This is a genomic window from Clostridium celatum DSM 1785 (assembly GCF_000320405.1).
Taxonomy (GTDB): domain Bacteria; phylum Bacillota; class Clostridia; order Clostridiales; family Clostridiaceae; genus Clostridium; species Clostridium celatum.
The window spans coordinates 1-193105 of the sequence record NZ_KB291645.1; the positions used below are offsets into that span (position 1 = coordinate 1).

A 193105-nucleotide genomic window follows, 5' to 3' on the forward strand; every position below is an offset into this window, starting at 1 on the left:
TTGTTGCCCATGCTGGGCACACACAAAAAAGACTTTTTTCTCTACAAGAAAAAAGCCTTATACTTACATCATAACTCTCATTTTGTAGAGCTTTAGCACTATAGAGCGTAGATCTTAATTGATCAGCTACATTAGAAATCACCTTGGCGATGATTACTGCTAACCCATTGGAATCTCTAGATTTTTCTGGGCAGTAGCATTTGTCTCTATAGGAACCTCACCTAACAATCTATATTTTATTAAATTAATTCCTTATTCATAATATTCCTATACTATCTATATTGTCAATTTTTTTATTTCTCCATACTAACCAATTTATAGTAAGTTATTTTACCGTTCTATATTTTTGATTCTAATAAATTTTTAAATACCTTATTATGCTCTATATCCTTACTTAAACTTTGTATAACTTTTATAATAATTTTTTCATCTAGTAGCATTTTAGAATTTAATGAAAGCCCTATTGTATAAGCTTTTATTATTCTATAACTATTTATTAATACATCCACACTTAATGTTAAGTCTTCTCCTTTATTAAATGGAATCAAATCCTTAAATATTTGATTAACTAAATAATTTTCAAATATAAATGAATACTTTTCTAATTTTTTTGAAAGTTCACTGCTATATTTATTTATATCATATCCTTCAATTGCATTTGTATATTCTAAAATACACTCTTTTAATCTTATCCCTTTTATATTTTCTATTAACCTTTCATCTATAAGACTTAAATAAAATTCATTACTTTCATTATAAGCTTTACCTTTTAAAAGCTCTAAGTCTATAGTATTTTCACTAAAATCTTCTAAAATATTTTCTATAGACTCAAAGTCTAGCATTTTATAATTCTTTTCTATTTCTCTATAAAAATACTTTAATATATTTAATCTTTCTTCAATAGAAAAACTTCTATTTTGTATTATATTTATTGAATTTACTCTTATTTCCCAAAAATATTGAAGTAAGCTATCTGTTCCTTCAAAAGCTTCTGTATCAATAATTCTTCTTATTTCAATTGCCGATTCATCTATATCCTCTTCTATTTCAATAAATTCCATTTTTTCTTTATTTAAAAAAGCTTTAATACAAATTTCTTCACAAGATGGTAAACCTGATTTTTCATATATACCATCTATAATATTATATACTCTTGGAAACCTTTTGCATGTTATACAAAGATTTTCCTCACCAATTCTTCCATGTATGTCACAAAGCATATCATCATTTAAAAAGGGACATTTATTCTGTTCTTTAAGAATCATAAATCCTTTATTTAAAAAATCTTCATTTTCTTTATTTTCTCTAAATTTACCTTGCACTAACTCTTTAAGCTCACCTTTGCTATTAACATATTTTTCAAAGGTATTTTCATCTATATTTATATCCCATCCTGCACAACATGTATCTACACACTCTGAGCCTATACATTTAAAATCTGCCATATATTTTGGTATAAACATATTTACTTTCATATTTTTCTCCAATCATTATATTAAGTTTTATATAGATTATTTCTTTTCTATAATACATCAAAACCTCATGTTATGTAACTAAATTATTTACTAAGTAAATAATTTACGTATATTTCCCATGCCTCTGATTAATAATAAATTTATATAATTGGAGGTTTGATAACATGATTAATCTAAATAATAGTAAAACTAAAGAAAATTTAATGCGTGCCTTCGCAGGTGAAAGTCAAGCTAGAAATAGATATACTTTTGCTGCCTCTGTAGCAAAAAATGAAAAATATGCTATTTTAGAACAACTCTTTACATATACAGCTAATCAAGAAAAGGCTCATGCTTGGGAATTTATGAAAAGATTAAAAGAGTTTACAGGCCAAGAAATAGATATTACAGCATCTTATCCAGCTGAAGTTGAAACTTCAACATTAGTTCTTTTGAAATCTGCTGCAAAACATGAATCTGCAGAAGGAAATGAAATTTATACTGAATTTAGTAAAATAGCAAAAGAAGAAGGCTTTGATGCAATTGCTACTCTTTTCGAAGAAATTGCTTCAGTTGAAAGAGTTCATAGTGAAAGATTTAATAAATATGCTCAAGAACTTGAAAACGGAACACTTTTTAAGAGAAATGAATCAATTAAATGGATGTGTACTAATTGTGGCTTTATTTACGAAGGTACTGAAGCACCTCAAGCTTGCCCTGTTTGCGCTCATCCTCAAGGCTATTTTATTCCTTTCGAAAATTCTAATTTTGAATAATAAAAAGCTCCTATTTTTAGCAACGGGTTCCGTTTTAAGGTGCAAAGTGATGTAATCACATATAAAATCACACCTAAAATCGCAACCCTAATCACAAAGTTAAAATAGCAAAAAGTGGAATTCAAATATTCTTAACTCCACTTTTATTTAATTCGTAATATATTAATACAATTCTTCATCACTTATTTAATATTATATTAACATATTTTACTAAAATATTCTATAAAGCCTTTTTTATTAAAGATGTTATTTGTAAAATCACATATCAATTCACAAAGATAATAGATTTATTATTTTTTAAAAATACCTGTGATTTTATATGTGATTATGTATGTGATTTTTAATATATATTAGTATTTAAAATAATGGTATTCCTAGTATTTAAGCCATAAAATAAGAGAAACCAACTATGTGATTTTATGTGTGAATCATAGTGTGATTTCTCTTGAGATTTCAACCTTTTTAGCAACTTTTGCACCTAGAAACGGAACCCGTTGTATTTTTAGGAGCCTTTTTTATTCTTTACTATTAAAAAGGTAAGCTAACGCATTTCCTTTAGCTTACCTTCTATATTTCTATAAATTTTCTATTTCTCTCATTAACTCTTCAATCAAATCTTCTTCTTTAACTTTTTTTATAATTTCACCTTTTTTAAATATTAATCCTTCACCGTTACCACCAGCAATACCAATATCTGCTTCTCTTGCTTCGCCAGGACCATTTACTACACATCCCATAACAGCAACCTTAATATTTTTATTACAGTTTTCAAGCCTTTTTTCAACTTCTTCTGCAATCTTTATAAGGTTAATTTGAGTTCTTCCACAAGTAGGACAAGATACAAATGTCATTCCTTGCTTTCTTAAACCTAAGGCAATTAACATTTCCTTTGCCACCTTAATTTCTTCTATAGGATCACTAGTTAATGATACTCTTATAGTATCTCCAATTCCTTCAGCAAGTAAAGTTCCTATTCCCAATGTAGATTTAATAGTTCCTCTAAATACAGTCCCTGATTCAGTAACCCCTAAGTGAAGAGGATAATTACACTCTTTACTCATTAATCTATACGCTTCTATCATCATAGGAACATCAGAAGATTTAATTGATATAACTATATCATTAAAATTTAATTTTTCCAGTATTTTAACATGTCTTAATGCTGATTCAACAAGACCTTTAGCTGTTGGCTTACCATCTCTTTCTAAAATATCTTTTTCTAAAGACCCTGAATTTACACCTATTCTTATTGGAATATTTTTTTCCTTACAAGCTTCTGTAACAGCTTTTACTCTTTCAACACTTCCAATGTTACCTGGATTTATTCTAATAGCACTAATTCCATTTTCTACACACTTTAGTGCTAATCTATAATCAAAATGAATATCTGCTACTACAGGTATTGGTGAACCTGCACAAATATCTTTTATAGCTTCTGCAGCTTTCATATCTGGAACTGCACATCTTATTATTTCACAACCAGCTATATGAAGTGCTCTAATTTGAGCTAATGTCTTTTCTACATCCCTTGTATCTGTATTAGTCATTGACTGAATTGAAACTGGCGAATCTCCACCAACATATACAGATCCAACTTTAACTTTTATTGTTTTTTTTCTTTCCATTTTTAATCTCTCCTATAATTTAATAGGGAATAGTATATCTTTTAATGTTACTAAAATCATAAATCCTATTAAAATCATAAATCCTACATAATTTGCAGCTCCAACTATTTTATCTGGAACCTTTCTTCTTGTTATAAGTTCTATTAATAATATAACTGTCCATCCTCCATCTAGGGCTGGGAATGGTAATAAGTTAAATACAGCTAAATTTATACTAATAAAAGCTAAGAAGTATGCTAATGTTGCTATACCACTTTTAGCTGCTTGCCCTGACATTTTTATTATAGTAACAGGCCCACCAACATCTGTTTTAAAGTTAACATTTCCTGTAACCATAAGTTTTAAACTCTTATATGTTTGCCCTACTAATGAAATAGTTTCATTAAAAGTATGTTTTATCGCCTGAGCAATACTTGGATTTTCAACTACTGTATTATAGTATCCTATTTGATATGCTGTAGTACCATTAACTTCTACAACATTAGGAGTAATTGTAAGCTCCTTCTCTATTCCATTTCTATCTACAAGTAATTCGATTTCCTTACCTTTTGCAAGTTGAATACCTATAGAAACATCACTTGCTGTAAATACTTTAGATCCATCTATTTTTATAATTCTATCTCCTATTTCAAGCCCTGCTTCTTGAGCTGGCGAACTTTCTAAAAAATTACTTACTACTGGTTCACTAAAACCTATATTAGTAAAATAGATACTAAATACAACTATGGCAAAAATAATATTCATTGTTGCACCAGCTAAAATCACTGATATTCTTCTTAAAGGTGATTTACTTGAGAAACTTCTCTCATCATCACTAACTTCTTCTTCCCCTAGCATTTTAACATATCCGCCTATTGGAAACAATCTTAATGAATATTGAGTTTCTTTACCTTGCTTTGAAAATATTTCTGGTCCCATACCAATGGAGAATTCTTCTACTTTAATACCATTTACCTTAGCCATAATAAAGTGCCCAAGTTCATGGACTATTATTAATAAACTAAAGCCTAAAATTGCCATTATAATATACATTAATTATTCACTCCTAACTCCCATTTACTTCTTATATACTCTCTTACACTCTTATCTAAATTTATAATATTTTCTAACGTTAACTCATTACTATATTGCTTTTCAAATACTTTCATACATTCTTCAATGATTTCAGCTATTTGTAGGAATTTTATTTTTTCCTCTAATAACAATGCAACTGCTTCTTCATTTGCACCATTTAATACCGTTGGAGCTAATCCTCCAATTTTTCCTGCTTTATATGCAAGCTTTAAACATTTAAATGTATCCATATCTGGTTTTTCAAATGTTAATTGTGATATTTCATAAAAATTAATAGGTTGTGCTATCATACCTTTTCTTTCTGGATAATTTAAAGCATATTGAATTGGTAATCTCATATCTGGTGAACCTAATTGTGCAATCACACTAGCATCCTTATATTCTACCATTGAATGAATTATACTTTGAGGATGAACAACTACTTCTATATTATCATAGCTAGTATCAAATAAAAAATGTGCCTCTATTACTTCTAATCCTTTATTCATTAATGTAGCTGAATCTATAGAAATTTTTTGTCCCATATTCCACTTTGGATGCTTTAATGCCTCTTTTACAGTTACTTCTTTCAAGTCATCTATATTTTTCCCTCTAAAAGGACCACCTGATGCAGTTAATATTATTTTATTTATATCTTTATTTTTATATCCACTTAAACTTTGAAAAATTGCACTATGCTCTGAATCAACTGGTAATATTTTAACTCCCATCTCTTTTGCTTTATTCATTACTAATTCACCAGCAACCACTAAAGTTTCCTTATTTGCTAAAGCAATATCCTTTTTAGCTTCTATTGCAGCCATTGTTGGTTTTAATCCAATCATTCCAACTACCGAAGTAACTACTGTATCTATTTCATCTAAAGTGGCAATTTTGATTAATCCATCTATTCCACTAAAAACTTCTATATTTTTATTTTTTTCTATACAATAATTTTTTATAACTTCTGAGCAAGATTCATCCATCATTCCAACATACTTAGGATTAAATTCTTCTATTATTTCTTTCATTTTATCAACTGATGAATTAGCAGTAATACCAAAAAGCTTAATTTCACCATTTGATTGTCTTATTACATCTAATGTCTGAGTACCTATGGAACCTGTTGCCCCTAAAATTGATATGTTTTTCATTTATACCTCCTAAATGTTCTCTTCATAAATTATATCTTTTGCTAATAAACAATATATAGGCCCTACTAATATACCTATTATTCCAAAACTTTCAGCACCTATATACATAGATAATAGTACTACTAACGGGTGTATATCTAATTTATAACTTAAATACTTTAGCTCTAAAATTTCTCTAACTATTTGAAGTAACAAATAAAGTGCTATTAATCCTATTACTAGTAGATACTTCTTTATTATTATATTGTATATTATAATTGGAATAAATACAATTATAGTTCCTACATATGGCAGTATATCTAAAATTCCGCAAACAACACCTAAAAATATAGCATTAGGTATTCTTAAAATTAAAAATCCAATTATTGTTATTATCATACATATAAAAACTAAAATTACTTCAATTTTTAATACTTCTCGTAAATTATCTCTTTTTTTTCTTATTGTATAAATAACATTATAAGGTAATATTCTATTTAACACTCTAAAAAATAATTTTCTATCTACAATAAAAAAATAAACTGTGATATTAGCTACTATATATGATAATATTCCCTGTCCTGTAACCACTAATCCATTTTTAAATGTATTTGATGTAAAGACTTGTTTATTATTTTGCAATATTTCTTCAATATCAATACCCATAGTATTTTTTATATTTTGAATTAACTCTCTAATTTCACCTAAATAGTTTGTATAAATTTTCTCTATTAAATTAAATATTGAATTTCCAAAATAAAAAATAAAGCAAAACATCATAACATTTATTATTAATATGGTTAATGCCCCTGAAATTTTTTCATTAATATTTATCCTTCTTAATGCATCGTCTATAGGTTTACAAAGCATCGACAAAATGATAATGGTTAAAAATGGTTTGAAATAATTTTTTATTAAGTAAGTTAAAATAATAAATAATCCAAGTAATAAAACCAATGATAGTAACTTTTCATATTGATAATTTTTCTTATAACTATTATAAAATCTCATATTAAATAAATCCTATTCTATATATTTAATAAAAAGCTAGTTATTATTAAAAGAAACTCTAACTTCTTATCATAATATATATACTATAACTTTACTTTAGTTATACATAAATATTAGCTTTATATGTTTAACCAAAAAGCACGAAATTAAGAATATCTTAATTTCGTGCTTTCCTAAATTAATATAAATATAAACTATTTATTAATTTTAAATACCTACTATAAATGTTAAATAATAAAATACTACTACTGCATTAAATAAAATAGAATCAAATCTATCTAATATTCCACCATGCCCTGGTATTAAATTACTATAATCTTTTAAATCTACATATCTTTTTATTGATGATGCAACTAAATCTCCAAATTGACCCATTATTCCACAAAGAGCTCCAATTAAGAAGAAATGAACTATAGCAACTTCTGGTACATATGGACTTACTATTATACCAAATATTCCACATCCTAAAGTAGCACCTAAAAGTCCTCCAATAGAACCTTCTATGGTCTTCTTTGGACTAACCTTTGGACATAGCTTATGTTTCCCAAAAAATCTTCCAAAGTAATATGCTACAGTATCACTAAGCCATGATCCAATGAAAATTAACCATACTAAATATTGTCCATTAACCTTATTGTTAACTAATGGTATAAAACTAAATAATATTACTACATAAGTAAAACCTAAGATAGTTACTGCAACATCCATAAATGAATACTTCAAATCTATAATTGGAATTATTAAAGATAATACTACGGCTAAAACTAAAATATACATCATCTTTTCAAAATCATTATTAATATATAATAAATTGCTAATAATATATAACTTATTATAGGAATACTTTTTATATTTTTAGTTTTTAATGCATTGTAAAACTCATATAAACCACATACTGATAATGCTATTGTAAATAACTTTAATGGTAATCCACCTAAAAATACAAAAATTAATTATGGAGCCAATACTACAGCTCCTATATATCTGCTATTTATTTTCAAACTTTTCACCTCCAAAAATTTTAAACTCCACCAAATCTTCTGTTTCTATTTTGATATTCATAAATTGCTCTTTGTAAATCTTCTTCTTTAAAATCTGGCCAATTTACATTAGAATACCAAAACTCTGAATAAGCACATTGCCATAATAAGAAATTACTAATTCTCTGTTCTCCAGAAGGTCTTATTATTAAATCTGGATCTGGCGAATCTTTTGTATATAAATAGTTTGAAAATAAATCTTGATTAATATCCTCTTTTTTTATTTTTCCATCTTCAACATCATTTATTATACCTTTTACAGCTCTTACTATTTCATCTCTACCACCATAATTAAAAGCAACATTTAAAACTAATCCTTTATTATCTTTTGTTAATTCTATAGCGTCATCTATTTCTTTTCTACATTCTTCTTGTAAAGCAGAAATATCACCTAAAACCCTAAGTACAACTCTATTCTCGTGAAGTCCTACTACTTCTTGTCTTAAATATTGAACTAAAAGCTTCATTAAAGCATTTACCTCATCCTTGGGTCTTTTCCAATTCTCAGTTGAAAAAGCATATAATGTTATGTATTTTATACCTAATCTATCTGCTTCTTTTACTACTCTTCTAATAGTCTCAACTCCAGCTTTATGACCCATGGTTCTTGGCAAGTTTCTATTTTTCGCCCATCTGCCATTACCATCCATTATTATAGCTACGTGCTTTGGAATATTATCTTTATCTAGTTCAAAATTTATATTTTCATCATCTTTATTAGCTTTAAAAAAACTAAACATTACTCTTGCCTCCAACTTTTTATAACAAACTAATACTATTAATATTAACAATTGTAATTAAAGCTTATAAATGCTTTTCTCTATGATTAAGAAAAAAACCTGCTATATAGCAGGTTTTAAATTGACATAATCTCTTTTTCCTTAGCTACTACTAATGTATCTATTTCTTTAACGTATTGATCAGTCTTCTTTTGAACACTTTCTTCACCTTTTTTAACTTCATCTTCAGAAATATGTCCGTCTTTCTTTAATGATTTAATCTTTTCATTAGCATCTCTTCTTATAGATCTGATTGCAACTTTTGCATCTTCACCTATTTTCTTAACATTCTTAACAAGATTCTTTCTTGTTTCTTCAGTTAATTCTGGAATTAATAATCTTATAATACTTCCATCATTTGAAGGGTTTATTCCTAAATCTGATTTTAAAATAGCTTTTTCAATATCTTTTAAAAGAGATTTATCCCAAGGAGTAATTACTAACATTCTTGGTTCTGGTGCTGAAACATTTCCTACTTGAGAAATTGGGCATAATCCGCCATAAGCTTCAACTTGAATTCTATCAAGCATAGTTGGATTAGCTCTTCCAGCTTTTAATGTTGATAAATCTGATTTTAAAACAGAAATTGTTTTTTGCATTTTTGATTCCGCATTATTTATTAACTCTTTAATCATACAATCCTCCCTATTTTTTAGATACAATTGTACCTATCTTGTGACCTTCCATTACTTTCTTAATGTTTCCTTCTTCACTAATACCGAAAACTAGTATTGGAATATTATTATCCATACATAAAGTTGTAGCAGTAGTATCCATTACTTGTAATCCTTGTTCAATTACTTCCATATATGTTAGTTTATCATATTTTTTAGCATCTGCAAACTTATTTGGATCTTTATCATATACACCATCTACATTCTTAGCAAGAAGTATTACATCGGCTTCAATTTCAGCTGCTCTTAGTGCAGCTGCAGTATCAGTTGAGAAATAAGGGTTCCCTGAACCTGCTCCAAAAATTACAACTCTACCTTTTTCTAAATGTCTTACGGCTCTTCTTCTTATAAAAGGTTCTGCAATTTCTTTCATTTCTATTGCAGTTTGTACACGTGTATGTACACCAATTCCTTCTAAAGCATCTTGAAGTGCTAAAGCATTTATACAAGTTGCAAGCATTCCCATATGGTCAGCAGTAGTTCTATCCATACCTTCACCACTTCTACCTCTCCATATATTTCCTCCACCTACAACTAAACCAACTTCAACATCCATATCAACTAAAGTTTTTACTTCTCTTGCAATTCTTCCAACTACATCAAAATCAAAACCGTATCCGTTTGCACCTGATAAAGCTTCACCTGAGATTTTTAACATCACTCTCTTATATGCACAATTTGCCATAAAAAATTCCTCCTACAATAATATGTACTCTTTTCTTTAAAAAAAGAGAACACAAAAGTGTTCTCTTGGTAATTACATACCCATAGTCTTAGCAACTTCTGCAGCGAAGTCTTCTTCAACCTTTTCGATACCTTCTCCTCTTTCGAATCTAGCGTATCTAGTGATAGTTATTGGAGAACCAACTTCTTTAGATTTTTCTTCTAAGAATTTAGCTATTGATTTATCTCCATCCTTAACCCATGCTTGATCTAAAAGACAAACTTCTTTGTAGTACTTTTGAATTCTTCCCATAACCATTTTTTCAACGATATTTTCTGGTTTTCCTTCATTTAATGCTTGAACTCTGTAGATTTCTTTTTCTTTTTCTAAAGCTTCGTTATCAACTTGTTCTTTGCTTAAGAATAAAGGATTTGCAGCAGCAACTTGCATACAAACTTCTCTAGCAACTTCTTCTAATACATCGCTTTCAACGTTACAAGCAACTTCTACCATAACTCCGATTCTTCCACCACCGTGAATGTAGCTAGCTATAGCTCCGTTTTCAATGTTGAATTTAACGAATCTTCTTACTGTCATATTTTCACCTAATTTAGCGATTAAAGCTGTTAAAGCTTCAGTAACAGTAGCTTCTCCATCCATTTTTTCAGCAACTAATTCTTCAACAGTTGTAGCTGAAGTGTTAGCAGCTAATTCTGCAACTTTAGTTGCAAATGTAACGAATTCTTCGTTAGCAGCAACGAAATCTGTTTCACAGTTAACTTCTACCATAGCAGCAGTTTTCTTGTCTGCAGAAACGAAAGTCTTAACTATACCTTCAGCAGCAACTCTACCAGCTTTTTTAGCAGCAGCAGCTAATCCCTTTTCTCTTAAAAATTCAACAGCTTTTTCTATATTTCCTTCAGTTTCAACTAAAGCTTTTTTGCAGTCCATCATTCCTGCACCAGTCATTTCTCTTAATTCTTTAACTGATTTAGCAGTTATCATCCTTAATTCCTCCTTAACATTAAATGTAAACCTTATTTTAGGGTAAAAGGTAAATGAAGTTACCCTCACCTACCTCTTAAAATAATTACTCAGCTAATTGTTCGCCTTGTCTTCCTTCGATTATACCATCAGCTAATTTAGCAGTTATTAATTTAACAGCTCTGATTGCATCATCGTTTCCTGGGATTACGTAATCAACTTCTTCTGGGTCACAGTTAGTATCAACGATAGCTACTACTGGGATTCCTAAGATCTTAGCTTCTGATATAGCATTCTTTTCTTTTCTTGGGTCAACTACAAACATAGCTCCAATGTTGTTAACGTCTAAGTTAGTTATACCACCTAGGTTAGTTTGTAATTTTTCCATTTCAGCTTTTAATTTGATTACTTCTTTCTTAGGTAAAACATCAAATGTACCATCTTGTTCCATTTGTTGTAAATCTTCTAATCTCTTGATTCTAGTTTTGATAGTTTTGAAGTTAGTTAACATACCACCTAACCATCTGTTGTTAACGAAGTGCATGTTTGATCTTATAGCTTCTTCTTGGATAGCTTCTTGAGCTTGTTTCTTAGTTCCAACGAAAAGAATGTCTTTTCCTTCTGTTGATACTTCTCTGATGAAGTTATAAGCTTCTTCTACCTTCTTAACTGTCTTTTGAAGATCTATTATATATATTCCATTTCTTTCTGTGAATATATATGGAGCCATCTTAGGGTTCCATCTTCTAGTTTGGTGTCCAAAGTGAACGCCTGCTTCTAATAATTGTTTCATTGATATTACTGACATTTTGTTACCTCCTGGTTTTTCCTCCACAATCTTCATTCTTATAAAGTTTCCTACTGAAAGGCACCATCTTTATAAATTAGACTGTGTGCGTATTTTGTTACCTAGGTTAGTATATCATAAGCTTTCTATCCTAGCAATATTTTTTTTATTAATCTTTTAAATTAATATTCTTTTTATATTCTTTCCATAGTTAGATAAAATAATAACTCTATTTCCTTAAAATTTAATATTAATTTATTGTTACTTCTATACTATGTATCATTTATTTTTTATATTTTTATTTATAAACACATAAATATAAAAGAGTTGCTACATTAATATAGTATATAATAATTTAAAACTAAATCTTTAATTATTATATTTTATATATTAGTTAGCAACTCTTATATTCTACTATCTAATTTTCTTTAACTCATCTACTAATTTTTCATTTAATATTTTTATATGAGTTCCCTTCATTCCTAGAGATCTAGATTCAATTACTCCAGCACTTTCAAATTTTCTTAATGCATTTACAATAACACTTCTTGTTATTCCAACTTTATCTGCTATCTTAGATGCAACCAATAGACCTTCATTTCCATTTAGTTCATTAAAAATATGTTCTACAGCTTCAAGCTCTGAATAAGATAAAGTTCCTATAGCTAATTGAACTACAGCTTTCTTTCTTGCTTCTTCTTCTAGTTGATCTTGTTTAGCTCTTAACATTTCCATTCCTACAATAGTAGTACTATGTTCAGCTAAAACTAAATCATTTTCAGTAAACTCTTCTCCAAATCTAGCAAGTAATAGTGTCCCCATTCTTTCTCTATTTCCTATAATAGGAACTATAGTAGAAATTTTATCTGCAACTGTACAAGCACCTTCACCTTTAAATACGCAATTACCATTGCTTTTAGTATTTGCTACAGTTTCTGTTATTTTAAGAAGAAGGTCATTATATGAAGTTGGGAATCTTCCTTCATTAATCACGTAATTCCTCATAATATCGCATTCAAAATCCTCTAAAAAAGTATGTCCTAATACCTTTCCTTTTCTGCTAATTATATAAACATTACATGATAAAACTTCACTTAAAAGCTTACATAAATCATCAAATACTACTGGATCTTTTCCGCCCTTTTGTAAAATTTTATTTAACCTTCTAGTTTTATTTAATAACGATGACATTTAATCATCCCCCCATCATAGCTTTTCTCTTAAAATGTGAATATTTTAAATTTTCAAATTTTTTTGATACTATACTCTTTTAAGAATATCATATCAAAAAAACTTTTACAACATTTTTTACATCCATTCGACAAAAGTTTTAAAATGGGAATTAGATTTTTATTCTTTTTCTTTTTCGTTTTCATTTTCTAATGGTTTAATATTACCACATTCACTATTTGAACATAAAGCATATTTTCCTTTTGTTTTTGAGAATTTTATAGTCATATAACTACCACACTCTGAACAAGGCTCTTTAATTGGTTCATTCCAACTTACAAAATCACATTCTGGATAATTAGAACATCCAAAGAATTTTTTGCCTCTCTTACTTCTCTTTACAAGGACTTTTCCTCCACACTTAGGACAAGGTACATCTAATTCTTCAACTATTGGTTTTGCATTTTGACACTCTGGATATCCAGGGCATGCTAAGAATGTTCCATATCTACCTTTCTTAATAACCATCATTCTACCACATTTATCACATGGTACATCACTTACCTTATCTTCAATAACTACCTTTGATATTTCTTTTTCTGCTTTATCAATAGCAACTTTTAAAGGAGCAAAGAACTCTTCCACAACTTTAGTCCATACTTCATTTCCTTCTTCAATATCATCAAGTTTTCTTTCCATATCTGCAGTAAAATCAACATCAACTATTTGTTTAAAATAATCTGATAATATATTATTAACTATAAATCCAAGTTCTGTTGGAATTAGATTTTTCTTCTCTCTAACTACATACTCTCTGCTTAAAATTGTAGAAATAGTTGGAACATAAGTACTTGGTCTTCCTATTCCTTTTTCTTCTAATAATTTTACAAAAGATGCTTCCGTATATCTCGCTGGCGGTTGAGTAAAATGTTGTTTCCCTTCTATTGATGCTGCATCTAAAACTTCACCTTCTTCAAGTATTGGTAAAGCTACATCATTTTCATCATCTTCTGTAGTATAATCATATATTTTCATGAATCCATCAAAATCTATATTAGATCCTGATGCCTTGAAATTGTATTTTCCATTAACTATATCAATGCTATTTGTATTTAATACACATGATTCCATTTGACTTGCAATAAATCTTTTCCAAATTAAGCTATATAATTTATATTGCTCTGGAGTTAAGCTTTCCTTTGCCTTTTCTGGAGTAATATCTATATGTGATGGTCTTATAGCTTCGTGAGCATCTTGTATATTCTTTTTACCTTTATAAACTCTTAACTTTTCTGGAATATACTTATCGCCATAATTTTCCTTAATAAAATCAATTGCTTTTTCTTGAGCTTCTTCTGATATTCTTACTGAGTCAGTTCTCATGTAAGTAATTAGCCCTACTGTTCCATATCCCTTTACATCAACCCCTTCGTAAAGTGCTTGTGCTATAGACATGGTTCTTTTTGTTATAAAATTAAGCTTTCTTGAAGCTTCTTGTTGAAGGGTACTAGTTGTAAATGGAGGAAGCGGATTCTTAACCCTCTTTCCTTTTTTAACCTTATGCACCTTAAACTCATTACCTTTTAAGTTTTCAATTATCTTATTGGCCTCTTCTTCATTATTTATTTCAATTTTTTTATTTTCGTATTTAGTTAATTTTATTGGGAACTTTTTTCTTTCCTTTTTTAATATACAATCAACTGTCCAATACTCTTTTGCCTCAAAAGCTTTAATTTCTTCTTCTCTATCACAAATTAATTTCAATGCAGCAGATTGAACTCTACCTGCACTTAATCCCCATTTTACATTTTTCCATAATATAGGGCTTATTTCATATCCAACTAATCTATCTACTATTCTTCTTGCTTGTTGTGCATCTACTAAATTCAAATTAATTTTTCTTGCTTCTTTTATTGATGATTTAACTGCAGTTTTAGTTATTTCATTAAAAACTATTCTACATGCATCATCTTCTGAAATCTTTAAAATATTAGCTAGATGCCAAGATATGGCTTCTCCCTCTCTATCAGGGTCGGTTGCCAGATATATTTTATCAGCTTTCTTAGCTGCTTTTTTTAATTTACTTATAAGTTCACCTTTTCCTCTAATAGTTATATATTTCGGAGTAAAGTTATCTTCTATATCAACACCTAATTTACTTTTAGGCAGATCTCTTACATGTCCCATAGAAGCTTCAACTATATAATTTTTACCTAAATATTTCCCTATTGTCTTTGCTTTTGCAGGCGACTCAACTATAACAAGATTTTGTCCCATACCATCAACTCCTATATCCTCTCAGGAGTTTTCACCCCCTAAAAATTTAACTTATCTTCGCATAATAATTACCTGGAAGGCAAATAATTTCATTTTTGTTTTGCAGTTCAAATAATAACTCAAATAAAGCTATTCTGTCAACTTTTACACTTTCAATTATTTTATCTATATGAATAGGCTCTTTTTGTATTACATTTAATAATTGATTTTCAATACTATTTTTCCCTATATTATTTTCTTTGACTTTAGTTATATTAAAAAAAGAATATAAATCTTCTCTTTCTAAAAAAGGAAATGCACCATCTCTTATTAACAAATTACATCCCTTGCTTCCTTCATTAAAAATACTCCCTGGTACCGCCATTACATTTTTATTTTGCTCTAAAGCATAATTTACTGTTATTAATGAACCACTTTTATTAGAGGCTTCTATAACTATAACACCTTCACTTAATCCACTTATAATTCTATTTCTTCTTGGAAAGTTATAAGATAATGGCTTAGTTCCTGGTAAAAATTCTGATATTAATAATCCATCTTTAATTATATTAGTATATAAATCTCTATTTATTTTAGGATATATGATATCAATTCCACAACCTAAAATTCCAATGGTTTTCCCATTTAGCCTTAAAATTTCTCTATGTGCTATAGAATCTATACCATATGCAACACCACTAATAACTCCAAAATTAATTTTCTTTAATTCAGATACTATAACTTTAGTTACCTCTTTTCCAAACATAGAGTTTTTTCTTGAACCTACTATTGCAGCCATATTAAAATTTAATAATTCAATATCTCCTTTATAAAACAATACATATGGAGGATTATTTATTTCCCTTAATTTAATTGGATATTTTTCATCAGAATATGTTACATAATTAATATCTTCTTTTAATAATTCTATTTTCAACTCTTCTTCTTTATCTAAAGAATATTCTTTTAATTTATTTAAATTATACTTTTTAAACTCTTCATTTCTTATTATATTATCAATATTATTATAAATATTTTCTTCATTATTATACTTATTTATCAAATCAATCTTACAAGCGTTAGTAATTTCATTAGTAATTAACCATATTTGATAGCTATTCATAAACTCCTCCTTTTATAATATATCTCCAAATACATTTTTTCTATATCCCATAGCTTCTATTATATGATAATCTTGTATAATTTCTTCTCCGTCTAAGTCCGCTATTGTTCTTGCAACCTTTATTATTTTTGTATACCCTCTTAATGTTATACTATATTTACTATAATAATTTTCTAATATTCTTTTACCATCACAACTTAATTTACATAATCTTAAAACATCTTTACCTACTATTTCAGAATTATACTTATATTTCGTTCCTTCTAATCTATAATTTTGCATTTCACGAGCTAAAATAACACGTTGTCGCATATTGTCAGAATCAACTTTATCTTTTTCCTTAGTAATCTCCTCATATTTTATTCTTGGCACAAAGTTAAGTAAATCAACTCTATCTAATAATGCCCTTGATATCCTATTTATATATCTTTTTCTCTCTAATTCACTACACTTGCAAAGTCCCTCATTTCCTTCTTCCAAATACATTCCACATGGACATGGATTGAAAGTTCCGACTAAAATAAAATTACTTGGCAGTATATAGCTTTCTTTTAATCTTGAAATACTTATTACTCCATCTTCTAATGGTTGCCTTAAAAGCTCTAGTACATCTTTTTTAAACTCCAAAATTTCGTCTAAAAACAACACCCCATTATGTGCCAAGGTTATCTCCCCTGGTTTTATATCTGTTCCTCCACCAATCAATGCAGTTTTGGTTATAGTATTATGTGGTGCTCTAAATGGTCTTGATAAATTATATCCATCTTCCCACATAGAAGATACACTATATATCTTTGCAACTTCTTGTTGTTCTTCAATAGTTAAAGGTGGCAAAATTGATGGTAAGGCTTTTGCCAACATACTCTTTCCTGATCCAGGAGAACCAAATAACATTATATTATGCTTGCCTGCTGCTACTATCTCCATAGCTCTTTTAGATGTGTACTGTCCTATTATATCTCCATAATCAATACAGTTAATCTTTTCCTTTATATTTCTTACTTTACCCTCATATGGTAATAAATCTTCATTTTCTATATATGAAATTACTTGATTTAAATTTTTAAAAGGAAAGAAATTTCCAAGCACAAAATTTCTCATTTCTTTTAAATTTTCAAGTGGAAATATAAAATTATTCTTTTTCTTACTTTCTCCTTCAAATATTATAGGTATTGCACCCTTTACACCCTTTAATTCACCATTTAAAGATAATTCTCCAAATATTATATATTTATCTAAAGGTTTTTCTTTAATTTGATTGGATGCCATTAATATACCTATAGCAATTGGTAAATCTAAAAGACTTCCTATCTTCTTAACATCTGCTGGTGCTAAATTTATTGTTATTCTCCCTAACGGAAATTCATATCCACTATTTACAATAGCAAGTCTTACTCTTTCTCTGGATTCTCTTATAGACACATCTGGCAATCCTACAATATTAATATTATTATACGTTGTCAAGATTATATTTGAATTATAGGAGATGTTAATGTTAACTATCTCCCCGTCTAAGTTTGTTGCTTTTATTTTTACCATGCTCTGCACCTTCTATATATTTATTTAATAAAACAAAGGAAGCATGAACTTTTGTTAATACGCTCAATTCACCATTTTCTTTAACATTTATACTAATTAAATAGTTTTCTATAAATTCTTCTCTACTCAAAACTTCTGGTATTCCTTCTATGAGTTTCTTTCCAGCTTCAATTGTGTTATTTATAGAATTAATTCTTTCCCTAATTTCATTTTCTGATTCACTTAATTTAGAATTTTCTTTCTCTAGTTCATTTATTGTATTCTTTATTTCATTTTGTGTTTCTTCAAAAACCTCTTTAGCTATACCATCATCTAAATATGAATCCAATATCTTCTTTAATTTACCTTTTAATTTGTTTATCTCATTTTTATTAGCTTCTATTTTATATTTATCTTCTGTGTTATTAATATAATCCTCTAATCTTTTAATAGCTTTAGTCGCTTTTTCGTATATACTTTTATTTAAAAAATTATCCGCAACTTTTTTATATTTACCTTTTCCTACATATATATTAAGTAAGTTTTCAACTTCTTCACTAGAAATATTTCTAGCATCACATTTACTTTTCCCGAATCGCTTTTTGGTACTGCAATTATAAAATACTCTTTCATATGTTCCATATTCCCTAACTTTGGTATCTTTATTTCTTGTATAAAATTGATTACATTTCATACAATTAATTTTCCCAGATAATTCTGATACACCTTGATATTTACCAACATTTATATTTGAAACTGTATTTTCTTTTCTTACTTTTTGACATTTATCGAATAACTCTTTTGAAATAATAGGTTCCTATTTTATCATTTTCTACAACTATCCACTCATCTTCTGGTTTTAAAACATGTTTATTGTTACCATACAGTTTATTTGTCTCATACCTATTTCTCGCAGTAGCACCGTAGTAAATCGGATTCTTTATCATTCTAGATATAACATTTGGAAGCCATTCTTTATTCTTTCTAGTTTTATATCCTTCTTCATTTAATATATTAGCTATTCTTCTATTTCCCAATCCTTTAGCTTTTAAATTAAATATTCTTTTTAATACTTCAGCTTCTTCTTCTATAGCAGTTAATGTATTATCTTCTTTATTATATTTGTATCCATATGCACATGTACTTCTAACCTTTCCTTGTTTAGCTGTCATAGCAGCACCCATTTTAATAGAACGACTTTTCTCTAATGATTCATTCTCTGCCATTGTGGCCATTATACTCATTGTCATAAAAAATGATTTATCTTCCGTACTTTTATTTAAATCTTCAAAAACAACATAGGTTTCTTTATCGGCCAACATTCTACATATATCTAAACACTCACTAACATTTCTAGCAAATCTTTGAATTGACTTAGTATATATATATTTAACATTACTCTCTTTACTAGAATCAACTACCACACTCTTATATTTAGTACCACTCTTTATTTTCTTAACATCTAATCCACATTCTTTTAACATAAATTGAAATTCTGGTCTTTTATCTATTGTAGTGCCACCACTTCTATCTATATAACCTTTATTTATTCCTTTTTCTTTAAAATACATTTCTTGATTTACTACACTTGAATCCTGTTCATGTTTCTTTGTAGAAACTCTTCCGTAGTAAACATTAATTTTTTCTCCCACTTTATATCTCTCCGTTCCTATATTTATAGTAATTAATTATATCATATTTTTTTATATATATTAATGAAGCAATTTTTTATCATTTATTTACAATTGAAAAAAATAAGGACTAACGTCCCCCCATTTGGGTGATGTTAATCCTTTAAAATCTTTGTTTTAAATTATAAAAAAGAAGCTCCATTTATACTGAAGCTTCCCTAGTTAAATTCGATATTTCATTTAAATATATAATATATTTTTGAATATCAAATAATTCTTTTATGTTTATAAATTGAAATTATTCCTTAATTATATACTCTTTAATCTATTCTACATCTGTGGCAATAAAGCCTTGAAACCTATAATTTCTTGCATCTCTTCTTCTGTGATCCATCCAAGCTTTACAGCTTTGGCTAGATACACTTCGTTAATTCTACTTCCAACATACATATCTAAAAGTTTTTGAAACATATAAATCACATCCCTTCCGAAACTGGAATAATATCTAAAATAGTTAACATTAAGTCTTCTATAATACTATCCATTTCTTTTATTTTATTTTCTAGTTTAATCTTCTCTTCATCTACTTTAATTTCTTCGTAATATAAAAAAAGAGTATCTCTATTTGACACTCTCTTAGTTAGCTTATATTCTTTTCCTTCTTCTTTTTCCTTACCATTATAATATTCGATTACTTCCATTATTTCCATCTTCCTTCTGCTTCTATGATTATATGCCACTCTGTAGAAGTAGAATAAGTAGTAGCTCGGCACACTTGAACAATAGGCCCACGATTAACTGTTGGCGCGCCTTTCGCTACTGCCCAAAATGAAGCACCAGTATTATTATATCCAGTAGAAACTTTAACTCGTGGAACTGAGATAAATGGTACTGCAAAGTTAGTAGGCGTTGTTCCTACATTACTATGAATATAACAATTCTCCCAAAGAACATTAACATCTGCCAATATAGCAAAATCTTGATATATGGTCATTCTACCATCATTCCATTTTGTTACCTTTTGATATTGTGCGCCACTTGTATATTCATTTACCTCATAATCTTTATTTTGAAGTATAGCTACTTTATTTTTTAAATCTATTAAATCCTCGGATAATGATGTTATAACTTGTTGATTATTTGTAGACCTACTATCTGTTACATTACTAGCTTGGATAGAGCTTACTCCTACTCCTACATATACTTCTGCTAATTTAACATAATAGCTCGCTGTACAGCTTGGACAAGAAGGTGTAGCACTTGCTGTTCCTTGTAATACCTTTATACTTCTAGTATTCCCACTTATATAGGCTACTATTGCATCTATTCTAGCATAACTAGCTGTATTACTAGCTATAGTAACATTATAACTAGCTGTATTCTGTAAAAATGCTCCATTAGTACTGCAATAACCTGAAGCAACCTTAACCGTCATATTTGGTGTAGTTTGCGCTGATACTAATAATCCATCATTATATATAACCTTACCCCCAAAAGATAAATCATTTATTGCATTTATGTCACTTACTGTATATGTAGTTCCATCAGAAACGTATATTCCTTTTATTGCCATATTATCACATCTCCTTTTTAAATAAAAAAGAACTCCTATTAAAGAGTCCTTTTAATCTAATATACTTTTTAAATTCTTTCAATTCATTTAATTATGTCCACTTCATAATTTCCTTCACTTATTGTTATATATATTAATTGTAAGTTAATTATGCATATCTGTAAATATTTAGTTTATTCTCTCTAAATATAGAATTTCCTAATGTTATAGTTACTGTATTAGTTTTTAAATTAACAGTGTATTCTAATACTTTAATTTTATCTTTTATATTATACTGTTCGCTATTTAATAATATATAATCTCCAACGTTAATATCAAATATGTTGAAACTCTCCGATATCCCAACTTCAACGCTGCAACTAACTAAAGGATTCTTATATGTATTTAATTCCTCTAAACATTGCTTGTCTAAAGTTTCTTGCAACCTTATATCATTAACACTTAATGCTTTTTCTCTTCTGCCATACATCGAAATACTGTTTTCGTCAATTGCACTAGATACTAAAGCTGTGGTAACACCTTCCTCTTCCCAAACAACTCTAGCATTAATAACGTTCGCAATTTGAGTTTGATCTATTGCGTAATCCCAAGAACCAATAATATTATAATCATTGATTTCATAATAATCAGATTTATCTTCTCCTATTTGATTGTAAAAATTAAAGTATCTATCCTTATCTATAAAAAAATAACAATTACTATCTTCTATAAATTCTTGTATCTTTGCATATAAATCATCATTCCAATTTATTATTCTATCTGTCACTAAACTAGTTTCTTTAAGTTTTCCTATCTTTATTCCAGTCTCAGCAATACCATTAATTTCATTTATTAAAGAAAATATCAAATCACCATATCTTTTATTAGGATAAGTCTTAGACCATGCATTATCTGAATTTAATACTATATTTGTAAAGTTTCTATTTTCTAATAAACAAGCATACCCTAAGCATAAAACATTAATATCAAATCCGGAAGGACATGGAGAATTAACAACTCCATACCACAGTAATTCTCCCTTATCGTTATATAGTTCTATATGCTGTCCCAAAGTTAACTCTATTCCTTTTTTTGACAAGTACCCAATAGGTGTATTAAATTCTAAGTTACCCATACCATTTAGTGTTTTAGTATATTTAATATTATCTATAAGATATAATTCATCTATTAATTCGTGTTCTTTTGTATATAATCTAAAAAAATACTTTATGTCCATACTTCTCTCCACCTAACTTTACATACACACTCGCCAGTATAGTCTATTTCTATTTCGTTACTTCCAGATATTAGACTTATATAACTTCCACTTTTGCTACTTATAATACTATTATTATTTACTTTTACACACCTAGTTGCAGGATTACAGTCTATGTATAATAACTCCCCACTCTCTAAGTTATAATTTAAATTTAGTTGCTCTCCCGTAGCTTTATTTAATATTTTAAAATTACTAGCTTCTCCCTCTATTTCTATAATAGGATATACAGTTGAATAACCTTCATTTATACATTCTCCAATATTACCTTTTACATTTTCAGTGTAGCTCCAACTAGAAGGAATAGTGAAGGATGACGCAACCTTAAAACCACCTTCTATTATTCTTTCTAATATAAGTTCTTTATAGTCTTTCGAGTAAATGTTAGGATCGCATAATTTAAATGTTATATTCATTATTCCAAAATCATCTGTAGTTACACTTTCTTTTTTTACTAAACATTCTACTTCTCCTAGTCCCTCAACATCTGCAATTAAAGGTATTTCTCCACTTCTAATAACATGAGTTAATTGTAAAGCACTTCTAATGTCATCATCATCTTTTGTAGCGACTTGAAATGTAAAAGTCTTAGAATTAATTTTACTACTTCCGCTATAACTGCCATTTGAATATAGATCGCTGTCGTTATTAGTATTATTGCTATCTAATAAAAAATTATATAAATTAGCATAATAAGGACAATTATCCCCTTGCACTTGCAATCCATTTATAAAAATTTTATTATAATAAATCATTCTTTTACACCTCCCTTTATTTAATACTACTTAATATTCTTTTAACATTATTTATAGTTTTAATTTCATCTTCTTTCGTTTCAAAGTGTGCATTATCTATATTTATATTTGTCCCAGAATTCGAATTATTGTTAGCTAATATCTTATTCATTTCTTTTAAATAAACCCCTATTGAATTTGCTAATTTACTGTCAATCATATCACTCATTTTTTGAGTAGTCATAACTGCATTAGTAACCCTAGAGTTTTTGGGTATGTAAGCATACTCCCCTTGTACTGCTTGTCCTAATGTGTAAGCACTTGCACCACTTGGATTATCTATTAACTCTAATCCACGTTCATTAATGTTATAGATTCCAGATTTCTCGATACTTCCACCAGATTCTTTTTTCTGAGGTTCATTAGTTCCAAAAATAGCTGTCCACGTTCTTGAAACTAAGCTACCTAGTTTTTGTAATAATGTTTCAGATTTTTGATTAGCTTCGTCTAAACCTTCTACATTTAATTTTGTAGAAACATTTTTAGGAATTTCATTTAATTTATCTTTTAATTTGTTAGCATCGCCACTAGCATTTATAATTTGTTCTGCAACTGCTTTAAACTCTTCATTAGTCATACCAAAAGCTTCTGCACTAAGAGTACCATTGTCAATAGCAGAACATATTGCTTTAAATTTTTCTTCTGCCGTAGCATTAGTTAATCCCATATCTTCTATAACTTTATTACATGCATTAGTAGCTTCATCTTTAAAATATGCAAAAGTATTAGAACCTTCATCCAACATTCCTACAATTCTACCCATGTTATCTGTAACTACTGTAGATGTATTTCCGAACTGATCTTGTATTTCCTTTGTGTAATAACCATTATCAGTAGCCCATATTTTCATGGTTTCGCTATTTTCAAAAAATGCTGTAGTCATGCCACTTAGATTGTCTTTTACAGTGTAATAACCTTCTTCAAACTTCTTCACGAATAAATCATTCTCTTTTATGAACTCCTTGTCGTACATAGCACGTCTTAATAAATTTGCTTTCTGGGCCTTCTCTAAGTTATTTAAGTATTCTTCTTGTTTTCCTAAATTAGATTTATACTCTTCTGTTAACAATCCATGTTCTTTTGCATTATCTCTTAATGCTTTAATTTCTTCTTTTTTAGATTTAATAGTATTTTCTATGGTTTTCTTATTATATTCTATAGTCCCTTCTATCGATTTCCCATATATTATACTTTGCTCATCATTATACTTTTGAGTAATTTCTAATAAATCATCATATCCTGTTTGCTGACTTGATATAATAGCTTCATTATTTTTTGTTAGATATTCACCGAATTCTTTATTGAATCCATCCCAGTCAATGTTAGTAACTTGATTCCCCATTTCATCTACTGTATTAGAAGTGTATTTTTTAATCATATCAAGTCCTCTGATTTCAAGACCTTCTATTTGCTTATACGTTTCTTCCATAGCCTTTTTAAAATCTTCTACAGTTTTATCTATTTGTTCTTGACTGAAGCCCTTTTCGCTCATTCCAGATTGAATTGAATTAATTTGACTATCTATACTGCCTGCTCCTATTGTATCTTTTATTAATGTAGCTACTTGCTTGTCTTTAGTATGTTGATCTATTTCCGTAGAATTTAAAATATCGTATATTTGTTGCTGATACCCTTTTAAAGTTCCTACCCAATTAGATACATTAGTTTCAGCATTGTTTAGTGCAGTTTTATACTCTTCACTAAACTTCCAGCTATATTCTTTTCCAAATATCTCTGTCCAAATTGATTCATTACTTCTAAGTGTTCCAGTAAAGTCTCCAATTTTACCACCTAATTCTTTATATGCCTTCTCGCTCTTTTCTATTTCTTTTTGATTATTATATAAAGCCAATCCTAAAGCTCCTACTCCAGCTACTGCTAACCCTATTAAACCACCTTTTAAAGTTAATCCCCCTAATGACTTAACAAGTCCTCCAACTGCTGTATCACTTTGCTCTAATGCCTTACTAAAACTTCCTAAACTCTTAGTATCTTTTGCTATATTTAATAGTGTAGATATTCCTGTACATCCTTTGCCTAGCACAGTAACAAGACTTCCTGTTGCTTTAATAACTGTACCAAATACAATTGCTAAGGCTCCAAATTTTGCTACACTTGTTATTACTTCTGGATTAACTTTAGATAGTATATCTGCAACTGTACTAATTCCATTAGATACATCATCAACAAGTGGTAAAAGACTTTCTCCTAATTTAGTTAGGCTATTCTTAGCTTCATTTATAGATTTCTTAAATTTATATTCGCTAGTATTTGACATTGTGTTAAATGCTTCATCTGCTAACCCTGCGCTATTAGCCATGTCATTCAAAGTCTGATTAAAATACTCACCATCTTGACTCAGTAATGACATAGCACTCAACCCTGCCTCTGTAGAACTCCATAAATTATTAAACGCATCTTCATTTCCATCGCAGCTATCTTTTATTATCTGTAAAGCATCATATAATGTATATCCTTCCTTCATTAATGCAGTAAATGATTTAGCTGTTTTTTCTTCTAATATCTTCCCTACATTCGAGCCAGTATCTCCAAGTTCCTGAATCATAGCCTTTAATTGTGTTTGTGCTGTACTAGCTGTTCTACCTTGTTTTGTCAAACTCGCATAAGAAGATAATATATTCTCTAAACTAACATTATATGAAGCACCCATCGTCATAGCTTCTCCCATGCTTGAAGCAAGTTGTCCAACTGTAGTTACACCATTTTTTTGAACTAAAAATAATTTATTAGATACATCTTCTACATCATCAACAGATTTACCATATATATTCATAACCTGCGTTAAAAGATTTGAGGCTGAAGCTATATCTGTAAACCCTCCAACAGCAACCTTATTAACATCATTTATAAATTGAGTAGATTTAGTATAATCAACACCAGCACTAATGGCATCATATAAAGCATCAGTTAAGTCTGTAACTCCTACACCTGTATTATTACTTAACTCCATAACTGACTCTCCATAAGCCTTTAACCCTTCTTTACTATCGTTAACTAGCGTGTTAACCTTAGCTAACCCACTTTGATAACTACTAGCTAATGTTGCAAGTGTTGCAGAAACGGTTGTTATTAATGCACCTGCTTGTTGTACTTCTGCTCCCATACCTTTAAGGCTTCCACCTGCTTTTTCTAATGCAGCCCCAGCCGTAGCAAACTTTTCTGAAGCCTTTATAAACTTATTGCCTTGCGTTTCTATAGCCTTATTAGTCTCTTCTAATTGTTGCTCTAATTTTAATTGCTCCTGCTTAGTTCTTTCAATTTGAGTTAAATTATTTCTTATAGCATTTTCATTCTTAGAAACTATTTTTTCTTGTTTCTCATAAGCTTTAGTTGCTTCATTTAATGCTTCTTTTGCCTTTTTAGTTTCTTCTGCTTCTTCTCCATATATCTTTATAGCTTCTTTATAAGCTTTATTTGTTTCTTCTTTCTTTTTAGCAAATTCACTTAATTTATTCTTGTTCTTCTCTAAACTAGCATTATTTTTAACTAATGTAGCTTCATATTCAGATATTATCTTTTTAGATTGTGCTAATGCTTGATTTATACTTGATTGTTTCTTACTTAAATTTTGAATGTTAGCACCATATGTATTAACTTCCTGTGCCGAAGTTTTAATTTCTTGATTTAATAACTGCATATTTTTTTTCATATCCGCTATATTTTTGTTGTATTGACTACTATTAACTACGTAAGATACAGATATTTTACTTTCTGCCATAATCATCACCCCTTCTTATTATTTTGTAAAAAAATAAGAGAACCTAATAGGATAACCACCTAATAAATTCTCCTATATAATTAAATTCTTTTTATAAATTCCCATGGATTAGAAACTTCTTCTACTAGCGGTTTATTACTTTCTTGCACTTGTCCTCTAGCTTTCACAACTTCAGCATAGGCTAATATATATGTATTCTTTTTATCTACATTAATTCTATACACACGTTCTTTTATTTGTGTTGCTGTTGCATTATAGAACTCTTCTATGCTCATCTTTAACTTATCGACCGACATAGTATAATAATAGTTATACCAATTTTCGAATATTTCTTTATAGTTTTTATCTCCTTCTATTTCTTTCTTTTGTTCTGATTTGACCTCTTTTTCATCTTCATCTTCTTTAGGTTCTACATAAATTAAAGATTGTACTATAATAGATTTAATTATAAAATATATAGCTTGTTTATCTTCTATAGAAGTATTATTTATTACACTCTTAATTAAGTCTATACTATACCTTCCGTCTGCACTAGCATGTAATAATAATATAAAATAACCCTCATTGTAATTTTCCATTCCCTCTAATAATTGCAATGGTGTAATATATTTTATATTTAACTTTTTACAAATAATCTTATCTGATAATCCATAATATAAGTTTTCTATTATCTTAAAATTAAATTTAAAATTAATATCTAAATCATTTATTGTTATATTTAATTGTGGTATTTCTGTTAATAACATTGCTCATCCCCCCCTATTTTATTTATAATCTTTATTAAGGACACTATAAATTAATAATGTCCTTAAAAAAATTATACTGAAGGCTTTTCTACAAACATATCAGCAGTTAATTGTGATGGTGTTGCACCTGTATTTATATACTTATAAGTCTTAAACTCGTTATCTAGTGCTAACGCTGTAAATGCTAAAGACTTAGTATCAATTTGCTCATTTCCATCTGCATCTTTAGTAGTTACTTGGTCGGAAATCATCCCAAGTGCAACTTTAGGGAATATAATATGTACATCTTCTTCTACCCCTGTTGCTGGATTTACTGCTGTACATTCTATAATTACTGCTTTATACCCCTTGTTTGCCCTCATCCCGTAAATTTTACCGCCATTTTTAGCTTCTCTTATATCAAATAGTTTAGCTTCTGTAGCATCCGACATACCATAAAAACTTAAAGAACCATTTGTTTTACCAACCGACTTTTTAGAGTATATAATTGCATTACCTGCTGCATATGTACTATCTCCTTCAACTGTTTCTGCACTCATCGCGGTTAAATCTGCAACTTCATATACTTCGCCCCATGTTCCTTCTTCTTCTAAATCTGCCATTTTTACCTTTCTTAAACCGTTTGTTAATCTAACTATGTTACTTAATGCCATAAATAAATTCCACCTTTCTAATTATATTTATTAAATCTAAAGCGTAACGTTTTATTGTAAAGCTTAATATTACCCTTTTTTATCACACCGTTTTCGTTGCTTATAACTGTGTATTTTTTATCTTCTAGTGCTTTTATTATTGCATTTGATAAATTTCTATAGCTTCTTAAAGTGTATATATCTACTTGTATATCAAACTCTGTGTATAGATATTTTCCACCTGCAAATGCTCTCCTTTGTTCATCTAAAATAAACCATCTTATATATTCATTTTCTTTTGAATTTTCAGCCTTATCCCAATAAAAAATATTTTTGCATAAAGCTAAAACTTTTTCATTTTCTAAATCATTTTTAAACTTTTCTTCCATATTACATACCACTTCCCTTAACTGGTATCTTGCTAAGTATTTTAATAGCTTCTTCATCCAATCCCTTTAAAGCTCTATAAGCTTTACCAATATTTTTAGGATTAGACTTCTCACTTTCAAATTCTTGGTAAGCATAATACTCTTCCGTAAACCTAGTAACTAATTTCATTCCAAAAGGCATTCTCTTAATCCTACTCTTTACACTTCTTTTAGCATTTCCAGTATCAACCGCTGAAGCACTTTGCATAGCTTTTTTAGCCTTTTTACCAATTTCATTTAATGCTGTCTTTATATCGTCATCTGTTATTTCGTCAAATAGTTCCAATGCCGAATCTAAACCTTCTATAGTGCAACCAGCCATCAAAATACCACCTCTGCTTTCACATCTACATAATTCCTATCCTTTTGTACTGCTGTTATAATATTATAAAGTTGACCGTTCCAAAGTATCTGGTACTCTTTAGTTTTAAATGTCAAATCTTTTGTAAATCTGTTGTAAATAACTCTAAAAGAAACAATAATTTTTTGATTGGTTGAATATGCTTGTACAAATTCGCTATTATTAAAATTAAATACACTTGCACCAACAGTTTTTATTATCTTAAAATTTTCACTCCTATTAGAGAAAATCTCACCTTCTTCTTCATTAGTTACAAAACTTACCTTCTCATTTAAAAAAGTCGGTATCATAGCTATCCCTCCTCTTCAAAGCACGCTAATTTTGCACCAATATTTTTTATAATTATGCTAGTTTTAGCACTTGAAGATATCTCGAATGACCTGTTAAAGTACATCGAATTAGTTAATGTTTTAGCCATATGCCTAGCTAAAGTTTTAGCATTTTCATTTTTCTTATATCCTTCACCATATGTACTATCGATCCAAATTTCAGCTACTTCAAACATCTCTAATAAATCAACATACTCTCCCTCGTCATAACATTTTACAAACGCTATAACATCACCAATTCCAACTTTTATTTCATCATATACATTTTCTCTTATATAATCTTCATCATCTTCCCAAATAGGATCGTTTAAAATCTTTCTATATTCAGCACTGCTTTTCACAATTAATCTCCTTTCTTATATTAAAATAAGACAAGGAGGAAACTCCTTGCCTATATTAAACACCCTTTACAATCTTTATACCTTTAACAATTGTTTTATCTAAAGGCTTAACATCAAATCTTTCTACAACTCTAACTGCTTCTGCATTTGAATCAAAATAAGCTTCAGTAGAAGTTGCAATTTCTAATCCCTTTCTCTTAAAGAATTTAATACTCTTCATAGGTACTACATATCCCATTGCCTCATTTAAAGTTTCATCAAATTCAACAACTTCATGTCCATCTATATAAACAATACCGTTATCAACTGTTATTCTTTCATCTTTTCCACTTTCAGCATAGAATGCATTTTTAATTTTAGCTCTTAAAACCGAGTTAGCTAAAACTTTTACAAATCTTCTAACAGAAGGCTTATATCCATCAATAGCATTAATTATATCATCAATTATAGTGGCTCCAACTGTAATTTCTTTCGCAGAATCAACGTTTGCCTCTACTTGCTTTAATATCTCTTCATTCTTTGTAGTTACAGATTTTACAGCAAAATTTTCTTTAATAGTAGAGAAAATATCTACTGCTGAGTCTTCATCTAAAAAGTTATCTACAGCAACTATTTCTCCATATCCTTCTACATCATAAGTCAATTGCGTAAATGCTACTGAACCTTCTGGAATCTTTTGACCTGGTGTTAATTTAGCTAACTTACCACCTAACTCAGAAACTGGTCTTTTACCTTGTAAAGATGTTACTGGAATAACTTCACAATAAGATTCTAATGAACCGTATCCAGCCTCTAAAACCTCAACTTCCTTTAAAAATTCTTCTGGTACAACTGCCTTTGTTGATTCACCAGCAACCTGAATAGCTCTTGTAGAAACTACCTTACCTTCTCTTAATTCTTTAACTGCGTTTACATATGATCTTTTTTCCATCTTAACATCATCCTTTCTTAATTCTTTTTGTTTTTGTAATTCTCTTTTTTCAAGTTCAGCCTTCTCTTTTTCGGCATCTAAAGCTCTCTTTTCCTCTGCTTTCTTTTCATCATCTATTTTTTTAGTTATGTCAGCAATAAGGCTTCTTTGTTCTTTAGCACCTGCTAAATCTTCGTTACCTATTGCTGCAACCATCTTTTCATTAGCTTCTTTTAATTTTCTTTTTAATTCTTCCATTTTTACCTCCAATTTTTTGCATAATAAAAAGCCCTAGATTAACTCTAAGACTTCCTCAATAATTTCTGCATATTCTCTTAATTCTTTTAACTCTCTTGAATTATCAATTTCTTCTAATTCATCCGCTACAAAATTTCTTACTTCTTTAGTATTTAATTCTCTAGTTTCAGCATTTACCATCGTTCCATAATAAGCTGGTGTTGTTTTACTATCCAATAAAGATACTTCAATTAAATTAATGTCTTTTAATGTTCTTAACTTTAATCCACTATCCCAATCCCTATATTTATCATTGATTGTTGTAAATCCATAGCTAAAACCACTAAAACCACCTTCATCATAAGCTTTAATAGCATCTTCATTTTCGATATCTGCTCTTATGTATAAACCTATATTATCTTCTTTAAGAGTTATATTTCCTTCTCTAAGAGAACCTAACTTCTTATTGGGGTCATGATTTAATAGAAGTTCAATATTATCTGCTCTACCTAAAGCACGTTGAAAACATCTTGGTTCTACTTCTTCAATAAATTTAATTCCATTTTCGTGTAGTACTCTAGATTTTTTATCGCTAATATTTACATACCCTTCAATATGAAGTTTATTGTCCATCTTCCTTATTTGCATTTTGTCCACCCCCTTCCGTTGCTCCAACTTTATTAATATAATAAGTTTTAGCCAAAGATTCTGGTAAATATCCACTTGTAAGAACTACTTCGTCAGCATATTCACTTTCTAAATCTGGATATCCTAATTCTCTTCTAACTTCATTAGCTGTTAAAGATGATTTATCTTTAAGTGTACTTAAACTATCTATTCTTGTGTTATAATCCATTTTAATTAATTTATCCTCATCAAACTCAATAATCTTTTTACCTCTATCAGATTTAGATAAATATTTATGTGTAAATTCCTGCTCTATTTGAGTCATTATAGGTTGTAAACAATCACTATATATTTGCAATTGTAATTGCTCAATATTGGTATAATTACACCGTCATAGTCACCTATAATAGTAGAAGGGAGTCCAAATGTAGCGCATATTTCTTTTCTACTTAACTTTCTAATATTCATAAAATCATTTTCAGATAGTGAATTAGTTAAACTCTGAAGCTGATAACCAGCAGGTATTGTAAAAACTCTACTTAGAGAATTGCTATATAGTTTATCATATTTCTCTTGTATTTTTTTTAACTCTTTTTTATCTTCTATACTAGAAGTAACTTGTACTGCGATTTTACCCATACCACCATTTTCAAATATGTTATTTAAATATGTTTGCCCTTGTTTTAATGAGGCTATAGTTTCTGTTGCTAGACTTTTAATAGATGTAACATCTAATCCATATCGATGTTGTCCAAATTTAAATACTATTAAATCCCTATCTAAAGCATCAAATGTAAAATTATCTATCTGACAAGAATATAAAATTGGATTATCTTTTCCACTATTAATTAATCCAACATTATCAACTATTAAAGAATGAATTAATACTGGATATAATTCTTTTGTTATTGGATCAATATATAATCCACTTATACCATTATGCAATCCATTTTCTATAAATGTTTTCATAGCTATATAGCTATTCATAGATTTATTAAATCTGTTAGTTAATGTATAATAATTAGGATTACTCACATCTGGCAATTTACTTCCTGTATCTTTAACATTCAAAATTTCCAAAGGTAATTTAGCTATTGATTTACTTATATATTCTAAACAACTCAAATAAGCTGATTCCCTCATAGCTCCTGTTTCTTCTATAGAAGCTGAACCAAATACATCAAAAAAGTTTATTGCCCTCTCTTCCTTTTTATTAAAAAATAAACTCAATTAACTACACCTCCTTTCCTTTAAATTTACTTAATGCATAAGCTAGAATAATCAACTCTAAAGCTATTATATAAAATCCAAAGTTAAGGTTAATAAAACAAGAATTTACTCCTATTATTAACAATGCTATTACTACTAAAATATCAATAGCATTTATTTTAATACAAGATATTGTTTTCGAAAACCATTTATTTAATTTCTTCTTCATTATTTTACCCCCAATCTTCACTCATTAATGCTTTAACAGCATCATACTCTTCTTCTTCTATGTACCAATGTGCATATGCAAAAGGTATAGTTATTAATAAATCTATCTTTTCAGACTTATTTTTTCTATCCTTTAAAACCATTATATCTCCAGCTTTACCTGTAGAAACTTGGCTACAAGAAGCACAATAATCTAATAAATTATTCTCAGCATAAAAGACCTTTCCTTCATATAAATCATCCCTAAACTTTTTATAGTACTTAGATAACTCTGTATACGTTTGTCTGAGTTTTAGCATATCATAATCATTTTCTAGTTCTCTTTCTAATATTTCAGCATAACTTCCGTCATAATAAATGCATTCTATTTCGCACTTATAAGCCTCCTCTATCTTCCTAATATAATTACAGATATCTAAAACTCTTATTGTATTACCTTTTTGTATCTTTACATTTCCATTTTTAGCTTCAACGTAATAGTCAATCTTTTCGGTTCTATTAGGACTAAATATTGTATTTTCCGGAATAAAACCCAAACTGCTACAGTATATATATCCATCATCATCCTTAGTCATAATCGAAACTGAGGATAAATCTATTGTCTTAGATAAATCAACGCCTAAACTTACTTTTCTACCATTATATTTTTCATATATAAATTGCTTTGGCTTTTTATATTTTCTAAATATACTCATATCTAAGTAGTGTTCATTTTCTGCTTTAGTTTCTAACATCTTGTTAACAGATTTAGCTAAGTAGTCTTCCTGTAAAGATGGTAGTATTCTTGCTTTATCTCTAAGCTGTTTTATCTCCCCTATATTTCTTTCTAATCTTAAAGGATTAGCTCTAATAATTCCAGAATCTTCATATTCTTCTCCATCTTCTGCATAATATATTAAACAAAATCTTGTTCTATCTATTGATTCACCTTTTAGTATTTTTCTATAATAGTCTAACTCTTCATATATAATACTATTGGATTCTGCATAAGCTGAAGTAGTATAAAAAGCCATAGGATTTTGTACTGATTTTTGTCCTGATATTAATGTAGAAGTTGCCTTTCTAGTGGTAAAAGCACCTACTTCATCCAATATCAAATATGTACCTCTAAAAGAGTTTAAGTTATTATCCCTATCGCTAGATAAAGGCTCATATTTACTGCCCTTTATGGAACATGTTACCTTTCCATATTCTTGCTTACTGCATTTAAAGTGTTTATTTATTGCTGGACTTGTTGAAATTATTTGTACAATTTGTTCTCTAAGTTCGGCCGCAATCTTTTTACTAGTTGCTATACTAAAGAAATTAGAAAACTTTTGTTCTAATAACATTCCTAAAATTAATATCCAAGCGCACATAGTTCCTTTAGCATTTTTCCTCGGTATAAATAGTAATACTTCACGGTATCTAAATCTTTTGCTATCATTTTTGTATCTCCAACCAAAAATATTAACTAATAATAATGCTTGAAACCCCCAAATTGCTGATAGTGCTGATTCATTTTCATTAAATCCTGTTGCCATATTAAATAACTTTAATAAGTTATTAACTTTCTTTAGTTTCTTTTCATCAAAATAAAATTCAAAATCATCTTTATATTGATTTACTTTATAATCTTCTAAAAATATTTCACATTGTTTTCTTACTTCCCAAGTAGTTATATTTTCACCACTAACACACTCATTAGCATATTCTAATGCCTTATCCAGTAATATCATTAATCATCATCCCTTAATGCTTTTAAAACTGGATCATCTGCATTTACTTGTGCTTGTACATTTATATTTGCTATTTTACTTCTAGCCGTAGGGCTTAATCCTAATTCAGTGCAAGCTCTAAAAAATGCAGATTCAGCATCTTTGCGCGTTCCTAATAATTTTCTTTCTACAAGCAACTCTGGATTACTATTGACCATTTTATCTATTACTTGCATTCTATCTATTGCGATAACAACTGTAGATAAAATATAAATATCTAAGTTAGCTAATACACCACTTGCTTCCATTTCTTTAACAATGTATTTAAATATTTTCTTTTGTTCCTTGCTTAAATATGAAGGAGGCTTTACTTTATCACTTCCTCCTTTTAACCTTGCTTCTGCTTCTTGTCTTGCTTGTCTCTCTTCTTGAGTTAAGTGACAAGTTTGTAAATTTACCGGTTTTGATGGTCTAGCCATAACTAAAAACCTCCTTTCACTAATTTATTGCATAAAAATAAGACCACAGTTAATTTAGTGCCGTCTTATAAAATCCTCATTTTCGGAAATTTTTCTAACTGGAAGTTTGAACCGGGTATTTTTAATATTCTCTCAAAATATCTATCCATAGCCCCCCTATTTCTGTGAATATACTTCCAAAATAAACACACCGTATAATATAAAACCCTTTATAATTAAATCTTATATTATTCTATTGCTTAAATTTTAGAAACAAAAATTTTTCAAATACCAATCAAGTATTTCTCTCAACGCTTTCTGCATTTGTTCTTTCTCTTTAATTCCTTTGTTATATTCTCTATGTATTGTGTCATGATGGCAACTGCATACACTTATTAAATTCATATCATCAATACGCTTATTCCAACATTCCTTCAACTCTTCGATATGATGAGAATACTCACTTGCACAAGTATCTTCATCTTTATATATAACATTACCACTGGTACATAGTGAGTAAAAGCAGGGAATACATAACCCACAATCCCGTATTTTTATATAGTCTCTTATTTTTATCCATTCACTTGAACTATAGAACTTAACATACTTACGTTCTTCTAAATCACTATACCTTTTTTTATTATAGTTACTATATTTTTTCTTGTTGTTATTATCTACTACTTCTTTGCAACTACTACAGTACTTCTCATTTATACTTATTATTTTACCGCATTTTGGACAATGTTTATAAATTGCCATATAAATCTTTCTTAATATCCTTAACTAATTTAATTAAATCTCTATCAAACTCGAAGCACCATACTTTCTGCATCCTATTCGGATATTTCCAATGTGGCTTATTCTCTGTAAAATACTGCCACTTCCCCATCTCTATTAGTTTATCTGCAATTCTTTTATCTGTTACGTTATAAGTTCTATATATTCTTTCTTCCATTTCTATCTCCTTTTTATTTTTCCATTATTATCTTTCTTGTTAAAAAATCCTAACATTTTTCTTCTATCCTTTCTAATTCTTTTATTATTTCATTTATATTTGCATTTTCTATGTACTCCTCAACACTCTCTAAAATCTCATCAATTCCCATACCCTATCCCCCTAAAATAGTACGAATTAACATACCCTATTTTTAAAATAAAACTCTGCTAAATCTATATTATTAGTAAATTTATTTATCTCTTCTACAGTCATTTCTTTAATTCCAAAAGCGTACCCACATTGTGTGTAGCCCTATCCGCTATATTTTCTCTAATAAATAAAAAAGAATAGTTTTACACTACTCTCTTCTTATTAATATTACTTATTTTACTAATCAGTTTTTCTGCAATCGCATCTATAAAATGTAACCCTACATTTATAGCATAGAACATAAAAAACGCTACTATTATATGCAATCCAAAATACCCAATTAAAACAAGCACCCAAAATAAACTTAATATATTTATCATTTTTATCCGCCTCCCATTTTTTAATTGCCTTTTAAAGCACAAATAATAACACCATATTTATAAAATGATGCTATTATTTCTACCTTAAAGGAGTGGGCATTTTAAAGACTTGCCCTTGTCTGTAAGAAATAAGAAACAGTCAGCGAACTGCTTCCTAAATAGAATTTTAAAGACATACATTTCTTTATTGTCTTTTATGTTAGACTTCTACAGTTAAACTCTTACGAGCAGATGCTTTGCACCTTTAACTACAGCTATTTTATGTTCTAGGAGGAACAGTACAATAAATGACAAAATATTGCACTACTAGAAAATAGCAACTAGTTTATATGATATTCAAATACAAATTATTAGATAGTAAAAATTTACACTAATAAAATGACAACTATTTTTTAACGCAGAGTTATAAACTGCGAATCTTATAACTTTTTGGAATACTCCTGTCTAGTTATTTAACCCTTTAGCTCTTGACTGTCTAAAAGGCCATGCTATTGCACTCGCAGGCATAGATTAACACCTACAATCAAGCATAAATGCTCTATATAACCATTAAATTTAAATAGCTATAACAACATTTATCCACTAATACTGGTGTGAAGTAGCACGAACACCTGTAATAAAAGATAATAAAAAAGAGTAGTATTTAAACTACCCTTAATTAATTATTTTGGCTTTGTTTTAAAATAGTGTTGAAATTAGCATGAATAAAGAACTTTTTAGGTTTATTTCTTTCCATTTCTGTTTTAAATAATTGGGTCCATTTATACCAAAATAGGTTTAAATAGAGTAAGATAGATATAGGATAGTTAGTGTAATAACTAATAAATCCTATATCTTTTTTTATATAATATAAATACTAAACAAAGTAAGAATAAATAGTATAGTAAGTATAAAATAAGAAGGATAGGTTAATCTAATATTGAAGAAGGTGAACAAGCGATGAAGGTTCAAGAAGTAAAGTTGGAAGATGATAAAAGACGCTATAATTGCAAGTTTAAAAAGAAAAATTAAAAAGCTTAAAGAAGAAAATAAAGAACTTAGAGAGCAAGTTAAAATTAATTATGCGGATATTTATAAACAATTATAATTTTGTAAATAATATGCTATAATTAAATAAATTAGAAAAAATGAATAGTGGTATTCATTTGAAGGAGATTTTATGAGAAAAATATTAAAAAATTTTATTTTTATAAGTATTTTTATAGTATTAAGTATTCTTATAATATTAATTAATTTTATGGGCTATGACGATAAAAATATATTATTGATAGGATTAAATCCGATACTTAACTTTCTTGTTTATCAAGAAGGTTTCAGAAATATCATATGGAATGAAGGTCCTAATTTTAATATGTACATCGCACATTTAGTAACATTTATTATCTATGGAGTAATAATTGACATGATTCGCTTTCCTTTTAAATCAATGATAAAAGTTATTAAATCCTCCAAAAATTAAAAAGAATCTTAAAAATTATAAACTAAAGCTCCGATAATTTAAATTATCGGAGCTTTTAATACATATTATATATGTGTATTATATTAAAAGTTTTGTATTTTGTTACTTTTTATAAATTTACTCTTGATAAATAGGTAGTTTGTTAGGAACTTGGTTGAAACACCATTAAACTTTCTTATCCATCTTTTTAAGCTACTATGAAAAGCATTGACTCTTTGAATATTATAAATATCCACAGTTTTTCTCCCGCCCCTAATTTGATGTAATTCAAAATTATGTTGAGCCGCAAATGGGATATAACTCCTATGTTTATCAGTACATAAAATAGAATTTTCTTCAACAACCTCTGATAAAGCCCTATTTATATCAGTATAGTTAGGTCTGCCATCACATATTAAACCAGTATATATATTTCCTAATCTATCTACACCACATAATACACAGGCAAATTCCTTTGATGTACCTCTTGTATTTATTTCTTTGCCACGCTTTCTTGATTCCCTTGGCATAGTAAAATTAGAACTTTTGCTATGATTCCCTTTATAGCTAAGAGCAAAGTATGTCTCATCGAGTTCAATAACACCCTCAAGAGAGCCGTAGCCAATAAATTTTCTAATAGCGTCTATAATTTTATGTCTCCAAAAGAAAGCTGTTGCAATATTAATCTCAACAATTTCGGCACATTGCCTAATAGTGTTACCATTTATCATACATTGAGCATATAGTAGCCATTTATCTAATCCCTTTTTACTACTTGAAACTGGGGATTTAGAAAAATCATTGAAATTTTTTTTGCACTCTGGATTTTGGCATTTATACCTTTGCTTAACTCCATTTTTACCATGATATTTTCCATACTTAGATATTTTGTCATGATTACAAAAAGGACAGCACTTCCCCTTGTTAAATCTATTTTCAGCGATTTCTTCATCTATAGAGTTAGTTATTCCATTTGACACCAATACAGTCTTTAAAAAATCAAATACCTTCTCTTGCTCATATGTATTTAATTGTGAAACTTGCTGAATAACATTATTAACTTTTGGCATAAAAAATCTCCTAAATAGTAGTCATATTGTATATTATAACCATATTTATAGAGGTTAATCAAATTTCAACAGTTTATTAAAACAAAGCCATTATTTTATCAATATCATTTTTTACATTATCTAACCATTCAGAAACAGTATATTCAAAGTCTTCTCTTACTAATGTATTTCTTTCTTCAAAAGGAATCGTTTTTTCCAGCCCTTTATATTTCATTGAAAATTCTAACTTTTCCTCTAACTCTCTAAGTCTATTTAATAATATTTCTTCCATTAGACTTTACCCCCTTATATTTATTTAGTTAAATTAACCATAATTATATAATTCTACATAATAAGGCAAAATCCTTCTAATAAATATTCTATTTTCACCAATACTGGTGTGAAGTAGCACGAACACCTTTAAATTAAGTCCTTTAAAGCAAAATAACAATTTCTCTTAGAAAAGAAACAATGTGCACCCCATTTTGTTTTTACTTTAGCTTTACAAGTTTTCTTTTGAAGTTCTGTAGCTTCTTCATATTTCCATTCGGATTTTTTTTGAATAAAACTAGATCCCTTCTCTAATGCTACACCTTCAATTTCCTCAACTAATTCTTTTAAATTATCTGAATTATTTATTTCTTCTAAATCATATTCCCAATTTTCTTTTTGAATTCTCTTATAAGAAATAAACTCTTTCCCATTATTTAATATGTAATAATCTTCTTTAGAATTAGTAGACAATATAGCAATATCAATTCCTTTAATATCAGTAAAGAACCAGTGGAGGCTACTTATACTAAAAATATTTTCAACTGTTTCATTAAATAAGTCGATTTCTTTTTGTAATATTTTAGCTTCAATTCTTTCTCTTTCCTTACGTTCCTTTTCTTTTCTTTCATATTCTTCTTGTTCTTTTATTATACGTTCTTTTCTTTCTATAAATGTTTCATCTTCATCTAAATCAAAAACACTTCTACCTGTCATTAAATTCATTTTATTTTTAGTAGTAACATCGCATACGTCTAAAATAAGACAATCTTCTTTCTCCTCATATATACGAAGCCCCCTGCCAGCACATTGAGTAAAAAGTATTTTAGATTTTGTTGGCCTTGCCATTATTATACAATCAACACTAGGTTCATCAAAGCCTGTTGTTAACACACCAATATTAGTTAATACTGAAATTTTTCCTTTTTTAAAATCTGCTATTGTCTTAGCTCTTTCTTCAGGAGATAAAGTTGAATCAATATTTTTAGCTACTATTCCAGCTTTATTAAATTCATTAGCTAATTCCTCTGCGTGTTCAATACTAGTGCAAAAACATAATGTTTTCTTTCTATCTTTAGCAAGTTCTATGTATTTATTTACTATTAATTTATTTCTATAATTATTATTTACTGCATTATCTAATTGCCCTAAATTAAATTCTCCACCAACCGTAGAAACATCATCAAGAGAAGTATTAGTATATATAGTTAAACACCTCGGACTACATAAATATCCTTCTTCTACTAAAGATATTATTTCCTTTCTATATACAAAGTCGGAATATACCTCTAATAGTTCCTTATTAAATGGAGTAGCGGTATATCCAATAACCTTTTTAGCTCCAACTTTATCTATGATTTTTTTAACTTGTCCCACCGCACGATGCGTTTCATCTATTTGAAGCATATCAAACTCACCATTAGCTATCATTCTATCTAACCTAGTAGATTTACCATGAATTAAACTTTGTCTAGTTGCAACTATCACTCTTTTATCCACTTCATCAAATTTACCTTGCACACTTCCAATTTCTTCTCTTTGAATAAAAATAGACAGCTTATCTATTGTTTGCTCTCTTAACTCACTTTGATCCACACATATCAATACTCTACCTTTTTCTAAACTAGCCACATAACTCATTATAATTGTTTTACCTGCGCCTGTAGCTAGAAAAGCTATTTTCTTTTCTCCATTTTGCATTCCCTTTATAGCATTAATACATTCTTCTTGGTAAGTACGTAATACAATCCCTTTATTTAAAATTTCTATTTTATTGTTATTTTCCATTATTTTTTACCTCTCTTCTTATTCTAAATTAGTTTTTTCTTATTAATTTGCATAAAAAAAGGATATGCAAAAGATACATACCCTTAATTAGAACTTTAATTTTAAATTATTCCTTGAATTCCCTTTAGAGAAATGATATAATTATGGTATAATGTCTGAATTATATTTAAGTAGTGCAATAAAAAAATTGTCTACCTTTCAAAACCCCGAAACCGTTGGTATCACTAGCTTTGAGGGCATTTTTTCACTCTACAAATGTCCCAAATTTACGCAAAAGTTAAAATTAATATATTAATCTTCAATTTTGCGTAAAAACGGTACATTTATAAACGCAAAAAACACCTTCAAACCCAGTCATAGAGCCACTTCCGAGAGATTAAAAGTACCTATTAATAAGTTGTAAAATATAGAGTTTTCCCCATTTTAGGAATGGTTTTTATTTTGATTCTATTTGTTTTAATAAATTCGCTAAACTCCTCGGATTTAATTACTTTATCCCATGTTTTTCTTCCAAAATCTAAATAATCTCTAACTTCAGTTATAGGAATTCTAACCCTATCCCATTCGTTTAACAGCCATTCTTTTAATAATTCAAAGTTATTCATTTTCTTCATCACCTTTTTACTATCTTTTTTTATTTCTTGCCCTGCTTTATATATGTAAGTTCCATTTCTATTGTTTGTATCTACTATGTACCCTTGTTTCTCTAAATCCTTTTTTACATCAATCCAATTTGCTTCGCTTTTTCCTGCTGGAGCAAAAGCATAATTATAAACTATATGTTTTTTATCTGCATCAGATATTTTAACGCCAACAAATTTATCTGGTAAATTTATTTTAGGTATTTCTACATACATATCGTAAGACTTTAAATTCCCTTCTTCATCACAATACCATTGCCTTTCTTGCCCTTTTTCGTAAAAATATTCTTGTTTACTTGTTCCATTGCTATATAACATTCTACCTTCTTTATCTACATTAGACCATTTAAGGCCACAAAAAAGTATATCATGCCTAACTCTAACTGCTTGTACATGCACATCTTCTCTATTAGAATCTACCAATACAATTTGTATTTTTTCATCTTTATCTTTTAAGTTCCATCCAGTTTGGTAGCTTGAATTTATTATCAATATATCTAAATCAACAGGCAATTCATTATTTTTAATTAAATATTCTCTTAATTGCATTTGATCGTCGCTCATAGTAGGTTCAAATCTTTCAACAATCTCTCCTGTTTTTTCATCTATATCTGGATATTTATTGCCAGCCGTAGGACTACATAGCCACTCAACATTAAATCCTAAAGTTTCTAAATATTCCTTGTATTTTCTCTCTATAGAAATAAAATCCGTATATATTAATACCTTTAATCTATTCTTCTTGACATTATCCCAATCTATACCTCTAATCATATTCCAGCCGCAATGATAATATTTTTTACTATCTATAAAGTACCTGTCCAATTTTTCAATCAACCTATCATTAAGCACATTACTTATATTCAACTCATTGTTATTGTTAAACTGATATCTATCAACGGGCTGTCTAGTTGCCGTCATTGCAATAATCAAAACTTTATCTGCTAAAGAATTTAATTTACTTATTAATAGCCCTAAATTACTAGATTTAAAATCATAATAATAATTAAACAACTGGTGGAATTCGTCCATGATAATGCAACTTATATACTTCTTTATTAAATTATTGCATTTTTCATCTTTAACCAATAAAGATAATGTTTGATAGCTTATTACCTTTATAGTGCCATTATCTTCACTTAATAACTTTTTTAATTTAGAGCTTTCTTTAGCTTCAATTAACATTCCTTTCTTTTTAGCTTCAGCTATTAAGGGATAATCATTTATCACAGAGTCCATTAACATTTTAGTATCGCACACCCATAAAACCACAGATAATCTATTCTTAAAGTTTAATATTTCATTATAAAAGTCTGTATATCGAGCAGTGTTATTTATAAAATCATTCATCATAAAATAACTTTTTCCACAACCTGGAAAGCCCTCTAATAAATTGATAACACCATTTTTAAATTTTATTGAATATGTATTCATTAACTTTGTAACTGTAAGTAACCCCTCATGCCCTTCTACCATTTTTCTATTCATTCAGTTTATTCTCCTTTACTTTTTATTTGCATTTTTATGTAGTAAATCCATTACTAAATCATATATTTCTCTAAATTTTTCATCATTAACAAAACTATATACAAAGCTACCTTCCTCAAATTTATTAGGGTACATAAATGGATGTTGTCCTGTTAATACCTCAATTGTTGTAGCTATGTCTTTATTTTTTATAATGTAATATTTACTTGTATTTTTCATTATTTTTTACCTCTCTTTTCTTGACTTATAAATTTTAATCTCCACTAATACAAGGCAAGGGGTAGCACCCCTGCCTAACAAACCTTTAACCAAACCGTACCACTTTTAGCTTCTTCATAAGCTAACTCTTTCTTTTTTGTGTTCCAATCAAAACTAACTTTATAGATTCCATTAAATTTATCTAAATATTCAGGACATAAAACTCCAATTTTATTTCCTTTACAGTAAAGTTCATTATCTTTAATTTCAGCTTCATTACTTAATTCTTGATGTGTTAACTTCATTATTCTTATTTTTTTAACTAATCCTTCTTTTTCTAACTTACTCAATATCTCTTCTTTATTACTCAAATTGCCTACCTCTTTTTCTTTCTTTATAGCTTTATACTTTTCACCATTCCAAGCGTATTCACCATCTTCAACTTTAATTAATGTGTCTGTTTTACTTTCCATATTCTTTAAAACTTGATAAAAATAATCGTCCCAAAAGTATAATGTCATAAATCTAATAGTTGCATTTTTCTTTTTCAAAGTAGCTGCAACTACATCAATGCCAATGTTATCTAATGCCTTTATTTTATTAAACGTCTCTACATCTATCTTATTGTATTCTTTGGTATTACCATTTAAAACCTTTCTTACATACTCTCTAGCTTTACTATTTTCATCATAAATATTAATTAATCTTTCATCTATATCAGCTTCCTTATCACCTAAAATAGCTTTTATAAACGCTTTAGTTCCTTCGGTATTTCCACTTGCAATATCTTTTAATGGATTTATTAATTCTTTTACAATATAAGCTGAATACTTATCCATTACATTATTACTTGTTTTATTAATTATATCTTTGCAATTACTTATCTTTCCTTTTCCATTACATTCACATTTTCCTAAATAGTGCATAAATCTAGGTTTATATAATTTTTTATGCTTATTTAAATCTTTAATCAACCATTTAGGAATATCTGATAATGTTTTAGGCTTGTCTATTGCCAGTTGTGAAGCTAATAATATTTCAAAAAAATCATTTTTATAATTCTTATACTCAATTTCCCTATACTTCTTTTGTTCATCTTCGGTAAATTCACAAATATATTTAATATCATTTTCTTTGATATATTTTTTAAATAATTCAGTCGAGGCATTATTATACATATCCCACAAGTTATTTATTACCTTTAAATGCATTTCCCAAGTACATTCTTCTTCTTCGTAATCATATAAATAAAAATCTTCTTCTCTATAAATATAATTATTAACCCTAAAGAATTCTTTTTTATCAATATTCCTATTCAGACTTTTTAAATATTCTTTCCTTACAACATCATAGCTTTTAACCGTACCATCTTTATATATTAAAGTATTATAAGAACTAACTTTTCCGCACAATTTAGTATTTTTTATAGCTATTTTACCTATTAAATTACCTGCACTATTCCAAATATCTTCATATACTTGTTTTTTAGTAAATAAATGTTTTACAGTATCACCATCATCAACATTTATAAATGGTGCTTCCTCTTTAATAATTGCATCAATAAGAATTTTATTATTAACTATTCCAAATAAATCTCCATCCAAATCAGCTCCACTTTTTTGAAATAAAAAATCATCGAAACAATTAATAAATAGTATTTCTTGTGTATAATCTTTCAATAATTCCTTTTCTATTAAATTTATCTTTGTAATTTCTGCATAATACGCAATTGGATTTCTATAAGACAATCTTTCACCAGTTTGTCCACCCTGACTAAATTCCCCTTTAGATAATCCATTATTTCCTCTATCTTTAGTCATTAAAACATTGCAATAAGTAATAGGATCACATACTCCTACTGTTATTTCTCCGTCTACTATTATCTTTCCACCCGCTAATTGATTTAATCTTTTAATAAGTTGAGATTTTATGGTATGTCTTATGTATCTCCACTTTAAACAATCTTCTCCAATTCTATCTATTATTAAATCTAATTTATTAGTTATTGTTGCGCTTTCTTCTATATTAGTTAACCAGTCTCCTAGCGCCAACTTTAAATAGTTTATATCCTTCATATTAATAACATTTTTGTATTGTTCTATTATTGGTTTAGCTATTTCAATTAATTCTTCGGCACTTACGTTTAAATTTTGTAAAACTTGATAATTTAAAGTTATTCTATTCTTTAACTTCTTAGGATCTTTATTTATTTTACTTATATAAATAGCTTTATTTAAATCATTATATTTACTATCCTTGTATATTGGATAAATTGTTTCTTCCCACCTAGTACCAGATGCTACATCCCACTTATTTATGTACTTAGCTTGGGTGCTGTTTAGTATCATATCTATATTTTCTATATCTCTCAAACATCCGAATATATCTTTTATGTAATATCTATCATTTTCCTTCTTAAAAGTATCCGTATCAGCTTTATAATTAGTTTTAAAATATTTCACAAAATCAAAATTCAAAACTACTCCCTTTACAGCTAGACCATGATACATACGAATTATTGCAAATTCTACATCATAATCTACCTTCATAGAGTTTTTAATAATTTCAGCCATTTTAGAAGACATTAGTCCACCGCCATCATTTATAATATGTGACATGTCATATTCTTCAGCAACTAATTTACCATCTTTTATATAGCTATACATTTCTTTATTGTTATATGTAAATTCATCTACAAAGCATATACTAGGCATATATTTTACTATTTCTGTACCTGTTAGACCTAAAGCCTTTTTACTTGTATATTCTTTATTAGTACATATATTTTTACCTTCCATTTCTTTTATCTTTCCGCCGCTTAAAGTATCTTCAAATTCTTCTATAAAATCTTTATACTTTTCCGCTATGTAAATTGACTGTATTTTAAAATCTAAATCTAATACTTCATCATGCTCTTCTATTTTCATTCCAGATGGTGTTGTATTTAATTCGATATATCTTTCGCCCTTATATGTAATTCCTTCAATTAATTCATTTAGTCCATTTTCTTCACTCAAAGAAACTTTTATAATTCCCTCTAAAAGTTCATTATTATTTATTTCATTTTCCCTATAAACTTCAAAACATCTAAACATATAAGAATCACTTAAATCTATATGCTTTTCAAATTTTCCTTCCCATTTTCCTTCTTGATCTTTAACCATTTTAACCATTTCTAATTTAATTCTTTTCATAAATTCTTTTCCCCCTTGATATTATTAGATTATTATTAGATTATTTTTTATATTGTTCCATAGCTTGTCTAAGCTCGTTACTATCTTCAAAAGCAAAAACATTCCATTTAGGATTTTCTTTATTAGGCATTATTTTTATAATTTCAAAGCCTTTTTCTTGTAAATATCTGCACATTTTAAATGTTTTAATTATGTACCATTTTTTCATTATTATCCTCCTTCGATTGTTATTAGATTATTATTTTAATCCACCTATACTGGAAGGCTAAGGATTTAGCCGACCTATAAAACTTTTTGTTGACTTACTTATAAAATTAATGTATTATAATATTATAGTATTCTGGTTATATTATACGTTTTTATAGATAAATTTAATTATACCACTATTTGCATATTGTTGTAAATAGTGTTTATTTGCTTTTAAATCATATCCTGAGACGTTTTAATCTTAGACATATCTTTATTGTCTAACTTTTTAAAATTGATTTTAACCTTAAATTTTAGCGTTTTTCTTCGAGTGTAGACTTAAAGTTATTCCAACCTTCTTCAATTTTAATTACTTGACTTATATTTAGTTCTCTTTTAGCTGTATCGCTTAAATATGTAGATAATATAGATCTATCTATACCTATCTTTCCAGAAATCCATGCCGTTGAACTACCATACTTCTCTTTAAATTCTTTGATTTGTTGTTTAATCATTTTTATTCCTCCTTTTAATATTAACGTTGATGTTGTAAAAAAAATATATAAAAGGGGTTACCCTTTTTTAAAACTTCTATCCATATTTGTGCTTTAGTAAATAACATTTCTAAAACAGGTTCTTCATATGAACTTATTTAAGAATGTTTAGAATTTTATTTTTTACTCTCTACCATAAAGCCCCATTGATAAATTTTCTGCAAGCTAGTGATACCAACGGTTTCGGGGTTATGAAAAAAATGATGTGCTGCATTTTTAGGACATCTTTATGTTCTTTTTCCTATCCATTTACACATTTTTGTTAGAATCGCTACAACCATTGATATAACTATGTTAGGGGTTATTTTATGCTTTTTTGTTTTAAATTAGAATCGCTACAACCATTGGTATCACTAGGTTTAAAGGTGCTTGACAAATGCTACAGGATAATTAAAAAGGGCAACAATTAAGCTACCCTTGAAAATTAAATATCTAATGACATAAAATCTATATTTAAAGTTTCTTCTCGTATAATATTATAGAACTCTTCATCCAATAGACATGATGGAAACTCTTCTTTATTTAAAAATTCAGGACATAAATCGCTAAGCGTAAATAAAGCGTTATCTATTAAATATTCTTCTAAATCTAATAACAGAGAGTCTATAAAGGTAATATAAGAAAATCCTCTTTGCTCTCCAGTATATAGTTCCCAAAGCTCTTCTTTGGAAAAATCACTTTCATTTTCAATCTTTAAAAGCTCCACATACTTATAATTTTTACTTCTACAAACCACCTCATATTTATTACTATTTATAAATTTAAAATTTACCCACTTTTGTGCATATTCTTTTATATTTGCTTTTTTAATTCTTATCCTTAATTCGTTTGTTAGAAAAACTATGTTTTCGTCAATCCACTTATAAATAGCTTCTCTATCTTTTTCTCCATCACTCATAATCATAACTCTTTTCATTTAATTCTCTCCCTTTTATTCATATTTTTAATTCCTTTAATTATTGGATTAATTATTACCATTTAATTATATCTCAAAAAAGGCCTTCTAAAATTTTTTAAAAAGAATTATGCTATTTTTGAGATATATTTACTCATCTTTTAACTATCTAAATCTACTATTTAACTAAATTATTCTATATAGATGTATTCCTGTTGGTATTCATCTATTAATATCAATTTAGAAAGTGCATTAGCAACAGTTACACCAATTCAATTTTGTAATATTCATCGTCTGCAAATAATACTGTCATTTCTTCGTCTAAAAATTCTATAAAAGTTATAATTCCGCTAATAATTTTATCCCAAAATTCGTTAAATTTATTACTGTTAACTTGTACCATTTCCCCATTTATTAATATATCTCTATTATCCTCTGCTGCACATTGCAAAAAGCAAGCCACTTCTAATTGCATTTCATTTAATTTATTATTTCTCATTTTATTATCCCCCTCATATTCTCCATTTTATTTATTATGTTAATTTTAAATAACTTGTTTAAAACTATTTTCTATACCTAGAATAGTTAGTTTTACCTGAAACTCATCTTGAGTTTTTAAGAAGTTATAGTATTCTTTAAATTCTTTTCTATCTTCTTTAGTTACATCTTTTAAAGTTTTTCTGCCTAGAACTCCCAGATAATAAAACACTTCTAACTGCTCCTTATTATGCCTTCTTAACTCTTTTAATCCTACTAAGTTAATAACCTTTTCCTCCATATACCCATCCCCTCATATTTATTTTTTAACTACATAGTAATATTTGGTTGCTATTTTTTTATTAAAATCACTTAATACTAGACTGCTTTCGTTTAAATAAATTCTAGCTTTTACTATATCGTCTTCAATCAAAGCTAAGTAATTACCTAAGAATTTATCCTCGGTTTTTACCAATTCAATTTTATTACAACTAACAGATAGTCCGAGCGCATCTATATGATATCTTAATTCCATTATTTCACCTCTTTAAATTCTTTAAAATTAGACAATGTATCTGGTCTACCATTTTTAATTAGCCACTTTGCATAATCCCAAATTAATTCTTTACTCATTTCTTTTTTCCTCCTGTTTGTTTTATCAACCTTATGTACTTATTATAAACCTTTTGGTTTCGTTGAGTCAATACTTTTTAGTAACTTTTTTAACTCTATTTTATATTTTTAAACTTTTTGGTTGTTCTATTTGAGGTTAAATATGATATAATATAATATAAGGTAGGTGAATACATATGAATATTACAAAGGAAATAAAAAAAATAATGGTTGATGATGATATTACAATAACTCAATTAAACGATATGCTTAATAATAAAAATAACACAGACTATAGCCCACAAAATTTGAGTAAAAAATTAAATAAAGATGATATAAAATTTGGAGATGCTGAGGATATATTAGCTGTTCTTGGATATGAAATTAAAATAATAAAAAAATAAAGAGTAGCTACATTAATAGCTGCTCTATTATCACTTTCCTAGCTTTTATATATTCTTCTTCATACACCGCTTCATATTCTCTCTTATATTTATTATACAATTCTGTATTTGCTAAACTATAGTACTCTTCGCTTATTCTCCATCCTGACTTCATTTTTATATATATTTCAAATTCAAGTTTTGCAATTATATTAGGATCTAGCATCATATAAATTGAAATATTATCTATCCTTTTTATTTTTTTTACTTTTTTATATAATGTAATTTCTTTATAACAATTATCTTTTTCCATTTCTATTGTTAACTTTATCTTATTAAAATCCACTCCTACACACATATTAATAATTGGCCTATACATTTTTTTACCTATAATAACATTATTAAATTCATAAAACGCAAGTTCATTTAATAATTTAACTCTATAAATTTCTCTGTTTTTTTCTTGTTTACTATTTTCTATTACAGGTTTATATTTCTTATTTAATATAATAAATAATTCAAATCCCCGGTTTTTATGAATGATTTTAAATCTATCTCTTAAAGTTCTAAATTGTTTAAATGATAAAATTTTCTCAACACTAAAATATGCAATTGTTTCACTATCATATTCACTATATAGCTTAAGTTTTCTAATTTCCTCATCCAATCTTCTATAGTTTACATTTTCTTTCTCAATAAAATATAACCTTCTTCCATCCTCATCATTTTTGATATAAATTAAATCACCTAATATTGCATTTTTATCACTATTATAATGTCCTAAATACAAATAATTCTTATACTTTACCTTATATTCAACCTCAAGCTTATTTTTACTAAATTTAAAGGATATTAATTCACGGCTCTCAATAAATACAAATATATATCTCAAATACTTATATTCACTAGATAAATATTTTCTAGTTCCCCTTTTACTTGTTTTAAAGCACTCACTATCAAATAATATTATTTCAATATTATCATTTTTATTAATCTTCTTAATTAAACTCAAATTATCTACAAATGCTATTAAAATTCCTTTTATAGGTTTACCAATATTATTATTTTTTATAATTATATCCAAATTTGCATAATCTTTTTCTATTTCACTTAATGGTACTCCTTCTCTTTTCATTTCTATTGCATAAAAATACTTTTTATCTTCTCCAAATAAATCAACTCTCTTTAAACAAGTTCTAAAATCAACTTCATTCTGCAATATCCTTATACCCTTTTCACTTTCAATGTAGTCAATAACATAATCATACATATCTAACTCTAACATCTAATCCTACCTATACAAGCCCTTATAATTCGACTTTACACATATATTTATTTATATAAGTATAACCATAATTTTATATGCTATTCCAAAATAAAAACGCTTATTAGAGGAATAAACAAAGAGACGGACATTTTGGGGACATCTTTATTTTGAATATTATATAAATAAAAATAAAGCAAGGTTAATTAAAACCCTGCCTATTTACTAACTAAAGAAAGCTATAATTTTATCTAGTATGTTATTTATTCCTTCTACTAAAGAAAATATTTCACTTCCTGTTATTGCTGCGTAAATACTTAATCCTAGACTATAAAGCTCAATCCCTACGCAGATCCAACCACAGAAGGCTATAACGTCTGCATAATCTTTTTTACCAAAACATCGTAATGCCTTTTGACTTATATAAGCAACTGCACCAACTTTAATTAAGCTTATCATAGCAATGCACCTAATTTAGCTATAAGTTCTACTATAAAATAAACCGCCATGGCTCCTAATCCTGCCAATCCTGATATGTTAATGAAACTGGCCATATCAGACTTACCAAACGCATTTAATACCTTTTCTGCAACTGCTGAACCAACTCCAATTCCTAACATTGTAATAATTGTTGTAACGTTCATAATTAATCCCCCGAATAAATTATTTTTTAATGGTTATACTATTGATAATAGAAGGAAACGGGGAAATTCCCCCTCTCCTAAATTTTTTTACTTAGCCTTTGGATACTTCTTAATATTTCCATTTGGATAAGTAACTGTGATCACATTTAAAGGTTGTTCCTGCACTTTAGGAATAGCCTTTTTATTTTTCTTGTTTAGGCTTTTAAATGCCCTCTTAGCATAAATATCTACTTCCTTAAATATAGCCCACACAAGCCTTGTAACTCCTTTTATAGTCCTCTTTATCCATCTCGGAATTAATAACCAAATCACGTTCATAGCGATAAGTAAAATAATAGTTTCTTTTAATAGTTGGCCTAAGTGCATAATATATGCCTCCTTTAGTGTAATTCTTATATCTAATTAAATAAATAACAGTTATACTTTATAGCTTCTAGTGTAGTTATACATGGGCTATACATCTCATATAGGTGTCCTGAATTAGGATTAAGCACAAAACTTGACCTTATACCAAAACGCTTATATGAGCCTGTACAAGTCATATATAATTAACCACAAACTACCAATATAATTGTATTTATTTAACAAATATAGCTTGTCTATAGATACTATATCTTCCTTTTGCACATCTCAAAAATTAAACTTTTGTGATATGTACTAAGGGGAACTCCCCTTATATCCCCTCCCATCGGGATTTTATAAAATTACACTATAAGTCGCTTACACCTGCTCTATCTTAACGTGTTTAACGGAAACTTCGTGGATATATCAAATTAGTACTTTAGCGACATCTTCTAAGGATGTTTTTAACTGTACTATATTCATATCTGTCTTATTGTCTTTACTGTAGTCTTTATTTGTATTCTGAATTATAACAATTAAAGGTAATACATTATTTGTTTCTCGTAGGATTTTATCTATTATTAATATAAATCTATTAATATCTACATAATCATGTCTTAATTCAACTTCTAATAGTTGATAGTATCTATATCCATTAAAAGTAAAACTGATTAAAGCATCTGGTATAACTCCACCAAAATCTTTCTCAACCTCTATTCTTTCTATATCAGCACCTAAACTTTTTAATTCTGCTAAATAATCTATTACTAAAATGTCATGCTTAGATAATTTCTTTAATTTACTTTCTTTGGGTATATATATAATTTGTCTAGTTTCCGAATTAGTAAATTTTTTTATATAGTCGCTACTTTCGGATATTTTTTTAAGCCTTCTTCTGGCTAGATCATAACTTACTTTACTACCTGAATAGAATATCTTACCTGCTTGTTCTATAGTTATAAATCCAATATCACATATAAAATTTATTATTTCTCGTTCTCTATCCGTAATCATATTTTCTCCCTTCCCTTTTTAGGCTTTTCTGTTAATACTGGTAACTTAGTTTTATCTATTACAATCACATTATCAGAAGGCTTATACGGTACATACCCCTCTATCTGTGCTATATTCTCTTTCAATATATCTTCTGTAGTTTTACTATAGATATGTGTAGGTGTATATTCCTCGGATTTTTCTTTGCTTTTTTTAATGTTTTTTATTATCTTTAAATCTCGGAATAAATCTCTATGATTAGTTTGTAAATAAGGTTTTATAGCTGTATAAATGCTTTTATTATCGACTAATGGAACTAATCCATAATTATAATTATTTGTATAATATATAAATTCTCTTTGATCTAGTCCTAGTGCCATACTAGGATCATCTAAAGCCACCTCACTTGACTTACTATTATTCTGCCTAAAAGAAATCTTGCAAGTGCATTGTGATTTAATAAATGATGATATATTATCTACAGTTGGTCTTTGTAGGCTACATATAAGAAATACGCCTAATCCTGCACCATATTGAGCTATCTTTTCTATCTTAGATACAATTATCTCTTTCATTTCCTTTTCTTCCTTACAGCAACCTTTAGTATTGAATAAGGAACTCATCTCATCAAAAATTACATATACTGTAGACATTTTATCCATTGCTCTTATTCTATTGTAATCCATGTAGTTATCTGCCTTAGCTACTTTTCGGAATGGTTTTATTAATTCACTTCTTTCGTCCATCTTATTTTCTATGTGTTCCAATACAGTTAGTGTTTTTTCTAATGTCTCTGCAAAGGCTCTAGTCTGTTTACAATCTTCGTACAAGATCAGATCACTCTTTGCTACTTGGCACAAATACAATTCAAGTTCCTTTTCGGTACAGTTAGTTACTAATGAAGTTAATATACAATCTGTCATTTTAGATTTTCCCGATCTAGTGCCGCCAGTAACAAGAATATGAGGCCATTTTACCATATCCATTAATATTGGTTCTCCTGTATAGTTGTTTCCTAAATATATCTGCCATGGTTTCAACTTCTCTAGTGGCTCAAATTTCAATTTACTTGGCGTAGTAAATATAAATTCTGCTGCAATTAAATTACTTCTCTTAGCCTTATTAAACACGCACATACAACCATAACTATCTTGGATATATTCCCTGTTACTTTCTAATTTTTCTAAGCTTAATCCATCTACAATAAGGATTAATGCCTTGTACCCATAGCTTGTAATTTCAGTCTTATTAAGGCTATAAGTCTGCTTCATTTTATTATATAATCCTAGATTGCTCATTAAGCTTATCCACTTTTTCTCGAATTTAGCTATTTTCATACTTTCCCTTATAGCCACAATAATTACCTCCTATTAAAATAAAGATTTATTATCTGCCTCATCTAATTTCTTATACTGTCTTAAAGTACGTCTGCAACTCATAACTCTTAATTTTTCACCTTTACCCCTAAATTTAACAACACAACAACCAATAACAGTAAATCCAATCCACGATCCTATTAATATTAATTCCATAGTTTAACCTCGAAATTAGTTTTATCGGTAACAACATAGACGGTTTTAGAGTCTACGTTAAAATAGAATTTAACATCTTCAGAATATTTAACACCTGCTTCCTTTAAGAAATTATCCAACTCTTTTCTTATTTCTGGGATACTTAATTGTTTTAATCCGATCTCAATTATTAATTCTCTCTTACCCTTTGACATTCTGCTCTCTCCTTTTCAAATTCTTTTTTTAATAAATCTTTTATATATCCAGCTTTTGCACTTTTATTATTTATCCAATTATATAATTCAAATTCTTCGCTGTTGTTTTTAAAACTTACTGCAATTGTTAATGCTTTCATTTTTAAGTCCTCCAAAATTTAATATCAGTTACTGGGTGTAACTTACTCCTTTTTTAAGAAATGCTATTTCGATATGCTGTTTTGAAATGTTTTATAATATATCTTATGCGTAAATTACCTAAAGTTTCCTAAAATTAACTAAATTTTTGTAAAAAAATAAAGCCTACTTTTTAGCAGACTTCTTTTTATAATCTTCGTATATTAATTGCATTATATAATTATGCTTTCCTATTACTTTTCCTTGCTCCTCTAAGTAATCCCACAGTTTCATTTGTAAATCATCACTTTTGGTAAATCTTAACTCTAAATATTCATATCGTTCTTTTTTTGTTACCATCTTGCGCACCTCTATTTCCAACTATTATGTTTAATTATATCATAATTGGATATAATTGTAACGAGGTGATATAATGACATTTAATTTAATAACTTTATTTATAATTACAGTATTAATAGCTTTAGTTATAGCTACAATAGTTACATAATATATTTTAAATAACTTTAGAAATACTTTAAAAGAATTAAGCGAAATCCGTACAGAGCTACTTAATAATATTACCAAATGATACCATTTACCTTATACACTTTCATTGTAATAACTCTATTTATCCCATCCAAGTAATCTATTTTCTATTTCTTCATATGTTAAATACCCCTCTGAATTTCCTTCATCACGATTTCTAGAATCAAAATTATTAAAACTGCTATATTTTTTATCAAACTCTTCTATTTGTTTCACATAGAAATCATTCATTTCCTTATTTATTTTTTCATTATATTGTGATATAACAGCATCTCTATATGCTGGAATTGCCATTAGCTCATCTTTATCTACAGTCATCTTATAAAGTTCTTGGCTTAATGTGTTAAGTGGATATGTTAATTTCCATTTATGAATTTTTCTTAAACATTGTTGTACATTAACAAATCCATAATGTATAATTAATTGTTTTAGCCATTTAGCATCATCATCATTTTTTATATATTTTACAAAATCATATTTCTTACAACAATCCCAAATATAGTTAAATTCATCTTGAATATATCTTTTTGATAATAAATCTCCAATTTCTTCTCTTACCACTCCAACATTTACTCCTTCATATTTAAAACTTTTATTATTATATCTATTATATATATTATAAATTTTAAAATAAAGACTTGTTTTTAATTAACATAACCATTCTTTTATTAATTCTATAAGTATCTTATTTTTATCTATGTTCATCTCATCACATTTACTTTCAAACTCTTCTATTATTTCTTTATCTATTTTTACACCTTTAAACACATTTGCAATAGATACAGTAGATTTCTTTTTATTTATGCTATAATCTTTAGCTTTACTATTTTCTTCTAATTTCTTATTTACATCCTTTATCGATCCTAAATACTCTAATGCTTCTTCTTCAGTTTTAAATGATTTATAAATACTAGGATAACCCAATACAAGTTCCTTACATTCATCCCAACTACTAACTATCTTATCCGTAACGCCTTTTCCTTTCTTTATAGCATAGTATTTATTTTTAGACATATCTATTATTCACCCTTCTTTACTTTAAACTTCTTACTTCATCCTTAAATCTTGGTATCTTAACTATATCAAATAAAAATTTTAAAATAAAGACTTGTTTTTACAATTTATAACAATTAGGCTTGGTAGGGGGAACTAGAGCGAGATATAGTTAACCCTAGAAAAACAAGGTTAACAAATCTTAGGCTATGGCTTTTTTCACCATCGCTTCGACACCAGTCTTGTTGAATTAAACACGCTTTAACTAATTACAATACGCCCATAATTAGCACCTTAACGGCTTACGTGAGTCCCGATATTTCTATCCGTATGAATCCACCCACTATACTTTTGATTGCTAATCCTGTAGCCCCGAGAGTATCGTATCTTACTCGGCTGACGACGCATCGTATATGACTGGCAATACAATACTCCGAGTCCTTTTCTTGTCGGGGACTAACCATAGATTTATTTCAAAATAGGCTTTACTATGTTTCCTATGCCTTAATGCGGACTTTCCTATAATATAATTGTTCCATAGCAAGTCTGTCTAATATCTTGCTTACGTAACCAATTATATTAAAACTTGGAATACCTTTTATTATATCCACTTCAACATTTATAAGAATTCCTTCTAATCCCCTATGTGTAACACTAATTATATTTAAAGCCATAAAATCTTTCCTTTCATTTTTATAGTTATTTCTTCATTATTGACATTGATTTATTTATTTAACCTATTTTTGAATAAAAAAAATTTTATAGTCTAACATTTAAATAAACTATGCAAATTCAACTAATTAAATCCCAAGTTTATAAATTTACATTAAGAGGTGGTTTTATGAAAAAGTATAATAAGGCTATTGGTGATTATGGCGAAAAAATTGCAGCAGAATATTTAAAAAGTAATGGATATAAAATTCTAGATATGAATTTTAGAAATAAAGTTGGTGAAATAGATATAATTTGTACTTTTAATAATATTTTAATTTTTTGCGAAATAAAAAGTAGGTATACTAACTCATATGGTAATCCAATAGAGTCAGTAACCTACTCAAAGCAAAAACAAATTATAAAACTTTCAAATCTTTATATACTTTCAAAAAAATACTTTAATTATAATATTAGATATGACGTCATTGAAATTAATTTAAATAATTCCAATGACTTCTTCAAATTAAATCATTTAAAAGATGCTTTTAGAACTTATTAATCTGATAAAATATTAGTTAAAAACGATAACCTATGTATTTCTGTAGGCCCAAACTTTTTAAGTCCTTCAATATGTTTACTTGTTCCATATCCAGCATTCTCTTCAAAAGCGAAACCTGAATACTTTAAGCTATATTCTTTCATTAAATTATCTCTATATACCTTGGCTACAATAGATGCAGCAGCTATACAAGCTGATTTAGTATCTCCTTTAATTACAGATTTATTATCTATTTGTATTCCCTTTACAGTATATCCGTCAGATAAAACTAAATCCGGCTTTATCTTTAAGTTCATACAAGCTTCTAAGAAAACCTCATTATTGCAAACTCCAATACCTTTTTCATCAATTTCCTTAGCACTACGTGAAGATATAAAATATGCTAATGCTTTTTCCTTAATTATCTCTGCTAATTCTTCTCTTTTCTTTTCATTTAACTTTTTAGAGTCATTAATATAAAGTATTAACTCATCATCTATAACATTTAAGTCTAAAACAACAGCACATGATACTATTGGTCCTGCAAGTGGCCCTCTCCCTACTTCATCTACTCCTGCAACAACTTTATAATCTCCAAAAGATTTATCGAAATCATACATACCTCTAACTCTATTAATTTCATCTTGTAACTTTTTAATATCTTTTTGAAGCTTAACACCTAAAGCATTTACATTTTTTCTACTATCTTTAGCTAATTTAGTAATTACTCTTTCAAGTTCTTCACTATGTAATAATTGCTTAATATCAATAACAGAAACCATTTCTTTTAATTCTTTATAATTCAATTTAGATATATCTTTATTTAATATTTCCATGCTAATTTACTCCTTTAATAACTTTAAAAGTTAGTTCGTAAATATTTACCTTTAATATATCTATATTATCTTTTTTCATTTTTCTTTTCTCTTCTTTTCTCTTTTCTTATTCTTCTTTTTCTATCTAATGCAGTTTCCTCTTTTTTTATAACCTTCTTTTCCTCAATAACATCATCTGGACGCTCTAAAGATATATTACCAATTTTTCCGCCTCTAAATTCATCTAAAAGCATTACTGCTATTCTATTATAATCAATTGCGCCACCAGAAACTAAACAACCTCTTTTTCTCGCTATTGCATCTAAAGTTTCTAATGGGTCTTCAAAAACTTCCTCTATCTTATATCTAGCCTTAAGTTCATTTGGATAATATTTTTGCAGTCTTTTAACTAGCATATATGCTAATTCTTCTATATCCATAATTTCATCTTTAATAGCTCCAGTAAAAGCTAAATTTAAAGCTGTTGTTTCATCTTCAAATTTTGGCCATAATACTCCTGGAGTATCTAACATTTCCATATCAAAAGCTGTTTTTATCCATTGCTTACTCTTAGTAACACCAGCTCTATCTCCTGTTTTAGCAATATTATTTTTTGCCATTTTATTTATAAATGTAGATTTACCACAGTTAGGTACTCCAACTACCATAACTCTCATCATAAATTTAACTAATCCCTTAGCCTTAGCTCTCTCATGCTTTTCTTTTAATAATTCTAAAAGTGCTGGCTTAATTTGTTGTAATCCTTGACCTCTTAAACAATTAACTTCAAGTACTTTTACATTTTCATTAGATAATTCCTTAATCCAAGCTTTTGTAACCTTACTTTCTGTTAAATCACTTTTATTTAAAAGAATTATTCTTGGCTTTCCGCTACATAATTTATCGATATCAGGATTTGCTGAACTTCTTGGAATTCTAGCATCTCTAATTTCTATTACAGCATCTACAAGTTTTAAATTTTCTTTTATTTCTCTTTGAGTTTTTTTCATATGACCTGGGAACCAATTTATTTGTGCCATAATGCTACCTCCTCTTATGAATCTATATATTTTATTGTTGACATTTTCTTTACATCCAAAACAATATTCCCTATTAACAAATTTAAGTTTTAATATATTAAATGAATAAATTTATTTTATAAATTCTAATTTTAGAATTTCATTTATATTATTGCAAGAAAAAAGGGACTTAATACTAAGTCCCTTCATATCTTATCAACTTAAATTATCTAGTTAATAATTCTTTAACTTTAGCAGCCTTACCTACTCTATCTCTTAAGTAGAATAACTTAGCTCTTCTAACTTTACCTCTTCTAGTAACTTCCATCTTTTCGATGATTGGTGAGTTAACTGGGAAAGTTCTTTCAACTCCAACACCGTAAGCTAATCTTCTTACTGTGAAAGTTTCTCTTAAACCACCGTTTTGTCTTTTAATAACAGTACCTTCGAACATTTGGATTCTTTCTCTGTTACCTTCTTTAACTTTAACGTGTAACTTAACATTATCCCCAACGTGGAATTCTGGTAAGTCATTTCTGATTTGTTCTGCTTCTATAGCTCTTAAAATTTCGTTCATTGTGTATTCCCTCCTAAATGATAATTGACGCTCTTAACAAATTTTTTTGACAGCGGAACGCCCGTACTAACACAAAAGTTATTGTAACATAAGTATTCTTATATTTCAAGCAATTATTTTTTACCATTCAACATTTTTTTATCTTCTTTTGTTAGCTCAACATATTTATATAAATCAGGTCTTCTTTCTCTAGTTATCTCAAGAGATTTTAACCTTCTCCATTTTCTTATATTCTCATGATGTCCTGACATTAATACTTCCGGAACACTTTCTCCTTCAAAAACTTCTGGTCTTGTATATTGTGGATATTCAAGTAGTCCTTCGGAAAATGATTCATCTTCATGACTTTCTGATTTATTTAAAACACCTGGTACTAATCTTAAAATAGAGTCTATGACTGGTATAGCTGCCATCTCTCCACCTGTTAATACAAAATCGCCCAAAGAAATCTCCATATCAACTTCTTTAAATGCCCTTTCATCAATTCCCTCATAATGTCCACAAAGAAAAATTAGGTTTTCTTCTTTTGAAAGTTCACTTGCTAATTTTTGATTAAAAGTTTTTCCTTTAGGCCCTAAAAATATAACTTTCCCATTATTATTTCTCTTACAAGCTCTTATAGAATCAACTACTGGTTGCGCTGACATAACCATACCAGCTCCACCACCATAAGGATAATCATCTACCTTCTTATGTTTATTTAAAGTATAATCTCTTATATTTATAGGCTCTATTTCTATTAATCCCTTATCTTGAGCCTTTCCTATTATACTATGATTGAAAATATCAAACATCTCTGGGAATAGAGTTAGAATATTAATCTTCATCCATCCATTCTCCTACTGGTCTAACTGTTATTTTTCTCTCATCTATATTAATATCAAGAACTATACTCTTTAATACAGGTATTAAAAGTTCTTTAGGCTTTCTTATCCAATATACATCATTATTTTTAGTTTGAATTACATCGTAAATTTTTCCTAACTCTTTACCTTCTGTATCAAAAACAGTACATTCTCTTAAATCTGCAAGGAAGTAGCAGTCTTCTTCTAATTCAACTGCATTTTCTCTTTCAACTTCCATAAATTTTTCTTTAAGTCTTTCAGCATCTTCTATTTTATCTATACCTTCTAACTTTACTATTATTCTATCCTTTTGATATTTACATCTTTCTATATTAACTTCTTTGCCATTAATTAATACATATTCTAAATCATCAAATCTTCTTGGATCATCAGTTAAAGGAATTACCTTTACTTCTCCTTTTAATCCATGAGTATTTACTATTTTTCCAACCTTTAAATTCTTACTCACCGTTTTCACCTCTTATGTTAACTTAATTTTTAATAACAATTATTATTTTATTTTTACATATTAGTTATACCAAACTTTTTAAAAAATATCAAAAATAAAAAAGAGTTAGGAAAATCCTAACTCTTTACATCGATAATTTCAACTACTACTTTTTGATCTTCGTTTAGTGCTGCGGCTTTTACTACGGTTCTAATAGCTTTCGCTACTCTACCTTGTTTACCGATTACCTTACCCATATCTTCAGGAGCAACCCTTAATTCAAGAATTAAGCCTTGCTCTCCTTGAATTTCATTTACATGAACTTCTTCAGGATTATCCACTAGGGACTTAGCAATTATTTCAACTAAATCTTTCATAAGAGTCTGCAAATACTATGTACTAATGTAATTTGCAGAGTTCACCTCCTAAAAATTACTTGTTAAGACCTACTGTGTTGAATAGTCTCTTAACTACGTCTGTAGGTTGAGCACCATTGTTTATCCATTTTGTAGCTTTTTCTTCATCGATTTTGATGTCTGCAGGTTCTGTTATTGGATTGTAGTACCCGATTTCTTCGATGAATCTACCATCTCTTGGGCTTCTTGAATCAGCAACAACAACTCTGTAGAAAGGAGCTTTCTTAGCACCCATTCTTCTTAATCTGATTTTTACTGCCATTAATTTCACCTCCTTTAAAGGGTTATTTATATATAAACTCTTAAAAAGGTAATTTACCAAATAAACCTTTCTTGGACTTTTTAGTAAGTGATTTCATTTGCTTCATTTGCTTTCTCATCACTTCATGTCCTTTTATGAGTTTGTTAACATCTTGTAGTGTTGTACCAGATCCTTTTGCTATTCTCTTCTTTCTTGAAGAAGAACCAACTATTAGTTTAGGATTTCTTCTTTCCTTTGGAGTCATAGAATAAATTATTGATCTTACTTTTGCAAGTTCTTTTTCACCAGCATCAAAATCAACATCTTTAAGTTCTTTAGGAATTCCTGGTATCATCTCCATAAGTTTACTTATAGACCCTAACTTTTTCATTTGATCCATTGCAGTTAAGTAGTCATCATAAGTAAAATCATTTTCCATCATCTTTTGTCCAAGCTCTTTAGCCTCTTTTTCATCAATAGCTTCTTGAGCTTTTTCAATTAATGAAAGTACATCACCCATTCCAAGAATTCTACTAGACATTCTATCTGGATGGAATACTTCAAAATCATTCATCTTTTCCCCAACACCAATAAATTTAACTGGCTTTTGAGTCATATGTCTGATTGATAAGGCAGCTCCACCTCTTGTATCTCCATCAAGTTTTGTTAATATAACTCCTGAGATATCAAGCGCTTCATTGAAGGTCTCTGCAACATTTACTGCATCTTGACCTGTCATAGAATCAACAACAAGTAATATTTCTGAAGGATTTACTTCAGCCTTTACATCTTTAAGTTCTGTCATTAATTCTTCATCTATATGAAGTCTACCAGCTGTATCTATAATTACAACATTATTTCCATTTTCCCTTGCATATTGTATACCTTCTTTAGCAATTTGTACAGGGTTAATTTTATCCCCCTTTTGGAAAACTGGAATGTCAATTTGCTTTCCTACTACCTCTAATTGTTTTATAGCTGCTGGTCTATAAATATCACAAGCAACTAAAAGAGGCTTTTTATTCTTATCTTTTCTTAATTGTAGTGCTAGTTTACCACACATTGTAGTTTTACCTGCTCCTTGAAGCCCAACTAACATAATAACAGTTGGCCCTACACTAGAGAAGTTAATTTTACTTTCACTACCTCCCATAAGATCAGTTAGCTCTTCATTTACAATCTTTATAACTTGTTGAGCTGGTGTTAAACTTTCTAACACTTCGCTACCAACACACTTCTCACTAACATTTTTTACAAAAGTTTTTACAACTTTGAAATTAACGTCAGCTTCTAATAATGCAAGCTTTACTTCTCTCATGGCTTCTTTAATATCTTTTTCGCCTAATTTGCCCTTACCTCTAAGTTTTTTAAATGTTTCTTGTAACTTATCAGCTAAACCTTCAAAAGCCATGTTAACCCTCCTACGCCTATAAACTTTCTAGCCTTTCCTTATAATTTATGTAATCTTCATCATTTAATGAATACTTAATTTTAAGGTCATCTAAAACACTTGCTATTTTGCTTTCTTTTTCTAAAGACTTTTCAAGTAAATTTAATTTACTCTCATAGGATAAAAATTGCTTATAACATCGCTTTATAAGGTCATGAATCGCTTGTCGACTCGTATTGTTTAATTCGGCAATCTCAGCTAAGGATAAATCATCGTTGTAATAAAGTTCCATAATGTTAATTTGTTTTTCCGTTAGTAATGCTCCATATAAATCCATTAATAACGAAATCTCAACTCTATCTTCCATATCCAATCACCTTACCCACATCTGAGATTTTAACAGAATAATATTAGGGTGTCAAGTATTTTTACTTAACACTTTTATTTTTTTATTTGACCTTAAGTATAACGCTTGTAAACAGTGTCTTTCCTATACTTTAAATAATTTAAAACTTTTCCTTTACTCTAGTATTTTAATTACAAAAATACTTTTTAGCAACATTTTTTTATTTTAATATAATCATCAAGCAATAAATTATAAATTTTAATTTATTGCTTGACTTATCTAAAATTTTACTAGAATAATGCTTCTACAAAACTTTCTGCATCAAACTCTTGTAAATCATCAATTCCTTCTCCTACCCCAATATACTTAACTGGTATATCAAGAGTATTTTTAATAGATATTACAACTCCACCTTTTGCAGTTCCATCTAATTTAGTTAATACTATTCCATCAATCGGACAAACCTCCATAAATTGCTTTGCTTGAATTATAGCATTTTGTCCTGTAGTACCATCTAATACAAGTAAAGTTTCTTTTTTAACTCCTTGCATTTCTCTATCTATTATTCTATTTATTTTTCCTAACTCATCCATTAAATTCTTTTTATTATGCAGTCTCCCTGCAGTATCACAAATAAGCAAATCAACATTTCTTGATTTCGATGCATTTATAGCATCAAAAACTACTGCTGCCGGATCTGAACCTTCTTCATGTTTAACTATATCAACTTTAGCTCTTTCACTCCAAACAACTAATTGATCTATAGCACCTGCTCTAAATGTATCTGCTGCTGCTAATAAAACTTTTTTACCTTTAGCTTTATTCATTGCTGCAAGCTTTCCTATACTAGTAGTTTTACCAACGCCATTAACTCCTATAACTAAAACTACTTCCTTATCATTTTCATAGTTTTCTTCTTCCTCTTCTTTTTCACCAGACTTCATCATTTCAGCTATAACTGATTTTAAAGCAGGTCTTACAAGTTCTACATCATTTATCTTTTCTTTTCTTATTTTATCTTTTAGCTTTTCTATGATTTCCATTGTAGTATCCATACCAATATCAGCCATTATAAGAATTTCTTCTAATTCTTCGTATAAATCTTCATCAATTGTTACAGCTAAATTTAAAGCCTCATTAATTTTGTCAGTTAATGCATTTCTTGTTTTAGTTAATCCATTTTTTAAGTTATTAAACAATTTCCCAAACATATTATTTCCTCCTAATTTTCCGATAAATCTACCGATACTACTTTTGAAATACCTTTTTCCTCCATAGTTATTCCATACATTACATCACTTGCTTCCATAGTTCCTTTTCTGTGCGTTATAACTATAAATTGAATATTTTCTGAAAACTCTTTTAAGAATTCAGCATATCTATAAACATTTGCATCATCTAATGCTGCTTCAATCTCATCTAATATACAGAATGGTGTTGGTTTCATTTTTAGTATTGCAAATAAAAGTGCAATAGCTGAAAGAACCTTTTCTCCCCCTGACATTAAATTAATGTTTTGAAGTTTTTTACCTGGCGGCTGAACATTAATTATTATATTAGAATTTAAAACATCATCATCTGCTAATATAAGTTCTGCAGTTCCCCCTTTAAATAACTCCTTAAAAGTCTCTCCAAAGTTCTCATTTAATATTTCAAAGTTCTCTTTAAATAAATCCTGCATCCTTAAAGTCATTTCATTTATAACTCCAAGTAATTCTTCCTTTGCTTTTTGTAGATCTTGTTCTTGCGTTGACATAAACTCATATTTTTCACAAACTTCATCAAATTCTACTATAGCAGCTAAATTAACAGTTCCTAAAGCTGCAATCTTTACTTTTAGCTTTGAAATTATATCCTTTACTTCAGAATCATCAACAACTTCCATAGCAATTTCCTTTGCTTCTGCTAAAGTTAAATTCAATTCGCTGTTTAGTTTATTATATAAAGCTTCTTGTTCACTTTCAAGCTTAGCATTTAAAATTGCTCTTTTATTAAACTCATTTTCTAAATTTCTAATAATTTCAATTATTTCATTTGCAACACTATCTTTAGTTCTAAAATCTTCTTTAAGATTAATTCTTCTAATATCATCTTCTTTAAAAGCATTTTCTAAATTAAGTATTCTAACATTTATTTCTTTTATTACTTCTTCTTTTCTTTTAATATTTTCTTCTAATGAAATTATTCCATTTTCTTTTTCCATTATTTCAGCACGAAGAATTCTTATTCTAGCTTCCTTTTCATGGATTTCAGAAGTTTTAGAAACTAATTGCACTCTTTGCCCTTGAAGACTTTCTTCTAAAGTTGCATTAGTAATTTTCAAGTTTACTAATGTTTCTTTTAGTTCTTCTCTTTCTTTAGTTTTATCTTCTAAATCTTCTTCTAGTTTAGCTACTCTTTCTTTTCTTTCTATTGCTTTTTCATCTAACTTAGTCAACTCTTCTTCTTTCTTCTTAAGCTTTTCTAATATGCTATTTATAGAATTTTCATTTAGCTCAATTTCTTTTTCTTGATTTTTAATGGACTTTTCTAGTTTTTCACCTTCATTAATTAACCCTTTTATCTCTCCATCTAAAACAGTTAATTCAATATTTTTACCATGAATTTCTTCTCTTTTATTTAAAATTTCTTCATCTAGGCTCTTAATATTATTTTTAATTTCGTTAAATCTATCAACTTCACTTATATGCTCTTCTTTTAACTTTATAATATTTTGCCCTAATTCTTCTATTTCTCTTTTTCTACCTAAAAGATTACTATTTTTCCCTTGTATACTTCCTCCAGTTAAAGCACCACCTGGACTTATAACTTCACCAGTTAAAGTTACAATTTTATAATTATGTCTACCTATTTTAGATATATTTAATGCTGAATCCATATCTTCTGCAACAATAGTTCTACCTAAGTTATAATCTATTACACCTTTATACTTACTATCACACTTTATAATATCAGAAGCAATTCCAATAAAGCCTTTAGCATTTTTAACCTCTTTATTTAAATCTAAAGTTCTACCTTTAATAATGTTTAAAGGTAAAAATGTAGCTCTTCCAAGTCCTTTTGCTTTTAGATAAGCAATAAGCTTTTTAGCATCTTCATCTGTTGTTGTTATAACATTTGAAATGGCTGCTCCTAATGCTATTTCAATAGCAACTTCATACTTTTTATCTACTTTAAAAATTTCACCTAAAACCTTTATTTCTTTGATATTTGTAACCTTTCCTGTATCAACATGCTCCATAAGGTTCTTAACAGTCCTATTATATCCCTCATAATGTTTTTCTAAATTAGATAAAGTTTGATGAGTTGCTTCTGATTCATTTATCCTTTTTGATAATACCTTTAGTTTATTGTCCTGATTGTTTAACATTGAGTTAGCAGCTGATAGTTTTTTTCTTAAATCAACAACCTCTTCTTCTAATTTTAAAATAGCCTCTTTTGTAATTAATATATTTTCCTTAAACTTTTCAATAGTTCCAATATTAATTTTTAGGTTTCCTCCTAAAGTTTTAATAGATTTAATTAATATGCCTTTTTGCTCACCTTTATTAAATACCTCTTTCTTTAATGAATTAATACTACTATTTATTTCAGAAGTTTTAGATATAATTTCAAATTCTTCATTTTTTAATTTTGATAGCTCATTTTCAAAATTTGAAATAGCTTTAGTAGTTTCATCAATTAGAGTTTCTAATTCTCTAAGCTTTTTATTTTTTTCTCTATTCTCTTCTATTCTTATATTGAATGTTTTTTCTAACTCTTCTTTTTCTTTATTAAGAGAATTTAATTTCACTTCTAAATTCTTAATTTCATCATCTTCTTTAGAAATTATGTTTTTGAAATTACTAACTCTTTCTTTATATAATTCAATATCATTAGCATTTTGAGAGACTTGTTCTTTTTTATTATAATATTCTTCTTTTTCTAGTTTATTTTTTCTTTCTAAATTTTCTATTTCATTTTGTAGTTTAGTTAAAATTTCTTTATGTGCTTCAAGTTCATCTTTCTTTGAATCTACAACCTTTTGTCTTTCTTTAATATCTAAACTTACTTTTTCTATCTCTTTCTGTACATTATCTATGTGATTTACCAATAATGATACTTCATTAACCTTTAACTCTTCTGCTAATACCTTATATTTTATAGCTTTTTCCTTTTCTATTCTTAAAGGTTCAAGTCTTTCTTCATATGTAGCTATAATATCTCTAATTCTAACTAAATTATTATCTGTATTATCAAGCTTTTTCTCAGCTTCTTCTTTTCTTGATTTATATTTTACAATACCAGCAGCTTCTTCAAACAAAGCTCTTCTTTCTTCTGGTTTACCACTTAATATAGCATCAATTTTACCTTGTCCTATTATTGAATACCCTTCTTTACCTATTCCTGTATCCATAAATAGTTCAGTTATATCTTTTAATCTACATTTTTGGTTATTAATTAAATATTCTGTTTCTCCTGATCTAAATATTCTTCTTGTAACAGTTACCTCATTATATTCTGTCTGTAATGTTCCATCGGAGTTATCTAATGTAAGAGACACTTGTGCTAAACCTAGTGGTTTTCTAAATTGAGTCCCTGCAAATATAACATCCTCCATTTTGCCTCCTCTTAGACTTTTAACACTTTGCTCTCCAAGTACCCATCTAACAGAATCTGAAACATTACTTTTTCCACTACCATTAGGACCTACAACAGCCGTTACTCCTTTTTTAAACTTTAACTCAGTTTTATCAGCAAATGACTTAAACCCACGTAGCTCTAGGGATCTTAAAAACATATATTCACGCCTTTCTCATTATATTAAAGTAGGAAGTAATCCTAAAATAAATACTATTAACATAAAAATTGAGATTATATAAACTAATTTATCTCTAGTCTTTGCTTTCATAAACATATCACTCCATTCTGTATTTAGTTTATAGCAAAGCAATAAAAATATCAATAAATCAACTCTTTAATAGTAAATTATTTTATTAAAAATTAAAGAGTTAAGTATATAACCTAACTCCTCAATAAATTATATTTTAAATTCTTCCTTACTTTCAATTACAGTAAGTCTAATCTTTCCTCTTTTAACCTTTTTATTAACATTTACAAATACTTTGCCGTCTCTATTTTTTGAAAAATCATTAAAGTATTGTTTTTTGTTAGCGTATAACTTACTTATATCTCTTTCATTCATCTCAATTAAAATATCTTTTTCTGAAGATACTTTTTCTTTTAATATATTACATAATGAAAACCCTTCAACAAGCTCTCTAAAAGCCGGATGGAATGGTCCATCTACAATATCCTTACCAGTGGTTATTGTATCTGTTGGTTGCAATCCAATTCTTATTACCTTAACCTTTGCTTTATTATATAACTTTAACATTTCACTTGAAATATATACAGCTTCTTCTAAAGTATAAGGTCTATACTCACCTCTAGTATACATAATTTCCATAGGAGTATCTTTAATAACAAGTGCAGGATATATTCTACATATATCTGGTTTCATTTCTATTGATTTTTTTGTAGTCTCTATATCTATCTCAAAATTATCTGAAGGAAGCCCTGGCATTATTTGATGCCCTAAAACAAATCCATATTCTTTTATAAGCTTAGATGCTTTTATAACATCTTCTACACTATGACCTCTTCCTGCTTTTTGTAATACTTCGTCATTTAATGATTGTACTCCAAGTTCTATTATATCTACCGAATATTCTTTTAAATAGTCCAAAATATAAGAATTAATTGCATCTGGTCTAGTAGACAATCTTACTTTATGTATAAGACCTTTATTTTTATATTCTCTAGCAACCTCTAAAAGCTCTTTTTGTTTAGCGACACTTATAGCTGTAAATGTACCTCCAAAGAAAGAAACTTCAATAGTCGAACCTATAGTATTTATAGTATTTAAATACTCTTCTATAGTATTCTTCACATCTGATGCAAATACTTCCTCAACTTTTCCTGCAATTCTATCTTGATTACAAAATACACATTGATGTGGACAACCTTGATGTGAAATAAATATAGGAATTATATAATAATTCTTACTCATCTATTTCCTCCAAACTCTTAAGAGCTGCCTTAGCTGCATTTTGCTCTGATTCTTTTTTACTATAACCTTCTCCACATGTAAATTCCTTATTATCTATTATAAGCTTTGTATAGAACTTTCTTCTGTGTGGCGGTCCTTCAAATTTAATAAGTTCATATACAATTGATATTTCCCCATTCTTTTGAAGATATTCTTGTAATCTTGTTTTATAATCTAAAATTATATCATTATTAATTGCTCTCTTTATTATATCTTCAAATCTACCTATTATATAATCCTTTGCAAATTCCAATCCTTTGTCTAAATATATAGCTGCTATAAGTGCTTCTACTGCATCTGCTATTAACGATACTCTTTCTCTACCACCTGTAAGCTCTTCACCTTTACTCATTCTTAAAAGATATCCTAAATTAAGACTTTTACCTATTTCATATAAGGAATTTTCACAAACAATTAAACTACGTATTTTTGTTAATTCCCCTTCACTTTTTTCTTTAAAATTTAAAAATAGATATTCTGTTATACAAACTTGAAGAATCGCATCTCCTAAGAACTCAAATCTTTCATTATACTCTTCATCTCTATGTTGATTTGCATATGATGAATGAGTTAAAGCTGTAATTAATAACTTAGGTTCATTAAATTTAATACCTATTATCTCTTCAGCTTCCTTTAGATAAAAATTATACATTTTTTACACTCCTTAAAAGTTTATTCTTCAAGTTGCTTTTTAAAGAAACAAATTCAAGAATAAACTATTTCGTTTATTTGTTTTTATAGCATAAAATCCCGCAAATACTGCGGGATTTTACTTATTCCTCAACATGTGACTTTACAAATCTAACTACATCGCCAACAGTTACAAAGTTTTCTGCATCTTCGTCTGGAATTTCCATATCTAACTCATCTTCTAAAGCCATTATAAGCTCAACTATATCTAATGAATCTGCATTTAAGTCCTCTAAAAATGATGAATCCATAGTTATTTCGTCTTCACTAATGCTTAGTTTATCAGCAATAATTTCTCTTATTTTATCAAACATTCTTTCACCTCCTAAACACACCCATTTAGATAATATTATATATTAAACCTGTCGTCAATATACATTTTTTATATTTTTTATTCTGACTTTAACTCTAATTGTTCTTTTATTTTATCTAAAACTTTATTGTCATGGAATTCTTTACTTTGTCTTATTGCATTTTTAATCGCTTTTCCATCTGAACTTCCATGAGCCTTTATACAAATACCGTCTACTCCTAAGAAAGGTGCCCCACCGTATTCTTTATAATCAAATTTTTTCTTTATACTTTTAAATACTGGCTTTAATAGAAAAGCTCCTATCTTTGCCTTAGCACCAGAAGAAAGCATTTCTTCTACAATTATTTTTAATACAGTAGATGCTGTTCCTTCATACATTTTTAATATTGTATTTCCAACAAAACCATCACATACTAAAACATTTGTATTCCCTGTTGTTATATCTCTTGGTTCTATGTTACCAATAAAGTTTAGGTTCTCTTCTTCTTTTAAAAGCTTATGAGTGTTTTTAGTTAAATCATTTCCCTTTTCTTCTTCAGATCCAATATTAACTAAACCTATAGAAGGATTTTCACCTTTTAATACTCCTTTATAGTACTCTTTACCCATATAAGCAAATTGAACTAAATACTCTGGTTTGCAATCTACATTTGCACCTGCATCAACAATCATAAAAGGACCATTCTTACCTGGCATAATAGGTGTTAAAGCTGGTCTCTTTACTCCCTTTATTCTTCCTACTATCAAAGTACATCCTGTTAAAAACGCACCTGTACTACCAGCGGAAATAACAGCATCACATGTCTTTTCTTTAACAAGCTCTAAAGCCTTACAAAGACTAGAGTCCTTCTTTCTCTTTATAGCTCTTGCTGGATGCTCATTATTAGATATCACTTCTGTCGCATTTACAACAGTTATTTTATCTCCTTCATAATTTTGCTTATGTAACTCTTCTTTTATTATTTCCTCTGGTCCAGTTATATAGAATTCTAAGTCACTATATTCATTGATAGCCTTAATAACACCATCAACAACAGCTTGTGGAGCATTATCTCCACCCATACCATCTATAGCAATCCTCATATCTTTCACCCCTTATTTCTTTATATATAAAGAAAAGAAAGTCATAAGACTTTCTTTATTCTTCAGTTGAAGCAACTACTTCTTTACCTTTGTAGAATCCACAGTTCTTACAAACTCTGTGAGCCATCTTCATTTCGTGGCATTGTGGACATTCAACTATTCCTGGTAAGCTTAACTTAAAAGTTTGAGCTCTTCTAGAATCTCTTTTTGCTCTATATGTCTTTCTAGCTGGATTTCCCATTATTACACCTCCTTATTCCCCAAACAACTCTCTAAGCTTTGCAAGCCTAATATCTACATCATAATCTAAACAACTACAATTTTCAACATTTTTATTTACGCCGCACTCTGGACAAAGTCCTTTGCAGTCGTCCTTACAAAGTCTTTTGATAGGTAAGGTAGAAATAATACAATTTTCAATAATTTCGGTAATATCTAAACTATCACCTTCTACAAACATAGTCCCATCTTGTTGTAGGTCTATATCGTTTGTAAACCTTTCTTCTATATCAATATCTATTGGATAGATAAAGGTATCTAAGCATCTAGAGCATGTTAATTGAAGCTTAGTTTTTATAGATGCGTTAACCACAATAACATCTTCATTAGATGTAGCTACTCCCTCTACTTTTACATCTTCAATTGCTCTAATCTCTTCTCCCTCGAACTCTAATGGTTCTAGTTTGAATGATAAACTTATTTGTTTCTTTCTGTTTCTTTTAGATAGCAAATCTGAAAAATTAATTATCATATCTTAAGCTCTGGATTAAAATCCTCACACCTTTAAGGTATATTATACGCACTGTATAGCTTGAGCTAAAGCGTCATTTCACTCCCTGCTACTTTTTTCTCATTTCAAACACAATTTATTATATAAAGGTAAGCTATAAAAGTCAAGCTATTTTATAATTACTTTTGTATTAATTCTAAGTATCTCTAGCAATAACTAATTCTTCATTAGTTGGAATAACAAATGCTTTAACTTTGCATCCTGGTTTAGATATTTCTCTAACTTTTCCTCTAACCTTGTTAGCTTCTGTATCTACTTCTACACCTAAGAATTCTAATCCTCTTAAGCATTCTTCTCTAGTTTCTGGACCATTTTCTCCAACACCAGCAGTGAATACTATAGCATCTACTCCACCCATTATTGCAGCATATGAACCTATAGTAGCTCTTACTTTGTATTCAAATATCTTAAGTGCTAATATAGCTCTTGGATCTTTTTCTTTAAATGCTCCATCTTCTATATCTCTGAAGTCTGAGCTCTTTCCATATATTCCAAGAACACCTGATTTTTTGTTTAATAAGTCATTTACTTCATCAGCAGTCATATTTTCTTCCTTCATTAAGAAAGTAACTATAGCTGGATCTATATTTCCACTTCTTGTTCCCATTGCTACACCTTCAAGTGGAGTGAATCCCATTGAAGTATCAACAGATACACCATTCTTAACAGCACATAAACTTGCACCATTACCTAAATGACAAGTGATTATCTTTAAGTCTTTTATATCTCTTCCCATAACTTCAGCAACCTTGTTTGAAACATACTTATGTGAAGTTCCGTGGAATCCATATTTTCTAATTCCATGTTTTTGATATAATTCGTATGGAAGTGCATAGATGTATGCTTCTTCTGGCATAGTTCCATGGAAAGCAGTATCGAATACAGCTACCATTGGTGTATTTGGCATTAACGCTTCACAAGCTTCAATTCCAATCATGTTTGCTGGGTTGTGAAGTGGAGCTAATTTAAAGCACTCTCTTATGTAATCTTTAACTTCACTATTTATTACTACTGAATTCTTATACTTTTCTCCACCATGAACAACTCTATGTCCTACAGCGCTTATTTCATCCATTGATGAAATAACTCCATTCTTTTCATCTATTAAAGCTTCTAAAACTAACTTTATAGCATCTTTGTGATCAGCCATTGGTTGTTTTACTATATATTTATCTCTTCCTTCAACCTTTTGAGTTAAAACAGAACCTTCTATTCCGATTCTTTCAACTAAACCTTGTGCTAAACTTTCTTCATTTGACATATCTATTAATTGATATTTTAATGAAGAACTTCCACAGTTTATAACTAATACTTTCATTTGAACACCTCTTAAATATTTAATTTTTTTATATTATTTATTTGCATTTTGAGCTTGTGCCTGAACTGCTGTTAAAACAACAACGTTAACTATATCTTCTGAATTACATCCTCTTGATAAGTCATTTATTGGTTTTGCAAACCCTTGACACATTGGCCCTATAGCCTCTGCTCCTGCAAATCTTTGAACTAATTTATAACCAATATTTCCTGATTGTAAATCTGGGAATATTAATACATTTGCTTTACCTGCAACCTTGCTGTTTGGAGCTTTTTGCTTAGCAACGCTTTCAACTATAGCAGCATCTAATTGTAATTCACCATCTATTAATAAGTCTGGTCTTAATTCCTTAGCAAGTTCAGTTGCTTTTCTAACTTTATCAACCATTTCATGGTCTGCACTTCCCATTGTTGAGAATGAAAGCATTGCAACTCTTGGTTCAACCTTACAAAGATTACGAGCTGTATCTGCTGTAGCTATTGCAATAGCAGCTAATTGTTCGTAATTAGGATTTGGATTAACTGCACAGTCTGAGAATAATAACATTCCATTTTCACCATACTTAGAGCCTGGTACCATCATAATAAAGAAACTTGAAACAACAGATACCCCTGGAGCTGTTTTTATTATTTGTAAACCTGGTCTTAAAAGATCACCAGTTGTATGAACAGCACCTGATACCATACCATCAGCATCATCTAACTTTACCATCATCGTTCCAAAATATAAAGGATCTCTAACTATTTTTTCAGCCTTCTCAATAGTCATTCCTTTATTTTTTCTTGATTCATAAAAAGCATTTATATAATCATTTAATCTTTCAGATGTTTCAGGATTAATAATTTCAACTCCTGTTAAATCAACACCTAACTCTTGTGCTTTTGATAAAATTTTATTGTTATCTCCAACTAAAATTGGATGTGCTAAACCTAATTTTTGTATTTTCTCTGTTGCAACAATAGTTCTTTCCTCATCACCTTCTGGTAATACTATTCTTTGCTTATTTTCTTTTGCCGCATTCCATAATTTATCCATAAGTTCCATATCTGATTTCCCCTTTCGAATTTGTACGGTCTAATCTTCAATACTAATATACTCCTATGTAGCTATATTTTTCAATACCCAAATTCCTTAAAAATTTAATTCTTTATATTATAAATTTTCTGAAATTTTCGCTATATATGTAACATATTTTTTTATCTCCTCCAAATCCCTCTTTTTATTTATAACAAAAGAATTCATTTTTAAACCTTTAACATTAATCTTTATATATCTTCTCTTTATGCTATAATACTTTTATATTTCCCAAAAAGGAGTTTAAATATGAATATTACAGGAATAATTACAGAATATAATCCATTTCACAATGGACATCTTTATCATTTAACTGAAGCAAAGTCAGCTACAAAAGCAGATGGTATTGTTTGTATAATGAGTGGTAATTTTGTTCAAAGAGGCGGTCCTGCTATTATAGATAAATGGAAAAGAACAGAAATGGCATTAAACAACGGTGTCGATTTAGTTATAGAGCTTCCAACTTATTATGCAGTATCTTCTGCTGAATTTTTTGCTAAAGGCTCTGTTTCAATACTTAATTCACTTGGTATAGTTAATAATATTTTTTTTGGTTCAGAGTGTGGAAACACAGAAAAGCTGATAAAGATTGCAAAAGTTTTAACGAACGAAGATGAAGATTTTAGAAATATTTTGAAAGAAAACTTGACTCTTGGTCTTACCTTTGCAAAGTCTAGAGAAAAATCTCTTGTTGAATATTTTAAAGACGATGAACTTACTTCTATATTATCTTCTTCTAATAATATTTTAGGAATTGAATATATAAAAGCATTACTTAGATTAAACAGTACTATAGCTCCTAACACACTTAAAAGAGAAGGTGCTAGTTATAACGAGAAAAATCTAACTTCATCTTTCGCTTCTGCAACATCTATTAGAGAAACTGTAAAAGCTAATAAATCTTTATCATCTCTAAAAGATTTTATGCCTGAAGAATCTTTTAAAATATTTAATCAACAAAAAGAAAATGACTATCCTTTTGTTTTCGATGAAGATATGTATACATATATAAAGTATAAAATACAAACTAACTGTGTAAATTTTAACAATCTTTACGAGGTTACAGAAGGTCTTGACAATAAAATCATAAAGGAAATTTCATCTTCTACTTCATATAACGATTTGGTTCTTAAGATAAAAAGTAAGAGATATACCTTCAGTAAAATTTCTAGAATTTTAACTCATATTTTTATTGGGCTAGACAATTTTAATATAAATGAGCTTAATGATGAAAGCAATCTTTACGCTAGAGTTTTAGGTTTTAATAAAACAGGTAGAGAGATGTTATCATTAATTAAAGCTAATTCAAATATACCTCTTATAACTAAACTACCAAGATTTAATGATAATCCACTGCTTGAATTAGATATACAAGCTACAAAGGCTTATTCAATATTAAATACTAAGGTTAATCCTAATAATGATTATTTAATAAGTCCTTTAATAAAATACTAATATTACATAGTATAATAAGCATATAAATACTATAGATGGAAGGAGGCTGTTTTCCATGTATAGTATTATTTTTTTATTAATTTCTATATTTTTATTACTTATTATACTTTTTAAACTATTTAATAGTAACAAAAATTATTTTATGTGCTTCTTAATAACTTTATTTATTTTTTTATTTGTTTCTAACCTCAAAAGTTGTATGGATGCTGCTTTAGTTGGCGTAAATCTAGTTGTAAAAACTATAGTTCCAACTATCTTTCCCTTTTCTGTAATATGTAATTTACTTATTTCTTATGATGGTATAGGATTATATTCAAAAATCTTAGGCCCTATTATTTGCAAGCCACTAAAACTTTCAAAATCTGCTTCTTTCCCTATAGTAGCAAGCGTACTTAGTGGTTATCCTTTAGGTTGTAAATATTGTTGTGACTTATATTCACTAGGTTATATTGATAGAAAAGAATTCGAGAGACTCTTAAATATAGCGTCAAATGCAAGCCCTATGTTTTTAATAGGATCAATTGGAGCTGCTATGCTAGGTAATATTAAACTTGGTTTTATTTTACTTATTTCTAATTACTTATCACCTATAATAATAGGTATTTTAACCTTAAAAAAAGCTTCTACTTATTGTAATGAGAAACCTTTAATTTCTGATAATAAAACTGCAAATTTTGGTATTGCTCTAAAAAATGCATTAGAAAAAGGAATAAATACAACTTTGCAAATCGGAGCTTTTGTTGTTATATTTTCAATAATTATAAGCATAATAAAAAATAATGCTTATATAAGCATTATTTTTAATAATATTGAAACTTTTTTTAATATTCCTAAATATTCACTTTACGGATTATTTGTCGGTAGTGTGGAATTTACAAATGGTTGTAAATTAATAACTACACTCCCTCTTTCATTACCTTTTAAATTAAGTATAATTAGCTTCATTTGTTCTTTTTCTGGTCTTTCAGTAATTGCACAAATTAGCTCATTTATATCCGAATATAATGTTTCAATTGCTAAATATACATTTTGGAAATTCATACAAGGAATAATAAGCTTTATTATTACATTTATTATAAGTAACATTTTAAGTATTACTTCACCTGTATCTACTTTGCCAAATAATAATACTTTTAGTTTTAGCATTTACTTAGCAATATATTTAATTTTACTTATACCTATATTATTTCCACTTATAATATCTTGCATAAAAAAACTACATAGTTTTTAATTCGGCAATGTTTTCTTTAATTCTACTACCAGTTTTAGATAAATTTTCATCTATATCTTTAGCTACTTTTTCAAAAGATGCTTGCATTGATTTTATAAGCTCAGCCTTATTTTTCTCTATTTCTATATCAAGTTGCATAAGAATATCATTAGAGTAATCTCTTGATCCAATTCTAATAGCCTTTGCATCCCTTTGTGCTTGGGCTATTATCTCTTGTGCTCTAATTTTGGCTTCTCTCACTATATCATGATTTTCTAAACTTTGTTTCATCATTTCAAAAGTTTCCTTTTGAGCCATATCATATTCTTTTTTTGCTTCTTCTAAAATTCTTTCCTTTTCACTAACAACCCATTGAGCTTTTTTTAATTGATCCGGTAAATAATTAGTTATTTGATCAATAACTTCATCAAATTCTTTAGTGTCAATTATAGCTTTACCTGTTATAGGAACTTTTGGTGAATTTTCAACCATATCCTGTAAATATTCTAATAATTCAATAACACTTTGCTCTAATTTTTCCAAAATAAAACGCCCTTCCCCTATTTTTTTAATTCTATTTATTAATTTTTCTTATGATGTCCTCTTTAATCTCAGCTGGAACTAAATTGTTAATGTCTCCACCAAACTTTGCTACTTGCTTTACTGATGATGAACTTAAAAAAGAATTTGCAGCTGATGTAGTCATAAATAATGTCTCAATATTTGAATCTAATTGTGAGTTCATAAGCGCCATTTGAAATTCATATTCAAAATCCGATACAGCTCTTAAACCTTTTAATATTACTCTTGCATCATACTCTTTAGCTAAATCAACAAGCAGTCCCTTAAAACTAATAACCTCAACATTATGTAAATGTGAAGTTACTCTTTTAATAAGCTCTACCCTTTCTTCAATTTCAAATAACCCAACCTTATCAACATTGACTAATACCCCTACTATTAGCTTATCAAATATTTTAGATCCTCTTGTAATTATATCTAAGTGCCCATTTGTTATAGGATCAAAACTTCCTGGATAAATTGCAACTCTCATACTATTCTCCCTTAGTTATTCCGTAATAAACTTATAATAACATACAGTAGTGTTACCGTATCTCTTACTTTTATTTAATTGTATATCTTCATACCCTTCATATATCTCTTCTATAGAATCTATCTTTGTAACAATTATTCCATCTTCTTTTAACATATTATTTTCTTTTATTATTTTCATAGCTTCTGGAATCATTTCCTTACAATATGGCGGATCTATAAAAATTACGTCAAATACTTTTCCTTTGTTAGCTAAACTTCTTAAAGCTTCATAAGAATCCATATTAAGTGGATAACAACAATCATTAAACTTTAAGTCATCTACATTCTTCTTTAAAAGCGGAAAAGTAGTATTACTCTTATCTACTAAATAAACCTCTTTAGAACCTCTACTTGCTGCCTCTAATCCTAAACTACCAGTCCCTGCAAATACATCAATAACAACTGCATCTAATAAATAGTTTTGAATTGTACTAAACATAGCTTCTTTAACTCTATCTAAAGTTGGTCTAGTTTCCATTGTTGCTGGAGGTATCAATTTACGTCCTCTTGCTCTTCCTGCTATAATTCTCATTTGTTTTCCTCCTTAATCTTTAACATTCTAATTTTATCATATAATTTATCTATTAACAATTTTTTTATTAAATTCCCATTCTGATTAATATCTAAACTCCAAATTATATATCGATTAATTAAAACAGATATATTTGCTCCATCTTTCAAGTGAATTACTAACTTCTCTACAGAATTTAACTTTACTTTCCTCGTCAGAATTCAAAAGAATTTTACATTCTTCTCTTGCACATCTTAATATATTAATATCATCATATAAGTTAGCTAAAATAAATCCTTCTTCTCCACTTTGTTTCCTTCCAAACATCTCACCTGAACCTCTAAGCTTTAAATCTTGTTCTGATATATAAAAGCCATCAGTTGATTCAGTCATTATTTCCATTCTTCTCTTAGTATTTTCAGTTTTAGCCTTTGCTATTAATATACAATAAGATTCATATTGCCCTCTTCCAACTCTTCCTCTTAGTTGATGTAATTGAGCTAATCCAAATCTCTCTGCATTCTCAATAATCATAACTGATGCATTAGGTACATTAACTCCAACTTCAATTACCGTTGTTGATATTATTGCTTTTGTTTCATTTGCTTTAAATCTTCCTATTATTTCATCCTTCTCTTTAGGTTTCATCTTTCCATGAAGTATTTCCATCTTTATATTTCTAAAATATCCATCACTTAGTTCATCATATAACTTTTCTACCGAGTTTAATTTCATATCTTCATTTTCTTCAATTAAAGGACAAACAATATAAACCTGTCTTCCCTTCCTTATTTCATCTACAGCCAAAGAATAAGCATCATTTCTTTCTGCATCATTGAAATATCTTGTATCTACTGGTTTTCTTCCTGGTGGAAGTTCATCAATTGCAGAAATATCTAAATCTGAGTAAACATATAGAGCTAATGTTCTTGGTATTGGTGTTGCTGTCATAACAAGAACATCCGGTCTTCTTCCTTTATTTATTAACCTACTTCTTTGCTCCACACCAAATCTATGCTGTTCATCTGTTATAACAAGACCTAAATTACTAAATGCTACATCCTCTTGAATAAGCGCATGTGTACCTATTACTATAAGAGGTTCGTCAGTTGTAATAAGTTCTTTTATTCTTCTCTTTTCCTTCACTGAAGTACTTCCAGTTAATAATTCTACATGTATATTAAATGGCTCTAATAGCTTCTTTGCTTCTAAATAATGTTGATTTGCTAATATTTCTGTTGGAACCATCAAAGTAGCTTGATATCCATTCTTTACAACATTAAACATAGCTATAAGAGCTACTACAGTTTTTCCACTTCCAACATCACCTTGAACCAATCTATTCATTGGCCATGGGCTTTTTTGATCTCTAAGTATTTCTCTCACAACTCTTGTTTGTGCTCCAGTTAAACTATAAGGAAGAGCTGCTTTTAAATCTTTAAGTTCATCTACAAGTTTAAATTCTATACCATTTTTACTCTTAAGCTTTCTTTTTAGTATTAAAAGTTTCATAGAATAAGTAAACAGTTCTTGAAATTTCAATCTAGTTATAGCTTGTTCTAATTCCTTTTTTCCCTTTGGAAAATGTATATTTCTTATAGCTTCATCTAAATTAATCATTTTATATTTATCTATTAAATACTCAGGTAAATTATCTGTAATTGTAATTTCCTCTAAACACTTTCCTATTAACTTAACTAAAATTTTATCACTTAATTCTCCCTTAAGACTGTATTTGGGAATTATTTCATTTTCCTTAGCCGCCTTTACCCCTATAATTGGGTTAACCGCTTCAAGCCTACTTCCTATTCTCTTAAACTTTCCTAATAGATCATAACTTTCACCTATTTTAAAGCTATGCTTTATAAAGCTTTGATTAAACCACTTACACAAAACTAAATTTCCTAAATAATTAAATCTAATAGTAGTTAAAATCTTACCATTTTTAGTTCTTACATCTTTATCATATCCAATGCATTTACATGTTAAAACTTGCTTTTCTTCTTCATCAACTTCTTCAAAAGGTATATTACTTCTTAAAAATTCATAATCTCGTGGAAAATATAGCATCAAATCTAAAATTGTAAAAATCCCACACTTATTTAACTTTTCTAAAAGCTTAGGTCCAACACCTTTCAAAGAGCTTACATCCTTTGATATATCCATTATACACCCCTCCTCTTACGTTATTTACTTTTATTTTTATATAATAACTACCAATTATTAAACTATATCTTTTAAAATTAATATAATTAATTTTATATTATTAACATAAAAAAATAAAGTGCAAGAAACAGTAATAGTCTCTTACACTTTATTTTTTCTATTCTACAGCCATTATGAAATAATATAATGGTTGATTTCCCTTATAGCATTGAACATCAAAGTCTTCATACTTTTCTTCTAATTCAGCAATAAAATCTTCTACTTTGCTTTCATCAACATCTTTTCCATAGAAAATAGTTATAAGTTCACTATCTTCATCAATCATAGATTCTAATACTTCCTTAGCTACTTCAAAGTAATCTTCTCCGACTTTATTAATTTTACCTTCAACTAGTCCAAGCATATTACCTTCTTTTATTTCTATTCCGTCCATTTCTGTGTCTCTTACAGCATAAGTTACAGAGCCTGTCTTAACAAGTTCTAATGCTTCCATTAATGCCGCTTCATTTTCATCAACAGAATTTTCTTGATTGAACATAGTTATACAAGTAATTGCTTGTGGAATACTCTTAGTTGGTATAACTCTTACATCTTTATCTGATATTTCAGCTGCTTGAGTTGCTGCCATAATTATATTTTTATTGTTAGGTAAAATGAATATGTGATCTGCATTTAATTTTGATATACATTCCATCATATCTTGAGTTGAAGGATTCATTGTTTGACCACCTTCAATTACATAATCTATACCTAAATCTTTAAGAACAGTTGTTATGCCGTCTCCCATAGCTACTGATATAAATGCAAACTTTTTCTTTTCAGTCTCTACTTCTTCAGCCTTATCTGCAGCTAAAGCTTCTTCTCTAGTTAGAAGCTCTCTATGCTCTTCTCTCATATTATCTATCTTTATCTTTGATAATTCACCTACTGCAACAGCCTTTGATAAAACTAAACCTGGATCATTTGTATGGATATGCACTTTTATAACATCATCATATCCTACAACTATCATAGAATCTCCTAGCGGCTCTATTTCATCTTGGAACGCTTTAGCTTTTGCTGCATCCCCTAATATTATAAATTCTGTACAGTATCCAAATTTAATGTCAATTTCTTCAGTTGATGCTGCTCCAGTTTTTGTAGATGTACTTGAAGCTATATCTTTTATCTCAGCCTTAATTCCATCTTTTAAAGCATCATACATACCTTGAATTATTATATATAATCCCATACCACCTGAATCTACAACTTTCGCTTTTTTTAGCGCTGGTAAAAGCTCTGGTGTTTTATCTAACATTATTTTTGCTTCAACTACGATTTCTGAAAGTAATTCTACTATATCAGTTTTATCAGATTTCATTGCACCTTCTGATGCGGCTCTAATAACTGATAAAATAGTACCTTCTGTTGGTCTCATAACTGCCTTATAAGCTGCATTGCTTCCTTCAACAAAAGCATTAGCTAATTCCTTAGAGTCTACACTATCTTTTCCATCTAAACCTTTTGAGATTCCTCTAAGTATTTGTGAAAGTATAACTCCTGAATTACCTCTTGCTCCCATAAGAGCACCTTTAGCTAACTTCTTTGAAGTTTCTCCAATAGACTCTGAATTTAAGTTTTCAATTTCCTTTACTGCCGCTTTAAATGTCATAGACATATTAGTTCCTGTATCACCATCTGGTACAGGAAAGACATTTAACGCGTTGACAAAATCACTTTCTTCTAAAAGCCTATTACTAGCATTAACAACCATGTTGTAAAAATCATGGCCATTTATTCTATCATATTTCATCCTATTTCCTCCTAGACTCTAACCGCTTGAACATTTACTGTAACTGATGCAACCTTTAATCCAGTATAATTTTCAACGCTATAACGTACCTTTTGAATTATATTATTAGCAATTACAGAAATTTTTGTTCCGTATTCAACCATAATAAATAATTCTATTACTAGTTTATCTTCATCATTAAATTTTAAATTTACACCCTTAGCTAAATTTTCTATTCTCATTAACTCCCAAAAGCCTTCTGTGGCATTTTTAGAAACCATCCCTACAACACCGTAGCATTCCATAGTAGATAAACCTACTATTTTTGCAAGAACCTCTTCAGAGTAGTGTATATTTCCAAGATCATTTGAATATCCTACCATACAAAATCCTCCTTTATTAATTTTTTCATATAAAATATTGTATATTAGTTGCTATATTAATTCAAGTAAATTTATGTCACTTACCAGTTCTTTAGTCAAATTCCTATTATTTTTTTATTTTTTTTTATTTTTTCACTTGCATTAAGTATATAAACTATGATAAAATTTGTTTTGTCCTATTGAAGAGAAATTATCTTCATAACATAAGGAGGTGTTTTCAAGTGGCAAGAAGATGCGAAGTTTGTAACAAAGGTGTTGTATCTGGAACTCAATACTCACACTCACATCGTCAATCTAAGAGAACTTGGGCTCCTAACATAAAGAGAGTAAAGGCTTTAGTTAACGGAACACCAAAGACTGTTCATGTATGTACAAGATGCCTTAGATCTGGTAAGGTTGAAAGAGCAATATAGTTCAAATAAAAAATGCAATTGTTAAAACAATTGCATTTTTTATTTTACAAAAATTTTTAACTTAAAATACATACTTGAAGTTATTCTTTCTTTAAGGAATCCTATTCCTAACAACTTATCTTCCTCGTCATATGTACTTATTTTTTTCTAGTGAAAAATTTTATAATACAGGATATAAATTTAGGCATCTTAATAGCAATTATCTTCATATACTCTCCCCCTATCTTTACAAAAAATCAAAGTGTACTGCTAATAATTTAAATATAAACTTTAAATCAGTAGTTAAATTTACTAAATCTAAAATTTATTTATTAGCAATTTTTAGATATAAAAAATCACCACTCCTTACTACTCATAATATGCAGTAACTCTCTAAGTGGTGATTACTTTTTTAAATTTTTTATTATTTTTTAATCTTTTGAATAAATTACTAAAAGTTTTCCAGTTGAAAAACTTATACTTATATCCATCCCCTTAATAAACTCATTAGAAATTGTTCTACTATCGCCTATTTTTAGGTCATAATTTTCTAATTCATATTTAGCACCCTTTATATTAAATTTACTAATAACATTTTCATATGCTAAAAATGAAATATACTTATATTCATCTTCTTCGGAAATAATACAACTTTTATCAACTATCGAAATCTTATTTCTATCATCAATAATATTTGCTTTTACATCTTTTTTTAAAGCTCTTAGCAATAGTCCTATATTTCCTAATGAATGATCAAATCTACCACCAGTTGCTCCTAAAAAAAATATCTCACAAACACCAAGACTTATAGCTAAATCAAAAGCTATTTCAGAATCAGTAGAATCTTTTTCACAATTAAACTTATATTTTTTCGATCCCTTTTCTTCTAGTATATTAATTATTTCTTTATTAGATGAATCAAAATCTCCAACTATATACTCAGGTATTATCCCTGCACTATATAGATAATTACATCCTTTATCAACACCAATTACAAAATCGCTTTCACTAGCATATTTCCTTAAACTCTCTAAAGACGGTTCAGAACCAGCACTTACAATTAGACACTTCATTATTGCCCTCTTAAAGCCTTAATATTAGCCTCTATATTACCATCACCAAAAACAGCCGATCCTGCAACAATAACATTAGCTCCAGCATCAATTACACTTTGTACATTATTCTTATCAATTCCACCATCAACTTGTATTAATATATCACTATTATTAGCAGCAATCGCCATTTCTTTAACTTCTTTTATTTTGTTTATTGAGTATGGTATAAACTTTTGTCCTCCAAACCCAGGATTAACAGACATTATTAAAACCATATCTAAATTACCTATAGTATCCTTTAAAACAAAAGTAGGTGTAGCTGGATTTAAAGCAACTGCAGCTTTAACTCCTTTAGATTTAATATAAGAAATAGCTCTATCTAAATGCTTCTCAGCTTCATAATGTAGAGTTATTATGTCAGCACCTGCAGCTATAAATTCATCTATATAGCTTTGTGGATTATCTATCATTAAATGAACATCAAAAACCTTATTTGTTTTATTTCTAATAGCTTTTATCACTGGCATACCAAATGTAATATTCGGTACAAATTTTCCATCCATAACATCAATATGTATGAAATCTGCACCAGCTTCATGAAGCCTAACTACTTCCTCTCCTAACTTTGAAAAATCTGCTGATAATATTGACGGTGCAATTTTAATCATTAATACTTCCTCCCACTCATTATTTCTTCTAAAGTTCTTATATAAAATTCATATCTAAATTTATTTATTTTACCCTCTTCTACAGCTTCTTTTACTGCACAACTAGGTTCTTTATAATGTAAACACCCTCTAAATTTACACTCATGATTATAATCTTCAAACTCTGGGAAACAATATTTTAAATCATCTTTTTCTATAAAATTAACTTCTAGAGTTGAAAATCCCGGTGTATCAACTATGTACCCATCTACTACATCTATAAGTTCACTATGTCTTGTAGTATGTCTACCTCTTCCTATCTTTTCAGAAACCTCTCCTGTTTCCATATGGTATTTTTCAGTTAACGTATTTATTAATGTAGATTTTCCTGCTCCAGAAGGTCCACAAAGCACTGTAACATTAGAATCTAATCTTTCTTTTAAAGATTCTATTCCTAAACCTTGTTTTGCATTTATAAATAATACTTCATATCCTATGGAGTTAATTTTATTTTTTACTATTTCCTTTTCCTCTTCTGTAACTAAATCTACCTTGTTTAAACATACTATTGCTTTAATATTATTACTCTCACATAAAACTAAAAATCTATTTAATAAATCATAGTTTATATCAGGATTTTTAACAGCAAATACAACAAATGCTTGAGTTACATTAGCTACTGTAGGTCTTATTAGCTCTGATACTCTTTCATGTATATCACAAATAACACCTTTACCTTTATCAATTAAGATATCAACATCATCACCTACCATAGGTTTCATATCCCTATGTCTAAACTTACCTCTAGCCTTACACTCAATTATCCCTTCAGAGGTCTTAACATAATAAAAACCTCCAATTCCTTTTATAATTTTACCTTTCATAGTACCTCCAAACATTTTACTCTCCATATCTATAATAAACAAATTTTTAAAATAAATGCAATATTTTATTATATAAATCTTGTAATTATTAATTATATAAAATCTTTTTCAATGAATATTAATATAAAAAAAGGTCACAACACCTTGTGACCTTTTTTATATTTATTATGGGTTTGGTACTTCTGCAGAGTTATTATCTCCACCATTATCAGCACTATTTCCACCATTTCCACTATTTCCATTATTTCCACTTTCTGCATCATTTCCATTATTACTATTATTATCTCCTGATGGAGTTTGTGGAATTTTTTCTATTTGTAGCTTAACAAGTTCACCTTTTTTAATATTTTCAGTAAAACCTTTTATAGTATAAGTATTCATACTTTCTTGTGATGGTGAACCACCTGAAATAGTATATGAAATATTAGCTCCATCTAATACTGCTATAGCATCACTTAAATTCATCCCTATATATATATATTGAGAAACATCTACTGTAGGGTCTACATACTTACCATAAGTTAAAGTTATAGGTGTTCCTACGCCTACTTTATTTCCTCTTTGAAGTGATTGTTGAATAACTATTCCATTTTCACTTTCCCTATCAGTTTCTTGTTCAACAACTTGAACAACTAACCCAAGATCTTCTAATTTCCTTTGAGCTTCTTCAATATTTTCTCCTAAATAGTTTTCTATTAAAACTATTTTCACTTCTGGTCCACTACTTATTGTTAATTTAATAACCGTATCTTTAACAACCTCAGTATTTTTTTCTGGATTTTGACTAATTAAATATCCTTGTTCTACTACATCACTATATTCTTCAGTTATTTCATACTTTAATCCTAATCTAGTTAATACTTCTTTAATATAATTTACTTCATAGTCTCTTAAATCTGGAACTTTTACTTTCTCTTCTCCACCAGAAATAGTAACTTTAACAGTACTTCCCTTATCTACCATAGCACTTGCTTCTGGGATACTTTCTAAAACACTATTTTCTGGTCTATCACTTTCACTAGTTCCTACAATTTCAAGTTTTAATCCAAGTTCTTCTAACTTCTTTTTAGCTACCTCTACATCCATTCCAATAATATTAGGTACAGGTATCTCAGCGGTAGTAGCATTATTACTACCAAGCACAACAGCTCCAACTATACCACCAACAAGTAATAACAATGTAATAACAATTCCTATAATAAGTTTTTTACTTATCTTTTTATTAGATGGTATTTGTCTATTTTTTTCATTTTTATCATCAGACTCTTCTTCACTCTCTCCGCTATAATCTTTTTCAAAATCAGCTTTAGTATAAATATTTGGCTTAGATATATTCTGTTTGTTATCTACCTTTATAGGCTCCATTATAATAGTTCTACCATCATCTATTGCTGTGTTTAGATTAACATCTGGATTGTCCTTTATAGTTTGTAAATCTTTTATAAGCTCTCTACAGCTCTCATATCTATTTATAGGTTCTTTATTAATACATTTCATTATTAACGCATTTAAACTATTTGGAATAGAAGCATTAATTGCTTTAGGTTCTATTGGTTCTTCTTGTATATGCTTTAAGGCAACAGTAACTGGTGATTCTCCATCAAAGGGAAGTTTTCCTGTTACCATTTCATATAATACAATTCCTAGAGAATATATATCTGACCTAAAATCAATAAAACTTCCCTTAGCTTGTTCTGGTGATAAATAATGAGCTGATCCCATTATTGTAGTTGTATTTGTTATTGTAGAAGATGTAGAACTTTTTGCTATTCCGAAATCAGTAACCTTTACCTCTCCGCTTTCTGTAACAAGAATATTTTGAGGTTTAACATCTCTATGAATAATATTATTTCCATGAGCACACTCTAGAGCTTTTGCTATTTTAATAGCTATATTTATAGCAGTAGTATAAGTCAATTTTCCGTTATACTTTATAAACTCTTTTAATGTTTTTCCATTTATATATTCCATAACAAAATAATCTACGTTACCGTCTTCTTCATGTCCTACATCTAAAACATTAACTATATTGGAATTAGAAAAATTGGCTACGGCAGTTGCTTCTTTTTTGAATTTTTCTGCTACATCTTTATTATTGGCAAATTCTTTTTTTAGGATTTTAACGGCAACTAGTCTATCTAGCTTTCTATCTCTAGCTTTATACACTATTGCCATTCCACCTTCTCCTATCTTTTCAAGGAGCTCATATCTTTCTCCTAGCACCTCACCAATCATCACTACACCTCTCCTCCAAATAAAACCACTGTAATATTATCTCTGCCTCCATTTTTCTTAGCTAATAAAATCAATTCGTCACATACATCTATATAATTTTCCGATTTATTTACTATCTTTAAAATTTCTTCATTTGTTAACTCATTAGTTAATCCATCTGTACATAGCAAAAATTTATCGTAAATACCTTTTTTCAAACTAAAAATATCAACTTTTACATTACTTTCAGTACCTAAGGCTCTAGTAATAACATTTTTTTGTGGATGATTTCTTCCCTCTTCTTCGGTAATACTTCCTGAATCTATTAATTCTTGTACAAGAGAGTGATCTTTTGTTATTTTAACAATTTTATTTTTAGTTATTCCAAAACATCCGCTATCTCCAATATTAGCAATATTTATAGATTCTTTACTTACCAATGCTACAACTAAAGTTGTTCCCATACCTTTTAAATTGTTTCTACTTATAGAATATTCATTTACTTTAGTATTAGTATACTTTACAGCATCTTCTAACACTTTAGCTTCATTACCATGGCTAAAGTTATTTTTTATATATTCCCTTATTTCATCAACAGCCATTTTACTAGCAACTTCACCAGCATTATGGCCCCCCATCCCATCTGCAACAATATAGAGCTTATACTCATCATTCTCTATACAATCTGCATAATCTTCATTTAACTTTCTTCTAATTCCTACATCACTTTTTAAACCCACCATAAATTCTTCGCCCCTTTTATTTTTGTGTTTCTAAATAACTTCTTCTTAATTGACCACAAGCCGCATTTATATCTGTACCCATTTCTCTTCTAATAGTAACTTCTATTCCATATGACTTTAATATATTTTCAAAATCTTCAACTGTTTTTCTTGATGGTCTTTTTAATGTATTTTCCTTTATTTCATTAACTGGAATTAAGTTAACATGACAATTCATACTCTTAAGTAACGTTGCAAGTGATTTTGCATCTTCTCTAGAATCATTTACTCCTGAAACTAAAGAGTATTCATATGTAATTCTACGCCCCGTTTTATCCATATAGTACTTACAAGCATCTAATATTTCTGATATAGAATACTTATTTGCTATAGGCATTATTACCTTTCTCTTTTCATCACTAAATGCATGTAATGAAATAGCAAGCGTAATACTTAAATCCAAGTCTGCCAATTCTTTAATTTTAGGTACTATTCCACAAGTTGATAATGTAATATGTCTTTGACCAATATTTAATCCATATTCTGCATTAACAAGTTTTAAAAATTTAGTAACATTTTCAAAGTTATCTAGTGGTTCACCACTTCCCATTAAAACAATATTAGAAATTCTCTCTCCTATATAATTCTGAGCGACCATTACTTGAGATAAAATTTCTCCTGCACTTAAATCTCTTATCCTTCCCCCAAGTGTAGAGGCGCAAAATTTGCACCCCATTCTACAACCAACTTGAGTAGATACACAAATAGAATTTCCATGCTTATATTTCATAATTACACATTCAATTAAATTATTATCTTTAAGTGATAATAACATCTTTTTAGTATCATCAACCTTTGATTCATATACTTCAACTATAGTTGGTAATGAAATTAAAAAGTTTTCTTTTAATTTCTCTCTTAAAGCTACTGGTATATTTTTCATTTCATCAAATTCTTTAACGCCTTTATATATCCATGAGATTACTTGCTTTGCTCTAAAAGCACTTTCACCATTTTCTTTCATCCAATTTTGTAATTCTTCTAATGTAAAATCAAAAATATTATACATTTATCCACCTACTACTTTTTAGATATCTTTGCAATATAGAATCCATCCATATATTCGTTTGGTAATATTGTTAATGCACCATTCTTTTCATATATGAAATTATCCATATTTCCTAAGAATATCTTTTCTATAACTGCATCTTTATGTTTATTTAAGAACCACTCAACATTTTCTCCATTTTCTTCATTATTTAAAGTACAAGTTGAATAAATCATTGTTCCACCTTGCTTTAAATATTGCCATGCATTTTCCATTATTTCTCTTTGAGTTGGTACTAAATCTTTAAGTGATTTTCTTGATTTATTCCATTTTATTTCTGGCTTCTTTCTAATTATCCCAAGACCTGAACAAGGTACATCTATTAAAACCTTATCTGCCATTGACACATATTTAGAGTTAAGTTTTGTTGCATCCATTGCATCTACTTCTACATTGTTTAATCCTAATCTTTCTACATTTTCAGTAATTAAAGATAATTTATTTTCATGTAAATCAAAAGCATAAACCTTTCCTGTACCTTCTAAAAGTTCTGCTGCATGAGTTGTTTTTCCTCCTGGCGCAGAGCAAAGATCTAATACTACATCACCTTCATTAATGTCTAAAAGTGGTGCAACAAGCATAGCACTTTCATCTTGCACTGTAATGTAACCTTCTCTAAATAACTCGTTATTTTCTATTGAGCTACCACCTTTTATGATTATAGCTTCAGGACAAGCATATCCTTCTTCAACATCATAACCCATTTCTTCTAATTTTTCATATACTTCATCAAAATCAGCTTTATTAGTATTTACTCTTACTGTAACCTTTGGAGTTGCATTTAAGCCTGCTAATATCTTTCTTCCATTTTCTTCTCCATATTGTTTGTAAATCATTCTAATGAACCAAGGCTCATAAGAATAAGTGTAAACTAATTTATCTATAGGACTATCGCTTACTTCTATATCATCTGGATTCTTTGTATAACTTCTTAATATACCATTTACTAATTTTGAACTTTGAAGTGATATATTTTTAGATAATTCAACAGCTTCATTACACGCTGCAAAATCTGGTACCTTATCTAAGAAATGCATTTGATATATTGCCATTCTTAATATGTTTAAAACTCCATCTTCCATTAAAGATATATCTTTTACATAATTAGAAATTATAATATCTAATGTTTTCTTTCTTCTTATAGTTCCATAAACTAATTCAGTTACTAATGCTCTATCTTTTTCATTTAAATCTGAATCATTTAACTCCTTAGAAAGAACTAAATTTGAATATGCTCCTTCTTCTAAAACTCTGTTTATTATATTTAGTGCTACTTCTCTACTGTTCATACTCTACCTCTTAATCGTTATTTCTATTGCTTATAGCAATTAATCTTATCAATTGAGAAATTGACATAAGTGCTGCAGCTACATAAGTCATTGCTGCTGCGTTTAAAACATTTTTAGCCCCTTTAACTTCATCACCATATAAAATACTTCTACTTTCTAATATCTTTAATGCTCTATTAGATGCATTAAATTCTACTGGTAATGTAATTAACTGATAAAAAACTGCAAAACTAAAAAATATTATTCCTATTGTGGTTAACCCACTAAATCCCAAAAATAATCCTATCATAAATAATATAATAGACATTTGGCTAGTAAAATTTACAGCTGTGGCTATTGATGTTCTCAGGACTAATGGCTTATAACTTTGTGCGTGCTGTATTGCATGCCCACATTCGTGTGCTGCCACTCCTGCGGCTGCAATAGAAGTTCCATGATATATATCGCTAGATAATCTAATAACCTTACTTCTTGGATCATAATGATCTGTAAGTTCTCCTCTTGTTTCTAGTACTGGTACATTATAAAGACCAGCTCCATCTAATATCATTCTTGCAATATCTGCACCATTATATCCATTTATAGTTCTAACATTTTTGTATTTTCTATAAGTGCTACTTACTTTGCTTTGTGCCCAAATTCCTATAATAATTGCAGGAATTAACAAAAGCATCGTTCTATCAAAATAAAATCCTGGATAAAACATAAAATATCCCCTTTCACCTTATAGTAATTTACACCCAACCTCTATTTCATTCCCATTAATATATTGTTCTATAGTAAGTGGTTTACCATTTGGAAATTGTACCTTTTTAATTAATAATACGTCTTCCCCACAACTTACCTTAATACCATCTTTATTAACTCCAATGATAGTACCTGCTTCTTTGTTGCTATTTTCCTCTAAAACGCTTGAAGCGTATATTTTCATATTTTGTCCTTTATACGTAGTATGTGCTATTGGCCACGGATTAAGACCTCTTATTAAGTTGTGAATATCTTTAGCTGCTTTGCTCCACTCTATTTTTCCTGTATCTTTAGAAAGCATTTTAGCATAACAAGTTTCACCTTCTTGCTTTATAGGTGTTATAGTTCCTTGAACTAACCCTTCAATTGTCTTTATTAAAAGTTCTCCACCACTTGCCATTAGAGTGTCATGAAGTTCCCCTGCTGTCATATCATCACTTATTTCTACTTCATCCTTTAAAAGCATATCTCCAGTATCTAATCCAACATCCATAAGCATTGTTGTATTTCCTGATTTTTTCTCACCATTAATTACAACCCAATTAAGTGGAGCTGCTCCTCTATACATTGGAAGTAAAGATGCATGTAAGTTTATACATCCATACTTTGGAATATCTAATACTTCTTTAGTTAATATTTGACCAAAAGCTACAACTATTATAAAATCTGGTCTTAAATCTTTTAAATATTCTACCGCTTCTCTATCATCCTTTAATTTTTCTGGCTGAAGAACCTTTATATTATGACGTACAGCAACTTCCTTCACAGGTGAAAAAGCTAATTTTTTCCCTCTTCCTTTAGGTCTGTCCGGTTGCGTAAAAACAGCTTCTACACCATACTTTTCTATTAAAGCTTCTAATGAAGGAACAGCAAAATCTGGAGTTCCCATAAATACTATTTTCATATTTCATCCTCCTATTTTGCGTGATCTACGTATAGTACTCCATTTAAGTGATCATTTTCATGAAGCACTGCTCTTGCTAACAATTCTTCTGCTTCAAGTATAAATTGTTGTCCTTTTTCATTAAAAGCTCTAACTTTCACATAATTAGGTCTTTCAATTGGACAAGTTTTTCCTGGAATACTTAAACAACCTTCATCATCAGTTTGACTACCACTAGTTTCTAATATTTCAGGATTTATAAATACCATTAATCCATTTTCATCTCTTATATCTATAACAAAGATTCTCTTTAGTATACCAACTTGAGGAGCCGCTAATCCAACACCATCTGCTTCATACATTGTTTCTGCCATATCCTTAATAAGAGTTAACTCTCTTTTAGTTATTTCAGTTACTTCTTTACATGTCTTTCTTAAAACATCGTCTCCCATTGTTCTAATAGTTCTAATTGCCATTTTATTTCCTCCTAATTTAAATTGTTTGGATTTATATCTATACTTATTCGTATATCATTATATACGTTCTTGTTCTCTTCATAAAGTAATTCTTTAATATTTTTAGCAAATTCATCATTAAATTCACCCTTTATTATAATTTGCCACCTATAATTTTCCTTTATTTTAGATATCATACAAGGAATTGGTCCTAAAATTTCTAAATCATATTCCTTTTTTACCAACGGTTCTATTATATTAAATATTTTATGCATAAATTCTTTTAATAACTCTTCATTTTTTGAAATTCCATTTATTAAAAATATTTTACCAAACGGTGGATACTTCATCAACGCTCTAATTGTGAATTCTTTTTCATAAAAGCCTTCATAATCATAATTTATTGCATAATTTAAACTATAATGTTCTGGTGTATATGTTTGTATTATAACCTTCCCTTGCTTTTCTCCTCTACCAGCTCTCCCGGCAACCTGTGTTATAATTTGAAATGTTTTTTCTCCTGATCTATAATCTGGTATATTTATAGACATATCTGCAGCTAATATTCCAACTAAAGTTACATCTTTAAAATCCAATCCTTTTGATACCATTTGAGTACCTATAAGTATATTTGCTTTTTTTTCTTTAAAAGCATTATATATTTTTTCATGAGAGTTTTTTTCTCTAGTTGTATCTACATCCATTCTAAGAACTCTTGCATCTTTAAAGTACTTTCTAACTTCCTCTTCCACTCTTTGAGTTCCAGCTCCAAAAAACTTTACATACTTACTATCACATTTAGGACATACCTTTGGTTCTCTTTTAGTTTTTCCACAATAATGACAAACTAAAAAACCATTCTTATGATATGTCATTGAAATATCACATTCCTCACATTTAAATACATAACCACAACTTCTACAAGAAACAAAAGTAGAAAACCCTCTTCTATTTAAAAATAATATAACTTGCTCGCCTTTACTTAAAGTTTCATTTATACTCTTATAAAGTTCTCTACTAAATAAAGACTTATTTCCTGATCTTAATTCTTCTCTCATATCTATAACTTGCATAGGAGGCATTTCTTTATTATCTACACGATTTTTCAGTTCTAAAAGCTCTATTTCCCCTGTAATTGCTCTATAGTAATTTTCAATACTTGGAGTAGCTGAACCTAAAATAACCTTACAGCCTCGTTGATTGCTTATAAATTCTGCAACTTCTTTTGTTTGATACTTTGGATTTTGTTCAGATTTATATGTGTTTTCATGCTCTTCATCAATTATAATAAGCCCTAAATTCTTTGCTGGCAGAAATATTGCACTTCTTGCCCCTACTATAAGCCTGGCCTTACCTTGCCTTACTCTATACCATTCATCAAAACGCTCACCATCAGAAAGCTTACTATGAAATAATGCAACATCTCTTCCAAATCTTCCTTTAAATCTTTCAATCATTTGAGGTGTTAGTGATATTTCCGGCACCAGTATTATTGCACTTTTATTTTCAGATAAAGTTTTTTCTACTAATCTCATATATACTTCAGTTTTACCAGATCCAGTAACACCTTTAAGTAAAAATATATTTTTTTTTGAATTTAAAAATTCTTCTATAACATTTTTTTGTTCAAATGTTAACTCTTTTTCATTATCCTTTATATAAATTCTATCATTATACCTATAAACAGTTTCTTCTTCTACTAATAAATTTCCATTCTCTATTAGTTTATTTAACTTATATAAAGAAATTGAGTGATTTTTAGTAAGTTCTGCTTTTGTATATACTCCTGAATTACTTTTTATAAAATCAATTATTTCTGTATAACCATCTTTACTTTTAAACTTGCTTAAATCATCATCTATAAAAGCTATGACCTTTTTACTTTTGCTTTTTGCACCTTTTAATATTCCTGTTGGAATAAGCAATCTAAAAGCATCAATATATTTACAAAGATATTTTGTTCTTAAAAAATTTATAAGTTCAATATCTGCTTCGGTAATTATAGGTTCTTTATTTTCAATAGATGATATTTCCTTAACTTTAAAGTTTAAACAAGCTTCCTCTTCTTTTTTTATACTAAGCACAAATCCTTCGGAATATCTATTTCCAAAACCAAATGGTACTTTTACTATTTGGCCTATTTTTATGTCCTCTTCTAATTCATGAGGTACTTTATATGTAAAAGGTCTATCTATTTCTAATGCGTCACTATTTACTATTATCTCAGCATAAAGCTTCAAAACATCACCCTCATATACAAAAACTATTTTTATACAAAGAAAAGCGCAATTAGCGCTTTCCTAGAATCATATCAAATATATTACTTGCAACTTCTTTTTTACTCATCTTATCAAGATGCATAGCTTTATTATCCTTTGAAATAATAATTACTTTATTATCATCGCTACCAAAGCCTGTATCACTTGCAGTAATATCATTTGCAACGATAAAATCTAAATTTTTATTTATAAGCTTTTTGTTAGCATTTTCAATTACATTATTACTTTCTGCTGCAAAGCCTACTAATATTTGATGAGTTTTGCTTTCGCCTAACATTTTTAATATATCATTATCTCTAGTTAAGCAAAGGTTTAAGTCTCCCTCACCTTTTTTTATCTTTTCTTTGCTATATTCCTTTGGTTTATAATCAGCTACAGCAGCTGATTTAATAACAATATCTGAATCAGCAAAGTTCTCAAAGATTTCTTTTTTCATTTCTTCATTAGTTCTTATGTTAATTATTCTTACGTTTTTTGGTGGTTCTAAATTTGTTGGTCCTGATACTAAAGTAACCTCAGCTCCTCTATCTCTTGCTTCTTCAGCAATTGCATATCCCATCTTTCCTGTAGATCTATTTGTAATATATCTAACTGGATCTATAGGTGCTATAGTTGGACCTGCACTTATAAGTACCTTTTTACCTTTTAAATCCTGCTCTTTATCCTCTAATTCAAATAGTACTCTTTCAACAATTGTATTTACATCAGCCAGCTTACCTTTACCTATATCTCCACAAGCTAATCTTCCACTTGCCGGTTCAATAAATTCATAACCAAAGCTTTTTAGCTTTTGTATATTATTTTGAACTATCTTATTTTCATACATGTTAGTATTCATAGCTGGCGCAAAAACAACTTTTGCTTTTGTAGCCATTATAGTAGTTGTTAACATATCATCTGCTATACCATTTGCTACTTTTCCTAATACATTTGCAGTGCATGGAGCAACAAGCATCAAATCAGCTTTTTGTGCTAATGATATATGTTGAATTTCCCACGCTTTTGGTTCTGCAAACATATCAGTAACAACCATATTTTGACTAATAGATTGAAAAGTTAATGGATTTACAAACTTAGAAGCACTTTCTGTCATTATAACATGTACTTCAATGTCTTTCTTTCTTAAAGCACTAATTACATCTAATGCCTTATATACAGCAATACCACCAGTAACTCCAATAACAACACATTTACTCATAGCAGTTTACTCCTTATCAGTTTTATGATAAGAAATTGCTCCTTCATTTACTTCATTAACAGCAATTGTTAATGGTTTCTTTGATGGATTGTTAGTTAATACTTGGCTACCATCGATTATTTGTCTTGCTCTTCTTGATGTTACTATAACTAGTGAATATCTATCTTCTACCTTTTTTAATAAGTCCACCACTGATGGATTAATCATAGAGTTGTTCATGAATTAAGCCCTCCTTAGAATCTAATATTGTATCTTTTATTCTATCTACTCTACATTTTTCTGCGGCAATTATACCTTCTATTTTACTAACCGCCGTTAAAACTTCATCATTAACTACTGCATAATTATATTTAGAAACATAGTTTATTTCTTGATATGCATTTTTAAATCTTGTCATTAATGACTCTTCAGTTTCACTACCTCTTTTTATTATTCTTTGCTTTAACTCTTCCATTGATGGTGGAAGAATAAATATGAATACCCCTTCGCTAAAGTTTTCCTTAACTTTCAATGCACCTTGAATATCAATTTCTAATATAACATTTTTGCCTTCAGCTAGCATTTCTTCAACTTTAAACTTTGGTGTTCCATACATATTTCCATGTACTTCAGCGTATTCTAAAAAATCATTACTTTCTACTTTAGATATAAAATCTTCTTTAGTTAAAAAGTGATAATTTACACCATCAACTTCTCCAGCTCTTGGGCTTCTTGTAGTGGCTGAAACGGAAATAAATAAGTCATCATGTTTTTCTAAAAGTGCTTTACAAATAGTTCCCTTTCCTGCTCCTGAAGGCCCAGAAATAACAATTAATAAACCTTTATTATTTTGCATTATTCATCAACCTCATCTACAGTTTCATCTTTAGCTACTAATCTGTGTGCAACAGTCTCTGGTTGAACTGCTGATAAAATAACATGATCACTATCTGTTATTATAACAGCTCTTGTTCTTCTTCCATAAGTTGCATCAATAAGCATTCCTCTATCTCTTGCTTCTTGGATTATTCTCTTAATTGGTGCTGACTCTGGACTTACTATTGCAACAAGTCTATTGGCTGATACTATGTTTCCAAAACCAATATTAATTAATTTTATACCCATGACTCTCCTCCTATTATTCAATATTCTGTACTTGCTCTCTTATTTTTTCAAGTATATTTTTTATATCAATGACTATATTAGTCATTTGGATATCACTAGATTTTGAGCCAATAGTATTTGTCTCCCTATTCATTTCTTGTACTATAAAGTCAAGCTTTCTTCCAATTGGTTCATTTAAACTTAAAGTTTTTCTTACTTGATTAATATGACTGTTAAGTCTTATTATCTCTTCATCTATTGTTGCTTTATCTGCTAACATACAAACTTCCATCGCAACTCTATTTTCATCTATTTCAACATTTCCTAAAAGTTCTTTTAATCTTTCTTCAAGCTTAACTTTAAATGTTTTAGGTATACTATCTGCAAACTCCTCAACCTTTTTAACTAGTTCTTCTATTTGAGAAATTTTAAATAAAATATCTTCTTTAAGCTTATTTCCTTCAACTTCTCTCATTGCTATCATCATATCAAGAGAGTTTTTTATTAGAGGTTTTATTTCATCTAATATTTCCTCTATTTTATCTTCCTCTTCAACTACAGTTATAACATCTGAAAATCTTGCAATTTGCATTACCGAAATATCATTTTTAATTCCTAGCTTTTTTTCTATTTCTTTTAAACATTTTAAATATCCTTCAGCTAAATTCATATCAACTTTTGGAATTCCATTACCGTCTGAGTAAGTTTTTAAATTTATAAATACATCAACCTTACCTCTGCTTAATGTGTTATTTATTATTTTTCTTATTTCTTCTTCTAATGATATTAAGCTTTTAGGCATTCTAATGTTTACATCTAAATATCTGCTATTTACACTTTTCATTTCAACAGTAAAGAAACGTTTCTTGCCTTCTTCACTGCTACTTCTTCCGAAGCTAGTCATACTCCTTACCATACTTTTCTCCTAACTTATATTTGCTTTATGCCAAATATAAAATTTTTTTAATTTTTATTATATTAAATTCGCAAATTTCTGTATCTCTGTCAATATCAATTAGTTTATAACTTTAACATTACATATGTCAATATTTTGTTCACAAATTGTTAACATTTTATATTTATATATATTTTATATCAAAAAAATAAAATGGCAAATTAAACATTAAATTAAAAAAGCTTTTTATTTTTTTAATTATAAAAAAATTGCTTAATAATTTAAAATTTTCATTTACCATTTTATATCTTTAACTTTTAATTTTCATTTTTTCTTAAAGTCTGCATCAATAAAATTAAGTATCACTTTGAATTTTTATTTTTACAAGAAAGCTATTTTTAATATAAATATAATTGCTAAAACATACATAATCCAAGATACTTTTACCTTTTCTTCTTTCTTTCTAGCAAATATCAAGTTATATAATAAATTAATTATAACATATGATAATATACCAAGAGTCAATCCATTTCCTATACTATAAGTTAACGGCATCGCTGCAATAGTTAAGAAAGCTGGAACACCTTCTGTTATATTATCAAAATCAATTTCTTTTACAGCTCCAAGCATTAAATATCCAACATAAATTAAAGCTGGTGCTGTTGCACAACTTGGAATTGCTATAAATATTGGCGAAAATAGCATAGCAATTAAAAATAAAACCCCTGTAGTTATAGCTGTAAACCCACTTCTTCCACCTGCTGCAACACCAGTTGAACTTTCAACATAAGTAGTAACTGTAGATACCCCTAGCAATGCGCCTGCAGTTGTTCCTACTGCATCTACTAGAAGAGCTCTCCCAGCATTAGGAACATTACCTTCATCATCTAGCATTTTAGCTTTTGAGCAAACACCTACTAATGTTCCTACAGTATCAAAGAAATCTACAAATAGAAAAGTAAATACTACTGTTATAAACATTTTGATATTTTCTGCACTAAACGCATTTACTAAATCAACTTTTCCTGCAATTTCTCCTATTCCTTCAAACTTAAAGATACCTGTTGGTAAGTAGATTCCTAAATTTGCTGCTGCTTCTTTATTAATTAACGCATATCCCCATCCTATTATCGCTGAAATTAATATTCCCCAAAGAATAGCGCCTCTTACACGTTTTTTATCTAAAACAGCTATTATTATAAGTCCTATAATTGATATTATTACTGCTGGAGTAAACTTTCCAAGTTCAACCATAGTAGATTCATTAGCTACTACTAAACCTGCATTAACCATACCTATAAAAGCTATAAATAATCCTATACCACCTGTGACTGCCAACTTCATATTTTTAGGAATAGAATTTACTACAGCTTCTCTAACTTTAAACAATGATAATACAATAAATATAATACCTTCTATAAAAACTGCAGTTAAAGCAACCTCCCATGATACTCCCATTTGTCCTACAACAGTATATGCAAAATACGCATTAAGCCCCATTCCTGATGCTAAAGCAAATGGAAGATTTGCAAAAAGCCCCATAAGTATAGAAGCAATTGCTGCTGATAAACAAGTTGCTGTAACTAATGCTCCAGCAGGCATACCTGTTGATGATAAGATATTAGGATTAACAGCAATAATATATGCCATAGTTAAAAATGTAGTTAACCCTGCTAACATCTCCTTTTTCATGTCTACATTTTTGTTTAAAAAAATAGGCAGGAGTTTTTCTTTTTTTGATACAGTTTGCATTAATAATTCCCCCTTTTTATTTTTTATGCACATTATCCTTTTATACTCCTATTTAAAACTTATTCCTCAAATCCTTTAAATATTTATATCTAAAATAAAAAAAGAGCCTGTACCAAAATAAAATTGATAAAGTCTCTTTTTTATATTATTACTTAAAATAATTATTATTTAAAATATATCTCTTATTTTCTCATATGACAATCCAGAATTAATTGCAAGAACTAATTTTATTCTTGCCTTTTGTCCTGCTAATGTATCACCAAATATAACTCCAAGATCCTTAAGCATTTTGCCGCCACCTTCATATCCATATGATTCATGTACTCTGCCTTCAAAACATCTTGATACTATTACAACTGGCACTTCTTTTTCTATTGCTCTTTTTATACCTTCAACCATTTTAGGTGGAACATTTCCTCTTCCTAAACCTTCTATTACAATTCCTCCAAAGCCTTTTTCTATAACAAAATCCATTAATGTTGAATCCATATCAGCTACACACTTAATTAATGCAACATCTTTTTTTATATCTGAAACATCATAAGTTTCAGTATTTTTTGTTTCTCTATAAAACATAACTTTATTATTATCAACTATTCCTATAGGTCCAAAGTTTGGAGTTCTAAATGCATTAAGAGCCATAGAATTAGCTTTTGTAACTTCAGATGCTGAATTTAACTCACCATTGAAGCATACAAGAACACCTCTCCCTTTAGCATCATCAGATATAGCTGTACAAATAGATGCTGCTAAATTTGATGGCCCATCATATCCAAGCTCCGAACCACTTCTCATTGCACCTGTTATAACTATTGGCTTATTACTATTTATAGTTAAATCTAAAAGATATGCTGTTTCTTCTAATGTATCTGTTCCATGAGTTATAACTACACCATCAATGTCATCTCTTTCTAATAACTCTTTAATAAACTTACTAAGTTTTATCATAGTTTTAAAAGTCATATGAGGTGATGGCATACTTGAAAAACTATAAGATTCTATTTCTGCAAATTCTTCAATGCCTGTAACCATGGACATTATTTCTTCACCAGTTAAGCTAGGTACTGCTGCTTTTATTCTTTCATCTACTTTCATGGATATCGTTCCACCATTAAATACTACTGCTATTTTTTTCATCTTGTCCTCCACATCTTTAGTTTATATATTATTCTTCTAAAATAAAAAACTTGTACAAATTTTCTACTTATATAATACTTATTTAACCTTGAAATCAAGCTTACTTACCTTGTAATCAATTATATAATATAGATGATTATCGGCAGGTCGACATTATCCTGCATCTCTGTTTACTACATTAATACTAGCGCATGAGGAGCCTTTTCTCACCTCAACAATCATCTATATATATTATTCTTAAATATTATACATTCAAAAAAATTTTATCGCAAATAATATTTATTTAATGGATTTCATTTCTATTAATTTTCCACTGTATATTCTATTTGCAATTTTTTTATCGGTAATTGGATACATTGTTGTTACATAAATATATTCATTTTCTTCATCTACTTCCACTCCTAAAAGCAAATTAGTATACATTGTCTTAATAAATTCTACAGCAGTCTGTCCCTGTTCATTTTTATATATGCCAATATAGTCAGGCTCTTCAAGTATCTTTTTCATCCTATCAAGAATACCGTCCCTAGTTTTTTTATCAAGTTGTTTCCCGTGCCTCTTAATAATATGCTTCAATACTCCTGGGGATGCATATATAACTCCGGTAAACCCTATACCTAACTCACTAGCTATCTTTCGCCTTAAATATCCTACTCTTTTATAGGTACAAAATCTGCTTTCCATACTATATCCCTCTTTACTATAATATATTAAGCATAAATACTATCTGCTTAATATATTCTATTCTATATAGTAATTTATTTACACTAAATTTCTTTATTTATTTCTATATTTCTTAATAATTAATAAAAAAAATTAAAAGCTTAGGCATATTTTGCACTAAGCTTTTAACTTTAAATTTCTAACTTTTTATAATATTATACAAATCAATCCGCCATTACCTTCATTTATAATCTTTTGAAGTGTTTTTTGGATTTTAACTTGAACATCTTCTGGCATTTTATACAATTTATTTTGTAATCCTTCTTTAACAAGTACCTCTAATGATTTACCAAACATATTGCTTTGCCAAACTGATGCAGGATCTTTGTCAAATTGTTCCATCAATGCTTTAACTAACTCTTCACTTTCTTTTTCTGAACCCATTATTGGACTAATTTCAGTTTTAATATCAGCTTTAATAAAATGAAGTGATGGTGCACTTGCTTTTAGTTTAACCCCAAACTTACTTCCTTGTTTAACAATTTCAGGTTCTTCAAATTTCATTTCACTAAGTTGAGGCGCAACTAATCCATATCCTGTTTCTTTTACATCCACTAAAGCATCTTTTATCTTATCATATTCAACCTTTGCAATATTTAATTCTTTAACAAGTGATATTAAATCACTTTCATTTGATACATCTACTCCACAATTTTCACTAAGAACCTTATAGAAAATTGTTTCACTAGGTTTAAGTAATATATTAGCAGTTCCTTCTCCTAAGTTAATTTCATTTAAGTCTGATGCGCTTAAATTTTGATTTTCCTTAGCATCATAAAATGCTGGTTTTATGTCTCTTATCTTATCTACATTTTGGCACATTCCCTTAATAATCTTAAAGAATTCTTTTTTTAGCCAATGATCTGGTTCAAGACACTCTACCCATTCTGGCATATCTATATTTATTTCTTTTACCGGGAATTCCTTAAGTACATTTTTGAATAACTTCTCAATATCTTTTTCAGTCATATTGAATACGTCCATAACCTGAACTTCAACATCATATTTCTTTTCTAATTCATCCTTTAATGCATCAGTTTCAGGCGAATTTATGTTTTTAGTGTTAAGTACTACTATGAATGGCTTATTTATAGCCTTTAATTCTTCTACAACTCTCTCTTCTGCTTCTACATAATCTTCTCTATTTATTCCTGTAATACTACCATCAGTAGTAACTACAAGTCCTACAGTAGAATGGTCAGTTATTACCTTTCTAGTTCCAATTTCAGCTGCTGCCTCAAAAGGAATTTCATCTTCAAACCATGGAGTGTTTACCATTTTTGGTGCATCATCCTCTGAGAATCCAAGTGCCCCCTTAACTATATATCCTACACAATCTACCATTCTTACCTTTAATCTTATATCCTCATCAATAGTTATTTCTACAGCCTCATTTGGAACAAATTTAGGTTCTGTAGTATGAATAGTTTTTCCTGAGCCACTTTGTGGAAGCTCATCCTTTGCTCTTTCTTTTTTATAAGTATTATCAATCTTTGGTATAACCATTAGGTCCATAAATTTTTTTATAAATGTAGATTTTCCCGTTCTAACTGGTCCAACTACCCCTAAATATATGTCCCCTTGAGTTCTTTCTGCTATATCCTTATATATATTGAAATCGCCCATAAGTACATCCTCCTATTTATTTTTAACACTATATATATATTCTTATATCTAAAAAAGTATACTGTTTTTTTAAACTTCTTATTTTAAATTTAAAAATATATATTTACCTTAATAAACTATATGTACTTAAATACAAAAAAAGAAGCTATTATTAAAATAGCTTCTTTAAATTTAATTAATTATTTTCAGATTTTTTATCTCTTTCCAATAATTCATTTACCATTGTTTTTGCATCTTTATTTTCAAATAAAACTTTATATAAAGCATCTGTAATTGGCATTTCAACATTTAATTTTTCTTTTAACTCATAAAATGCATGACAAGCTTTAATACCTTCTACTACCATTCCAACTTCAAGAACTGCTTCTTCTCTAGTCTTTCCAGTACCTATTAAGTATCCTGCTCTTCTATTTCTAGAGTGCATACTAGTACAAGTAACTATTAAGTCTCCCATGCCCGTAAGTCCTAAAAATGTTTCTATTTTTCCACCAAGCTTAGTTCCTATTCTAACTATTTCAGCCATACCTCTAGTCATAAGTGCTGCCTTAGTATTATCACCATAACCTAAACCATCACAAACACCTGCTGCAAGAGCAATAATATTTTTTACAGCTCCACCAATTTCTACTCCAATTAAATCATCATTAGTATAAACTCTAAAAGTCTTAGTCATAAATAAATCTTGAACTTCTTCTGCACATTTCATATTTTTTGATGATGTAAGTACAGTTGTTGGAACATTAAATGCAACTTCTTCTGCATAACTTGGACCTGATAATACAACTACAGGATTTTTAATTTCTTCCTCTATAACTTCTACTAAAGTTTTATTAGTTCCTTCTTCAATTCCTTTTGCAATACATATAACAGGTATGCTTTCATCAATTAAACCATTTAAACTTCTAGATGCAATTCTAATAACATGAGATGGAACAGCTAATACTACATAATCAGTATTAACTATAGCATCTTCTAAGTTATTATAAGCTGTAACATTTTTAGGCACTTCTAGCCCCTTAATGAATTTATCATTTTTTCTATTAACATTAATATCTTCTACAACGCCGCTATCTCTATCATATATAGAAACCGTATTTCCTTTGTTTGCTAATAAAATTGCTAAGGAAATTCCAAAACTTCCTCCGCCTAAAAAAGTCACCTTACTCATAATTAACTATCCTTTCTTTCCCTATACTCTATTTGAATTCCAGTACCACTAAAATCAAAGCTTTCTCTTAGTTGATTTTCTAAGTATCTTTCATATGAGAAATGTCTTGCATTTACATCATTAACGAAGAATACAAACTTTGGTGGTTTTGTAGCTACTTGAGTTGCATAGTATATTTTTAATCTCTTTAATGCTACAATTGGAGGTTCCTTCATTAATATTGCTTTACTTATAACATCATTAAGTACCCCAGTACCAACTCTCTTATCATAGTTATCATAACACTCTTTTGCAACTTCTAAAACTTTATGTGCTCTTTGACCTGTTAATGCTGATATAAATAAGAATTTAGCATATTTTATAAATTTAAGCTTGCTTTGAAGGTCTTTCTTATAAACATCCATAGTCTTATCATCTTTTTCTATTAAATCCCACTTGTTAACAATAACCATTATAGCTTTGTTTAACTCATGAGCAAATCCTATAATTTTTTCATCTTGCTCTGTTACACCTTCTGTTGCATCAATCATTAAAATACAAACATCAGCTCTTTCAACAGCTGCAAGTGTTCTAATTACTGAATATCTCTCAATTTCTTCTTTCACTTTGCTCTTTCTTCTAAGACCTGCTGTATCTATTAAAGTAAACTTACCAAACTCAGTTTCAACCTTACTATCTATAGCATCTCTTGTTGTACCTGCTATATCAGAAACTATTAATCTATCTTCACCTAATAATCTATTAATTAAAGATGACTTACCTACGTTAGGTTTACCTATCATAGCAATTTTTATGTCTTCTTCTTCCTCTTCTTTGCTTGCTATTGAATCAAAGTGAGCTACTACCATATCTAACATATCTCCAAGACCTTTTCCTAGACCTGCAGATATAGCAACTGGGTCACCTATACCTAACTTATAGAATTCCCATGCATTTTCTTCATCCTTTAAATTATCAATTTTATTAACAACAAGAACTACTGGTTTCTTAGACTTTCTAAGCATAGTAGCAACTTCATTATCAGCTGCTGTTAATCCTTCTTTACCATCAACTACAAACATTATAACGTCAGCAGTTTCTATAGCAATATTTGCTTGTCTTCTCATTTGCTTAACTATTATATCTTGGTTTTCTGGTTCTATACCACCTGTATCAATCATTGTAAAAGTATGACTTAGCCATTCTGCTTCTGCATATACTCTATCTCTTGTTACACCTGGTGTATCTTGAACTATTGAAATTCTTTTTCCTGCTAATTTATTGAATAATGTAGATTTACCTACATTTGGTCTTCCAACTATAGCTACTATTGGTTTTGCCATTATCTATTTTCCTCCTGACATGCTTCATTTATTATACTTACTATATCTTCGCCTGTATGATCACAGACAAGTACTTTAACACCTAATGCCTCTTCTATGTCTTCTATCTTTGTATCATCTAACATAATATACTCAGCAGGACCTAATTCATATCCTTTTCTAAACATATTATTTGGCATTATTAAATACTCACTATTAATTTTGCCTTTCAGTTGTGAAATAATATCAGTTCCAGTAAGAAGACCTGCAACAGTTATTGTTTCTCCAAAAAAGTGGTTAATAATTTTATATGTATCTATTTTAATATTAGGGTTAACTTCCATTAACTTTTTCATTCCATTACTTACTTCATCAAAAGCAAGCTTTCCTGTTGGAACAGAAAAAGTTCCTTTTATATTTTTATCTAGATGTTGAGCAGAATAGTTTATAGCTTCTCTAAAGCATCTAATCATTCCAATTCCATCTTCTATTTGCTCATACCCATTATAAAAGCTTTCTTCAGGCACATCTATACCTGACACTAAATAAAACTCATCAGAAAACCTTACAAATGGATCATTTATTTCTTCCATAAATCTCTTTTGGAACTCCATAACCATTTCTAATTCTTTTCTTGCCGTTTCATTAGTGAATGTTTTTACTTTAGCTAATCCATCTCTATATTTAGTAACTCCAATTGGAACTACTGCTATATTAGCTACTGATGGATATAGTTCATATAAATCCGTTATAGTTCTTTTTAATTCTTCTCCGTTATTAACTTCTGGTATAAGAACTATTTGGCAATGCATTTCAATTCCAGCTTCAGCTAATCTCTTCATTCTATCATAAACTGCTCCTGCAAATCTATTGCTAAGCATCTTAACTCTAAGTTCTGGATTTGTTGTATGTACCGAAATATTTATTGGACTAATTCTATATTTAATAATTCTATCAATATCTTCTTCCTTCATATTAGTTAAAGTAACAAAGTTACCTTGAAGGAATGAAAGTCTTGAATCATCATCCTTAAAGTAAAGACTTTCTCTCATACCTTTAGGGTTTTGGTCAATAAAACAAAACATACACTTGTTACTGCATCTCTTTGCCTTATCCATAATACCGCCACCAAACTCAAGGCCTAATTCTTCTCCATATTCTTTTTCTATTTCATAATCCCATACTTCACCATTTGGTTTTTGGATTTCTAAAACTATTTCTTCATCACTAGTTAAAAACCTGTAGTCTATAATATCAACTATCTTTTCTCCATTTACTGATAATAAAATATCATTTACTTCTATGCCGACTTCTTCAGCAATACTATCAGGCATTACACTTGTTATTACATTTTTCATAATGTCACACTCCTATAATTACCTACCATCTCTATGATATATTAACCTATTAATTATATTCAGTCAACCAACAACTTTAGTAAAAAAAAGAATATAAGGTTCCCCTTATATTCTTATTATTACTCATTTAAATCTACATAATCACCTTTTGCTGAAAAAATTATCCACTCACATATATTAGTTACATGATCGCCAACTCTCTCTAAATATTTAGATGCAAATAATATTTGTGCTCCTTTGTTAATGATTGTTTCATCTTTTGCCATTTTCTTTAACATATCGCTAAATAAACCACGATATAAAATATCAACCTGATCATCCATTTTGCAAATTTCATAAGCAGCCTTTACATCACCTGCAACAAAAGCTGAAAGTGATTTATTAATCATTTTTCTTAAAATATCTACCATTTGCCAAATTGGTTCGCATTCTTCTCCTAAAATATCAAATTCAACTCTTTGTGCAATTTTACAAATATCAACTGCATAATCAGCCATTCTCTCTAAATCTGTAACTATTTTAGAAGTTGTAAATATTTTTCTTAAGTCTGTAGCTACTGGAGATTCCATTGCCATAAATTTTAAACACTGTTCTTCTATTTTTCTATTTAATTCATCAACTTTATCATCATTGTCCATTACTTGCTTTGCAAGAGCCATGTCTTTGTTTCTAAAAGCTTCTATACTGTTATATATTTGCTTTTCAACTAAACTTCCCATTTCAGCAAGCTCAGCAGTTAAAATCTTCATTCTTTTGTCTAAAAGATTTCTTGTCATGATTTCACTCCCTACTCTCAAATTATAACCTAAACATATTTTTACTCAAAACTTTAATTTATAATTACCCTTATTAAATATTCCCTTTTAACACACGTAATTTTATCCAAATCTACCTGTTATATAATCTTCTGTTCTCTTATCCTTTGGTCTATAGAATATATCCTCTGTCTTTCCATATTCAACAACTTCTCCTGATAAGAAAAATGCAGTTTTATCGGCAATTCTTCCTGCTTGTTGCATATTATGAGTAACAATTACAACTGTATATTGCTTTTTTAATTGATCCATAAGTTCTTCCATTTTATTGGTAGAAATAGGATCTAGTGCTGATGTCGGCTCATCCATTAATATTATTTCAGGAGAGACTGCTATAGTTCTAGCTATACATAATCTTTGTTGTTGTCCTCCTGAAAGACCTAATGCAGACTTCTTTAATCTATCTTTAACTTCATCAAAAAGAGCAGCACCTCTTAAACTTTTTTCAACTATTTCATCTAAAGTCCTTTTATCTTTAATTCCATGTATTCTAGGACCGTAAGCTATATTGTCATAAATAGACATTGGGAATGGATTAGGCTTTTGGAACACCATTCCAACCTTTTTTCTAAGGTCTATTTCATCATATTCCTTATATATGTCCTTTCCATCTATTAGTATTTGACCATTAATTTTAACTCCTTCAATTAAATCATTCATTCTATTTAAAGTTCTTAAAAATGTTGATTTACCGCATCCTGAAGGTCCAATTAATGCTGTAACTTTTTTTGACTCTATATCTAAATTTATATTTTTTAATGCTTTATTATCACCATAAAAAAGTTCTAGATTTCTAACCTGGATTTCAGGTTTTATTATATTTGACATATTTACACCTCAAAATCTTCTGATTTTCTTTCATTAATATAGTTACTTAATATAAAATTAGCACTATCTATCATTCCACTTAAAAATTAAACATTAATAATTAGCCTTGTTAAATCTGTTACTAATAAATTTGGCTAATAAGTTTAACACTAAAATCATTACAATTAAAACTATCCCTGCAGCAGCTGCTGATGCAATATCACCTTTCTCTTTAGTTTCAAGAAAAGCATGAACTGTTAAAGTTCTACCACTTGACATTATGCTTGTAGGTATTTTATAAACTGTACCTGCAGTTAAGAAAAGTGCTGCAGATTCTCCAATTACACGCCCCATTGAAAGTATTACTCCTGAAAGTATACCAGGTATAGCACTTGGAAGTATAACCTTATATAAAGTTTGGAATCTTGTTGCTCCAAGCCCAAGAGAAGCCTCTCTATATGATGGTGGAACCACTTTTAAAGACTCTTCTGTTGTACGAATAATTACTGGTAAAATTATTTGCAAGAGTTAAAGATCCTGCTATAAGTGAATATCCAAACTTCAATGTAGTTACAAAAAATGCTGCTCCAAATAATCCATAAACTATTGATGGTATTCCTGCTAATGCTTCAGTTGAATATCTTATTATTTTAACAAGCCTACCTTGCTTTGCATATTCTTGTAAATAAACTGCTGATAATACCCCTATTGGTGTAGCAATAATTAATGATAATCCAATAGTATAAAGTGTTGAAATTATAAATGGCTTAATTCCACCACCACCTGATGGCTTATAATCACCAAATAAATAATTAAAATTTATAAGTTTATATCCTTTCATGAATATAAATCCTATTATAAAAACTAAAATTCCAACAGTTATTAATGCTGATAAATATAATAATACCTTTAAGATATTTTCTTTAAATTTTCTCATTTTACTTACCTTCCTTATTAGAAAGTTTAGAAATAACCAAGTTTAATATTAAAATGAATGCAAATAATACAACACCTGTTGCAAATAATAACTCTTGGTGTGATTGAGTTGCATATCCCATTTCTAAAGCTATATTACTTGTAAGAGGTCTCACCTTATCAAAAATAGATGTAGGTATTTGAACTGAATTTCCTCCAACTAGGATAATAGCCATGGTTTCTCCAATTGCTCTACCGCAACCTAATACTATAGCTGCAAGTATACCTGATTTTGCTGCAGGTACTACAACCTTAAATGTTGTTTCTATATGTGAAGCTCCAAGTGCTAACGAACCTTCTTTATAGCTTTTTGGAACAGCCTTTATTGCAGTTGTAGAAACTGAAATTATAGTCGGAAGCATCATAACTGCCAATACAATAATTACTGCTAATAAACTTTGTCCTTGTGGTAAATTGAAGGTCTTTTGTATCCATGGAACAATTACTGCCAAACCAAATAATCCGTATAATACAGATGGTATTCCAGCTAAAAGCTCAACTGCTGGAATTATAATTTTAGATAATCCTTTTGGTGCTACTTCTGAAATAAAAATTGCTGTAAGTAATCCTATTGGTACCCCTATTATTAAGGCTCCTATGGTACCATAAATAGATGCAATTATCATTGGTAATATTCCATACTTTTGATTTTCTGATGTCGGATACCATTCAGTTCCAAAAATAAATTGTGTGAATGATTTTCCTTCTGCAAAAAATGGTCTTAAACCTTTATAAAATACAAATCCTATAGTTAAAACTAAACTTATAACTGCTATAAGTGCACATATTAAAAATATTGTTCTAGTAACTTTATCTACTATATATTTGCTTTTATTTTTTTTACTTTCTTCTACCATTTTAGTCCTCCTAATGGTAATAACTGCTTTTCAAATTACAAATTTAAAATTAAAAATAGCAAATTAACAAGGAAACCGCCAAGGCAGTTTCCTTAAACTTTATTTAATCAAAGTTTAATTTTTAATTTGCCTTTTGTAATTTTTATTTACTTAAATTATTCAATAGTTATTAATCAATAGTTATTAATTTATTTTCTTCTACTATTTGTTGTCCCTCTGGGCTTAATACGTAGTCAATTAATTTTTGACCATTTTCTGTTAAAGTATCTTCTTTAGTTACTAATAAGAATGGTCTTGATATTTTATATTTTGCATCTTTAACGTTTTGAGCTGTTGGTTCTACTCCATCAACTTGTAAAGCTGCTACAGTGCTATCAATATATTCAAAAGAAGCAAAACCAATTGCATTTTCATTTCCAGCTACTGTAGTTTTAACAGCTCCGCTACCATCTGAAATTGATGCATCTTTAGTTAACTCTTCTGATGCGTATCCTACTATTTCTTGGAATGCATCTCTAGTTCCTGAACCTTCTTCTCTTGAAACAACTACGATTGGTGAATCAGTTCCGCCTAGCTCTTTCCAGTTGGTAATTTTACCAGTATACACATTTTTCACATCTTCTAAAGATATGTTTTTAACTGGGTTATTAGGATTTACTAGTAAAGCAATTCCATCATATGCAATTGTAGTTCCTTTAACTGAACCCTTTTCTTCATCCTTTAATTCTCTTGAAGACATTCCTATTTCTGAAACTCCACCAATAACATCTTTTATTCCTGCCCCTGAACCATTTTGTTGTATTTCTAATGTAATATTATTATTTTCTTCTTCATATTTTTCTTGAATCTTTTCCATTAATGGCCCTACTGAAGTTGAACCTGAAATTGAAACAGTAACCGCTCCAGAACCATTATTTCCACCTTCTGCTGATTTATCAGATCCACATCCTACAAATGTAGCTCCTACCATAGTAACTAATAATGCCCCTACCATTAACTTTAATTTTTTACTTCTCATTTTTATTCCTCCACTTTCATAAATGAATTATTATTCATATACCTTACACACATAATATTATTCCTCTAAAGTTAAAGTAATATTACTTCTTCGTTAAATATTTTTAAGTCAATGTTAAGTTAATGTTAAATTTACATCTTTTAACTCTTTTCTAATATCTCTATAATTAACCTAAAAATATTTTAAATATAAAAAAAGGATTGTATTTCTACAATCCTTTTTGTTATTTCTTTATTTTAACAATAAATGTACTACCAATACCAACTGTTGATTCTACACTTATATCTCCATTAAACAATTTAACAATATGTTTAACAATTGCAAGTCCAAGTCCAGTCCCCCTTGTAGATCTTGATTTATCTACTCTATAAAACCTTTCAAAAATCCTTGGAATATCATTTTTAGGTATACCTATACCATCATCACTTACTTTAAAAATAAAACAATCGCCCTTTTCCGATGCGACTATATCAATATTTCCACCATCATTTGAATATTTAATGGCATTTTCAATTAAGTTTAAAGCTAATTGATGAAATTTATCTTTATCTCCAAGTATTTTTCCATTGAACTCATTGTAATAATTAATCTTAATATTTCTTTTATCAGCTTGCTTTGATACTACTTCAATTGTATTTCGAATAACTTCCATAGGCATAAAATATTCATTGTCCATCTTATGCATATTTTCTAAGTTAGAAAGAACTAAAATATCATTAATTAAATTACCTAATCTTTCCGATTCCTTTTCTATTATATCTAAAAATTTATTTCTAGTATTTTCATCATTAACATACCTTAAAGTTTCAGCAAAACCTTTTATAGATGTTAGCGGTGTTTTAAGTTCATGCGATACATTAGCAACAAATTCACTTCTCATATTTTCAAGCCTTTTTATATCAGTTATATCTTGAATTGTTATTACTATTCCTATAGGCTTTTTATATACTCCTATAATAGGTGACTTTTTTATTCTAATTTCTCTTTCTATAGGATGAAATAATTTTATTTCTTTTGTATCAATATCAGGAATATCTCTTATAAAATTAATTAAATCATAATCAATTATACAATCTGAAATATTCTTTCCTATAATTTCTTCTTTCACTCCAAAGAGCTTATTTGAATAGGGATTACTTAATATAATTTTTTCACTATTATCTAAAGCAATTACTCCACTTTCCATACTTTCTAAAATAGCTTCTAGCTTATTTTGCTTATCTAATGAATCATTTATCTTTATTTTAAGTTGCTCTGCCATATTATTAAAGGTTTGAGCTAAAAGACCAATTTCATCATAATTATAAATTATAGCTCTTTTATCTAAATCACCAGCTGCAATTTTAGTAGTTACCTTTTCTAATTCTTTTACTGGATACACTATAATTTTTACTAATTTAACAGCTAATAATAATGATAATAAAAATACTACTATAACTATGGCAATATAATATTTAAGAGTACCTAATGTAAAAACTTTAATATTGCTAATTGGCACAGAGCTTCTAACTACTAAATTATCACTTATTTTAGTTGCAACATATGCTAAATTACATGATAATGTATCGCTAAATCTTACACTTGTACCTTCACCTTTATTAAAAGCATCTATTATTTCTTGTCTATCTTTATGATTTTCTAAATTTTCTTTTTCATTATCATAAATAACTTCGCCATCTTTATTTACTACAGTGAATCTTACAGCATTGCCCTTAAATGTAAATAATGATACATTATCATAATCATTATTTTTTATATCATCTGCAATTAATAAATTGTAAATTGATAATATTTCCTTTGCATCATTAATAGTATTAACATTTACTAAAGCAATAAATGAACTAGTTACTATTATTAATGCAAATACTACAGTAATTACTACTGATGTTATAATTCTTTTCTTCATTATTTATAAATTAGGGTTAAACCTATACCCTACTCCTCTAATAGTTTCTATAAATTTAGGATTTTTATCATCTGACTCTATTTTTTTTCTTAAATATCTAATATGAACATCTACAGTTCTTGTTTCTCCAATATATTCATAGCCCCAAATTTTATCTAATAAAGTATCCCTTGTTAAAATTTTACCTTTGTTTCTAATTAAAATTTCAAGGAGTTCAAACTCCTTTAGTGTTAACTCTAACTTGTTATTTTTTATAAGTACCTCTCTTTTTTCAAAGTCTACAGTTAAATCACCAAAAACTAAAACATTTTCCTCAGACTCAACAATAGAAAATCTTCTAAGTACAGCTTTAACTCTAGCAAGCAATTCTCTTACTGAAAATGGTTTTGTTATATAATCATCTGCACCAAGTTCTAATCCTAATATTTTATCAATCTCTTCACTTTTAGCCGTTAACATTATTATTGGCGTATTCATAACTTCCTTAGTACTTCTTATTTCCTTACATACATCATATCCATCTTTTCCTGGAATCATTAAATCAAGTAAAATTAAGTTTGGTCTTTCCTCTAATACAATTTTCATTGCATCTATTCCATTATTGGCACTTAAAATTTTATATCCATTACTTTCTAAGTTGTAACGTATAAGTTCTGCTATATGTTCCTCATCATCTACTACTAATATTTTTTCATTTGCCATTATTATCACCCCATAATTTATTTTATATATGCAAAGGAAAATAACCTTCCATAAGTTCCATTACTCTTTCTGTATGAGAATAATTTTTCTTCTTCTTCACAGTGTGTACATATTTTTAGAGAATATATGTTGTTTTCATTTATTCCTATTGATTTCAGACTTTCTTCTATGCATAATTCCATACTTAGATTTCTTCCATTAAAAAGTTTTTCCTTAGGCACATTAAATTTTTCAATAAACTTCTCTTTTAATTCTTCTGAAATTTCATAACAGCACTGTCTAATATGAGGTCCTATATAAACTTTTATATTATTTACATCTGAATTAAAATTAGTAATCATTTTATCTACAGCCTTTTTACTTATCTCATTAAAAGTTCCTTTCCATCCACTATGAATGGCACTTATAACATTTTTCTCTTCATCCACTAAAATAACTGGAACACAATCAGCTGTAAAAGCTCCTATTATAACACCTTTTTCATTTGTTATTATGGCATCTCCTTCATTTTCAATAAAATCTTTAATTTCTTTTTTATAACTAATAACATTATCACTATGAATTTGATGTAAATATTGAACTTCATCTACATTAAAATCTTCTTTTAATGAAAATAAATTTGCCATACCCTCTTCAGTATTTCTATTAAAACTTCTATGATTTTTAGCATTTGAAAATACTATATTTATTTTTCCATTCTCTAAAACCCAAAAATCTTTATATTCCTTTAAATCTTTAACATATATATAATTCATTTTTCACCTCTAAAATATTCTTATTTTATTTTAACATCTATTAACTACTTTTTCTATTTACTAGCTATATGTTTTAACCTACTTTTAACTTTTCTACTACAATATTAAAGTTTTAGCTTCTTATAATTAATACTTCTATTTAAACACGAAAAAGAGTTGTGTTTTATATTACCACAACTCTGTAAATATTCTATTATTTTGTCATTAAACCTTTTATCTCATCTAAAAAAGTATTAATATCCTTAAATTCTCTATATACAGATGCAAATCTCACATAAGAAACCTCATCAAGTTCTTTTAGTCTATCCATAACCATTTCACCAATTACTCTTGATTCAATTTCAGTAAGCATATTATTCGAAATAGTTTTTTCTATGTCTTCTGCTAATTCCTCTATTTGCTTTCTAGATATTGGTCTTTTTTGACAAGCTATAATTAGTCCATTAACTATTTTTTCTTTATTAAAGTTTTCTCTTGTAGAATCTCTTTTAATTACTAGTATAGGAATATCTTCAATCTTTTCATAAGTTGTGTATCTTCTTCCACACTTAGTACATTCTCTTCTTCTTCTAATTGTTGTATTATCATCTGTAGCTCTAGAGTCTACAACCTTACTTTCATAAAAAAAACAAAAAGGACATTTCAAGTAAATCACGCCTTCCTCTTATTTAGTATATGAACATTATACAATTTTTTAGTTGTTTTTTCTATATTTTATTTTCATCTAAGTTAAGTTCTATACCAGATGCATCTACTAACAATACATCAACACCAATTTTTATTACTTTTTCCCAAGGTATTTCTATATCATCTTCTTTAGAAAACCATCCCTTCGTTGCACCTGCCAACAGTATAGCTGTTATTTTTTGCTCATTAATATCAATTTTATAATCCTTTGTATACCCTAATTTACAGCCAGTGGATATATCAATAACCTCCATACTTCTAATAGCATTTACAGAATATAAAATTAATTCGTCTTCCATTTTTTAATCCCCCTCATTATAAAATATATTATTGATTAATAAACTTTAATCTCTTCATATTTATTACTTTATATAATATAACCTACTCTAAATAGGATTTTTTACTTTATATTTAATCTTTATTTTTCATTGCAAATATTATCCTTTAATTTAAATATATTTAATAATTATTTATATAATGCTAAATATAAAAAAAATAGGACTCATAGAGTCCTATACATATTTTCTCATGTGTTTTAATGCTGTTTTTTCTAATCTTGAAACTTGCGCTTGAGATATACCAATTTCATCTGCAACTTCCATTTGAGTTCTTCCATTAAAAAATCTTAATGTTAAAATTAGTTTTTCTCTATCATTCAATTTTTTCATGGCTTCTTTAATTGATATATTTTCAAGCCAGTTATCATCACTATTTTTAGAATCACTTATTTGATCCATAACATAAATTGCATCTCCACCATCATGATAAATTGGTTCAAATAAAGAAACAGGATCTTGAATTGCATCTAAGGCAAATACTACATCTTCTCTTGGTATATTTAATTCTTTTGCAATTTGTGAAACAGTTGGCTCTTTGTTATTATCCTTAACTAGTTTATCCCTAACTAATAACGCTTTATAAGCTATATCTCTCAATGATCTACTTACTCTTATAGAATTATTATCTCTTAAATACCTTCTAATTTCTCCTATTATCATAGGTACAGCATAAGTTGAAAACTTTACATTTTGACTCAAATCAAAATTATCTATAGCCTTCATTAATCCTATACATCCAACTTGAAATAAATCATCGACATTTTCGCCTCTATTATTAAACCTCTGGATAACACTTAAAACTAGCCTTAAATTTCCTTTAATAAAGGTTTCTCTAGAACTCGTATCACCCTCCCTCATTTTTAAAAGGAGTTCTCTTTTCTCTTTTTCTTTAAGTACTGGTAGTTTGGAAGTATTAACTCCACAAATCTCAACTTTGTTAACAATCAAAGTTACTCACTCCTTCGGAAGTAATAACATACTGCATTTAAAATTATTTCCTTAAGAGTATTCTTTTATACTAAAGACAACCTAAATCATTTTATTAATTTCTTTTTTTAATCTATTTATTATCTTTTTTTCTAACCTAGATATATAAGATTGAGAAATGCCTAAAATGTCTGCAACCTCTTTTTGAGTCTTTTCACTATTACCTGCTAAACCAAATCTTAATGTCACTATTTCCTTTTCTCTATCATTTAAATTTCTTAAAGCTAAAAATAATAACTGCTTATCCACTTCATCTTCAATCAAATTATAAACAGTATCATTTTCTGTCCCTAAAATATCTGATAATAATAATTCATTTCCATCCCAATCAATATTTAGAGGTTCATAAAATGACACTTCTGCTTTTACCTTGCTATTTCTTCTTAAATACATTAATATTTCATTTTCTATACATCTTGAAGCATAAGTCGCAAGCTTTATTTTTTTATCTGGTTTAAAAGTATTTACTGCCTTTATTAAACCAATGGTCCCTACTGAAATTAAATCTTCAACTCCTACTCCTGTATTTTCAAATTTTCTTGCTATATAAACAACTAATCTTAAATTTCTCTCTATTAATATATTTCTTATTTCATCTCCACCACTCTCAAGCTTTTCAACTAGCTTTTCCTCTTCATCTTTCTTTAAAGGAGGTGGCAATGCATCATTTCCTCCAATGTAGTCTACTCTCTTCGTCCCAATATTAAGCTTTGATAATATTTTATTTATTAATAAAATTATTTTTTTCATATACCCTCCTATACTATTCCCCTTGAAAGTAGTGCATGAAAATCATCAGTTTTACTTAACTTTCCTTCACACTCACATATAATAGCATCAACATTAATCCATGATTTATCTTCTTCATTTCGTATTTTTATACTTTCACCTTTAAACCCTTGTACCGCTCCATCCTTACTTATTGTTTTGTATCTTATTGTATATTTATCTTTATCTTGTATATTAAACTGATCAAAATAATTTTTTTCAATCAATATACATGGTAAATTAGTTACTGGTTCTCTTAACTCATTTCCTGTATCTAAAAAACCTTTTATTTGTAATGTATTATTTCCTTCCCTAATATATATATCATATATAAAATTTTTAATTATAGCCCTTTCCTTTATAGAATCTATTATTCTTGTGATACATATAAAAACAATTATCAAAGCTAATGCTACTTCCTTAAATGAATTATTTTCTATAACAAAATCTTGTCCTACTAAACATGTGTTTTGCATTACAACAAAACTAAAACACATACCACCTAACATAAATGCAATCATAAAAAATATAAAGGTCGATTTTATAATGTTAATTATTTTTCTATTATCAATAGCAATATAAATCATCACTATTGCAACTACTAACTTTGCTAATATGGAAGTTAAAATCATTACATTATAAAAGATAACTAAAGCATATAGTGCACCTAATAATGATGATAAATATAATAATTTAATATTATATTTAATCCTCTGTATCTTAAATGTTAATAATAATAAAAATATATTTATTATAAAGTTTTCGAAAATAAAAATATCTAGATAAACCTCCACATTTCTATCCTCCCTATTAAATCAATTATAACTTTATGCATAAAAATTTTTTGTCATTTTTGAGGATATTAAAAAATTTTTCACTCATACTTTTTTTACATTTTTTTTAATATATTTTTATATTAAGTATCTATTTTTTGTTTTTTGTAATCTTTAGGCATATTTACTGCTATTATTGCTTTTAATAAAAAAAATAGATAAAAACTTCAATACATAATTGATAGTTTTTATCTATTTTTATAACTTTATGAAATTTAACTTTTTATCTTCTTGCTCTTAAAAAACTTGGTATATTAACACTTTCTCTATCTAAATCTAATAATGGATCGTTATGTGGTTCCGGCTTAGATACTACTTCTTCCTTTACCTCTGGTTCTACTTTTTTAGGCTCAACTTTTTGTTCTATTGTTGTTGCTCCTATTTTTCCATTATCTTCTTCAAATCCAGTTGCAATAACTGTTAATCTAATTTCATCATTTAAAGATTCATCAATTACTGCACCAAATATAATATTAGCATCAACATCAGCAGCTTCTCTTACTATTTCAGCTGCTTCATAAACTTCGATAGCTCCTAAATCAACACCACCAGTAAAGTTAATTATAACCCCAGTAGCTCCATCTATTGATGTTTCTAATAATGGTGAAGATATTGCTTGTCTTACAGCATCTTGTGCCTTATTATCACCCTTACCATATCCAACACCCATATGTGCTAAACCTTTATCTTTCATAACAGTTTCTATATCTGCAAAATCGGCATTAACTACCCCAGGAATAGTTATAAGGTCTGATATTGCTTGTACACCTTGTCTTAATACTCCATCAGCTAATTTAAATGAATCTAAAAGAGTAGTTTTCTTATCTGCCATAGCTAAAAGTTTTTCATTAGGAATTATAACTAATGTATCAACATGTTGTTTTAAGTTTTCTAATCCCATTTCAGCATGTCTCATTCTTCTTTTACCTTCAAATGGGAAAGGCTTAGTAACAACACCTACAGTTAAAATATTCATAGATTTAGCAATTTCTGCAACTACAGGAGCAGCACCAGTTCCAGTTCCACCGCCCATACCAGCAGTTATAAATACCATGTTAGCACCTTTTATAGCTTCTGCTATTTCTTCTCTACTTTCTTCTGCAGCTTTTTTACCTATTTCAGGATTTGCTCCTGCACCTAGACCCTTTGTTAATTTTTCTCCAATTTGAATCTTGGTATTAGCTTGTGAAAGTAGTAATGCTTGCTTATCTGTATTTACAACAATAAACTCAACATTTTTTAATCCTTCAACTATCATTCTATTAACTGCATTTCCGCCGCCACCACCGCAGCCTATTACTTTTATATTACTTAATTCTTGCATATCTAATTCAAAATCTAACAAAATAATTCCTCCTTCAAACCTTCTCTATTAGTTATTAAAATACCTTTTAAAATTAACTTTTATTAGTGTATTGTTTATTATTCAATCTTAAAATCTTAAACATACAAACTTTCATATATTGATTTTACAACATTATATATGTATTTAACAATAGTAAAAACATTAATTGTATAAGAATTTTGTAAATGAATATTATATTTTGTATTTATATATATTTTTATTCATTTAAAGCAAAAACTTCTAATCAAATACTATTTTGTTTAATTAAATCAATATACCTATCATATTTAATATTCAACATATACTTAAAAAATCCTCTATATAAATTAATATTATTTAAAAAAACTTAATATTTTTTGATATATACACTTTTTTTAACATTTGTGTAATAATATAAAATATATTGTTGTACATAAAATTAAGAGGTTATATCAAAACAATATGATTATTTTGATATAACCTCTTTTAAAATTTATAATATCATCAATCTCTTTAAGGTTTCACTATCCACGGCATATGTCATAGCTGTTTCCATACTTATTACTCCCTTTTTATACAATTCTGCAATTGACATATCCATAGTTTTCATTCCATATCTATTGCCAGTTTGTACTGCAGAAATTATTTGATGAGTTTTTCCTTCTCTAATTAAATTTTGTATTCCTGGAGTAGTCACCATTATTTCAAGACTAGCAACTCTACCATTTCCATCTGCATTTTCAAGTAACTGTTGAGATATAACTGCTTGCAATACAGAAGATAATTGAACTTTAATTTGTTGCTGTTGATGTGGTGGAAATACATCTATTATTCTATCAATAGTTTTAGCTGCACCGATAGTATGAAGTGTTGATAATACTAGATGTCCTGTTTCAGCTGCTGTTATAGCAACTGATATAGTTTCTAAGTCTCTCATTTCTCCAACTAATATAACATCGGGATCCTCTCTCAATATTGATTTTAGTGCACTCTTATAACTTTTACTATCTTTTCCTATTTCTCTTTGATTCACTATGCACTTATTATGCTTATGAAGATATTCAATTGGATCTTCTAAAGTAATAATATGTGCTTGTCTTGTATTATTTATTTCATTTATCATAGCTGCTAAAGTAGTACTTTTACCGCTACCTGTTGGACCTGTAACCAATACTAACCCTCTTTGTTTTTTGACTATTTCCTTAAGTACTTGTGGGTATTTTAAATCATCTAAATTAGGTATTTTAAGAGCTATAACCCTAATAGCAATTGCATCGCTATTTCTTTGTTTAAATATATTTACTCTAAATCTCCCTATGCCTTGAATAGAATAAGAAGTATCAAATTCTCCTTCTTTAATATACTCATCATATTTCTCTTCTAAAATCTCTCTTGAAAACTTTTCTACATCATCTGGAAATAATTTTTTGTTACCTAGTTGAATTAATTTTCCATTACACCTTACTGTTGGTGGTAATCCTACTGTTAAATGTAAATCTGATGCACCAAGTTCAATAGTCTTGGTTAATAGTTCCTTTAAGAAATACATTTTAGCTCCCCCTCTCTAATATATACATATATTTATATTCTAGTAGAGATATAGGGATAATTCAACTTATTTTGTAATATTTTAGTGTACTTTGTCATTAACTTGTAATTCTTTTCTTAATTTTTTTAACGCTTTCTTTTCTATTCTAGATACATAAGATCTAGAAATTCCTAACATACCTGCTATTTCTCGTTGTGTTTTACATTTTCCATCAATCAATCCATATCTCATTTTTATTATTTCACCTTCTCTTTCATTTAAAGAAGATTTTATCTTTGCATAAAGTGCTCTTATTTGCATATTAGTTTCTACTTTGTCTATAACAGAATCCTTATCACTACTTAAAACATCTATTAAGCTAATTTCATTTCCTTCTTTATCAACTCCGATTGGGTCATGAAGAAAAGTTTCTCCTTTTTGTTTTTTACTACTTCTAAATAACATTAAAATTTCATTTTCAATGCACCTAGATGCATATGTAGCTAATCTTGTACCCTTCGATGCATCAAATGAATCTATTGCCTTTATAAGCCCTACTGTTCCAATAGAAATAAGTTCATCTATATCCTTATTGGGTATTTGATACTTTTTCACAATATGTGCAACTAACCTAAGGTTTCTTTCAATTAACACTCCTTTTGCGTTCTTATCTCCCTTTTTCAATAATTCTAAATATTTTTCTTCTTCTTTTTCATCTAACGGCTGCGGAAATGTATTGCTTCCGGAGATATACCCTGTTAAAAATATATTGCTACATAGAAACTCCAGAATATTACTAATAAATATCACTAAGCTTCCTCCTATTAGTGCTTATTATATAATATGATAATTCCTCTAAATATTGCTTTATGAAACTAAATTAATTTTCTTGACACATTTTATTTGATGGAAAACTTCAAAATTAATATACTCCTATAAGTGCTCTAATAAATACATAAAGCCAATTACAGCATTATCTAATAAAAAAATAAAGGAATAAACCTCTAATGAAGTTTACTCCCTTAATAATTAATTTATCACTTTTAACCACTAATTAATTTTATCATTCTTCATCCATTAATGAATATATTATTTGTCTATAAATTGGTGCACCAGTATTTCCGCCTCCAAGTTCCCTTCCATCAGGATGCATATCAGGTATATTAGGTGCTATTACTACTAATGTATATTTATGCTCTCCTAATTCAAAATAACCTGCAAACCATCCATGATTTGTTTTTGATCCATCACTAGCTGTACCTGTTGAAGTCCCCGTTTTTCCACCTTGATTAATTCCTTCAACCTTAGCTTCATATCCTGTTCCCTTCCATATAACATCATGCATTGCATTTTGCACTATCTTCGCTGTTGTACTTGAAAAAACCCTTCTTTCTTCTTCTTGTGTTTTCTCTATAATATTATTATCATTATCAACAATAGCTTCTATTAAAGTTGGTTTAATATACACCCCATCATTTGTAATTGCATTAATTGCACCTGCCATTTGAAGAGGAGTTACAGTTAAGCTTTGACCTATAGAAAAATTACTTACACCTTCACCTGCTGGAGGCATACTCCCTACAGCTTCTTCTCTATTTTCTCCAGAGAACCCAAGAACCTTGCTATACAGCCCTAAATTAGTTGTATATTTAAGCATAGTTTCATATCCTGCTAAATTACCTACTTGCGCAAATACGTCATTACATGATACTTGTAGAGCCTCATTTACAGTTAAAGGTCCATGAGCATATTTTTCACCTAATTTTGTACATATTTCTCCAGTACACTCAAAAGTATCATTATTAGTTATTAATCCTTCATTTAAAGCTATAGAATCTGTTAAAGTTTTAAAAATCGAACCTGGTTCATATCCTAATAGACCTATACCTAAATTTACATTTGCTTCCGTTTCATCCTTTTGAACCATAGCCCTAATTTTCCCCGTATCAGCTTCTAATAAAACAACACCTATGTTACTTAAAAAGCTATATTCTTCTCTATTTAATACTTCCCTTATTTTTTCTGTCCAAGCATTATTTATAGTCAATCTAATGTTTTTATTTTCTTCACCTTCATCAGTTTTTGATGTATAATAGATAGATTTATTATCTAATGAAAAACTCTTATTGGGATATTCATTTTCCTTAATTATATCTGCTATTTTTTCTTCAAAAGATCCCTCTACTACATTATCTACATCTATACTTGCAATTGCATTTTCTATTTTCCATCTTTCTTTTAAATCTAATTCATCATATTCATAACAATAAATCCCCTTTATATTGGTTAATTTATTTATCTTATTGTATGTTTCTTCTGTTATTGTATAATAAAATTTACCTTCAGTTTGCATTATATCTGAAAAGTTAAAAGTACTATCTTCGGTTTTCATTATGAAGTTAAGTGCTAATAAATCCTCTAAAGTTTCTTCATAATTATTTAACTTAAAAGGTTTTGTATCTAATACCATAACATATTTTTTATTATATTTAATTAATTCATTTCCCTCTGTATCAAATATTTTATAATTATTATTACTTGTATACTCTAATTGATGTGCTTCAAGCTCACCTTGAACTAAATTACTAGGATATATCATCAAAAAATATAATCTAACACCTAAAATCATTAAAACTACAAAAAAGGTAATACAAACAATTGTTAGTCTCTTACTATCAATTTTATATTTGTACATAAAAAAACACCTCCTTCAGCTAGATTCTAGCCAAAGAATAGGTGTTTTATTCAAATTATTTTAATATATCTCTAATTTTTGCCATTAAAATATCTATTGCAACATAGTTATGTCCACCTTCTGGAACTATTATGTCTGCATATTTCTTTGTAGGCTCAGTAAATTGCATATGCATAGGTCTAACAATATTTAAGTATTGATCTACAACTGATTCAATTGTTCTACCTCTTTCATTTCTATCTCTTACTAATCTTCTTAAAATTCTTATATCGGCATCAGTATCAACATAAACTTTAATATCTAAAAGATCTCTTATTCTCTCATCTTCAAGTATTAAAATTCCTTCAACTAATATTATATCTCTTGATTCAACTAAAGTTGTTTCTTTTGCTCTATTATGCACTGTAAAATCATAACTTGGTTTTTCAATAGCTTCACCATTTATTAATTTTTTTAAGTGTTCTACTAATAAATCATTATCAAATGCCATTGGATGGTCATAGTTAGTTTTAACTCTTTCCTCCATAGATAAGTGACTTTGATCTTTATAATACATATCTTGTTGTATCATAGTAATACATTCTTTAGGGAAGTTTGTATATAAGGCATCAGCTATTGTACTTTTACCTGAACCAGTACCTCCAGTAATCCCTATTAAAATCGGTTTTGACATTACAGTTCCTCCTTAGTTATTATTTATGTTGATAACATTGTTAGCTTTTACAAACATGTCATTTACTTTTAATGGAGTATCAACTTTAACAGTAAACATCATGTGTGCTCTATTTGCTACATCTGTCTTTCTATCTTTGTCTATATCATACATATCTTCAAGCTTAATCTTAAAATATGGAACATCCGGTCTTAAAACTTCTACTTCTTCACCTTCAAAAACTCTATTCTTTTGAAGAACTGTTGCAGTCTTTGTTTCAGGGTCATAAGATTTTACCATTCCGACAATTTCATAATCTCTAACATATCCTGCATCATCGTAATTTTGTTCACCATTTACTCCTAAATAGAAACCTGTGTGATATGGTCTATGACTTACTTTTCTAAGCATATCCATCCATTCATCTTTAAATTTATAGTTAGATGGATTTTCCCAATAGCTATCTAAAGCTTCTCTATATGCTTTTACTACTGAAGCTACATAGAATTCACTCTTCATTCTTCCTTCAATTTTAAAAGAATAGATACCACTCTTAACAAGCTCTGGTATGTAATGAATCATACATAAATCTTTTGAGTTCATTATATATGTCCCATTATCATCTTCTATAACAGGATAATATTCACCTGGTCTAGTTTCTTCAACTAAATGATATTTATATCTACATACATTACCACAGATTCCTTTATTGGCATCTCTCTTAATCATATAATTTGATATTAAACATCTTCCAGAATATGCAACACACATTGAACCATGAATAAATGCTTCAATATCGCATCCCTTAGGAATATTTTCAGTTATTTCATTTATTTCTTTAAAAGTTAACTCTCTTGCTAATACTATTCTCTTAACGCCTAAATCGTACCAGAATTTAGTTGCCATCCAGTTAACAGTATTTGCTTGAGTACTTAAATGTATTTCTAATTCTGGTGCAACTTCTTTACATATTGCAATTAATGATGGATCTGCAACTATAACTGCATCTACACCGATGTCATAAAGTCCCTTTATATAATCTCCTGCTGAAGGTAAATCATGATTTCTTGCAAAAACATTTAATGTTACATAAAGCTTTCTACCTCTATCATGGCAATACTTAATCCCTTCAATCATTTCTTCATTTGAAAAATTATTTGAAAAGGCTCTAAGATTTAATTTACCTCCACCAATATATACAGCATCTGCTCCAAAATCTATAGCTATCTTTAGCTTTTCTAAATTACCAGCAGGTGCTAATATTTCTGGTTTTCTCATAAGTAGTTACCTCCTCTTTGTTATAGCAATTCCATCTCCCATAGGAATTACTGATGTTACTAACTCTTTATCTTGTGATACTAAGTCTAGATAAGTTCTCATTCTCTTAACTATTGTTATTTTTCTTCTTTTAACTAACTCATCAGTTGCAACCATGCCTCTGAATAATACATTATCAGCAATTATTATTCCATCCTTATTTAAAAGTCTTAGGCAATGTGGCAAGAAATGATTATAATGACCTTTACCTGCATCCATAAATATTAAATCATAAGGTTCGTCTAGTTTTTCTAATACTTCTAAACAATCTCCTTCTTCAATTTTTATTTTATCAGAAAGTCCAAAGGATTCTATATTTTCCTTTGCATATTTTATCATTTCTTCGCTTCTTTCAATAGTAGTAATATGTGGATTAGTTCCAGCTGCTTCATGCATTATAATTGCAGAATATCCAATAGCTGTGCCAAGCTCCAATATTCTTAGAGGCTTTTTCATAGAAACCATAAATTCTAAAAACTTTATAGTTTCCTTTTGCGCTATAGGCACTCCATTTTCTTTAGCAAAATCTTCTAATGCTTTTAGTCTTCCTTCACTTTCTGGTATTAATCCTCTAATATATTCTTCCATATAATCGTAGGTAATTCCACTCATCTTCTTAAACTCCTCCGTATAGCTTAATATCCTAGCTCTTCTTTCTTTGTTTCAAAATCATCATAGTTATTCGTAAAATAATGCTCTCCATCTTTTTCTAATATATAGAATAAATAGTCAGTATCTGCAGGATGTAAAGCTGCTGCTAAAGACTTTTCTCCTGGGTTAGATATAGGTCCTACGGGTAAACCTTTATAAAGATATGTGTTATATTTAGACTCAATTGCTAAATGTCTATTTCTAACACTTTCAATATAATATCCGTGAGCATAAATAACTGTTGCATCAATTTGAAGTGGCATATCAATATTAAGTCTATTATAAATAACAGATGCTATTAAAGGTCTATCCTCATCAACTCTAGCTTCTTTTTCAATAATAGAAGCTACATTTACTACCTTTTCAATATCCTCATCTTTAATATCCATGCCTTTTGTATTTTCGTCCCATACTTCTTTAAATCTATCTAACATTGTTTGTATTATGTATTCTGGTGTAACGTTTAAATCAAAATTATATGTATCTGGGAATAAAAATCCTTCTAAATTATATCTTTTATCAGGATTATTAGTAATATATGATGGTAATGGATATTCCTTAACTGCCGTTAAAAATTCATCTGATGAGCAAATTCCTAACTCTTCTAACTTAAAAGCAATATCCTCTATAGTAAATCCTTCTGGAATAGTAAGTAAAATTCCTTCGCCTTCCGATTTACTTCCTAAGTCCTCTATTACTTCTTTTAAATTCATGCCTTTAGTTAATGTGTGTTTCCCTGGTAATACTTCTAAATTCGCATTTGTTAATTTAGAATAGACTTTAATCATTATTGGGCTTTTTATTTTTTTCTCTTGAAATAGCTTATTTATTATACTATAAAAACTATCTCCCTCACTCACTATTACTTCCTCATCTTGAGATATTAATAGTGGTTTATTAACTACAGAAATATATCTCACTCCTATAAAAGCTACGATACATATTGCAAAAATAGCAATAACCATAGTTATCGTTTTACTTTTCTTCTTCATAAATACCCCCTGTATTTAAAAGTGAATAGCTAGTTTCCCAGCTATTCACTATTATAATACTTTTTTATGAAATTATAAACAACTTAAAAGATTATTTTTTGCTTCTGCTAATCATTCTCTTTCTTTCAGCTGCATCTAAGTATCTCTTTCTGATTCTTATGCTTTGTGGAGTTACTTCAACTAATTCATCATTTCCAATGAATTCAATTGATTGCTCTAATGTTAAAGTAGTAACTGGAACTAATTTAACAGCATCATCAGAACCTGAAGCTCTTGTATTAGTTAATTTTTTACCTTTACAAACATTTATATCAAGATCTTCTGCTCTTGCACATTCTCCAACTACCATACCTTGGTATACTGGTGTACCTGGAGTTATGAATAATCTACCTCTTTCTTGAGCATTAAATAATCCATAAGCAATTGCTTCACCTTGTTCAAATGATACAATAGAACCTCTACTTCTTGATTCAATTTCTCCCTTATATGGAGCATATCCTTCAAATACATGGTTCATTATACCATTACCTTTTGTATCAGTCATAAATTCATTTCTGAATCCTATAAGACCTCTTGCTGGAATTATGAACTCTAATCTAGTATATCCATTAACAGCAGATGTCATATTAACCATTTCAGCTTTTCTTGGTCCCATTTTTTCCATAACAGCACCCATGAATTCTTCTGGAACATCTATAGTTAAGTATTCCATTGGTTCTAATTTCTTTCCATTTTCTTCTTTGAAAATAACATTTGGTTTAGAAACTTGTAATTCGAATCCTTCTCTTCTCATTGTTTCTATTAAAACTGATAAGTGAAGTTCTCCTCTTCCTGAAACTTCGAAGCAATCTGGAGTTATTTCTTTAACTCTTAAACTTACGTTAGTTTCTAATTCTTTCATTAATCTATCTCTTAGATGTCTTGAAGTAACGAATTCTCCTTCTTTACCTGCAAATGGTGAATCATTAACCATGAAATTCATGTTAAGTGTTGGTTCATCAATTTCTACGAATGGTAATGCTTCTGGATTAGCTGCATCAGCTATAGTTTCACCAATGTTTGCATCTAGGATACCACTTACAGCAATGATATCTCCAAGACCAGCTTCTTCAACTTCTTCTCTCTTTAATCCATTATATCCAAATACAGCAGTTATCTTATAGTTTGATTTTGTTCCATCTTGTCTAACTAAAGCAACATTTTGGTTCTTTTTAACTGTTCCTCTATGTACTTTACCAATTGCAATTTTACCAACAAAGGCATTACTATCTAATGTTGTAACAAGCATTTGGAAAGGTCCATCAATGTATCCCTTTGGTGGTTCAACATGCTCTATTATAGTCTTGAATAATGGTTCCATTCCATCATTTGTATCTTCAACATTATATCTTGCAAAACCTTCTCTAGCTGAAGCATAGATTATTGGGAAGTCTAATTGTTCATCATCAGCACCTAGTTCTAAGAATAACTCAAATACTTCATCAATAACCTCTTCTGGTCTAGCATTTGGTTTGTCTATTTTATTTATAACAACTATTGGCTTTAATTTTAATTCTAAAGCTTTCTTTAAAACGAACTTAGTTTGAGGCATTGGTCCTTCATAAGAATCAACAACAAGTAAAACTGAGTCAACCATCTTAAGTACACGTTCAACTTCTCCACCAAAGTCAGCATGTCCTGGAGTATCAACGATGTTAATTTTTATTCCATCGTACATTACTGCAGTATTCTTTGAAAGAATTGTGATTCCTCTTTCCTTTTCTAAATCATTAGAATCCATTACTCTTTCATCCATTTTTTCATTTGATCTAAATGTGTGACTTTCTTTAAACATAGCATCAACTAATGTAGTCTTACCATGGTCAACGTGAGCTATTATAGCTATATTTCTAATATCATCTCTAGTTATTAATTCCATTTAATTTCCTCCATTAACTTTAATTTAATTGATAATTAATATTGAAATTTCTTAATTTTGTTTAAATTCTCTAAACACATTACTTATAAAAATATTAAGCAATGTTATAATTAATTTCCAATTTTTAATTATCTATTCTTAATTTATCTACTAACTAGTTATTATAATACTCCAACTTATAACTTTGGATATAATAACATCATGTTCTTAGATAACGACTTTTTATCTTCCTATGTAATTAAATACCCTTGAAGATAAAAATTCAGTTTATAAGCTAATAAGCATATCTTATTAAGATTATTAAAAGAACATCAATTAACACTCTCTTTACTTATTAAACATAAATCTCTCAACTCTCTGTTTAAGCTAATTAACCAAAGACTTAGATTTTCAGTTATGTAAACCTATAAATATTTTGCCCAAAAAGAAAATTGGATACACTCGTATCCAATTCCCAAATCTATCAATTATTCTACTATTAATTTAATTGCTTGTCAACAAAGACTTATATTTCCATAATTATTGGTAATATCATTGGTTTTCTCTTTGTCTTTTCGTATAAATAATATCTTAATTCATCTCTTACTTTTGATTTTAATGTTGCCCAATCTGTGATTTTCTTTTCTTCACATTCTGATAAGATATCTCTAACTATATCTCTAGCACCATCCATTAATCCTTCAGATTCCCTAACATATACAAATCCTCTTGATATAATATCTGGTCCTGCAACTATTGTTTTAGTTTCTTTAGATAACGTTACAACTACTGTTAATATACCATCTTGAGATAAATGTTTTCTATCTCTTAAAACTATATTTCCAACATCACCAACACCAAGTCCATCTACAAATATTTGTCCTGCCACTACATTTCCATTCTTCTTAATAGAATTTCTTGTAACTTCTATTACATCTCCTAAATCAGGAATAACAACATTCTTTTCATCAAGACCAAGCTTTATTGCTAATTCTCCATGTTGTTTTAAATGTCTATATTCGCCATGAACTGGAATAAAATGTTTTGGCTTAATTAAAGTTTGCATAAGTTTTAATTCTTCTTGACATGCATGCCCTGAAACATGGATATCTTCTAAAGAGTCATAAATAACCTCTGCACCCTTTTTAAATAGTTGATTAATTACTCTTGATACAAGCTTTTCATTACCTGGAATAGGTGTAGCTGAAATTATTATTGTATCCCCTTCAACTATATTCACTTTTCTGTGCTCCGAAGCAGCCATTCTTGCTAAAGCTGACATTGGTTCACCTTGGCTACCTGTAGTAATAATTACAACTTGATTATCATTGTATTTATTTATTTGATCTATTGGAACTAAATTTTCTTTATCTATTTCAATATATCCAAGTTCCATTGCAACATTTATAATATTTTCCATACTTCTTCCTGATACAGCAACTTTTCTACCATAAGTTGATGCAGCATCTATTATTTGTTGAATTCTATGGATATTAGATGCAAATGTTGCAATTATTATTCTTCCTTTTGTTTTACCAAAAATACGAGTCAAACTTTCGCCAACTATTCTTTCTGATTTAGTGTATCCAGCTCTTTCAACATTTGTTGAATCAGCCATCATAGCTAATACACCTTTTTTACCTAATTCTGCAAATCTTGCAAAATCCATTGGTTCACCATCAATCGGTGTATAATCTACCTTAAAGTCACCTGTATGAAGAACTACTCCAAGTGGTGTGTGTATTGCAATAGCAACTGAATCTGCTATTGAGTGATTTGTCTTTATAAATTCTACTGATACAGACTTTAATCTAATTACATCTCTTGGTTTAACTGTTATAAGTTCTGTCGAGCTTAATAACCCGTGCTCCTTTAACTTTGTTTCAACAATTCCTAATGTTAGTTTTGTTCCGTATACTGGAACATTTAATTGTTTTAATACATATGGTAATGCTCCAATATGGTCCTCATGTCCGTGAGTTAAGAATATTCCAGATACCTTTTCTTTATTTTTCATTAGATAAGTTATATCTGGTATAACTAAATCTATTCCAAACATATCTTCATCAGGAAATTTTAAACCGCAATCAATAACTACTATATCATTTTTATATTCAATAGCAGTTAAATTCTTTCCGATTTCATTTACCCCACCTAAAGGAATAATCTTAACCTTAGCCTTTTCATTTTTCATATGTCCCCTCCTTATTTTTCTTTTATGTATTCCAAAGATAAATATTATCTCTTCATATTCATCTTTTATTTACCTTTAAGTTTTTTACAACATTCAGAACAAAGACCAAAAAATTTCACACTATGGTCTAAAATTTTAAATCCATATGTTTCTTGTATGTTGTGTTCAAGCTCATCTAAAAGATCATCTTGAACTTCAATTACAGCTTTACACTCATTACATACTAAATGATGATGTCTATGTGCTTCTTCACTATGTGCAAGCTCATATCTGCTACAGCCATCATTTAAATCTAGCTTAAATATAACACCAATTTCTTCTAATAATAAAACTGTTCTATATACTGTTGCCAAACCTATATCAGGACATATTTTCTTAACTTCATCATAAATTTCCTCTGCGGTTAAGTGTTCTCCCTCTTTTTCAATAATTGTATCAACTATAGCTCTTCTTTGAGGCGTTAATTTATAGCCCTTTTGTTTTAAATTTTCTTTTAGAAGTTCAATATCTATATTAACTGTGCTCATTTTAACACCTCACTTCTTTTTTTATTCTTCTTCTATAAAAATAGTATTATAAGCTTCTTCAATAGCAGCTAATTCTACTTCATTTTCAATTAATTCAAACATATCTTCGCCATCTTCGTCTTTTATAACTTTTAAAGCAAATGGATTTTCATCTTCATATCCTTGCTCTTGTACTATAACATACTCTGACTTTTCATCATTTTCTGGATTTACCATATCAAAAAATGCTATTACATTTAGATTAATTTCATTTCCATCTTCATCAAATAATTGTATAACTTTTAAATCTTTATCCATTTTTATTTAACTCCTCTTTTATCTATATTGTTTCTTATTATTATACACGAATTTTTAAAATTGAACACCTTTTAAGTAAATTGCTTATTAAAACTAATAAAAAAATATTAATAATAATCTTTTTACATTTTTCCATTTAATTACGACTTTTTTCTCATTTATACTTTATCATATTTCAAAAAAACTGGTAAGTTAATTTTTATTTTTGTCCGTATCAAATTTTATTATCAACCTTATACTTTCACTAAGAAGATATTTCAATTTACTACTTATCAAGGGTTACTTGCTAAGTCTTAATTTGTCAAGGTATCCTTGTAGAATATATGTAGCTGCTATTTTATCAACGATTTTCTTTCTCTTATTTCTTGATAAATCCGCTTCAAGCATAGCTCTATGTGCTGCAACTGTAGTTAATCTTTCATCCCACATCTCTATATGTAAGCCTGTTTTTTCTTTTATCAGTTCAGACAATGCTAAAACTCTTTCTCCAGCTTCACCTATTGTATTATTCATATTTTTAGGCAAACCAATAACTATAGTTTCAACTCCATATTCCTTACATATTTTATGTACTTCTTCAATATCTTGTTCCTTCTTTGTACGTCTAATTGTTGTAATTCCTTGTGCTGTCCAACCTAAAGGATCACTAAGTGCAACTCCAATAGTTTTAGATCCAACGTCAAGCCCTAATATTCTCATAGAAACTCCTTTATTTAAATTAATTGTGCTGTAATTCTTACTTTTTTTAATTTTATCTATTATTTAATTTTTCAATTAAAATTTTATTTCACAAATTTTGTATTTCTTCTACTAAAAATTTTATATATTTTATCATCAAACATATTTATTAACGAATAAACAAAAGTGCCCTTAACGGGCACCTTTTATTTTATATCTAGATAAGATTTTATTACCTCTTCAAGTATTTCATCTCTTTCAAGTTTTCTTAGTAAAGCTCTTGCTCCGTTATAACTAGTAATGTAAGAGGGGTCACCTGAAATTAGATACCCTACCAATTGATTTATTGGGTTATAACCCTTTTCCTTTAATGCACTATACACATCAGTCAAAATTGATTTTGTTAAGTCTTCCTTGTTTATATTAAGGTCAAATTGCATAGTTCTGTCAAGATTATTTTCCATAGCTCACGCTGCTTATATCGCAGCTTCACCCCCTTACGATTGTTTATATTTATTTTTAATCATTTGGAATTTCAAATATTAATTGTTATTTATATTATAACCTATCTTAACATAATTGTATACTATTTCAAGAAACTTATTTTATTAAATTTTCTATTGTTTGGAAAGCAACTTCTATTGCTTCTCCTATCTTTTCTGGCTTTTTACCGCCGGCTTGAGCCATATCTGGTCTTCCACCGCCGCCTCCGCCAACAACTGTAGCAACTTCCTTAATTATTTTTCCTGAGTGTATTCCTCTATCTAAAACATCCTTAGTTGCCATAGTAACTAAGTTAACCTTATCTCCTAAGTTACTTAATAAAACTACAACACCAGAGCCCATTTTACTTCTTATTTTATCAGCTAAATCTCTTAATGCATTTCCGTCTACACCTTCTAATCCATAAGCAATAGCTTTAACACCATTTATTTCTTTAGCAGATTTTAATATGTCGTCTAAAGCTCCACTTGTAAGCTTAGATTTTAATTCTGCAATTTCTTTATCCTTTTCTTTAAGCTCCACACCTTGACTTGAAATTTTCTTTAATACATCTTTTTCTGTACACTTAAGAGCTGCACAAGCTTCTTTTAATAATCTTTGTTTTTCTTCCATGTACTTAATAGCTGCTCTTCCTGTTAAAGCTTCTATTCTTCTTATTCCTGCTGCAACACCTGTTTCAGAAACAATCTTAAATAACCCAATTTCTCCAACATTAGAAACGTGAGTTCCTCCACAAAGCTCTTTTGAGAATTCTCCTGCAGCTACAACTCTTACTTTATCTCCATATTTCTCATCAAATAATGCAGTAGCTCCTGATTCCTTAGCTTCTTCTATAGTCATTAACTTAGTTTCAACTTCATCAACTTCCATTATTTTATCATTAACTAAATCTTCAACCTTTTGAATTTCTTCAGCAGTTAAGCTTTGGAAGTGAGTAAAGTCAAATCTTAATCTTTCGTTATCTACAAAAGAACCTGCTTGATGAACATGTGATCCAACTATTTCTTTTAATGCAGCTTGTAACATATGTGTTGCTGTATGATTCTTACAAACACTGCTTCTTCTTACTCTATCTACATTTAAAGTAACTTCTTCATTTAACTTAATGCTTCCGTTTTTAACTTCAACATAGTGTACAGTCTTTCCACCAACATTTTTCTTAGTGTTGTAAACATAAGCAGAACCATTAGTTCCTGTTATTATACCTGTATCACCAATTTGACCACCCATTTCAGCATAGAATGGAGTCTTGGCAGTTAAAATATATCCTTTAGTACCTTCTGTTAACTCTTCTACAAAAGCTTCATCAGTTGCAAGAACTATAACTTTTCCTACTCCTTCAGTTGAAGTATATCCAACGAATTCAGTTTCAACGTCTGCTTTTACTTTATTTATTGGATTTTCTTCAGCTCCCATGTAAGAAGTTTCCCCTCTTGCACTTCTAGCTCTTTCTCTTTGAGCTTCCATTTCCTTTTTGAATTCTTCATGATCAACTGTCATATTCTTTTCTTCAAGAATTTCTTCTGTTAATTCTAATGGGAATCCATAAGTATCATATAATTTAAACGCTTTTTCACCAGAAAGAACTGTAGCTTTACTTTCTTCTAATTCTTTAATATATCCATTTAAGATGTTCATTCCACTATCAATAGTTTCATTAAATCTTTCTTCTTCTAAAGTTATTATCTTTGTTATATAATCTTTATTTTCAACTAATACTGGATAATTTCCGCCATAATTTTCAACAACAGCATCTACAACATCTTTTAAGAATAGTCCTTTAATTCCAAGTAATCTACCATGTCTTGCAGCTCTTCTTAAAAGTCTTCTTAAAACATATCCTCTTCCTTCATTACTTGGTTGAACACCATCAGAAATTAGCATAGTTACAGCTTTAACATGGTCTGTTACTATTCTTAATGAAGTATCAGAGTTTGCATTTTTTCCATACTCTACACCTGATAAAGAAGATACCTTATTTAAGATATTTTTTACTGTATCAATTTCGAATATGTTATCAACACCTTGCATTATAGTTGCAATTCTTTCAAGCCCCATACCAGTATCGATATTTTTATTCTTTAATGGAGCATAGCTTCCATCTTCTTGTTTATCAAATTGAATAAATACTAAGTTCCAGAATTCAACTATTCTATCAGCATCAGATGCAGCTACAAAATCATCTACATTTGTAACAGGCGCTACATCTACACCTCTATCAAAATGAATTTCTGTACAAGGACCACATGGACCTACTGTTCCAACTTCCCAGAAATTATCATCTTTACCTAATCTAAATATTCTATTTGGATCTATATCTGTTTTAGAAGTCCAAATGTCATAAGCCTCATCATCTTCTAAATAAATAGTTACATATAATTTATCTTTAGGTAACTTTAAAACTTCAGTTACAAACTCCCATGACCATGGAATAATTTCATTTTTGAAATAATCTCCAAATGAGAAGTTACCAAGCATTTCAAAGAAAGTACCATGTCTTGACGTCTTCCCTACATTTTCTATATCACCAGTTCTAATACACTTTTGACAAGTTGTAACTCTAGTTTTTGGTGGTGTTTGTATACCTGTAAAGTATGGTTTAAGTGGTGCCATACCAGCATTTATTAATAATAAACTGTTATCATTTTTAGGCACTAGTGGAAAACTTTCCATTCTTAAGTGTTCCTTAGATTCAAAAAAGCTTATAAAGCTTTCTCTTAATTCATTTGCTCCCATGAATTTCATGATTAATTCTACCTCCAACTTCTTTAAATAGAAAAACTTAAAACTTATACTTAACTTTTCTATTTTCATCTTCTATTTTGATTTTAAATAAAAAAAGTCTCCATCCCTAAAGAAAAGGGACGAAAACTTATAATTTCCGCGGTACCACCCTAATTATGTATAAAGTATACATCACTTAAAGTAAAATAAGCTCCAAGATAGCTTCAATATGCTAAATAAGAAGTTTTCACCACCCACTTCCTCTCTTAATATTTATGTCATATTTACTCATTCTCTTCATCGCTTTAATATTAAATTTTATTCCTAGCAAGATTATATTTCATTTAAACCTGTCTGTCAATGTAACTGAGACTCCAAATTTTAATTTGGTTAGTCGAAGTTACATCTTCCACTGATAGGGATAAGATGTTTCCGTTTTTCACTTCAAATTTTAATTTGGCTAGTCGAAGTTACATCTCCCACTAATATGGAGAATATGTTTCCTTATTTAACACATCAAGCTTCACCAAAAAGCTCATTTGTAATTTGATTAATGGAACTTATAACTTCAATTTATAATAGACTATTTTTCTTTAAACAGTAATTAAAATAAATAATAATTTATATCATCATATATAACCTTTATTATTACTGCAATTGGCACTATCAATATCATTCCAATTACTCCACCAAGCTTTTCTCCAAGTATTAACAATATAATAATTATTATAGGATGCATATTAGTGCTATCCCCTGTTATTTTTGGTGCTAAAAAGTTTCCTTCAACTTGTTGAATTACTATTACACCAATAGTTGCTAATATTCCTTTTGTAACTGATCCGGTTAAAGCTATAAATATAATTGGCACTCCTCCAATTATAGGCCCAAAGTAAGGAATTATATTGGCAATTGCATTTATAATAGATAATACAAAAGGAAATTTCACTCTAAGCACTAATAAAAGTATAAAAGATAAAACTCCAATTATTAAACATAAAAGTAATTGACTTATTATATATTTGCTTAATATTTTATCAATATTGCTATTTATTCTTTTTATTAAAATTCTTTTATTGGTTGGAAATATAAGTAGAACTTTATTATATATAAACTCTCCATCAGCTAATAAGTAATATGTTATTATTGGTACCACTGCCAAACCTACTAAATTTTCCATAATATCCATCATATCATCAAACAAATTATTAGATACACTATTTAACATCATATTTACTTTGTCGCCTATTTGAATATACAAAGTTTCAAATACAGGTATTTTATTCAAATTAAACTTTTCAACTGCAGTTAATATATAAAGCTCTATACTATCTAGCATACTTCCAAAATTACCAGACTCTTTTATTATAGCTGGCACTATACAATATAATAATCCAATAAAAAATAATAAAAAAAACAATATTATAAAAATAGAACTTTTACTTGATGATATATGCAACTTTTTACATAAGTAATTTTTCATAGGTTTTAACGCATATGCAATTATAAAAGAAATAACTAAAATATTAACTACTGATCTTATGGCTCCAACATAAACATAAATCAGAATAGTTACTGAAAGTAATAGTATTATTAATGCTACCTTTGCTATTACTGCTCTATATTTTTTTAACATCCTTAATCACTCCTAAGCTATGAGGTAAGGTCTTAACTTTAACGCTATCATTTCCACTATACTTAATATATCCATCACATATTTTGCAATGTTTAACATTTATAATTTCTTTTCCTTTAATCATACTGTCAAATATTCCTGAACTCAAAATAAGACCTTTTATTTCCAATGTTTTTTTTGCTATTATTAAATCATCTAAAACACCTATGGTAATATCCTCATCATTAATTACATCAATATATTTAATACTCTTAAACTTAGTTCCATTAAATTTTTCTGCCTCATTAGCTACCATAATTCCATCCTCTATAGAAATTACAGATTTAATACTAATAAAATTTTTTCTTTTAAATAATCCTGTAGGAGAAATTGCAAAACCGTCTATAGTTATATTGGCAATATTTATATATATATCAGATATAATTCCTAAAGTTTTTCCTCTTGTATTACATACCTTCATCAAATAGAAATCTCTCCACTTAAACATAATTTCACCTCTAAAACTAATAATAACCATAGTATTAACAAATACTATGGCTATTATTACTAATTTGAATAGAAATTTCTAATTTTATTTTTAATGTATAATATCTGCAAATTGTCCATTTATAGATTCTATTAAATCCTTTGGTTCTAACTTAATTTGCAATCCTTTTTTACCACCACTTACACACATTTTCTCTAACGCTTTTGCATCCTCATGTATAAATGTCTTATACAGCTTCTTCATTCCAACTGGTGAACATCCACCTCTAATATAACCAGTATATTTAGTTATATCCTTAACATGTATCATTTCAACTTTCTTTTCTCCTGCTACCTTTGCTGCTTTTTTCAAATCTAACTCTTCTGCAACTGGAATTACAAAAACATAAAATTCCTTAGATAACCCTTGAGTTACTAAAGTTTTATAAACTTCTTTTACATCTTGACCTGTTTTTTCTGCAACAGACACACCATCTATTTTATCATCGGAAATATCATAAGTTATAACCTCATAATCTATTTTATTTTTATCTAAAATTCTCATTGCATTTGTTTTTTGAACTGCCATTTTCATTACTCCCTCTGTAAATACTTATTTAATTATTATACTTAAATATTTAAACAATTTAAAGAATAATGATTTTTTAAACCTCACTAAACCTAAGTTACACCAATCATCACATTAATATTAAGTATTATAATTATAAATATAAAAATAATAAGTTTATATAAACTTAATTATTTTTATATTGTTACATTCTCTAAAAAGCTATAAAATGTTATTTAACGCTTTTAATTTAAAATACAAATTGCATAGGAGACAAATATGAGCAAAGTAATATTAGATGTAAATAATCTAAGCAAAAAATTTAAAAATTTCACTGCTGTTGATAATATAAGCTTTCAATTACATAGTGGTGAAATTCTCGGTTTTTTAGGTCCTAACGGAGCTGGAAAAACAACAACTATAAAAATGATAACTGGTCTTGTAAAAAGCAATTCAGGTAGCATTACAATTAACGGTTATGATATTAATAAAGATTTCGAAGACGCTATGAGCAATGTTGGTGCTATTGTTGAAACTCCACACCTTTATGAAAACATGACTGGTTATGAGAATATAAAATTCTTTTCTAACCTTTGCAAAAATGCAACTAAAGAACATATTGAAGAATGTATAAAATTATCTGGACTAAAAAATAGACTTAATGACAAGGTAAAAAACTATTCATTAGGAATGAAACAAAGATTAGGACTTACTATAGCACTACTTAATAATCCAAAACTGTTAATTTTAGATGAGCCAACTAACGGTCTTGATCCTATAGGAATAAAAGTATTAAGAGAATTTTTAAAAGACTTAGCTCACAATAAAAATCTTTCCATTTTAGTTTCTAGTCATATATTAACTGAGATGGAGCTTTTATGCGATAAAGTTTTAATTATTACAAACGGAAAAATGAGATGTATAAAATCTATGGAAGAAATAAATAAAACCTCTTCACTTGAAGAAGTATTTATCCAAGTAGCTGGGGAGGATAATGTTATATGATAGACATTTTAAATCTAACTAAATGGGAATTTTATAAAATTTTAAAAAACCGTATTTCTTTAATTATGTTAGCTATACTTACTATAGTTATGTGTATATTAACTTTCAATGAATTTAATGATTATAAAAGATATAAAAATTTAGAAGCTACTGATTCTTCTCTTTTAAACATTGATACTAATTGGCAAGAACGAGAAGAACTTTTAATTAATAGTATAGATGACTATATGAATGATCCTTATTATAGTGATATTGAAAAAGATGCTATTTATAAAAGATATGAAATTGCAAAATATAAATTAGAAACTAATACCCAAAGACAGCTTTATAAAAATAAATGGTATTTCTTCTCTGATAATACTTTTAAATGGGTTAGTATGCTTGTAGTATTATTTGTTTCTATTATTGGAGCCTTTAATCTTTCTACTGAATACACCAATAAAACTATAAATCCATTACTTTTATTACCATATAAAAGATATAAAATTTTAATAGCAAAATATTTATCAACATTGCTTTATGGATTAATTTCATTTGGATTAGTACTAATTCTCGGTATACTTTTAGGAATAATAGTTTATGGTTTTGGTGCTTCTGGTGGAGTTGTTATACTTTATGGAAATAGCGGACCGTATACATTACCTATGTTTACTTATTCAATGATAGTAGTTGCATTACAACTTATAAATATAGTTTTTTATACTATTTTATCATTTTTAATTGCTGTAGTATTAAAATCTGTAGCTGTAGCAACTATAGCAACAGTACTTTCATTAACAATAATCTCACCATTAAACGCTTTTTGTGCAGACTATTATGATATTTTTAAATTCTTACCCTTTGTCAATATAGACTTTAGAAAATTCTTAGAGTTTGGTAGTACACTACCTGCAATTGAATTTAACTTTGAAAGTACAATTTATAGCGGTATAACTCCAACTATAGCTTCATTAATATTAGCAGCATATTGCTTAATATTCATTTTTATAACATATTATATATTCTGTAAAAAAGATATTAAATAAATTAACAATCTTCACTTAATTATAAAAATAAGAGTTAAAGTTTATAAGTAAATTGATTAATTAGTTAAAAATACTTTTAGTAAATTCAACTTAAAATTTATTTATATCCTTTTAACTCTTATTTTATTTTTAATTTATTTTTTATTTAAAACTTCTTCAGTACTCATATTAGAATATTTTTTATAAAAATTAAAACTTATAAATAGTGCTATTAAATATATCATTCCTTTAAAGCCAGCAAAATTTAATCCTACAAAAATTGAAACAAGCACACTTAATGGTGATATTTCTAATGATGAAGATAAAAGCTTTGGTTCTAATATATTTCTTGTAATCATAATAAAAGCAAATAGTATTCCTAAAAATATTACTATAAAATATTTCCCTTGAAATAAATATATAATCATTAATGGTAGGAATACTAATATCATTCCTACAACAGGTAAAACATCTAAAAGCATACAGGTCAAACTTAAAAGTAATGTATATGGTACTTTTATTATATTGAACCCTATAAAGGTTATTATAAATGTACAAAATATTAATATAGAATACGTTCCTATATATTTAAATACAACATCTTTAATCTCTATAATAATTTTTATATATTTATCATAATCCCTATTTTTTAAATAAGTATTATCCTCTTTCCTATTTGGAGACTTTTCTATAAATTTCTTCAAAAATATAAAGCTTGATAATATAGCAAAGACTATAACTGTTATTATATATGGCAATACAGATATAAAACTTATTATATAATTAACTATACCCTTACTAAAATCTAAAACATAATTTGATATATCAGCTAAATATCCTGTTACATTACTTTCAAGTGCTTCAATAACTGCTGGATCTATATTTTTAAATTTAGATAATGAATCTTGAATTAAAATTCCTATTTTCCCGCCATTATCATAAATATATTCATATCCCTCAGTAGCTAAATCCTTTATTTCTGAACAAAAGAAAACTACTCCTAATATTAAAAGTGTAACTGTTATAATATAAAACACCAATGTTGATATTATAGCTGCTAAATTACCCTTAATTTGAAATTTATTAATAAGCCATTCTGTTGGCTTTTTTAATATAGCTGCTGCCACTAATCCAACAATAAACGGAATTGTATATTTTAAAGTTCCAATAATAATCCAAAAGCATAATGTAAATAGAATTAAAAATATTACTACATTTAAACATGGTTTAAGCTTATTTAGTAAATTTGATATATACTCCATATTATCCCCTTCATATCTTGCTATTACTAATCCAATAGATTTATGTAAGTTTTATTTATTAAATATAATTTTAAAATTAAAAGGAGCTCAAATTCAGCTCCTTTTTCTATCTTTATATATAAATTACATTACTTATAAGAATAATTAGATTTACAAAATAATTTACTTTATTACTAATGCTATCCTCCTTTCTAAAATATTTAGATACCTTAGATCATCTCCTTTTTATACATCAATAAAGTTTTTATCATCCTGTAAAGTTATAATTTTAAACTTTGCGCAAGCCTCCTCTCTATTATATTTGTTCATTAACTGAACATCATCTAATATCGACATTTAGAAGCATCACCCTTTCATTTTTATAAGTTTAAAATGTTTTAATACAACTTGTTGTTGTAATTATATTATAATCCCACCTAAATTATTTGTAAATATTTACCACAAATTATTTTTCCTATTTTTTCTTTTATTTTTATTATTATTTCTACATCAAATATTTAATTGATAATAAAAATAACAAAAATACCCAATATACTTATAAATTATAAATAAGTATAGTAGGTATAAAACTAAAAATATTTTTTAAAAATAAATATCTGACATTTCAATTTCCACTTTTTCCTTAATTCCATTTCCAATTTCATTATTAGAATTATTTATTTCGAATAAATCTTTGTTATATTCAATTCTTCTTAAAGTAATTAATACCATTGTTCCTATACCTTCTTTACTATCAATACATATTTTACCGTTGTGTTTTAAAATTATTTCTTTTACTATACTTAACCCTAACCCACTACCTTCTTTATGTCTGGATAGAGATTTATCTGCTCTTTCAAATCTATTAAATATAACTTCTTGTTTTTCTTTTGAAATTCCAACTCCACTATCTTCGATTTTTATTTCAATTGTATTCTTTGTAGATTTAATATTTACAAAAATATCTCCATATTGTTTATTATATTTTATTGCATTTGAAAGTAAATTTAAAATAACTCTTTCAATTAAATCTCTATCTGCTAAAACATACAATTCCTCATCATCTGTATCAAAAACAACATTTATATTAGCTATTTCTGCAAAAGAAAGAATAGACATTGTTGTATTTTCAACGACTTCCACAATATTAATACACTTAAAATCAGTATTGTATTCTCCACCTCGTAATTTACTTGAATCAATAAAATTATTTATAAGTCTAGTCAATCTATGACAATTTTGTTTTATAATATCATTATATTTAATTACTTCATTTATATCATTGCTATCTCTTTTTAAATTTTGCATTTGTATAGCAGAGTAAATAACATTTACAGGAGTCTTAAATTCATGAGATATATTAGATAGTAATTGATTCTTAATGTCATCCTCCATATTACGTCTTTCAAGCTCTTGTATATACTTTTCTAAATCATTTGATTTACTAATTAGTTTTGTATAAAGAGTTTTATGTGGACTTATTATTACCTCTATTACAATTATTTTAAATATACAATAACTTCCCAAAAACCTAAGTATATATGATATTATGAATCTCAATAAATAATCTAAATTGCCACTCAATACTGAAAAAATTCCTATGGCAATTCTAAGAATTAAATAAATATTAAAATATTGATAAGAAGTTTCAGTAATATTTTTTTTATTTTTCTTTATTATTTTATATAAATAATAATATAATATTATAACTACACTCCTATACAATACTTTACTTACCATTGTTAAATCTTGATATATATGTACATTCTCATTTATTGATATGAATGCCATAAGAAAAGTAATTGGAATAAGTATTTTCAATATATTTTTCAAACTCATATTCCTATTGATATTTAAAAATGAAAAAATTAGCATTGCTGCTTCATACATAGAAAAAATATAAAATATTTCTGCTACTTTACTATTCTGCATAACCAATAAATCATTTTTAAAAAACACTGAATATGACATTGAAATTATACCTATACTTGCAAAAGATACAGCTAAACATCTATATAAATTACTAACATATATACTATTAATCTGTAATAATACAATAAAACTAGATAAATAAACAAAACTACTTAATAAATAAATTATATTAATTATGATATTTATATCTAAGCTTCCATTTATAAAAAAAACATACGTAATAATAATTAAAAATAAAGCCAATATAATTATAATATCTTTTTTAATGTTCTCTCTTTTAATCATAAATCTATCCCTTTATTATAAACATTTTTCAAAATCTTTACATATTTTGACTTATATTTTAAAATTATATCATTTTTTTACATATTATCCAAGTTAATTACTATTTTATTTTTTCTCTTTCACCTTAAATTCAACCATTAAAACACTTAAATTAAAAACCTCACCATGTTATACTTGTCTTATTTTTAGAATTTTTACAAGGCAATTTAAACTCAAAGAATTTTAAATTTTTCCCTCTTGGTGAAAATCTATCACAAACTATATGTAAAACATATCCCATAACAAAACCTAAGGTAAGATAAATATTACCGCTTAAATATACGCTATAACAAAACAACACTGTTCCTAACCATTTATGAGTAAACATTCTATGTGGAGATAACTTACCTAAAATAGTTAATACAGAAAATAATATTAGAGCAAAAAAATTACTACCGTTATTTTCAAGAAAAACAATAATATCATTTACAGTTAATGCAATACCCAAAAAATATCCTATAACTGCAGCTAATATTATAAAAACAAATATTTTATTAAACACCTGCCTTGCTTTCGAGTTATAAGAATCAATATCTGGCATATAGGAACCTATAAATCCGCCTAAAACTAATGGAACTATATAAAACGCACTATCAAATGTCTTTGTAATTAAAAAACCTACTCCCATAGTTGCTGTAGCAGTAGTTCCAACTATCATATGCTCTTTTCCTTTCATATTTTAATACCATCCTTTGTATAAATTAAAATTTTGTAGTTATATAAGCTAATTTTACTATACTTTTATCTTTAACGAAAGTATGTTCCTATTCAAATTGTCTATCTTTTAAAATTTTAATTACAAAAAGTGATGATATAATAAAACAAATATATGCTTACCTTATAATTAACTTATTAGTAAAATCATATATATAACGTTAAATTATATCATCACTTTTAAATTAAATTTATTTAATTATAGTTCTATAAAATATACTTTTTAATGATGTTCACAGCTATGACTAGTACAAGTGTGATTTATATCAAGTTCTTTTAATTTACTTTGATTTAATAAATCAATATTATCTTTTATACTACCTTCTTCTGCTTTGTATACTCTTATTCCCATTGTATTTAATTTTGATATAGCTCCTTGGCCAATACCTCCAACTACAATTGCGTCAACAGTTTCTCCTGATAATGCTTTGATAGGTTGACATTTTCCATGTTCATGCCCTAAATCTCCATTTTTAATTTCTTTAATATCATTGCTTTCTAAGTCACATATTATAAAAACAGGAGCACTTCCAAAATGATTATAAGGTATACTATTCACTCCTTCATTTGATTTAACTGGAAAACACACTTTCATTTTTATTCCTCCCTTAATATTTTTTTACAACAACCCTTCATTGACTTGCAGCTATGCTTACAAGTCTTAATATCAAAATTTCTAATATTGATATCATACTTTTCATCAATTAAATTTAAGTCTTTATGAATAAGTAATCTTAAAAAAGCCATAGATTTTTCTAAAATTTCCTTGTTCAATTCGTACATAACAAAATATCCACTTTTATATGCTACTATAAGCTCCGCTTCTTTAAGTATCTTTATATGTTGTGACACAGCAGCTTCTGATATATCTAAATTTCTTGCAATTCCTTTTGCACATATATTTTTTGTTGATAACAAAAGTAATATCTTTAATCTTGTTTCATCACCTATAGCCTTAAAAACCTTTACTTCCTCTTTCATACGTACCTCTCAAATTTAATTAAGTAATTACTTAATTAAATTGTAATCCTCTTAATTAAATTATTCAATAATAAAATTTCGCTTTATTTTGCTAAAAAACATAATAAAAAAAGCAAATTATAGCTTTATTTTCTATAATCTGCTTTTCTAATATATAATTCGTTCATTTACTTTATTTTTTAGAATATATATTATTTTAAATTTCTATAGCTATAGCTTGTCTGTTTTCAAAAGTATATATTTCATTAAATCCTATTGCTTTTAACATGCTTATACTCTCTTCAATACCTGCACCAACATCTTCACATTTATGAGCATCAGAACCTACTGTTATTATTCTTCCACCTAAATCATAATAAAGTCTTAATATATCTTCTCCTGGCATAGTCTCATTAACTATAGATCTTAAAGTTGAAGTATTTACCTCTATTCCTTTTCCACTTTTAATTATATTTTTAAGAACATCTTCTATTAATTCCTTATACTCATTAAACTCATATCTTCCATGGGTATTAAAAGCATATCTCTTCATTAAATCTAAATGGGCTACTATATCTATATATGGGGAAGTACATACCTTATTTACTTCTTCAAAATATCTTCTATAACTTTCATGCTTATCATTTTGTGACATATACGTAATTAGTCCAGTATTAAAATTAATATTGTGTATTGAACCTAAAACAAAGTCTAAAGGTAAGTTTTCAATTATAGCCTTTAGTTCTTCTTCATTTTCATGTGGTTCGCAAATTTCAAGACCAACTCTTATAATTAATTCATCCTTAAATCTTCTTCTACACTCGGCTATTTCATCACTATATTTCTTTAAATTTAAAAAACCATGACTTTTTAAGCCTTCTTTTACTGAAAAATGTTCTGTAAAACAAATCTCCTTTATTCCTTTAACTATAGCAGCCTCACAAACTGAAGCTACAGTTTCCTTACTATCAAATGAGTTATTGGAATGCATATGATAATCTACTAAGTACATATTGTTCTCCTTTTTCTACTACGATCTTTACTATTTTTATAATATCCAGTATGCTGTTAAATATATTTTAAAGTACCAATGTATTTTATCACACAAAACTATCTCAATCAAAATTTACGCAATATATAACATATAAACAAAAATTAAAGGAGTTATATGAAATACCCGTTCATATAACTCCTTTATATACCCTTTTTATATACCATAGTTGAAATAATAAAAACCATTACCCGTTAGTTTTTATTTAAATGTATTTTCAAAATTAATACCCTAGAGTATCTTCATACTCCTTTAACTTAACCTCTTTTTCGTCTTGAGATTTTTTCTCCTCAGCTTTAGCCTTTACATCCTCAATTTCTACTACATTTTCTTCTTTTAACATACCCTCATTCCTCCCATAAATTCTGTATACGTTTTCTCAATACCGTAAAAATTAATTATAATTTAACTTTATAACCTTATTATATCATAAATATTTTATTTTTCCATATACTTTTCATATTTTTTCTATTTTTATTTCGACATAATCCGCGCGCCCCTGGGGCGATAATTTATACTAAAATATAGTTTTGATATGAATAACTACAATTAGTTTCCCAAGTCAATTGTGATAAATCTGAATCATTAATAATTACTGCATCTGCTTCAAAGGTAAATGTCCATTCAGCATATGATTTACATTCAAGAGTTAAATCATTTAACGCCCCAAAATTTGCTTCTGCAATAAGTTCTTGTCCATTTCCTAATTTTATAGTTACATTATTTATGTTAAATATCTCATATTCAAATCCATTATATACATATGCATTCATTATTAGTTTACCATCTTTGTAATATACACTCTTTGGACTAATACACACTACATTATCTACTATTTGTGGCTCATTACTTAAATACTCATTTCCATCTGTACTTAAACTTATATTTTCTGCATTTATATTATTTTGTAATTCCTGACTTTGTGCATTATTTTCTATTTCTTCTCTTTCATTATCTTCATTTTCTTCACTATTATTTTGTTGATCCTTATTTTCTTCTAACTGATCAATTCCTGTATTATTAGTAATATTTTTATTTGTACATCCTACAAACATTATGTTGCTTCCCAAAATAGAAGCAATCATTAAAGCTTCAATTATTCTTTTTATATTTTTATTCATACTAAATTCCACACCCTCATCATATACCAATAAAATTTATCCTTTATACTACTTTATCATCACTGTATTTTTTTGTCAATTAACACCAAATTGTCCATCTTTTTTTATTTTAATGTGAGTATTTTTTTTATTTCTCTATATACTAATTGTATGTGTTAAATTTGGCTAGAAAGATAGTATAAGGAAGTGAAAAAATGCTAGATTATTATTTAATGCCTCATCCACCAATTATAATTAATGAGGTTGGAAAAGGAAGAGAAATTGAAGCTATAAATACTTTAAACGCTTGTAAAAAAATTGGCGAAAAAATAAATAATTTATCTCCCGAAACAATAATTATAATTTCTCCACACGGAACAATTTTTAGGGATGCTATTTCAATTGTAACTGCTCCACATCTAAAAGGTGATTTATTTAAATTTGGTGCTAATAATATTAGCTTTGATTATGAAATTGATACAGCTCTTACTACTGAAATTATAAAAAACTCAGATGAAGAAAATATTCCTACTGTATCCTTAGATGAAAAAACTTGTGATTTATATAATATTGATTTAAACCTTGATCATGGCGCAATGGTTCCTTTATATTTCCTAGGCAATAAAAAGAATTATAAGCTTGTTCATATAACCTATGGAATGCTTTCTCCATTAGAACTTATGAATTTCGGTAGATGTATAAAAAAGGCTGTTAAAGATACAAAAACAAATGCTGTTTTTATTGCTTCCGGTGATCTTTCTCATAGATTAACAAAAGACGGGGCCTATCCATATACACCACTTGGTGCTGAATTTGATAAAGCTTTAATTTCTCTGTTGGAAAAAGGTGATTTTAAAAATTTATTTAATTTAGATAAGCACTTGATACACGAAGCTGGCGAATGTGGATTACGTTCATTATACATATTAGCAGGAGCAATAAATAGTACTAATATCTCCCCTAAACTTTTAAGCTACGAAGGTCCATTTGGAATTGGTTATGGAGTTATGGAATTTACTCCAAACTTTAATAATGAAAATAGTAATAATATAAATTACTCTAGTAAAAATGGTGATTTATATAACGAAATTCTAAAAGATAAACAAAATGAAAATAAAAAACGAATGAATTATGGAAATATTTATACAAGACTTGCAAGATTAAATCTTAATAATTACTTTGATAATGGTACATTACTAACTATAGATGACTTAATCAACAATCCAAATCTACTTTTTAATGATGGTAATAATTCTAATGATATATCTAAATTGCTAAAAGATAAAAAAGGTGTATTTGTTTCATTAAAAATTAATGGTGATTTAAGAGGTTGCATTGGTACTATTTCACCTACTACAAATTGTATTGCTGAAGAAATAATAAATAATTCTATTAGTTCAGCAATAAATGATCCAAGATTTTCACCACTTAGAAAAGAAGAACTTATTGATATTGATATATCTGTAGACATTTTATATCCCCCAGAAAAAACTACATTTGAAGAATTAGACCCTAAAAATTATGGAGTTATAGTTTCTTGTAATAATAGAAGAGGTTTATTATTGCCTAATCTTGGAGGAATAGATACTGCTGATAAACAGATTGAAATAGCATTAGAAAAGGGTGGTATTTCAATAGATGAAAACTACACTTTAGAAAGATTTAAAGTAAAAAGATTTAAAGAAGTAGATGATGGTGATTAAAAAATATATTATATAAAAATAAATGAGGTTTAATAAACTATGAATAAAGAAGCAATGTTTTACGAAAAATTTGATGATTATATAAACTGTAACCTTTGTCCTCACAGATGTAGCAATTTAAAAGAAGGTCAAAAGGGTATTTGTGGTGTCCGTGAAGTGAAAAAAGATGCGGATGGTTCACTTAAATTATATAGTATAAATTATGGAGAAATTACTTCAATTGCCTTAGACCCTATAGAAAAGAAACCACTTTATAATTTTTATCCTAATAGTAATATACTTTCCATAGGTTCATTTGGCTGCAACTTCAAATGTTCATTTTGTCAAAATTATGCTATTTCACAAAATAGACCTGAAAGTAAATACATTTCTCCACAAGAAATGGCCAATATATCTATAGAAACCCTTACTAATTTAGGTATTGCTTTTACTTATAACGAACCTACAATTTGGTATGAATATGTTTATGATGTTTGTAAAGCAATTAAAACTTTAGACATTGATCATAAAACTGTTCTTGTTACTAATGGATTTATTTGCGAAAAACCTTTAAAAAGACTACTACCTTATGTTGATGCATTAAATATTGACCTAAAGGGAAATAATGAATATTATAAAAAACTTTGCTTTGGTGCATTAAAAGATGTTGAAAATAGCATAAGAATTGCAAGTGAAATGGGATGTCATGTTGAAGTAACTACACTTTTAATACCTAATGAAAATACAGATGATATAACATTAAAAGAATTAGGTGAATTTTTATCTTCTATAAATAAAAATATACCTCTTCATTTATCTAGGTACTTCCCTAGATACAAAATGAATTCACCTATGACTCCTATCGATGATATGAAAAATGCTTATAAATATTTAAGCAACTACTTAAATAACATTTATCTAGGAAATTTAACACAAGAAGAATTAGAATATTGTTTAAATTAGTAATAAAAAACAAGGTGACTTTCTACTAATATAAAAGCACCTTGTTTATACATATATAACTTATTAACTTTACTTTAATCTCCAACTCCAAAATCCGTATTGTTATATAAAACTTCAATGGTTGGATGTTTATCTAAATATCTATATTCTTTTCTAAACCACTTAACAAGCTCTTCATCTCTTTTTATATCTGTTGTATTTTCAACAAATACATTAATTGTTGCATATTTAAAGTATTGTTGTACTATATCCATATCTCTTTTTATCATTTCCTTAGTTTGACCCTTAATTCCTACCATAATGCAAACTGATTGAAATTTTTCTTGTACTTCCCTTGGATCTTTAAATTTAGCATTTTTATTTAAAAATTTATTTCTAAAATCATAATCAAAAGTTTCAATACCAATTTTAAATATAATAGGTATATTAAAAAATTTCCTCATTTCATCTAATTTATTTCTATAGCACCAATGACTTTCTAAAAATAAAAGCTTTATACCCTTTTCATCTATTATCTTTTTTATGTACTCTAAAGTTTCTTTAGGAATTTCAAAACAGCTTCCTGAATTTATAACCTCAAGAACTCCAAATTCACCAGTTATATTATCTAAAACTTCTTTGTTTAACTTATTAAGCTCTTCTTCATTTCTACCATTGTCATCTATGTAATCACAAAAACTACATTTTCCCCAAACACAAGGAAAAGCTCTTAAAAGTACTATTTCTCTATTATTTTTGTTAGTTATTTTATTATATCTATCCATACGTCTCCTACTCTTTCTTAAAATTATAAAGATAGGAGAGGTTCCCATAGCTAAGCCTAGTTTTTTATAGAGGGATGGTCATACGAACCTCTCCTAGTAATTATTACTAGATTTTATGAATTTCTCTCATAGTATAGCTTGTTTTATAATAAATTGCAAATGCCCCAGGGGCAACCTAAAAGTAACACTATTACTGTCATTACATAGTTTAAATCTCCCCTGAGGCATTATTTTATTTTTCACATAACTCTAATGGTAGATTATCTGGATCTTCAAAGAATGTGAATCTCTTACCTGTAAATTCATCAACTCTTATAGGTTCACATTCTATTCCATTAGAATTTAAACTTGCTATAGCATCATCAATATTATCAACTTGAAATGCTAAGTGTCTAAGTCCCCTAGCTTCTGGATAGCTTAGTCTTTCTGGAGCATTAGGAAATGAAAATAATTCTATTTCACTATCTCCAATTTTCAAATCAAGCTTATAAGAATCCCTTTCTTTCCTATAAACTTCTCTTATTACTTCAAGTCCTAAAACTTTAGTATAAAAGTTTTTTGACACTTCATAATTAGATGCAATAATTGCAACATGATGTACTTTATTTAACTTCATAAGTAACCTCTTCTCAATATTTATAATACTGTTTTTATCTATAATTTTATCTCTCTACCCACATTTTACTATACATTTACTATTAACTAAAATATAATTTTAAAAATTTATTGTTACTTATAAAAGTCATATTATAATTTTATATATTTTTATATCATCATTAAAATACCTGATGTAAATAATGCACTATTAACAAATTTAGTGAATGACTTCCCTTTAATTCATTTATATAATTGCTATTACCTTTCTTATAACTACTTTTTCTTTTAATTCCATCATATAATCCCTTTATAGATACAATTATCATAAAGATTCCTAACAATATCTAAAATATGATTCCATTACAATAATTTAACTTTTAACTTCTATAAAGCTAATACCTCTAATTCAACACCTCTAAGTTCTCTATAAATATCTCTATACTTCTTTTTTGAGAAAATCTCAAATCCCTCTAATTCATCTTCAAATATATAACTAATTTCACTTATACTATATTCTACGGTTCTCCCATTAGTTAGCGTAAAAATAACTGTATTTCCTTCTTTATTTGAAGTAACTTCTGTAAAAACATTATCATTTACTTCTGCAGCTATTACTATTTTAGCTTGCTCCACAGCTTTCTTTGCTAACTCTACCAACATTGCTTCTCTACTCATAATAATCCCCCTAATTGATATTATAAATTGTTTACAAGATAATTATATATCTAAATAGTAAAATCCATTGTCGAAATCTGTAGTAATATTTTTAGTAATGTATTCCATAAAAAACTTATTGCTCCTCTTTTCAGCGTTAAAATATCTGGTTTTTATATGAATTATAATAAAATTATATAAAACTATTGTACTTTGCATTCTTCCTTAATTTACATATAGCTTTATTAAAACTATTCTTTAATATATAAAAAAAGATTCTATAAAACCTTTTAATTTTATAAAATCTTTCTATCTTTTATACTTTAAAATATCTTAAATATTTCTAGTAATTTATATCATGGCTATCCTTTTTATACCACATTTAAATTTCTTTATTTTGCCCCATTAACATTAATGATATTAATAATGGTATACATACAAATAAAATAGCTTTTATCCCAATTTTTACTGCAAGGATTCCTCCAATAAAGGCACCTAAACAAAAAATGAATACTATAAAATAATATTGAAATGCTATTTTTAAATGTTTTTTATCCTTATTTTTTATAAATATAGCTAACTTTTCTGTTCCACTTCTTAAATTTCCAGTACACATTGTAGTTGCATAAACATTCCCATGAAACTTTCTAAAACTTTCAAATTGCATAGCACATATAAAGGATATTAACGTATTAGCAACATAATTATATGGTATAAAAGAAACTAATATAATCAAAATTATTTCTATAACTAATACAGCTTGTCTCCAATGTATCTTTTTATGTTCTAATAATTTAGCTTTAATAACTTCTGCTAGTAAAACACCTACTGCAAATGCAATTATAGGTATTAAATATTTTATTGTTCCACGTATATTACCTTCCATAAAAGTAACGCCTAACATAACCATATTTCCTGTTTGAGCATTTGCAAATACATTACCCCTACATAAGTAAGTATAAGCATCTAAAAAACCTCCAGCTAAGGCTAATAAAATTGCAAGCCTTAAAGATTCTGAATATTGCTTATGACCACTCATTATTTCCCTTCTTTCTAATAATCATAACTTCTTCCTAAGAAAGTATATTTATTATAATTTATTTTTTATTTTAAATGTATTATTAAACTTAAAACTCTATTTTTCCTATTTAAAAACCTCGTTATAAATTATATCTAAAAATTCACTTTCACTTTGATTATCACTATATTGGCTAATTTGTAAAATCTTATTTTCTGAAGTTAATAAATATCTACTGCCATAACTATTATTATTTTTATATACCATTATCTTTTCCGGCAAAGTACTTTTTATAACTTCAAAGTTCAAATCATATTTTTTCATACTACTTATTATTTTATTAAACTTATAATTAATAACCCACTTAAAATTACTTCTAAAGAATTCATAAGTTAATTCTCCACTATGACCCTCATCACTATAAAATAAACTTTCTGCAATAATACTACTTTCATCATTGATATAAGGTTCATCTAATATATTAAATTCATCTTCACTATTTATGTCTTGATTATTATTTTCATATATACTTTTATCATTGAAATCCTCTAATGTTAAAACATATTGATCATTTAAATTTTTGTTAATTTCATCAGTTATAAATTCATTATTTAAAACCAATTGTCCTATTGTTATCATAACTATAATCATAATAATTATATTAATTATAGTGTATGTTGACATTTTATGTAATCTACCTTTAATAATAGTTTTTATAAATTCAGTTATTATACTAGCAATAACAATTGATATAATAATTACCGAAACACCTTTTAATATAAATATATTTTCATTTAATAAACATAGCATTAATGAAATAATTGCAGATAAAAAGAATATTTTTCCCAAAATTCTTCTAAAATTAATAGATAAATTGTACTGGTATTGAACTTTTTCATTATTTTTTAATGCTCTTTCTCCTCTTATCTTCCATATAAGATAATTAATCAAACCAATAATCTCATTTATTGCTAAGACACTTAAGGAAAATAATAATAATAACTGTGCATCATCAGTTAAAAATATTGCATTGTCCCCACCTAATGTAACACTATATTGACTAAACAAAAGTGTACTTACAGTAAAAATAGTTATCAGTATGTCTTGTATTGATAATTTAGAAATATTGTTAAACTTTTTTCTTTCATCTGTATTAATATCTATATACTCTGTATACTCTTCTGTATAAAAGACTTGTATTTTTTTATATTCACAAATGAATTTCCATCTTGTATCCTCACAGCATTCTCTATATTCTAATGCCACATCACTATTGTTATCATCAAAAGATGATGTACTTTCACCTATATAAACAAAATGTTTTATTTTCTTTGGTTCCATTTTAATAAACCTAAACAATTTACCCTGCATACTTTTTAACTTCCAGCCCTTTAAAGCCATTTTGTCCAAATATTTTTCTAAATCCGTATATTCATAAGGTAAAAAATCAAAAAAAGTATATTTGCTATTACCAATTACCATAACTATTTCCCCCAATACCTACTATAAATATCATAATTAAATTATATATATCGAATATTGTCGTTGTCAATTTTTTCTATATTATATATTTCATTGGTTATTTTGTGATAATATTTTATTGTTCTATAATTAAAACTCAAAAATATTTTTATATTTTTTGTATACATTTTAATAATTAAATTGTCTTATATACATAAGGCCTTAAAACTTTACATTCGGGGGATGCATGGACAAAGATATAATAATAAATTTATATAAAAAACAATTTAAAATAATTTGCTTGTACTTAACTAAATGCGGATGTTCAATTAGTGATGCAGAAGATATTGTCCATGACAGTTTCATAAAAGCAATTGAGTACATGGATGGTGTTGCTACTGAAAATCTTTCTTCTTGGCTATTTAGAGTTGCCATTAATACATATAAAAATAATCTTAAAAGATGTAAAATAATAAACTCTTTTCCATTGATGAAGATAACTTTTTTGAACAATTAGCAAATGATTTAACTGTTGAAAATGAAATATTAATAAAGGAAAACTGTAAAGAAATAAGGGAAATTCTTAATAATCTCAAAGAAGAGTATAGATCATTACTTCTATTTAAATATGAGCTTGATTTAAGCTATAAGGAAATTGGACTTTTATTAGGAATAAATGAAGCTACTGTAAAAACTTATTTATACAGAGCAAGAAATAAATTTAAAGAGGAGTGGATTAAAAATCATGAAAGATATAGATAGCCTATTTGATGATAAAAAGCTAAAAAAATCTGTAAAAAAAGCAAAGATTAAATCAACATTGAGAATAGTACTAATAGCACTAATAGTTTTTATATGTGGTAGTATATTAAATATAATAATAAGTTTAAAATTAAGTGAAAAGAAATATGAAATGGATGAAGCCTATATAAAATTAACAGTTCCAAATGGATATATAAGTGAATCAAATGACATAATTGGATTCCTAGGTGGAAGTGGAAGTTATAAAATAGCAAAAAAAATTGCAGGAACATCTGTTATATTAGAAGATAGACTTTCTCTTTTCGGAGTAATAGCTCCAATTAATTATTCTAGATCTAGTGGTAATGGATATCATACCGCTGGCGACTGGCCTGTTAACCTTTGGGAAAATGGATATAAAAAACTAAGATTTTTCCATCCTAATCTTCAATATAAGGAATATCAAAATGATTTAGCTAATATTGATAAAATACCTGATGGAAAAATAATTGAAATGGCTATATCTTTTGACAAGCCTTATAAAATTAATGACTTATATACTATTGAATCAGAATTAAAACCTGCAAATATAACATGGGTATGGTTAAATGAATTTACAGAAGAAAAAATAAAAGAATATCAATATGAAATAGAAAATTATGATGCTAAAGCAACTGGAATATATGCTGAGGATACTATAGGAATATCATTATATAATTCCCATGATCTTACCACTAGTTCATATGTTGAATATTATGATGAAATCCTTGAAAACTTAGAAAAAAGCTATTCAACAGAGCATAATAAATTATATGAAGAAATTAAATCTAAAGGTAAAACATCTTCAAGTGATGCTGAAATACTTGGTGTAGTTCTTCAAGGAACAAAAGAAGACTTTAAAAACTTAATAGAAAATCCTATTATTAAAGCATCAAGTTTTGGTGTAATAATTGATCCTATTTATTAATAGAATCACTAAGATTCATCTTACTTTAAGCCTTTAGCTAAATATATTTTTAAAATTTAAAAATAAAAATAAGAGTAGTACTTATTCTGCATTAGATATAAGTACTACTTTTTAATTATTTATGCTTACATTGATGCTTTACAACAAGTTCATATAAAGTTGAAACTGGTGCTCCTGTTCCACCCTTTGGTGTACTATCATTTGCAGCATCAGTCCAAGAAGTTCCTGCAATATCTAAATGTAACCAAGGCTTATCTTGAACGAATTCTTCTATAAACATACCAGCTGTGATTGTTCCAGCAAAACGTCCACCAGTATTTTTAAGTTCTGCAAAATCTCCTTTATATAATTTCTTAAAGCACTTATCATTAGGTAATCTCCAGAACTTTTCTCCACTTCTTCTAGCAGCTACTACTAGTTCTTCATAAAATTCATCATTATTACTTAATACACCTGTTATCTCTGTTCCAAGAGCTACTAATACTGCTCCAGTAAGAGTTGCAACATCAACTACCTTATCTACATTTTCTTTTTCAATAATGTAAGTAATAGCATCAACTAAAGTTAATCTACCTTCAGCATCAGTGTTTAATACTTCAATAGTCTTACCTGACATAGAACCAATAATATCACCTGGCTTGTAACTTCCACCAGAAATAGCATTTTCACAAGCTGCTACTACTGCTACTACATTTTTAGATACTTTATTTTTAGCAAGAGCTTGCATAGTTCCTATAACTGCTGCAGCCCCACCCATATCACTTTTCATTGTATCCATAGAAGCTGATGGTTTAAGAGAATATCCACCTGTATCAAAAGTAAGACCTTTTCCTACAAGCCCAACCCTTTCATCACTATTTTCATTTCCCATGTATCTCATAACAATTAATCTTGGTTTATGAACAGAACCTTTTCCAACTTCTAAAAATGCTTTCATTCCTAAGTCTTCTATTTGCTTTTCATCAAATACTTCAACTTCAAAACCACTATCTTTCCCTATTTCAACTGCTCTTTTTGCTAAAGTTTCAGGATATAATACATTAGCAGGTTCATTTACAAGATCTCTAGCTACAATAATACCATCAGCAACATTACTTGCTTCTTCTATCTTTAATTTCATTTTTTCAAGCTTTTCTTTTGGTGCACCTACTATAGTTACATTTGGATTATAAGCTTCCTTATTTCCCTTATACTTATCAAATTTATAACTTGCTAATTTTACACCTTGCACTATAGATTTAGTAATTCCTCCTGTGCATAATCCATTAGCTTTTATAAAATTAATACCTAACTCGTTTATATTTAACTTTTCAGCTTGTTTTACACTTTTAGCAACTGCATTTATTAAATCAGTTTTTTCTAATTCATTAAACTTTCCAAGCCCTACAAAAATTTCATAATTTAAATCTTCAGTAGTTTTATAAAATACTTGTCCTGATTTTCCTTCAAATACTTTTTTTAACTTTAAATTTTCTAATACTTTATTATTTATTTCTTGATCTTCATATACAAGATTAATAATTCCTTGGAAATTATCAATACTTATATCTTTTACTTGTATCATATTTTAATCTCTCCTTACTATATTTTTAATATTTGATAACTTTTCTTTATTATACTATATAATTTGGTATTTTTAGAATTTGTTAGACTATTTTTTCAATTGTAGGACTAATATAAGTATTCTCTTTATAATTCAATTTTATATATAAAAATAGTGCCTACAACTTTTTCATCATAGGCACTATGACTAAATTAAATATACTTAATAATTAACAACTATACTACTATTTTTTTAACTATTACTGAACTACTCCGCCTTCAACAACTATTTCTTCAGCTTTTACGGCATCACCATATACAGGTAATAGTGTTTTATTATAGTCATTTAAGAAGAATTCTTCATCTGCTAAACTCTTAATTTCATCATTAATCCAATTTAATAGCTCTGTATTTCCTTTTTGTACAGCTGGAGCAATTGTATCTATATTACCAATACTTTCGATTCCTGTAGTAAAGCCTTCATTTTGATTTGACCAAGCTAAGGCTTCTGTATTATCAGTGGCAAATGCATCTCCTCTACCATCTAATAATGCATCATATGCTTCTTGATATTCATCAAATTTAACAAGAGTTATATCTGGATAGCTTTGTGAAAAATATGTTTCTGCTGTTGTTCCCTTTACAACTATTAATTTCTTGTCCTTTAATTGATCAATATCAGTAATTAATGCATCATCTGGTGATACTATTCCTAATGCAACCTTCATATATGGAAGTGCAAAATCAACTACTTCTTTACGTTCGTCTGTTACAGTAAAATTAGCTAAAATAATATCTACCTTACCTGATTTAAGGTATTCTACTCTACTTGCAGCTTCAACATAAACAAATTCTACTGCCTCTTCACCACCTAATAAATCCTTACCTATTCTCTTTGCAAATTCTACATCATAACCTTGAACTTCACCATTAGAATCAACATATCCAAATGGATTTTTGTCACTAAAAACCCCTATTTTAATCTTTCCATCTTCCTTTATTTCATCTAAAGTTCTTGCTTTTGCTGTTCCATTAGAATCTGTTGCTTCTGTGTTTGAACCATCTTTCGTAGATCCACATCCAACTAAAACCCCAATTACAAGTGCAATTGATAAAAATACTCCTAATAACTTTTTCATAAAAAATCCCCCTTTAAAATTCTAAATATTTTATACTGATAATTAGTGAGTATACATATTTAATTATTAATTTTTATACAATTTCATAACTAAATGTATTAAGAAACTGTTTAGCCCTATCAGTCTTAGGATTAGTAAAAAATTCTTTAGGCGTTGTTTCCTCAATAATATTTCCATTGTCCATAAAAATAACTCTATCGGATACTGCTCTAGCAAATTCCATTTCATGTGTTACAATTACCATAGTCATACCTTCTTTTGCTAACTCTAATACAACTTGAAGTACTTCCCTTACCATTTCTGGGTCTAAAGCTGCAGTTATTTCATCGAGCAATAAAATTTGTGGATGCATAATCAAAGAACGTATAATAGCTACTCTTTGCTTCTGACCTCCTGATAATTGCCTTGGATAACTATTTTTCTTTTCTAAAAGTCCTACTCTATCTAAAAGCTTTTCTGCTTCCTTCTGTACCTCTTCTTTATTTCTCTTTTGTACTAAAGTAGGTGCTAAAGTTAAATTTTTCATTATATTCATATTTGAAAACAACTCATAACTTTGAAATACCATTCCTATTTTTTCACGTATTTCATTAACCTTATTACTCTCTGATGAAATTACTTTTCCATTTAAAATAATTTCTCCTGAATCTATTTCTTCTAACCTATTCAAACATTTTAAAAATGTGCTTTTCCCACATCCTGAAGGACCTACAACTACTACAACTTCACCCTTTTTTAATGAAAATGATATATTATTTAATACTATTTTTCCTTTTTCATATGACTTAGTTAAATTTTTAACCTCTAATATTTTATCACTCATTTTAATCCTTTAGTCTCCTCTCTAATACCTCAGATAATTTTGAAAATGGAAAGCAAATTACAAAATACATTATAAATATTGCTCCATATACCCAAAGGGCTGCATCTGGTGTAGTGTAACGATTGGCATCTATTATTTGCTTGCCAACTTTAACAACTTCAACTACCCCTATAAGTACTACCAAAGAAGTTGTTTTTATCATTCTTGTTAATAAATTCACTGCAGATGGAATTAATCTTCTAATAGTTTGAGGTATTATAATATGAATAAATACTTGTGTCTTTGTCATTGCAAGTGCAAATCCACTTTCATATTGATGCTTGGGTACTGAAATAAGTGCACTTCTTACTAAATCTCCCATTTCAGCTACTCCCCAAAATGTAAATACAATTATTGATGCAACTTCTCCTGAAAAATTAGCCCCAATATGTTTTGCTGCTCCAAAGTATACTAAGAATAATAAAACAAGTTGTGGCATTATTCTTACAGTCTCTAGGTAAACTCTACAAATTGCTCGAACTACCTTATTTTTGCTAGTCATTATTATCCCCATTATAATTCCAAGAGCAACTGATAATATCATTGCAATTAAAGCTATCTTTAACGATACCCATATACCCTCACATAATCTCAAAAAATTACTTCCCTCAAAGAGCACTCTAATCCCCAAATCCTGCATAACGAACCCTCCTTTCTATTAATGTACAAATTATAGAAATAGGAAGTAAAATAACTAAATACGCTATTACTAGCATAAGTAATGCTTCATCTGTTTTATAATAAATTCCTATTAAGTCCTTAGCTACAAACATTAAATCAGCTAAAGCAACAGCACTAAACACCGAAGTTTCTTTAACTAAGAAAATAATATTTGCACATAAAACTGGAACTGAAGTTTCAAATGCTTGTGGCAAAGTAATATGCCAAAACACTTGCCACCTTGACATTCCTAGGCTTAATGCTGATTCATGCTGTACTACCGATACATTTTCAATTCCTGAACGAAATGCCTCTGTCATATAACTTCCGCCTAAAAAAGCTAGTCCAATAATTCCACAAGCTTCAGAAGTTAACTTTATCCCTATCTTTGGCAAACCAAAATATAAAAAAAATAATTGAATCAATAATGGCGTATTTCTTGATAGTTCAATATATATGGCAACTATGGTTCTTAACACTGGTATTTTCATAGTTTTAATTAAACTACATATAATTCCAATAATTATAGATAATAATATGCCTATAGTTGCAATCTTTATAGTTAAAGCTGCAGCTTCTACATATAACTTATAATGCGTCTGTATAAAGGTTATATCCATGCTTTACCTCCATAAAAAATATAATACTTATCCTTAATCTATATAAAAAAAGACAGGTATATGCATCTTTACGCATTTACCTGTCGTTACTCTATTATTTAAAATCAAATTAAGAGTCAGCTATGAAAATGCGTACAAAACTTAACTGTATATTTACATATACAAAATTAGAACAAGATATCATAATAGTGTGATTATATAATTTATTACTTTTTATATGATTTTGTTCATTAAATCTTTTCATAACTAACTACTCTTTATTATATTTTTCAAAAAAATTACTATTCCCATAATAATATAGAGTTTTATTTATTATTAATAATATTCTACTAATTTAAACTTTAATATTTATTAGCTTATTTTTATTTAATACTTTTTCGTATTTTATTTATAAATTTGCACCAAAGTCTGTTACTAATATCTGACCTGTAATAGCCTTAGCTTTATCACTAGCTAAAAATGCTATAGTATTAGCAACATCTTCAGGCTCACATGTTGGAAGTTTTAAGTCTGAATGAGCCATCATTGCTCCCATCATATTCATATCCATATTTGATAAGTTTTCAGATTTAGTCATTGGTGTATTAACTCCACCTGGGCAAACAGCATTACATCTAATACCTTCTCTAGCCATTCTCATAGCAATATTTTTAGTTAATGAAATTACTGCCCCTTTACTTGCAGCATAAACAGCTCCACCAGCACCATAAAGCCCTGCTACTGATGCTACATTAATAATTACCCCACTCTTATTAGGTAACATAACCTTTGCTACCTCATTAGCAAAATAAATAGTTCCCTTTGCATTAACATCAATTACAAAATTAACATCTTCTTCCTTAATTGATTCAATTGCAGAAAGACCATGATCTAAAACCCCTGCATTGTTAACTAAAATATCAACCTTCCCAAAAGTTTTAATAGCTTCTTCAACTACATTTTTACATCCTTCAGCTTTAGAAATATCACTAGTAACTGCTAATACTTCTCCATTTATTTTTCTTATTTTTTCAGCAACCTTTTCTAATTGTTCTTTACGTCTAGCTGTTATTACAACTTTAGCCCCTTCTTTAGCAAATAATAATGCTGTTGCTTCTCCAATTCCAGAATTTCCTCCTGTAATTATTGCTACCTTATCTTTTAAAATCATAGCTTCCCCTCCTAAATTTTCTCTTTAATTATTAATTTGTAAAACTATCTATAATTAAATTAATATCATTACACATTTAAATTATACTATTAATCTCTTAATTTCAAAATATTAACATTAAAATAAAAAACTTATTTTTATAAATTTATTCCATAACTAGATAATCAATAATTAAAATATGCACTTTTTAGTGAGGTACTAACTAAAAAAATAAGTATTACTACATGAAAAAATAATAAAAAGTAGCCCCTACACTATTTAAAGCATAGGCACTACTTTTAAACTATATTTTTATAATTTTAAAAATTGAAATTATTAAACTCTTCTTCTCCTATTTCCTCTTCTAAAATTGCCTCTTCTACCACCTCTAAAGACCCCTTTATATCTTTCAGCTTTAGCTTCATTTATCATTTCCCTACAAACTCTACATCTATCACTTGGATAATCCCAAGATAATTTTTTACCACATATACTACAAACTCTTTCATGATCAAGTAGATTTGTTAAAAGTAGCTCATTTATTTTATTTGCTGTATCTTCTTTTTCACTTGATATATATCTATTGTTTATCATCATATTAAAGTTCTTTCCAAAAGAATAGGTTAATTCTAATGACTTATAATAATTTTCAAGTTCATCAAGTTCCTTCTTAGAGCTTACACTTTTCTTAAGCACTGGTTTCTTTAAATTTACTGCACCTGCACTATACATCTTGCAATACTCTTCCCATAGCTCACATACTACCTTATTATTTTCTTCAAAAGGAATTGTTGCCATCTTTAAAAGATCCTCTTTAGATGCCTTTATATTAAGCTTTTTTAATCTATTTAAAAGATAAATTATTGTTGTTACATCTGTTTTTTCATAATATCCCTTAACAAACATAACACTCCATGTTTTTAATGCATCTATAATATCTATATTTATATCTAACAGAGAGTCTGGTATTCCTATAAAGCATTTTTCAATCTTCTTTGTTTCTATAGTTAAAGCTGATTTTATTAAATTAGAATCTGCCATAGTTGCAACATATCCTTTGTTATACATTCCTCTACGTCCAGCTCTTCCAGCTATCTGCTTTATTTCAGCAATATTTAACTTTCTTAAAGATACACCATCATATTTTCTTGTTTCTAAAAATACAATACGCTTTATAGGAAGATTAACTCCCATTCCTATAGCATCTGTACATACTATTACTTCTGTTTCACCACTTAAAAATCTTTCAAATTGCTTCTTTCTTGTTGAATATGGAAGCGAACCATAAATTATACTTGTCTTTATATTATTATTAAGAAGCTGTGCAGAAACTGCCAATGCTTTTCTTTTTCCAAAGACAACTAAGGCATCTCCTTTTTTAACATCCTTATTTAAATCAAATTTTTTATCTTCAAATATAAGCTCTGTATCTCTTTTATGCTCAATAACTTCATATGTATCACCACAATCATTTATTAACTTAATTATTATATCCTTTGCTTCTGGTGCCATACATATATGAATTTCTGGGGATAATACACCTATTATTGCTCTTGTCCACGCCCATCCCCTTTGATTGTCAGCAATCATTTGTGCTTCATCTATAACACATACATCATAATAAGTTCCAAGCTCTAGCTTCTCAATTGTTGATGATACATGATATGCATATGAAATAATATCCTCTTCTTCTCCTGTCAATAATGAACAACGTATATTTTGAGAATTAAGCTTATCTTGAATCTCTAATGCTAATAATCTTAATGGTGCTAAATAAACACCAGACTCAGCCTCCATAAGTCTTTCAATACTTGAATATGTTTTTCCTGTATTAGTTTCACCAACATGAAGATAAAAATGTCTTTTCATCTCCCTTGCTTCTTTATATTCATTTATTGGATTATCTAAAATTATATCCTTAATTTCATCTTTTGCTTTATTTTTAATATAGATATTTTCAGATGTCCATACTAATCCTTTTATGCATATCCAAGGAATACACTCTTTAAAATCCTCCATATCATCAATAGATGGTGATTTTTCATTTTCCTTTAAGTAATTCTTATAAAGAATATTTTCAACTACAGCAATTCTTCTTATTATCTTATTAATTTTATCTTCTTTATCTATAAGAGCTTTTTTAAAACCTGTTAAATTAACGCTTTTATAATATCCAAAGACCATATTTCTAGCATTTTCTAAGAATAAATTCATATGATCATGCGTCTTATATATATTCATATTAATAAGATTATCTAACCTCTTATCAATTGAATTAACAACCTTAACCTTAAGCCTATTTATTCCTTTTGCAGATATAGTAGCTTCTTTGCAGTTTTCAATCATAAGCTCTATTAATTTTTCTTCATCATAGCTTTTATCTTCAACTACAATTTCTGTAGAATAATCATTAACAATATCTAATAATCTACAACCTTTATCATAAACATCTAATAAAAGTTTTTCCTCTAATGAAGATACCTTACTTTCAACTGGGCTTCCCCATCTAGTTTTAAATCCATTTCCTATTTCAGTTTTTATCTTCTCTTCTAAACTTCTTTTTTTATCACTACTTACTTCCTGCAAATCTATATCATAATATACCTTGCCATCTCTAGTCCTTTTATACCATCTAACACTGTTAAATAAAAATTCCTCAGTATATCTCTTCTTAAATTCTTTGTATAACCTACCTTTTTTTTGCTCCATTATGTTTGCTACTCTTTCATATAAAACAGTAGCAATATCCTTTGGTTCATACTTAAATACTTCATTACAATCATTAGTAATTTCAATTTCTTTTAAATCCTCAACATATGTTCCTTCCCATGATAATTCATATATAAAATCTTTTACATACATATAATCATAAACATTAAATGAGCCATTATCTTTTAAATTCACCTTAGAATTTATATCATATTTATCAAATTCTGAATCATCAACTTGAACCTTATGAGTTGTTTTTATGTAATTAACAATTTCCTTAATTGTTTCATTAATAAATTCATTATCTATATATTTAGCTATTTCATTTTTTACTTCTTTTCTTAATGTGCACTTAACTGACCCCATCCCATCACTTCCTTTGTAATTTAAAACCTAAGCTATTAATCTTTATCATAATATAATAAAAATTAAAGTAGGCTTTATAGTATTTTTATATAAAACCTACTTTAGTTAATTTCTTCACTTATAATTCCACATCCTAGTATAAAATTATAAATTTTATTCATTGTCAATTAAATAATCTATTTTTTATTATAACCTATATAACATAATATTTAAACCTAACAATTTTTATTAAAATCTCCATAATAAAAGTAGTACCTATTTATTTTAAAGAATAAGTACTACTTATAAATTTACCTTAAGCCAAAATTTTATCTATAAAATACAGCTGTTATTAAAAAATTTGTACCATATTTATCATTTCTAATAATTCCATCATTAGACCACTTTCCAAAACCAGCTTTAACTGCTAAAGGTCTTAAATCACCATAAAATGAAAATACACCTTTTGTCCAAATTTTTTTATATTCTGAAGCTTTTATAAGCTTCTTTACCTCTCTTAAATTTTTATTTGCTATTCTATTTACCTTAAAAATTTCCTTAGATATTTTAAAAAACCTTTTATAAAATAATGTACTATCACAATAATGAGCAAATATTAAACACTTAGTATTTCTACTTAAACTTATATTTCCTTTAAGAATTACATCATTTCTATCTGCTATTTTATATGCTTCATCAATTAAAGAATTCATATTAAACACTCCAAGCTTTAGTATATTCTCTTATTATTATTCTAAATACCTAAAGATTATATTCAGGCTGTCTTTATCCCTAAATCCTTGCTTTTTCCCATACCTTTAAACTCAAAATATATCATTGTAATAGATACTACTCCTGCTATAAAATCAGCAATAGGTCCTGAATACATTATTCCATCAATCCCCACAAATATAGGCAAAATAACTATTAAAGGCAATAAGAATAATATCTGTCTTGTAAGTGAAAGAAATATACCTTTCTTTGATTTTCCTATAGCTGTAAAGAAGTTTGATGATATAGGTTGGAAACAGTTTAAGAAAGTAAATAATAAAAATATCCTAAAATATTTTATTGCAAAAGCATAATAAATTTCTGAACCTGAACCAAATATAGATACTATTTGCCTTGGTAGGAACTGAAATACAAGAAATGCTATTACAGAAACTATTACTCCATATTTTATAGCTGTAGAATATGCTTTTTTTACTCTATCATATTTCTTTGCTCCATAATTAAAGCTTACTATAGGCTGTAATCCTTGTGAAAGTCCTATAACTATTGACATATAAATTTGATTTACTTTTGTAATAATTCCTGCACATGCAAGTGGTATTGATTCACCATACACAGATAATGCACCATAATATGTTAAAGATTTATTCATTACAATTTGTACAATCATCATTGCAAGTTGATTAAAGCATGGTGCTGCACCTAAAGAGACTATCTTACTTACAAATTCCCACTTAGGTATTAAATGCTTTCTTTGTATTTTACCAGTCTTATATTTAAATAAATATCTTAAAGCTAGTGATGCTCCAAAAATTTGTCCCACAATTGTAGCAAGTCCTGCTCCTACCATTCCCATATTAAAACCAAATATAAGTATAGGATCCAGAATTATATTAATTATAGCTCCTGATAAATTACATAGCATACTATATTTAGGGCTACCATCTGCTCTTATTAAATGTCCTCCACCTGTAGAAAATATTAAAAATGGAAATCCAATTGCAGTTATTCTTGTATAACTTTTAGCATACCCTAATACATTAGCTGGTGATCCAAAAAATACAAGCATAGGTTCTAAAAAAAGCTGAACTATAATACATAAAACCAATCCTGAAATAAACAACAAAAATGCAGAGTTTCCTACATAATATAGTGCCTTTTCCCTTTTTCCCTCTCCTAGTGTTAAATTAAAAGCTGATGCTGCTCCAATTCCCAATAATAATGCTAGTGCTATACATGATGTAGTAAGTGGAAATGTAATATTAGTAGCAGCATTTCCAAGCTCACCAATACTTCTTCCAATAAAGAACTGATCCACAATGTTATATAGTGCACTAACAAGCATTGCTATTATGCTAGGGATTGCAAACTGACTTAATAATTTATTTATCGGCTCTGTCCCTAAATTATTTTTTCTTTTATTCTCCATATATCTCTCCTCTTCCTTTGTCTTATTTATATATTATTCCTAAAATATAGACATTTATCATTTACTAAACGCCCATGAATATTTTACCATATATTCTTAAATTATCGTAATAATTAAATATATTATAAAATTTCCACATACTTAAAGGCAGTAATATAAAATTAATCATATTACTGCCTTTTTCAACTTATATATTGAAAATTAAATCTTTAATCATAATTTTCAAATATCTCTTATCATTTTACCAAATATTTTTATTTTCACATAATTCCCTATTATTGAGGTTTTCAGCCTTTAAAAATTAATCTGAATTCAACTAGTTATTTTAAATAAATACCTTTTTAGATAAATACATTTAATTTTGTAAGTTTAATATCGATAGATTTTTAACTAGATGCTTATACAATTCCTGATTTTATATTATATCTATTTTTAATTTTTAACTTCTGATGATAAATAAATAGCTAAATTTCCACTTATAAGTACTACTATCGTTATTTGCATTATTACATACCATACTTTTAAAATAAAATTATCACTTAAAAATTCTCCATTTCCCAGTAAGATATATGTCATATCAAATATGCTTGTGACACCTTCAAAATATACTCTTTCTCCAAAAATACTGTTAATTTTATTACATATATAAAATAATATTGAATAATCTAGTATAATATTTATATAACTTCCAATTGCTATTAAAATTAATCTTAATTTCTGTGAATTATTTTCTAATACACCATTTTCAAATTTTTTAAAAATATCTGGGATAAATACTACAAAAAAGTGGATAGGTCTAGAAATTCCATAAAACGCTAATACAATTACAGTTATTACATATATATAGTTATTGTTTAAATCTAAATAAATTGGATGATATATTAATATTATTATTAATATAGTAATTATAATATATATATTTTTTATCATCTTAAGTAAAAAGAATATTCCTTTATTTTTTAAATACCTTATATTTTTAATGTCTTCAATTTTTTCAACTTTACTTTTAATTTTTCTAGATAAGTAGAAAACTAAATATAATGGAAGTGCAATAAACGTAATAAAAAAAATAATATTTGAAATCAAAAAATTAATATCATTTTGATAACTATGAATAATTCTACTTCTAAGATTTAATAAAGAGAAAAATGTAAATATAAAAATACTTATTGTTAAATAAAAATATTTCATAATTTCAGATATTATTCTATTATGAATTCGCTTATTTTTATTCTCATCCTTTGACAAGTAATTCGCCTCATCTCTTAAAGAATAGTAAAATTTAAAAGATGGACTTACTAATCCTATTACTTTATTATATTTTTTTCTTAAATCATCAATTTTTTTATAATACATTCTGTGATCCCCTTTAAAATGGTAATCCATCTCTTCTCTTAACATTATTGCAATTAAATTCTGGTGGTACAGCTTTAAAATTCCTTTCATTCATTTGGAGATTATGATCAAGTATTTGAAATTCTCTTAAAGCTCTAATATCAATTTCTCCAACAAGCAATGTATCATTTATTCCTCCACTAATTTGCAATATATTTTTTTCATAAGTTGATGACGGTTTAATAATCCTACTATCCCCTAATGTAGAGTCATTTACTTGTGCACAATAACAATGTACATCCCTAACTAAAGACTCCATGATATTAGAGTAATAATTTATATCTCTATTATGTACACTTCCAACTAATAAATCTACATATGAAGTAAACAAAGCTCTATCTTTTATATTAGCCAACTCAAAACAACTAAATGAAGAGAAATCTATTCCTTTCCACCTTATTAAATCATATTCTTTTTCATAATCTTTTCCTTGCTCTGGAAGTTTCCATCCATACCCCAATACCCAGTCCTTTTCTTTAGGTGAATAATGATTTTTTAATCTTAATTTTATGATAGAATTAGCGTAATAATTATTATACTTTTTAGACAAGCAAGTTTTATATGGTATTATAGTAGCCATATAATTACAACATAATTTATTATCATAAACAATATGCTCTAATCCGCAAATAATAACAACATTATGCTTTCTACTAAAATTAGATAGTACTTCTAATAATTTAAACGGAATACTCGCTTCAGGAAATATTATCATTTCTGCTTCTTCTTTAACTGCTTGATTTAATAAAGAATATATCTTTTCTAATTTTTTTTCTGTATTTTGTGATATTTTCTTAAAACTGTTTTCTAAGTCCTTATCGTATATTTTCATATTTATTACTGCAATTTTAAGCTTGTCTTTTTTTTCATATTTATTTATAGATAAAATATTTATAACTCTTTCCTGTTGAGTAAAAAGATATTCTTCTCTATTAAAATATCTTAAATAATCTAATTTTTTTATATTTTCTCTCTTTTCTTTATTTTCCTTAACCAGTTCTTTTATATTTTTATTTATATTAGGTACTATGGTGTATTCATCATTACTATCATTAAAATTTAAATACTTATTAATAGTATTTTCTTCATTCTCTAATTCATATTTTTCTGTATCATCTAATCTATTTAATGAATTATATATTTTTTTACTACCTATAATTTCTTCACACCTACTTACAATTTTCCCCTGCCCTATTAACTTATTGATTTCATATAAAATACACTCATGGAAATGCACAACTCTGGGATTATATACCTTAGCAAATTCGTGAATTTCTTTCTTACAACCTACTACTTTATCTTTATTTAAACAACTTATTTCACATTTAGAATTTAACACATATACATTATCATTACTGCATTCATTAGATTCTGTGTTATAAAAATAATCAATAAAATAATCAAAAGATTTTTTATACTCTATATTTGAAAATTTACAACTTTTTAAATCAGAATGTATTTCTATTTTTTCATTAGCTTCATGTAAAAAATCAACATATACTAAAACATTACTACTTTTAATATATTCTAAATAGTTGTTATAACAATAATTAATTAATGAACTTCTTACTAAGGAATGATTTAGCATATTAGATTTTCTAATGTTCTCTTTTAAAGAATATATTTTTTCATATTTAAATAATAACTTATCATATCTGCTTAAATCATTTGTAGTATTTAAACCTTTTTCAATTATCTTATTATAATAATCTTCATCTTTTTTTTCTTTAAATTTTGAAATAAATAGTCCATCATCTAAAGAATAGTTTAGTGCAATAACAATTTTAAGATATGTTTTTAAATCATTTCTTAAATTAATCATTTTTTCTTCTCTATAATAAAATTTATTTATTAACGTATTATCTATTTGAATATCAATTTCATCTATATTTTTATTGATGGCTCTAAATATTTTAAATATATAACTATATTTTTTATTTAACATATAATAATTAAAAACTTTATCCCATAAAAAATAATATTTTATTGCTGCCCTACTTTCAAATATTCCTAATATTTTCTCATCTACATCTTTTGTACTATAACTATCCTCCAATTTATCTGAATATATTATTCTTGCTAAAAACTTGGATAAATCATAAGGATTTACATTAATATCATTAACACTTGAAATTTTATGAATAGTATCTTTATAATCTATTTTATATACTTCATTATCAAAATTCCTTATAATTTCATATCTTTCAGGTAAAAACTTAAATACACTAGCATTCTTCCTTAATTCTTCTTTAAAACTTCTAATTAATGAATTTGAACCTTCTTTTTTAAAATCATAAATTTTTACTTTTGAATCCTGTATTACAAGATAAGCACTCTCACTAATATAATTATTAAGAAGATATATTGTTTTAATTTCATTTCCATCAATATTTATTTTATCTATTAACTCTTTAATATTTTCTTCATTATCTACATTGTTTTTATCATTAACTAACTTTATTAACTTTTCTAATATATTTTTTTCATCCCAACTTGAATAAATTAAATTTTGTGTTTTATCCTCTTGTAAAAACCTCTCAAATTCTTCATTTAATTCTTCTTTACTAATATTTTTTTTATAAGTTACATAAATATTTTTTAATATTTTTATTTTATCTTGAACATTAATTCTTTTTATCTTTTTTATACATTCTTCCAAAGCCTCTTTATCTTCTAACGGTACTATTTCATTACATTGATTTTTATTATTTACAAAATAAATAGACTTTTTAAAAATCTCATTTTTACAAAATTTATTATTAAAGATATATTTATGAATATTATCTTCATTTTCTTTAATGTACTCCGCATTGAAAATTATTAATATATCATCAACATACCTTTTGTAATATAGTGGATTTAATTTATTTGTAAGTTCTTCATCAAAATTTTTTAAATACCAATTTCCTAAAATATTACTTGGTAAAAACCCTATTGGCAATCTAAATTTTAAATTTTTATCTTCTTTATTATTAAATTTCACTTCATGTATTTTAGATGATATAGTGTTTGAGTACCCTTTTATAACATTAAAAACAATATCATTAATTACTTCAAACGGTTTCAAATAGTTTTCACATTTAAATTTTCCATATTTTTTTTCAATTATATAATTATATTTTTCTAATATTTCATTTTCATATTTTTTATCTTTTAAATTTATAGAATAGAAATATTCTTTTATATCTAATGATAACATTATAGTTCTTTTATTATTTTTCATTTGCTCTTCAACGATGCTTATCCCATCATCTCTCCATGATTCATACATAGTATAATATGGCTTAAACAATTTTAAGTTATTTAAATACATGCTATCATCAAGAATATTTCCTGCAGCAAATTCTTTATACTCTTTTTCTAACTCTTTCCCTATTAATAAAATCCACACTACTCCTATAATTTGGGTTTTAATATCCAAATCATAAAAATGTATTATTTTATCAATATAGCTATTTTCTCCCATGACTTTATTCGTTATTATACCTTCTTCTTTTATTTCTCTATCTATTAGATTTTTAGGTAGTACTCTTAATTTAGCATCCACAGGAAAACTATTTTTATAATCTCTATTTTTCGATGATACTTTACTTATCTCAATTATTTCTCTAGCTAATTTTTTAAAGTAATTATCCATATTAGTTATATTAAATTCATTTTCACTTTCAAACTCAACAATTCTCTCTTTTAAATATATATTTCTTTTTTCATAATAAGAGTATGATTTAAGTTTTTTATATGCACTTTTTATGTATACCTCTAACCATTCTTCTTGACTTAACTTTTTTTTATCCATAATTTCTAAATCCTTTTCCATACTTTAATCAATATATTATCACAATACTTAATATTACACAATCTTACAACTTTATATTAAATTACTAAATAAATATCCAATAGTTCATCTAAAAGTTTATATAAGCAACATATTTATACAATAAATATGTTGCTTATATAAACTTTACTTCACTTTTATTGATCAATTACTAAATAAATATTACGCTTCTATTAAGTAGTTATTTTATTATAAAATCTATATTTATTCGTTCTTTTCAATATCATTAATTAAATACTATTTAATTAAGAATCATAAATCTTTCACTATATTTAGATCAACAAAAGATATATAAGAATTAAATACTCCTTATAGTTAGGCAAGAACATCTTTGTATGCTTTTATACTATATTTTTTAAATTCTAAATGTATTCTTTATAAAGCTAACAATGATGGTCATATAGCTATCAATATAGTATTTTCACATACTTAAAGGCAGTAATATAAAATTAATCATATTACTGCCTTTTTAACCTATATATTAAAAATTAAAATCAATACATTTCTATATTATTTTACACTTATATTAACTTTCAAATAAATTTCCTAATCCTCCAAGAATACTTCCTTCGCCTTTTGTGTTGTTAGTAAGCTGTGGTGCTGCTGATATAATTCTATCTGCAAATCTGCTAAATGGTAAACTTTGAATCCATACATCACCAGGGCCTTTAAGAGTTGCAAAAAATAATCCTTCACCACCAAATATACTATTCTTAAGTCCTCCAACAAATTGTATATCATAGCTTACATTTTTAGTCATAGCTACTAAACATCCAGTATCTATCTTTAAAATTTGTCCTGGCATAAGTGTTTTTCTAACTATAGTTCCTCCACCATGAATAAAAGCTAATCCGTTTCCTTGAAGCCTTTGAAGTATAAAACCTTCTCCTCCAAAAAAACCTGCTCCTATTTTTTTAGTAAAAGCAATATCAAGACTTATTCCCTTTGCACAACATAAAAATGCATCCTTCTGACAAATTAACTCTCCTCCTAAGACTGTTAAGTCCATAGGTAGTATTTTCCCTGGATACGGAGCTGAAAAAGCAACACTTTCTCTTCCATATCCCATATTAGTAAAAGCAGTCATAAAAATACTTTCACCTGTTAATGCTCTTTTTGCAGCTCCTCCTATTTTACCAAATAATCCCCTACTATTTTTTTCACTACCATCACCTAAAACAGTTTCCATAACAATGCTATTATCCATCATCATCATGGCTCCTGCTTCTGCCATAACAGTTTCATTAGGATCTAGCTCTATTTCTACAAATTGCATTTCACTACCATGTATCTTATAATCAATTTCATGTACCATATACCTTTATCTCCTTATATAATATTAGATGCTTCTTTTTCAAGTTCCATTTACTTTTCTAACTTATTCATCTTTATTTCTCACTTCTTTTATTAATTTAATTATTCGATTAGTTCTTTATACTTATATATAATTCTTTTTCCAAAGAAACTTGTATATTCAATATCAGCTCTAATTACAACTATATTCCTTCTTATAAACATATTATTTTATCATCATTATATACATTATACTTACTTAGTTATTAAAACATTTAACCATTCTAAGTTACTTCTTCCACCAAGAGTATCACCTGATTTGTAAATTTTTCTTATTATTAGTTCTGGAATATTTTTAATCATTTCTTCAAAGCTTTCTTTTGTATAGCAATTAAAATATCTTCCCTTATCATCAATATACTCATTATTGCCATACTTAAAAGACATATAAAAAACTCCGTCTCTATTTAAATTACAAGATATATTCTTAATTACATCAACTATATTACTTCTATTAACATGAAGTAACGAAGCACATGCCCATATTCCATCATAACTTTCAGTTAATCTTAAATCTTCAAATTTACTAACTATAACTTCTTGTCCAATAACTCTTGAAGCCAGCTTTGCTAACTCCTTTGAACCATCAACTGCCGTTATTTTATATCCCTTATCTATAAATACTTTACTATCTCTACCGGAGCCACAACCTAAATCTAAAATTGCTCCTCCACTTGGTATTTCACTTAAAAAGTCACTATATAAATGACTCATATCAATATCTAATGTACTTTCTACATAGCTTTTTGAATTACTATTATAAAAATCTACAGTCTTATCTTCCATTAAGTTCTCCTACTTTTCTTTTATAATTTAAATCAATATAACTATCTTAAATAATTAATTCATATAATTCATTCTTTGTTTTTTCATAATTATCTAAAGCAATTTCACATACTAAAATTTTCTTATTTCCATCAACATGATTCAAGCTCCACCTTGAGTGTTCAATATCACTGTTAACTTTAGGATATAATAAAATACATTCTTCACACTCTATATATGTTGTAATATAAGCATACATTTGATAAATATCACTTTGAGAGTAAACTTCCCTATCATTAACAGATGAACTCTTCCACTTTGTATCAATTATAACCTTAGGTTTATTATCTTTATATATAACAATGTCAGGTTTTAATGCTATTTCATTTTTTTCTTTTAAAGTATTCCATAATAAATATCTAGATTTTTCCTGAGGATTTACTTTGATATTACTGTCATGAAAAACTTTCTTCAATAAAATTCCAATGTATTCCTCATATAAATAATTAATTTCAAATAAAATTGAAAATCCATTTTCTTTCCCTAATGATTTATCCATACTTGAATTTAATAATATTAATTTTGCTAATGTAAAACACTCTAAAAATCTATTATTAATTCTATTTAATCTATAATTTGAAATAATATTATTAGAAATATACATATCTGAAACTTCATTAAAAACATTATTTATAATACTTAAATCCTTCTTTACATCATCATTCTTTGTTGAAAGTAAAATAACATTAATAGCTCTTTTTAAAATAGCATTAAATAAATTATCCTCAGTAAATTCATCATATTTACAATTCATTTTATTTTTATTAATCGTATTTTCTTTTATACTTTTAGATATTAGAATTTTTCCCCTTATCATACTTAATGCTTCTTCTTTAGAAACATATTCTCTATATAACCCCTTTTCCAATTCACTTAAAAGTTTTTTTGAGAATATTTTTGCCAAAATATCTAGTAATGAATTATTTAGAATATTACTATTTAATAACTCTTTTATATCTACAGATAGTTTATTACACTTAGAAAGCATAAACATAAGAATTTTCCTATCTTTTATTATGTCATTACTTAACGATATCTTAGGCAATATCTCAATAATTAAATTCTTTACCTTTATTATTCCAACATAGTTAATAAATTTAATTTTATTATAATCATATACTATTGATTTATTACCTATATTTTTCTTTAAATATAAACAAAGCTCTCTATATTCAGAAGATGTTATTTCATTATCTTCACTACCAATACTTAACCAATCGTAACCTTCTTTTAAAATTATATATTTAATCTTCATATATGTTTTTAAGCTCCTCTATTCCAATATTAGATTTTACTCTAAAGAATTCTTTAGAGCCTATATCACTAATATTTTTGAAGCCCTTAAATATTTTATTTGCTGATTTTTCCTCTTTATAAACAATATATTTATCACCTTCAGATGATCCTATTCCCCCTAGAATCATTCCTACTTTTTCATTGTCTCCATAAAAATACTCTTGTAGTAATGGAATTATTTTATTAATAACTACATTGATAATATCTGAATACGAATTACAGTTAACAAAATATGCATGTCCTATTAAATGATCCCTATCTAATAAAAATTCTATCCTTTCATTAATTGCAATTAATAACTTGTCTAACTCTATACCATCAATTTCATCTAATATCTCATAATTAGGCATAATTTCTTCAAATATAAATCTTCTTCTTAATGCAATATCAATTTGAGCTATAGATTTATCAGATGTATTCATTGTTCCTATAATATATAAATTATTAGGAAGACTAAATTTTTCCTTTGTATAAGGTAAATTAGCTACAATTTGATTACTTGTCCCTATTCTTTTATCCTCTTCTAATAATGTAATAAGCTCACCAAATACTTTTGATATATTACCTCTATTAATTTCATCAATAATAAGCACAAACTTCTTTGCTTCTTTAAAAGCTTTTTCTTTATTAATATAATTATTAACCTTAAGTTTTTTATCATTGTAACTTAATTCATCTTCTTTATACTCCTCTTTTAACCCTTCATAAGCTGCATTATAAGATATTCTTTTTAAGATACCATCTTCTGTTACAAAATTACCTTTTCCATCCGATTTTAAACCTTCTATAAATTCCTCATATCCATAACTTTGGTGGAATGTACAAAATGCAATTTGACCCTTATCAACAAGCTCTTTATATTGATTTAATATAGCCTCTCTATTATCTTCAGCTATTTCTGAATATCCTTCAGGATCAATTATTTCTAATGCTTTATTTATAACATTATAAGTTTTTCCTGTTCCCGGAGGTCCATATAAGATAAAATTCTTATTATCTTCATTTAACTCATCTACTTCATTAGATATATTTTCTTCTATCTCGTGTGGTAAGTTAATATTGTTTAAAATTATATCTAAAACTTTCTCATTTTTTATTTTAGTAAGTGTACCTAAATAATTTATTCCCTCAATTTCTCTAACTTCTTTTGATATCCATTCTACAGGAATAGTATGATGTAACCTTTCATCATATTCATACCCACTAGTAGCATCTTCAAGCACCTTAGCTACTGCTGATATTTTAAAAACAGAAATATCTCTCTTTTCTCCCTTAGTAAAAGAACTTTTTAATATAACAATATCATCTTTTTTTATCTCACTAAAATTACTTAAGTTTTTAATTGTATTATTATCACAATTATTTTCCTTTAGATACTCTTTCAAAGTTCTTTTATTTATAATTACATCACTTAAGTCTTCTTCAAAATATCCAACTGCTATTTTATTCTTCTCTATTAAATCTGGAAGTATATTATCTCCATCATAATTATGTCCTAAAGCCCAATAAGTTATTTTTCTTGGAGCCTTGCTAATAGTTTCCCATACAAAATTTGATAACTTAAACATCTCCCAATCTTTAAATGCATCCATTTCCTTAAGCTTTTTAGTTGCTAAATAATTTATTTCTACAATATTTTCTGCTGATTTATCTATATCTAAATTTAATATTTCTGCTAATGGAATTAATACTGATGATGAATAAACATCTATAAATTTATTTGGCAAATAAATTGATAATATTTTTAGTAACACCATATTCCATAATGGTGGATTTAATTCTTTTATTCCTTCTATATTGTCTTCCCTTGCAAACTCTATTGATTTTACTATTTTAGAAATAAGATCATTATATTCATACTTTAATTCATCACCTTCAATATATCTTTTCTTATTTCCATATCCTATGCAATATTTTCCGGTAGCATCCATATAGATATAAAACTTAGAAGCATTACCTCCACCAATAGCTCCACCTATTTCCTTTTTTCTCTCTAACCAATAAGTAAATACATCATTATATGTATCTGGATAATTTGCCTTTAGAACAATATACTCCTCTATGGGCATATCTATTAATTTATCTAAAGGGAACCTTTCAATAAATTTACTCTTATTATCTTCTAAAGTTTCAAAAAATTTATCTTTACTAATGTAATCTTTTGATGCTTCTATAAATTTTCTTAGCTTTTCATCTATTATTGTTTCTTGTACTTGATGTTTTTCTACTACTGATTCCATATCCACTTCTGATCTAGCTCCATATCTTAAATTTTCTACTCTCCAATAATATCCTCTACTAGGCTTTCCACTTTCACTTGCTCTTTCTAAACTATCCCCAACTGCCTGTACATTTAAAAACCTTCTTACCTCTGGAAAACTTTTAAATTCTGCTACTAAATCTGTTCTATCTTTATCTCTATAACATTTTATATCTGCTAATGCTACTGTTCCAGCATATTTACCCATTTATATCTTCCCCTTTTATCTTATATATTTAAATAATATTAAATGCTAGTCCCCATAATACGATCTCAATCTTTCATCACATCTATTAGCTATCCATACTTTTTCCTCTCTAGAAAGCTTCTTCCATATTACTTTATTAAACTGAACATATTCTATATCTCTACATCTCTCCATAAATCGCATATCCTCAAAGCGCTTAAATGGATTAGAAAATATATTTGTCTTAGTTTTCTTTCTATCAATTACTTCATCATTATAATGAGATCTCTTCTTTTCAGCTTGTAATCCCCTAATCTTTCTATCTTCGTAAAAATCAATAAAATAATCAATAATATCTTCAACTAAAACTCTGCCTTTATCATCTGATTCTTCTAGCATAGCTTTCAATAATACTGGTTTATATGAGTATGCCATATCCATCTTTTCTACAAACTCCATAAATTTTTCTTTAATATTTGTATCATTAATAAGTTGCCATCCAAATTCTTCTGCATATTTCTTTATAGTTTCTTCTTTAAAATACTTAAAGGTATTACTACTACAAGGTACTTCTAAATCAGCTACTATTTTTCCTTCTCTTATATACCTTGAAACAGTCTCTGCTTGCACATCAACTCTTCTTACAAACTCTATTTGAGATATCATATCTTTAGCAGCATCATACCAATTGAATAAGTCTATATGTTCATAATCTAAAACATTAATTGGTAAATCTATTAATTCTACAGGCTTTTCTCCTCTTCTTAGAAAATCAGCTTCTATAAATTTTCTATCCCCCTGTCCAAATACTAACGCACCTGGAACATATTCTTCAATATTAAACATTCTATGACAAGATAATGGCGCATTAAATAAATTAGCATTATCTATAAAATCAAATACTAATAAATATTCCTTTCCTTCACAAAGTCTAGTTCCACGTCCTAGTTGTTGCATATAAATAACTTTTGACATTGTTGGTCTTGCCATAAATAATACTTCTGTTTTGGGACTATCCCAACCTTCATTTAATAAATCACAGGCACATAATACTTTTATATTTCCCTCTTCATAATCTTTTAATATTTTAGATCTTTTACTCTGCTTCATAGCACCAGATACTGCTTCAGCTTTTATACCATTTGCTCTAAAAAGATCTGCTACTTGTTCTGCATTATTTACTGATGCACAAAATACTACAGTTCTTTTATCTTTTACAAACTTTAAATATGTGTCTACAATAATTTTATTTCTTTCTGGTACAAATAATTTACTTTCTAAATCTTTAGCATCATATTTAATACCATTTATCCTTACGTCTGAAATATCTATATCTGTCTTAATTCTTATACATCTTATTTCTGCTGCATGCCCTCTCTTTATTGATGTTTCTAAATCCATCTTATGAGCAACATTTTTAAATATATTTAATATATCTTCACCATCTGATCTTTCTGGTGTAGCAGTTAATCCTAGTGTAAAATCTGGCTCAAAATAATCTAATATTTTACCATAAGTATTAGCTGATGCATGATGAGCTTCATCTATAATTATGTATTTGAAATCATCTTTATTAAACTGTTCAATATTAGCAGAAATACTTTGAACTGATCCACATACAACATAAGCATCTTTCTCCTTAATATCCCCCATATATGTTCCAGTATCAATATCTTTCCAAAGCAATTGAAACTTTTCTTTAGCTTGTTCAACTAATTCTTTTGTATGAGCTATAAATAAAGTTCTTTCTCCTACTGATTTTGCATCTTCAACAGCAGTTACAGTCTTACCAATACCAGTTGCATGATATAATAAAGCAATGGTATTACCTTGTTTTCTCATATTCTCCAAGCTACTAAGAGCCTCTTCTTGATAATCTCTAAGTTCTAACACATTTCCTTGAGGTTTTAATAAACAATCTTCTTTACCTTCTTCTATTACATCACTTAAGAAGGTATATATTTCATCCTTAACTTTATCAGTAAACCTTTTAAGTTGCCCATCAGTCCATCTATAAACTTTCCAATTATTATAAATCATTGAGTTTTGTTTTAATAAATCATCATAATACTTTTCATGAGATACCTTACCTGGTTCATGAACACCTTCCCCATCTATTTCGATTGCAATCTTTTCATTATCAGTTAATACTGCAAAATCTATATATCTATTTCTACCATATATATCTTGTATTCCATATTGAATTAATAACTTTCCTGTCTTTTCTGGACCAAAAACTTCACTAAAAAGCTCGATAAATTTATCTTCTGCTCCTGATGCTAATTTTATTTTTTTATCCTTAGCCATCATTTTCCTCCTAAAACTTATGTTTTATTATATAGAATATTATAGCATATAATGATGTTATTAAATGTATCAGGGTACTTATAAATAATAAGATGCTAAACTATTGAATCATATATTTATATCACTATATAAATCTCTCTTATAAAAAAGCTCTACTTTAAAAGTAGAGCTTAAACCACTAATTATATTACATAAAATTCTATTATTATGATATTTAGCATCTAAATTTTAAATTTAAAATACTATTAGTATTTATTTTATCATGAGTTCCCATTTACACCATTCTAAGATTATATATTTGCTTAATTGAGTCAAATAAATAATTTAACTTATCTTTATCTCTTGGAATCACTTAATAATCTTCATTATCCTAATGTCCTATTTTAGAAACATCTCTCACTAATTTTTTGTGATCATTAATACTTCCCCATTTACAATTAAACCATCTTTTAATTTGCTTTTTTATAGGATATATATCTACTATATTTTTATTATTTAGTCTAAACTCACTATACAACTCTGTACACTTAATACCTATGTTACCATCTAAACTAAGATATATTCCTTAATTTCATTATATAGTTCTTTTAGTTCTTCTAGAGTATTATTTTTATATACCCTGATTTCTTTATTTACTAATTTAACTAACTCACTCGTAGTTTCTATTATTAACAAATTCAGCACTTCTTGAAGCCTTTATATGATTAAATCTTACTGTATTATTACTAAAGTTCTTAACTTCTCATAATTCAAATGATAAATCTCTAAAATTTATTGATTCTTTTTGGTAATTGTTGAATTTAGGTCATATAAATATTACCCTAGGTTGTGACTAAGCTATATCCTCTCTTTTTAAAGTATTGTTGTAATTTTCATTATACTTAAATATACACTCTGATTTATTGTTTACAAGCAAAGATAATGTTACTCCTTTATTCTAATAGTGAACAATATAATTTTTTTATAACATAAATAGTTTCTAGACATAAGTACTCTCTCCACCTTATTCTATGCTAATAATTTATATCTATATAAAATTATATTTTTTAATTTATATCATAATAATAACTCAAATACTCCAAAAACGGTTTCTTCAAAGCTTCTTTATCCATCATAGGAGACATTATTACTGGATAACTTTTATTAAATTCAAATATAACAAATCTCCCCACCCGTGGATCTTTTCCTAACTCAGGTCTTCCCTTTATTTTAGACTTTAATATATCAGATAAACCTAACTCATAAGTAATATCTAATATATTCAATAAAAACTTATCATTTCTAAAAATATCATATTTAATAATGTAGTTATATAAATCAAGATTATCAATTATATATTCATAATATTTCTCTCTTTCTTCCTTTTTAGTAATATTATCGTTTATATACTGTGCTCCTAACACACATTTATATATATAATTTTCCCAATCAAAATCTCTTATTACTATATTATTAAATTTACTTCTACTATCTTTTATATCAGGATAATTCTCTAATAAATAGTCTCTTTTATAAACACAAAGTAAAGAATGCCAAAATATCTCTTCAAAATGAACATCCCTATCTGTATTTAAATAACTTTTTGAAATAACATCAAATGCTTCAAAGAATAATTTTTTCTTTTCTTCCTCATTTCTCGTACCCATATAAACTGGAAAATCTGGTATTTCATCTATATGTACAATTTCTCCCGAAAAATAATCATCATTATTTCTTATTTGATCTTCTAAAAAATCTTTATAAAATTGATCATTCTTTTTATATCCCTTTTTTAATAATCTAATTTCCATCAGAATATAATCTCCTTACTGCTGACGAATATTTTTCTATAACTTTATCTGATATAGAATAAATAACTTCATCCATATTATCTATATTTAACTCCCTAATTTTTTTCTTTTTCATAAGATTATATAATTTAAAATCTAAGCTATCTTCTGGAATCTCCATATCATCTATATCTACACTTTCATTATCTTCCCCATTATTTACAATAAACCTATACATTGCTTTTTGAAGGCCCATATATACATACGGATTATTAAATGCACTGCTATTAGACATACTAGAAAACTGTAATTCTTCATTTTTATAATTAATAATAATTGTTTCACTTCCAATTTCAATTTTTATATCAGACTTTAAATTTGGATTAACCTTCTTTTCAAACAACTCTAATGGTTTAGCAATACTTCCATCGAACATTGGGCAATTTGAAAATCCTAACATTGAATTTTTAGGTACAATTATTTCATCCTTAAATTCGTTATAGAAAGAACTTAAATCATCATTATCACTAAAGCTTATATCTTCTTTAGATTGAATAAATAATTGTATTGTGGTTCTTTTACTTAAGGATATTCTTGATTTTGAAATACGCTTAACCTTTTCTCCTAAATCTAAATTAAAAAATTTATTATCCTTAGATTTAATTACTAATATCAATATAGCTTGTCCATTTTCTAATAATCTTGTTATAAATGTAGATGTTATATCATAATTTATTTCTAAAATATAATCATTAGTATTTTCTTCAAGATTAACTTCTAATGTAAAGCTGCAATTTTCATAACTATTGGAGCTATTTGTTAGTATTGGATATGGAAAGTTAGCATCTTTTTTATAAATCATATTACACCTCCACATAGTACATAAACTTTAATGCTTTATTATAATTATCTTTAAGCTTCAATTCTATTTGTACATTTCCTTTAACTATCTTTACATCTTTAATTAAATTGTTATCTATCTTACATTTTGCCTCTGTAGCTTTATCAATAATGTGTTCATAATTATTTTTCAAATTAAACTCATTAGCATATTCTTCACCCATACCATCAATAACAGCTAATGCAATATCACATACCTTTGCATTTTTTATCTCAGGACTATCTGTAAAATCAAATTTTATATATTCTTTATCTCTTATAATTAGCCTTTTTACTCTATCAGGATAAGTATTATATCTTGTTAGCTTTTCTATACTAGTTTCTTCATCATCTTGTTTTTCCTGTTCCTCTATTTTAGGCTTTTTAACTTTTTTAACTGGCTTCTTCTTCTCTTTCTTTTTATCTTTATCATTCTTATCTTTAGGTTCTTTCTTTTTAGGTAGATCTTGATTGACTTTAACTATAGTTTTTTCTTTATCACCTTTATTTATTTTTACTGTTCCTAATGATTCTGAAAGCTCTTGCTTAAACTGATTTTCAACTATATATAATATTTCTTTAGTATCCATAACTCCATCTGTTGGATTACTCTTCTTTATCTCAGCTTCAATTATCTTTTTCATTTCCTTTGAAATATTATTTATAAATCTTTTAGCATTTTTTTGTAGCTCTTGATCTTTTATATGTTCACATGAAAGTTCTGTATGTGATTCATTTTCAAGTGATTTTAAAAATGCATCTTCAGCAATTGATTCTGGTATTAAAATAGCATTAAAAGGCTTATTCACATTCCCTGTAATTTTTTTATCTTCTATTTTCATACCTATAGTTCTTATAATAGCCATACGCCCTTTTGTAATTGCTTCATTATAATTAAAATATAATTTAAAACAATATTCCTTATTCATATCTTTAATTTTAATTACACTTGGTTTATTATTCATATATGTATTTAAATATAAAGGAGTAAATTCATCCTTTATTTCTGATATCTCTTGAATATAGTAATTCTTATCAGTTATATACTTTTTAATAGTTTTTCTATTTATAGTCTTATCATTTACTATTACTTCTAATTTATTTTCAAGTATGGCAATAAAGAAACTATCGCATACACTTTTAATAATGTCTTTTTCACTATTAAATTGTTTCCTTAAGAAAGGAATAATAATTTTTAAACCTCTAGTATTTTTTTCAAATACTTCATTAAATGTATTTTCGTAAGGATAAAATCTTTCTTCATTATTTTCTATCTTTTTTATATCGGTAAAATATCCTGTAGAACGATAATATTTTTCTTTATACTTATGTTCTATAAGTTGAACTGTTCCCCCTAAGTGCTTATTCCCTTGATCATCACAGTTTGCAAAATACATCATATGTAACTCTGATGCAGCATTAGAAGCTATCTTACCTATACCATGAGATCCGCCTCTAGCTTTTTCTAATGAAGTATCCTCTTCTTCCGAATGGACCCCTTTATTATATGCATATATTCCCCATGTATCTTTAGGATCATAACTTTGTCCATTCTTAGCGCCTGTTAATCCTTTTGTATTAAAATCCTCAAAAGAAATAAAATCTATTTCTTCTGCATTCATTTTATTTTGCATATGCTCTATAGTTTCTTTAGTATAATTATTTCGTCCTATTAAACATGAAATTCTATCTTTTATATCTTCAAGTCCAGGTATGTCATTTTTATTAACTTTACCAGTCTTTATAGTTACTATTACCGGATTACTTTCTCCTGGTACCTTTCCATCTAATGAATTTTGTATATTTTCTCTTACAAGTCCTGATATTCCCAAATCATAAAATCTTTCTAATACTTTGTTAAAAGTTGATTCCTCTATTCCCGGAATAACAGAAAATTTCCAAAGATTTCTGATATTGTTTTCAAATATATTTATCATATCGTTTATTCCTTTTCTTTAATTTATATTCTTTCACTTTCCAAATACTTTTCATTAATGTATTTAAAATAAATCATTGGTTTATTTACACTATTTGTTCTATTTAAATTATATAATAAAATTATTTATTCTTATGTCGAATAATGCCCTTATATTTATGGTATATTATGGTTGTAATTAAAATTTACTACAAATATTCTTGTGTTTTATTTTATCTTTATTACATTCTTTAATTTTATTAAATAAATAAAAAAATCTTAAAAATATTCTCTAACTTTTTTACTTTACTCTAATCTTAAAGTAAAAATATTGATTAAGCTTATAGCACTATTAGTATCTTCATTGTGAATTACTTTGAATTTCTTATCATCAATTTCATTAAATATTGCTTTATTTGTATATTTATCCTACTATTGATTAAAATAAGTTCTAATATGAATTTATGGAGACACTATGAAATCAATTATTAACCCTAATCTTTATCATGGTAAAAATAAAAAAACTAACTTCTTTGAAAGCTGGTATTTTAAAATTGTTTCTAAAGATAAAAAAAATACCTTTGCCATAATTCTGGAATTTCAATAGGAAATTCTCAAAATAATAGACATAGTTTCATTCAAATTCTAGATGATATAAATAAATTTTTTAACTATTGTAAGTTTTCATTTACAGACTTTTCATATTCTAATGCTCGATTTTTTATTTCTATTAACAATAATATTTTTTCTTTAAATCATCTTGTATTAAATATTAATTTTGATAACACTTCATTATCTGGCAAATTGAACTTTAGTAATCTCTATTATTGGCAAGATTATTTAATTAACCCTGGAATCATGGGCTTTTATAATTATTTAAACTTTATGGAATGTTATAGCCAGGTTTGTGCATTAGATGGTGGTATTTATGGTTATTTAAAATTAAACAATAAAGAAATAGACTTTACTGATGGAAAGATGGTATAGTATATCCATAGAAGTAATCTTCTTTAAATTCTAATGAACAGCTTCCCATTCCATATACAATAGAATTATAGATTTGATAAATAATTTCCCTTTCTCCATTACTCTTTAATTTACATATAGATAAATTAGCCTTATTAGAACCAACAGCTTCTAAGTCTTGAAAATATATATTATCATCATAACAATAAACCTCTAATATCATATAACTATCTATTGTATTATTTTCTTTTTCAAAATCATATTTATAAACTATTTCAGCTTTATCAAAACATGAGATATCTTCATCCATAACCTTTGAAGTATCTTCAGTGAGCTTTTTTAAAGGTATTTTATAAATAGCGTTTTTGTATTCAAAATTATTATCTCCAGCAGCAAAATATAGATTTTTGCCATAAGTAATCATTATTCCTTGTTTACTTCCCTTATCTACATCCTTAGAATTAAATATGTCAATTGATACTCCTGATTCTGATTTTGATTTAGAATCATAATATGATGAAGTCTTTCCTGCTCATCCTGTTATCATAAAAGCTGCTATTAAATAAAATATAAAAGTTGTTATCATAAGCTTCACTTTTTTATTTTGGGAATACATACTCATTCTCCTCATTTTTTTATACTAATTAATATGTATTCATTTTAGTATTGTTTCAATACTTATATTCTTTAATAATAAAAATATTTAGCTATGTTTAAAGAATGTTTATTTTAAAACATAAACAAATGCTTAAATTAAATATAAATTACTAATAATTACATTACTATAATTTCTATAAACTATGATATAATTTCGATAATATTAAAGTATAATAGGTGAACTTATATGGATAAATTTAAATATATAGGGGAAGGTGCTGCCCTAAAAAGAGCACAAAACTGGTACAAAAACTTTCTTTGCATCTTAGCTGAAAATAATGCTTATTTAATCAGTGATTATTATGGTTCAAAGGAAGAAGTAATAATACATTATAAAGAGGCAGATATAAAAACCTCTCCTCAAGTTTTTATTAATCATTATCTTCCTTCAACAAAATCTTTTGAAGAAATTTGTGAAGATAATGGAGATAAATTTATTAAATATGTTAATTGTAATGATTCACAATTAGCAGCACTAATTAAAGTTCCTAATGGTGAAATAACCATGACTAAAAATAGTTATATGAAATTTATTAAAAGCAGAAGTACTTTCTTTACCTTTCTTTCTGAAAACAATGCAATATTAAAGAGCCCATACTTAGGCTTTAATATTCCTTCAGTAATATATTATAAAGACAAGCATTTTAATATGGATTTTCCATCATTCAAAAGAGCTGTAAAATCTACAATTAGTTTTGAAGAAAAATGTTTAAAAAATGGTGATTTATTTATTAAATATAAAGATATAAATGATGGTGCTTCTATAGCATTAATTAAAAATAACACTAATGATATTTTAGAAATGAGTAGTAGAGCTTATGATTTATTTATTTCTGGTAGAAACTCCTTTTTTAAAGCATTAAATAAAGTTAATGCAATATTATTAGGATCATATTTAGGAACACATATTAAAACTACAATTAAATATAAAGGAGCAATAATTGATACAACTCCTCATAATTTTATATCCCAAACTATTGTTAATACTAATATGCTACAAAAAGCTTGTGAAAAAAATGGAGATAAATTTATTAAATATACATATAAAAAAGATGGAGTTATGCTTTTTTTATTAGAAACCTTTGATGGTGGATTTGTTGAGTTATCTAGTAATAATTATGGTCAATTTATTAAAGCACGATCTGACTTTTTTAATATTATTAAAAGAAATGGACATATTTGCACTTCCCCTTACTTAGGAAGTAATGAAGATATTGAAATTGATTTTTGTTGTGGACATGCTCCTAGTACCAAGAAACCTATAAATTACAAAATTTATGATACATATGGTTGTATTTCTTGCTATTATGATAATATCTCAAAAGATACTAGAATTAATAAATTAAATGACAAAAATATTCTTACTAATACTTTTCCACATTTACTTAATGAATGGTCTGATAAAAATATAGAACCTCCTTCTAATTATTCTTATGCTAGTAAGGAAAAGATATTTTGGAAATGTACTAATGGTCATAAAGATTTTCTTCAAAGTATTACTGCTAGAACTTTACAAGAGCAAGGCTATCCTAAGTGCTCTCAATCAAAGGGTGAAAAAATAATATGCTCTTATCTAGATAGTATTGCTTTAGATTACTCTGTTCAACTTACTTTAGAAAATAATAAGAAATATGATATTTTTGTTGGAGCTTATAATTTAATAATAGAAGTTCATGGTCTTCAACATTATGAAGAGGTAGATTATTTTTCTAATAGATCTTTAATAGAAGAAAAAGAAAATGACTTAAATAAAGAAATTTATGCTAAGAAAAAAGGATATAATTATATAATAGTTGATTATAGAGAACATAAACCTAGCCTAGCTTTATCTCGATTTAAAGCTCAATTTTCTTCTTTTATAGATAACTATACTAAGTAAATTTAATTAAAGAGTAGGCAGAACTTTTTTGTATAAAACTGCCACTCCTTAAATTCTTATCTAAAATTTTTAATAGATACTATATTATTATTTATATAAACTCAATATATTTTAGGAAAATTATCAACTAACTATTTACAATCCTTTTATATTCATCATACCAGTCAATATTCCATCCATTTTTAAAACATAAACTATACAATTGATCTTCATCATTAATACACTGACTAGTTATTAAGTTATGGGTTTCCTTATTAACTATAAAGCCATTCCATATACACTCCGAAAACTCTGGATACATCGAAACACTTCTTATGTGTGAAAACTCCGCTAGTTTCTTATCTAATTTCCTATTAGTAAGCTCATCTTTTACTATTTTAAACCTATTAATTCTCTGCTTCTTAAGTTTCTTTATATTCTTTTCCTGCAACTCTTTTGCTTTAGTCTGTAAAACCTTAATATCATTAGATTCATTTATTTCTTCTAAAATACTAAAAATAAGCTTTAAATATTCATTTTTAGGATTTGCTTCTATTCTTTTAGCTATTATTGAAACAAGACTTGACCATATAACGTAAGTTTTACTATTATAGTTAGCTTTATACTTACTGTTAATTCCCTCCAAAATATACGCTGCATCACTCTTAGTTTTGACTCTTATTATTGTGTGAAGTTTACTACAATCAAACCATATAAAACCTTTATTATCTACAATTCCACTACCAATGGCATTATATATTTTCTTAACAGTAATTTTATCTAATTCTTCTGCCTTCTTAGGAATTTTATATTTTATGTCTTTTATATAAGATTTAATAACTACTAATTCTTTATTTTTATTCATGATTTACCATCTTGTTATAAATGCTTGTTAATTCCGCCATAGCTTCTGCTGATTTTTCTGATTTACAAACATCTGGATGAATATTTCTCGCTATATTCATATACCATTCTCTTGCTGCATTTTTATTTACATATAGTGATTTATATATTTTTAGCTGTTTCATTCTTTCTTCTCCATCCAACTCTAACAAACAAAAAATATACTTATCAGCTTGACTTTTAAAGTAATTTAAATTATTTTCACTAGATTGTACATCATTATCATTAAATACATTAATTATTTTCTTTAATGCTACTATTTTATCATATTGCCCTTTCCAACTATTACTTCCCATCTTTATAAAACCATCTAATTTTTTTCTTCCAGTTAATTTTTTTATATCTTTATTAATTTCCATTTTAACAGTTCTTAAATTTCCTATTTGCTTTAATTCTTCAATACTGTTTGCTTCATACCACTTCATTTTAATCATACTCCTATACTATATTTGCTTAATACAATATATATTAAGTACTAATATTAAATATAAGAATTTATTTTTAAATATCCTAAATTTAATTATTGCTTTCCAAAACTAATTAAATTTATTTGAAATTAATTATCATCAAAACTCTTCCTTTTATTTTCTCATTCTTAC

The 193105-nt window shown here is 27.7% G+C and carries 193 protein-coding genes, 2 pseudogenes, 1 riboswitch and 1 other annotated feature; of the genes and pseudogenes, 15 read left to right on the forward strand and 180 right to left on the reverse strand.

Annotation, left to right across the window (positions count from 1 at the left end):
• Positions 1 to 72 precede the first annotated feature (72 nt).
• A riboswitch (M-box (ykoK) riboswitch) is annotated at positions 73 to 236 on the reverse strand.
• A gap of 102 nt (positions 237 to 338) precedes the next feature.
• Positions 339 to 1475: a flagellin lysine-N-methylase gene (gene fliB / locus HMPREF0216_RS07795; protein WP_005213307.1), complete on the reverse strand. Its 1137-nt coding sequence runs from the start codon at positions 1473 to 1475 to the stop codon at positions 339 to 341.
• Between the two features lie 164 nt (positions 1476 to 1639).
• Here fliB and rbr point away from each other — a divergent pair, with 164 nt between their 5' ends.
• Complete coding sequence (gene rbr, locus HMPREF0216_RS07800) at positions 1640 to 2230, forward strand: rubrerythrin (protein ID WP_005213308.1); 591 nt, start codon at positions 1640 to 1642, stop codon at positions 2228 to 2230.
• Between the two features lie 575 nt (positions 2231 to 2805).
• On the opposite strand, the gene ispG is transcribed toward rbr, so the two are convergent.
• The 39 genes and pseudogenes from ispG to HMPREF0216_RS18245 all read right to left on the reverse strand — a co-directional run.
• A complete protein-coding gene (gene ispG, locus HMPREF0216_RS07805) occupies positions 2806 to 3855 on the reverse strand; it encodes a flavodoxin-dependent (E)-4-hydroxy-3-methylbut-2-enyl-diphosphate synthase (protein ID WP_005213309.1) in 1050 nt (349 codons plus the stop codon).
• 12 nt (positions 3856 to 3867) lie between these two features.
• Positions 3868 to 4887: a M50 family metallopeptidase gene (locus tag HMPREF0216_RS07810; RefSeq protein ID WP_005213310.1), complete on the reverse strand. Its 1020-nt coding sequence runs from the start codon at positions 4885 to 4887 to the stop codon at positions 3868 to 3870.
• The gene (gene dxr / locus HMPREF0216_RS07815) at positions 4887 to 6062 is read right to left on the reverse strand and encodes a 1-deoxy-D-xylulose-5-phosphate reductoisomerase (protein WP_005213312.1); all 1176 of its coding nucleotides are present in this window, start codon (positions 6060 to 6062) and stop codon (positions 4887 to 4889) included. Before dxr ends, HMPREF0216_RS07810 begins: the two co-directional genes overlap by 1 nt.
• Before the next feature lie 9 nt (positions 6063 to 6071).
• Positions 6072 to 7052, reverse strand: a complete 981-nt coding sequence (locus HMPREF0216_RS07820) for an AI-2E family transporter (protein ID WP_040419428.1) — start codon at positions 7050 to 7052, stop codon at positions 6072 to 6074.
• 207 nt (positions 7053 to 7259) lie between these two features.
• Positions 7260 to 8002 (reverse strand): annotated as a pseudogene (locus HMPREF0216_RS07825) (phosphatidate cytidylyltransferase).
• A gap of 71 nt (positions 8003 to 8073) precedes the next feature.
• Positions 8074 to 8832 (reverse strand): isoprenyl transferase, encoded by a 759-nt coding sequence (locus tag HMPREF0216_RS07830; RefSeq protein WP_005213317.1) that lies wholly within the window; start codon positions 8830 to 8832, stop codon positions 8074 to 8076.
• A gap of 116 nt (positions 8833 to 8948) precedes the next feature.
• A complete protein-coding gene (gene frr, locus HMPREF0216_RS07835) occupies positions 8949 to 9506 on the reverse strand; it encodes a ribosome recycling factor (protein WP_040419430.1) in 558 nt (185 codons plus the stop codon).
• 10 nt (positions 9507 to 9516) lie between these two features.
• On the reverse strand, positions 9517 to 10230 hold the full coding sequence (gene pyrH / locus HMPREF0216_RS07840) for a UMP kinase (protein WP_005213320.1): 714 nt from the start codon (positions 10228 to 10230) through the stop codon (positions 9517 to 9519).
• A gap of 72 nt (positions 10231 to 10302) precedes the next feature.
• Entirely contained in the window at positions 10303 to 11214 is a 912-nt protein-coding gene (gene tsf / locus HMPREF0216_RS07845) for a translation elongation factor Ts (RefSeq protein WP_005213322.1), read from the reverse strand.
• Between the two features lie 85 nt (positions 11215 to 11299).
• The gene (gene rpsB, locus HMPREF0216_RS07850) at positions 11300 to 12001 is read right to left on the reverse strand and encodes a 30S ribosomal protein S2 (protein WP_040419433.1); all 702 of its coding nucleotides are present in this window, start codon (positions 11999 to 12001) and stop codon (positions 11300 to 11302) included.
• A 393-nt stretch (positions 12002 to 12394) separates the two neighbouring features.
• The gene (gene codY / locus HMPREF0216_RS07855) at positions 12395 to 13171 is read right to left on the reverse strand and encodes a GTP-sensing pleiotropic transcriptional regulator CodY (protein WP_005213327.1); all 777 of its coding nucleotides are present in this window, start codon (positions 13169 to 13171) and stop codon (positions 12395 to 12397) included.
• Positions 13172 to 13330: 159 nt separating this feature from the next.
• On the reverse strand, positions 13331 to 15427 hold the full coding sequence (gene topA, locus HMPREF0216_RS07860; RefSeq protein WP_005213329.1) for a type I DNA topoisomerase: 2097 nt from the start codon (positions 15425 to 15427) through the stop codon (positions 13331 to 13333).
• A gap of 46 nt (positions 15428 to 15473) precedes the next feature.
• Positions 15474 to 16529 (reverse strand): DNA-processing protein DprA, encoded by a 1056-nt coding sequence (dprA, locus tag HMPREF0216_RS07865; RefSeq protein WP_005213331.1) that lies wholly within the window; start codon positions 16527 to 16529, stop codon positions 15474 to 15476.
• A gap of 12 nt (positions 16530 to 16541) precedes the next feature.
• The gene (locus HMPREF0216_RS07870) at positions 16542 to 18068 is read right to left on the reverse strand and encodes a YifB family Mg chelatase-like AAA ATPase (protein ID WP_005213332.1); all 1527 of its coding nucleotides are present in this window, start codon (positions 18066 to 18068) and stop codon (positions 16542 to 16544) included.
• Positions 18025 to 18858: a recombinase zinc beta ribbon domain-containing protein gene (locus HMPREF0216_RS07875; RefSeq protein ID WP_341349484.1), complete on the reverse strand. Its 834-nt coding sequence runs from the start codon at positions 18856 to 18858 to the stop codon at positions 18025 to 18027. Before HMPREF0216_RS07875 ends, HMPREF0216_RS07870 begins: the two co-directional genes overlap by 44 nt.
• The gene (locus tag HMPREF0216_RS07880; RefSeq protein WP_005213334.1) at positions 18833 to 19699 is read right to left on the reverse strand and encodes a recombinase family protein; all 867 of its coding nucleotides are present in this window, start codon (positions 19697 to 19699) and stop codon (positions 18833 to 18835) included. The genes HMPREF0216_RS07875 and HMPREF0216_RS07880 overlap by 26 nt, the downstream gene beginning before the upstream one ends.
• A 309-nt stretch (positions 19700 to 20008) precedes the next feature.
• Positions 20009 to 20149 carry an XkdX family protein gene (locus tag HMPREF0216_RS16775; protein ID WP_005213336.1) on the reverse strand — a complete coding sequence of 47 codons (141 nt, stop codon included), beginning with the start codon at positions 20147 to 20149 and terminating at the stop codon, positions 20009 to 20011.
• A gap of 5 nt (positions 20150 to 20154) precedes the next feature.
• Positions 20155 to 20379, reverse strand: a complete 225-nt coding sequence (locus tag HMPREF0216_RS07885) for a hypothetical protein (RefSeq protein ID WP_040419435.1) — start codon at positions 20377 to 20379, stop codon at positions 20155 to 20157.
• Complete coding sequence (locus tag HMPREF0216_RS07890) at positions 20379 to 21251, reverse strand: hypothetical protein (RefSeq protein WP_005213340.1); 873 nt, start codon at positions 21249 to 21251, stop codon at positions 20379 to 20381. The genes HMPREF0216_RS07885 and HMPREF0216_RS07890 overlap by 1 nt, the downstream gene beginning before the upstream one ends.
• Positions 21252 to 21399: 148 nt before the next feature.
• Positions 21400 to 22467, reverse strand: coding sequence for a phage tail protein (locus HMPREF0216_RS07895; protein ID WP_005213348.1), 1068 nt, complete (start codon positions 22465 to 22467; stop codon positions 21400 to 21402).
• Positions 22458 to 23261, reverse strand: coding sequence for a phage distal tail protein (locus HMPREF0216_RS07900; protein WP_005213349.1), 804 nt, complete (start codon positions 23259 to 23261; stop codon positions 22458 to 22460). The genes HMPREF0216_RS07895 and HMPREF0216_RS07900 overlap by 10 nt, the downstream gene beginning before the upstream one ends.
• A gap of 16 nt (positions 23262 to 23277) precedes the next feature.
• Positions 23278 to 27039, reverse strand: coding sequence for a phage tail tape measure protein (locus tag HMPREF0216_RS07905; protein WP_040419438.1), 3762 nt, complete (start codon positions 27037 to 27039; stop codon positions 23278 to 23280).
• Positions 27040 to 27119: 80 nt separating this feature from the next.
• Positions 27120 to 27785, reverse strand: coding sequence for a hypothetical protein (locus tag HMPREF0216_RS07910; RefSeq protein WP_005213351.1), 666 nt, complete (start codon positions 27783 to 27785; stop codon positions 27120 to 27122).
• 71 nt (positions 27786 to 27856) lie between these two features.
• Positions 27857 to 28438: a hypothetical protein gene (locus HMPREF0216_RS07915; RefSeq protein WP_005213352.1), complete on the reverse strand. Its 582-nt coding sequence runs from the start codon at positions 28436 to 28438 to the stop codon at positions 27857 to 27859.
• 17 nt (positions 28439 to 28455) lie between these two features.
• Positions 28456 to 28806, reverse strand: a complete 351-nt coding sequence (locus tag HMPREF0216_RS07920) for a hypothetical protein (RefSeq protein WP_005213353.1) — start codon at positions 28804 to 28806, stop codon at positions 28456 to 28458.
• Position 28807: 1 nt separating this feature from the next.
• Positions 28808 to 29167 (reverse strand): HK97 gp10 family phage protein, encoded by a 360-nt coding sequence (locus HMPREF0216_RS07925; protein ID WP_005213354.1) that lies wholly within the window; start codon positions 29165 to 29167, stop codon positions 28808 to 28810.
• On the reverse strand, positions 29167 to 29496 hold the full coding sequence (locus HMPREF0216_RS07930; protein WP_005213356.1) for a phage head completion protein: 330 nt from the start codon (positions 29494 to 29496) through the stop codon (positions 29167 to 29169). Before HMPREF0216_RS07930 ends, HMPREF0216_RS07925 begins: the two co-directional genes overlap by 1 nt.
• A 2-nt stretch (positions 29497 to 29498) precedes the next feature.
• The gene (locus HMPREF0216_RS07935) at positions 29499 to 29876 is read right to left on the reverse strand and encodes a hypothetical protein (protein ID WP_005213359.1); all 378 of its coding nucleotides are present in this window, start codon (positions 29874 to 29876) and stop codon (positions 29499 to 29501) included.
• A gap of 55 nt (positions 29877 to 29931) precedes the next feature.
• Complete coding sequence (locus HMPREF0216_RS07940; protein ID WP_005213361.1) at positions 29932 to 31044, reverse strand: phage major capsid protein; 1113 nt, start codon at positions 31042 to 31044, stop codon at positions 29932 to 29934.
• Positions 31045 to 31077: 33 nt separating this feature from the next.
• The gene (locus HMPREF0216_RS07945) at positions 31078 to 31671 is read right to left on the reverse strand and encodes an HK97 family phage prohead protease (RefSeq protein ID WP_051040682.1); all 594 of its coding nucleotides are present in this window, start codon (positions 31669 to 31671) and stop codon (positions 31078 to 31080) included.
• Positions 31646 to 32008 (reverse strand): phage portal protein, encoded by a 363-nt coding sequence (locus HMPREF0216_RS17900; RefSeq protein WP_040419441.1) that lies wholly within the window; start codon positions 32006 to 32008, stop codon positions 31646 to 31648. The genes HMPREF0216_RS07945 and HMPREF0216_RS17900 overlap by 26 nt, the downstream gene beginning before the upstream one ends.
• Entirely contained in the window at positions 31975 to 32880 is a 906-nt protein-coding gene (locus HMPREF0216_RS07955) for a phage portal protein (RefSeq protein ID WP_005213377.1), read from the reverse strand. Before HMPREF0216_RS07955 ends, HMPREF0216_RS17900 begins: the two co-directional genes overlap by 34 nt.
• Before the next feature lie 4 nt (positions 32881 to 32884).
• Positions 32885 to 33088, reverse strand: coding sequence for a hypothetical protein (locus HMPREF0216_RS07960; protein WP_005213378.1), 204 nt, complete (start codon positions 33086 to 33088; stop codon positions 32885 to 32887).
• A gap of 4 nt (positions 33089 to 33092) precedes the next feature.
• Positions 33093 to 34805, reverse strand: a complete 1713-nt coding sequence (locus HMPREF0216_RS07965; RefSeq protein WP_005213380.1) for a terminase TerL endonuclease subunit — start codon at positions 34803 to 34805, stop codon at positions 33093 to 33095.
• Positions 34805 to 35263, reverse strand: coding sequence for a phage terminase small subunit P27 family (locus HMPREF0216_RS07970; protein ID WP_005213383.1), 459 nt, complete (start codon positions 35261 to 35263; stop codon positions 34805 to 34807). Before HMPREF0216_RS07970 ends, HMPREF0216_RS07965 begins: the two co-directional genes overlap by 1 nt.
• A 246-nt stretch (positions 35264 to 35509) precedes the next feature.
• Positions 35510 to 36001, reverse strand: a complete 492-nt coding sequence (locus tag HMPREF0216_RS07975; RefSeq protein WP_005213384.1) for a DUF2116 family Zn-ribbon domain-containing protein — start codon at positions 35999 to 36001, stop codon at positions 35510 to 35512.
• Complete coding sequence (locus HMPREF0216_RS07980) at positions 35988 to 36197, reverse strand: hypothetical protein (RefSeq protein ID WP_005213385.1); 210 nt, start codon at positions 36195 to 36197, stop codon at positions 35988 to 35990. Before HMPREF0216_RS07980 ends, HMPREF0216_RS07975 begins: the two co-directional genes overlap by 14 nt.
• Positions 36198 to 36532: 335 nt before the next feature.
• Positions 36533 to 36709 (reverse strand): hypothetical protein, encoded by a 177-nt coding sequence (locus tag HMPREF0216_RS17080; RefSeq protein WP_005213386.1) that lies wholly within the window; start codon positions 36707 to 36709, stop codon positions 36533 to 36535.
• A gap of 658 nt (positions 36710 to 37367) precedes the next feature.
• Positions 37368 to 37556 (reverse strand): annotated as a pseudogene (locus HMPREF0216_RS18245) (hypothetical protein); the annotation flags it as partial.
• 312 nt (positions 37557 to 37868) lie between these two features.
• Here HMPREF0216_RS18245 and HMPREF0216_RS07990 point away from each other — a divergent pair.
• Positions 37869 to 38168, forward strand: a complete 300-nt coding sequence (locus HMPREF0216_RS07990; protein ID WP_005213388.1) for a hypothetical protein — start codon at positions 37869 to 37871, stop codon at positions 38166 to 38168.
• An 83-nt stretch (positions 38169 to 38251) separates the two neighbouring features.
• Here the strand turns inward: HMPREF0216_RS07990 and HMPREF0216_RS07995 are convergent, their stop codons facing one another.
• From HMPREF0216_RS07995 to HMPREF0216_RS08045, 12 genes are all read right to left on the reverse strand, one after another.
• Positions 38252 to 39217 (reverse strand): IS1595 family transposase, encoded by a 966-nt coding sequence (locus tag HMPREF0216_RS07995; protein WP_005213389.1) that lies wholly within the window; start codon positions 39215 to 39217, stop codon positions 38252 to 38254.
• A 76-nt stretch (positions 39218 to 39293) separates the two neighbouring features.
• Positions 39294 to 39488: a hypothetical protein gene (locus tag HMPREF0216_RS08000; RefSeq protein WP_005213390.1), complete on the reverse strand. Its 195-nt coding sequence runs from the start codon at positions 39486 to 39488 to the stop codon at positions 39294 to 39296.
• A gap of 128 nt (positions 39489 to 39616) precedes the next feature.
• Positions 39617 to 41254, reverse strand: a complete 1638-nt coding sequence (locus tag HMPREF0216_RS16305) for a DEAD/DEAH box helicase (protein ID WP_005213392.1) — start codon at positions 41252 to 41254, stop codon at positions 39617 to 39619.
• Positions 41255 to 41643: 389 nt separating this feature from the next.
• Positions 41644 to 43383 (reverse strand): DEAD/DEAH box helicase family protein, encoded by a 1740-nt coding sequence (locus tag HMPREF0216_RS08010; protein ID WP_005213393.1) that lies wholly within the window; start codon positions 43381 to 43383, stop codon positions 41644 to 41646.
• A 15-nt stretch (positions 43384 to 43398) separates the two neighbouring features.
• On the reverse strand, positions 43399 to 43602 hold the full coding sequence (locus HMPREF0216_RS08015) for a hypothetical protein (RefSeq protein ID WP_005213395.1): 204 nt from the start codon (positions 43600 to 43602) through the stop codon (positions 43399 to 43401).
• 74 nt (positions 43603 to 43676) lie between these two features.
• On the reverse strand, positions 43677 to 46775 hold the full coding sequence (locus HMPREF0216_RS08020; protein WP_005213397.1) for a hypothetical protein: 3099 nt from the start codon (positions 46773 to 46775) through the stop codon (positions 43677 to 43679).
• 40 nt (positions 46776 to 46815) lie between these two features.
• On the reverse strand, positions 46816 to 46983 hold the full coding sequence (locus HMPREF0216_RS17085) for a DUF5659 domain-containing protein (protein ID WP_005213399.1): 168 nt from the start codon (positions 46981 to 46983) through the stop codon (positions 46816 to 46818).
• A 292-nt stretch (positions 46984 to 47275) separates the two neighbouring features.
• A complete protein-coding gene (locus HMPREF0216_RS08025) occupies positions 47276 to 47476 on the reverse strand; it encodes a hypothetical protein (protein WP_005213402.1) in 201 nt (66 codons plus the stop codon).
• A 463-nt stretch (positions 47477 to 47939) separates the two neighbouring features.
• Positions 47940 to 48431, reverse strand: a complete 492-nt coding sequence (locus HMPREF0216_RS08030; RefSeq protein ID WP_005213404.1) for a hypothetical protein — start codon at positions 48429 to 48431, stop codon at positions 47940 to 47942.
• A 241-nt stretch (positions 48432 to 48672) separates the two neighbouring features.
• On the reverse strand, positions 48673 to 48909 hold the full coding sequence (locus HMPREF0216_RS08035) for a hypothetical protein (RefSeq protein WP_005213406.1): 237 nt from the start codon (positions 48907 to 48909) through the stop codon (positions 48673 to 48675).
• Between the two features lie 45 nt (positions 48910 to 48954).
• Positions 48955 to 49188: a hypothetical protein gene (locus HMPREF0216_RS08040; RefSeq protein ID WP_005213408.1), complete on the reverse strand. Its 234-nt coding sequence runs from the start codon at positions 49186 to 49188 to the stop codon at positions 48955 to 48957.
• 18 nt (positions 49189 to 49206) lie between these two features.
• Positions 49207 to 49422, reverse strand: a complete 216-nt coding sequence (locus tag HMPREF0216_RS08045; protein ID WP_005213414.1) for a hypothetical protein — start codon at positions 49420 to 49422, stop codon at positions 49207 to 49209.
• A gap of 274 nt (positions 49423 to 49696) precedes the next feature.
• On the opposite strand from HMPREF0216_RS08045, the gene HMPREF0216_RS08050 reads away from it, so the two are divergent.
• Complete coding sequence (locus HMPREF0216_RS08050) at positions 49697 to 49903, forward strand: hypothetical protein (RefSeq protein WP_005213417.1); 207 nt, start codon at positions 49697 to 49699, stop codon at positions 49901 to 49903.
• A 7-nt stretch (positions 49904 to 49910) separates the two neighbouring features.
• On the opposite strand, the gene HMPREF0216_RS08055 is transcribed toward HMPREF0216_RS08050, so the two are convergent.
• The 13 genes from HMPREF0216_RS08055 to HMPREF0216_RS17490 all read right to left on the reverse strand — a co-directional run bounded on the left by HMPREF0216_RS08055 (position 49911) and on the right by HMPREF0216_RS17490 (position 57181).
• Positions 49911 to 51167 (reverse strand): hypothetical protein, encoded by a 1257-nt coding sequence (locus HMPREF0216_RS08055; protein ID WP_005213419.1) that lies wholly within the window; start codon positions 51165 to 51167, stop codon positions 49911 to 49913.
• Positions 51168 to 51371: 204 nt separating this feature from the next.
• Positions 51372 to 51605 (reverse strand): hypothetical protein, encoded by a 234-nt coding sequence (locus HMPREF0216_RS08060; protein ID WP_005213420.1) that lies wholly within the window; start codon positions 51603 to 51605, stop codon positions 51372 to 51374.
• A complete protein-coding gene (locus tag HMPREF0216_RS08065; protein WP_005213422.1) occupies positions 51602 to 51790 on the reverse strand; it encodes a hypothetical protein in 189 nt (62 codons plus the stop codon). The genes HMPREF0216_RS08060 and HMPREF0216_RS08065 overlap by 4 nt, the downstream gene beginning before the upstream one ends.
• 87 nt (positions 51791 to 51877) lie before the next feature.
• Positions 51878 to 52156, reverse strand: coding sequence for a hypothetical protein (locus tag HMPREF0216_RS08070; protein ID WP_005213425.1), 279 nt, complete (start codon positions 52154 to 52156; stop codon positions 51878 to 51880).
• A 402-nt stretch (positions 52157 to 52558) separates the two neighbouring features.
• Positions 52559 to 53146 (reverse strand): hypothetical protein, encoded by a 588-nt coding sequence (locus tag HMPREF0216_RS08075; protein ID WP_005213427.1) that lies wholly within the window; start codon positions 53144 to 53146, stop codon positions 52559 to 52561.
• Positions 53143 to 54480, reverse strand: coding sequence for an FtsK/SpoIIIE domain-containing protein (locus tag HMPREF0216_RS08080; RefSeq protein WP_005213429.1), 1338 nt, complete (start codon positions 54478 to 54480; stop codon positions 53143 to 53145). Before HMPREF0216_RS08080 ends, HMPREF0216_RS08075 begins: the two co-directional genes overlap by 4 nt.
• A gap of 15 nt (positions 54481 to 54495) precedes the next feature.
• Entirely contained in the window at positions 54496 to 54657 is a 162-nt protein-coding gene (locus tag HMPREF0216_RS17090; protein WP_005213430.1) for a hypothetical protein, read from the reverse strand.
• On the reverse strand, positions 54648 to 54851 hold the full coding sequence (locus HMPREF0216_RS08085; protein ID WP_005213432.1) for a hypothetical protein: 204 nt from the start codon (positions 54849 to 54851) through the stop codon (positions 54648 to 54650). The genes HMPREF0216_RS17090 and HMPREF0216_RS08085 overlap by 10 nt, the downstream gene beginning before the upstream one ends.
• Complete coding sequence (locus HMPREF0216_RS17095; RefSeq protein WP_005213433.1) at positions 54827 to 54991, reverse strand: hypothetical protein; 165 nt, start codon at positions 54989 to 54991, stop codon at positions 54827 to 54829. The genes HMPREF0216_RS08085 and HMPREF0216_RS17095 overlap by 25 nt, the downstream gene beginning before the upstream one ends.
• Before the next feature lie 163 nt (positions 54992 to 55154).
• On the reverse strand, positions 55155 to 55328 hold the full coding sequence (locus HMPREF0216_RS17100) for a hypothetical protein (RefSeq protein ID WP_005213434.1): 174 nt from the start codon (positions 55326 to 55328) through the stop codon (positions 55155 to 55157).
• A 264-nt stretch (positions 55329 to 55592) separates the two neighbouring features.
• Positions 55593 to 56075 carry a hypothetical protein gene (locus tag HMPREF0216_RS08090; RefSeq protein ID WP_005213435.1) on the reverse strand — a complete coding sequence of 161 codons (483 nt, stop codon included), beginning with the start codon at positions 56073 to 56075 and terminating at the stop codon, positions 55593 to 55595.
• A gap of 87 nt (positions 56076 to 56162) precedes the next feature.
• On the reverse strand, positions 56163 to 56528 hold the full coding sequence (locus HMPREF0216_RS08095; protein ID WP_005213436.1) for an RNase H1/viroplasmin domain-containing protein: 366 nt from the start codon (positions 56526 to 56528) through the stop codon (positions 56163 to 56165).
• A gap of 476 nt (positions 56529 to 57004) precedes the next feature.
• Positions 57005 to 57181: a hypothetical protein gene (locus tag HMPREF0216_RS17490; RefSeq protein ID WP_005213437.1), complete on the reverse strand. Its 177-nt coding sequence runs from the start codon at positions 57179 to 57181 to the stop codon at positions 57005 to 57007.
• A gap of 167 nt (positions 57182 to 57348) precedes the next feature.
• Here HMPREF0216_RS17490 and HMPREF0216_RS08100 point away from each other — a divergent pair, with 167 nt between their 5' ends.
• Complete coding sequence (locus HMPREF0216_RS08100) at positions 57349 to 57720, forward strand: YraN family protein (protein ID WP_040419445.1); 372 nt, start codon at positions 57349 to 57351, stop codon at positions 57718 to 57720.
• On the opposite strand, the gene HMPREF0216_RS08105 is transcribed toward HMPREF0216_RS08100, so the two are convergent.
• The 20 genes from HMPREF0216_RS08105 to pta all read right to left on the reverse strand — a co-directional run bounded on the left by HMPREF0216_RS08105 (position 57717) and on the right by pta (position 75125).
• Positions 57717 to 58535 (reverse strand): ribonuclease HII, encoded by an 819-nt coding sequence (locus HMPREF0216_RS08105; protein WP_005213439.1) that lies wholly within the window; start codon positions 58533 to 58535, stop codon positions 57717 to 57719. The two genes, HMPREF0216_RS08100 and HMPREF0216_RS08105, sit on opposite strands and share 4 nt — an antisense overlap.
• A gap of 65 nt (positions 58536 to 58600) precedes the next feature.
• Entirely contained in the window at positions 58601 to 59554 is a 954-nt protein-coding gene (gene ylqF / locus HMPREF0216_RS08110; protein ID WP_005213440.1) for a ribosome biogenesis GTPase YlqF, read from the reverse strand.
• Positions 59555 to 59759: 205 nt separating this feature from the next.
• On the reverse strand, positions 59760 to 60110 hold the full coding sequence (gene rplS / locus HMPREF0216_RS08115; RefSeq protein WP_005213443.1) for a 50S ribosomal protein L19: 351 nt from the start codon (positions 60108 to 60110) through the stop codon (positions 59760 to 59762).
• A gap of 113 nt (positions 60111 to 60223) precedes the next feature.
• Entirely contained in the window at positions 60224 to 60937 is a 714-nt protein-coding gene (gene trmD, locus HMPREF0216_RS08120) for a tRNA (guanosine(37)-N1)-methyltransferase TrmD (RefSeq protein WP_005213445.1), read from the reverse strand.
• Complete coding sequence (rimM, locus tag HMPREF0216_RS08125) at positions 60927 to 61424, reverse strand: ribosome maturation factor RimM (protein WP_040419448.1); 498 nt, start codon at positions 61422 to 61424, stop codon at positions 60927 to 60929. The genes trmD and rimM overlap by 11 nt, the downstream gene beginning before the upstream one ends.
• A 116-nt stretch (positions 61425 to 61540) precedes the next feature.
• Positions 61541 to 61780 carry a KH domain-containing protein gene (locus HMPREF0216_RS08130; RefSeq protein WP_005213455.1) on the reverse strand — a complete coding sequence of 80 codons (240 nt, stop codon included), beginning with the start codon at positions 61778 to 61780 and terminating at the stop codon, positions 61541 to 61543.
• Between the two features lie 55 nt (positions 61781 to 61835).
• Entirely contained in the window at positions 61836 to 62081 is a 246-nt protein-coding gene (rpsP, locus tag HMPREF0216_RS08135) for a 30S ribosomal protein S16 (RefSeq protein ID WP_040419450.1), read from the reverse strand.
• Positions 62082 to 62121: 40 nt separating this feature from the next.
• A complete protein-coding gene (ffh, locus tag HMPREF0216_RS08140) occupies positions 62122 to 63471 on the reverse strand; it encodes a signal recognition particle protein (RefSeq protein WP_005213458.1) in 1350 nt (449 codons plus the stop codon).
• Positions 63472 to 63487: 16 nt separating this feature from the next.
• Positions 63488 to 63817: a putative DNA-binding protein gene (locus tag HMPREF0216_RS08145; protein ID WP_005213459.1), complete on the reverse strand. Its 330-nt coding sequence runs from the start codon at positions 63815 to 63817 to the stop codon at positions 63488 to 63490.
• Positions 63818 to 64086: 269 nt separating this feature from the next.
• The gene (gene ftsY / locus HMPREF0216_RS08150; protein WP_005213460.1) at positions 64087 to 65007 is read right to left on the reverse strand and encodes a signal recognition particle-docking protein FtsY; all 921 of its coding nucleotides are present in this window, start codon (positions 65005 to 65007) and stop codon (positions 64087 to 64089) included.
• Positions 65008 to 65018: 11 nt separating this feature from the next.
• Entirely contained in the window at positions 65019 to 68576 is a 3558-nt protein-coding gene (gene smc, locus HMPREF0216_RS08155; protein WP_005213461.1) for a chromosome segregation protein SMC, read from the reverse strand.
• Between the two features lie 18 nt (positions 68577 to 68594).
• Positions 68595 to 68687 carry a DUF4044 domain-containing protein gene (locus HMPREF0216_RS17110; protein WP_147576252.1) on the reverse strand — a complete coding sequence of 31 codons (93 nt, stop codon included), beginning with the start codon at positions 68685 to 68687 and terminating at the stop codon, positions 68595 to 68597.
• 129 nt (positions 68688 to 68816) lie between these two features.
• Complete coding sequence (locus HMPREF0216_RS08160; RefSeq protein WP_005213464.1) at positions 68817 to 69848, reverse strand: elongator complex protein 3; 1032 nt, start codon at positions 69846 to 69848, stop codon at positions 68817 to 68819.
• Positions 69841 to 70539, reverse strand: coding sequence for a ribonuclease III (gene rnc / locus HMPREF0216_RS08165; protein ID WP_005213467.1), 699 nt, complete (start codon positions 70537 to 70539; stop codon positions 69841 to 69843). The genes HMPREF0216_RS08160 and rnc overlap by 8 nt, the downstream gene beginning before the upstream one ends.
• A 121-nt stretch (positions 70540 to 70660) precedes the next feature.
• A complete protein-coding gene (gene acpP / locus HMPREF0216_RS08170) occupies positions 70661 to 70891 on the reverse strand; it encodes an acyl carrier protein (protein WP_040419453.1) in 231 nt (76 codons plus the stop codon).
• A 77-nt stretch (positions 70892 to 70968) separates the two neighbouring features.
• A complete protein-coding gene (gene plsX / locus HMPREF0216_RS08175) occupies positions 70969 to 71973 on the reverse strand; it encodes a phosphate acyltransferase PlsX (protein WP_040419456.1) in 1005 nt (334 codons plus the stop codon).
• A 55-nt stretch (positions 71974 to 72028) separates the two neighbouring features.
• Positions 72029 to 72214: a 50S ribosomal protein L32 gene (gene rpmF / locus HMPREF0216_RS08180; protein WP_005213472.1), complete on the reverse strand. Its 186-nt coding sequence runs from the start codon at positions 72212 to 72214 to the stop codon at positions 72029 to 72031.
• Between the two features lie 12 nt (positions 72215 to 72226).
• Positions 72227 to 72724 (reverse strand): YceD family protein, encoded by a 498-nt coding sequence (locus HMPREF0216_RS08185; RefSeq protein ID WP_005213474.1) that lies wholly within the window; start codon positions 72722 to 72724, stop codon positions 72227 to 72229.
• A gap of 175 nt (positions 72725 to 72899) precedes the next feature.
• Entirely contained in the window at positions 72900 to 74081 is a 1182-nt protein-coding gene (locus tag HMPREF0216_RS08190; RefSeq protein ID WP_005213475.1) for an acetate kinase, read from the reverse strand.
• Positions 74082 to 74114: 33 nt separating this feature from the next.
• Positions 74115 to 75125 (reverse strand): phosphate acetyltransferase, encoded by a 1011-nt coding sequence (gene pta / locus HMPREF0216_RS08195; protein WP_005213478.1) that lies wholly within the window; start codon positions 75123 to 75125, stop codon positions 74115 to 74117.
• A gap of 279 nt (positions 75126 to 75404) precedes the next feature.
• Between pta and HMPREF0216_RS08200 the strand changes: the two genes are divergently transcribed.
• Together HMPREF0216_RS08200 and ylbJ are read left to right on the forward strand one after the other, a co-directional pair.
• Positions 75405 to 76610: a nucleotidyltransferase gene (locus tag HMPREF0216_RS08200; protein ID WP_005213479.1), complete on the forward strand. Its 1206-nt coding sequence runs from the start codon at positions 75405 to 75407 to the stop codon at positions 76608 to 76610.
• Between the two features lie 55 nt (positions 76611 to 76665).
• Entirely contained in the window at positions 76666 to 77841 is a 1176-nt protein-coding gene (gene ylbJ / locus HMPREF0216_RS08205) for a sporulation integral membrane protein YlbJ (RefSeq protein ID WP_040419459.1), read from the forward strand.
• On the opposite strand, the gene HMPREF0216_RS08210 is transcribed toward ylbJ, so the two are convergent.
• The 6 genes from HMPREF0216_RS08210 to HMPREF0216_RS08235 form a co-directional block, all read right to left on the reverse strand.
• The gene (locus HMPREF0216_RS08210) at positions 77827 to 78363 is read right to left on the reverse strand and encodes a hypothetical protein (protein WP_005213487.1); all 537 of its coding nucleotides are present in this window, start codon (positions 78361 to 78363) and stop codon (positions 77827 to 77829) included. The genes ylbJ and HMPREF0216_RS08210 overlap by 15 nt on opposite strands.
• Positions 78364 to 78394: 31 nt before the next feature.
• On the reverse strand, positions 78395 to 78874 hold the full coding sequence (gene coaD / locus HMPREF0216_RS08215) for a pantetheine-phosphate adenylyltransferase (RefSeq protein WP_005213489.1): 480 nt from the start codon (positions 78872 to 78874) through the stop codon (positions 78395 to 78397).
• A gap of 15 nt (positions 78875 to 78889) precedes the next feature.
• Positions 78890 to 79447, reverse strand: a complete 558-nt coding sequence (gene rsmD, locus HMPREF0216_RS08220) for a 16S rRNA (guanine(966)-N(2))-methyltransferase RsmD (protein ID WP_005213490.1) — start codon at positions 79445 to 79447, stop codon at positions 78890 to 78892.
• A gap of 114 nt (positions 79448 to 79561) precedes the next feature.
• Positions 79562 to 81592 carry an ATP-dependent DNA helicase RecG gene (gene recG, locus HMPREF0216_RS08225; protein WP_005213492.1) on the reverse strand — a complete coding sequence of 677 codons (2031 nt, stop codon included), beginning with the start codon at positions 81590 to 81592 and terminating at the stop codon, positions 79562 to 79564.
• A gap of 157 nt (positions 81593 to 81749) precedes the next feature.
• Positions 81750 to 83384: a DAK2 domain-containing protein gene (locus HMPREF0216_RS08230; protein WP_005213493.1), complete on the reverse strand. Its 1635-nt coding sequence runs from the start codon at positions 83382 to 83384 to the stop codon at positions 81750 to 81752.
• Between the two features lie 11 nt (positions 83385 to 83395).
• Positions 83396 to 83746, reverse strand: a complete 351-nt coding sequence (locus HMPREF0216_RS08235; protein WP_005213494.1) for an Asp23/Gls24 family envelope stress response protein — start codon at positions 83744 to 83746, stop codon at positions 83396 to 83398.
• Between the two features lie 221 nt (positions 83747 to 83967).
• Between HMPREF0216_RS08235 and rpmB the strand changes: the two genes are divergently transcribed.
• The gene (gene rpmB / locus HMPREF0216_RS08240) at positions 83968 to 84159 is read left to right on the forward strand and encodes a 50S ribosomal protein L28 (RefSeq protein WP_005213497.1); all 192 of its coding nucleotides are present in this window, start codon (positions 83968 to 83970) and stop codon (positions 84157 to 84159) included.
• Positions 84160 to 84569: 410 nt separating this feature from the next.
• Here the strand turns inward: rpmB and HMPREF0216_RS08245 are convergent, their stop codons facing one another.
• The 55 genes from HMPREF0216_RS08245 to ybaK form a co-directional block, all read right to left on the reverse strand.
• Entirely contained in the window at positions 84570 to 85211 is a 642-nt protein-coding gene (locus HMPREF0216_RS08245) for a thiamine diphosphokinase (RefSeq protein ID WP_005213499.1), read from the reverse strand.
• A complete protein-coding gene (gene rpe / locus HMPREF0216_RS08250; RefSeq protein ID WP_005213502.1) occupies positions 85211 to 85861 on the reverse strand; it encodes a ribulose-phosphate 3-epimerase in 651 nt (216 codons plus the stop codon). Before rpe ends, HMPREF0216_RS08245 begins: the two co-directional genes overlap by 1 nt.
• Positions 85861 to 86724 (reverse strand): ribosome small subunit-dependent GTPase A, encoded by an 864-nt coding sequence (gene rsgA, locus HMPREF0216_RS08255; protein WP_040419499.1) that lies wholly within the window; start codon positions 86722 to 86724, stop codon positions 85861 to 85863. The genes rpe and rsgA overlap by 1 nt, the downstream gene beginning before the upstream one ends.
• Before the next feature lie 165 nt (positions 86725 to 86889).
• A complete protein-coding gene (pknB, locus tag HMPREF0216_RS08260; protein ID WP_005213504.1) occupies positions 86890 to 88959 on the reverse strand; it encodes a Stk1 family PASTA domain-containing Ser/Thr kinase in 2070 nt (689 codons plus the stop codon).
• A 2-nt stretch (positions 88960 to 88961) separates the two neighbouring features.
• A complete protein-coding gene (locus HMPREF0216_RS08265) occupies positions 88962 to 89681 on the reverse strand; it encodes a Stp1/IreP family PP2C-type Ser/Thr phosphatase (protein WP_005213505.1) in 720 nt (239 codons plus the stop codon).
• Positions 89682 to 89697: 16 nt separating this feature from the next.
• Positions 89698 to 90729, reverse strand: coding sequence for a dual-specificity RNA methyltransferase RlmN (gene rlmN / locus HMPREF0216_RS08270; RefSeq protein ID WP_005213512.1), 1032 nt, complete (start codon positions 90727 to 90729; stop codon positions 89698 to 89700).
• An 11-nt stretch (positions 90730 to 90740) separates the two neighbouring features.
• Positions 90741 to 92057, reverse strand: coding sequence for a 16S rRNA (cytosine(967)-C(5))-methyltransferase RsmB (rsmB, locus tag HMPREF0216_RS08275; protein WP_005213515.1), 1317 nt, complete (start codon positions 92055 to 92057; stop codon positions 90741 to 90743).
• Positions 92058 to 92067: 10 nt separating this feature from the next.
• A complete protein-coding gene (locus HMPREF0216_RS08280; RefSeq protein ID WP_005213516.1) occupies positions 92068 to 92763 on the reverse strand; it encodes a zinc metallopeptidase in 696 nt (231 codons plus the stop codon).
• An 18-nt stretch (positions 92764 to 92781) separates the two neighbouring features.
• Positions 92782 to 93708 (reverse strand): methionyl-tRNA formyltransferase, encoded by a 927-nt coding sequence (gene fmt, locus HMPREF0216_RS08285; RefSeq protein ID WP_005213517.1) that lies wholly within the window; start codon positions 93706 to 93708, stop codon positions 92782 to 92784.
• An 11-nt stretch (positions 93709 to 93719) separates the two neighbouring features.
• On the reverse strand, positions 93720 to 94163 hold the full coding sequence (def, locus tag HMPREF0216_RS08290; RefSeq protein WP_005213518.1) for a peptide deformylase: 444 nt from the start codon (positions 94161 to 94163) through the stop codon (positions 93720 to 93722).
• Between the two features lie 11 nt (positions 94164 to 94174).
• Positions 94175 to 96382 carry a primosomal protein N' gene (priA, locus tag HMPREF0216_RS08295; RefSeq protein WP_005213519.1) on the reverse strand — a complete coding sequence of 736 codons (2208 nt, stop codon included), beginning with the start codon at positions 96380 to 96382 and terminating at the stop codon, positions 94175 to 94177.
• A gap of 49 nt (positions 96383 to 96431) precedes the next feature.
• A complete protein-coding gene (gene coaBC / locus HMPREF0216_RS08300) occupies positions 96432 to 97619 on the reverse strand; it encodes a bifunctional phosphopantothenoylcysteine decarboxylase/phosphopantothenate--cysteine ligase CoaBC (protein ID WP_005213522.1) in 1188 nt (395 codons plus the stop codon).
• Between the two features lie 6 nt (positions 97620 to 97625).
• A complete protein-coding gene (gene rpoZ, locus HMPREF0216_RS08305; protein WP_040419464.1) occupies positions 97626 to 97838 on the reverse strand; it encodes a DNA-directed RNA polymerase subunit omega in 213 nt (70 codons plus the stop codon).
• Entirely contained in the window at positions 97819 to 98454 is a 636-nt protein-coding gene (gene gmk / locus HMPREF0216_RS08310; protein WP_005213527.1) for a guanylate kinase, read from the reverse strand. Before gmk ends, rpoZ begins: the two co-directional genes overlap by 20 nt.
• Complete coding sequence (gene remA, locus HMPREF0216_RS08315) at positions 98454 to 98723, reverse strand: extracellular matrix/biofilm regulator RemA (protein ID WP_005213529.1); 270 nt, start codon at positions 98721 to 98723, stop codon at positions 98454 to 98456. The genes gmk and remA overlap by 1 nt, the downstream gene beginning before the upstream one ends.
• Positions 98724 to 98736: 13 nt before the next feature.
• The gene (locus HMPREF0216_RS08320; RefSeq protein WP_005213531.1) at positions 98737 to 99618 is read right to left on the reverse strand and encodes a YicC/YloC family endoribonuclease; all 882 of its coding nucleotides are present in this window, start codon (positions 99616 to 99618) and stop codon (positions 98737 to 98739) included.
• A gap of 360 nt (positions 99619 to 99978) precedes the next feature.
• Positions 99979 to 101349 (reverse strand): NCS2 family permease, encoded by a 1371-nt coding sequence (locus tag HMPREF0216_RS08325; RefSeq protein ID WP_040419470.1) that lies wholly within the window; start codon positions 101347 to 101349, stop codon positions 99979 to 99981.
• A gap of 168 nt (positions 101350 to 101517) precedes the next feature.
• Positions 101518 to 102486 (reverse strand): asparaginase, encoded by a 969-nt coding sequence (locus tag HMPREF0216_RS08330; protein ID WP_040419473.1) that lies wholly within the window; start codon positions 102484 to 102486, stop codon positions 101518 to 101520.
• A 279-nt stretch (positions 102487 to 102765) separates the two neighbouring features.
• The gene (locus HMPREF0216_RS08335; RefSeq protein WP_005213535.1) at positions 102766 to 103170 is read right to left on the reverse strand and encodes a PBECR3 domain-containing polyvalent protein; all 405 of its coding nucleotides are present in this window, start codon (positions 103168 to 103170) and stop codon (positions 102766 to 102768) included.
• Positions 103171 to 103356: 186 nt separating this feature from the next.
• Entirely contained in the window at positions 103357 to 104835 is a 1479-nt protein-coding gene (spoIVA, locus tag HMPREF0216_RS08340; protein WP_005213536.1) for a stage IV sporulation protein A, read from the reverse strand.
• A 175-nt stretch (positions 104836 to 105010) separates the two neighbouring features.
• Complete coding sequence (locus HMPREF0216_RS08345; RefSeq protein ID WP_005213537.1) at positions 105011 to 106003, reverse strand: NAD(P)H-dependent glycerol-3-phosphate dehydrogenase; 993 nt, start codon at positions 106001 to 106003, stop codon at positions 105011 to 105013.
• 2 nt (positions 106004 to 106005) lie between these two features.
• Positions 106006 to 107325 (reverse strand): ribosome biogenesis GTPase Der, encoded by a 1320-nt coding sequence (der, locus tag HMPREF0216_RS08350; protein ID WP_005213538.1) that lies wholly within the window; start codon positions 107323 to 107325, stop codon positions 106006 to 106008.
• On the reverse strand, positions 107325 to 108662 hold the full coding sequence (locus tag HMPREF0216_RS08355; protein WP_005213539.1) for a DUF512 domain-containing protein: 1338 nt from the start codon (positions 108660 to 108662) through the stop codon (positions 107325 to 107327). The genes der and HMPREF0216_RS08355 overlap by 1 nt, the downstream gene beginning before the upstream one ends.
• Before the next feature lie 119 nt (positions 108663 to 108781).
• The gene (gene phoU, locus HMPREF0216_RS08360) at positions 108782 to 109438 is read right to left on the reverse strand and encodes a phosphate signaling complex protein PhoU (RefSeq protein WP_005213540.1); all 657 of its coding nucleotides are present in this window, start codon (positions 109436 to 109438) and stop codon (positions 108782 to 108784) included.
• A gap of 102 nt (positions 109439 to 109540) precedes the next feature.
• Positions 109541 to 110305: a phosphate ABC transporter ATP-binding protein PstB gene (gene pstB / locus HMPREF0216_RS08365; RefSeq protein ID WP_005213541.1), complete on the reverse strand. Its 765-nt coding sequence runs from the start codon at positions 110303 to 110305 to the stop codon at positions 109541 to 109543.
• Between the two features lie 93 nt (positions 110306 to 110398).
• Positions 110399 to 110758, reverse strand: coding sequence for an ABC transporter permease subunit (locus HMPREF0216_RS18250; RefSeq protein ID WP_005213542.1), 360 nt, complete (start codon positions 110756 to 110758; stop codon positions 110399 to 110401).
• On the reverse strand, positions 110739 to 111221 hold the full coding sequence (locus tag HMPREF0216_RS18255) for an ABC transporter permease family protein (RefSeq protein WP_005213543.1): 483 nt from the start codon (positions 111219 to 111221) through the stop codon (positions 110739 to 110741). Before HMPREF0216_RS18255 ends, HMPREF0216_RS18250 begins: the two co-directional genes overlap by 20 nt.
• Position 111222: 1 nt before the next feature.
• A complete protein-coding gene (gene pstC, locus HMPREF0216_RS08375) occupies positions 111223 to 112116 on the reverse strand; it encodes a phosphate ABC transporter permease subunit PstC (protein ID WP_005213544.1) in 894 nt (297 codons plus the stop codon).
• A 169-nt stretch (positions 112117 to 112285) separates the two neighbouring features.
• Positions 112286 to 113134, reverse strand: a complete 849-nt coding sequence (locus HMPREF0216_RS08380; RefSeq protein WP_005213545.1) for a phosphate ABC transporter substrate-binding protein — start codon at positions 113132 to 113134, stop codon at positions 112286 to 112288.
• A 223-nt stretch (positions 113135 to 113357) separates the two neighbouring features.
• Entirely contained in the window at positions 113358 to 115040 is a 1683-nt protein-coding gene (locus HMPREF0216_RS08385) for a HAMP domain-containing sensor histidine kinase (RefSeq protein ID WP_005213546.1), read from the reverse strand.
• Between the two features lie 3 nt (positions 115041 to 115043).
• On the reverse strand, positions 115044 to 115742 hold the full coding sequence (locus HMPREF0216_RS08390) for a response regulator transcription factor (RefSeq protein ID WP_005213549.1): 699 nt from the start codon (positions 115740 to 115742) through the stop codon (positions 115044 to 115046).
• A gap of 17 nt (positions 115743 to 115759) precedes the next feature.
• Positions 115760 to 116497, reverse strand: a complete 738-nt coding sequence (gene pgeF, locus HMPREF0216_RS08395) for a peptidoglycan editing factor PgeF (protein ID WP_005213551.1) — start codon at positions 116495 to 116497, stop codon at positions 115760 to 115762.
• A gap of 193 nt (positions 116498 to 116690) precedes the next feature.
• Complete coding sequence (gene nrdR / locus HMPREF0216_RS08400) at positions 116691 to 117143, reverse strand: transcriptional regulator NrdR (RefSeq protein ID WP_040419502.1); 453 nt, start codon at positions 117141 to 117143, stop codon at positions 116691 to 116693.
• A gap of 61 nt (positions 117144 to 117204) precedes the next feature.
• Positions 117205 to 117483 carry a YlmC/YmxH family sporulation protein gene (locus HMPREF0216_RS08405; protein ID WP_005213554.1) on the reverse strand — a complete coding sequence of 93 codons (279 nt, stop codon included), beginning with the start codon at positions 117481 to 117483 and terminating at the stop codon, positions 117205 to 117207.
• Positions 117484 to 117696: 213 nt separating this feature from the next.
• Complete coding sequence (sigG, locus tag HMPREF0216_RS08410) at positions 117697 to 118470, reverse strand: RNA polymerase sporulation sigma factor SigG (protein WP_005213556.1); 774 nt, start codon at positions 118468 to 118470, stop codon at positions 117697 to 117699.
• Between the two features lie 81 nt (positions 118471 to 118551).
• Complete coding sequence (gene sigE / locus HMPREF0216_RS08415; protein ID WP_005213558.1) at positions 118552 to 119259, reverse strand: RNA polymerase sporulation sigma factor SigE; 708 nt, start codon at positions 119257 to 119259, stop codon at positions 118552 to 118554.
• Between the two features lie 8 nt (positions 119260 to 119267).
• Entirely contained in the window at positions 119268 to 120071 is an 804-nt protein-coding gene (locus HMPREF0216_RS08420) for a sigma-E processing peptidase SpoIIGA (protein ID WP_005213559.1), read from the reverse strand.
• A gap of 262 nt (positions 120072 to 120333) precedes the next feature.
• Positions 120334 to 121455: a cell division protein FtsZ gene (gene ftsZ / locus HMPREF0216_RS08425; RefSeq protein WP_040419479.1), complete on the reverse strand. Its 1122-nt coding sequence runs from the start codon at positions 121453 to 121455 to the stop codon at positions 120334 to 120336.
• 472 nt (positions 121456 to 121927) lie between these two features.
• Positions 121928 to 122983 (reverse strand): type IV pilus twitching motility protein PilT, encoded by a 1056-nt coding sequence (locus HMPREF0216_RS08430; RefSeq protein ID WP_005213563.1) that lies wholly within the window; start codon positions 122981 to 122983, stop codon positions 121928 to 121930.
• Positions 122984 to 123064: 81 nt separating this feature from the next.
• Positions 123065 to 123772 carry an RNA polymerase sporulation sigma factor SigK gene (gene sigK, locus HMPREF0216_RS08435; RefSeq protein WP_005213565.1) on the reverse strand — a complete coding sequence of 236 codons (708 nt, stop codon included), beginning with the start codon at positions 123770 to 123772 and terminating at the stop codon, positions 123065 to 123067.
• A gap of 253 nt (positions 123773 to 124025) precedes the next feature.
• Entirely contained in the window at positions 124026 to 125657 is a 1632-nt protein-coding gene (locus HMPREF0216_RS08440; RefSeq protein ID WP_005213567.1) for a penicillin-binding transpeptidase domain-containing protein, read from the reverse strand.
• Between the two features lie 55 nt (positions 125658 to 125712).
• Positions 125713 to 126330 carry a uridine kinase gene (gene udk / locus HMPREF0216_RS08445; RefSeq protein ID WP_005213574.1) on the reverse strand — a complete coding sequence of 206 codons (618 nt, stop codon included), beginning with the start codon at positions 126328 to 126330 and terminating at the stop codon, positions 125713 to 125715.
• 12 nt (positions 126331 to 126342) lie between these two features.
• Complete coding sequence (locus HMPREF0216_RS08450; protein WP_005213576.1) at positions 126343 to 127587, reverse strand: peptidase U32 family protein; 1245 nt, start codon at positions 127585 to 127587, stop codon at positions 126343 to 126345.
• Positions 127588 to 127593: 6 nt separating this feature from the next.
• The gene (locus tag HMPREF0216_RS08455; RefSeq protein ID WP_005213578.1) at positions 127594 to 128238 is read right to left on the reverse strand and encodes an O-methyltransferase; all 645 of its coding nucleotides are present in this window, start codon (positions 128236 to 128238) and stop codon (positions 127594 to 127596) included.
• Positions 128239 to 128261: 23 nt separating this feature from the next.
• Complete coding sequence (gene mltG / locus HMPREF0216_RS08460; RefSeq protein WP_005213580.1) at positions 128262 to 129269, reverse strand: endolytic transglycosylase MltG; 1008 nt, start codon at positions 129267 to 129269, stop codon at positions 128262 to 128264.
• Positions 129270 to 129360: 91 nt separating this feature from the next.
• Positions 129361 to 131187, reverse strand: coding sequence for a translational GTPase TypA (gene typA, locus HMPREF0216_RS08465; protein ID WP_005213582.1), 1827 nt, complete (start codon positions 131185 to 131187; stop codon positions 129361 to 129363).
• A gap of 505 nt (positions 131188 to 131692) precedes the next feature.
• Positions 131693 to 133360 (reverse strand): ribonuclease J, encoded by a 1668-nt coding sequence (locus HMPREF0216_RS08470; RefSeq protein ID WP_005213583.1) that lies wholly within the window; start codon positions 133358 to 133360, stop codon positions 131693 to 131695.
• 65 nt (positions 133361 to 133425) lie between these two features.
• Positions 133426 to 133887: a Fur family transcriptional regulator gene (locus HMPREF0216_RS08475; protein ID WP_005213584.1), complete on the reverse strand. Its 462-nt coding sequence runs from the start codon at positions 133885 to 133887 to the stop codon at positions 133426 to 133428.
• A gap of 21 nt (positions 133888 to 133908) precedes the next feature.
• A complete protein-coding gene (locus HMPREF0216_RS08480; protein WP_005213585.1) occupies positions 133909 to 134184 on the reverse strand; it encodes a DUF1292 domain-containing protein in 276 nt (91 codons plus the stop codon).
• Between the two features lie 279 nt (positions 134185 to 134463).
• Positions 134464 to 134883 carry a Holliday junction resolvase RuvX gene (gene ruvX, locus HMPREF0216_RS08485; protein WP_005213586.1) on the reverse strand — a complete coding sequence of 140 codons (420 nt, stop codon included), beginning with the start codon at positions 134881 to 134883 and terminating at the stop codon, positions 134464 to 134466.
• A gap of 185 nt (positions 134884 to 135068) precedes the next feature.
• Positions 135069 to 135326: an IreB family regulatory phosphoprotein gene (locus tag HMPREF0216_RS08490; RefSeq protein ID WP_005213587.1), complete on the reverse strand. Its 258-nt coding sequence runs from the start codon at positions 135324 to 135326 to the stop codon at positions 135069 to 135071.
• A 136-nt stretch (positions 135327 to 135462) separates the two neighbouring features.
• A complete protein-coding gene (gene alaS, locus HMPREF0216_RS08495; protein WP_040419481.1) occupies positions 135463 to 138111 on the reverse strand; it encodes an alanine--tRNA ligase in 2649 nt (882 codons plus the stop codon).
• 112 nt (positions 138112 to 138223) lie between these two features.
• Positions 138224 to 138400: a binding site (T-box leader), on the reverse strand.
• A gap of 294 nt (positions 138401 to 138694) precedes the next feature.
• Positions 138695 to 139723: an AI-2E family transporter gene (locus HMPREF0216_RS08500; protein WP_005213590.1), complete on the reverse strand. Its 1029-nt coding sequence runs from the start codon at positions 139721 to 139723 to the stop codon at positions 138695 to 138697.
• Positions 139707 to 140210, reverse strand: a complete 504-nt coding sequence (locus HMPREF0216_RS08505; RefSeq protein ID WP_040419483.1) for a PRC-barrel domain-containing protein — start codon at positions 140208 to 140210, stop codon at positions 139707 to 139709. Before HMPREF0216_RS08505 ends, HMPREF0216_RS08500 begins: the two co-directional genes overlap by 17 nt.
• A 90-nt stretch (positions 140211 to 140300) precedes the next feature.
• Positions 140301 to 140783, reverse strand: a complete 483-nt coding sequence (gene ybaK, locus HMPREF0216_RS08510; RefSeq protein ID WP_005213594.1) for a Cys-tRNA(Pro) deacylase — start codon at positions 140781 to 140783, stop codon at positions 140301 to 140303.
• Positions 140784 to 141035: 252 nt separating this feature from the next.
• Between ybaK and HMPREF0216_RS08515 the strand changes: the two genes are divergently transcribed.
• Together HMPREF0216_RS08515 and HMPREF0216_RS16310 are read left to right on the forward strand one after the other, a co-directional pair.
• Complete coding sequence (locus tag HMPREF0216_RS08515; protein ID WP_005213595.1) at positions 141036 to 141761, forward strand: ABC transporter ATP-binding protein; 726 nt, start codon at positions 141036 to 141038, stop codon at positions 141759 to 141761.
• Positions 141758 to 142786 carry an ABC transporter permease subunit gene (locus tag HMPREF0216_RS16310; protein WP_005213597.1) on the forward strand — a complete coding sequence of 343 codons (1029 nt, stop codon included), beginning with the start codon at positions 141758 to 141760 and terminating at the stop codon, positions 142784 to 142786. Before HMPREF0216_RS08515 ends, HMPREF0216_RS16310 begins: the two co-directional genes overlap by 4 nt.
• Positions 142787 to 142920: 134 nt before the next feature.
• Here HMPREF0216_RS16310 and ytvI read toward each other — a convergent pair whose 3' ends face one another.
• The 7 genes from ytvI to HMPREF0216_RS08550 all read right to left on the reverse strand — a co-directional run bounded on the left by ytvI (position 142921) and on the right by HMPREF0216_RS08550 (position 150108).
• Positions 142921 to 144027, reverse strand: a complete 1107-nt coding sequence (gene ytvI, locus HMPREF0216_RS08520; RefSeq protein WP_005213599.1) for a sporulation integral membrane protein YtvI — start codon at positions 144025 to 144027, stop codon at positions 142921 to 142923.
• Between the two features lie 582 nt (positions 144028 to 144609).
• Positions 144610 to 146223, reverse strand: a complete 1614-nt coding sequence (locus HMPREF0216_RS17710; protein WP_005213601.1) for a sensor histidine kinase — start codon at positions 146221 to 146223, stop codon at positions 144610 to 144612.
• A gap of 160 nt (positions 146224 to 146383) precedes the next feature.
• On the reverse strand, positions 146384 to 146938 hold the full coding sequence (locus tag HMPREF0216_RS08530) for a metal-dependent hydrolase (RefSeq protein ID WP_005213603.1): 555 nt from the start codon (positions 146936 to 146938) through the stop codon (positions 146384 to 146386).
• Positions 146939 to 147199: 261 nt separating this feature from the next.
• The gene (locus HMPREF0216_RS08535) at positions 147200 to 147571 is read right to left on the reverse strand and encodes a NifB/NifX family molybdenum-iron cluster-binding protein (protein ID WP_005213605.1); all 372 of its coding nucleotides are present in this window, start codon (positions 147569 to 147571) and stop codon (positions 147200 to 147202) included.
• Between the two features lie 2 nt (positions 147572 to 147573).
• Entirely contained in the window at positions 147574 to 147957 is a 384-nt protein-coding gene (locus tag HMPREF0216_RS08540; RefSeq protein WP_005213607.1) for an ArsR/SmtB family transcription factor, read from the reverse strand.
• A 196-nt stretch (positions 147958 to 148153) separates the two neighbouring features.
• Positions 148154 to 148948 (reverse strand): histidinol-phosphatase HisJ family protein, encoded by a 795-nt coding sequence (locus HMPREF0216_RS08545; protein ID WP_005213608.1) that lies wholly within the window; start codon positions 148946 to 148948, stop codon positions 148154 to 148156.
• Positions 148949 to 149499: 551 nt separating this feature from the next.
• Positions 149500 to 150108: an SLAP domain-containing protein gene (locus HMPREF0216_RS08550; RefSeq protein ID WP_147576254.1), complete on the reverse strand. Its 609-nt coding sequence runs from the start codon at positions 150106 to 150108 to the stop codon at positions 149500 to 149502.
• A 194-nt stretch (positions 150109 to 150302) separates the two neighbouring features.
• Here HMPREF0216_RS08550 and amrA point away from each other — a divergent pair, with 194 nt between their 5' ends.
• Together amrA and amrS are read left to right on the forward strand one after the other, a co-directional pair.
• Entirely contained in the window at positions 150303 to 151790 is a 1488-nt protein-coding gene (gene amrA, locus HMPREF0216_RS08555; protein ID WP_005213611.1) for an AmmeMemoRadiSam system protein A, read from the forward strand.
• Between the two features lie 39 nt (positions 151791 to 151829).
• On the forward strand, positions 151830 to 152732 hold the full coding sequence (amrS, locus tag HMPREF0216_RS08560; protein ID WP_005213612.1) for an AmmeMemoRadiSam system radical SAM enzyme: 903 nt from the start codon (positions 151830 to 151832) through the stop codon (positions 152730 to 152732).
• Positions 152733 to 152806: 74 nt separating this feature from the next.
• On the opposite strand, the gene HMPREF0216_RS08565 is transcribed toward amrS, so the two are convergent.
• The 5 genes from HMPREF0216_RS08565 to HMPREF0216_RS16320 all read right to left on the reverse strand — a co-directional run bounded on the left by HMPREF0216_RS08565 (position 152807) and on the right by HMPREF0216_RS16320 (position 157247).
• Positions 152807 to 153496: a hypothetical protein gene (locus tag HMPREF0216_RS08565; protein WP_005213613.1), complete on the reverse strand. Its 690-nt coding sequence runs from the start codon at positions 153494 to 153496 to the stop codon at positions 152807 to 152809.
• 232 nt (positions 153497 to 153728) lie between these two features.
• On the reverse strand, positions 153729 to 154112 hold the full coding sequence (gene gloA2, locus HMPREF0216_RS08570) for an SMU1112c/YaeR family gloxylase I-like metalloprotein (protein ID WP_005213614.1): 384 nt from the start codon (positions 154110 to 154112) through the stop codon (positions 153729 to 153731).
• A 365-nt stretch (positions 154113 to 154477) separates the two neighbouring features.
• Complete coding sequence (locus tag HMPREF0216_RS08575) at positions 154478 to 154768, reverse strand: hypothetical protein (protein ID WP_005213616.1); 291 nt, start codon at positions 154766 to 154768, stop codon at positions 154478 to 154480.
• Between the two features lie 361 nt (positions 154769 to 155129).
• Positions 155130 to 155786 (reverse strand): YoaK family protein, encoded by a 657-nt coding sequence (locus HMPREF0216_RS08580; RefSeq protein ID WP_005213617.1) that lies wholly within the window; start codon positions 155784 to 155786, stop codon positions 155130 to 155132.
• Positions 155787 to 155891: 105 nt separating this feature from the next.
• The gene (locus tag HMPREF0216_RS16320) at positions 155892 to 157247 is read right to left on the reverse strand and encodes a DUF2812 domain-containing protein (RefSeq protein WP_005213621.1); all 1356 of its coding nucleotides are present in this window, start codon (positions 157245 to 157247) and stop codon (positions 155892 to 155894) included.
• A gap of 226 nt (positions 157248 to 157473) precedes the next feature.
• On the opposite strand from HMPREF0216_RS16320, the gene HMPREF0216_RS17715 reads away from it, so the two are divergent.
• From HMPREF0216_RS17715 to HMPREF0216_RS08595, 3 genes are read left to right on the forward strand one after another with little or no spacing between them, the layout of a single operon-like run.
• Complete coding sequence (locus tag HMPREF0216_RS17715; RefSeq protein ID WP_005213623.1) at positions 157474 to 157743, forward strand: RNA polymerase sigma factor; 270 nt, start codon at positions 157474 to 157476, stop codon at positions 157741 to 157743.
• A gap of 32 nt (positions 157744 to 157775) precedes the next feature.
• Positions 157776 to 157988: an RNA polymerase sigma factor gene (locus HMPREF0216_RS17720; RefSeq protein ID WP_242824718.1), complete on the forward strand. Its 213-nt coding sequence runs from the start codon at positions 157776 to 157778 to the stop codon at positions 157986 to 157988.
• Positions 157972 to 158934 carry an anti sigma factor C-terminal domain-containing protein gene (locus HMPREF0216_RS08595; protein WP_005213625.1) on the forward strand — a complete coding sequence of 321 codons (963 nt, stop codon included), beginning with the start codon at positions 157972 to 157974 and terminating at the stop codon, positions 158932 to 158934. Before HMPREF0216_RS17720 ends, HMPREF0216_RS08595 begins: the two co-directional genes overlap by 17 nt.
• Positions 158935 to 159049: 115 nt before the next feature.
• On the opposite strand, the gene HMPREF0216_RS08600 is transcribed toward HMPREF0216_RS08595, so the two are convergent.
• From HMPREF0216_RS08600 to HMPREF0216_RS08705, 20 genes are all read right to left on the reverse strand, one after another.
• Entirely contained in the window at positions 159050 to 160498 is a 1449-nt protein-coding gene (locus tag HMPREF0216_RS08600; protein ID WP_005213626.1) for a leucyl aminopeptidase, read from the reverse strand.
• Between the two features lie 238 nt (positions 160499 to 160736).
• On the reverse strand, positions 160737 to 161615 hold the full coding sequence (locus HMPREF0216_RS08605) for a cysteine ABC transporter substrate-binding protein (protein WP_005213627.1): 879 nt from the start codon (positions 161613 to 161615) through the stop codon (positions 160737 to 160739).
• Between the two features lie 73 nt (positions 161616 to 161688).
• On the reverse strand, positions 161689 to 162438 hold the full coding sequence (locus tag HMPREF0216_RS08610; protein WP_005213628.1) for an amino acid ABC transporter ATP-binding protein: 750 nt from the start codon (positions 162436 to 162438) through the stop codon (positions 161689 to 161691).
• 1 nt (position 162439) lies between these two features.
• Positions 162440 to 163117, reverse strand: a complete 678-nt coding sequence (locus HMPREF0216_RS08615) for an amino acid ABC transporter permease (protein ID WP_005213629.1) — start codon at positions 163115 to 163117, stop codon at positions 162440 to 162442.
• Positions 163098 to 163757 (reverse strand): amino acid ABC transporter permease, encoded by a 660-nt coding sequence (locus HMPREF0216_RS08620; protein WP_005213630.1) that lies wholly within the window; start codon positions 163755 to 163757, stop codon positions 163098 to 163100. Before HMPREF0216_RS08620 ends, HMPREF0216_RS08615 begins: the two co-directional genes overlap by 20 nt.
• A gap of 388 nt (positions 163758 to 164145) precedes the next feature.
• A complete protein-coding gene (locus HMPREF0216_RS08625) occupies positions 164146 to 164907 on the reverse strand; it encodes an SDR family NAD(P)-dependent oxidoreductase (RefSeq protein ID WP_005213631.1) in 762 nt (253 codons plus the stop codon).
• Between the two features lie 315 nt (positions 164908 to 165222).
• Positions 165223 to 167961: a helicase-related protein gene (locus HMPREF0216_RS08630; protein WP_005213632.1), complete on the reverse strand. Its 2739-nt coding sequence runs from the start codon at positions 167959 to 167961 to the stop codon at positions 165223 to 165225.
• Between the two features lie 308 nt (positions 167962 to 168269).
• On the reverse strand, positions 168270 to 168653 hold the full coding sequence (locus tag HMPREF0216_RS08635; protein WP_005213633.1) for a hypothetical protein: 384 nt from the start codon (positions 168651 to 168653) through the stop codon (positions 168270 to 168272).
• Between the two features lie 62 nt (positions 168654 to 168715).
• Positions 168716 to 170101, reverse strand: coding sequence for an MATE family efflux transporter (locus HMPREF0216_RS08640; RefSeq protein ID WP_005213634.1), 1386 nt, complete (start codon positions 170099 to 170101; stop codon positions 168716 to 168718).
• Positions 170102 to 170533: 432 nt separating this feature from the next.
• Positions 170534 to 171457: a hypothetical protein gene (locus tag HMPREF0216_RS08645; protein ID WP_040419487.1), complete on the reverse strand. Its 924-nt coding sequence runs from the start codon at positions 171455 to 171457 to the stop codon at positions 170534 to 170536.
• Between the two features lie 13 nt (positions 171458 to 171470).
• Complete coding sequence (locus HMPREF0216_RS08650) at positions 171471 to 175292, reverse strand: hypothetical protein (protein ID WP_040419489.1); 3822 nt, start codon at positions 175290 to 175292, stop codon at positions 171471 to 171473.
• Between the two features lie 565 nt (positions 175293 to 175857).
• A complete protein-coding gene (locus tag HMPREF0216_RS08655) occupies positions 175858 to 176646 on the reverse strand; it encodes a TIGR00266 family protein (protein WP_005213637.1) in 789 nt (262 codons plus the stop codon).
• A gap of 233 nt (positions 176647 to 176879) precedes the next feature.
• Entirely contained in the window at positions 176880 to 177470 is a 591-nt protein-coding gene (locus tag HMPREF0216_RS08660) for a class I SAM-dependent DNA methyltransferase (RefSeq protein ID WP_005213638.1), read from the reverse strand.
• A 46-nt stretch (positions 177471 to 177516) separates the two neighbouring features.
• Positions 177517 to 178764: an McrC family protein gene (locus HMPREF0216_RS08665; protein ID WP_005213640.1), complete on the reverse strand. Its 1248-nt coding sequence runs from the start codon at positions 178762 to 178764 to the stop codon at positions 177517 to 177519.
• The gene (locus HMPREF0216_RS08670; RefSeq protein WP_005213641.1) at positions 178754 to 181273 is read right to left on the reverse strand and encodes an McrB family protein; all 2520 of its coding nucleotides are present in this window, start codon (positions 181271 to 181273) and stop codon (positions 178754 to 178756) included. The genes HMPREF0216_RS08665 and HMPREF0216_RS08670 overlap by 11 nt, the downstream gene beginning before the upstream one ends.
• Before the next feature lie 45 nt (positions 181274 to 181318).
• Complete coding sequence (locus HMPREF0216_RS08675) at positions 181319 to 183559, reverse strand: DEAD/DEAH box helicase (RefSeq protein WP_320414740.1); 2241 nt, start codon at positions 183557 to 183559, stop codon at positions 181319 to 181321.
• Between the two features lie 1046 nt (positions 183560 to 184605).
• Positions 184606 to 185349 (reverse strand): OTU domain-containing protein, encoded by a 744-nt coding sequence (locus tag HMPREF0216_RS08685; protein WP_005213649.1) that lies wholly within the window; start codon positions 185347 to 185349, stop codon positions 184606 to 184608.
• Positions 185339 to 186190, reverse strand: a complete 852-nt coding sequence (locus HMPREF0216_RS08690) for a hypothetical protein (protein ID WP_005213651.1) — start codon at positions 186188 to 186190, stop codon at positions 185339 to 185341. Before HMPREF0216_RS08690 ends, HMPREF0216_RS08685 begins: the two co-directional genes overlap by 11 nt.
• Position 186191: 1 nt before the next feature.
• The gene (locus HMPREF0216_RS08695) at positions 186192 to 188144 is read right to left on the reverse strand and encodes a hypothetical protein (RefSeq protein WP_005213653.1); all 1953 of its coding nucleotides are present in this window, start codon (positions 188142 to 188144) and stop codon (positions 186192 to 186194) included.
• Positions 188145 to 189086: 942 nt separating this feature from the next.
• Positions 189087 to 189512, reverse strand: coding sequence for a hypothetical protein (locus HMPREF0216_RS08705; protein WP_005213659.1), 426 nt, complete (start codon positions 189510 to 189512; stop codon positions 189087 to 189089).
• Between the two features lie 420 nt (positions 189513 to 189932).
• On the opposite strand from HMPREF0216_RS08705, the gene HMPREF0216_RS08710 reads away from it, so the two are divergent.
• Positions 189933 to 191624: a zinc-ribbon domain-containing protein gene (locus HMPREF0216_RS08710; protein ID WP_005213661.1), complete on the forward strand. Its 1692-nt coding sequence runs from the start codon at positions 189933 to 189935 to the stop codon at positions 191622 to 191624.
• A gap of 127 nt (positions 191625 to 191751) precedes the next feature.
• Here the strand turns inward: HMPREF0216_RS08710 and HMPREF0216_RS08715 are convergent, their stop codons facing one another.
• Together HMPREF0216_RS08715 and HMPREF0216_RS17495 are read right to left on the reverse strand one after the other, a co-directional pair.
• Positions 191752 to 192468: a hypothetical protein gene (locus tag HMPREF0216_RS08715; protein WP_005213663.1), complete on the reverse strand. Its 717-nt coding sequence runs from the start codon at positions 192466 to 192468 to the stop codon at positions 191752 to 191754.
• A complete protein-coding gene (locus HMPREF0216_RS17495; RefSeq protein WP_051040683.1) occupies positions 192461 to 192931 on the reverse strand; it encodes a hypothetical protein in 471 nt (156 codons plus the stop codon). The genes HMPREF0216_RS08715 and HMPREF0216_RS17495 overlap by 8 nt, the downstream gene beginning before the upstream one ends.
• Between the last annotated feature and the right edge of the window lie 174 nt (positions 192932 to 193105).

Excerpts from the sequence above, each read along its gene's own strand:
- fliB (WP_005213307.1), bottom strand. The coding sequence starts at position 1,475 with ATGAAAGTAAATATGTTTATACCAAAATATATGGCAGATTTTAAATGT.
- rbr (WP_005213308.1), top strand. The coding sequence starts at position 1,640 with ATGATTAATCTAAATAATAGTAAAACTAAAGAAAATTTAATGCGTGCC.
- ispG (WP_005213309.1), bottom strand. The coding sequence starts at position 3,855 with ATGGAAAGAAAAAAAACAATAAAAGTTAAAGTTGGATCTGTATATGTT.
- HMPREF0216_RS07810 (WP_005213310.1), bottom strand. The coding sequence starts at position 4,887 with ATGTATATTATAATGGCAATTTTAGGCTTTAGTTTATTAATAATAGTC.
- dxr (WP_005213312.1), bottom strand. The coding sequence starts at position 6,062 with ATGAAAAACATATCAATTTTAGGGGCAACAGGTTCCATAGGTACTCAG.
- HMPREF0216_RS07820 (WP_040419428.1), bottom strand. The coding sequence starts at position 7,052 with ATGAGATTTTATAATAGTTATAAGAAAAATTATCAATATGAAAAGTTA.
- HMPREF0216_RS07830 (WP_005213317.1), bottom strand. The coding sequence starts at position 8,832 with ATGTTTAGTTTTTTTAAAGCTAATAAAGATGATGAAAATATAAATTTT.
- frr (WP_040419430.1), bottom strand. The coding sequence starts at position 9,506 with ATGATTAAAGAGTTAATAAATAATGCGGAATCAAAAATGCAAAAAACA.
- pyrH (WP_005213320.1), bottom strand. The coding sequence starts at position 10,230 with ATGGCAAATTGTGCATATAAGAGAGTGATGTTAAAAATCTCAGGTGAA.
- tsf (WP_005213322.1), bottom strand. The coding sequence starts at position 11,214 with ATGATAACTGCTAAATCAGTTAAAGAATTAAGAGAAATGACTGGTGCA.
- rpsB (WP_040419433.1), bottom strand. The coding sequence starts at position 12,001 with ATGTCAGTAATATCAATGAAACAATTATTAGAAGCAGGCGTTCACTTT.
- codY (WP_005213327.1), bottom strand. The coding sequence starts at position 13,171 with ATGTCATCGTTATTAAATAAAACTAGAAGGTTAAATAAAATTTTACAA.
- topA (WP_005213329.1), bottom strand. The coding sequence starts at position 15,427 with ATGGGACAAAATCTTGTTATAGTTGAGTCGCCTGCAAAAGCAAAGACA.
- dprA (WP_005213331.1), bottom strand. The coding sequence starts at position 16,529 with ATGAATAGCTATCAAATATGGTTAATTACTAATGAAATTACTAACGCT.
- HMPREF0216_RS07870 (WP_005213332.1), bottom strand. The coding sequence starts at position 18,068 with ATGGTAAAAATAAAAGCAACAAACTTAGACGGGGAGATAGTTAACATT.
- HMPREF0216_RS16775 (WP_005213336.1), bottom strand. The coding sequence starts at position 20,149 with ATGTTTCAAAAACTTTTAGATATGTATGTTGGAAGTAGAATTAACGAA.
- HMPREF0216_RS07885 (WP_040419435.1), bottom strand. The coding sequence starts at position 20,379 with ATGGAAGTAATCGAATATTATAATGGTAAGGAAAAAGAAGAAGGAAAA.
- HMPREF0216_RS07890 (WP_005213340.1), bottom strand. The coding sequence starts at position 21,251 with ATGGCAATAAAAGGAATATACGTTTCTGATGGAACTACATATACAGTA.
- HMPREF0216_RS07895 (WP_005213348.1), bottom strand. The coding sequence starts at position 22,467 with ATGGACATAAAGTATTTTTTTAGATTATATACAAAAGAACACGAATTA.
- HMPREF0216_RS07900 (WP_005213349.1), bottom strand. The coding sequence starts at position 23,261 with ATGATTTATTATAATAAAATTTTTATAAATGGATTGCAAGTGCAAGGG.
- HMPREF0216_RS07905 (WP_040419438.1), bottom strand. The coding sequence starts at position 27,039 with ATGGCAGAAAGTAAAATATCTGTATCTTACGTAGTTAATAGTAGTCAA.
- HMPREF0216_RS07910 (WP_005213351.1), bottom strand. The coding sequence starts at position 27,785 with ATGTTATTAACAGAAATACCACAATTAAATATAACAATAAATGATTTA.
- HMPREF0216_RS07915 (WP_005213352.1), bottom strand. The coding sequence starts at position 28,438 with ATGGCATTAAGTAACATAGTTAGATTAACAAACGGTTTAAGAAAGGTA.
- HMPREF0216_RS07920 (WP_005213353.1), bottom strand. The coding sequence starts at position 28,806 with ATGGAAGAAAAGTTTAAAAATGATTTAGAAAATGAAAAAGTTTTAGCT.
- HMPREF0216_RS07925 (WP_005213354.1), bottom strand. The coding sequence starts at position 29,167 with ATGGCTGGTTGCACTATAGAAGGTTTAGATTCGGCATTGGAACTATTT.
- HMPREF0216_RS07930 (WP_005213356.1), bottom strand. The coding sequence starts at position 29,496 with ATGATACCGACTTTTTTAAATGAGAAGGTAAGTTTTGTAACTAATGAA.
- HMPREF0216_RS07940 (WP_005213361.1), bottom strand. The coding sequence starts at position 31,044 with ATGGAAGAATTAAAAAGAAAATTAAAAGAAGCTAATGAAAAGATGGTT.
- HMPREF0216_RS07945 (WP_051040682.1), bottom strand. The coding sequence starts at position 31,671 with ATGCAAATAAGGAAGATGGACAATAAACTTCATATTGAAGGGTATGTA.
- HMPREF0216_RS07960 (WP_005213378.1), bottom strand. The coding sequence starts at position 33,088 with ATGAAGAAGAAATTAAATAAATGGTTTTCGAAAACAATATCTTGTATT.
- HMPREF0216_RS07965 (WP_005213380.1), bottom strand. The coding sequence starts at position 34,805 with ATGATATTACTGGATAAGGCATTAGAATATGCTAATGAGTGTGTTAGT.
- HMPREF0216_RS07970 (WP_005213383.1), bottom strand. The coding sequence starts at position 35,263 with ATGGCTAGACCATCAAAACCGGTAAATTTACAAACTTGTCACTTAACT.
- HMPREF0216_RS07975 (WP_005213384.1), bottom strand. The coding sequence starts at position 36,001 with ATGGCAATTTATAAACATTGTCCAAAATGCGGTAAAATAATAAGTATA.
- HMPREF0216_RS07980 (WP_005213385.1), bottom strand. The coding sequence starts at position 36,197 with ATGGAAGAAAGAATATATAGAACTTATAACGTAACAGATAAAAGAATT.
- HMPREF0216_RS17080 (WP_005213386.1), bottom strand. The coding sequence starts at position 36,709 with ATGATAAATATATTAAGTTTATTTTGGGTGCTTGTTTTAATTGGGTAT.
- HMPREF0216_RS07990 (WP_005213388.1), top strand. The coding sequence starts at position 37,869 with ATGAGAAAAATATTAAAAAATTTTATTTTTATAAGTATTTTTATAGTA.
- HMPREF0216_RS07995 (WP_005213389.1), bottom strand. The coding sequence starts at position 39,217 with ATGCCAAAAGTTAATAATGTTATTCAGCAAGTTTCACAATTAAATACA.
- HMPREF0216_RS08000 (WP_005213390.1), bottom strand. The coding sequence starts at position 39,488 with ATGGAAGAAATATTATTAAATAGACTTAGAGAGTTAGAGGAAAAGTTA.
- HMPREF0216_RS16305 (WP_005213392.1), bottom strand. The coding sequence starts at position 41,254 with ATGGAAAATAACAATAAAATAGAAATTTTAAATAAAGGGATTGTATTA.
- HMPREF0216_RS08010 (WP_005213393.1), bottom strand. The coding sequence starts at position 43,383 with ATGAATAGAAAAATGGTAGAAGGGCATGAGGGGTTACTTACAGTTACA.
- HMPREF0216_RS08015 (WP_005213395.1), bottom strand. The coding sequence starts at position 43,602 with ATGAAAAATACAAGTAAATATTACATTATAAAAAATAAAGACATAGCT.
- HMPREF0216_RS08020 (WP_005213397.1), bottom strand. The coding sequence starts at position 46,775 with ATGAAAAGAATTAAATTAGAAATGGTTAAAATGGTTAAAGATCAAGAA.
- HMPREF0216_RS17085 (WP_005213399.1), bottom strand. The coding sequence starts at position 46,983 with ATGAAAAAATGGTACATAATTAAAACATTTAAAATGTGCAGATATTTA.
- HMPREF0216_RS08025 (WP_005213402.1), bottom strand. The coding sequence starts at position 47,476 with ATGATTAAACAACAAATCAAAGAATTTAAAGAGAAGTATGGTAGTTCA.
- HMPREF0216_RS08030 (WP_005213404.1), bottom strand. The coding sequence starts at position 48,431 with ATGAAAAGAGTTATGATTATGAGTGATGGAGAAAAAGATAGAGAAGCT.
- HMPREF0216_RS08035 (WP_005213406.1), bottom strand. The coding sequence starts at position 48,909 with ATGAGAAATAATAAATTAAATGAAATGCAATTAGAAGTGGCTTGCTTT.
- HMPREF0216_RS08040 (WP_005213408.1), bottom strand. The coding sequence starts at position 49,188 with ATGGAGGAAAAGGTTATTAACTTAGTAGGATTAAAAGAGTTAAGAAGG.
- HMPREF0216_RS08045 (WP_005213414.1), bottom strand. The coding sequence starts at position 49,422 with ATGGAATTAAGATATCATATAGATGCGCTCGGACTATCTGTTAGTTGT.
- HMPREF0216_RS08050 (WP_005213417.1), top strand. The coding sequence starts at position 49,697 with ATGAATATTACAAAGGAAATAAAAAAAATAATGGTTGATGATGATATT.
- HMPREF0216_RS08055 (WP_005213419.1), bottom strand. The coding sequence starts at position 51,167 with ATGTTAGAGTTAGATATGTATGATTATGTTATTGACTACATTGAAAGT.
- HMPREF0216_RS08060 (WP_005213420.1), bottom strand. The coding sequence starts at position 51,605 with ATGATAAGCTTAATTAAAGTTGGTGCAGTTGCTTATATAAGTCAAAAG.
- HMPREF0216_RS08065 (WP_005213422.1), bottom strand. The coding sequence starts at position 51,790 with ATGAACGTTACAACAATTATTACAATGTTAGGAATTGGAGTTGGTTCA.
- HMPREF0216_RS08070 (WP_005213425.1), bottom strand. The coding sequence starts at position 52,156 with ATGCACTTAGGCCAACTATTAAAAGAAACTATTATTTTACTTATCGCT.
- HMPREF0216_RS08075 (WP_005213427.1), bottom strand. The coding sequence starts at position 53,146 with ATGATTACGGATAGAGAACGAGAAATAATAAATTTTATATGTGATATT.
- HMPREF0216_RS17090 (WP_005213430.1), bottom strand. The coding sequence starts at position 54,657 with ATGGAATTAATATTAATAGGATCGTGGATTGGATTTACTGTTATTGGT.
- HMPREF0216_RS08085 (WP_005213432.1), bottom strand. The coding sequence starts at position 54,851 with ATGTCAAAGGGTAAGAGAGAATTAATAATTGAGATCGGATTAAAACAA.
- HMPREF0216_RS17095 (WP_005213433.1), bottom strand. The coding sequence starts at position 54,991 with ATGAAAGCATTAACAATTGCAGTAAGTTTTAAAAACAACAGCGAAGAA.
- HMPREF0216_RS17100 (WP_005213434.1), bottom strand. The coding sequence starts at position 55,328 with ATGGTAACAAAAAAAGAACGATATGAATATTTAGAGTTAAGATTTACC.
- HMPREF0216_RS08095 (WP_005213436.1), bottom strand. The coding sequence starts at position 56,528 with ATGTCTAAAAATAAATACTATGCTATAAAGAAAGGAAAAGGCGTTACG.
- HMPREF0216_RS17490 (WP_005213437.1), bottom strand. The coding sequence starts at position 57,181 with ATGGCTTTAAATATAATTAGTGTTACACATAGGGGATTAGAAGGAATT.
- HMPREF0216_RS08100 (WP_040419445.1), top strand. The coding sequence starts at position 57,349 with ATGAAAAAGTATAATAAGGCTATTGGTGATTATGGCGAAAAAATTGCA.
- HMPREF0216_RS08105 (WP_005213439.1), bottom strand. The coding sequence starts at position 58,535 with ATGGAAATATTAAATAAAGATATATCTAAATTGAATTATAAAGAATTA.
- ylqF (WP_005213440.1), bottom strand. The coding sequence starts at position 59,554 with ATGGCACAAATAAATTGGTTCCCAGGTCATATGAAAAAAACTCAAAGA.
- rplS (WP_005213443.1), bottom strand. The coding sequence starts at position 60,110 with ATGAACGAAATTTTAAGAGCTATAGAAGCAGAACAAATCAGAAATGAC.
- trmD (WP_005213445.1), bottom strand. The coding sequence starts at position 60,937 with ATGAAGATTAATATTCTAACTCTATTCCCAGAGATGTTTGATATTTTC.
- HMPREF0216_RS08130 (WP_005213455.1), bottom strand. The coding sequence starts at position 61,780 with ATGAAAGATTTAGTTGAAATAATTGCTAAGTCCCTAGTGGATAATCCT.
- rpsP (WP_040419450.1), bottom strand. The coding sequence starts at position 62,081 with ATGGCAGTAAAAATCAGATTAAGAAGAATGGGTGCTAAGAAAGCTCCT.
- ffh (WP_005213458.1), bottom strand. The coding sequence starts at position 63,471 with ATGGCTTTTGAAGGTTTAGCTGATAAGTTACAAGAAACATTTAAAAAA.
- HMPREF0216_RS08145 (WP_005213459.1), bottom strand. The coding sequence starts at position 63,817 with ATGGAAGATAGAGTTGAGATTTCGTTATTAATGGATTTATATGGAGCA.
- ftsY (WP_005213460.1), bottom strand. The coding sequence starts at position 65,007 with ATGTTTGGGAAATTGTTTAATAACTTAAAAAATGGATTAACTAAAACA.
- smc (WP_005213461.1), bottom strand. The coding sequence starts at position 68,576 with ATGTTTTTAAGATCCCTAGAGCTACGTGGGTTTAAGTCATTTGCTGAT.
- HMPREF0216_RS17110 (WP_147576252.1), bottom strand. The coding sequence starts at position 68,687 with ATGAAAGCAAAGACTAGAGATAAATTAGTTTATATAATCTCAATTTTT.
- HMPREF0216_RS08160 (WP_005213464.1), bottom strand. The coding sequence starts at position 69,848 with ATGAGTAAGAATTATTATATAATTCCTATATTTATTTCACATCAAGGT.
- rnc (WP_005213467.1), bottom strand. The coding sequence starts at position 70,539 with ATGTATAATTTTTATCTAAAGGAAGCTGAAGAGATAATAGGTATTAAA.
- acpP (WP_040419453.1), bottom strand. The coding sequence starts at position 70,891 with ATGTTTGATAAAATAAGAGAAATTATTGCTGATAAACTAAGCATTAGT.
- plsX (WP_040419456.1), bottom strand. The coding sequence starts at position 71,973 with ATGAGGATTGCTATAGATGGTATGGGTGGAGATAATGCTCCACAAGCT.
- rpmF (WP_005213472.1), bottom strand. The coding sequence starts at position 72,214 with ATGGGAAATCCAGCTAGAAAGACATATAGAGCAAAAAGAGATTCTAGA.
- HMPREF0216_RS08185 (WP_005213474.1), bottom strand. The coding sequence starts at position 72,724 with ATGATAATTAATTTTTCAGATTTGCTATCTAAAAGAAACAGAAAGAAA.
- HMPREF0216_RS08190 (WP_005213475.1), bottom strand. The coding sequence starts at position 74,081 with ATGAAAGTATTAGTTATAAACTGTGGAAGTTCTTCATTAAAATATCAA.
- pta (WP_005213478.1), bottom strand. The coding sequence starts at position 75,125 with ATGGAACTTATGGATAAATTATGGAATGCGGCAAAAGAAAATAAGCAA.
- HMPREF0216_RS08200 (WP_005213479.1), top strand. The coding sequence starts at position 75,405 with ATGAATATTACAGGAATAATTACAGAATATAATCCATTTCACAATGGA.
- ylbJ (WP_040419459.1), top strand. The coding sequence starts at position 76,666 with ATGTATAGTATTATTTTTTTATTAATTTCTATATTTTTATTACTTATT.
- coaD (WP_005213489.1), bottom strand. The coding sequence starts at position 78,874 with ATGAGAGTTGCAATTTATCCAGGAAGTTTTGATCCTATAACAAATGGG.
- rsmD (WP_005213490.1), bottom strand. The coding sequence starts at position 79,447 with ATGAGAATTATAGCAGGAAGAGCAAGAGGACGTAAATTGATACCTCCA.
- recG (WP_005213492.1), bottom strand. The coding sequence starts at position 81,592 with ATGGATATATCAAAGGATGTAAGCTCTTTGAAAGGTGTTGGACCTAAG.
- HMPREF0216_RS08230 (WP_005213493.1), bottom strand. The coding sequence starts at position 83,384 with ATGAAATATGATAGAATAAATGGCCATGATTTTTACAACATGGTTGTT.
- HMPREF0216_RS08235 (WP_005213494.1), bottom strand. The coding sequence starts at position 83,746 with ATGGTAGGATATTCAAATGATCTTGGAAATATACACTACTCTGAAGAG.
- HMPREF0216_RS08245 (WP_005213499.1), bottom strand. The coding sequence starts at position 85,211 with ATGAAGTGTCTAATTGTAAGTGCTGGTTCTGAACCGTCTTTAGAGAGT.
- rpe (WP_005213502.1), bottom strand. The coding sequence starts at position 85,861 with ATGATTAAAATTGCACCGTCAATATTATCAGCAGATTTTTCAAAGTTA.
- rsgA (WP_040419499.1), bottom strand. The coding sequence starts at position 86,724 with ATGAAAGGTAAAATTATAAAAGGAATTGGAGGTTTTTATTATGTTAAG.
- pknB (WP_005213504.1), bottom strand. The coding sequence starts at position 88,959 with ATGATTGGTGAGGTGCTAGGAGAAAGATATGAGCTCCTTGAAAAGATA.
- HMPREF0216_RS08265 (WP_005213505.1), bottom strand. The coding sequence starts at position 89,681 with ATGGTGGGTTTAAAAAGTGATGTAGGAATTAGAAGAAAGTTAAATGAA.
- rlmN (WP_005213512.1), bottom strand. The coding sequence starts at position 90,729 with ATGTATAATATTTTTGATTTTACATTAGAAGAATTACAAAATTGGATG.
- rsmB (WP_005213515.1), bottom strand. The coding sequence starts at position 92,057 with ATGAACAGTAGAGAAGTAGCACTAAATATAATAAACAGAGTTTTAGAA.
- HMPREF0216_RS08280 (WP_005213516.1), bottom strand. The coding sequence starts at position 92,763 with ATGTTTTATCCAGGATTTTATTTTGATAGAACGATGCTTTTGTTAATT.
- fmt (WP_005213517.1), bottom strand. The coding sequence starts at position 93,708 with ATGAAAATAGTATTTATGGGAACTCCAGATTTTGCTGTTCCTTCATTA.
- def (WP_005213518.1), bottom strand. The coding sequence starts at position 94,163 with ATGGCAATTAGAACTATTAGAACAATGGGAGACGATGTTTTAAGAAAG.
- coaBC (WP_005213522.1), bottom strand. The coding sequence starts at position 97,619 with ATGAGTAAATGTGTTGTTATTGGAGTTACTGGTGGTATTGCTGTATAT.
- rpoZ (WP_040419464.1), bottom strand. The coding sequence starts at position 97,838 with ATGAACAACTCTATGATTAATCCATCAGTGGTGGACTTATTAAAAAAG.
- gmk (WP_005213527.1), bottom strand. The coding sequence starts at position 98,454 with ATGCAAAATAATAAAGGTTTATTAATTGTTATTTCTGGGCCTTCAGGA.
- remA (WP_005213529.1), bottom strand. The coding sequence starts at position 98,723 with ATGGGTATAAAATTAATTAATATTGGTTTTGGAAACATAGTATCAGCC.
- HMPREF0216_RS08320 (WP_005213531.1), bottom strand. The coding sequence starts at position 99,618 with ATGGTAAGGAGTATGACTAGCTTCGGAAGAAGTAGCAGTGAAGAAGGC.
- HMPREF0216_RS08325 (WP_040419470.1), bottom strand. The coding sequence starts at position 101,349 with ATGCAAACTGTATCAAAAAAAGAAAAACTCCTGCCTATTTTTTTAAAC.
- HMPREF0216_RS08330 (WP_040419473.1), bottom strand. The coding sequence starts at position 102,486 with ATGAAAAAAATAGCAGTAGTATTTAATGGTGGAACGATATCCATGAAA.
- HMPREF0216_RS08335 (WP_005213535.1), bottom strand. The coding sequence starts at position 103,170 with ATGGAAAGCAGATTTTGTACCTATAAAAGAGTAGGATATTTAAGGCGA.
- spoIVA (WP_005213536.1), bottom strand. The coding sequence starts at position 104,835 with ATGGGCGATTTCAATATATATAAGGATATAGCAGAAAGAACTCAAGGG.
- HMPREF0216_RS08345 (WP_005213537.1), bottom strand. The coding sequence starts at position 106,003 with ATGAGTAAGGTGACTTTTTTAGGCGGAGGAAGTTTTGGAATTTCCTTA.
- der (WP_005213538.1), bottom strand. The coding sequence starts at position 107,325 with ATGGCAAAACCAATAGTAGCTATAGTTGGAAGACCAAATGTAGGTAAA.
- HMPREF0216_RS08355 (WP_005213539.1), bottom strand. The coding sequence starts at position 108,662 with ATGAAAAATGTAATAACAAGTGTAATGCCTGATAGTATTGCTGAAGAA.
- phoU (WP_005213540.1), bottom strand. The coding sequence starts at position 109,438 with ATGACAAGAAATCTTTTAGACAAAAGAATGAAGATTTTAACTGCTGAG.
- pstB (WP_005213541.1), bottom strand. The coding sequence starts at position 110,305 with ATGTCAAATATAATAAAACCTGAAATCCAGGTTAGAAATCTAGAACTT.
- HMPREF0216_RS18255 (WP_005213543.1), bottom strand. The coding sequence starts at position 111,221 with ATGAGAAAATTTAAAGAAAATATCTTAAAGGTATTATTATATTTATCA.
- pstC (WP_005213544.1), bottom strand. The coding sequence starts at position 112,116 with ATGGTAGAAGAAAGTAAAAAAAATAAAAGCAAATATATAGTAGATAAA.
- HMPREF0216_RS08380 (WP_005213545.1), bottom strand. The coding sequence starts at position 113,134 with ATGAGAAGTAAAAAATTAAAGTTAATGGTAGGGGCATTATTAGTTACT.
- HMPREF0216_RS08385 (WP_005213546.1), bottom strand. The coding sequence starts at position 115,040 with ATGAAGAAAAGAATTATAACATCAGTAGTAATTACTGTAGTATTTGCA.
- HMPREF0216_RS08390 (WP_005213549.1), bottom strand. The coding sequence starts at position 115,742 with ATGGCAAATGAAAAAATATTAGTAGTAGATGATGAGGAACATATAGCA.
- pgeF (WP_005213551.1), bottom strand. The coding sequence starts at position 116,497 with ATGAATTATATATATGTTAAAGATTTAAAGGAATATAAAGATTTTTGG.
- HMPREF0216_RS08405 (WP_005213554.1), bottom strand. The coding sequence starts at position 117,483 with ATGGAAGACGAATTAATTTTATATTCTGTAAATGCTATTAGAAGTATG.
- sigE (WP_005213558.1), bottom strand. The coding sequence starts at position 119,259 with ATGAAAAAAATAATTTTATTAATAAATAAAATATTATCAAAGCTTAAT.
- HMPREF0216_RS08430 (WP_005213563.1), bottom strand. The coding sequence starts at position 122,983 with ATGTATTTCTTAAAGGAACTATTAACCAAGACTATTGAACTTGGTGCA.
- HMPREF0216_RS08440 (WP_005213567.1), bottom strand. The coding sequence starts at position 125,657 with ATGTACAAATATAAAATTGATAGTAAGAGACTAACAATTGTTTGTATT.
- udk (WP_005213574.1), bottom strand. The coding sequence starts at position 126,330 with ATGTCAAAACCGATTTTAATAGGGATTACTGGAGGTACTGGTTCAGGT.
- HMPREF0216_RS08450 (WP_005213576.1), bottom strand. The coding sequence starts at position 127,587 with ATGAGAAAACCAGAAATATTAGCACCTGCTGGTAATTTAGAAAAGCTA.
- HMPREF0216_RS08455 (WP_005213578.1), bottom strand. The coding sequence starts at position 128,238 with ATGAGTGGAATTACCTACGATTATATGGAAGAATATATTAGAGGATTA.
- mltG (WP_005213580.1), bottom strand. The coding sequence starts at position 129,269 with ATGAAGAAGAAAAGTAAAACGATAACTATGGTTATTGCTATTTTTGCA.
- typA (WP_005213582.1), bottom strand. The coding sequence starts at position 131,187 with ATGGAATTAATAACTAGAGATGATATTAGAAATATAGCTATAATAGCT.
- HMPREF0216_RS08470 (WP_005213583.1), bottom strand. The coding sequence starts at position 133,360 with ATGAAAAATGAAAAGGCTAAGGTTAAGATTATTCCTTTAGGTGGGGTA.
- HMPREF0216_RS08475 (WP_005213584.1), bottom strand. The coding sequence starts at position 133,887 with ATGAGCACAGTTAATATAGATATTGAACTTCTAAAAGAAAATTTAAAA.
- HMPREF0216_RS08480 (WP_005213585.1), bottom strand. The coding sequence starts at position 134,184 with ATGGATAAAGATTTAAAAGTTATACAATTATTTGATGAAGATGGAAAT.
- ruvX (WP_005213586.1), bottom strand. The coding sequence starts at position 134,883 with ATGAGAATATTAGGGCTTGACGTTGGATCTAAAACTATTGGAGTTGCA.
- HMPREF0216_RS08490 (WP_005213587.1), bottom strand. The coding sequence starts at position 135,326 with ATGGAAAATAATCTTGACAGAACTATGCAATTTGACCTTAATATAAAC.
- alaS (WP_040419481.1), bottom strand. The coding sequence starts at position 138,111 with ATGAAATTCATGGGAGCAAATGAATTAAGAGAAAGCTTTATAAGCTTT.
- HMPREF0216_RS08500 (WP_005213590.1), bottom strand. The coding sequence starts at position 139,723 with ATGTTAAAAAAATATAGAGCAGTAATAGCAAAGGTAGCATTAATAATA.
- HMPREF0216_RS08505 (WP_040419483.1), bottom strand. The coding sequence starts at position 140,210 with ATGTTTAAGTGGAGAGATTTCTATTTGATGAAGGTATGTAATACAAGA.
- ybaK (WP_005213594.1), bottom strand. The coding sequence starts at position 140,783 with ATGAAAATGGCAGTTCAAAAAACAAATGCAATGAGAATTTTAGATAAA.
- HMPREF0216_RS08515 (WP_005213595.1), top strand. The coding sequence starts at position 141,036 with ATGAGCAAAGTAATATTAGATGTAAATAATCTAAGCAAAAAATTTAAA.
- HMPREF0216_RS16310 (WP_005213597.1), top strand. The coding sequence starts at position 141,758 with ATGATAGACATTTTAAATCTAACTAAATGGGAATTTTATAAAATTTTA.
- ytvI (WP_005213599.1), bottom strand. The coding sequence starts at position 144,027 with ATGGAGTATATATCAAATTTACTAAATAAGCTTAAACCATGTTTAAAT.
- HMPREF0216_RS17710 (WP_005213601.1), bottom strand. The coding sequence starts at position 146,223 with ATGATTAAAAGAGAGAACATTAAAAAAGATATTATAATTATATTGGCT.
- HMPREF0216_RS08530 (WP_005213603.1), bottom strand. The coding sequence starts at position 146,938 with ATGAAAGGAAAAGAGCATATGATAGTTGGAACTACTGCTACAGCAACT.
- HMPREF0216_RS08535 (WP_005213605.1), bottom strand. The coding sequence starts at position 147,571 with ATGAAAGTGTGTTTTCCAGTTAAATCAAATGAAGGAGTGAATAGTATA.
- HMPREF0216_RS08540 (WP_005213607.1), bottom strand. The coding sequence starts at position 147,957 with ATGAAAGAGGAAGTAAAGGTTTTTAAGGCTATAGGTGATGAAACAAGA.
- HMPREF0216_RS08545 (WP_005213608.1), bottom strand. The coding sequence starts at position 148,948 with ATGTACTTAGTAGATTATCATATGCATTCCAATAACTCATTTGATAGT.
- HMPREF0216_RS08550 (WP_147576254.1), bottom strand. The coding sequence starts at position 150,108 with ATGAATAAAAATATAAAAAGAATAATTGAAGCTTTAATGATTGCTTCT.
- amrA (WP_005213611.1), top strand. The coding sequence starts at position 150,303 with ATGCTAGATTATTATTTAATGCCTCATCCACCAATTATAATTAATGAG.
- amrS (WP_005213612.1), top strand. The coding sequence starts at position 151,830 with ATGAATAAAGAAGCAATGTTTTACGAAAAATTTGATGATTATATAAAC.
- HMPREF0216_RS08565 (WP_005213613.1), bottom strand. The coding sequence starts at position 153,496 with ATGGATAGATATAATAAAATAACTAACAAAAATAATAGAGAAATAGTA.
- gloA2 (WP_005213614.1), bottom strand. The coding sequence starts at position 154,112 with ATGAAGTTAAATAAAGTACATCATGTTGCAATTATTGCATCTAATTAT.
- HMPREF0216_RS08575 (WP_005213616.1), bottom strand. The coding sequence starts at position 154,768 with ATGAGTAGAGAAGCAATGTTGGTAGAGTTAGCAAAGAAAGCTGTGGAG.
- HMPREF0216_RS08580 (WP_005213617.1), bottom strand. The coding sequence starts at position 155,786 with ATGAGTGGTCATAAGCAATATTCAGAATCTTTAAGGCTTGCAATTTTA.
- HMPREF0216_RS16320 (WP_005213621.1), bottom strand. The coding sequence starts at position 157,247 with ATGGTAATTGGTAATAGCAAATATACTTTTTTTGATTTTTTACCTTAT.
- HMPREF0216_RS17715 (WP_005213623.1), top strand. The coding sequence starts at position 157,474 with ATGGACAAAGATATAATAATAAATTTATATAAAAAACAATTTAAAATA.
- HMPREF0216_RS08595 (WP_005213625.1), top strand. The coding sequence starts at position 157,972 with ATGAAAGATATAGATAGCCTATTTGATGATAAAAAGCTAAAAAAATCT.
- HMPREF0216_RS08600 (WP_005213626.1), bottom strand. The coding sequence starts at position 160,498 with ATGATACAAGTAAAAGATATAAGTATTGATAATTTCCAAGGAATTATT.
- HMPREF0216_RS08605 (WP_005213627.1), bottom strand. The coding sequence starts at position 161,615 with ATGAAAAAGTTATTAGGAGTATTTTTATCAATTGCACTTGTAATTGGG.
- HMPREF0216_RS08610 (WP_005213628.1), bottom strand. The coding sequence starts at position 162,438 with ATGAGTGATAAAATATTAGAGGTTAAAAATTTAACTAAGTCATATGAA.
- HMPREF0216_RS08615 (WP_005213629.1), bottom strand. The coding sequence starts at position 163,117 with ATGCAGGATTTGGGGATTAGAGTGCTCTTTGAGGGAAGTAATTTTTTG.
- HMPREF0216_RS08620 (WP_005213630.1), bottom strand. The coding sequence starts at position 163,757 with ATGGATATAACCTTTATACAGACGCATTATAAGTTATATGTAGAAGCT.
- HMPREF0216_RS08625 (WP_005213631.1), bottom strand. The coding sequence starts at position 164,907 with ATGATTTTAAAAGATAAGGTAGCAATAATTACAGGAGGAAATTCTGGA.
- HMPREF0216_RS08630 (WP_005213632.1), bottom strand. The coding sequence starts at position 167,961 with ATGGGGTCAGTTAAGTGCACATTAAGAAAAGAAGTAAAAAATGAAATA.
- HMPREF0216_RS08635 (WP_005213633.1), bottom strand. The coding sequence starts at position 168,653 with ATGAATTCTTTAATTGATGAAGCATATAAAATAGCAGATAGAAATGAT.
- HMPREF0216_RS08640 (WP_005213634.1), bottom strand. The coding sequence starts at position 170,101 with ATGGAGAATAAAAGAAAAAATAATTTAGGGACAGAGCCGATAAATAAA.
- HMPREF0216_RS08645 (WP_040419487.1), bottom strand. The coding sequence starts at position 171,457 with ATGTATTATAAAAAAATTGATGATTTAAGAAAAAAATATAATAAAGTA.
- HMPREF0216_RS08650 (WP_040419489.1), bottom strand. The coding sequence starts at position 175,292 with ATGGATAAAAAAAAGTTAAGTCAAGAAGAATGGTTAGAGGTATACATA.
- HMPREF0216_RS08655 (WP_005213637.1), bottom strand. The coding sequence starts at position 176,646 with ATGGTACATGAAATTGATTATAAGATACATGGTAGTGAAATGCAATTT.
- HMPREF0216_RS08660 (WP_005213638.1), bottom strand. The coding sequence starts at position 177,470 with ATGGAAGATAAGACTGTAGATTTTTATAATAGTAATTCAAAAAGCTAT.
- HMPREF0216_RS08665 (WP_005213640.1), bottom strand. The coding sequence starts at position 178,764 with ATGAAGATTAAATATATAATTTTAAAAGAAGGTTACGATTGGTTAAGT.
- HMPREF0216_RS08670 (WP_005213641.1), bottom strand. The coding sequence starts at position 181,273 with ATGGGTAAATATGCTGGAACAGTAGCATTAGCAGATATAAAATGTTAT.
- HMPREF0216_RS08675 (WP_320414740.1), bottom strand. The coding sequence starts at position 183,559 with ATGGCTAAGGATAAAAAAATAAAATTAGCATCAGGAGCAGAAGATAAA.
- HMPREF0216_RS08685 (WP_005213649.1), bottom strand. The coding sequence starts at position 185,349 with ATGGAAATTAGATTATTAAAAAAGGGATATAAAAAGAATGATCAATTT.
- HMPREF0216_RS08690 (WP_005213651.1), bottom strand. The coding sequence starts at position 186,190 with ATGATTTATAAAAAAGATGCTAACTTTCCATATCCAATACTAACAAAT.
- HMPREF0216_RS08695 (WP_005213653.1), bottom strand. The coding sequence starts at position 188,144 with ATGATAAATATATTTGAAAACAATATCAGAAATCTTTGGAAATTTTCT.
- HMPREF0216_RS08705 (WP_005213659.1), bottom strand. The coding sequence starts at position 189,512 with ATGATTACTTATGGCAAAAATCTATATTTTGCTGCTGGAGATAATAAT.
- HMPREF0216_RS08710 (WP_005213661.1), top strand. The coding sequence starts at position 189,933 with ATGGATAAATTTAAATATATAGGGGAAGGTGCTGCCCTAAAAAGAGCA.
- HMPREF0216_RS08715 (WP_005213663.1), bottom strand. The coding sequence starts at position 192,468 with ATGAATAAAAATAAAGAATTAGTAGTTATTAAATCTTATATAAAAGAC.
- HMPREF0216_RS17495 (WP_051040683.1), bottom strand. The coding sequence starts at position 192,931 with ATGAAGTGGTATGAAGCAAACAGTATTGAAGAATTAAAGCAAATAGGA.